Consider the following 228259-nt stretch of genomic DNA (forward strand, 5'->3'; position numbering starts at 1 on the left):
CCCTGGGTAGAGTGGAGCGGAGGCGGATCTCCGCAGTCGGGCCCTAATGCCGCTTATGCCAGTGTGCGCGGCTGAGCTACGGCAGCCGGTGCGCTAAACCGCCCCGGCGATATGCTCGCGTAGCCAGCGGTGGGCAGGGTCGCGATGGCAGCGCTCGTGCCAGAGCATGACCATCTCGTAGCCCGGTACCTGAATGGGCGGCTCGTTCACCTGCAGTGCCGTGTTTGCGCGCACCAGGCGCTCCGGCAGCATTGCCACCAAATCCGTGCTCAGCAGGGTCGAGATGACGAACAGAAAGTGCGGCACGGAGAGCGCCACCCGGCGCGACAGGCCTGCCGCCGCCAGCGTCTCGTCGGTCACGCCGCGAAAGCCGCCGCCATTCGGCGACACGATCACCTGGTCGAGCCGGCAGAACTGCTCCAGGGTGAGCGGCCTCTGCAGTGCGGGATGGCCCGCGCGGCCCACCAGCACGTAGCGCTCGGTGAACAGGCTGCGGGCGTGCAGCCCAGGCGGTGCGTCGTCGAGGGTATGCAGGGCTAGGTCGATTTCGCCCCGTTCCGCCTGCCGGGCAATGCGCGACGGTGTCAGTTCCAGTACCGCCAGGCGGGTGTGTGGTGCCGCCGCGCGCAACCCGGCCAGCGCCGGCAGTACGATGGTCGACTCGCCATAGTCGGAGGCCATCACACTCCAGGTGTGGCGGGCCTCGGCGGGGTCGAAGGGCTGCGCGGGCGATACGACGTAGCCCAGAGCCTCCAATGCCTGGCGCAAGGGTTCACGCAGTTCCTCCGCCCGCACGGTCGGCAGCATGCCGCGCGGGCCCGGGAGCAGCAAGGGATCGCCGAAGAACTCGCGCAGCTTGGCGAGGTGCACGCTCACTGCGGGCTGCGACAGGTTCAGCCGCTGCGCCGCACGGGTGACGTTGTGCTCGGCCAGCAGCACATCCAGGGTGATCAGCAGGTTGAGGTCCAGTCTTCCGAAATTAGCCATCGTAATACCTGGGATATTAGATATTCATTTCAACTATACCGGCCGGGCCGCCATCCTGCTTGCACGCAACCTTTGGAGGCTCAAGCCCATGAATATCCTGCTGGTCCATGCCCACCCCGAACCCCGTTCCCTCAATGGCTCGCTCAGGGATTTCACCATCCAGCGCCTGCAAGCCGCAGGGCACAGCATCCAGGTCTCGGACCTGTACGCGATGAACTGGAAGGCACCGCTCGATGCCGACGACAGCATCGAACGCCGCTCCGGCGAGCGCTTCGATCCCTCCCTCGATTCCAAGAATGCCTACGAGCATGGCCTGCAGAGCCTGGATATCGTGCGCGAGCAGGAGAAGCTGCTGTGGGCGGATGCGGTGATCCTGCAGTTCCCGCTCTGGTGGTTCTCCATGCCGGCCATCCTCAAGGGCTGGGTGGAGCGCGTCTACGCCTATGGTTTCGCCTACGGCGTGGGCGAGCATTCCGACGCCCGCTGGGGCGACCGCTATGGCGAGGGTACGCTGGCCGGCAAGCGCGCCATGCTGATCGTCACCGCGGGTGGCTGGGAGTCGCACTACGGCCCGCGCGGCATCAACGGCCCGATCGACGAGCTGCTGTTTCCCATCCATCACGGCATATTCTATTACCCCGGCTTCGACGTGCTGCCGCCGTTCGTGGTCTACCGCACCGGCAGGATCGACCAAGCCCGTTACGCCGAGATCTGTAGTCGGCTCGGGGAGCGTCTGGACGAGCTGTTCAGCACTGCGCCGATTCCCTATCGCCCGCAGAATGCCGGGGCCTATGAAATCCCGGACCTCACCCTGCGCGCGGAGATCGCGCCAGGGCAAACGGGGGGCGGCGTGCATGTCGAGTCGGCAGGAGAGGGCGCGGGGCCGGCGGGGAGCCGTTGACCCGGGCTTGCTTGCCGCCGTTTCCGCTGACCAGACGCCACGGGGCGTTCTGGGGAGTAGGGGATTATCCTGTGCAGGGTGCGCGTCTGTGTCCTGCTGGCAGGCTGCGGATGTAAGCTCGCTGTTTCGTCTGCTGGCCCTGAAAGGATTTCGCCATGCTAAGGAGCCTGTCGGACTTGACGCTGTTCTACTGCGGAAAAGCCGGACTCGGCCATTTTTGCTGCTATTTCTCGTTAAATAGCCAGCTATTCGCCTCGAAAGACCAACAAAAATGACTCGATCCGGACTTTCCCTCGCTACGAACGGTCAAGCCCGACAGGCTCCTAGCCCCGTCGTCTTTATCCACGGTCTGATCGGCACGCTACAGCTGCCCGATATGACCGCCGCCTTTGCTCCTGGGCGAGCGCTGGCACCCGATCTGCTCGGTTATGGCACGCAGCGCGAGGTGCCGCCTGAGGCTATCGATCTGCCGGCGCAGGTGGAGCATTTGCAGCGGTTGATCGAGCGGCATTTCCCTGGCGAGGCGGTGCACCTGGTTGGCCACTCGGTGGGTGGGGTGGTTGCCATGCTGTTCGCCCAGACCCATGGCCAGCAGGTGCTCAGCCTGGTTAGCGTGGAGGGTAATTTCAGTCTCGACGATGCCTTCTGGTCGGCGACACTGGCGCGTATGCCGGCGGCCGAAGCCTGCGCCATGCTCGGCGGTTTTCGCGCCGATCCGGCCGCCTGGCTGGCGCGCGCCGAGCGTCTGCCATCCTTCCGCGCCGCGCCCCATGGCCTCGGCACCTGCAGCGCCTCGGTCTGAGCCGAGGCGCGAAAAGGGCTCCGCCATGGGACAGGAGTGCCGGAAGGCGGTTGGGAGTATGAGAGTGCCTGTTCTCGACCCGGAGCTGGCTGTGAGAACCGGTAGAAATCAGCCAGGAGCAGCCTTTCGAAATTTTTGGCCGATGCCGGGAAGGCACTACCGGAACCGGCACATCTCGCCAAAGTTGCGGATACTTGTTCGAATGATGTCACTACAAACTTAGCTTGCCGCTGTCTGTCGTGCGACCGGGCCGCCCCGCCAATGGCTGCGTAGCCCGGCATTCTGGATGTCCTCAATCCACGCCTGCGGAGCGGCAGTTCGACCAAGCAGTATTGCCCCGACCAACCAGCAAACAGGAGCAGCATATGGACACTGGGTGGGCTGGGAGCGGGTCGATTCAGCTTGCCTTATTGGGCTGCCACCACCTGAGGGGCGTTCCAGCCCCCACCCAGGGCCTTGAAGGCGGCGACCGCTGCGCGAGCCGATTCCGTCTGCGCCTGTGCGCGGGTATCGGCGGCTCGCAGCAAGGTTTCGTCGGCATTCAAGACCTCGATCAGGCTGACAGCACCTTTCTGATAGGCCGTAAACGAAGCGTCGCGCGCTTGGTCGAGCGAATCGACTCCCCTGGCAAGTAGGGTCGCCTGCTCCTCGCGTTTGACCAGGGCCGAGAGGGCATTTTCCACATCCTCAGTGGCATGCAGCACGGCCAGCCGATAGGCCGCGAGCCGCTCGGCCTCCTGACCCTTGGCCAGGTCGATCTGTGCGTTGATGCGGGCGAAATCGAACAGGCGCCAGCGCAGGCCCAGCACGCCGGCGGCCTGGCTGGCAGCGTTGCCGAACAGGTTGCCGCTGGACACCGAGGTCGCGCTGCCAATCAGCCCACTCAGGGAGAGCTTGGGGTAGTACTCGGCGAGGGCGACGCCGATGCGTGCGTTGGATGCGGCCAACTGGCGTTCGGCCGCAATCAAATCGGGGCGGCGTCTGAGCAGCTCACTCGGCGATCCCATAGCCGCAATCTGCGGAGCGGCCGGCATGGCGACCACCTCGCTCAGTTCCGTGCGGTGTGTGCCGGGCGACGAGCCCAGCATCACATCCAGCGCGTTCATGGCCGTAGTCAGGGCCGTATCGAGGACGGGGACGGATGCCTGAACCTGGGCGAGCGCCCCTTCGGCCTGATGGACCTGGAGTTCGGCAGCCAACCCCTTGCTATGAAGAAGATTGACCCTCGTCAGTAGTTCCTGCTGGGTTTGTACCTGCTTGTGTGCAATGTCGAGGCGGGCTTGCAGACCTCGGATGCTGATGTAAATGTCCGCGGTCTGCGCCGCCACGGCCAATCGTGTTGCGCTCGCACCTGCGTCGGTCGCCTGGTACTCGGCCAACGCCGCTTCGCGTCCTCGGCGCAGGCCACCGAACAGGTCCAGCTCCCAGCTCGCGCCAAGATTGGCCTCATAGGCGTTACCGTAACGGTCGAAATCGGCTGCCTGGTTCAGCACTTGTCCCAGCTGCGTCTCAACCGACTGGTAGGCCCTGGCGGTTTGAGCGCTGATGTTGCCAGAGGGCAACAAGGCGGCATTGGCCGTCCCGAGTCTCGCACGGGCCTGGGCGACGCGAGCGGCGGCCTGGGCGAGATCGAGGTTCTGCTCCAGCGCCAGGGCTACGAAGCGCGTCAGTTGCGGGTCGCCAAATCCCGGCCACCAGGTGGTGAGGTCAGCATTGTGGCGAGCATGCCGCTGCTCCACTGCTGCCTGGCCCAGGTAGTTCTCAGGCATGGAGAGCTCGGGGCGGGTGTAGTTGGAGCCGACCACGCAGCCTGCCGAGAGACTGGCGCTGATCAGTACGGCGAGGGTGCGCTTGGATGGCATGGGCATCTTCTTCCTGGGCGGGTTGGAATTCAACAGGTTGTGACCATAATACATTTTGGTCACTTGTTGTCCATATGCCGGCTGCTCTGTAGGCTATGCCCATGAACAAGATACCCTCTCCCAAAGTTACAGCTCGTGGTCCGGTGGATCATGAGGTGCGTGACCAGATCGTGGCCGCGGCTACCGAGCACTTCAGCCGGTATGGCTACGAAAAGACCACGGTCTCCGATCTGGCCAAGGCCATCGGCTTTTCCAAGGCCTATATCTACAAATTCTTCGAGTCCAAACAGGCCATCGGCGAGGCGATCTGCGCCAATTGTCTGCGCCAGATCGAGACCGAGGTCAGGGCTTCCGTCGATGAGGTCGAGCGCCCGCCGGAGAAGCTGCGGCGGATGTTCAAGGCGCTGGTCGAGTCGAGCCTGCGCCTGTTCTTTCAGGACCGTAAACTCTTCGAAATCGCCGCTTCGGCGGCGACCGAGAACTGGCAGGCGGCGCGCGCCTATGACGGGCGCATCCAGGAACTACTCCAGGATATCTTGCAGCAAGGCCGGCAAAGCGGAGACTTTGAACGCAAGACGCCCCTCGATGAAGCAGTGAAGGCGATCCACCTGGTTATGCGTCCCTACCTCAACCCCCTGCTCCTGCAGCACGGCCTCGATTACACCGACGAGGCACCGCTCCTGCTATCCAGTCTGATACTGCGCAGTTTGTCGCCATAGCGATAGTGACTATTGACTAAATTGGTCACTGGAATCAAAGTGAGAGCCCCGATCATTTCGCATATGGGACTCTCATGCTCCGGCGTCGCTTCGTTTTACCTACCCTTATCTGCGTATTGCCGTTTGCGTTGGTCGCGTGCGGCGAGAAAGCGCAGACCGATCCGCGCACTGAAGCGCCGCTGGTGCGGGCCGCTATCGTGCAAGAGGCAACCCCTGCATCACGTTCCTTTAGCGGGACCGTAGCGGCCCGGGTCCAGAGTGGCCTGGGCTTTCGCGTCGCCGGCAAGGTACTGGAGCGACTTGTGGATACAGGGCAGACCGTCAAGCGCGGTCAGCCGCTGATGCGCATCGACCCCGTCGATCTGAAACTTGCCGCCCATGCCCAGCGCGAAGCGGTGGCCGCTGCGCGAGCGCGGGCGCAGCAAGCGGGCGATGATGAGGCGCGCTACCGCGATCTACGCGGAACCGGCTCGATATCGGCGTCGGCCTATGATCAGTTCAAGGCTGCGGCGGATGCGGCCAAAGCCCAGCTCCGTGCGGCCCAGGCCCAGGCCGAAGTGGCCCTCAACGCGACCCGCTATGCCGAACTGCTGGCGGATGCCGACGGCATCGTCATGGACACGCTGGTCGAGCCCGGCCAGGTCGTCAGTGCCGGCCAAGTCGTGGTGCGCCTGGCCCATGCCGGCCCCCGTGAAGCGCTTATCCAGTTGCCGGAAACCCTGCGCCCGGCGATCGGCTCTGCCGCCGAGGCCATGCTCTTTGGTAATGGCGTCGTGGCCGTCCCGGCCAAACTGCGGCAGCTGTCGGATGTCGCGGATAGCCAGACTCGCACCTTCGAGGCGCGCTATGTGCTGGAAGGGGCGTTGGCCAATGCGCCCTTGGGTAGCACGGTCACCCTGCAGATCCCAGACGGGCATGTTCCAGACGGGCATGCTTCCGCGCAAGGCGGTTTGCAGGTGCCGATCGGCGCGCTCTACGACGCTGGCAAGGGCCCCGGCGTATGGCTTATCCAGGGCGAGCCGGCGCAGGTTCACTGGCAGCCGGTGGTGGTTCAGGACCTCGATGATGAACATGCACGCATCAGCGCTCAGTTCAAGCAAGGCGCGCGCATAGTTGCGCTCGGCGTGCACCTGCTGCGCGAAGGTCAGCAGGTGCGGGTGACCGGTCAGCCTGCCGTCGCAGTGGCCGATGGAGGCCGCCCATGAGCGAAGGTCGTTTCAACCTGTCGGCGCTCGCCGTACGCGAGCGCTCCATCACCCTGTTCATGGTCTGCCTGATCACCCTGGCGGGGCTCGTTGCATTCTTCAAGCTGGGACGGGCGGAGGATCCGGCGTTCACGGTCAAGGTGATGACCATCGTAACCGCCTGGCCCGGTGCCACCGCCCAGGAGATGCAGGACCAGGTCGCGGAGAAGATCGAAAAACGCCTGCAGGAGCTGCGCTGGTATGACCGCAGCGAGACCTACACCCGTCCCGGGCTGGCTTTCACGACCTTGAGCCTGCTCGACACCACGCCGCCTGCGCAGGTGCCGGAGCAGTTCTACCAGGCGCGCAAGAAAATCGGCGATGAGGCGAAGACGCTGCCGGTCGGCGTGATCGGACCGCTAGTCAACGACGAATACTCGGACGTCACCTTCGCCCTGTTTGCGCTCAAGGCCAAGGGCGAGCCGCAGCGTTTGCTGGTGCGCGACGCGGATACGCTGCGTCAGCGACTGCTGCATGTGCCGGGGGTGAAGAAGGTCAACATCATCGGCGAGCAGGCCGAGCGCATCTTTATCGAGTTCTCCCACGAACGTCTGGCTACCCTGGGCATTGGCCCGCAGGAGGTGTTCGCCGCGCTCAATGGCCAGAACGCCCTGACGCCGGCGGGCTCCGTGGAAACCAACGGGCCAGAGGTGTTTCTGCGCCTGGACGGTGCCTTCGATGAGCTGCAGAAGATCCGCGACACGCCTGTTATAGCGCAAGGCCGTACGCTGAAGCTGTCGGATGTCGCCACGGTCAAGCGTGGCTATGAAGACCCGGCGACCTTCCTGATTCGCAATGGCGGTGAGCCGGCCTTGTTGCTGGGCATCATCATGCGCGAAGGTTGGAATGGTCTCGATCTGGGCAAGGCGCTGAACGACGAGGTGAGTACGATTAACGCCGAGTTGCCGCTGGGCATGAGCCTGACCAAGGTCACCGATCAGGCTGTCAATATCAGCGCCTCGGTCGATGAATTTATGGTCAAGTTCTTCGTCGCGCTGCTGGTGGTCATGCTGGTGAGCTTTATCAGCATGGGCTGGCGGGTGGGCGTGGTGGTCGCGGTGGCCGTGCCGTTGACCCTGGCGATGGTCTTCGTGGTCATGGCGGCGACCGGCAAGAACTTCGACCGCATTACCCTGGGCTCGCTGATCCTGGCGCTGGGGCTGCTGGTGGACGACGCCATTATCGCCATCGAGATGATGGTGGTGAAGATGGAGGAGGGCTACAGCCGCGTCCAAGCCTCCGCCTATGCCTGGAGTCACACCGCCGCGCCGATGCTGTCCGGCACTCTGGTCACCGCCGTGGGCTTTATGCCCAATGGCTTCGCCCGTTCCACTGCGGGTGAATACACCAGCAATATGTTCTGGATCGTCGGCATCGCGCTGATCGCTTCGTGGCTGGTCGCCGTGCTGTTCACCCCCTACTTCGGGGTCAAGTTGCTGCCCGAGATCAAGAAGGTCGAGGGCGGCCATGCTGCGATCTACGATACTCCGCGTTACAACCGCTTTCGCCAACTGCTGGGCCGCGTCATCGCGCACAAGTGGCTGGTCGCCGGCTCGGTGGTTGGGTTGTTCGTTGCGGCTGTGCTCGGTATGGGCCTGGTCAAGAAGCAGTTCTTTCCGATCTCCGACCGCCCCGAAGTGCTGGTCGAGGTGCAGATGCCCTATGGCACCTCCATCACCCAGACCAGCGCCGCCACGGAGAAGGTAGAGGCCTGGCTGGCCAAGCAGGAAGAAGCGCGGATCGTCACGGCTTACATCGGCCAGGGCGCGCCGCGCTTCTTTATGGCCATGGGGCCGGAGCTGCCCGACCCTTCGTTTGCCAAGATAGTTATCCGTACCGACAACCAGGACGAGCGCGAGGCGTTGAAACATCGGCTGCGTCAGGCGATTGCCGAGGGCCTGGCCAATGAGGCGCGGGTGCGCGTCACCCAACTGGTGTTCGGCCCTTACTCGCCGTTCCCGGTTGCCTACCGGGTCACCGGCCCGAATCCGGACAAGTTGCGTGAAATCGCCGCCGAGGTACAGCAGGTGATGGATGCCAGCCCGATGATGCGCACGGTCAATACCGACTGGGGTACGCGCGTGCCGACGCTGCACTTCACCCTGCAGCAGGATCGGCTACAAGCGGTGGGGCTGTCCTCCAGCGCCGTGGCGCAGCAACTGCAGTTTCTGCTCAGCGGCGTGCCGGTCACCGCCGTGCGTGAGGACATCCGCACGGTGCAGGTCATGGCCCGTGCGGCCGGGGATATTCGCTTCGATCCGGCCAGGGTCATGGACTTCACCCTGGCCGGTGCCAACGGCCAGCGTATTCCGCTGTCGCAGGTCGGCGAGGTCGACGTGCGCATGGAAGAGCCGATCATGCGCTGGCGCGACCGCGTACCGACCATCACCGTGCGCGGCGACATCGCCGAGGGCCTGCAGCCGCCGGATGTATCGACGGCCATCACCCAGCAGCTGCAACCGATCATGGAGCAACTGCCGAGCGGCTATCGCATCGAGCAGGCAGGTTCCATCGAGGAGTCGGGTAAGGCGATGGTGGCGATGTTGCCGCTGTTCCCGATCATGCTGGCAATCACCCTGATCATCCTTATTTTGCAGGTGCGCTCGATCTCGGCGATGGTCATGGTCTTCCTCACCAGCCCGCTGGGGCTGATCGGTGTGGTGCCCACGCTGATCCTGTTTCAGCAGCCGTTCGGCATCAATGCATTGGTTGGCCTGATCGCGCTCTCCGGCATCCTGATGCGCAACACGCTGATCCTGATCGGGCAAATCCGCCACAACGAAGAGGTCGGGCTGGATCCGTTTAGCGCGGTGGTCGAGGCCACCGTACAGCGCGCCCGGCCGGTGATCCTCACCGCACTGGCGGCGATCCTGGCCTTTATTCCGCTGACCCACTCGGTGTTCTGGGGAACCCTCGCCTACACCCTGATCGGCGGCACCCTGGCCGGCACCGTGCTGACTCTGGTGTTCCTGCCGGCCATGTATGCCATCTGGTTCGGCATCCGGTCTGCCAGCCATAGCCCACTTATGCAGGCGCAGCCTGCATGAAACCCACGTCCAATTTATCGAGAGGAACTGCCATGTCGAACTCCACCGTCGTCGTTGTTACCGGCGTGTCATCGGGCATTGGCCGCGCCGCCGCGCAGCGCTTTGCCAATCGCGGTTGCCGGGTATTCGGCACCGTGCGCAACACGGCAAAAGCGCAGCCCATTCCTGGCGTCGAACTGATCGAGATGGATATCCGTGACCAAGCGTCGGTTCGCCAGGGAATCCAGACGATCATCACCCAGGCCAAGCACATCGACGTGCTGGTCAACAGTGCGGGCGTGACCCTGCTCGGCGCGACGGAGGAAACCTCGATCGCCGAGGCGCAGTCGCTGTTCGACACCAATGTTCTGGGCATCCTGCGCACGACACAGGCGGTACTGCCGCACATGCGTGAGCAAGGTTCTGGGCGCATCGTCAACGTCAGCTCGGTGCTGGGTTTCCTGCCAGCGCCGTACATGGGGCTCTATTCGGCCTCCAAGCATGCCGTGGAAGGGCTGTCCGAGACTCTGGACCACGAGGTGCGCAAGTTCGGCATTCGCGTTGCGCTGGTCGAGCCTTCCTTCACCAAGACCAACCTGGACATCAACGCACCCCAGGTGGCCTCCAGGATCCCGGCCTACGACAGCGAGCGCAGCGTCGTTTCTCAGGCCATTCAAAAGAATGTGCAGAAAGCGCCGCAGCCCGACGAGGTCGCCTCGACCATTGTCGAGGCCGCCCTGGGGGCCTGGAAAATGCGACGTACGCCCAAGGGCGAGGCCTCTTTGCTGAGAAAACTTCGCCGCTTTATGCCGGCTGGCCCCGTTGATTCGGGCTTACGCAAGACCTTCGGCCTCGGCTGAGAGCGTTTTGGCTTTTCCTCCCCAAGCTTTTCCTGGAGCGAGATATGGCAATCCATAGAACAAACCCCGTTCGAATCGTGGTCACGGGAACCGGCGTGGTCAGCCCGTTGGGCTGCGGCAGCGAGACGGTCTGGTCGCGTCTGGTGGCGGGGCAGTCGGGCATTCGAGCGTTGCCAGCCGAGCTTGCCGATGGCACTGGCTGCGCTGTAGGCGGGCGGGTCCCCAACTTGGAGGAAGATCCGCAGGCGGGCTACGACCCGGAGCGATTCGTCGCCGCCAAGGAACGCAAGAAGATGGATCGCTTTATCGAGTTTGCCCTCGCGGCCGCTCAGGAAGCCCTGGCGCAGGCGGCCTGGCAGCCGACAGACGAGCAGCAGCGGCAGCGCACCGCGACCATCATCGCCTCCGGTGTCGGTGGTTTCGGTGCTATCGCCGAGGCCGTGCGCACCACGGACGAACGCGGGCCGCGTCGGCTCTCGCCATTCACCGCGCCTTCGTTTCTCGCCAATATGGCGGCCGGGCACGTGTCGATCCGGCACGGCTTCAAGGGGCCGCTCGGCGCACCGCTGACCGCCTGCGCGGCGGGGGCGCAAGCCATAGGTGATGCGGCCCGACTGATTCGCGGCGGCGAAGCGGACATTGCCCTGTGCGGCGGAACCGAGGCGGCGATTCATCGCGTCACCCTCGGCAGCTTCGCCGCGGCGCGAGCCTTGTCCACTGGCTTCAACGATCACCCTCAGCAAGCCTCGCGCCCGTTTGACCGCGACCGCGATGGCTTTGTCATGGCCGAGGGTGCCGGCCTGCTGGTGATCGAATCGCTGGAGCATGCATTGGCCCGCGGTGCTCAGCCATTGGCCGAACTGGTCGGTTATGGCACCAGCGCCGATGCCTATCACCTGACCGCCGGCCCGGAGGATGGCAGCGGCGCTCGTCGGGCAATGGAGCTGGCGTTGCGACAAGCCGGCATCGAAGCCAGTGAGGTGCAGCATATCAACGCCCATGCGACCTCCACGCCAGTGGGCGACCGGGGCGAACTGGCCGCCATTCGCGCCGTCTTCGGGACAGGCTCGGGCGTGGCGATCAGCTCAAGCAAATCCAGCACTGGCCACCTACTGGGGGCCGCAGGCGGTATCGAAGCGATCTTCACCGTCCTGGCGCTACGCGATCAGGTCGTTCCGCCCACACTGAACCTCATTAATCTCGACGAGGCGGCAGACGGCCTCGACCTCGTCGCCCTGAACGCCCGGCACATGCCGGTTCATTACGCCCTGTCGAACGGTTTCGGCTTTGGCGGCGTCAATGCCAGCCTGCTGTTTCGCCGTTGGCAGTCTCTGCCATGAACCTGCAGCTACGGGAAGACTGCCGTCGCGGCAAACGCCAGAGGGAGATGTTGTGGGCGGCGAGCGATGTATTCGCGGCGCTCGGCCACGACCTTGCCAGCATGCAGTTGATCGCAGAGTCCGCGGGTGTGACCAAGGCGACCCTCTATGCGCATTTCGGCGACAAGGCCCAGCTGTTTCGGGTCGTTATCGAGTACTGGATGGAGGAGCTGCCAGAGCCTGCGCTGGCATGCGAGGTGACGGGCAAGTTGCGCGACTGTTTGGAAGCAGTCGCCCGGGAGCTGCTGCAGCAAAGCATGCATCCGGCATTTCTTGCGCTCACGAATATTCTGCTGCGCTCCAACTGGGTGCCACAGAAGCGCTGGCGACAGCGCTATCGTCCGTATCAGGCCTACCTGGAAAAAGCGCTCGGCCAGTCTGCCCGCTGCAACGACCCTGTGCGCGCAGCCAGTCAATTCCTGCTGCTCGCGGTGGGAAGTATCGATTGCAGCAATCTCATACCGGTGAACGAGTCCCGCATCAGCGCTGCTGTGGAGCTGTTCGTCCAAGCCTATACGTGAGATTCAATCGGTGCAGTTTTAGCCCTTTCTCGACGCTTGAATACCGTCAGATCATCGGGCAGCCACATCAACTCAACGTTGCGCTGAGCCTCGCGCTCGAGACGGCGACTGGACGGGATGCGACTGAGGTAGCCGTAGATGTAGATTTTCAGCAGGTTGGCAGGATGGTAGGCCGGCCTGTTGGTTTCCGCTGGGACGACACCTTCAAAGCCCTGCGCGCCAAGGTCGAGTTCATCGACGAAAACATCGACGATGCTCTCCCTGGATAAAACGCTTCATTGGCGTCCCCCACTAATTTCAAATCCATGAAATCACGGCAGGTTGATGCCAACGGTTTACACAGTCTGGGCCATTTGATGCCTGGTGCAATCGGCTGGTTTGGGGCGACAGCGGCCTGACGTGAGGGGCCGCTTCTCGCCGCGTGTTGCCCGTCATCATCATGCGCCAGGTTCGTCTTCAATCGTCCTGCTGTCAGGCAACGCATTGGTGCACGCGGTGCACCATACGGGGTTATGCTCGGCGCTTCGTCTGATGGTCCGGAAAGGATTTCGCCATGCATGCCCCCGTCGTCTTTATCCACGGTCTGATCGGCACGCTACAGCTGCCCGATATGACCGCCGCCTTTGCTCCTGGGCGGGCGCTGGCACCCGATCTGCTCGGTTATGGCACGCAGCGCGAGGTGCCGCCTGAGGCTATCGATCTGCCGGCGCAGGTGGAGCATTTGCAGCGGTTGATCGAGCGGCATTTCCCTGGCGAGGCGGTGCACCTGGTTGGCCACTCGGTGGGTGGGGTGGTCGCGATGCTGTTCGCCCAGACCCATGGCCAGCAGGTGCTCAGCCTGGTTAGCGTGGAGGGTAATTTCAGTCTCGACGATGCCTTCTGGTCGGCGACACTGGCGCGTATGCCGGCGGCCGAAGCCTGCGCCATGCTCGACGGTTTTCGCGCCGATCCGGCCGCCTGGCTGGCGCGCGCCGGGGTCGACGCCGATGCTCGCAGCCTGGCGATTGCCGAGCGCTGGCTGGCCCAGCAGCCGGCCAGCACGTTGCAGGCCATGGCACGCTCGGTGGTCGAGCTGACCGCGCCGGCACGTTATCAGGACGGCCTGCGTCGGGTCTTTGCCAGTCATCCTGTGCACTTGCTGGCCGGTGCCCGTTCGCGCGCCGGCTGGCATGTACCGGGTTGGGCCGAGCAGGCCGCCGCCAGCCAGACGCTGATCGCCGACGCCGGCCACCTGATGATGCTGGAGCAGCCGCCGTCTTTTCTCTCTGCGCTGAAAGCCGCGCTGCAACTGGCCTGAAATATTTTTTCCGACGATTGTCGATTCGCCGGTCGCTCGCTCGACTATGGTTTAGAACCCTGTCATGGGTTTGCTGTCTGCAGTAGGGCGCGCACAGCGCATCCTGCGTGCGGTTTATCGAGCCGAACAAGGAGAAAGGCGATGCGTTTTATGGTGATAGTCAAGGCCACTGCGGATTCAGAAGCCGGGGTAATGCCCAGCGAGGAGCTGCTGGCGGCCATGGGCCGTTACAACGAGGAACTGGTGGAGGCCGGCGTGATGCTCGCCGGCGAAGGTCTGCAGCCCAGCGCCAAGGGCGCGCGAGTGAAGTTCTCCGGCGACCAGCGCACGGTGGTCGATGGTCCTTTTATCGAGACCAAGGAGCTGATCGCCGGCTTCTGGATCTTCCAGGTGGCGTCGCTCGAGGCCTGCATCGAGTGGGTCAGGCGCTGCCCCAATCCCATGCCCGGCGACTCGGAAATCGAGATCCGGCAGATCTTCGAGGCCGAGGATTTCGGCACCGAGTTCACCCCCGAATTGCGCGAGCAGGAAGAACGTATTCGTGCGCGCATTAGCAGCGAAAACTAAGGAGAGTTGCGATGAAGATTCATGCCTATCTGATGTTCGACGGCCAGTGTGAGGCCGCTTTCAACTACTACGCCGAGTGCCTGGGCGGCACCCTGGAAATGATGCGATTCGCCGATAGCCCGGAGGATATGGAGGTTCCAGCCGAGTACCAGCAGCGCATCATGCATGCCTGTCTGAAGGTGGACGACCAGTTGCTGATGGCTTCCGACACCCTGCCGATGCACCCCCATGAAGGGATCAAGGGCTGCTCGATTTCCCTGCAGGTGGGCAACGTCCCCGAGGCCGAGCGGTTGTATGCCGCGCTGTCGGCTGGCGGCTCGGTGCAGATGGAGCTGCAGCAGACCTTCTGGGCCACGCTTTTCGCCATGTTCACCGACCGTTTCGGCGTGTCCTGGATGATCAACTGCGAAGTGGACAGCCAGATGGGGTAATACCCCCTGGCTGCGTCTGGGCTGCGGTGTCTGCCGCTGTCCCGGGCGGGCACAGCGCGGCTGCTGTTGGACTGTAGGTCCGCAGCGGCTGCGGCAGCTGTCTCAAGGTGCTGAAACTGCCGGCAGTCGTCCGGGTCTAACCTCACAGGTATAAGCCTGCAGGAGGGTTCGGCCATGAAGCTGCGCTATCTGTTGTGCCTTGTTCTGCTGCTGCCGTTGGCAGCCTGTACCGTGCAGGTCGGCGGGCATCACCCTAATCCGTACTATGCGCCTCCAGCCCACGTCGAGTGGCGCTGGGACCCCGGTATTGATGCCTATGTGGTGCTCGGCTGGCCGCACTTGTACTACCGGGACCGCACCTATTACCGCTGGCATGATAACCATTGGTACTCCTCCAGCCGGCACGACGGCCCCTGGGCCAAGGGCCCCAAACGCATGCCGCCCGGCCTGAGCAAGAAGTACGGCAAGCCGGGGCGCGGCCACGGCGGAGGGGGGTATTGAGCCGAGGTGGGCGTGCATGACCCGATCGGGTTTTACCCACGCCAGATCAGATACGCACGACCAAGGCGGCCCGGCGCACCCTGCGCGCAGGGTGCGCCGAGCGCAGTAACAGCCCTAACCGGTCAGGCCCAGCGCCTGTTGCAGCTGGTCCTCGGCCAGTTCGCTGACCCCGGCGAGGAACTCGTCGCCCCAGCGGCGGATATCGTTGTAACTGACAATATCGAACAGCTCGCGCAGGCGCGCCTGGGCCTCGTCCCTGGGCATGTTCAGGGCCAGGTAGCAGGTCTGGGCCATGTCCATGGGGTCATGGGGGTTGGTTAGCAGGGCCCCCTTGAGTTCGGCGGCGGCCCCGGCGAATTCCGACAGTACCAGCACGCCGCTGCCGCCGAGCAGGCCCTGGGCGGCGACGAATTCCTTGGCCACCAGGTTGAGGCCGTCGCGCAGCGGGGTGATCCACATCACGTCAGCCATGGCGTACCAGGCACTGACTTCCTCGAACGGCAGGCTGCGGAAGAAGAACTGCAGGGGTGTCCAGCCGATGCGGGCGAAACGGCCGTTGATACGGCCCACGGCCTGCTCGATCTGCCCCTGCAGCTCGTCATAGATGGTCATTTCCTTGGCGGCCGGCACGCAGACGGTGACCAGGGTGACCTTGCCCAATAGCTCCGGGTTTTCCTCGAGGAGGCGCTCGTAGGCGTTGAGTTTTTCCAGGATACCCTTGGTGTAGTCGAGGCGCTCCACCGAGAGAATCAGCCTGACTCCGCTCAGTTCGGCACGCAGGCGCTCCATCATTTCCTTGATCTTCGGCGCGGCCAGGGCGTTGCGTACCCGCTCGATATCCAGGCCCACGGGATGGGCACCGAGCTTGACCACGCGGCTGCCGGTGTCCACCGCGGTGGTCATGCGCTCCAGGCCCACGGCGCAGCCATAGGTGATAAAGCGCGGCGCGCAGTTCTGCCGGCTGATGGTCTGCAATGGCATCACGCCGCGGGCGGCATCGACGAAGTTTTCCACCTGGCGCGGGATATGGAAGCCGATGTAGTCGCACTGCAACAGGCTGCCGATGATCTGCCGACGCCAGGGCAGTACGTTGAATACATCCGCCGAGGGGAAGTAGGTGTGGTGGAAGAAGGCAATGCGCAGGTCCGGGCGCAGTTCGCGCAGGTAACCGGGCACCATCCACAGGTTGTAGTCGTGCAGCCAGACGATGGCCCCTTCGGCGGCTTCCAGGGCGGTGCGCTCGGCAAAGGCACGGTTGACCTTGAGGAATACCTGCCAGTCGTCCTCGCGGAACTGCGCGCGCTCCCAGAAGGTGTGCAGGGTTGGCCAGAAGGCCTCCTTGGAGAAGCGCTTGTAGAAGATATCGACTTCTTCCTTGCTCAGCGCCACCCGCGCGGCAGTCAGCTTGGGATAGCGTTCGGCATCCACCGTGGTGTGGGTCTCGAAGGCTTCACCGCTGTTTTCGTCATGTTCGGCCCAGGCGATCCAGGAGCCGGCACGACCGTCGCCGAAAAAGCTCAGCAGGGTCGGGATGATCCCGTTGGGCGAGGTCGGGCGGCGGCGTTGCAGCTTGCCGTCGGCGGCGCGGTACTCTTCGTAGGGCAGACGGTGATAAACCATCACCAGGTCGGCCTTGCCCGGCTCGGCGACTTGCTTGCCTTCGGCGGCGATGCCCTGCTTGCCGAGAAAACCGAAGTGCACGAAGGCTTCGAGAATGCCGCCGCAACCGGCGCGCTCGGCATGGAATACTCGCGAGTGGTGACGGGTGGCTTGCAGCAGGCCCTCTTCCGAGGCCCCCACGCAGACGCCCTTGAACTGGCCGCTGAGCATGGAGAGGTCATTCAGGGTGTCGCCGGCGGTCAGCACCTGATCGTTGTCCAGCTCCAGCCAGTCAATCAGCGCCTGCAGGCTGCTGCCCTTGTTGACCCCCTTGGGCAGGAAGTCCAGGTAACGCTCGGCCGAGTAGAGCAGGTCGCAGCCCAGGGCGTCTGCCGCTTCCAGCAGGGCCGGGTTGGCCGCCTCCTCGGGGCTGCAGAAATACGAGCAACGACGTACCTGCGGTACGTCCTGGCGTTCCAGGGCAAAGAGCTCGATGGCGCTGGCCACCTGGCTGTCGCCGGGCCAGAGGGCGTCCACCGCGCTTTGCAGCGGCTGGATCGGTTGCAGGCTGTCGCCGTGCACCAGGCTGGCCCCTACGTCGGAGATGATGAAGTCCGGTTGCGGCAGGGTCGGGTCCGCCAGCAATGGCAGAACCGACTCCAGGCTGCGGCCGGTGACATAGGCCAGGCGGATTTCCGGGTGGGCGGCAATGGTCTGGTAGAGACTCAGGCGATCCTTGGGATCGCCGCCGAGAAAGGTTCCATCGAGATCGGTGGCAAGTAACATGCGCTGTCTTCCTGTCCAGTTGAGTGGGTGCAGTGACGCGCCGACATGGGCCGACGTGCTAGTGAAGGGCAGGCATGTGCTGTACTCACAGCCGGGGCGTGAGTACAGCGCATGGCTACGGGGTGGTGGCGTCTGGTTCCTCTTCGGTTGACGTGGTGGGTTGCTGTTCGGGGTCGCTGGGCGGTGTGTCGGGCATCAGCTCCAGCACCGTATGGCTGGTGCGCAGCATGGGCATAAAGTGTCCGGCCGGCGCGCTGACCAGGTCGCTGACGTGGCGCAGGCGGTAGAGCGTATACGCCGCGAGCAGGCCCAGGGTCGCGGCGAAGTACAGTGGCAGCGCCTGGGCCCCGAGATGCTGCATCAACAGGCCGGCGAGCAACGGGCCGCATACCGAGCCGATACCGTTGACCATCAGCAGGCTGCTGGAGCCGGCGAGGATTTCATCGCTGTGCAATTGATCGATCAGCTGCGCCACGGCGATGGGGTAGATGGCGAACGCCAGGCCGCCCCAGATAAACATCAGCCCCAGCAGCGGGCGGCCGGCGGGCAGCAGGCTCATCAGCACGGCGACCAGCACCGCCAGCGCTACTACCCAGAACAGCACCTGGCGGCGGTCATGCTTGTCCGAATAGATGCCGATCGGCCATTGCAGCAACGCGCCGCCGAGAATCGCGCTGCTCATCAGCAAACCCACCCCGGTGGCGTCGAAGCCGTTCAGGCTGGCATACACCGGGGCCATGCCCCAGAACGCGCCCAGGGCCAGGCCGGATAAACCGGCGGCGGCCAGCGCCAGCGGCGCGATACCAGCGATCTGGCGCAGGTTGGTGTGCAGGGTGTCCGGCACGCTGGGCTGCACCTGGCGGGTCAGGGTGATGGGCATCAAGGCCGCACTGATCAGCATGGCGGCGAGCACGAACAACACGAAGTCGCTCGGGGACGCCAGATTGAGCAGTTGCTGCGCGGCGGCCAGTGCGCCGAGGTTGACCGCCATATACACGGCGAACACCTGGCCGCGTTTGTCGTTGGGTACCTGGGCGTTGAGCCAGCTCTCGATCACCATATACAGGCTGACCAGCGCCAGGCCGTAGAGCACACGCAGGCCAAGCCAGACCCAGGGGTCGATGATCAGCACATGGAGCAGGGCGGTGATGGCGGCCAGGGCGGCGCAAAAGGCAAACGCACGGATATGCCCAACGCGGCGGACCAGCGGAATCGCCAGCCAGGTGCCAAGGAGAAAACCGACGAAGTACCCGGACATGATCAGTCCGAGCATCCCGGTGGAGTAGCCTTCGGCGACGCCACGCAGGGTCAGTAGGGTGTTGAGCAGACCATTGCCGAGGAGGAGTAAAGCAACCCCACCGAGCAATGAGCTGATAGGGGCAATCAGGGACCACATGGCGACCTACCCTAGGGGACTATGCCCTCGAACGCAAGCATGAAAGGTGCCAGTGCTTAGCTAGGTAACTAATTAACCTGTTGTTTTTAAAGGATTAATTTTATTGATAAACGGTCTTTGGATTTTTCGCGATTGCCTGGAGGTGCGTCGAGGGCGCTGAAAAAACTGTATTGCACCAATACTGATCACGGCACAGGCGCTACTGATTCGGCGCTGGTGGTGCCCGGTACTGCCAACAGTGCGATAGGTTGCAGGGGCGCACTGCTCTGGTTGATGCGATCGAGCAGTTGATTGATGGCTTGACGATCTCGGCTGTTGTTCAGGTGCTGATTGGCGGTTTCCTGCACGCTGTTTACATGGCGCAGCAGGTCGGTTTTCTGCTGCGCGCGTAACGGTTGGTAGAGCAGGTTCTTGAGCGCTTGCAGCAAGCTGATCAGCACGCTCACATCGGCGCAACCGTAGTGGCGAATAGGGCCGAAGACCAGCAGTAATAACTCATCGAGTGAGAACTCGTAATGCAGCAGACGTGGCGGGCCGTCGTCCAGCGGGGAGGCATCCAGATCCGGCAGGTTCAGGCGCCTGCAAAGCAACACGCTAAGCAGGTCGATGGCGGTAATCGCCGTGCCGGGGTCGTTGATGCCTGGGCTGAGCGCCTTGACGGCAATTTCTGATATCTGCGTACAGCCAAACAGGTAGTGCGCGTGAGCGTACTCTTCGATAAAGAAATCGAAGCAGTCGAGCAGGGCCTCGGCAATTTCCGGATCAACCTCGCGGTCGAGTTTGAATAGCGGCCGACCACTCATCACGAAGAATCCACGGTGGATCATCACGGTCATGCGCAGGTCGTGCTTGCACAAAATGCTGTTGATCGTGTTGACGTTCAACTCTTTGAAATAACCGCTGCGCTGCGCGCAGATCTGCTGCCAGTGCTGGTCATCTGGCCAACTGGGCAGGTTGTCGATAGAGGCCAGCTTGGCTTCGCGCACGGCAAGTTTCGCCAGGGTGGTGTGATACAGGTTGTTGAGGATGTACTCGACCTGAATAGAGCGGGAAATCGAGTGGATAAAATGCACAAACAGACCCAGGCAGGCGATGCCCATCGTCAATGCGATCAGCACACCGAGGCTGGGTACCTGGGCCGAGTTGTTCTGTTCAATCGTGGTGATCAGCAGCAGCGAAAAGAAAATGGTGCCGAGGTAGAAGCCCAGCGTTTTCTGATGACTCTTCTCGCTGATCAAACCAGGCACTACGCGCGGTGACAGCGCCGCAGCGGCATTGTTGAGTACCACCATGACCATGGAGAAGCTGAATACCATCAGCGAGAGGATGCCGCCGACCAGCGTGCCGAGAATCAAGCGGGCATTGTCGGCATTGCGCACCAGGCCGATATCAATGTCGCGTTTGAGCGACATCATCCAGGGTTGATATTCGATGCTCATGCTCAACAGGCACAGGCCGAAGAAGCCCAGGGCGATCAGCGTCGGATACAGGGCCAGGCTGTGCAGTGCGCGCTGGTACAGGCGGAAGGTGAAATTCAGCAGGCGGGACACGGGCGTCTCTGAACGATGGGCTTGTAGCGACTATAGCAAGCTTGCCGGCACATGCTGCTACCTGAGCCCGGCGCTGTGCGGGCCGTTGCGGGGCTCAGGCGCGCTTCAGTCGCTGCAGACGCGCGAAATGGCGCTGGCCAGCTGCTCCAGGCGCTCGGCGTCCACCCCGGCCATATTGGCCCGGCCTGAGCCGACCATATACACGCTGAATTCATTGCGCAGGCGTTGCACCTGGGTTGGGCTCAGGCCGGTGTAGGAGAACATCCCGCGCTGCAGCGCGATATGCGCAAAGCGCTCACTCAGGCCGTAAGGCTGCAGGGCTTCGACCAGGCCGGCACGCAGGCTGACGACGCGCTGGCGCATGCTCTCCAGTTCTTCGCTCCACAGGGCTTTCAGCTCTGCATTGTCGAGAATGCTGGCGACCACCGCCGCGCCGTGGGCCGGCGGAGTGGACCACAGGTTGCGGGCGATAAAGGCCAGCTGGCTGCGCACATCCTGCAGTTTGTCCGCGCTCTCGGCGCAGACGATCAGTGCGCCGGTACGCTCGCGGTACAGGCCGAAGTTTTTCGAGCAGGAACTGGTGATCAACAGCTCTGGCAGCTCGGCTGCGAACAGGCGCACGGCGAAGGTGTCCTGCTCCAGGCCATCGCCAAAGCCCTGGTAGGCGAAGTCGATCAAGGGCAACAGCTCGCGGGCCTTGACTACCTCCAGCACGCGTTTCCAGTCGCGCGGGGTGAGGTCGAAGCCGGTGGGGTTGTGGCAGCAGGCGTGCAGCAGCACCACGTCGCCCTTGGGCACATGGGCGAGGGCGGCGATCATCGCCTCGACATTCAGCTGGTTGTCCGCGCCGACATAGGGGTAATGCCCGACGCGCAGGTCGGCGGCAGCAAAGATGCTCTCGTGGATCGGCCAGGTCGGGTCGCTCAGCCAGATGCCACGGCCCGGCAGGCAGTGGGCGATAAAGTCCGCACACAGGCGCAATGCCCCGGTACCGCCAGGCGTCTGGGTGGTGCCTGCGCGCTCAGCCAGCAAGGTGTTGTCGGCACCCAATACCAGCTGACTGAGCAGGCTGCCAAACAGTGGGTCGCCATGACCGCCGATATAGCTCTTGGTGGTTTCGCTTTCCACCAGCCGCTGTTCGGCCAGTTTGACCGCGCGGGGAATCGGCGTCAGGCCCTGGGCGTCCTTGTACACGCCCACGCCGAGGTCGAGCTTGGCCGGGTTGCGGTCGACGCGGTAGGCGTCCATCAGGCCGAGAATCGGGTCGCCCGGCACCCGCGCGATGCTGTGGAAATGGCTCACTTGCGACCCTCGGCACTGGCGGCCAGCACATCGGTACGCGCGGCCATGATGAAGTCGTTGCGGTGCAGGCCCCGCATCTCGTGGCTCCACCAGGTCACGGTGACCTTGCCCCACTCGGTGAGCAGGGCCGGGTGGTGACCGACTTCCTCGGCGATGGCCCCGACCGCATTGGTAAAGGCCAGGGCGTGGCGGAAATTCTTGAACAGGTAGACCCGCTCCAGTTCCATATGGTCGTCGCGTACCTCGATATTCCAGTCCGGGATCTCGCGGATCAGTTCGGCCAGCTCCTCATCGCTGACTTTCGGCGCGTCGGCGCGGCAGGCTTCGCATTGGGCTTGGGCAAGGGACATCAGATTTCTCCAGAATTCGGTGGTGAACAAAGTGTAGGTGGGGTTGAGCTGCGCAGCGGCGAAGCCCAACGTGGCGTTCGTTTGTGTTGGGCTTCGCAAGCTCAACCCAACCTACATCGGTTATTTATGCCGTTTTCAAGACGCAACTACGCCGCTTTCGGCGGAAATTTCGGTGCGTGCAGGCCCATCTGCATGGCCCGCTGGACCATGCCCATGATGTCCTGGTGCGCCAGTTCGAACAGGTGCTTGAGTTCCGGCAAGACGTAATACAGCGGCTGCAGGATGTCGATGCGGTAGGGCGTGCGCATGGCCTCTACCGGGTCGAAGGCCAGGTGCTCGGGTTCGTCCGAAAGACTGTAGAGGGTTTCCTTCGGCGAGGAGAGGATGCCACCGCCGTAGATGCGCCGGCCCTGGCTGGTGTCGACCAGGCCGAACTCGATGGTCAGCCAGTACAGCCGCGCCAGGTAGACGCGTTCTTCCTTGCTGGCAGCCAGGCCGAGCTTGCCGTATGTGTGGGTGAATTCGGCGAACCAGGGGTTGGTCAGCAGCGGGCAGTGGCCAAAAATCTCGTGGAAGATATCCGGCTCCTGCAGGTAGTCCAGTTCCTGCGGGGTGCGGATAAAGGTGGCTACCGGAAACTGCTTGCTGGCCAGCAGCTCGAAGAAGGTCTGGAAGGGGATCAGCGCCGGCACCCGGGCCACGCGCCAGCCGGTGCTGGCCTCGAGCACCCGGTTGATTTCGCCGAGCTGCGGGATGCGATCCAGGGGCAGGGCGAGCTGGTCGATACCGTCCAGATATTCCTGGCAGGCGCGCCCTTCGATCACCTTGAGCTGGCGGGTGATCAGGGTATTCCACACCTTATGCTCGGCTTCCGGGTAATGGATAAAGCCACTGTCATCCGGTTCGCGAGCCAGGTATTGCGTGCTCTTCATCACTGCCTCCTGCTGGGGCTTTGTTGTTGTGTTTGAGCTAGAGATACGCCAGCCATTGCGGTTATGCAGCCCTCGGTTGGGCTGGGTGCGGGTGAGCGGGGTGGTTATTTCGTAAAGAATTGATTACGTGTCCGGCAATACGGCCAAGTATCGTCTTGCTGCTGCGCTAATCTGTCACATATTCTTGACGAAAAATCCGCCGCAGCTGTCGAATTTTTCGCCAGGCGGCCCATGCAAAGCCTGTTTAGAGTCCTGCCATGCGTATCAAAGTCCACTGCCAGAACCGAATTGGCATCCTGCGCGACATCCTCAACCTGCTGGTCGACTACGGCATCAACGTCGCGCGCGGCGAAGTCGGCGGCGAGCAGGGCAATGCCATCTACCTGCACTGCCCGAACCTGATCAACTTGCAGTTCCAGTCTCTGCGGCCGAAGTTCGAGGCGATTCCCGGGGTTTTCGGGGTCAAACGCGTCGGACTGATGCCCAGCGAGCGCCGTCATCTGGAGCTGAATGCCTTGCTCGGCGCGCTGGATTTCCCTGTGCTGTCGATCGATATGGGCGGCAGCATCGTCGCCGCCAACCGCAGCGCGGCGCAGCTGCTCGGGGTTCGGGTGGACGAGGTGCCGGGCATTCCGTTGTCGCGCTACGCCGAGGACTTCGACCTGCCGGAGCTGGTGCGCGCCAACAAGTCGCGGATCAATGGCTTGCGGGTCAAGGTCAAGGGCGATGTGTTTCTCGCCGATATCGCCCCGCTGCAGACCGAACACGATGAGAGCGACGCCCTGGCCGGGGCGGTGCTGACCCTGCATCGCGCGGACCGGGTAGGCGAGCGTATCTACCACGTGCGCAAGCAGGAGCTGCGCGGATTCGACAGCATCTTCCAGAGTTCCAAGGTGATGGCGGCTGTGGTCAGGGAAGCACGACGCATGGCACCGCTGGATGCGCCGCTGCTGATCGAGGGCGAAACCGGCACCGGCAAGGAGCTGCTGGCCCGCGCCTGCCACCTGGCCAGCCCGCGCGGGCAGTCGCCATTCATGGCGCTCAACTGCGCCGGGCTGCCGGAGTCCATGGCCGAGACCGAGCTGTTCGGCTACGGCCCAGGTGCCTTCGAGGGTGCGCGCCCGGAGGGCAAGCTCGGCCTGCTGGAACTGACCGCAGGCGGCACGCTGTTTCTCGATGGCGTCGGCGAGATGAGCCCGCGTCTGCAGGCCAAGTTGCTGCGCTTTCTGCAGGACGGCTGTTTCCGCCGGGTCGGCAGCGATGAGGAGGTCTATCTGGACGTGCGGGTGATCTGCGCCACCCAGGTGGACCTGTCGGAGCTGTGCGCCAAGGGCGAGTTTCGCCAGGACCTGTATCACCGCCTCAATGTGTTGAGCCTGCATATCCCGCCGCTGCGCGAGTGTCTGGATGGCTTGGCTCCGCTGGTCGAGCACTTTCTCGACTCGGCCAGCCGGCAGATCGGTTGCCCGCTGCCCAGGCTGGCCCCCCAGGTGCTGGACAGGCTCAGCCACTATCACTGGCCAGGCAATGTGCGCCAGCTGGAGAATGTGCTGTTCCAGGCCGTTTCCCTGTGCGACGGCGGTACGGTCAAGGCCGAGCATGTCCGCCTGCCGGACTACGGCGCGCCGCAGCCTTTGGGCGAGTTTTCGGTGGAAGGCGGGCTGGACGAGATTCTCGGCCGCTTCGAAAAGGCCGTGCTCGAGCGCCTGTTCCACGACCACCCGAGCAGCCGTCAGCTGGGCAAGCGCCTCGGCGTGTCGCACACCACCATCGCCAACAAGCTGCGCCAGCATGGCTTGGGCAAGGAATAGCTAGAGGGGGTCAAGTCCGCGGCTCACCGCTCCAGGCTGCTACCACCCGCTCACGCAACGCCTGGCGATCCTGCAGCTGGTTGATCGCCTGTTCGGCCAGGTTGATCCAGTAGGGGGCTACATCGGCTTGGCGCACTGAAGTGCGAGTAGCCAGTTCAGCCCAGGCTGCTGGCAGATGCTTGCCGGTAAAGCCGCCTGGCTTGTCGCGGGCCAGGTAGCGCACACGGGTAATGCCGGCGAGCAGGATGCGGCCGTAGCACATCAGGCAAGGTTGCAGGCTGACGTAAAGGGTTAGGGCGCTGCGGTCCTGCTCCGGGTGCTCGCTCTCCAGCTGGTCAAGCAGCAGCATCTCGGCATGCGCGGCGCTGTGGTAATGGCCGGTAAATACCTGATTGCGGGCGCTGCACAGCAGTTCCTGGGCGTCGTTGACCAGTACGGCCCCTACGCCATAGCAGCCTTGCTCCACGGCCAGCAGTGCCTGCTCGCAGCACAGCCGGGCCCAGATATCCTCGGGGTGCTGGCTGGGCGGAGCGTGCTGCAGCAGATCTGCATAGTGGCTTTTCATCGGGCTTCCGTGAGCTGAATGCTGTGCCAGGCAGAGGCAGTTTAGTCATGGGCGTACTGTTTGTCGGACGGGGCTTAAGCCGCGAGCGTTATTCGCGCTTACCCACCTTCTACACAGGTCAGCCCACCGGCGAAACTTTAGCGCTAGAGTGTGCGGGTCCCCATGACCTCGATGGAGTCGCCGCAAGGATTGCCATGCCGAACATAAACCGCAGTGATGCCCAGCAACGTGCCGATGACATCGGCGTGTTCAACCGCGAACTGGCGCGCCTTGAGGCGGAGCAGGTGCTGAACCTGAGCGACAGCCAGCGCGCCAGTTTGCACGGCCACCAGCAGCAATTGCTCGATAGCTACCTGGCGGCCTTCGATATCGACCACGACATCCAGGCCCGGCAGCTGTCGCTGAGCATGCGCATCGCCTCGTTTCTCGGCGCGCTGGCGCTGGCGGCCAGTGTGTTTTTTCTGTTCTATCAGTTCTGGGGGCTGTTCGGCACCCTCAGCCAGGTGGCGATTCTGCTGGCCGCGAGCATCGCTTCATTCGGCTTGACGCTATGGGTGCAACGCCTCGACCGCTCGGGTTATTTCAGCAAGCTGGCGGCGCTGGTGGCCTTTACCTGTTTTGTCCTGAACATCGTCATGCTCGGGCAGATCTTCAATATCACTCCCTCGAACCAGGCCTTGCTGCCCTGGGCGCTCTACGCGCTGCTGCTGGCCTACGCCTGCGGTGCGCGCCTGTTGCTGGCTGCCGGGCTGAGCTGCCTGCTGGCCTTTGTCGCGGCGCGAATCGGTAGCTGGGATGGCATCTACTGGCTGGGTTTTGCCCAGCGGCCGGAGAATTTCATCCTGCCGGCGCTGCTGATCTTCATGGTGCCGCTGCTGATCGATCAGCGCCGTTTCGATGGCTTTGCCATGATCTATCGGGTGTTCGGCCTGCTCGGGGTGTTTTTGCCGGTACTGGTGCTGGCGCACTGGGGGGCCGGTAGTTACTTCGATTATCCCCTCGAGTACATCGAGAATGCCTACCAGATTGGTGGCTTTATCCTCGCGGCCCTGGTGATCTGGCTGGGCGTGCGCCGCGAGTGGACGGATGTGCTGAACACCGGGCTGAGCTTCTTTGTGATTTTCCTCTACAGCAAGCTGTTCGACTGGTGGTGGGAGAGCATGCCCAAGTACCTGTTCTTTCTGGTGCTGGGCCTCGGTGCGGTGTTGATTCTGCTGGTGCTGCGGCGCTTGCGCAGTCGCCATGGCCTGCTCGGAGGTGGGCAATGAACGGCGTGCGTCTGCGTTATCTGCTTGCCGGCCTGGCGCTGCTCGGCCTGGTCAACGCCATGGTCCTGGCGGGGGTGGCCTGGAACCGTCAGCAGCCGGTGGAAAGCCGCCTGCAACTGTCCGAGCGCGAGCTGGGCAATACCTACGCCTACTGGCGCAAGGACAACAGCAGCCTGGCGCTGCGCCTGGATTACCGCTGGCCCAGCCGCGCGGATGACGAGCCCTACGCCCTGTCGATCAGTGCCGAGAAGATGGCCGAGCTGGGTTTTAAGGTACCCGGTGAGCTGAACGAGCAGACGGTGCGGCGTTACCGCCGTCAATTGGATCGCGATGCGCTGCTGGTGCTGGAGCTCGATGGCCCGGCTTATCGGCGCGAGGTCGCCTTGTTGCGCGCAGCCCATGCCGAGGCCCTGCGTTTGCAGCAGGCCGTGCCGGACAGCAAGGAGCTGGGTGAGGCAGCCCGCCACGCCGGCAATGCGCTGGCATACGAGCAACAGCGCGCCAGCCGTCTGCTGGTGGTCGATGTCGGGGTGGATCGGCAGGCGCTGCGGGCGCGCTACCCGGACCGCACGCGTTACGCCATTGTGCGCGGCATCATCCAGGTGCAGGTCAGCAGCGTGGCGGCCGAGTGGACGGGGGAGGGTGATGATCCGCGCCCGGATCACCTGCGCTGGACCTGGCAGCTCGGCGGCTCGGCCGAAACCCCGGGGGTGCAGAGCCTCAATCTGTCGCGGCGCTGGCATGCGAGGTTCGCCAGCCTGCCGCAGCAGGGCGAGCAGTCAGGCGTCGACTACCCGGGTTATCACAAGCTGTTTAGCGCCGAAGTCGCTTTTGGCCGGCGTCTGGAGCCCTGGGTCGTCGCGTTGAGCGGCAGGCCGGCGAACTCGCCGCAAGCTACGACCAAGGTGCAATAGCTCGGTGCGGCGTATCGGGGGAAAGTGGCTGCGTTGCAATCCTGCGTGGTTTGGATGCAAGCGTTTCTCCATTCCTCCCTGGAATGATTTGGGTAGGCGGTCAGATGACCGCCTTTTTTTTCATTCGAAAAAAGTGCCCGCAACCATGGTCGTAGAGCGTTAAGACCATGGTCGAATGGCTCAAAGGCGGGGTTCTGGCTACAAAATGCACCATAGAACAACAACTACCCACCGAGGTATTTCCAATGAGTGCTGCGTCCCTGTATCCCGTGCGCCCCGAGGTGGCGGCCCAGTCGCTGACCGATGAAGCCACCTATAAAGCCATGTACCAGCAGTCGGTGATCAACCCCGATGGTTTCTGGCGTGAGCAGGCCAAGCGCCTGGACTGGATCAAACCCTTCACCAAGGTCAAGCAAACCTCCTTCGACGATCACCATGTCGATATCAAGTGGTTTGCCGATGGCACCCTCAACGTTTCCTATAACTGCCTGGACCGTCATCTGGAAGAGCGTGGCGATCAGGTGGCGATCATCTGGGAAGGCGATGACCCGTCCGAGCACGAGGAAATCACCTACCGCCAGCTGCATGAGCAGGTGTGCAAGTTCGCCAACGCTTTGCGTGGCCAGGACGTGCACCGTGGCGACGTGGTAACCATTTATATGCCGATGATTCCCCAGGCGGTGGTGGCCATGCTGGCCTGTACCCGTATCGGCGCGATCCACTCCGTGGTGTTCGGCGGCTTCTCCCCCGAAGCCCTGGCCGGCCGGATTATCGACTGCCAGTCCAAGGTGGTGATCACCGCCGATGAAGGCCTGCGCGGTGGCAAGAAAACCCCGCTGAAAGCCAACGTCGACGACGCTTTGACCAACCCGGAAACTGCCAGCGTGCAGAAGGTTATCGTGTGCAAGCGCACCGGCAGCCCGATCAAGTGGAACCAGCACCGCGACATCTGGTACGAAGATCTGATGGCGGTAGCCGGCAGCGTCTGCGCGCCGAAGGAAATGGGTGCCGAGGAAGCGCTGTTTATCCTCTACACCTCCGGCTCCACCGGCAAGCCCAAGGGCGTTCAGCACACCACTGCGGGCTACCTGCTGTATGCGGCGCTGACCCATGAGCGGGTATTCGACTACAAACCCGGCGATATCTACTGGTGCACCGCCGACGTCGGCTGGGTCACCGGCCACAGCTATATCGTCTACGGCCCGCTGGCCAATGGCGCGACCACGCTGCTGTTCGAGGGCGTGCCGAACTACCCGGATATCACCCGGGTGTCGAAGATCGTCGACAAGCACAAGGTCAATATCCTCTACACCGCACCGACCGCGATCCGCGCCATGATGGCCCAGGGCGATGCGGCAGTAGCCGGGGCCGATGGCTCCAGCCTGCGACTGCTCGGTTCGGTCGGCGAGCCGATCAACCCGGAAGCCTGGAACTGGTACTACAAGACGGTCGGCCAGGAACGCTGCCCGATCGTCGATACCTGGTGGCAGACCGAAACCGGCGGCATCCTGATCAGCCCGCTGCCGGGTGCCACGGCGCTCAAGCCGGGTTCGGCGACCCGTCCGTTCTTCGGCGTGCAGCCGGCCCTGGTGGATAACCTGGGTAACCTGATCGAGGGTGCCGCCGAAGGCAACCTGGTGGTCATCGATTCCTGGCCGGGTCAGGCCCGTACCCTGTACGGCGACCACGATCGTTTCGTCGACACCTACTTCAAGACCTTCAAGGGCATGTACTTCACCGGTGACGGCGCGCGCCGCGACGAAGACGGTTACTACTGGATCACCGGCCGGGTCGACGACGTGTTGAACGTGTCCGGCCACCGTATGGGTACCGCCGAAATCGAAAGCGCCATGGTCGCCCACCCGAAAGTCGCCGAGGCCGCCGTGGTCGGCGTGCCGCACGACATCAAGGGCCAGGGCATTTATGTCTATGTCACCCTGAATGGCGGTGAAGAGCCTTCCGAACAGTTGCGCCAGGAGTTGAAGAACTGGGTGCGCAAGGAAATCGGTCCGATTGCCTCGCCGGACGTGATTCAGTGGGCTCCCGGCCTGCCGAAAACCCGCTCGGGCAAGATCATGCGCCGCATCCTGCGCAAGATCGCCACCGCCGAATACGATGCACTCGGCGATATTTCCACGCTGGCCGATCCTGGCGTGGTGCAGCACCTTATCGACACCCACCGCGGTATGCAGGCCGCCTGACTCCGGTCGGCCCCTGCAGGCAACGCCCCAGCTCGGCCACAAGCCGGCTGGGGCGTTGTGCGTTATGGGGCGCAGCGCCTCTTGATCTTGGCAGTCGGACTGAAATCCGACTTTTCGACTGTCACTGGTCGGTAACGCCGGTGCGCCGGGGTGGGGCGCATGGAAACGTTATACCCAGTTTCGGGGCCGTTTCGGCGCGGCCAGACAAACCCGAAATCCCGCTCAAGGCCTTTGGATAGAGGGCCTGACCAGAATGGGCGCGTTAATTGCTTTATTTATTGGTTGATCATCTTTTCTGTCTGCTCATGTTTTGTGCTGGCTGTCAATATCCTCGCGTTGCCCGTCCGGGCCTTTTGTAATTACTTGTCGCATTGAAGAAATATCGACTTTCGAGCTGTCGCTAGAATGCCGCTCACCCGGCTGGAGCCGCTTGTGGTCTGCATATGACGCAGCTTTGCGGCGACTCACTACAATTTATCCATGGCTGGACACTTGCCCCACACTCACTGCCACCCGATGCCATTCCCATTCGAAGGAGTCACAAAATGAAGAAGATTGCACTTCTCGGCGCACTGGCGCTGTCCATGCTGTCGCCGTTGGCCATGGCTGAAGAGGTCAAACCGCTGCGTATCGGCATTGAAGCGGCCTACCCGCCGTTCGCCTTCAAGACGCCGGATGGTGCCATCAGTGGCTTCGACTACGACATCGGCGTCGCCCTGTGCGAAGAGATGAAAGTGGAATGCAAATGGATCGAGCAGGAGTTCGACGGCCTGATCCCCGCGCTGAAAGTACGCAAGTTCGACGCCGTGCTGTCGTCCATGAGCATCACCGAAGACCGCAAGAAGTCCGTGGACTTTACCGGCAAGTACTACGCCACCCCAGCCAAGCTGGCGATGAAGGCGGGTACCGAACTGAAGGATATCCAGACTGATCTCAAGGGCAAGAAGATCGGCGTGCAGCGTTCCTCTGTCTATGACCGTTACGCTACCGACGTGTTTGCGGCTGCTGGTGCCGAAATTGTTCGATACAGCTCGCAGAACGAGGTCTTCCTCGATCTATCCTCGGGTCGCCTGGACGCCACCCTGGCAGATTCGGTGAATATCGACGACGGCTTCCTCAAGACCGACGCGGGTAAAGGTTTTGCTTTCGTTGGGCCGGACTTCACCGATAGCAACTACTTCGGCGAAGGCCAGGGCATCGCCGTGCGCAAGGGCGACAAGGAGTTGGCCGACAAGATCAGCGCCGCCATCCTCGCCATCCGTGCCAACGGCAAGTACAAGGAAGTTCAGGACAAGTACTTCGACTTCAACGTCTACGGCGACTGATTTTCCTTACAACGTCGTCTTCACTTAAAGTGGCGCAGACTCACGGCCCGTAGGCCTGCGTCACTTTCTCGTTGTGCTTCCTGGCGCCGCCTGGCGCTTGCATGAGGTAACCAGAGCATGCTGAACGGCTACGGCTCGACCATTCTCGACGGTGCATGGCTCACCCTGATCCTGGCCCTGACCTCCATGGCGGTGGCGATCTTTCTCGGCCTGCTGGGCGCGGCCTTTCGCCTGTCGCCGATCAAGTGGCTGGCGCTGCTGGGGGAAACCTACGCCACGGTGATCCGCGGGGTGCCCGATCTGGTGCTGATCCTGCTGATCTTCTACGGCGGCCAGGACATCGTGAACCGTGTCGCGCCGATGCTCGGTTACGACGACTACATCGATATCAACCCCTTTGTCGCCGGGGTGTTCACCATGGGCTTTATCTTCGGTGCCTACCTCTCTGAGACCTTTCGCGGGGCCTTTATGGCCATCCCCAAGGGCCAGGCCGAGGCGGGCGCGGCCTATGGCATGAGTGGTGTGCAGGTGTTTTTCCGCATCCTGGTGCCGCAGATGATCCGCTTCGCCATTCCCGGTTTCACCAACAACTGGCTGGTGCTGACCAAGGCCACCGCGCTGATCTCGGTGGTGGGCCTGCAGGACATGATGTTCAAGGCGAAAAGCGCGGCCGATGCCACCCGCGAGCCGTTCACCTTCTATCTGGCGGTCGCGGCGCTGTATCTGGTGCTGACCAGCGTGTCGTTGCTGGCGCTGCGTTTCCTGGAAAAACGTTACTCGGTCGGCATCAAAGCCGCCGATCTCTGACAGGGGAATGCCACGATGATTTTTGATTTCTCGGTGATCTGGGACAACCTGCCGCTGTACTTCGGCGGCGTGCTGGTAACCCTGCAGATCCTCCTGATTGCCCTGGCCGGCGGCCTGGCCCTGGCCATACCACTGGGCCTGATGCGGGTGTCCAAGTCGCCCTGGGTGAACTTCCCGGCCTGGCTCTACACCTACGTGATTCGCGGCACGCCGATGCTGGTACAGCTGTTTCTGATCTATTACGGCCTGGCCCAGTTCGAGGCGGTGCGCGAAAGCTTTATGTGGCCCTACCTGTCCAGCGCCACCTTCTGCGCCTGCCTGGCCTTTGCCATCAACACCAGTGCCTACTCGGCGGAGATCCTCGCCGGCAGCCTCAAGGCCACGCCCCACGGCGAGATCGAGGCGGCCAAGGCCATGGGCATGTCGCGCTTCAAGCTGTACCGGCGCATCCTCCTGCCTTCGGCACTGCGCCGGGCGCTGCCGCAGTACAGCAACGAAGTGATCATGATGCTGCACACCACGTCGCTGGCATCGATCGTTACCCTGATCGACATCACCGGCGCGGCGCGCACGGTCAGTGCGCGGTTCTATATGCCGTTCGAAGCCTTTATCACCGCCGGCCTGTTCTACCTCTTCCTGACCTTTATCCTGGTGCGCCTGTTCAAGCTGGCCGAACGCCGCTGGCTGGCTTACCTGGCCCCACGCAAGGCCTGAGGAGACGCCCATGCAACGGATCGATCACCTACTGCCCTGGGGTTGTCCGGGCACCGAGCGACACTTGAGCGTATTCCGTTTCGGCAGCGGGCCGTGCAAGGCCTATATCCAGGCCGCCCTGCACGCCGATGAACTGCCGGGCATGCGCGTGGCGGTGGAGCTCAAGCGTCGCCTGGGCGAACTGGAAGCCCAGGGGCGTCTGACCGGGGTGATCGAACTGGTACCGCTGGCCAACCCCATCGGCCTCGGCCAGGTGCTCCAGGCCAGTCACCATGGGCGTTTCGAACTGGCCAGCGGGAAGAATTTCAACCGCGATTTCTTCGCCCTGGGCGAGGCCATCGCGCCGGCCCTCGAAGGTTGCCTGGGCCAGGACGGGCCGACCAATGTACGGCTGATTCGCACGGCCATGCTGGCCGCCCTGGATGCCATGCCGCCGGCCGCATCGGAGCTGCAGGGCCTGCAGCGTCTGCTACTCAGGCATGCCTGCGACGCCGACCTGGTGCTCGACCTGCACTGCGATTTCGATGCCGTGATGCACCTCTACCTGTTGCCGCAGCAGTGGTCACAACTGCGCTCTCTGGCTGCGCGCCTGCAGGCCGGCGCGGTGCTGACCATGGAGGATTCCGGCGGCGGCTCATTCGATGAGAACTGCGCGCTGCCCTGGTTGCACCTGAGCCGCCGTTTTCCCGAGGCGGCCATTCCCCTGGCCTGCCTGGCGGTGACGGTGGAGCTGGGCGGCATGGCCGACACCGAACGGCCGCGGGCCGAGGCCAGTGCCGAACAGATCCTGGCCTTTCTCGCCGAGCAGGGCCTGATCGCCGGCGACTGGCCGAGCGCGCCCGAGGCCTGCTGCGAGGCCACCCCCTTTGCGGGCACGCAGTACGCCTATGCGCCCCATGCCGGGGTGGTGAGTTTTCTGCAACCAGTGGGGGCGCAGGTCTTGGCCGGCGATCCGCTGTTCGAGGTAATCGATCCGCTGGATGATCGCCACAGCATCGTCTGTGCCGCCACCGACGGTGTGCTCTATGCCCGTGAACGGATGCGCTTTGCTCAGCCCGGTCTATGGCTGGCCAAGGTCGCCGGTCGTACCCCTATTCGCCAGGGTCGCTTGCTCAGCGACTGATTCAAGAGAGTGGAAACCATGTACAAACTCGAAGTTCAGGATCTGCACAAGCGCTACGGCACCCACGAAGTCCTCAAGGGCGTGTCCCTGGCGGCCAAGGCCGGCGATGTGATCAGCATCATCGGCTCCAGTGGCTCGGGCAAGAGCACCTTTCTGCGTTGCATCAACATGCTCGAGCAGCCCCATGGCGGCAAGATCCTGCTCAACGGCGAGGAGCTGAAGCTGGTGGCCAACAAGGACGGCGCGCTCAAGGCCGCCGAGCCCAAGCAGCTGCAGCGCATGCGCTCGCGCCTGGCCATGGTGTTTCAGCACTTCAACCTGTGGTCGCATATGAGCGCCCTGGAAAACGTCATGGAAGCGCCAGTGCACGTGCTCGGCATGAGCAAGAAGGAGGCCCTGGAAAAGGCCGAGCATTACCTGAGCAAGGTCGGCGTGGCCCACCGCAAGGACGCCTATCCCGCGCATATGAGCGGCGGCGAGCAGCAGCGTGTGGCGATCGCCCGGGCCCTGGCCATGGAACCCGAGGTGATGCTGTTCGACGAGCCGACCTCGGCGCTGGACCCGGAACTGGTCGGCGAGGTACTCAAGGTCATGCAGGACCTGGCCCAGGAAGGCCGCACCATGGTGGTGGTGACCCACGAAATGGGCTTTGCCCGCGAGGTGTCGAACCAGCTGGTGTTCCTCCACAAGGGCGTAGTGGAAGAGCGCGGCTGCCCACGCGAAGTGCTGGCCAATCCGCAATCCGAGCGTTTGCAGCAGTTTCTCTCTGGCAGTCTGAAATAACCAACGGCAACATCTGTACGCATCCACGCTATGCCCATAATCGCCAACAGAGCCTAAACTGCCCCCCATGAATGCCCACCGAATTGGCTTCTTGCTTTGGCCCTCGACCAAGCCTCTGACCCTGGCCTTGGCCGAAGAAGCGCTGCGCGTCGCCCAGCGCGTCCACCCCGAGGTGGTTTACGAACTGGTGTTCCTCCAGGCCGAAGCGCCGGGCGAGGGTGCCTGGCGGCTGCCGGGGGAATCCTGGGTGGGCAAGCTGGAAGGCTGCCAGAAGCTCTTTCTGCTCGCCGACGAGCCGCCCGCGGCCATGGTTCCGGCGCTGTCCGGCGCACTCAAGCAGCTGGTACGCGCCGGCTGCGTGATCGGCGGCATCTCCGCCGGGGTCTACCCGCTGGCGCAAATGGGCCTGCTCGACGGCTATCGCGCCTCGGTACATTGGCGCTGGCAGGACGACTTTGCCGAGCGCTTTCCCAAGGTGATCGCCACCAGTCATCTGTTCGACTGGGACCGTGATCGCCTGAGTGCCTGCGGCGGCCTGGCCGTGCTCGACCTGCTGCTGGCCTTGCTGGCTCGCGACCATGGGGCCGAACTGGCCGGCGCGGTCAGCGAGGAGCTAGTGGTCGAGCGTATCCGCGAAGGCGGCGAGCGCCAGCGCATCCCCCTGCAGAACCGTCTCGGCTCCAGCCATCCCAAGCTGACCCAGGCGGTGCTGCTGATGGAGGCCAATATCGAGGAGCCGCTGACCACCGACGAAATCGCCCAGCACGTGTGTGTATCGCGGCGTCAGCTGGAACGCATCTTCAAGCAGTACCTCAACCGCGTACCCAGCCAGTACTACCTGGAGCTGCGTCTGAACAAGGCGCGCCAGCTGTTGATGCAGACCAGCAAGTCGATCATCCAGATCGGCCTGTCCTGCGGCTTCTCCTCCGGTCCGCACTTCTCCAGCGCCTATCGCAACTTCTTCGGTGCCACGCCGCGGGAAGACCGCAACCAGCGGCGCAGTAACAGCCCCTTCGAGCTGACCTCGACGCCGCCGACCGAGCGCGCCTGAGCCGCGGGCGCGAGAAGTCGCCCGTCACCTTGAACTGCCCCGGTCCGGGCACTATGTTGCCGGCTGACGGCTGGTCCGCGCCAGCGGCAGCGAACAGGACTAAGCTTGGCGCTCACCATGGAAGATAGGCTGTATGGATACTGACTCGACGGGAACCCTGGCGCGCCTTCTGCTGGCCCTTGTTCTGGGCCTGGCGGCACCTGTGCTGCGGGCCGAAACCCTGATCGCCATCGACAATGCCAATCCGCCCTTTATGTATCAGCAGGACGGTCAGGCCAGGGGGCTGTATCCCCAGGTGCTGCGGGCCGTGTTCGCCCGTGCGGGGCAGCCGGTGGTTATCCTGGCGATGCCGTGGAAGCGCGCGCTAAGGCGTAGCGAGAACGCCGAAGTGGGTGTGGGCGGCATCTACAAGACCCGCCGGCGCCTGGCGCTGTATGACTATTCGCAGCCGATCTTCGAAGAAAAACTTATCGTCTATGTGCACCGGGACAAGGCGTTCCGCTTCACCCGGGTCAGTGACCTGCACGGCAAGCGAGTCGGCGTGATCCGCGGCTGGAGTTATACCGAGGCCCTCGACGAGGCGATCAGGGAGGGCCGCATCAAGGTGAGTGAAAGCAGCTCGGATGAGGCGAATTTCAAGATGCTCGCGTCCGGCAGGCTGGATGCGCTGATTGCCATCGAACTGGCCGGGCAGCGGATTATCCAGCAGTTTCGGCTGCACCAGGTACAGGCCCTGTCACCACCCCTGAGCATCAACCCGACCTATCTGGTGTTTGCCAAACAGGCTCGGCAGCAGGCGCTGTTGCAGCGCTTCGACCAGATCCTGCTGGAGATGCGCGCGGACGGTAGCCTGGACAGGCTGGTGCAGCAGGCCGTAGGCAATCGCTAGTGGCCTGTACGGCGAGTTGGTTAACTCAAGTTCGGATGACTGAGGCCCTGAGACAAGCCGCTACGACGAGCCATGGCGGGCTATGCCGAGGAGTAGCAACGCAGTATCAGGGCCTCGGGGGCCGAAATTGACTAATTGAACTTGCCACACAGGCCGCTGCCAGCCTGCTGTCTGCCGGGCCTCAATGACTCCAGATCAGCCTCACCAGCAGATAACTGACCAGGGCCTCCAGCACCACGCCGATCAGGTTGAGGGCGACGCCGGCCTTGCTCATCGATTGGATGTGCATATGCCCGCTACCGAAGCCGCTGGTATTCGGCGGGGTGGCCACGGGCATCATGAACGCGCCACTGGCGGTGATGGCAGCGGGCACGGGATCGCGCTGGGCGTGACAGTCGCGGCCTGGTGCCGTGCGCATTTTCCCGGCCCGGCAGTCAGCCCGCTTCGCCGTAATAGCACTTTGCTGTTTCTGTTGTTGTCAAACTCAGCAGGTACCATGACGGAGTCCCGTCCATGAAGTTTCGCTTGCTGCTCCCGTTTGTCCTGCTCCTGTCGCTCACTGCCTGCACCGTCTATTCAGGCGGGTATGGTGGCTATCGGCCGCCCTACGATCCACCTCCGTACGGCCAATGGCGCTGGGACCCGGGCCTGAGAGTCTACGTGAGCCTCGGTCACACCCACCTCTACTTCGGCGACCGCTACTACTACCGCTGGCACGACGGCGGCTGGCACAGGTCTAGCCGCCACGACGGGCCCTGGCAGGTGCGTGACTATCGCCATGTTCCGCCTGCTTTGTACAAGAAATACCCTGCGCCAAGAGGCGCTCCGGGGTATGGAAGTCGCCCCGGCGATCGCTACCAGGGTCAAGGCAACAGTCGAGGCCCGGGCGATCCCCGTTACCAGGGCCAGGACAGAGAGCGAGGCCAGGGCGATCCCCGCAGCCAGGGCCAGGGCCAGAGCCGGGAGCGAGGGCAGGGCGATCCCCGTTACCAGGGCCAGGACAGGGAGCGAGGCCAGGGTGATCCCCGCAGCCAGGGTCAGAGCCGGGAGCGAGGACAGGGTGATCCCCGCAGCCAGGGCCAGGGCCGGGAGCGTGGGCAGAGCAGCAGCCAGCAGCCAGGCACGAGGCCGATTAAGCCTGTCCCGCAAGGCCAGCCCAGCAACCGGGGTGGCGACAGCAAGGGTGGCCAATGGCAGCAGCAAAACCAGGGCCGGGAGCCGTATTGATCCGGACACAGACGGTAGCCCAGAGGCTGATCCGAGTTACGCTCCCCGCCACCTCGGGCGCTTATCAAACAGCGTGTATGTCATTGATTTAATGGGTTATGACGTTTTGTAGAAGCGGTCGGGCGGCGCTCCGTCGGGCGGCGTTCCGTCGGGCGGCCCCCCGCTTTAGCCGTGAATTTATCGGAGCACAATAAAAGTTTCGCGGCTAAAGCCACTTCTCCATAGAGGCTCCTCGCACACCAGGTTTGCTGCGCGATCGCGCGGCGTCGAAGGCGGCGAGAGGCTCTTTGGCTCAATGGCTCCAGATCAGCCCCACCAGCAGGTAGCTGACCAGGGTTACCAGCACCACGCCGATCAGGTTGAGGGCAAAACCCGCCTTGATCATCGACTGGATACGCATATGCCCGGTGCCGAACACGATGGCGTTCGGCGGGGTGGCGACCGGCATCATGAACGCGCAGCTGGCGGCAATGGCGGCGGGGATCGCCAGCATCTCTGCAGGCATCCCCTGGGCCACGGCCAGCGCGCCGAGCAGCGGCAGGAAGGCTGCCGCGGTGGCGGTGTTGGAGGTGACCTCGGTGAGAAAGATGATCACCAGTACCACCACGCCGATCATCGCCAGTACCGGCAGCGCGCTCAGGGCACCGAGGCTCTGGGCGATCCACTCGGCCAGCCCGGTGCTGCGGATCACCCCGGCCAGGGACAGGCCGCCGCCGAACAGCAGCAATACCCCCCAGGGCAGTTTGCCGGCGCTTTCCCAGTTCATCAGAAACACCCGCCGTTTGGCGTCCACCGGGATGATAAACAGCGCCAGGGCGGCGGCAATGGCGATGCTGGTGTCGTTGACCCCGGGTATCTGCTGGGCAATCAGTGGTTGCAGCACCCAGGCCGCTGCCGTCAGCACGAAGACCAGGGCCACCAGTTTCTCGCCGCGGCTCAGCGGGCCCAGTTCGGCCAGTTCGCTGCGGATCAGCTCGCCGCTGTCGTGACCACTGAGCCGGAAGCCGCCACGGGTCAGCCACCACCAGACAAAGGCCAGCATCAGAATCGACACCGGCAGGCCGATCAGCATCCATTGGCCGAAGCCGATCTGCACGTCGTAGTTTTCCGCCAGGAAGGCCGCCAGCAGGGCGTTGGGCGGCGTGCCGATGAGGGTGGCGATGCCGCCGACACTGGCGGCATAGGCGATGGCCAGCAGCAGGGCGGTGGCGAAACGTTCGCGCTCGCTATCGCCGGCGTCTCTCTCGCCGGCCAGCAGGCCGATCACCGACAGGCCGATGGGCAGCATCATGATGGTGGTGGCGGTGTTGCTCACCCACATGCTGAGAAAGGCGGTGGCCAGCATAAAACCGGCGATCTGCCGGCTCGGCTGGCTGCCCATGGCCAGCAGGGTCATCAGGGCGATGCGCTTGTGCAGGTTCCAGCGTTCCATGGCCAGGCCGAGGATAAAACCGCCGAGGAACAGGTAGATGGTCGGGTTGGCGTAGGGCGCGGTGGCGGCGTTGAGGCTGTCGATACCCAGGGCCGGGATCAGCAGAATCGGCAGCAGCGAGGTGGCGGGAATCGGAATGGCTTCGGTGGACCACCAGGTGGCCATCAGCAGGGTCAGGCCGACCGCCGCCCAGGCTGTGTCGGACAGGCCGGCGGGCGGCGCGCTGAGCAAGCAGGCCAGCAACAGCAGCGGGCCGAGCAGCAGTCCGATCCAGGCGGCCTTGGCGGGCGCGGGCGCGGCGGTGGTCGATTCGGCCATAGCGGGCTTCCTTTTGGGAAAAGGGCTGCGTTATAGCTTAGGAAATGACGAATTGGCCACCTGCTAGGTGGCCGGTTTTGCTTCAGTCTGTGTCGGTGTGTGGCTTTCTGGGCCGCGACGCGCGCGGGTAAAGGGCCTGACCGCAGCGGTTGCAGAAGGCCGCTGCCTGTTCGTGGTGGGCTTTCTGGCAGTTCGGGCAAGGGTGCTCGAACTGATTGTCGGCACGCATCGCCGTGGCCAGTTCCGCGGTGAAGATGCCGGTGGGCACGGCGATGATCGAATAGCCGGTGATCATCACCAGGGTCGCCATGGCTTGGCCGAGCGCGGTTTGCGGGGTGATGTCGCCGAAGCCTACGGTGGTCAGCGTCACCACGGCCCAGTAGATGCTGATCGGGATACTGGTGAAACCGTTCGCCGGGCCTTCGATCACGTACATCAGGGTGCCGAACACCGTGACCAGGGTGGCGATGCTGACGAAGAACACGGTGATCTTCTGCCGGCTGCCGCGCAGCGCGGTGAGCAGAAAGTTGGCCTGGCGCAGGTAGGGGCTGAGCTTGAGTACGCGGAACACCCGCAGCATGCGGATCACCCGGATGATCAGCAGATACTGGGCGTCCGGGTAGAACAGGGCAAGGATCGCCGGCAGCACCGCCAACAGATCGACCAGGCCGAAGAAGCTGAAGGCATAGCGCAGCGGCTTGGGCGCGCAGTACAGGCGCACGCCATATTCAAGCGCGAACAGCAGGGTAAAGCCCCATTCCAGGCCGGCCAACAGCGGTGCGTACTGGCTGTGGATGCTGTCGATACTGTCGAGCATCACCACCACCAGACTGGCCATGATGGTCAGCAGCAGGTAACGGTCGAAGCGTTGCCCGGCCGGGGTGTCGGTGTGGAAGATGATGATGTACAGGCGCTGACGCCAGCTTTGGCTGCTTTCCATGGATAACACCAGCGGAGTGGGAGCATGCAGCCTAAGCAGCCCGGAGGGGTGATGGCAAGGCGAACGTGGCGGTTAGCGTGCCGCAGACCGATGCGGTGAGCATGGTTCTTGGCCAGTGCCTGCGTACGCTCAAGCCGGATTCCGCGGCCGACGGAGGCTTCACGCCGTCTTAGCGCAGTTGCCCGCCTGGAGGCGGGCAACTGGTGGGCAGGTCAGGACGGCTGGGGCTTGGCTATGGCGGTATCCGGCGTCTTGGATTCTGCGGTTTGCCCTGGTGGGGTTGGCCAGGCCTGTGGGTCGATGTCCAGTTCGGGAAACATGCTTGGATCGAAACTGGGGCTGACGATGCCAGCAGCACGCTGGCGTTCGTAGTCGCGCATCAGGCGCAGCCCTACCTTGAGCAACAGAACAAGGGCGATAAGGTTGACCAGGGCGAGCAGGGCCATGGTCAGGTCGGCGAAGGCGAACACCGTGTTGAGCTCCTGCAGAGCCCCCCAGAGAATCAGAGCCAAGGTCAGCAGACGGAAGCCCGCAATCGCCACGGGGTTGTCCAGGCCCATGAAGCTCAGGCTGTTTTCGCCCAGGTAGTAGTTGTAGACCATCGACGTGAAGCAGAAGAAGAACAATGCCAGGCTGACGAAGACACGCCCCCACTCACCCACGTGCTCGGCCATGGCCGCCTGGGTCAGGGCGATACCCCCTAGGCTGCCGCCCGGCTGGTAGGCCTCCGAAAGCAGCACGATCATCGCGGTGCAGCTGCACAGCACCAGGGTATCGATGAACACGCTGAATGCCTGCACGATGCCCTGGTTGACCGGATGGGGGACTTCGGCCACGGCCGCCGCGTTGGGCGCACTGCCGAGGCCGGCTTCGTTGGAGAACAGGCCGCGCTTGATACCGTGCAGTATGGCCGCGCCGACACCGCCACCGACAGCCTGTTCCAGCCCGAAAGCACTGTTGAAAATCATCAGCAATGCCTCTGGAATGCGTTCGACATGGCTGCCCAGTACGTACAGGGTCATGACCAGATAACCGCAGGCCATGACCGGCACAAGGATCTCGGTGAATCTGGCGATGCGCTGGAGGCCGCCGAAGATGATTGCCGCCAGTAGGACAGCGATCAGCGCGGCGCAAGCATAGGCCGGCAGACCGAGGGTATCGTTGAGTGAGGTGGCGATGGTGTATGACTGCAGGGCGCTGAAGCCGAAACCAAAGGTCACCAGCAGCAGGACCGAGAAGACCACCGCCAGCCAGCGTGACTTCAAGCCGCGCTCGATATAGAAGGCCGGTCCGCCACGATACAGGCCGTTGCGGCCGCGAACCTTGAAGGCTTGTGCCAGGGTGCATTCGAAGAAGCTGGTGGCCATGCCGAGCAGGCCGATCATCCACATCCAGAACACCGCACCCGGGCCGCCCAGGGTAATGGCGACGGCGACACCGGCGATGTTGCCGGCACCGACCCGCCCGGCGACGCTCAGGGTCAGGGCCTGAAACGAGCTGATCTGTCCTTTCTGGTGCTTGAAGGCGCTGCGCAGGATGCCGAACATGGCGGCGAAGTGGCGCAGCTGGACGAAGCGGGAGCTGCAGGTGAATAGCAAGCCGATGGCCACGAGGGTGACGATCAGTACCTTGCCCCAGAGCAAGTCGTTGAGGAGATTAAGCATGGCGAAGCTCTCTGCGATTGGAATTGGGATTGTCGAGGCAGAACGATTCAGCTTACGGCTGGGCAGGTGCAGGGAACTGCAGGGCGCGGCCGGAGGCGTTGCGCTGGCGGGTTCTCGACGACCTGTCGATTCTTGTTATGAACGGGCGGCCCCCACGAAGGCCTGAAACAGGCGGCTTTCTTCCTGATTGATACGGTATTCGGGGTGCCATTGCAGCCCCAGGGCGAAGCGCCGATCGCGGCGTTCCACGGCCTCGATCAGGCCGTCCTCGGAGCGTGCTGTCGGCAGCAGGTTGTCCGGCAGTTGCCGGGCTCCCTGGTGGTGTACCGAGTTGACTCGCAGGCGGCTGCAGCCGAGCAGACGCTGCAACTGGCTGTCTGGGGCGATATCTACCGGGTGCCAGGGGTGGTCGTGAGCCGTCGTCTGCATGTGTTCGAGGGCTCCGGGCATGTCGCTGCCGAGGTCCTGGTAGAGGCTGCCGCCAGAGGCGACCACCAACAGTTGCATTCCGCCGCAGATACCCAGCACCGGCATGTCCCGATCCAGAGCACCGCGCAGCAGGGCCATCTCGAAGGCGGTGCGTGTCGCTTTGGTGCTCACACTCTGGTGCTGCGTGCTCTGGCTGTAGAGCTCTGGCGGGATGTCGAACATGCCGCCGCTGACGAGCAGGGCATCGATTCGCTCCAGGTAGTCCTGCACCGCCGACAGGTCATGTGGCAGGGCGATCGGCAGGCCGCCGGCGGCGCTCACCGCCTCGGCGTAATTGACGCGCAGGGCGTACCAGGGGTCGCTGGAGTAGCCACCGCCTTGCGGTTCGATATCCAGGGTGATTCCGATCAGGGGTTTGCGCATGGCGGTTCCTTTCATTGAGGGCGGGCGGCGATCACCATCATCTCCACCAGCACGTCGGCTGAGGCGAGGTCGGCCTGGGTCGTGGCGCGGGCCGGGGCGCTGCCAGCCGGCAGCCAGCGCCCCCAGGCTGCATTCATGGCGGTGAAATCCCTTTCGATGTCTTTCAGCCAGATCTGGACACTTAACAGGTTGGCGCGATGGCTACCGGCCTGTTGCAGAAGGCTGTCGATCTTTGCCAGGACCTGTTCGGTCTGGCTGGCGCAATCACCCTGACGGTCGTCCGGAACCTGGCCGGACAGGTAGATGAGATCGCCGTGGAGTACGGCACCACTGAGGCGCGGGGTGCTGGCGATACGCTCGATATGCATGGGAAGCTCCTGTCGATTAGCGAGAGTTGCAGTTGGGAAGACTCAGGCCTTCCAGCGAGATCGGGCTTTTTTGCCCGGAAATCAGGGATGAAAGAACCTGGCCACTGGCACAGGCCAGGGTGAAGCCCAGGCTTCCGTGGCCGCTGTTGAGCCAGAGGTTGGTAAACGCGGTGGCACCGAGTAGTGGCGTACCCTGTGGGGTGCAAGGGCGCAGGCCGGCCCAGGCCTCGGCCTGCTGGTAATTGCCGGCACCAGGAAAGGTGCGCTCGCCCAGGCGGCGCAGGGCGCTGAGACGTCGTGCGTTGGGGTGAGCGTCGCGTGCCCCGATATCGACCATGGCGGCGACCCGTAGCTGGTGACCGAGGCGGGCGTAGACCACCTTGTGCTCAAAGTCGGTAACGCTGACCTCCGGCGCGATGGCATCCGCCGCCAGCGGCAGGGTCAAGCTGTAGCCCTTGAGTGGGTAGATGGGCAGGTGCAGGCCCAGGGTACGGGCCAGGCGGGCGCTGTGATTGCCCGCGGCAAGGACGAAGGCATCGGCAGCGACGGATTCTTCACCCAGGCGTAACGCGCGAATGTTCCCAGCGCTATGCTCGAAGCCGGTTGCTGGCCGGCCGCTGAGGCGGCGATAGCGGCCACTGGCTTGCAGGCGGTGCTCGAGGACCTGGCAGAAGCGCAGGCAATCGGCAACTTCGTCGTCGGCGCTGTAGATGCCGCCAGCCAGTTGCCCGGCGATGCCTGCCAGGGCCGGCTCCAGTGCCAGGCATTGGGCCGCATCGAGCAGCTGCTGCCCAGCCGCTTCGCTCATTCTGCTTGCGGCCTGACGCAGGCCGTTGGCATTGCGGTAGACCACCAGCTTGCCATTGCTGCGCCAGGCGAAGCCGTCGAGGCCGTCCTGTGCCCGCCATTGCGCCAGGGTCTGCTGGCTGTGCAGGGCCAGGCGCAGCAGGTGGTCGGCATTGCGCTGGTTGACCGAACTGCGGCAGGCGGCGAGAAAGCTCAGGCACCAGCGCCATTGCCGCGGCTCCAGGCGCAGGCGGAATTTTAGTGGCGCGGCGTCGCCCTGCAGCATCCAGGCGAGGGCTTTGAACGGCACCCCGGCGTCGGCCAGGGGGGAAACATAGCGATAGCTGAGTTGACCGCCGTTGGCATGGCTGGTTTCCTGAGCGACCTGTGCGTGGCTTTCGCACAGGCTGACCTCATGACCCTCGCGGATCAGCGCATAGGCGGTAGCCAGACCGACGACCCCACCCCCGACTATCGCGACGTGCTTCCTCATTCGTGCCTCCATGACTGCTCAATGGGGCCAGCTTGCCGCCCTTGGCAGCGGAGATCGAATGAACAGATGCAGCGTCGCCATTACCTCAGGTTATGGGGCAAGGCGCTATGCTGTGGCCCGTAGCGCCATAGTTACGTCTTCGAATCTTCTACCCCGTGATAGGAAATCTTCGTGCGGCTGCGTCATATCGAAATCTTCCAGGCAATCCTACAGACCGGCTCGGTCACCGGTGCTGCCAAGCTGCTGAATATCACCCAGCCTGCAGCGACCAAGGCGCTACACCATGCCGAGGCGCAGCTCGGCTTCAGCCTGTTCACCCGAGTTCGCGGACAGTTGCACCCCACGGCGGAGGCGCGCCTGCTGGAGGAGGCCACCGGCAAGGTATTCGACGACCTGCGCGAGGTTCGCCGTCTGGCCGGCAATCTGCGCAGTCATAGTGACCGCCCCTTGCGCATTGTCACCACACCGACCCTGGCGCAGAGCCTGCTGCCGGCGAGCATCGCACAGTGGCGGCGACGCTACCCGAAGACGCCCTGTGCGCTGGCGACCCATCACACTCGGGAACTGGTCGAGAGCCTGTTGCTGCATGAGGCGGATATCGGCTTCAGTCTGCAGGAGCCCAAGCATCCAGCGCTGCGTAGCGAGACCCTGGCTCAGGGCTGCATGCGGGTGATCGCGGGCCGCGGTCAGTGGAGCGAGGTGCTGTCCGGCAAACCCATGGTCCTGCAGGAGCTGGCGGGCCAGCCGCTGATTGCCCTGGACACTCGCGACGGCCTGGGCAGTCTGCTGAGCAGTCAGCTGGATGAAATGGAGGATGCACCGGTGATTACCACCTACGTGCAGACCTATCAGGTGGCGCGCTCGTTGGTGGAGGCTGGGCTCGGCCTGGCGGTGGTGGATCCCTTCACCGCGCTTGTCCATACCTCCGAGGCTGTGCAAGTGCGCGAATTGCACCCATGCACCATGGTGACGCTGTATGCCGTCAGTCGCTGCAGTGATGGCAAACACCCTGCTGCCAGCGCCCTGATCCGGCAGATGGCGGAGCAGGCCAGACAGTTGCTAGAGCGCTGAGCACGGTTCAGTTCAGTATTTGTCCCCTGGCGCGCTGACCGCCACCTTCTGCTGCCAGCATTTGCGGCCGGCCTGGATTAGCCAGCAGGTAAGGATAAAGGGCATGGTCAGGGCGGGCAGGCCCAGGGCGCTGAAGCCAGGTTGTAGCAGCAGGGCCAGAGTGATACCGAGGGCCGGTAGCCAGGGCCGGCGATGCACCTGACTGAGGGCGATGGCCGCCAGGGCGGCGTTGTAGCCATACAGGCCGGTCAGCGCGCCCTGTTGTGGCAAGCCCTGGTGCAGCGCCAAAACCAGCCCGCCAGTGGAGCCCAGCAGGGCCCAGCAGGCAGCGCGGCGATCGGCTAGGAGCAGGCCGAGCAGCAGGCAGACGCCGGCCAATGGCTGTTCGAGAAAGATCACCTGGCCCAAACCCCGTGCCATGGCGAGCAGGCTAGCCAGCCAGTCCAGCTGCTGCGCCTGGCCCGGGGTTGCCTGTTGCAGTTCCAGTTGCAGCGAAGGGGCCAGCCACAGCAACAGCCAGCTCAAGGCAACGAAGGGGAAGGTGAAGGCGGGCAGCCACTGACGCTCGCGCATAAGCCGCATCCAGGGGGCGAGCCACATGCTGGAAAGCCCGGCGCTGACCATGATCAGCAATGGCAGCAGCACCGACCAGGCGAACTGCAGGCTGATCAGCATGCCCAGCAGAATGCCGTTGTAGCCATACAGGCCCAATGCGATATCGGCCTTGGCATAACCGCGCCGCTGCGCCGTCAGCGTGCTGCTGAGGCAACCGAGCAGGGCACCGCCGAGCAACTGCGGCGCGCCGATGGCAATCGCCAGGAGCACCAGCAAGCCGCAGCCGGGATGGGCCTGCAGAAAGATCTGGCTAAAGCCGTTGAGCAGTGCGCGAAAGCCTTGCACTGCGTGGGCGGGAAGCGGTAATGGCGACATATAGACGAACCTGAATAAAAAATTATTCACGTCGCATAGCGACGGCCCGAAGAGTGCCCGCCACAGATGGCAGGCCATAAAAAATGGCCGGGAGCCATTTTTAACGTTGCACCGCGACGGCCCGAAGGGTGGCTGCCACAGATGGCAGGCCATAAAAAATGGCCGGGAGCCATTTTTAACGTTGCACCGCGACGGCCCAAAGGGTGGCTGCCACAGATGGCAGACCATAAAAAATGGCCGGGAGCCATTTTTAACGTCGCATAGCGACGGCCCGAAGGGTGGCCGCCATGGATGGCAGGCCATAAAAAGAGGCACCGACTGCGCGAACAGTGGGTGCCTGCAAACTGGCAAAGCCAGCGTGGGAGCGCTGTTCTGCGGCGAGACTGGCGGCCCGCCGCAGAATGTGATCAGTGCAGAATTTCGATACGCAGGCTGTTGGTGCTGCCCGGTTGGCCAAACGGCTCACCTGCAGTAATCACCACGGTATCGCCGGTTTTTGCCAGCCCAGCCGAGCGGGCGGTTTCCAGGGCGGTGCGGGTGACTTCCTCAACCTTATGCAGGCGCTCGTTGACCATTGAGTACACGCCCCAGGCCACGCTCAGGCGGCGCGCTGTGTTCAGGCTCGGCGTCAGACTGAGGATCGGCGCTTTCGGCCGCTCGCGGGAGGCGCGCAGGCTGGAGTTGCCGGACTCGGTGTAATTGACCAGCGCCGCCACCGGCAGAATCGAGCTGATACGGCGGATCGCGCAGCTGATGGCGTCGGAGGAGGTGGCCTCGGCCTGCGGGCGGCTGACGTCGAGCTGGGCCTGGAAGTCCGGGCCGTTTTCCACCTGACGGATGATCTTGCTCATCATCTGCACGGCTTCCAGCGGGTAATCGCCGGAGGCGGTTTCCGCCGAGAGCATCACCGCATCGGCACCTTCGGCCACGGCGTTGGCCACGTCGGTGACCTCGGCGCGGGTTGGTGCCGGGGAGAAACGCATGGACTCGAGCATCTGCGTGGCCACCACCACCGGCTTACCGAGCTGGCGGCAGGTGCGGATGATGTCTTTCTGGATGCGCGGCACGTTCTCGGCCGGCACTTCCACACCCAGGTCGCCACGGGCAACCATGATCGCGTCGCACAGCTTGGCGATTTCTTCCAGGTGAATGACCGCAGACGGCTTCTCGATCTTGGCCATCAGCAAGGCCTTGTCACCAATCAACTCGCGGGCTTCGATGATGTCTTCCGGGCGCTGCACAAACGACAGAGCGACCCAATCCACACCCAGCTCCAGGCCGAAGCTCAGGTCGCGGCGGTCTTTCTCGGTCAGTGGGCTCAGTTGCAGCACGGCTTCCGGCACGTTGACGCCCTTGCGGTCGGACAGCTCGCCACCGGCGATCACTTCGGTAATTACCGCATCGCTGTGCTTGGCGGTGACTTGCAGGCGTAGGCGACCATCGTCGAGCAGCAGGCTCATGCCCGGCTGTAGTGCTTCGATGATTTCCGGGTGGGGCAGGTTGACCCGGTTGACGTCGCCCGGTGTGCTGTCCAGATCCAGGCGCAGGGTCTGGCCGCGTTGCAGATTGACCTTGCCCTCGGCAAAACGGCCGACGCGCAGCTTCGGCCCTTGCAGGTCCATGAGGATGCCGATCGGGGTGTTCAGCTGCTTTTCTACTTCACGCACCCAGTCGTAGCGCTGGGCGTGATCGGCGTGTTCGCCGTGGCTGAAGTTGAGGCGGAACAGGTTGACCCCGGCCTCCACTAGCTGACGGATGTCGTCGATGGTTTTGATCGCTGGGCCGAGGGTGGCGAGGATTTTTACTTTCTTGTCGGCGTTCATTTGGCAGGGGTCTCTAGGGTCTGTTGACGTTTCGGCGCGAGCCGCGTTACTGCGCCAAATGACGCCAGGCAAGGCGCGGGACGCAGGCAATGGTTGTTCCCTTGCCAAGTCTCGCAACGCCGCATGGCGTCATTTGCCGCGCAACCCGGAGGGCCGGGTCAGTTTTTGCGCGGTACTGCGTTATTCGTCGTTCATTTGGAATGGCCAAACTTCGCTCCTCATGCCTTGCCCCGCGCAAAAACTGGCTCCGGCGCGGCCGCGAGCGAAACGTCAACAGACCCTAAAATCAGAATGGCGCGAAAATCGTTGACATTGGTACGCGTCGGCCCGGTGACGATCAGTTGATCGAGGGCGGCGAAGTAGCCGTAGCCGTTGTTGTTATCCAGCTCATCGCTGCTGCTCAGGCCCAGAGCGTGGGCGCGGGCATAGCTGTCGGGGGTCATGATGGCCCCGGCGTTGTCTTCCGAGCCGTCGATGCCGTCGGTATCGCCAGCCAGGGCGTAGACCCCGGGCAGGCCCTTGAGGCTGTCGGTGAGGCTGAGGAGGAACTCGGCGTTGCGCCCGCCTCGACCGTTGCCGCGCACGGTCACGGTGGTTTCGCCGCCGGAGAGAATCACGCAGGGCGGCTCGATCGGCTGGCCATGCAGCCGCACCTGCCTGGCGATGCCGGCATGCACCTTGGCCACTTCCCGCGATTCGCCCTCCAGGTCGCCGAGGATCAGCACGCCGAGACCGGCTTCGCGCACCTTGGCGGCGGCAGCATCGAGGGACTGCTGGGGGCGGGCGATCAGCTGGAAGTGGCTGCGGGCCAGGCAGGGGTCACCGGGTTTGACGGTTTCCGAGGCCGGGCTCTGCAACCAGGCGCGTACATTGGCCGGGATATCTATTTGATAACGGGCCAGGATCGCCAGGGCCTCGGCGGAGGTGGTCGGGTCGGCCACGGTCGGGCCGGAGGCGATCACCGTGGCTTCATCGCCCGGTACATCGGAAATCGCGTAGGTGTAGACGCTGGCCGGCCAGCTGGCCTTGGCCAGGCGGCCGCCCTTGATCGCCGAGAGGTGTTTGCGCACGCAGTTCATCTCGCCGATGGTCGCGCCGGATTTGAGCAGGGCCTTGTTGATCGCCTGTTTGTCCTTGAGGCCGATGCCGTCGGCCGGCAGGGCCAGCAGGGACGAACCGCCACCGGACAGCAAGAAGATCACCCGGTCGGATTCGGCAAGGTTACTGACCAGCTCCAGCACGCGCCGCGCCACGCGCTCGCCGGCGTCATCCGGCACCGGGTGGGCGGCTTCCACCACCTCGATCTTCTTGCAGTTGGCCCCGTGTTCATAGCGAGTAACCACCAGGCCGGAGACTTCGCCTTGCCATTCCTGTTCGATCACCTCGGCCATGGCCGCAGCGGCCTTGCCGGCACCGATGACGATGACCCGGCCGCTGCGATCTTCCGGCAGGTAATCGGCCAGCACCTGGCGCGGGTGGGCGGCGTCGATGGCGCTGGCGAACAGTTCACGCAGCAGGCTTTGCGGGTCGTTGGACATGGCGATCTCTCTTGTTATGACTGGCGCAACTTCTTATGACTGACTTCGATTCTAGTGCGCAACGGCCTGGGTCAAGACGCTGCGCACTAGAATCGACCCACTCGGCAGGCAGGCCGTGACACCGCCTGCCGGGCAGATCGAAAGGGGTATTGCAGAACGGCTGACCCCGTTCTGCAACCTGTTGCTTACTCGCCGCGGATGTTGAAGTTGGCCATATGCTCCAGGCCTTTGATCAACGCCGAGTGGTCCCAGTTGCTGCCACCGATGGCCGCACAGGTGCTGAACACCTGCTGGGCGTTGGCGGTGTTGGGCAGGTTGAGGCCCAGCTCGCGCGCGCCGGCCAGGGCCAGGTTGAGGTCCTTCTGGTGCAGGCTGATGCGGAAGCCCGGGTCGAAGGTGCCCTTGATCATGCGCTCACCGTGCACTTCAAGGATCTTCGAACCGGCGAAACCGCCCATCAGTGCTTCACGCACCTTGGCCGGATCGGCACCGTTCTTGGCGGCGAACAGCAGGGCTTCGGCCACCGCCTGGATGTTCAGGGCAACGATGATCTGGTTGGCGACCTTGGCGGTCTGGCCGTCACCGTTACCACCGACGCGGGTGATGTTCTTGCCCATGGCCTGGAACAGCGGCAGGACGCGTTCGAAGGCATTCGGGCAGCCGCCGACCATGATCGACAGCGTCGCGGCCTTGGCACCGACTTCACCGCCGGACACCGGGGCGTCCAGGTAGGCGGCACCGGTGGCCTTGATCTTCTCGGCGAAAACTTTGGTGGCGGTGGGGGAGATCGAACTCATGTCGATCACCACCTTGCCGGCACCGACGCCTTCGACCACGCCGTCCTGGCGGAACAGTACGTCTTCAACCTGGGGGGTATCCGGCACCATGATGATGATGAACTCGGCTTCCTGCGCCACTTCGCGCGGGTTGGCCAGGCCGATGCCGTTGTCGCCCAGCAGGTCGGCCGGGGCCTTGTCGAAGTGCTCGGAGAAGAACAGGGTGTGGCCGGCCTTCTGCAGGTTCTGCGCCATAGGCTTGCCCATGATGCCGGTGCCGATAAATCCGATTTTTGCCATGAGAGTGCTCTCCTAAAGAGTGGGGCTCAGATTGCGTTGTTCGCTTTCATCCAGCCGAGGCCGGCAGCGGTGGTGGTGGCTGGCTTGTATTCACAGCCGATCCAGCCCTGGTAACCGATGCGGTCCAGGTGCTCGAAGAGGAAGCGATAGTTGATCTCGCCAGTGCCAGGCTCGTTACGGCCCGGGTTGTCGGCCAACTGCACATGGTTGATCACGGCAAGATTGGCCTCGACGGTACGCGCCAGGTCACCTTCCATGATTTGCATGTGGTAGATGTCGTATTGCAGGAACAGGTTGGGGCTGGCGACCTTGTCGCGAATGGCCAGGGCCTGCGCGGTGGTGTTCAGGTAGAACCCGGGGATGTCGCGGGTGTTGATCATTTCCATGACCAGCTTGATGCCGGCGGCTTGCAGCTTTTCGGCGGCAAACTTGAGGTTGTCGACGAAGGTCGCCTCGATGGTCGTGCAGTCATAGCCTTGCGGACGGATACCGGCCAGGCAGTTGATCTGGCTGTTGCCCAGCACCTTGGCGTAGGCGATGGCCTGGTCCACGCCGGCGCGAAACTCTTCAACGCGGTCGGGGTGGCAGGCGATACCGCGCTCGCCCTTGGCCCAGTCACCGGCTGGCAGGTTGAACAGCACCTGCTCAACCTGGTTGGTGTCCAGGCGGGCTTTGATCGCCTCGGCCGGAAAGTCGTAAGGGAACAGGTATTCGACACCACTGAAACCAGCGGCGGCGGCAGCGTCGATACGGTCCAGAAAGTCCACTTCAGTGAACAGCATGGACAGGTTGGCGGCAAAACGGGGCATAAAACATTCCTCGGTTGCGTAGGTGGATGGCCACCCCGGTGAAAACCGCGCAGCGTTTTCCACCGGGGAGTTGGTGGATGTGCTTCGCGACATCCACCCTACGGTTGCATCAATCCAGCAGCGAAATGGCAGTCGGGGCGTCGGCACCGCGCTCGGCGAGGTCTTCGAACTCGTTGACCGCGTTGATCTCCACACCCATGGAGATGTTGGTGACCCGCTCCAGGATGATTTCCACCACCACCGGCACGCGATGCTCTTCCATCAACGCCTTGGCCTTGGCCAGGGCAGCCTGGATGTCGTTCGGCTCGAATACGCGCACGGCCTTGCAGCCCAGGCCTTCTGCCACGGCCACGTGGTCGACGCCGTAACCGTTGATCTCCGGCGCGTTGATGTTCTCGAAGGCCAGCTGCACGCAGTAGTCCATCTCGAAACCGCGCTGCGCCTGACGGATCAGACCCAGGTAGGAGTTGTTCACCACCACGTGGATGTACGGCAGGTGGAACTGTGCGCCCACGGCCAGTTCTTCGATCATGAACTGGAAGTCATAGTCGCCAGACAGCGCCACGACGTTGCGGGTCGGATCGGCCTTGACCACACCCAGTGCCGCCGGAATGGTCCAGCCGAGCGGGCCGGCCTGGCCGCAGTTGATCCAGTGACGCGGCTTGTAGACGTGGAGGAACTGCGCGCCGGCGATCTGCGACAGACCGATGGTGCTGACGTAGCAGGTGTCCTTGCCGAAGAACTCGTTCATCTCTTCGTATACGCGCTGCGGTTTGACCGGCACGTTGTCGAAGTGGGTCTTGCGCTGCAGGGTGCGCTTGCGCTCCTGGCAGTCGGCGACCCAGGCGTTGCGATCTTTCAGCTTGCCGGCGGCTTTCCATTCCTTGGCCACGGCGATAAAGGCGTCCAGCGCGGCACCGGCGTCGGAAACGATGCCCAGGTCCGGGTTGAACACGCGGCCGATTTGCGTCGGCTCGATGTCGACGTGAATGAACTTGCGACCTTCGGTGTACACCTCGACGCTACCGGTGTGGCGGTTGGCCCAGCGGTTACCGATACCGAACACCAGGTCGGAAGCCAGCAGGGTGGCGTTGCCGTAACGGTGCGAGGTCTGCAGGCCGACCATGCCGACCATCAGCTTGTGGTCGTCGGGAATCGCGCCCCAGCCCATCAGGGTGGGAATAACCGGCACGCCGGTCAGTTCGGCGAACTCGACCAGCTTGTCCGCCGCGTCGGCGTTGAAGATACCGCCACCGGCGACCAGCAACGGACGCTCGGCATCGTTGAGCATGGCCAGGGCTTTCTCGGCCTGAACCCGGTTGGCGGCCGGCTTGGCCAGCGGCAGGGGTTCGTAGGCGTCGATGTCGAATTCGATTTCGGCCATCTGCACGTCGAACGGCAGGTCGATCAGCACCGGGCCTGGGCGGCCGCTGCGCATTTCGAAGAAGGCTTTCTGGAAGGCGCGCGGCACTTGGCCCGGCTCCATTACGGTGGTCGCCCACTTGGTCACCGGCTTGACGATGCTGGTGATATCGACGGCCTGGAAGTCTTCCTTGTGCATACGGGCACGCGGCGCCTGGCCGGTGATGCACAGAATCGGGATGGAGTCGGCGGATGCCGAGTACAGGCCGGTGACCATGTCGGTGCCGGCAGGACCCGAGGTGCCGATGCACACGCCGATATTGCCGGCGTTGGTGCGGGTGTAACCCTCAGCCATGTGCGAGGCACCTTCGACGTGGCGAGCCAGGACGTGGTCGATACCGCCGACTTTCTTCAGTGCTGCGTACAGCGGGTTGATGGCAGCGCCGGGAATGCCGAACGCAGTGTCAACGCCTTCGCGGCGCATCACCAGTACGGCGGCCTCGATTGCTCTCATTTTGGCCATTGTCTTGTGCCTCGTTTGTTATCAGATTGTATACAAAACAGCTGGCTTGGATTCTATTCATGGCCTGACCTGTTGGTCAACCGCTTTTCTCGTCTGAGCCATCCTCGGATAAAAATCTTTTAAAACGCCCGTTTCAGCTGGGGTGCCTGAGCTGGTGCGGAATGCGTAGGTCAATACTGTATACAAATAGCATTTCTATTGTGTCCGTCTATTGAGTTTTTTGTTTCTAGTGAGATAGTGATGTTGACCTTTTGATGGCCGTGCCGGCCCTCGCTCCCATTGCGGGGCGCTCGCCGGCCAGGCGTTTCGTACGATTTACCAACCTTGAGGAAGACCAGCATGAGTACGCTCAATCTGAATATCGCCAGCCGTATCAGCAGCCGCGCCCTGGCGGTGGGCCGGGAAATATCCGCTGCACCTCTGACCGTGGTGGTGCTGGATGCCGGCGGCCATATGATCAGCCTGCAGCGCGAGGATGGGGCCAGCTTGCTGCGCCCGCAGATCGCTATCGGCAAGGCCTGGGGGGCGTTGGCCCTGGGCAAGGGCTCGCGCCTGATTGCCGCCGACGCGCAGCAGCGTCCGGCGTTTATCGGCGCGGTGAACGCCCTGGCGGAAGGCAAGTTGGTGCCGGCACCGGGCGGCGTGCTGATCCGCGATGAGTGCGGCGAGGTTATCGGGGCCATCGGCATCACGGGCGATACCTCTGATATCGACGAGCAGTGTGCGGTCAGTGCCGTGGAGTCGGTGGGGCTGCAAGCGGATGCAGGCATAGTCGCCTGATCCAGAGGGGGCTTGCGGCTCTGGCATTCTGCTTCGTGATCCACAGGAATGTGCTGAATGCCGCAGGCCCGCTGGGAGCGGGCGCGGCCCTACCTCCTGGATTCATTCAGGCGGGTAAGTGGGGGAGGGGCTCTAGCTGCGATAACTGCGCTTAACAGCTCGCCGCTAAAGCGCCACCCAGAGATTTCGCCGGCCATAAAAAAACGGTGAATGCTTGCAGGCATTCACCGTTTTTTTATGGCTCTTTCTCGCCAAGGGCAGGGCACACAACCCGGCTTACGCGCTGGTGACCTGCTCGGAGGGGCTGGGCTGGCTTTCGTCGATCTCGCAACCCTTGATCACCAGACGGATGATGGTCTGTGCGGCGGCCTCGTAGTCGGCCTCGTCCAGGCTGGCCTTGCCGGTGACGGTGGAGATCTGCCAGTCGAAGTCGGCGTAGGTCTGGGTCGCGGCCCAGATGCTGAACAGCAGGTGGTGCGCATCGACCTTGGCCATCAGGCCCTGGTCGACCCAGCGCTGGATGCAGGAGATATTGTGTTTGGCCTGGGCGTTGAGCTGTTCGGTCTGCTCGCTGGAAAGATGCGGCGCGCCATGCATGATTTCGCTGGCAAACACCTTGGAGGCGAACGGCAGTTCGCGCGAGATGCGGATCTTCGAGCGGATATAGGCCTTGAGCACTTCGGCCGGCTGGCCGGGCTGGTTGAACGGGGCCGAGGCTTCCAGCAGAGGCTCGATAATGCTTTCCAGCACTTCGCGGTAGAGGTTCTCTTTCGACTTGAAGTAGTAATAGACGTTGGGCTTGGGCACACCGGCCTTGGCGGCGATGTCGCTGGTCTTGCTGGCGGCAAAACCCTTGTCGGCGAACTCTTCACTGGCTGCGCGCAGAATCAGCTCTTTGTTGCGCTCGCGAATACTGGTCATAAGCCCCTGTGTTTCCTTGTACCACCCGGCGCTGGGTGGCGGTCGGGCATGGTAGCACCGGCTTTGCGCGGGGCTCAAGCCGACGGGCGGCGGCCTGCAGCGATTGCTTGACCCGTAGGTCAAGTATTTGTATACAAGGTTTGGGTTTTCTGTTTTTATCTGAACTAATGCTTTTACAACAAAAAGTCTCGGCTCATTGAGCGCCAGAGCCTGTTCAAAGTCTCGCGAGCTAGAGCCATGCAAGGCGCTACGTTAGTAACAGCCTACGGCTGGTCAAGCAGGCGAGGAAGCGGAATGTACATTTGTACATGAGCATTTCGAGCCTGTTTTCAACGCAGCAGGGCCGACGCGCAGCAGACTTTGAATAGGTTCTCAGGAGATATGCTGTGCACGATACTCAGCTGGTCGACCCTTTCGGGCGACGCATCACCTACCTACGGCTGTCGGTTACCGACCGCTGCGATTTTCGCTGCACCTACTGCATGAGCGAGGACATGGTCTTCGCCCCACGTGAGCAGATCCTTACCCTCGAAGAGCTGTATGCGCTGGCCGATGCCTTTATCAGCCTGGGGGTCAAACGTATCCGCATTACCGGTGGCGAACCCCTGGTGCGCAAGAACCTGCTGAGCCTGCTGCAGCGTCTGGGCCAGCGCCCGGAACTCGAAGACCTGGCCATTACCAGCAACGGCTCGCAGCTTTACGAGATGGCCGGCGAACTGCGTGCCGCCGGCGTCAGACGCCTGAATATCAGCCTGGATTCGCTCCAGCGCGAACGCTTCGCCGCCTTTACCCGGCGCGACAAGCTCGAGCAGGTGCTGGCCGGTATCGAGGTGGCGCGGGCCGCCGGTTTCGCCAGAATCAAACTCAATACGGTGGTGCAGAAGGGCCGCAACGACGACGAAGTGCTCGACCTGGTCGAGTTCGCCATGGCCCGCGGTCTGGATATCAGCTTTATCGAGGAGATGCCCCTGGGCGCGATCTCCAGCCATCAGCGCGAGCAGACTTTCTGCTCCAGCGACGAGGTGCGTGCCCGCATCGAACAGCGCCATGCCCTGGTGCGCAGCAGCAAGCAGACTGGCGGCCCGTCGCGCTATTGGCAGGTGGTCGGCAGCGACACCCAGGTCGGCTTTATCTCGCCGCACAGTCACAATTTCTGTGGCGATTGCAACCGTGTTCGGGTCACCGCCGAGGGCAAGCTGGTGCTCTGCCTGGGGCACGAAAACGCCCTGGACCTCAAAGGTCTGATGCGTGCCCACCCCGGCGACAGCCAGCGCCTGCGCGAGGCGCTGTGCAATGCCCTGCAGCTCAAGCCGGAGCGCCACCATTTCGAGACCGATGAGCAGGTGCAGGTGATTCGCTTTATGAGCATGACCGGCGGTTAACGCCGAGCCGCTGCCTCACCGCCTTGGGCGGTTCCACTCGTCCCATTCTCACAATCAACAGGAGGTTTGCTGTGAAGCCCTCGCACGTCTGCAGTTTGTTCGCGCTTGTCTGTTCCACCGCGGTCAGCGCCGAAAGCTATGTAATCGGTGTAGAAAAACTCGCCTTTGCGCCGCACTACAGTATCGATGCGCAAGGTCAGTACCAAGGCTTTGCCCGCGAGCTGTTCGACCTGTTCGCGCAGACGAGCGGGGTGGAGCTGAGCTACAAGGTGCTGCCAGTCGAGCAGCTGCTGCCGGCCCTGCTCGATGGCCAGGTGGACCTCAAATATCCCGATAGTGAAACCTGGGCGCAGGCGCAAAAGGCCGGCAAGACCCTGAGCTACAGCCAGGGCGTTGTCGAGTATGTCGATGGCATGTTGGTCGCGCCGCAGCGCCAGGGCCAGCCCATCGAGCAGATCAAGCGTCTGGCCATGGTCAACGGCTGGACGCCCTGGGGCTATCAGGAACGCATCGCTGCCGGGCAGATCGAGCTGGCCTACAGCGACGATCTGCGCCAGATGATTCGCCAGGCCCTGCGCAAGGACACCGATGGGGCCTACTTCAATGTGGTGGTGGCCACCCATTATCTGGACAGCATTCGTGCACGGCCGGGGGCTCTGGTGTTCGACGCCAAACTGCCGCACACGCGGGGCAGCTTTCACCTGTCCACGGTCAAGCATTCCGCGCTGCTCAAGCGCTTCGATCGTTTCCTGAGCGAGCGCCAGGGCGAAGTCGCCGCACTCAAGAACAAGTACCGGGTCGAGGCCAACCTGGACTCGGAGTACATGGGCCTGGAACAGTGGAAGGTGGACTTTCTCGAGCGGCAGAAGGCCAAGGCCATCTCCGAGTAACTGGTCGCTTCACCCGCAGTGACCCGCTGGGCTCACCTATGCTTGCATTGACGGGGTCTCGTCAGTGATCGGTCGCCCCGACCAGTTGCAGGCATTGGCCGGTCGGTGGCCATGCCCCGTTCAGCGGGTCTGTAGTGGTACGGTTCGACAGGCCCTCGTGACAGTGCAGGGGAGGGTCCGAAATGATCGATTCCAGCTTGCAAGCCCAGATCGAGGGTGCCGCAACCTACCAGGCACTCTTCGTTCCGGCATTATTTCAGGAGTGGGCACCGTGGCTGGTCGCCGCCGCCGCTATCCAGCCGGGCGAACGGGTGCTGGATGTCGCCTGTGGTACCGGCGTACTGGCCCGGGCGGCGGCCGCTTGCGTCGGCCCGGACGGCGTGGTCGCCGGACTGGATGCCAACCCCGGTATGCTCGTGGTGGCGGTCGGGCTGGATCCGGGCATCGCCTGGCGTGAGGGGCAGGCCGAAGCCCTGCCGTATCCGGACCAGTCCTTCGATGCGGTGATCAGCCAATTCGGCCTGATGTTCTTCAGTGACCGCCAGCAAGCCTTGCGCGAGATGCTCCGCGTCTTGCGGCCAGGCGGGCACCTGGCACTAGCGGTCTGGGACAGGCTCGAACATACCCCGGCCTATGCGGCGGAGGCCGCGCTGCTGGCGCGGCTCGCCGGCGAGCCCGCCGCAGACGCGCTGCGCGCGCCCTTCGTGCTCGGCGACACCCGGGTACTGGAGGCGTTGTTGCGCGACGCCGGAATCGCCGCGCCGAATATCGTGACGCACACCGGCACCGCCCGCTTTCCCAGCATTCGCGTTATGGTCGAGGCCGATCTGCGCGGCTGGCTGCCGGTGATGGGCGTGCATCTGGATGAGGCGGTGATCGCCAGGGTGCTGGGCGAGGCGCAGTCGGTACTCGCCCCCTATGTGACGGCGCAGGGCGAAGTGCTGTTCGACTCGCCGGCGCATATAGTGCGGGCGACCAAGGCCAGGTCGGCCGAGCGTGAGGCATAAAAAAGGGCAAGCATGCCAGGCATGCTTGCCCTCTACTGTCCCGCTGCCGCCTACCCGGCAGCGGTCGAGTTCGCTTAGAAGTGGTACTTCACCAGCGCCTGCACGGCCGTCTGGTCGAAGCCACTGGTCGAGCCGTCGATGGGTTTGATGCCGTACTTGTTGTGCCACATGTTCAGCTCGGTGCCGACGTATAGTTTGCGCTCTTCGCCGAACAGCGACTTGCCGGCATCCCACTTGATCTGGATCGAGGAGCCTACCGAGGTCTGGGTACCGGCGTCCTTGGACGGCGCGCGCCAGTCGATATAGCCGTCGATCACGAAGTCCTGCTCGCCAATGGCAAACGGATAGGCACCGTTCACGGTCAGTTGGTAGGTGTGGCCGTTGCCCTTGTCCGATGCCTTGAAGTCATGGTCGAAGAAGATGTGGTTATTGACTTTCACCGCATACAGGTTGGCGTTCAGGTAGGCGAAGCCTGGCGCGTTCCAGGCCGTGCCGATGCCGTACAGGTAGTTCTCGGTACCTGGGCCGCCGTTGCCTTTTTCATAGGTAAAGGCCGCATACACATCCTTCAGTGGCCCGGCGGAGAGGTCCTGGCCGGTCAGCCAGCTGAGGCTGACGCGCGGCGAGAACTCCATGTAGTAGAAACTGCTCTTTTCGTCGATATCCAGGTTGCCGAAGTTGCTGCCACGGGCCTGGGCGTTGTCGGCATCGATGTAGTCGAGGAAGAAGAAGGTGTCGCCCCAGGTCCAGCCGCTGGCGTTTTCCAGGGTGAAGGTGCTCTGCGAGCGCTGTTCTTCGCCGTTGAAGTTCAGGCGCTGGAAGTTGCTCCCGTACAGGTAGGACAGGCTGGTGTCTTGCCAGAGGAAGGCCCCGTCGGCCACGGCGTGCTGGCCGCTAAGCAGGCCTGCGGAGAGGGCGATGCAGTGAGGCAGGTACTTCAGTTTCATTATATTTTCCTTATTTTTAGGACTTACAAGGTTGATCGACCCTGTGGCGAACCACAGGGCTGGACAGGGGAATACCTTGAGCGTGGCGGCCGGCTCAGCTCAGCCGGGTGTCCGCCTTGAACTCGTTGCCGAGCTGCTTGAGATTGGGGTCGTAGGCGTCGTCGTCCGGGCGGTTTTGCAGCACGGTATGCAGGTGCGCTTCCGGGTCGAACTCGCCTTCTTCCTGTTCCAGCTGTTCTTCCGGCAGGAACAGGTTGAGCAAAATGGCGCTGAAGGCCCCGATGGTGATGGGCGAGCCGAAGATGTTCTTCAGCGCATCTGGCATCTGCGACAGCACTTCTGGAACCGCGCCCACGCCCAGGCCCAGGCCCAGGGAGATGGCCACGATCAGCACATTGCGGCGGTGCAGGCCGGCCTCGGTAAGGATCTTGATCCCCGCCACGGCCACGGTGCCGAACATGATCAGGGTGGCTCCGCCGAGTACCGGCTTGGGCATCAGTTGCAGCACCGCGCCGACCGCCGGGAACAGGCCGAGCAGCACCAGCAGGCCGGCGATATAGAAGGCCACGTGGCGGCTTGCCACACCGGTGAGTTGGATCACCCCGTTGTTCTGGCTGAAGGTGGTCATCGGCAGGCTGTTGAACAGTGCCGCCATGGCCGAGTTGCAGCCGTCGGCGAGTACCCCGGATTTGATCCGGCGCATATACAGCGGACCTTTGACCGGCTGCTTGGAAATGATCGAGTTGGCGGTCAGGTCGCCCGCGGTTTCCAGCGGGGTGATCAGGAAGATCACGGCGATGGGCACGAAGGCCACCCAGTCGAAGTTGAAACCGAACTTGAAGGGCACCGGCACGCTAACCAGCGGCACCTGGGCCATATTGGCGAAGTCCACCTTGCCGGTGAACCAGGCCACGGTAAAGCCCAGGGCCAGGCCGATGATGACCGCCGACAGGCGCACCACCTGGGAGCTGAAGCGGTTGAGCAGCACGATGGTGCCCAGTACCAGGCCACCGAGGGCCAGGTGGTGCAGGGCACCCAGGTCAGGCGCGCCGTAGCCGCCGGCGATATCGGTCATGCCGACCTTGATCAGCGACAGGCCCATCAGGCAGATGATGGTGCCAGTGACCACGGGGGTGATCACCCGACGCAGCTTGTTGATGAACTGGCTGAAGGCGATCTCGACAAAGGCGGCGCAGAAGCACACGCCGAAGATGGTCGAGAGGATTTCTTCCTCGCTGCCGCCTCGGCCCTTGACGATAAAGCCGGCGCTGAGAATCACGCTGAGAAAGCCGAAGCTGGTGCCTTGCAGGCACAGCAGGCCGGAGCCGATCGGACCGATGCGCTTGGCCTGGATAAAGGTGCCGAGGCCGGAGACGAACAGCGCCATGCTGACCAGGTAGGGCACGTAGGCACCCAGGCCGAGCACATTGCCGATGATCAGGGTGGGGGTGATGATGCCGACGAAGCTGGCCAGTACATGCTGCAGCGCGGCGAAGATCGCCGGTGCGAAGGCCGGACAGTCATCCAGTTGGTAGATCAGGTCGTTGTTGGCCACAGGCGTAGCTGTGGTAGTGGTGCGGGTCGTGGTCATCTCATAGCCTGCCAGTTGTTTTTATACGGTCATGGGCTTGCACGAGGCTTCACGGCGCCTCTGTCTGACTGGAAAGAAATCTGTCTAACCGGTCAGAATGATCCGACTATAGCAATTTGTTTACAGCCTTAAAAACAATTTATTTGTGAATTGTGCACAATAATTTGACCGCTAGTCTGATAACCACTCGCCGGCTACCGGCTGGGTCAAGGCGCAGGCGGCGCGCGGCCGTTCAGGAGGGGATAGAGCCCGTGGCCCCGCCGGGAGAATGGCGGGGCGCTACGCTGAGCTGGGCTGTCAGTGATGGCTGGGCGAGCTGCTCAGGGCGGCACGTTCTGCACCCCCGAGGATATTGAACAGCAGATTCAGCGACACGGCGCTGAGGGTGGCCATGGCGATGCCGCTGTGGGTAATGGGTTCCAGCCAGTGCGGCAGTTGCGCGAAGAATTCCGGACGCACCACCGGGGCCAGGCCCATGCCGATACTGACCGCGACCAGCAACTGGTTGCGGCGGTCGGCGATATCGGCCTCCTGAAGGATCTTGATCCCGGTGGCTGCGACCATGCCGAACATGGCGATGCCGGCACCGCCGAGCACCGCGGGCGGAATCGAGGCGACCAGGTAGGCGGCCTTGGGCAGCAGGCTGAGGCCGACCAGGATCATCCCGGCCGCCGCCGTGACATAGCGGCTGCGTACCCCGGTCATCTGCACCAGGCCAATATTCTGGGCAAAGGAGGAGTGGGTGAAGGTGTTGAAGATGCCCGCGAAGAACGACGCGCCGGCATCACACAACAGGCCACGGCGCAGCATGCCGGGCGTGACCTCTTTCCCCGTGATCTTGCCTAGGGCGAGGAACATGCCGGTGGACTCGACGAAGATGATCACCACCACCAGGCACATGGAAAGGATCGGTGCTAGGTGAAACTCGGGCATGCCGAAATGCATGGGTTTGACCACGGCAAACCAGGCGCTCTGCTGCAGGCCGCTGAGGTCGACCATGCCCAGGCCGCCAGCCACTAAGTAGCCGACCAGCATACCGATCAGCACCGAGACATTGACCCAGAAACCCCGCATAAAGCGATTGATTAGCAAGATGGTCAACAGCACCAGGGCGGCGATAGCCAGGTATTGCAGGGCCCCGAACTGGCTTGCCGCACTGCCGCCGCCGGCCCAGTTGAGCGCCACCGGGAACAGCGACAGGCCGATGGCGGTGATCACGGTGCCGGTTACCAGGGGCGGGAAGAAATGCACGATGCGCGACATAAAGGGGGCGATCAGCATGCCGAAGAAGCCTGCGGCGATGGTGGCACCGAAGATTCCCGGCAGGCCGATCCCCGGCGCGCCGGCCATGGCCACCATGCTGCCGACGGCGGCAAAACTGGCCCCCATCATCACCGGCATGCGAATGCCCATGGGGCCGATGCCCAGCGATTGCACCAGGGTGGCGATACCGGCCACCAGCAGGTCGGCGGTGATCAGAAAGGCCACCTCTTCGCGGGACAGGCCCACGGCCTCGCCGATGATCAAGGGCACAGCGACGGCACCGCCATACATCAGCAGTACATGTTGGACGCTCACCAGAATCATCTGCAGCAGGGGCAGGCGTTGATCGACCGCGCAGGTCGAAGTTGAATTCAACTGAGTCATGCAATACCTCGGGCGCTTTTATTTTTTTAAGTCGCTGGTGCTCCGTGCGCCTGACGCTCGGCTCGAGCCGGCCCTACGGATCGCGGGTATGGCAGGGCACCTGGGTGCCGCTGCTGGTGCGTACTTGCAGCCTCGCGGGCGAGGAATGTTGCGGATAAAGAAATGCCGCGCCTAGGTATGGCGCGGCATTCGGGTGGATCAGTTGAGCTGTGCGCCCTGGTCGATCCAGGCTCCGATCAGGTCACGCTCGTCCTGGGTCATCTGGGTGATATTGCCCAGCGGCATGATCTGCGAGGCGACGCTTTGCGCGTGGATTTTCGCGGCCTGCGCCTTGATCTGCTCCGGCGTGTCGAGGATGAAGCCGGCAGGCGGTGCACTGAACATCGGGCTGCTTGGCGTGGCCGAGTGGCACACGCTGCAACGTTCCTTGATCACGCTGTTGACCTGGGTAAAGTCGCCTTCGCCAGTTGCAGCTACAGCAGCGGCGCTGGGCTCGGCAGGTGTGGCTTCTGCCGGCTCGACAGGCTTGGCCGCCTGCGGGGTGCCACTGACGCCAGTGGCCGGTACCGGGGCATATTTGATCACGGCGGCCTGGGGCGCGTCGGTCGCTATCGACTTCATTTGCGGACCGGTGACAAACGCCAGGCAGATCATGCCCAGGGCAGCGGCAGGCAGTGTCCAGACATATTTGCTGCTGTCATGGCGGGTGTTGAAGTAGTGACGTACCAGTACCGCCAGCATCGCGATGCCCGCCAGGATCAGCCAGTTGTACTGGCTGCCGTAGGTGCTCGGGAAGTGGTTGCTGATCATGATGAACAGCACCGGCAGGGTGAAGTAGTTGTTGTGGCGCGAACGCAGCAGACCCTTGGCCGGCAGCGCCGGGTCAGGGGTGGTGTTGTCTTCGATGGCCTTAACCAGCGCGCGCTGGGCCGGCATGATGGTGAAGAACACGTTGCCGACCATGATGGTGCCGATAATCGCGCCGACATGGATATAGGCGGCGCGGCCGCTGAAAATCAGGTTGAAGCCATAGGCGGCGGCGATCAGCAGCACGAACAGCACGGCACCGAGCAGGGCCGGGCGCTTACCCAGAGGCGAATCACAGAGGAAGTGGTAGGCCACGTAACCGGCAATCATCGAGCCGAAGCCGATGGCAATGGCCATTTCCGGGGCCAGGTCGACGCCAGGTTTGACCAGGTACAGGCTGGGGTTGAGGTAGTAGACCACTAGCATCAGGGCCACGCCCGACAGCCAGGTGGCATAGGCCTCCCATTTGAACCAGTGCAGGTTCTCCGGCATTTTCGGCGGGGCCAGTTTGTATTTTTCCAGGTGGTAGATACCGCCACCGTGGATCGCCCAGAGGTCGCCGGCCAGCCCTTCGCGCGGGTTGGAGCGGTTGAGGTTGTTTTCCAGCCAGACGAAATAGAAGGATGCGCCGATCCAGGCGATGCCGGTGATCATATGGATCCAGCGAATGCCCAGGTTCAGCCACTCAGTAAAATGCGCTTCCACAATCAGTACCTCTTTCCCAGTGCCGGCACGCCGGTGCTGGGCTTCTCTTATTGGTGGGGGGCGAGGAGCAGTTGCTCGTCGTCGGTAAAGAAATGCTCATCGCAGTTGTTGCCGGAACCACTGCGATCAACCACCAGGAAGTCATCCCGCTTTTCGATCGTCAGCACCGGATGGTGCCAGACGCCGCGATGGTAATTAATGCCCTGCCTGCCGTTGCTGCGGAAGGCGCGGACCAACTCCGACTCAGGTGCATCGCCAACTGGCGCGACCACAATCAGAAAGGGGTTGCCGAGCAGCGGAATAAACGCCTGACTGCCCTGCGGATGGCGCTCCAGCATGCGAATGGTCAGCGGCATATCCAGGGCCTCGGCACTGAAGATGCTGATGATCGCCTTATCCTCTGGCTGTGCGGTCTCGACCGTGGCCAGTTTGTGATAACGGCGAGTGGAGCCATTGTTGATCATGAAGAATTCGTTGCCTTCGGTTTCGATAACGTCACCAAAGGGGGCGAAGGCTTCTTTGCTCAGCGGCTCGATGATCAATTTGCGCATGTTGGTCTTCTTGTTCGTTCGTTTATGCCCCTCTCCCAATGGGAGAGGGGTTTATTGGCTTACTTGGCGACTTTGCCGAACAGGCGCAGGCGGCTGATACCGCCGTCTGGAAACACGTTCACCCGTACGTGGGTGATTGGGCCCAGGGCCTTGATCTGCTCGCTGAACTCGTGCTCGGCGTGCATCTGCAGTTTCTGGCTTGGCAGCAGTTCGCGCCAGAACAGGCTCTGGGTCTCGATCTGGCTGTCGGTGCCGCCCTTGACGAAGGCCGCCTGGATCGAGCAGCTGTCCGGGTAGTTGCCCTTGAAGTGCAGGGTGTCGACGACGACGCGTTCGATCTCGCCAGGATGGCCGAGGGCGACGATCACCCAGTCGTTACCCGGGGTACGCCGGCGGGCGGTTTCCCAGCCGTCGCCCATGTTGATGCCACGGCCCGGGTTGAGGATGTTGCTCATGCGGCCGAAGTGTTCGTCCGAGCAGGCCAGGGCGCGACCGCCATTCAGTGCAGCGGCCAGGTCGATCTGCTCATTGTCGCCGACGTTGCTCCAGTCGCGGAACGGCACGCCGTACACACGCAGACGGGCGACACCACCGTCTGGGTAGATGTTGAAGCGCAGGTGAGTGAACGCCTGGGCATTGGTGATTTCATGGTAGTGGTGGTTGTTGCCTTGCAGCTCTACTGCGCCCAGCACTTCGCTCCACTCGGTGGCGTCGCTCGGGTCGCCTTCGGCGACGAAGCAGCCTTCCAGGGACGCCGACGGCGGGAAGTTACCGGTGAAGAAGCTGGTGTCGATGTCCACACCCTTGATCGAGCCTGGCACGCCCAGGCGGATTACCGCGCTGTCGTAACCTTCGAAACGCTTGCGGCGCGATTCCCAACCATCCATCCACTTGCCGTTGTCATCGAACACGCCCTCCTTCCATACGGCCGGGGTCGGCTGGAACAGACGGTTAACGTCGGCGAACCAGTCGTCGGTGACCGAGATGGCCTGGGTGCCCAGGCGTGCGTCGGCGAGGTTGACGTATTTCTCAAAGGGTACGGCGTAAGCTTTCATGAATTGTCTGCCTTAGATGGTGGCGTTGGGGAGGGCGGAGGGCTTGCGGCCTAGAGCTGCAGCAAGCGAAACAGCGCGATCTTGTTGATCTCGGCCAGGGCGCAGGCGAACTCCTGCTCCGGGGAGTTGTGAATACGCTCCTCGAAGGCCGCCAGGATCTGGTGCCGATTGCTGCCTTTCACCGCCATGATGAAGGGGAAGCCGAACTTCGCCTTGTAGGCATCGTTCAGTTCGGTAAAGCGGGCGAACTCTTCTGCAGTACAGGCGTGAATGCCCGCACCGGCCTGCTCCGAGGTGGAGGAGGCTGTCAGCTCACCACGTACGGCTGCCTTGCCGGCCAGGTCCGGGTGAGCATTGATCAGCGCCAGCTGTGCGGCATGGCTGGCACTGAGCAACAGGTCGGCCATGCGCTGATGCAGGCCGTCGATCTGGTTGATGCTGTCGTCTTGACCGAGGTCAAAGGCCTTCTCGGCGACCCAGGGCGAGTGCTCGTAGATATCGGCGAAGACCTTGACGAAATCTTCACGGCTCAGGCTCGACGGGGTCAGGGTCTGAAAGCGGCTCATTTGCTGTTCTCGCTAAAAGGGTGGGTGGCGTGCCAGTGGCGGGCGATATCGACGCGGCGGGCGCACCAGACTTTTTCGTGGCCTTTGACGTACTCGATAAAGCGCGCCAGGGCGGCGATGCGCGCCGGGCGGCCGAGCAGGCGGCAGTGCATGCCAATCGAGAGCATCTTCGGCGCGCCGGCGACGCCTTCGGCGTAGAGCACATCGAAGGCGTCCTTGAGGTACTGATAGAAGTCGTCGCCGGTATTGAAACCCTGCACCTGGGTAAAGCGCATGTCGTTGGTGTCCAGGGTGTAGGGGATCACCAGGTGCGGCTTGGCCGCGGTGCTGGCGGCGTCCCAGTAGGGCAGGTCGTCGTCGTAGGTGTCGGAGTCGTAGAGGAAGCCGCCTTCCTCCATGACGATGCGCCGGGTATTCGGCCCGGTGCGGCCGGTGTACCAGCCCAGCGGGCGCTCGCCGGTGAGGTCGGTGAGGATGCGGATGGCTTCGAGCATATGCTCGCGCTCTTCGGCTTCACTCATGTATTGGTAGTCGATCCAGCGGTAGCCGTGGCTGCAGATCTCGTGGCCGGCAGCAGCCATGGCCCTGATTGCATCGGGATGGCGCTGGGCGGCCATGGCAACGGCGAAGATGGTCAGCGGGATATCGTGCTGCTGGAATAACTTGAGCAGGCGCCAGACGCCGGCACGGCTGCCATACTCGTAGATCGATTCCATGCTCATATTGCGCGCGCCTTGCAGCGGCTGGGCAGAGACCATCTCGGAAAGAAAGGCCTCGGATTCCTTGTCGCCGTGCAGCACGTTGCGTTCGCCGCCTTCTTCGTAATTGAGGACGAACGACAGGGCGATACGCGCATCATTCGGCCAGTGCGGATGGGGCGGGTTGTTGGCGTAACCGATCAGGTCGCGTGGGTAGTCAGCGCTCACTGCAGTCTTCCTTCTTGGTGTTGTGCGGTCACTGGGTTGGCCCTGGACAGGGTAGGTAACCGCGATGAGTCAATTGTATACAAAGTGTGCCGCATTTTGTAAATCGAAAATTTACCTATTTTGTAAAAAGACACGCCTCAGCAGAACCAAAAAGCTCTGAGCCCCAATCTGTAGTACGTGTGGCCCCTGCAACTCTGGCGAATTTATGCCCTGGTAAGCAGGTGGCGGCTGTGCGGGAACGGGGTTTAAGATATTGTGTACAATTATCTTGAAAAGTGTCTTATATTGTATTTGCGGCATGCTATGCTGCTAGCAGGTCAAGGCCGCCAAAGCCTGAGTAATCTGTCGAATTCACTACAAGTAGAGGAGGTGTGGTGCCTGCCTGGGTCTTTGCTCAGCGTAGACGCCCCTAACCGATGGGACGATTGACTACACATGTTCTAGATGCCGCGCACGGCTGCCCCGGCAGCGCCCTGAAGATCGAGCTATACCGCGTCGAAGGGGCTCAGCTGGAGTTGCTTAACAGCGTGCAGACCAACAGCGATGGCCGCTGCGATGCGCCGGTGCTGCAGGGCGATGACTACCGCACGGGCGTCTACCAGCTGCATTTCCATGCCGGCGACTATTACCGTGCGCGTGGCGTTGCCCTGCCTGATCCGGCCTTTCTCGATGTAGTGGTGCTGCGCTTCGGTATCGATGCCGGCCAGGAGCACTACCACGTGCCGCTGCTGATTTCCCCATACAGCTACTCCACCTACCGCGGTAGCTGATAGCGAATGCTTGTCACCCTCTGACTCATTCAAGAGTCCCTGGCCCGCCCACACTGCGGGCTTTTTTTTGCCTGCAATTTGAGGTGTTGGCCGGGGAGGGGGCTTGGGCTGCGCGAAGCCAAACAACGGGCTTCGCGGGTTCAGCAATAACGCTAGCGGCTAAGCAGCGAGGCAGCGCCCGCGCCGCCGAACAAGCCCGCGCTGATGCGGTTGAACCACACCTGGCCCTTGCCGGAACGCAGGTAGCGTGCCGCGCCCTGGGCACTGAGGCCGTAGAACAGCTTGCAGGCCAGATCGAGTACCGCCCAGGTGGCGATCATCACCAGCAGCTGGCTGATCATGGGCCGCTCGGCACTGATAAATTGCGGCAGAAACGCCGCGAAGAACAGGATGTCCTTGGGGTTGCTCGCGCCCAGGCCGAAGGCCTTCCAGAACATGCTGCGAAAGCCTGGGTTGACCGGTTGCTCCTCGGCCGTCACCGGCTTGGCGGCCTTGCGCGATTCTTGCCAGCTTTGCCAGGCGAGATAGAACAGGTACAGCGCGCCGACCATCTTCAGCAGGCCGAACAGCTGTTCCGAGGCCAGCAGCAGTGCCCCGAGCCCCAGGGCCGAAGCGCTGAGCAGGCAGATCGAGGCCGACACGCCGCCGATAAAGGCCGGCAGCGAGCGACGCAGGCCATAGTTCAGGCTGTTGCTGACCATCAAAAGCGACAGCGGCCCGGGGATCAGAATCACCACCAGTGCAGCGCTTGCGAACAACAGCCAGGTTTCCAGGCTCATTTCCTATTCTCCAGATGTGGAAAAGCCCCGACGCGCGCGCCGGGGCTGGTGACTACCAGGCTTTCCTTAAAGGAAGGCGAACTTGGCGATAAAGATAATGCACAGAACGTACAGGCTTAGCGATACCTTGTCGCGCTGACCGGTCAGCAGCTTCAGCGTCGCGTAGGTCAGGAAGCCCAGGGCAATGCCGTTGGCGATGGAGAAGGTCAGCGGCATCATCACCACGGTGACGATCGCCGGGATGGTGTCGGTGTGATCCTTCCAGTCGATATGCGCCATGCCGCTCATCATCAGCATCGCGACGTAGATCAACGCACCGGCGGTGGCGTAGGCGGGGATCATGCCGGCCAGCGGAGCGAAGAACATCGCTGCGAGGAACAGCAGGCCAACGGTGACGGCGGTCAGGCCGGTGCGACCACCTGCGGCGACGCCCGCAGCGCTTTCTACATAGCTGGTGACAGGCGGGCAGCCGACCAGGGAGCCGATAACGCTGGAGGTACTGTCTGCTTTCAGGGCTTGCGACAGGTTCTGAATCTTGCCGTCCGCATCGACCAGGTTGGCGCGGTGAGCGACGCCCATCAGGGTGCCGGCGGTGTCGAACATATTGACGAAGAGGAACGACAGAACCACGCTGATCATCGAGATCTGGAAGGCTCCGGCGATATCCATGGCCAGGAAGGTCGGGGCCAGGCTTGGTGGCATCGACACCAGGCCGCCGTATTCGACCAGGCCCATGGCCCAGCCGATGGCAGTTACGCCGAGCATGCTGAAGAGGATGGCACCGAACACATTGCGGTGGCTGAGTACGGCAATCATCAGGAAGCACACGGCCGCGAGGATGGCGTTGGGTTCACCGAACGAGCCCATGGTCAGCAGGGTAGCCGGGCTGTCGACGACGATGCCGGCGGTCTTCAGGCCGATCAGCCCGAGGAATAATCCAACCCCGGCACCCATGGCAAAGCGCAGGCTCATGGGGATACTGTTGAGCAGCCACTCGCGGATGCGTGACAGACTCATGATCATAAACAGGATGCCAGAGAGGAATACCGCGCCGAGGGCGGTCTCCCAGCTGTAGCCCATGTCTCCGACCACGGTAAAGGTGAAGAAAGCGTTCAGGCCCATGCCTGGTGCCAGGCCGACTGGCCAGTTGGCGTACAGGCCCATCAGGAAGCAGCCGAGGGCCGCACCTACGCAGGTCGCAACAAAGGCTGCGCCCTGGTCAACACCGGCTATCGCCATGATGCTGGGGTTGACGAAGATGATGTAAACCATGGTGAAGAAGGTGGTGATGCCTGCAATCAGCTCGGTCTTGATGCTGGTGCGGTGTTCGGTCAGCTTGAAGAATCGGTCGAGCAGACCGGTTTTCAGCAGCCCTTGGGCGTGCGTCGCATGTTGTTCTTGTTTAGCGCTTTCCACAGTGGGTACTCCTCATCTCTTGTTGTGTACCACCCAGAGCCTGTGCTGCGCACGGTTTCGGCTCTCTGAGGCAGATGGTGCGTTGCGGTGTGCTTGTCGGCTTGGTTGTTGACCTAGCAGTCAGGAAATCACACTGTCGCGATTATGCGTTTGTATACAAAAAAAGCAAATAATGTTTTTGCCGTGGTTTTGTATCTGGCGTTGAATTGTTGTGCTGTGCCGATACGGAAATTTCATGCTTATTCGCATGCCTAAATTTATATTAAGCTAATAAAATCAATGACATGTGTGTTTGTCATGGAATCGCCCAGGTATCTCGACTGGTCGCGCCAGGAATTTTTGAGGCGTTTCTGGTCGGGCGCTAAGGCGATTAATTGCTACAGAGTGAGGCTGCTTAGAAGAAATAAATTTACCGAATCTGCTCACTCGGGAGACGAGGGACATGAGCGCGACCGACACAGGTTCTAGGTGGGTTCGGGTTGTTGCGCCGACGGTGTACGAACTGGTCACATTGTGTACAATGCAAGGGCATTTTATCTGTAACTTTTCCGCTATGCGCTGCTGGCCCCGACCGGCAGGTAGCCAGCAGAAGGGTTGCCCGAGTAGAAACCGCCAGACTTTTTCACGCGAGTCAGAATGAACGAACAATTGCAGCCCCTAAAGAAGCAGTCGCGCGAAGGCAAAAGCACTCGCAGCGGGACTCAGGACGATGTCGTTTACGCGCATATTTTCGATGCCATTCTTGAGCAACGCCTGGCCCCCGGTACCAAACTCAGCGAAGAAGCCCTGGGTGAGATTTTCGGTGTCAGCCGCACCATTATTCGCCGTGCCCTGTCGCGCCTGGCCCACGAGGGCGTGGTGCTGCTGCGGCCTAACCGCGGCGCGGTGGTTGCCAGCCCAGGGGCGGAAGAGGCCAAGCAGATTTTCTATGTACGGCGCATGATCGAGCGCGCCATCACCGAGTTGGCCTGCAAGAACGCCACAGCCGAGCAGATCGCCTGCTTGCGTCAGATGGTGATCGACGAGCGCGAGTGCTTCGCCCGCGGTGATCGCGGCATGGGGATTCGCCTGTCCGGCGAGTTCCACCTGAAGCTGGCTGAGGCGGCGGGCAATCAGACCCTACTGGGGTTTCTGCGCAGCCTGATTTCGCAGACCTCGCTGATCATCGCCCTGTACGAGAGCAACAGCCGCACCCACTGCTCGGATGCCGAACACGACCAGGTGATCGATGCGATCGAGGCGGGCGATGTGGCGGTGGCCGTCGACCTGATGATGCGCCATATGGACAGCGTCGATGCCAAGCTCAATCTGGATGGCGAAACCGCCTCCGATGATCTGCATGCGGTGTTTTCCCACCTGTTGCCCAGCAGCAAGAAGAAACCGGGACGCAGCAGCGCCAATCGCTGATCGCCAGGCAGGCCGAGATAAAAAAGCCCCGCAACCTGAGTTGCGGGGCTTTTTTATGTCTGTGTTGCAGCGATGTGCGATGCGATTACAGAGTTCAGGGCTGATTAGTCCCTGCTCAGGCAGGAGAGAAGTTAGCCGGCCTCGATTTTCCTCTCCCCAGCGGCTCAGTCCCGGCGGTGTACCGACTGGCCGGCGGCGAAGGTTTCCTTGATCGCGCGATCGTCGCCGAGCATGGTCAGGGCGAACAGCTTCTCGTCCAGGCTCTTGGCCTGCTGCATGCGGTAGCTGATCAGCGGGGTGGCGTTGTAGTCGAGCACCACGAAGTCCGCATCCTTGCCGGGGGTGAAGTTGCCGATCTTGTCGTCCAGGTACAGCGCCTCGGCACCGCCCAAGGTGGCCAGGTACAGCGACTTGAACGGGTCGAGCTTCTTGCCCTGCAACTGCATGATCTTGTACGCCTCGTTCAGCGATTGCAGCTGGCTGAAGCTGGTGCCGGCACCGACATCGGTACCCAGGCCGACGCGCACGCCGTGGGCTTCGAGCTTGTTCAGGTCGAACAGGCCGCTGCCGAGAAACAGGTTGGAGGTCGGGCAGAAGGCCACAGCCGAGCCGGTTTCGGCCAGACGCTGGCATTCCGCATCGCATAGATGCACGCCGTGGGCGAACACCGCGCGCGGGCCGATCAGCTTGAAGTGGTCGTAGACGTCCAGGTAGCCCTTGCGCTCGGGGAACAGCGCCTTGACCCACTCGATCTCCTGGCGGTTCTCCGACAGGTGGGTGTGCATATACAGGTCCGGGTACTCGCCGAGCAGCTTGCCGGCCAGGCTCAGTTGCTCCGGCGTGCTGGTCGGGGCGAAGCGTGGGGTGACCGCGTAGTGCAGGCGGCCTTTGCCGTGCCAGCGCTCGATCAGCTCCTTGCTGTCGGCGTAGCCGGATTCCGGGGTGTCGGTCAGGTAATCCGGGGCGTTGCGGTCCATCAGCACCTTGCCGGCGATCATCCGCAGGTTCAGCGCGCAGGCCACCTCGAAGAAGGCGTCCACCGATTGCTTGTGCACGCTGCCGAACACCAGGGCGGTGGTGGTGCCATTGCGCAGCAGCTCCTTGAGGAAGATCCCGGCCACGTCTGCGGCGTGGGCCTTGTCTTCGAACTGGCGCTCGGTGGGGAAGGTGTAGGTGTTCAGCCAATCCAGCAACTGCTCGCCGTAGGAGGCGATCATCCCGGTTTGCGGGTAGTGGATATGGGTGTCGATAAAACCGGGGGTGATCAGCGCATCCTGATACTCGGTAACCTCGAGGCCCTTGAGCGTCGGCAGCAGCTCGGCGGCGGAGCCGACCTTGACCACCTGGCCGTCCTCGACCAGGAGGATGCCGTCCTCGAAGTATTGATAGGAGTGCTCGACGCCGACCACGGCAGGGTCGGCGAGGCTGTGCAGGATGGCGGCGCGGTAGGCTTTGACGGCGTTGGTCATCGGTTACATCTCGATCATGCGTAGGGTGCGCCGTGCGCACCGGGTTCAATGGGATATTGGTGCGCGCGGCCTAGGCGGCCCCGCACACCCTACGGAGTGGCGCGGCGCGAAGCGGGCAGCAGCTTGGCGACGCTGCTCTCGCCTTTTTTTACGTCCTGGCCGAAGGCGGCGTTGTAGGTGGCGATCACCTCGCCGGCGATGGACACGGCAATTTCGATCGGCAGCTTGCCTTTGACTTCCGCCAGGCCCATGGGGCAGCGCATGCGCGCCATCAGTGCTTCGTCGAAGCCGCGTTCACGCAGGCGATGCTCGAACTTGACGCGCTTGGTCTGCGAGCCGATCAGGCCGTAGTAAGCGAAGTCGCCACGCTTGAGAATGGCTGCGGTCAGCTCCAGGTCGAGCTGGTGATTGTGGGTCATAACGATGTAGTAGCTGCCGGGCGGCATATTCTCTACCTCATCGACCACTTCCTCGTTGACGATCTTTTCCGCACCGGCCGGAATCTGCTCGGGGAACTCGTTTTCCCGCGAGTCGATCCAGCGCACCTTGCACGGCAGGCTGGCGAGCAGCGGTACCAGGGCGCGACCGACATGGCCGGCACCGAACACGGCGATCTGCGCCTGGGGCTGACCCATGGGTTCGAACAGCAGCACGGTGGCACCGCCACAGCATTGGCCGAGGCTCGCACCCAGGCTGAAACGCTCCAGGCGGGTGTCCTGGCTGCGGCTTTGCAGCATCTCGCGGGCCAGCGCCATCGCCTTGTATTCCAGGTGACCGCCACCGATGGTCTCGAAGATGCGGTCGGTGGTGACCACCATTTTCGAGCCGGCGTTACGCGGGGTCGAGCCGCGTTCTTCGATGATGGTCACCAGCACGCAAGGTTGGCCTTGCTGCTGCAGGTCGGCGAGGGCGCTGATCCAGCTCATTTGCTCAGCCTCCAGGTTGGCGGCAGTTGTCCCGGGCGCGGCAGGCGCCAGTTGCTCGGCGACGGGTCCAGTATCGGAGCCGGCAGCGGCCGGGTCGGTTGGCTATTGGCTGCGGTGTGTTTTGTCATTGTTGTACACCTGTAGAGTGATTCGTCCACGGCCTTGGTGGAAAACGCTTCGCGGTTTTCCACCCTACGCGAGGTAGGGTGGATCGGGGCGCGTAACTGTCGCGCAGCACATCCACCAGATCGGCGGTTGGCGTTAGGCCGGTTCGGTCTCGGTCAGCAGGGCCTTGGCCGGTTGCTGCAGTTTCTTCATCTGTTCCACGCCCCAGAGCACGCGCTCCGGGGTGGCCGGGGCGTCGATCTGCGGTTGTACGCGGTAGTCGGCAAGGCTGGCCACGGCGTCTTTGATCGCGCACCACACGGCGATGCCGAGCATAAACGGCGGTTCGCCCACGGCCTTGGAGTGGAACACCGTGTCTTCCGGGTTCTTGCGGTTCTCCACCAGCTTGACCCGCAGGTCCAGCGGCATATCGGCGATGGCCGGTACCTTGTAGCTGGCCGGGCCGTTGGTCATCAGCTTGCCTTTGCCGTTCCACACCAGCTCTTCCATGGTCAGCCAGCCCATGCCCTGGACGAAGGCCCCTTCGACCTGGCCGATATCGATGGCCGGGTTCAGCGAAGCGCCGACGTCATGCAGGATGTCGGTGCGCAGCATCTTGTATTCGCCGGTCAGGGTGTCGACGATCACCTCGGCGCAGGCGGCACCATAGGCGAAGTAGTAGAACGGCCGGCCGGCGGCCTTGTCGCGGTCGTAATAGATCTTCGGCGTGCGATAGAAACCGGTGGAGGACAGCGACACCTGGGCGAAGTAGGCTTTCTGGATCACTTCCTCGAAACCGAGGAACAGATCGCGTACGCGCACCTGGCCGTTGCGGAATTCGACGTCTTCCGGAGTGACCTTGTACTCGCGCACGAGGAACTCGACCAGGCGCTGCTTGAGGGTCTCGGCGGCATTCTGCGCGGCCTTGCCGTTCAGGTCGGCACCGCTGCTTGCTGCGGTCGGCGAGGTGTTCGGCACCTTGTCGGTGTTGGTGGCGGTGATCTGGATGCGCGAGATATCGACCTGCAGCACCTCGGCGACGATCTGCGCGACCTTGGTGTTGAGGCCCTGGCCCATCTCGGTGCCGCCGTGGTTCAGGTGGATCGAACCGTCGGTGTAGATATGGATCAGCGCGCCGGCCTGGTTGAGGAAGGTGGCGGTGAAGCTGATGCCGAATTTCACCGGGGTCAGCGCCAGGCCTTTCTTCAGCACCGGGCTTTTGGCGTTGAACGCGCGGATTTCCTCGCGGCGCTTGGCGTACTCGCTACTTTCTTCCAGCTCGGCGGTCATCTCATGGATGACGTTGTGCTCGACCGTCTGGTGGTAGTGGGTGACGTTGCGCTCGGTCTTGCCGTAGTAGTTGGTCTTGCGCACTTCCAGCGGGTCTTTGCCCAGACTGCGGGCCACCGCGTCCATGATCTCCTCGATGGCGACCATCCCCTGCGGGCCGCCGAAGCCGCGGTAGGCAGTGTTCGAGGCGGTGTTGGTCTTGCAGCGGTGACCATTGATGGTGGCGTTGCCGAGGAAGTAGGCGTTGTCCGAGTGGAACATCGCGCGGTCGACGATGGAACCGGACAGGTCGGGCGAGTAGCCGCAGTTACCGGCAAGCTCGATTTCGATGCCATGCAACAAGCCGTCGTCGTCGAAGCCGACGTCGTATTCGACATAGAAGGGGTGACGTTTGCCGGTGATCTGCATGTCGTCGACGCGCGGCAGGCGCATCTTGGTCGGCCGCCCGGTCAGGTGAGCAATCACCGCACACAGGCACGCGGGGCCTGCTGCCTGGGTTTCCTTGCCGCCGAAACCGCCGCCCATGCGGCGCATGTCGATGACGATCTTGTGCATCGGCACGCCGAGCACTTCGGCCACCAACTTCTGCACCTCGGTGGCGTTCTGCGTCGAGGTGTAGACGATCATGCCGCCGTCTTCGCTGGGCATCACCGAGGAAATCTGGGTTTCCAGGTAGAAGTGTTCCTGGCCACCGATATGCAGGCTGCCTTGCAGGCGGCGCGGTGCAGTGGCCAATTTGGCGCTGGAGTTGCCGATCTTGTGTTGATGGCTGTCGAGGACGAAATGCTTCTTGCGCAGCGCATCGACCACGTCCAGCACAGGTTCCAGGTCTTCGTATTCGATAACCGCCGCCATCGCCGCCTTGCGCGCGGTTTCCAGGCTGTCGGCACCGACCGCGATCACCACCTGGCCGACATATTCGACCTTGCCGTCCGCCAGCAGCGGGTCACCAGCGACCACCGGGCCGATATCCAACTGGCCGGGTACGTCCTTGCTGGTGATGGCGATGGCCACGCCGGGAATCGCATAGCAGGGCGCGGTGTCGATGCTGACAATACGCGCGTGGGCGCGGTCGCTCATGCGGGCATAGACGTGCAGCTGGTTGGGGAATTCCAGGCGGTCGTCGACATACACAGCTTCGCCGGATACGTGCTTGTCCGCGCTCTCGTGCTTGACGCTGCGGCCGACGCCGGTGGTGATGTCGGCGCGGAACAGGGCGGCCAGTTCTTCCTGGGTTTTCAATACGTGATGGTTAGACATAGGCGGTCACCCGGGTTTCGACTTCGGGAGCTTGCAGCTCGAGGAAGAATTTACGCAGCAGGTTCTGCGCGGTGAGCAGGCGGTATTCCTTGCTGGCGCGGAAATCGCTCAGCGGCGTGAAATCCTCGGCCAGGGCGGCGCAGGCGCGTTCGATCTGCACCTGGTTGAACGGCGTACCCTTGAGTGCGGCTTCGCAGGCGGCGGCACGCTTGGGAGTCGCCGCCATGCCACCGAAGGCAATGCGCGCGTCCTGCACTACGCCGTCTTCGATACGCAGGTTGAAGGCGGCGCAGACCGCGGAAATGTCGTCGTCCAGGCGCTTGGACACTTTATAGGCGCTGAATGCCTGCTTGGGCTGCGCGCGCGGCACCATGATCTTCTCGATAAATTCGGCTTCCTGACGGGCAGTCACCTTGTAGTCGAGGAAGTACTCCTCGATCGGCAGGCTGCGCGTGTCGCTGCCTTTGCGCAGGACGATCTGCGCGCCCAGGGCGATCAGCAGCGGCGGGGCGTCGCCGATTGGCGAGGCGTTGCCGATGTTGCCGCCCAGGGTGCCCTGGTTGCGGATCTGCAAGGAGGCAAAACGGTGCAGCAGCTCGCCGAAGTCAGGGTATTCCTCGGCCAGCGCGGCATAGCAATCGGACAGCGAAGTCGCCGCGCCGATCTCGATATGTTCGGCGGTGACTTCCACGCGCTTCATCGCTTCGATATGGCCGACGTAGATCATCACCGGTAGTTCGCGGTGGAACTGGGTGACTTCCAGGGCCAGGTCGGTGCCGCCGGCGAGCAGGCGGGCCTCGGGATTGGCGGCGTAGAGGTCGGCCAGGTCGGCCACGGTCAGCGGCAGCAGGCAGCGCTTGTCGCCGCTATTGAGTTCGGCGGTATCGCGCGGGGCGATGGCCTTCAACTGCTCGACGGTCTGCGGCTCAAAGGCGTCGAACTGATCCGGTTGCTTCTGGCAGCAGGCCTGCTCGGCGGCATCGATAATCGGTCGGTAGCCGGTGCAGCGGCACAGGTTGCCGGCGAGGGCTTCCAGGGTGTCGGCCTTGTCGAAGCCGCTGCTGCCTGACGCGGCCCGGTTCTTCTGCAGGGCGAACAGCGACATGACGAAGCCCGGGGTGCAGAAGCCGCATTGCGAACCATGGCAGTCGACCATGGCCTGTTGCACGCTGTGCAGCCGGCCCTGGTGCTTGAGGTCTTCGACGCTGATCAGCTGTTTGCCGTGCAGGGACGAAACGAAGGTCAGGCAGGAGTTGAGCGTGCGATAACGCACGCGCTCGCCGTCCAGCTCGCCGACCACCACGGTGCAGGCACCGCAATCGCCGGAGGCGCAGCCTTCTTTGGTACCGGGTTTGCCGGCGTGCTCGCGCAAGTACTGGAGCACTGTGACGTTGGGGTCCAGGGCATGCTCGGTGCGCAGCTCCCGGTTGAGTAAAAACTGGATCAAGGACGACCTCCAGGCACTTTATTGTTCTCGTATCAGGCTCTGCTGAAACGGCTGGGCACGATGGCACAGCGTTTCCACACGGCTTGGCATGGGGCAAATCTAGAGTTTTCTGACTTTAGGGTCAACAAATATTTGACTCTGTGGTCAGGTGTTTGTCATGCGATTTGGTTATGAGCCTGCCGAGAGCAAGGAGATGACTTAAGGCTAGCCGGTTTTATGCCAACAACGCCCTGGCGCGGGGGGATTGCTGTCGGAGAGCCTGAGATACAAAAAAGCCCCAAGGGCGAATGCCGTTGGGGCTTTTAAGTGAAGGCCGGTTCTAGGAGCCTGTCAGACTTAACACTGTCCTACTGCGGAAAAGCCGGATTTGGCCATTTTTTCCGCTCTTTCTCGTTAAATAGCTCGCTATTCGCCTCGAAAGAGCAACAAAACTGACTCAAACCGGACTTTCCCTCGCTACGGACGGTCAAGCCCGACAGGCTCCTAGTGGCTGGCGAGTTGTGAGTCGGTCAGCTGGTGTTCTTCGCCGGCATAGTAGGCGCGTACGCGCGGGTCCATTACTGCCCGCCACAGTGGCGGGAACAGCGCCAGAACGATCATTCCGGCATAGCCATTGGGCAGTTGCGGGCTGTCGTCGAAGTGGCGCAGCACCTGGTAGCGCCGTTTGGCATAGGCGTGATGGTCGGAATGGCGCTGCAGGTGGAAGAGAAACAGGTTGGTCAGCAGGAAGTTGCTGTTCCAGGAGTGGGTCGGGTTGGTGCGTTCATAGCGGCCGTTGTCCAACTTGCGTCGATGCAGGCCGTAATGCTCCACGTAATTGACGATCTCCAGCAGGGTAAAGGCGACGATCGACTGGCCAATAAAGAACAGTGCGCCGAGCCAGCCGAAGGCCAGGGTGAAACCGAGCAGAAACAGGGCGCTGATGGCGTACCAGACGATCAGCTCGTTGCGCCAGTGCAGGGCGGGCAAGCCCTTGCGCTTGAGACGCTCGGCCTCGAGGGCGAAGGCATTGAGGAAATTGTGCTTATAGGCGTGGGGCAGGAAGGCATACAGGCTCTGGCCATAGCGCGAGGAACTGGCGTCTTCCGGGGTCGACACATGCACATGGTGGCCGCGCACATGTTCGATCTTGAAGCCGCCGTAGCACACCGCCGCCAGCAGCAGGCCACCGGCGTTCTGCTCGAGTTTCGGGTCCTTGTGGATCAACTCGTGGGCCACGGTAATGCCGATGGCACCCGTGACCGTGCCAACCGACAGCACCCAGCCCAGCTGGCCGAGCCAATTCCAGGCCTGGTAGTCGACGAAGACCCAGGTGGCCCAGCCGAGCATGCCCAGCAGGAAGGGCACTGTGGCCAGGCTGAGCAGGCGGTAGTAGGTCTGTTGCTCCATCTGCGGTACCTGCACCGCTTCGTCCGGGTTGGCCGGGTCACGGCCGACGATAAAGTCCAGCAGCGGGATAACGCCGAACACCACCAGGATCACCATCCAGGCCCAGGCGTTGGCATGGTCGCTGCCTTGCGACCAGTAATAGCTCAGGGGAATACCCAGTACCGGGATCAGCCAGAACCAGTAACCGATGCTCTTGATGGCCAGCATCCAGTTGGAGGGAAGTCGTTCGAACATGGGGGGCTCCGTATTCTTATTATTGGGCGATAGCGCTGGTAGGATTGTAGGACAATGTGTCCTCAGCAACAGTCGCAGGGAGCCTACCTTTTGGCCTGAAAGTGCCCCGCCTGTACCCTTGGCCCGGTAACACCCTGTGTTACACTCGCGCCCTGCGCATACCTGCCCACGCCAAGCCTGGCGGGGGTTTCAGTATCAATATCGCTTGCCCCAATAGGTCAGTAGAGCCTAAGGATCATCATGACGTTCAAGGCACCGGACAGCCTCGCCGAGCAGATCGCCCACCATCTGGCCGAACGCATCATTCGTGGTGAGTTGCAGGCCCGTGAACGGATTCAGGAACAGAAGGTCACCCAGGCGCTGAATGTCAGCCGTGGCTCGGTGCGCGAAGCGCTGCTGATTCTCGAGCGCCGCCACCTGGTGGTGATTCCGCCGCGGCGCGGTGCCCAGGTGGCCGAGTTGACCCCGCACAAGGTCAAGAGCCTGTATGCCCTGGTGATGGAACTGTACATCCTGCTGGGCAAGGCGGTGGCCGATGGCTGGCAGGTCGAGCGCGACCTGGCCCCCTTCCTGGCCATCCAGCAGCGCCTGCAGGACAGCCTGCAGCGCGAGGACATCAACGCCTTCGTGGAAAACAGCTTCGACATCATGCGCGCGGCCTTTCCCTTCGCCGACAACCCCTACCTGCAGGAAACCGTGGAGAATCTGCTGCCGGCGATCAGCCGCACCTATCACCTGGCGCTGGAACGGCGCAAAAGCGAAATGGGCCAGTTTCTCAATACCTTTGCCCTGTTGCTGCAGGCGATCATCGCCCGCGATCACCCGCGTATTCGCGAGGTACTGCTGGGCTATGGCGAACACAATTGTCAGCTGGTGCTGGCCGCTCTGGCCGAATCCTGAGGAAGACTGTCCATGCGGCTCAAGTGCATCAAGCTGGCGGGCTTCAAGTCGTTCGTCGATCCCACTACCGTGACCTTTCCGAGCAATATGGCGGCGGTGGTCGGGCCCAATGGCTGCGGCAAGTCGAATATCATCGATGCGGTGCGCTGGGTGATGGGCGAGAGTTCGGCGAAGAACCTGCGTGGCGAGTCGATGACCGACGTCATCTTCAACGGCTCCAACACCCGCAAGCCGGTGACTCAGGCCTCTATCGAGCTGATCTTCGACAACTCCGATGGCACCTTGACCGGCGAATACGCCGGCTATAACGAGATCTCCATTCGCCGCCGCGTCACCCGCGACAGCCAGAACACCTACTTCCTCAACGGCACCAAGTGTCGTCGCCGCGACATTACCGACATCTTCCTCGGTACCGGCCTGGGCCCGCGCAGCTACTCGATCATCGAGCAGGGCATGATCAGCAAGCTGATCGAGGCCAAGCCGGAGGACCTGCGCAACTTTATCGAGGAAGCCGCCGGCATCTCCAAGTACAAGGAGCGCCGCCGCGAAACCGAGAACCGCATCCGCCGCACGCACGAGAACCTGGCGCGCCTGACCGACTTGCGCGAAGAGTTGGAGCGCCAGCTCGATCGCCTGCACCGCCAGGCCCAAGCGGCGGAGAAATATCAGCAATACAAGGCCGAGGAGCGTCAGCTCAAGGCCCAGCTCACTGCCCTGCGCTGGCAGGCGCTGAACGAACAGGTGGGCAGCCGCGAGGCGGTGATCGGCAACCAGGAAATCAGCTTCGAGGCTCTGGTGGCCGAGCAGCGCAACGCCGATGCCAGCATCGAGCGCCTGCGCGACGGTCACCATGAACTGAGCGAGCGCTTCAACCTGGTGCAGGGTCGCTTCTATTCGGTTGGCGGCGATATCGCCCGCATCGAGCAGAGCATCCAGCACGGCCAGCAGCGCCTGCGCCAGTTGCAGGACGACCTCAACGAGGCCGAGCGCGCTCGTCTGGAAACCGAGTCGCACCTGGGCCACGACCGCACCCTGCTGGCGACCCTGGGCGAAGAGCTGGCCATGCTCGAGCCCGAGCAGGAGCTGACCGCCGCGGCTGCCGAAGAGTCTGCCGCCACCCTGGAAGAGTCCGAAAGCGCCATGCACGGCTGGCAGGAGCAGTGGGATGGCTTCAACCAGCGCAGCGCCGAGCCACGCCGCCAGGCCGAGGTGCAGCAATCCCGTATCGCCCAGCTGGAGCAGAGCCTGGAGCGCCTGGCCGAACGCCAGCGTCGCCTGACGGATGAACTGCAGCAGCTGGCCGCCGACCCGGAAGATGCCGCGATTATCGAGCTGGGCGAACAGATCGCCGCCAGCGAACTGAGCCTGGAAGACCTGCAGCTGGCCGAAGAACAGCAAGCCGAGCGCTTGCAGCAGCTGCGCCACGAACTGCAGCAGGCCGGTCAGGCCCAGCAGCAGGCCCAGGGCGAGCTGCAACGTCTGAACGGTCGCCTGGCTTCGCTGGAAGCCCTGCAGCAAGCCGCCCTCGACCCGGGCAAGGGGCCTGGCGACTGGTTGCGCGAGCACGCGTTGAGCGAGCGCCCGCGTCTGGCCGAAGGCCTGCGGGTCGAGGCCGGCTGGGAACTGGCGGTTGAAACCGTGCTGGGGGCCGATCTGCAGGCCGTGCTGCTGGACGATTTTCAGGGCCTGGATTTTTCCGGCCTGGCCCAGGGCGATCTGCGCCTGGTCAGCCCGGCCAGGGGCGGCGCGCGAGTCGCCGGCAGCCTGCTGGACAAGGTCGAGGCGGCTGTCGACCTGGCCCCCTGGCTGGCCAGGGTCAGGCCGGTGGACAGCCTCGATGAGGCCCTGGCCGCCCGTCTCAGCCTGGGTGAAGACGAAAGCCTGATCAGTCGCGACGGCTACTGGGTCGGTCGGCACTTCCTGCGGGTGCGCCGCGCCAGCGAAGCGGAAAGCGGCCTGCTGGCCCGCGGTCAGGAAATCGAGCAACTGGGGGTTGAGCGCGAGGAGCGCGAAGCGGCCCTGGCGCTGCTGGAGGAGCGCCTGCTGCAGTTGCGCGAAAGTCAGGGGCAGCAGGAAGAACAGCGCGAGCAGCAGCGCCGCCAGTTGCAGGAACAGGCCCGCCGCCTGGGCGAGCTGAAGGCGCAGCTATCTGCCGGGCAGGCCAAGGTCGAACAGTTGAGCCTGCGCCGCACCCGCCTGGATGCCGAGTTGCACGAGCTGGCCGAGCAGCGCGCCATCGAGCATGAGCAACTGGGCGAGTCGCGTCTGCAGCTGCAGGACGCCCTGGAGACCATGGCGACCGATAACGAGCAGCGCGAAAGCCTGCTGGCCAGTCGCGACAGCCTGCGCGAGCGGCTCGACCGGGTACGCCAGGAGGCCAGAGCGCACAAGGATCACGCCCATCAGCTGGCCGTGCGCCTGGGCTCGCTCAGGGCGCAGCACGACTCCACCCGCCAGGCCCTGGAACGCCTGGAGTTGCAGGCCGAGCGTCTGCACGAGAAGCGCGAGCAGCTCAACCTCAATCTGGAGGAGGGCGAAGCGCCGCTGGAAGAGCTGCGCATGAAGCTCGAAGAGCTGCTCGACAAGCGCATGGCGGTCGAAGACGAACTCAAACTGGCGCGCCTGGCCCTGGAAGACGCCGACCGCGAGTTGCGCGAGGCGGAAAAGCGCCGCAGCCAGGCCGAGCAGCAATCCCAGCTACTGCGTGGCCAGCTCGAGCAGCAGCGCATGGAGTGGCAATCCCTGACCGTGCGGCGCAAGGCCCTGGCCGATCAGCTGGCCGAGGACAACTTCGACCTGCACGGCGTGCTGGCGAGCCTGCCGGGCGATGCTGGCGAAACGGCCTGGGAGGAGGAGCTGGAGCGCCTGGGCGGGCGTATTCAGCGGCTCGGGCCGATCAACCTGGCGGCCATCGACGAATACCAGCAGCAATCCGAGCGCAAGCGCTACCTGGACGCGCAGAACGCCGACCTGGTGGAAGCCCTGGATACCCTGGAAAACGTCATTCGCAAGATCGACAAGGAAACCCGCAACCGCTTCAAGGAGACCTTCGACCAGATCAATGGCGGTCTGCAGGCCCTTTTTCCGAAAGTTTTCGGCGGCGGCAACGCTTATTTGGAACTCACCGGCGAAGATCTACTCGATACCGGGGTCACCATCATGGCGCGGCCTCCGGGCAAGAAGAACAGCACCATCCATCTGCTCTCGGGCGGCGAGAAGGCCCTGACCGCATTGGCCCTGGTGTTCGCCATCTTTCAGCTCAATCCGGCCCCCTTCTGCATGCTCGATGAGGTGGATGCGCCGCTGGACGATGCCAACGTTGGGCGTTATGCCCGACTGGTCAAGGAAATGTCGGAAAAAGTGCAATTTATCTATATCACCCACAACAAGATCGCCATGGAAATGGCCGACCAGTTGATGGGCGTGACCATGCATGAGCCGGGCTGTTCGCGTTTGGTTGCAGTTGATGTGGAGGAGGCACTGGCAATGGTCGAAGCATGATGCTTCTGCCTGTGTAAAGTTGCCTTTCGTCGTGCTAGCTTAACGCGCAATGTTATCGAGAGTGGCCATTGGCCCGGAGAAAGATCTGCCAGAACATGGAGTTGGCATCAGGTTACAGAATTAGCGAAACGGGGCGGGATGCTCCTTGGTTTATCAAATTTATTAGGGGTTAGGTTATTTCATGGAATTCGGTCTGCGCGAGTGGCTGATCGTCATCGGCATTATTGTGATCGCTGGCATCCTTTTCGACGGATGGCGGCGCATGCGCGGTGGCAAGGGCAAGCTCAAGTTCAAGCTTGATCGCAGCTTTGCCAATATCCCGGATGATGACAGCGACCCCAACCTGCTCAGCCCGCCGCGGGTGATCGATCGTAACCACGAGCCCTCGCTGGACGAAGATGACCTGCCGGCGATGAGCGCCCGCGAACTGAACCGCCGCCGTAGCGGCGAGCCACAGCAGGGTGACCTGAACCTGGGCCTGGACGAGCCGGTGCCGACCCTGCTCAATCCGGTCGGTCAGGCGGCTCAAGCGCCTGCCGACAAGGGGGCTTCCAGCAGCAAGGAACTGCCGCCGGTCGAAGAGGTGCTGGTGATCAACGTGATCGCCCGCGAAGACACCGGCTTTCAGGGCCCGGCGCTGTTGCAGAACATTCTCGAAAGTGGCCTGCGCTTCGGCGAGATGGATATTTTCCATCGCCATGAAAGCATGGCCGGCAATGGTGAAGTGCTGTTCTCCATGGCCAATGCCCTCAAGCCCGGTACTTTCGATCTGGACGATATCGAAGGTTTCAGCACCCGCGCCGTGAGTTTCTTTCTCGGTCTGCCGGGCCCGCGTCACCCCAAGCAGGCCTTCGATGTGATGGTCGCCGCCGCGCGCAAGCTGGCCCACGAACTCAATGGCGAGCTGAAAGATGACCAGCGCAGCGTAATGACCGCGCAAACCATCGAGCATTACCGCCAGCGTATCGTCGAATACGAGCGCAAGCAGCTGACCAGCAAGCGCTAGTCAGACGGCAAACCCAAAGCCTCAAGTTACAAGCCACGCGCTTGACTTGGGGCTTTGTTTTTTCGGCAGGTGCCAGCTGCCGCTGTCCGTGGTGCAAGCTGCGCGACCAGGCATATAGCGAAGGCAGGCCGTCCTGCAAACGGCTAGAATCCTGCGCCTGAACATCAACCAAGGGTTGAACTGGACGCCGGGCCGGAACACGGCTGAGGCTGCCTCCAGTTTTATGCCTGCTGCTACGGCTTGTGAACTATGTCCGCCACCCCAACTGCCGCCGAACGTATCGCTCACCTGCGCAGCGAACTCGACGCGCACAACTACCGCTACTACGTGCTCGATGAACCGAGCATTCCGGATGCCGAGTACGACCGTCTGTTCCGCGAGTTGCAGGCGCTGGAGCGTGAGCACCCGCATCTGGTGACGTCCGAGTCGCCGACCCAGCGGGTGGGCGGCGAGGCGCTCAGCGTGTTTGGCGAGGTGCGCCATGAAGTGCCCATGCTCAGCCTGGGCAATGCGTTCGAAGAAGAGGAACTGCTGGCCTTCGACCGCAGCGTGCAGGCTGGCCTTGGCCTGCAGGGCGGCGATCTGTTCGGCGGCGGGGCGTCGGTGGAATACAGCTGCGAACCCAAGCTCGATGGCCTGGCGGTCAGCCTGCGCTACGAGCATGGCCAGCTGGTGCGCGGTGCCACCCGCGGCGACGGCAGCACCGGTGAGGACATCAGCAGCAACGTGCGCACCATCCGCACTGTTCCGCTCAGGCTGCAGGGCGAAGGCTGGCCTCAGGTTCTGGAAGTGCGCGGCGAAGTCTATATGCCCAAGGCCGGCTTCGACGCGCTGAATGCCCGTCAGGCGCAAAGCGGTGGCAAGACCTTTGCCAACCCGCGCAATGCCGCCGCCGGCAGCCTGCGTCAGCTCGACCCGAAGATCACCGCCAGCCGCCCGCTGGAGTTCTGCTGCTATGGCGTCGGCCAGGTCAGCGGCGAGCTGCCGGCTACCCAGATCGGCATGCTCGAGCAGCTCAAGGCCTGGGGTATCCCCATCAGCCGCGAGTTGCGACTGGCCAGGGGCGTGGAGGCTTGTCTGGCCTACTACCGCGATATCGGCGAACGTCGCACGAGTCTGGCCTACGACATCGATGGCGTGGTGTTCAAGGTCAACACCATCGAGGACCAGCAGCAGCTGGGGTTTCGCGCGCGCACGCCACATTGGGCTATTGCCCACAAGTTCCCGGCCATGGAGGAGCTGACCGAGCTGCTGGATGTCGAGTTCCAGGTCGGCCGCACCGGCGCGGTGACCCCGGTGGCGCGGCTCAAACCGGTCAAGGTGGCGGGGGTCACGGTGTCCAACGCCTCCCTGCACAACATGGACGAAGTGGCGCGCCTGGGCCTGATGATCGGCGATACGGTGATTATCCGCCGCGCCGGCGATGTGATTCCCCAAGTGGTGCAGGTGGTCAGCGAGCGGCGTCCGGCGGATGCCCGGCCGGTGCTGACCCCCGCGCAGTGCCCGGTGTGCGGCTCCCATGTCGAGCGCACCCAGCTGGTCAAGCGCAGCAAGGGCAAGGAGTCGTTCAGCGAGGGCTCGATCTACCGCTGCGTTGGCCGCCTGAGCTGTCAGGCTCAGCTCAAGCAGGCGATCATTCATTTTGTCTCGCGCCGCGCCATGGATATCGAGGGCCTGGGCGAGAAGAGCGTCGAGCAGCTGGTGGATGAGGGCCTGGTGACGTCCCCGGCCGATCTCTACACCCTGACCTTCGAGCAGATAGTCGGGCTGGAGGGCTTTGCCGAACTGTCCACGCGCAATCTGCTGGCCGCCATCGCCGACAGCCGCCGGCCCAGCCTGGCGCGCTTTATCTATGCCCTGGGGATTCCCGATGTCGGCGAGGAGACCGCCAAGCTGCTGGCCCGCGCCCTGGGTTCGCTGGCGCGTATCCAGCAGGCTCTGCCGCAGGTGCTGACCTACCTGCCGGATGTGGGCCTGGAAGTAGCCCATGAAATCCACAGTTTCTTCGAGGACGGGCATAACCGTCAGGTTATCCAGCAGTTGCTGGCGCGCGGTCTGGTGCTGCAGGAGGAGGGCGAGTTGCATGCCGAGTTCGCCGCCTGTGCCACTCTGGCCGGCTTTATCGACAAGCTGAACATCGCCGGCATCGCCGCCACGGGGGCGAAGAATCTGGCGGAAAAGGCCGGCAGCCTCGAGGGACTGATCGCCCTCAGTCAGGACTGGCTGGACCTGAGCGTGATGAAGGGCCTTAACGAGAAGGCCAAGCAGGCGCTGCGCGAGTTCTTCGCGGAGCCGGCCAATGTCGCCCTGGCCACGGCCATCGACGCCCAGCTGCGTGCATTCGGCATGCATTGGCAGAGCGAGAAGAAAGTGCTCGAAGGCCTGCCCCTGGCCGGGCAGACCTGGGTCCTGACCGGCAGCCTGGAGGTGATGAGCCGTGACGTGGCCAAGGACCGCCTGGAAGCCTTAGGTGCCAAGGTGGCCGGTTCCGTATCGGCGAAAACCAGCTGCGTGGTGGCCGGCCCCGGGGCGGGCTCCAAGCTGGCCAAGGCCAGTGAGCTGGGGGTGCGGGTGATAGACGAGGAAAGCTTTCTGGCGGAGCTCGACCGCCTGGGCCAGTAGCCGATCGACTCGGCTGCGCCAGCCGCGGGTTATGCCCGCGGCATATGGCAGGTCCGCCCCCACACAGACTCGCTATGCCCATGGCGAGCAACATTCGGGTCGAGTTAGCGCCGTGCCGAATGAGTCGGCACAGGCTATCCCGCTTCGAATAACTGCCGCAGTGCGCTCGGCGACAGCCCGGTCCAGCGTTTGAATGAGCGGCGGAAGTTGGTCGCGTCGTGGATGCTCAGAAAGTCGGCGATCTCTTCGTTGCTGTAAGCCTTGATCCGATACAGATACAGCGCCACATGCTTGCGCACGCGGTCATGCTGTTCCTGATAGTGGGTGCCGTGTTTGCGCAGCTTGCGTTTGAAGGTCGCGGGGCTCATCTCGAAGGCTTGTGCGGCCTGTTCCAGGCTGGGTGACTGGCGCACGTTGGCTTGCAGCCAGGCATACAGCCGATCCAGCAGGCTGGCCTGGTAGCCAAGGTCACGCAGCTGCCGCGCGGCTTCCTGGCGGGCCACCGCCCCTGCGGTGTGCGCGGCGTTGGGCCAGGCTGCGGTCATAAATTCGCGGGGCAGGCGCAGCATGTCCAGCTGGCTGTCGAAGTGCAGGTCTTCGCCCAGGTGCACCCAGTATTGCTCGACATAGCGCGGCTGCGGGTGGGCGAAGTGAAAGCACCACGGCAACTGTTGTCCGGACAGCCAGCGGGCCATTGCCACCACTGCCGTCATGCAGGATTCGATCAGAAAACGCCAGTGCGGCCCGGCACCGCTGCCGTCGACCCAGTAGAGGTAGGCGTGCTGCTCGTCGAGCAACAGCCGTGGTGCCAGCAGCGGGCTGAACAGCGCGCGCATCTCGATCAGCAGTTCCAGTGCCTGTTGCAGGTTGCCGGCCTGCTGCAGCGCCTGGCTGGCCGCGCCATAGTGTCCAGGCAGCAGGCGCTGGCCGAAGAGAAAGCTGCTGTCGTCGGCGTCCAGCAGGCGTTGCGCGTTATCGATCAGCACAAGGAACTGCTGCGGGCTGATGCGTACCTGGCCGGCCAGGATGTCGTCATAGAACAAGCCGGTGCCGCGCAGCAGGCGATGGGTGTCGATATCCCGGCTGATGGCCAGGTCGATCAATGCCGCGGGCTGGTAATGGGCGGCAATAAAGCGGCTGTCGCATTCGTACCAGGGCGTTTTCAGGGTCATGGCATATGCCTCAGGCGCGCTTGATCTGCGGCGGCTGCTTGGCCCGCGCGAGAGCTTGATTGAGGCGTTGCAACAGGCTTTCCGAATTCTCCTGCATGGCCATCACCGCTGCCACGCTGGCCCCTAGCTGCAGGCGTTCACCCTGCTGGCTGCTCTTGTAGGCCAGGTGGTGCACGGCAGTCTGCAGCTCGTGGGCCAGCTGCCAGGCTTGGCGTTCGCCTGTGTGCGGCAGCAGCGCGACGAAGCGGTCGCCGGCCAAGCGGCAGAGCAGGTCCTGGCGGCGCAGGTTGAGCAGCAGTGCCTGGGTCAGTACCTGCAGAACCCGATCACCTTCGGCGTGGCCGTAGTGGCGATTGATCGCGCTGAAATCGTCGAGGTCGAGAATCACCAGCGACAGCGGCTGCTGCTCGCTGTGCGCCTCCTGCAAGGCCTGTTGCACTTGCAAACGCAGGTAGTCGGCCCCGCCGAGCGGGGTGACTTTGTCGAACAGGCGGTGCTCGCGAAACAACCGCTCGCGCTTTTCCATCTGTGCGCTGATCGCCAGCTGCTCGCGGTGCCAATGGTAGATACCCAGGGTCATCAAAATAAAACCCGCGGGCATCGGCCCGGACTCCAGCCATTTGTCCCAGACGATGCTCTCCGACAATTGCACGAACTCGTCGAGGGTATCCATCCACAGTGAGAAGAACAGGCAGGCCAGGCCGTAGAACAGCAGGGTGGTGACCCGTCCGGCCGGGCGACTTTTCAGCAGCAGGCCGATCCACACCAGTACCAGCAGTGCCGAGCCGCCCTCACCGCCGATATCGGTCCAGTTCCACTCGCTCAGCGGCTTGAGCGTGCCGACGCCGAGGTAGGCGAGCAAGCCGAAGTTGGCCGCCAGCAGCAGGCCGCAGAGTTTCCAGGCATGAAATTTAAGCAGTGGTGGCATGGCTGGAAAGGCTCCTTGATTGGCACATCGCGCCAGCAGAGCAGATGTCCGTGACGATTTGGTGACAGTGTGGGGAGGTCAATTCGGCTCAGGGCTTTTCGCCGGTTTATTACGTTTTATGGCGAACAAGCGGTTTCAGCCGGTGCGCATTGGAGCATTTCTGCCGCGCTATTAATGAAAGGCTGCGGCGAGCGGCGCGTCGGGTTGCTGGGCGCGCCCCACGAGTCTGCCCGCTCGACTGCGCAGTTACGGTCATTTCAGCTCAATTGCGCGGCAAAGCCTGGGTAAACCCGCTTGTTTAATAGGATGGCCGCGTGCGCTGTCACAGAAGCGTCATCAGTCCTGCCTAGCTTTCGCTCCCCAATAGCCCGGCCATTGCAGCCTGGCAGCGATCAATCTTGGGGGAGGGTAGGTGATGAAGGTGCGCAGTAGTTCTGCTCGCAATTCGGGTTTGCATATCAGCGTGCTGGCCATGGCGGTTGCCGCCAGCAGCCAGTTGATGGCGGCTGAGCCGGCCACCGAATACGTCGAAGTGGTCGGCCAGGCCGTCAGCATCGACAAGGCGCTGAGAGAACAGCGCAGCTCCGACAATGTAGAAAGCGTGGTGCACGCCGATGGCATCGGCCAGCTGCCGGACGACAATGCCGCCGAAGCATTGCAGCGTATTCCCGGTCTGTCGGTGGAGCGCGACCAGGGCGAGGGGCGCTTCGTCAGCGTGCGCGGTATCGGCCCGGATCTGAACAGCGTGACCATCAACGGCACCCTGGTGCCGTCGCCGGAAAGCGACCGCCGCGCGGTGGCCCTGGATGTGTTGCCCTCCGAGCTGGTGCAGTCGCTGACGGTGGTCAAGTCGCTGACCCCGGACATGGATGCCAACTCCCTCGGTGGCACGGTGGAAGTGGAGAGCCTGTCGGCCTTCGACCACGATGGCCTGTTCTACACCGGCAGCGCCGAAGGCAGCTACGACGACAATACCGATCAAACCAGCCCGAAATTTTCCGGCGCGATCAGCGAGCGTTTCAGCCTCGGCGATGGCGTCGACAATTTCGGCGTGGCTGCGGCAATGAGTTGGCAGGAGCGCGATTTCGGCTCGGACAACGTCGAGACCGGCGGTGCCTGGGATTTCGACAACGGCGCACGGCTCGAAGAGCTGGAGCAGCGTAACTACGCGATCACCCGTGAGCGTACCGGCTTTGGCCTGAACTTCGACTACAAGCCCGATGACCTCTCCAGCTATTACCTGCGCACCTTGTATAGCCGCTACAAGGACACGGAAACCCGCAACGCCACAGGCATCGAATTTGCCGATGCGCAATCGCCGGGCGAGCGCGGCGATGCCGAAGGCTACCGTGAGCTGAAGAGCCGCGAGGAAACCCAGGAAGTGCAGTCCTATGTGTTGGGTGGTGAGCGCATGCAGGGGCTGTGGACCATCGGAGCCCAGGCCGGCTACAGCCGCTCCAGCGAAGACAGCCCAGGAGGCATTGCCGGGGCTGCCTTCGAAGGCAATGACGACTTCGCCGATGCCGGCTTTGGCGACAGCCAGAAGCCGCGCCTGAGCATCGATCCGGGGTTCTACGACCCGAGTAACTTCACCCTTAGCGAGGTCGAGTGGGAAAAGCAGAAGACCACCGACACCGAGCAGAACATCAAGCTCGACCTGGCGCGCGACTATGACCTCAGCGGCTATGCGGCGCAGGTCAAGTTCGGCGGCAAGCTCAGTCGGCGGGAAAAAGACAACGACCTGGAAGCCTGGAAATATGAGGACTTCGGCGATGTCGGCCTGACCGATGCCGACCTCAACCTCGGCCAGTTCACCAAGGGCAACGTGGATTACGGCCTGGGCCGCTTCGGCCCCGGCATCAGCGCCAAGGCCATCAAGCGCCTGCTTGGTGGCCTGAACAAAGACGACTTCTACAACGCCGAAGAGTCGCGGGTGAATGACTTCCAGATGAGCGAAGACATCAACGCCGCCTACCTGATGAACAGCCTCGACCTCGACGACTGGCGCTTTATCGCCGGGGTGCGCTACGAGGGCACCAAATTCGAGGCCAAGGGCAGCGGTATCCGCGACGGGGTCTTCGAGAACACGCGCAGCGACACGCGCTACGAGCACTGGTTACCAGGCTTGCATGCGCGCTATCAGCTCAACGCCAGCACCCAGTTGCGCGCCGCCTGGACCAATACCGTGGTGCGGCCGACCTTTGGCCAACTGGCCCCCGGCTTCGTTATCGATGGCGACGAGGCCAGCTTCGGTAACCCGGATCTGGACCCGCTGGAGTCGATGAACCTCGACTTCGGCATCGAACACTACATGGGCCGTGCCGGCGTGGTGTCGGCCTTCGTGTTCTACAAGGACATCGACAGCTTCGTCTACAACACCGACCTGGGCGGCTCCGGGATCTGGGCCGACTTCGCCGAGGCCAGCACCTTCGCCAATGGCGACAGCGCCAAACTGTATGGCCTGGAGCTGGCCTACTCGCAGAAGCTCGACTGGCTGGCCGCGCCCTGGAACGGTCTGCTGGTGGGGGCCAACGCCACCTTCAGCCGCTCCGATGCAAGCATCCAAGGTCAGGGCCTGAGCCGTGACATCGACCTGCCGAACCAGTCGGATACGGTCGGCAACCTGATGCTCGGCTGGGAAGACGACACGCTCAGCCTGCGCCTGTCGGCCAACTACAAGTCCGCGTACCTGGCAGAGGTCGCCGCCATCGACGACAAGGCCCATGACCTCTATGCCGATGAGCAACTGTTCGTCGACTTCAGCGCCGGCTACTTCCTCACCCCGGCGCTGCAACTGACCTTCCAGGCGCAGAACCTGACGGATGAGTCCTTCTACGTCTACAGCGGCCGCCGCGACTTCAACGCCCAGTACGAAGAATACGGCCCGACTTACAAACTCGGCCTGACCTTCACCCATTTCTGATTTGTGTGCTGCCTGAGCACGCCGCCGGCGTGCCCGGTTGACGGTTAAGTTTTCAGTAAGGATTCGCCTGTATGCACCTTTCGTTTCTCAAGAAAAACCTCTTGCTCGCCAGCCTGATTGCCCTGAGCGCCTGCCAGAGCACTGTGGCCGATAAACCCGCTGCAAGCCTGAGCCTGCAGGGGCTTGCCAGCCTGGGTATGGACGCGGTCGAGGCGGCTCAATGGCTTGCCAGCGACAGCTTCTGGCCAGGGGCCGAGCGCCTGCAGAGCAGCGAGAAAAAGGGCCTGTTCCTGCTCGATGGCCAGGGCGCGGCCCTGACTCGGCTGCCCGGCACCTTCGCCAGCATCGATCACCGCGTCGGCCCGCGCGGCCTGCTGGTGGCGGCTCTGGACGTCGACCGCCAGCAAGCCATGCTGGTCAACCTGGCGAACCAGCGCTGGGGCGAGCCGCTCTATCTGCCGCGCCCGGCCTACAAGATCGATGGTCTATGCCTGTACCGCGATGGGGCGGATAACGCCTTCGTCTTTCTGGTTGGCGAGGAGGGCATCGGCGAGCAGTGGCTGGTGGCCCAGCACGAAGTGCCGCTGGCGGTGGCCAAGCGAGTGCGCGGCATAAGCCTGCCGCCGGCCAGCGAGCACTGCCAGGTCGACGATGTGGCCGAGCGCCTGTATGTCAATGAAGAGGGCGTCGGCCTGTGGGCCTACGCCGCCCACGCCGAGGCCGATCTGGTCCGCGAGCCGGTGGGCCTGGTACAGCCGTTTGGCGATATCGGCAAGGCGCTTGCCGGTATGGCGGTGGTGCCGGGCGGGGTGCTGGCGCTGGACCCGGAAAGCAACAGCCTGCACCGCTATGAGCACGGTCAGGCCGGATGGCAGGCTCAGCCCGTACTGCCCCTGGGCAAGCTGAACGAGCCGCAAGGCCTCAGCGTGCGTGCGGTTGCCGGCGGCCTGGAACTGCTGGTGCGCGACGACGACGGCCTGCAGCGTGGGCAGCTGATTTGGCAGGCGCAAGCCCCCGAACAGCAACCGGTCCTGCCGATTCTGCCGGTACAGGTGCAGACCGACCCGGTTCCGAGTCTGGGTGATGCTGCCGATGACCCAGCGATCTGGGTGCACCCTAGCGACCCACAAGAAAGCCGCGTGCTGGGCACCGACAAGCAGGGCGGCCTGCTGGCCTATGACCTGGCCGGCAAGCAGCTGCAGGACCTACGCATCGGGCGAATGAACAACGTCGATGTACGCGCCGGCTTCGACCTCAATGGCCAGCTGGTCGACCTGGCCGTGGCCAGCAATCGCGATCACAACAGCCTGCAGCTGTTCGCCATCGACCGCAGCAGCGGCGAGTTGCGCAACCTGGGTCAGCTGCCAACGCCGCTCAAGGACATCTACGGCCTGTGCATGCTCAAGGATGCCGCCGGGGCGATCCACGCCATCGCCAACGACAAGGACGGCACCTTCCTGCAATACCGCCTGAGTGCGGACGCTGGGCGTATCAAGGGTGAGCTGGTGCGCCAATTCAAGGTCGGCAGTCAGCCGGAAGGCTGCGTCGCCGATGACCGCAACCAGCGCCTGTTCGTGGGTGAAGAGGATGTCGCGATCTGGGCGCTGGATGCCCGCGCCGATGCGCCAACCCGGCTGGAGCAGGTGATTGCGGCGGGTGATGTGGTCCACGACGACATCGAAGGGCTGGCCATTTACCAGGGCGCGACCCGCAACTACCTGGTGATCTCCAGCCAGGGCAACGACAGCTATGTGGTGCTCGATGCCACTGCGCCCTATGCCATGCGCGGCGCGTTCCGTATCGGCCTGAACGCGCAGCTGGGTATCGACGGCACCTCGGAAACCGATGGCCTGGATGTTACCTCGGCCAACCTCGGCGGCATCTGGAACGCCGGCATGCTGGTGGTGCAGGACGGTCGCAAGCGCATGCCCGAAGACCGCCAGAACTACAAATACCTGCCCTGGAGCGCAGTGGCCGAAGCCCTGGGCCTGGAATAACCACGCCCCGAATAAGCGCTGCCGTCATCAATCGGCAACACAAACGTAATCGAATAGCGGCCGAGGGTTTTCCTCGGCGCGCGAAGCAAGGAGACACCCATGCACAACACCCTCGAACAGATGACCATCTGGAGCCTGATCAGCGATGCCAGCCTGTTGGTCCAGGCGGTCATGCTGATCCTGCTACTGGCGTCGTTGCTCAGCTGGTACCTGATCATCCAGCGCAGCGCGGTATTGCGCCGCAACGAGCGTCTGCTGAAAGACTTCCAGCTGCGTTTTCGCAGCGCTCACGACCTTGCCCAGCTGTACCGTGAAGGCGGCGACGGGGTCGATGAGGATGGCGGTTTGCAGCAGATCTTTCAGGCGGGCTACCACGAATTTGTGCAACTCAAGCGCGAGCCTGGGATTGCCGGCGAGCTGGTCATCGACGGCGTCGAGCGCTCCCTGCTGGTGGCTATCAGCGAGCAGGAAGAGCGTCTGGAGAAGGGCCTGCCATTTCTCGCCACGGTCGGTTCGGTCAGTCCCTATATCGGCCTGTTCGGCACCGTCTGGGGCATCATGAATTCCTTTATCGGCTTGTCCCAGGTGCAGCAGGCGACCCTCTCCACGGTCGCTCCGGGTATCGCCGAGGCACTGATCGCCACGGCCATCGGCCTGTTCGCGGCGATTCCCGCGGTGATCGCTTACAACCGCTTCAGTGCCCGCGTGGCGACCCTGAGCACGCGCTACTACGGCTTTGGCAACGAACTGCAGGCACGTCTGCACCGCAAGCTGCACGCCGCCAGCAGCCATGTCAGCGCCGCCGCCTGAGGAGTCCGCCATGCGCAAGCCGATAAACAAACACGCGCCCAAGGCCGAGATGAATGTGGTGCCTTATATCGACGTGATGCTGGTGCTGCTGGTGATCTTTATGGTGACCGCGCCGATGCTCACCCAGGGGGTGAAGGTCGAGCTGCCCAAGGTCGCCAGCGAAGCGCTGCCCACCGATACCCAGCAGCAAATCCTTACCCTCTCGGTACAGGCGGACGGTGGCTATTACTGGAACCTGGGCAGCGAACTGAACACCGAACAGCAGACCGATAGCACCGTGGGTCTGGAGGAAATGACTGCTCAGGTCACGCAGATCATCGCCGAGCGTGGCGATACCCAGGTGTATATCCGCGCCGACCAGGCTGCCGACTACGCCACGGTGGTCGCCGGTATCGCCGCCTTGCAGCAGGGCGGGGTGAGCAACCTCGGCCTGATTACCGAGGCCCCGCAGTGAGTAGCGCGCTGATGGACAGTCCCACCTCGATTGCCTGGCCCGCAGTGCCGATGTCACGTCTGCGCAATGCCCAGGCTGCGTTGCTGACCCTGGCCCTGCATGGGCTGGTGCTGGCCCTGCTACTGGCCAACTGGCCGGTGGAGAAGCCCGCTGCGCCGAGCATCAGCACCATCAGCATGCAGTTGCTCAGCTTGCCGCCCCCCGCGCCGGTGATGGTGGCCCCGCCACCCGTTCCGGTCGAGGCTCCGGTGCCGGAGGTCCGAGTGCCCGTGGAGCCGCAGATCGACCCGCGCATCGCCCAGCACAAGCTGGAACAGGCGGCTCTGGCGCACAAGCGTGTGCAGCAGGAGAAGCTGGAGCGGGAACGCCAACGGCTAGAACGAAAACGTGAGCAGCAGGCCCGCCTCGAACAGCAACAACGCGAGCAGGCGCATCAACGCCAACTCGCCGAACAGCTGGCAGCGCAGCAGCGTCAGCAGGCCGCCGCCGCTGCCGAGCAGGCACGTCAGGCAGAAGCCGCTGCGGCGGCCAGCCGTCAGTACCTGCCGATTGCCAAACAGGCACCGGCTTACCCGCAGCGCGCCCTGGACAAGGGTATCGAAGGCGAGTGCACCGTCAGCTACAGGGTCAACGCCCAGGGCCGGGTTGAACAGCCAGAGGTGGTCGGTGCCTGCCACCCCCTGTTCATCCGTCCCTCATTGGCCGCTGCGCAGAGCTTTCGCTACCAGCCGCGGGTGATCGATGGCCGCGCCGTCGCCGTGGCCAATGTGAAGAACACCTTTACCTACCGTATCGAATAACCCCAGCCCGTCGCCCAGGCCGCTCTTTGTCGAGCGGTGCGGGTCGCTGCGCGCCCACTTTTTGCGAGAGCCGTGATGAACCAGGATCACCAGCAGTTTCACGCCAGCCTTGAAGCCCACGACGATGTGGCGATCAATCCCAGTACCAACCCGGCGCTGAGCGATTTGCTCAGCCCGGCGCGGCGCAATGTGCTCAAGGGCGGCCTCACCCTTGCCGCCCTTGGCTTCTTCGCCGGCGGCATCAGTGCCTGTCGCAGTGCTGGGGCCAGCCCGCTGCTGGGCTTCAAGGGCGTGCCGGTGCAGATCGACCCGCAGTTCGACCGCGTGCTGGTCGCCGAAGGCTACCGCGCCACGCCGTTCTTCTCCTGGGGCGACCCGGTCGAGGCCGGCGCGCCGCAGTGGAGTCCGGATGCCAGCGACGATTGGCTGGCGCAGCTCAAGCAGGCCGGCGACAACCATGACGGCATGGACTTCTTCGCCTTCGACGGCGAGACAGACCGTGGTCTGCTGGTGATGAACCATGAGTACGTCAACCCGCCGCTGCACTCCGGCAACCGAATCGATCAGAGCAAACCACGACCGCTGAGCGAAGTGCGCAAGGAACAGGCGGCTCATGGCGTCTCGGTCATCGAAGTGAAAAAAGCTGCGGACGGCCAATGGCAGCGGGTCATGGACTCGCCCTACAACCGCCGCATCAGTGCCCTGACCGCCATGCGCATAGCGGGCCCGCTGGCCGGGCATGAACTGCTGCAAACGGTTGCCGACCCCAGTGGCCTTGAAGTTCTCGGCACGATCAACAACTGCGCCACCGGCATCACCCCCTGGGGCACCTTCCTCACCTGCGAGGAAAACTGGCACAACTACTTTATCAACCACGATCAGGCCGACTACGCCAGCCGCGTGTCGCACAAGCGCTATGGCCTAGCCAAAGAGGGCACCAGTAAGAACTACGCCTGGGAGACCGCCGACCCGCGCTTCGACGCCACCCCAGATCCACAGCAAGCTCACGGCGGTTACGTCAACGAGCCGCATCGCTTTGGCTGGGTGGTGGAAATCGACCCCTTTGACCCGCAGGCGCAGCCGGTAAAACGCACCGCCTTTGGTCGTTTTGGCCGCGAATGTGCGGCCCTGAGCCTGGGCGATGACGGGCGCATGGCCTTCTATTCCGGCGACGATGCCAGGGGTGAGTACGTCTACAAGTTCGTCCCCAGCGGGCGCTTCGACGCGGCCAACCCCAAGGCCAGCCGCGACCTGCTCGATCAAGGCACCCTGTATGTGGCGCGTTTCGATGCCGACGGCTCCGGTCAATGGCTGGCCCTGGTCCATGGGCAAAACGGTCTGACCGCCGCCAGTGGCTTTGCCAGCCAGGCTGAGGTGCTGCTTAACGCCCGCGCCGCGGCGGACCTGGTGGGCGCAACGCCGATGGACAGGCCCGAGTGGGCGGCCGTGCACCCCGCCAGCCGTGAGGTCTATGTGGCCCTGACCAATAACGATGGTCGCGGCGACAAACAGCCCACCGATAAAGCCAACCCGCGCCCGCAGAACCTGCATGGACAAATCCTGCGTTTCAAGGAGCAGGGTGCCGATCCCAGCGCCGAAACCTTCAGCTGGGAGCTGTTTCTCCTGGCCGGCGAGCAGAAAGGGGCCCGTGACGCCAACGGCAACGCGGTGCCCGCCAATCTCACCGGCACCATCAATGGCGATCTCTTTTCCTCGCCCGATGGCCTGGCCTTCGACAGCCATGGTCGTTTGTGGATTCAGACCGACTACGGCGACGATGAAGCGGCGATGCAGACCATGGGCTGCAATCAGCTGCTGTGCGCCGACCCGAGCACCCGCGAGGTAAGGCGCTTTCTGGTCGGCCCGCGTGGCTGCGAAATCACCGGCCTGGCCTGGAGCCCGGATGGCAAGGCGATGTGGGCGAATGTGCAGCATCCCGGCATCAGCTACCCGGCCGGCGACGGTCAGACCCGACCGCGCTCGACCACGGTGCTGATCACTAAAAACGATGGCGGGGTCATTGGCAGCTGAACAATTGCCCCGGCCATCATGCTGGCCACGTAGAAAACCCGGCCGAAGCCAGGTTCTCTACGTGGCTCAACCTCAACGGTAGTAGGGCGAATTCATCTCGATGCTGGCGGCCTCGGTGTCGCGGGCATCGAACACCCGGGTGTAGAACGCCGCATTCAGTTTTTTCGCTTCGGTCGGGAAATACTCCACGGCGAAGGCCTGGGCGTGCTCCAGGGTATCGAAGGCGTAGAGCCCGCCCGGCGTGCCGGTGTGCAGGCCGGACAGCCAGGTTTTCGACAAGAGCCCGGGCTGTTGCTTGAGCACCGGATTGAGTTCGCGCCAGGGGGCCGCCTGATCGAACGGCAGCGCCTGCAATTGCACCTCGGTGTAGACGAAGGCACCGGGTTTGACATCGAGCTTGCCGTCGTAGTGCACGGAGTTCATCGCGCGGCTGGCGACTTGCGTGGCCTCCGCATCGAACACCCGCGTGGTCTGCGCCACCCCAAAGCTGCGCGCCTCGGCGGGGAAATAGTCGGTCACGAATTTTTCCGCGTTTTCGATGGAGTCGAAGGTATAGAAGCCGCCTGCGGACTGGTTTCCCGCTCCAGACAGCCAGGTCTTGTCGATAAAGCCGGGCTGCGCCTTGATGGCGGTATTGATCCGCGCCCAGGGCACGTTCGCGAAGGGGACGCTGATCTGCAGTTCGGTATAGACATAGGCTTTGTGGGGCATGCTGGACTCCTTGCGGGGGGTGGACGGTTCTTCGGCGGTGACTGTGAAGGTCGCCAGAACGGCGCTGGCCAGGGCAACAACCCTGAATGTGCGTGCGGCCTGTGCGAAGCGGGTAGCGGTTTTTTTGCGCATTGTGTCTCTCCATGACGCCGGGTAACGATCGCTAAATAACGATCGTTATTTATAGTCGGGTGGCGGTGAAGGTCTGTCAATGCTTAAATAACGATCGTGATTAAAGGGGGCTGGCATGCGACACAAGGGCGTGGACAAAGACGAGACGCGACGCAGGGTGAGCGAGGCCGCCAGCCGCGGGTTTCGCCGGTACGGCTATGCCGGTGTGGGGGTCGACAAACTGGCGCAGGATGCCGGGGTGACCTCGGGGGCCTTCTATGCCAATTTCGGCTCGAAGAGCGGGGCGTTCGCCGTGGCCCTGAGCCTGGGGCTGGATGAAGTCATCGAAGGTGTGCCCAGGTTTCAGGCCGAGCACGGGGCGAGCTGGGTGCAGGCTTTCGTCGAGTACTACCTCGGTGCCGCGCACCGCGAAGACCTGGCATGTGGCTGCGCCATGACCACCCTGACCCCTGAGGTGGTGCGCGCCGACGAGGCTGTACATACGCTGTTCGAGAAGCAGATGACGCTGATCGTCCAGCTTGTCGCTCGCGGACTGGACGCCGCGGATGCCGAACAGGCCAGCGGGCGGGCGTGGGCCCTGCTCGGCGTGCTGACCGGGGGCCTGACCCTGGCACGGGCCATGGCCAGCCAGGCAGTGGGCGAGGAGGTGGCCGCTGCGATCAGGGCCGCCGCCCTCCAGGCGGCGGGGCCGGCACGGGCAGTCGCGCCAGCTGAATCGCCCTGATCTTCCTGATTTCCACTCCTGCCGACAGTAACTGCCGTTTTCCAGGTAGGCACCGGCTTAGAGGGAAAGAGTGTTGTCAGTTACAGGGGCGAGTTGAACAGCCTGAGGTAGCCGGTGCCTGTATCGGACGCTGCTGACTGGTCGTGCGTAGGGCAAGACCGTTATGCGCCAGGGCTGCCCGACGGAGCACATGCCATTTCAGGCGCGCTTTAATTCCTGGCCGGCCATGTCTTCGCGGGCAGAGCGCAGCTGAGCGGCATCCAGGTTTATCCGATGGATCACGTTGAACAGTTGCTGCCTGAGCACCTCGTCGCCAATTCTTTCCGCCGCGCGCATCACGGCAACTGCGGCAGCTTCATTGTTGCTGGCCACCTGGTCGAGCGTTTTGCAGATGTGTCGTATCGTGCGGCTCACAAGTGTGTCCTCCTGAATTTGTGTGTGCACTGTAGAGCCGGCATATTTCCTTTTGATTTCAGCTGGTCACTCTCAGCTTGCCGGCTTCTCGACCGCAGTGCGGCATGGCAGCCGAGGGTGTCGGCCGTCGGTCATCTGTCTAGGGCGATGGGCCATAAAATCCTCCTGGTCATGAGGATTTTCTTGATAAATCCCTTTTGATGGATAAAATCCGCACAGATGTGAGGATTTCCTGCTTCGCCGTGTATGTATGGCGATTATCCTTTCGATCGTGAGGATTTATGCAATGAAGTTTGCAATCGATACCCCTGAGCAGCTCGGCATGCTGATCCGCGCCAGCCGCAAAGCCCTGGATATGCGTCAGGACGATGCGGCCGGGACTATCGGTGTGAGTGAAAACTTCCTCGGCAAGGTCGAGCGCGGCGGCGAAACGGTGCAGTGGGGAAAACTCTTTCAGGTGATCAAAGAGCTGGGGCTGAGCGTAACGGTCGAGGTTCCGGAAGCCTTTGCCCCTGAAACCCTGGGGCATTACCAGAGCATCCAGCGCAAGCGCCAGCGCGCTGTGGATGCACAACCTGACACCTCGAAAAACCAGGTGCCCTGATGCAGCGGGCGCTGAATGTATGGATCAATAGCGTCATGGTGGGGGCGTTGCGCGAGTTCAACGGCCTCTGGGCATTTGCCTATAGCCAGGAGTGGTTGAGCAGGGAGGATGCCCATCCCCTGTGCCCAGGCCTGCCGCTGCAGAGCGAGGAGCATGTCGACGGTGCCAGTGTGCGGCCGGTGCAGTGGTACTTCGACAACCTGCTGCCAGAGGAAGGACAGCGGCTGCTGATTGCGCAAACGGTCGGTCGCGTCTTCGAGGATGCATTCGGCCTGCTGGAGTACTTCGGGGCCGAGTCGGCAGGCTCCCTGACCCTGCTGCCTCCCGGGAAAACACCAGAGGCGGGTGGCGTCAGGGCGCTGTCGCACGAGGAGCTGTCGACACGCATACAGGACATGCCGCGGGTACCGCTGGCCGAGCGTTCGGCCAAGAAAATGTCCCTGGCTGGCGCTCAGCACAAGGTGGCGGTGATCCTTCGCGATGGACAGATTCTGGAGCCCACCGGCAGCACGCCGTCCACCCATATCCTCAAGCCCGACCACCCCGATGTGGCCTGGGCTCATTCGGTGATCAACGAGTGGTTCGTCATGACCCTGGCCAAACGCCTGGGCCTGAATGTGCCGCAGGTGACTAGGCTCTATGTGCCTCAGCCGGTCTATCTGATCGAGCGCTTCGATCGCCTGCCCGACCAGCCGGACTGGCGACGCCTGCACTGCATCGATGCCTGTCAGTTGAGCGGGCTGTCGCGGGAATTCAAGTACAGCGCCGGCAGCGTACCCAGGCTGAACGCGATCACCAAGCTGTGTGTGCCGCCGGTAAAGGCCCGTGAGGCGTTGTTCAAGTGGCTGGTGTTCAACGTCCTGGTCGGCAACGAAGATGCCCACCTGAAGAACCTGAGTTTCCTGGTGGGCAGAAAGGGAGTGGCCCTGTCGCCGTTCTACGACCTGCTGTGCACGGCCGTCTACGGCACCCGAGCATTCGATCAGGACAAATGGCCGGGCCAAGCCGCACTGGCCTGGCCCCTCAACGGGGTGGCGAACTTGTCCGCAGTCAGCCGGGCGCTACTGGTTGAGGTCGGCGTCGACATGGGCATCAAACCCGCGACGGCGAACAAGCACATCGATCAGCTGGCGGATAATGCTTACGCCCAGGCCAAAGCGCTGCAGGAGGAGGTGGCGCAGCAGAACCAGGCGCTTATCCAGGCGCGCCCCGAGATCCGCGCAACGCTGAACGGTGAGATGCGCTTACTGCGGGCCCTGGTGGAAATCGTTATCCGCGAAATGGCCAGGCAAATCAGGCGGGGTGCCGATTAGGCCCACGGCGTACTTCCAAAGCACTATTGCGCGGCATAGGCTGGGGCGTCGATGCTTGCTTGCCGAACTCCGCCAGGGCCAATGCCAACCATGTCTGCTCGCGCCGCACCTTCTGAACACCCCGGGCCGCAGCCCGACTGCCGGCGGCTGGGCAATGGTTTGCGTCTGATCCTGCTGAGTCAGCCGGGTCTGACCAAGGCGGCGATCAGCCTGCGGGTTGCCGCCGGCAGCCATGACGAGCCGCTGGAGTATCCGGGGCTGGCGCATTTTCTCGAACACCTGCTGTTTTTAGGCGGTGCCGGTTTCGCCCGCGAGCAGCGGCTGATGCCGTTCGTGCAGGCCTGCGGCGGCCAGCTCAATGCTTCGACCCAGGCGCATCACACCGATTATTTCTGCGAGGTGCCGGCGCAGCGGCTCGAAGAGGCCCTGGCGCGACTGCTGGATATGCTCGCCAAGCCCTTGTTCGAGCTCGAGGCGCAGGTGCGCGAGCGCGAGGTGGTGCACGCCGAATTTATCGCCCGCGGTCAGGATGCCGGCACCCTGATCGGGGCGGCGCTGGGCCAGGCCCTGCCGGCAGGGCATCGCTTTGCCGCCTTTCAGGCGGGCAACCGGCAGACCCTGGCGGTCGAGCAGGCGGACTTCCAGCGGGCGCTGCGGGCCTTTCATCAGCGCTTCTACCAGGCTGAAAATCTGACCCTGGTGCTGCTGGGACCACAGCCGCCGGAGCAGTTGTATGCCCTGGCCGAGGCCTATGGTGCGGCCCTGAGCGAAGGCGACGTTCCGCTGCAGTCAGCGGCTGCGCCACTTTTACCGCTGAGGGCGCAGCACTTGCACCTGTGCCTACCCGCGGATGCCCCCAGCCTGCACCTGTGTTTCGCCCTGGAACTGCCGCGCCCGGCGCAACCGGGCGGGCTGAGCGAGGCGCTGGATTTTCTCCAGACCTGGCTGCTCGGCGAGTCGCCGGGCGGCCTGCTGGCCAACCTGCGGACCGCGCAGCTGTGCTGGGAGCTGGAGGTGCGCCGGCTGTATCAGCATGACGAACAGGCCTTGCTGCTGCTGAGCTTTGCCGGGGTAGATGGCGCGGAGCAGGCGCGCGCGGGCATTGCCGCGGCGCTGCAGGGTTGGCTGGAGTTCTTTGCCGAGGCCGACTGGACGACGCTGCAAGACAGTTATCGGGCGATCCGCCAGAGTCAGCGGCGCAGCCTGCAATCCCTGGCACTGGCGCGCTGCTGGCAGGAGGGCCTGGCCATTGGCGGCAATCCCCACACCGCGCTGACCGCCCAGGGCGAGCACAGCCTGCAGGCCGTGCTCGGGCAGATGCGCCAGCCCCAGCGGCTGATCGAGCTGCTGGCAAGCGAGGCAGAACAGCCGCTCTGGCCTACCGCGGGTTTTGCCTTGCGCATGGCCGCCTTGCCAAGCTGCCGAGGCGTGGCGGTCGACTGGCGCTGGCAACTGCCGGCGGCCAATCCCTTTTTCGCGGCCGCGCCGCAGCCGGCACCGCTGCTGAGTTGCAGCGCCCAGCTGCGCTGGCTGGCCGCGCCGGATAGCCAGGCGGACGGGCAGGGCGCGTTGTACTGGCGTTGCTGTTTTGCCGAGTCGCTGCCCCTGCAGATTGCCCTGGCCGTAGCCCAGGAGGCGCTGCGGGAAACCCAGGCCAGTGCCGCCCAGGCCGGCGTCAGCCTGCACCTGTCAGTCGAGTGCGCCGCTCTGCAGCTGGTCTTGCAAGGCTCGGCCGAGATGCTGGTCAGGGTGGCGCAGCAGGCCCTGCCGCGTCTGCTGCAGCCGGCAGAGGCGGCCTGGCAGCTGGGGATGCGCCAGGCCCAGGGCAATACGCAGCAGGGGCAGATGCCGATTCGTCAGTTGTTGCAGCGTTTGCCCAGGTTGCTGCAGGCCCCTGACGGGGTGGCCGCCTCGTCCAGCCTGGAGCAGTTGCAGGGGCGCTACCGTGAGGTACGCCTGGAGGGGCTGGGGGTGGGATTGCCGCCGTCCGGGCAGCGCGCGCTCGAGGCGCTGTTCGCTAGCTTTGTACCCCTGGTTCCGGCGGCATCAGGGCGCGCCGTCGAGGCCGGGCGTTACTGGCTGCACGAGAGTTGCGACAGCAGCGAGGCGACGCTGCTGCTGTTCTGCCCGCAACCGGCCGCGGATGCCGCCAGCGAGGCCGGCTGGCGGCTGCTGGCGCATTTCTATCAGGGGGCGTTCTTTCAGCGCCTGCGTGGCGAACTGCAACTGGGCTACGCGGTGTTTTGCGGCTTTCGTCAGGTCCAGGGGCAGGCGGGCATCCTCTTTGCCGTGCAGTCGCCCCATGCCTCGACCGAGCAGATCCTCGGCCATATCGAAGACTTCGTGCAGGCCCAGGGTGAGCGCCTGGCGTCCCAGGACGAGGGCGCAATCACCCTGGCCGCCGCGCAGGTACAGGCCCAGCTGCACAGTGCCGCCGACAACCCGGCCGATTTCGCCGAGCAGCACTGGCTGCTGCATCTGGCCGGGCTGCCAGCCAGCCATGTTGCGGCCGTGGTACCGGCCCTGGAAGGCTGCGACCGCCCGGCATTGCTGCACAGCCAGGCGCTGCTGAGTCAGGGCCGCGGCGGCTGGTACGTGCTGGCCAATAGCGCGCCGCCTGCCAGTGGCTGGGTCGCCTTGGACTGAGTCCTGCCCCCAAACCTATGCCTCTGTACTGTGTTGCGTCAGGCGTCGACAGCCAAGTGTGCCGGGGGCGGACTTCGTAGGGGGGCCGTCTGCAGATGTTTGCTGTCACCTGTTGCGGCTTCTGCAAGCAGGACCACTCCTCTCCAAGCGGCCCACGCGACAGGTAGTTGCTACATAGCCTTCCCCAAACCTAAACCTGCGGCCAGCCTTGCCCGCGTCTTGCCTGCGCGCGGCCTTGAGAGGCGTGCGCCTGTCGGTGTATTGCCCTTGTCCCTGACTGCCCCGGGTATTACGACCTTGGGCTCGCTTCTTTCTGCTCAGAGCCTATGGTCGCGGCAGTCGTACACCTTTGCGCCTGCGCCGGCGCGCCAGGCCAAGGCAGCAGCCAAGCAGTGCCATAGCAGCATATGGCCATTGCCAGGGCTTTTCGATAATCGCCTCCGACCCGACTGACTGATTAGTCGTTCCTCAAGCGGAGAGCGTTATGAACAACAAGAAGATCGCCAGCACCCGATTCCTGCCTTTGGCCCTGACGGCCGCCGTGGCCCTGGCCACGGCCCAGCAGGCCGCCGCGGAAATCGTTCTGTATGACCAGGACGACACCACGTTTTCCACCGACGGCTATATCAACGCCTTCTATGTGAACAGCGATATCGATCGCGAAGGCGATCTGAACGACCGTCGTCAGTCGCGGGTGAAAATGGGTTTTCTGCCCAACTGGATCGGCTTCAACTTCGGCAAGCAGATCGACGACCTCAAACTCGGCGGCCGCTCCTCGTTCTGGGTCACCATCAACGACAGCGAGCAGAACGGCACCAGCACCGCCATCGACGTGCGTCAGTTCTACGGCACCGTCGGCAGCGAGTGGGGCGAAGTGCTGGTGGGTAAGGACTTCGGCCTGTTCGCCCGCTCCAACATCTTCCTCGACGAACTGCTGTCCGGTTATGGCCAGGTCAGCGATACCCTGGGTCTGGTCGACTTCGGCGGCGTGTCCTTCGGCAATATCGGCAGCGGCTACCCGTACCCGTTCCCCACCGCGCAGATCACCTACCGCAGCCCGAAAATGAGCGGTTTGCGGGTGGCCGCCGGGATCATGGACCCCTACGACTCCAACCAGATCGACGGTAACGGCAAGGCCTACCAGGAGAGCCCGCGTTTCGAAACCGAGATCACCTACGAGTTCGAAGTGGCCGGCGCGAAGATCTATTCCTGGATCAACGGTGCCCACCAGACCTCGGACAACACCGACTCCGACGTCGATTCTGTCACCTCGCAAGGGCTTGGCTATGGCGTGCAGGCCAAGATGGGCGGCTTCTCGGTAACCGGCTCGGGCTTCCAGGCCGAGGGCATGAACCCCTTCTATACCAACAACGCCGGTGAGGCCACGCTGCGCGAAGTGGACAGCGACGGCTACCTGCTGCAGACCTCCTACACCTTCGGCAAGAACCGCGTGGCGCTGTCCTACGGCAAGACCGAGGACGACGGCAACGGTCTGGGTACTGCAGCCGACTACGAGACCCGCGGCATCGCCTACTTCCGCACCATCAACGACAACCTCAAGCTGGTGGCCGAATACAACCAGTTCGAGATCGATGCCGCCACCGGCAGCGGCCTCAACGAGGACACCAACACCTTCGCCGTGGGTGCCGTGCTGAACTGGTAAACACGCAGAGCAGGCCGGGCCGGGGTGACCTTGCCCGGCCTTTGCCTGGAGATCGCCATGCACCTGGATTTACTGCTGATCCTGCTGCCATGCAGCAGCGTGATTCTCGCGCTGCCCATTGTGCTGATGCGCTGCCTGTTAAACGGACGTACCTGAACTCAAGGAGGCGACATGTTCGGCTTATGGAGTGAGCTTGCCCCGCAATACCTGTTGATTCTGACGCTATCGACCACCCTGGTATTTGCCCTGCCGATTTTCTGCATTCCGCTGGTCTGGGCCCGCCTGATGGGCTGGACGCTTCCCGCGCATACCGACCTGGCGGTCTACTTCGGCCGCTGTCTGGGTGCGTTTATCCTGATTCTCGAAGCCATGATGCTGCGCGCCGCACTGACGGGGGAGGCGATCCACGCCGTCTTCGAAATGCTCCTGGCGGTGGCCGTGATGATGATCGTGGTGCATGTCTACGGGGCCCTGCGGCGTATCCAGCCGCTCAGCGAAACCCTGGAGATCGGCTTCTATGTCGGCCTGCTGGTGCTGACGCTGTTGTTCTGGCCTGCTACTTAGGGAGTAGGCCGGCGCTACTCAAGTGGCATGGGGTGCAGGGGCCGAGCTTCGTAGAATGACCCCAGGATATCTAGGTTTATACGCGGGGCAGGCTATGCAGCAGGAAATGACCGACGGCGTCGTCACCGCCATGTCCTGCGCCAGCGATGTCGAACTGGTGGCGCAGGAGCTGGCACGGCAACTGATCCATCCCCACCTGGGCTTCGTGCTGTTCTTCTGCTCCGCCGAATACGACCTGCAGGGCCTCGGCGCGGCGCTGGAGTCGCATTTCGGCGGGATCAACCTGGTCGGTTGCACCACGGCCGGCGAGATCACTCCCCAGGGCTATGGCCGTGGCTGCGTCAGCGCGGTGGGCTTCGATCACCGCAGTTTCTCCATCGCCGGCGGTCTGATCGACGAGATGGAGCGCTTCAGCCTGATCGATGCCCAGCAACTGGTCGAGCGCCTGGTCAAGGACTGCCGCACCAACGAACTGGCCTCGATCAAGGGCCACAGCTTCGCCCTGACCCTGCTCGACGGCCTGTCCAGCCGCGAGGAAGTGGTGCTCGGCGCGCTCAGTGCGGCCCTGGGCAGCATTCCGCATTTCGGCGGCTCGGCCGGCGACGACAACCACCTGACCCACACCCACGTCTACTACGGCGGCCAGTTCCACACCGGCGCGGCGGTGGTGGTGCTGTTCAACACCTGGCTGGATTTCGAGGTATTCAGCACCCATCACATCGAGCCCAGCAGCGACAAGCTGGTGGTCACCCGGGCCGACAGCGCCAGCCGTAGGGTCTATGAACTCAACGCCGCGCCGGCCGCCCAGGAATATGCCGAGCTGATCGGCGTGCCGCTGGCCGAACTGGATCATCGGGTGTTCGCCGCCAACCCCCTGGCCGTGCGCATCAGCGAGCAGTACTACGTGCGCTCGATCCAGCGGGTCAACGAAGACCTCAGCCTGACCTTCTACTGCGCGGTTGAGAACGGCATCGTCCTCACCGCCATGCAGCCCGGGCCCTTGCTGCCCAACCTGGAAGGGGTGTTCGACGGCTTGCGCGAGCGCCTCGGCCCCTTGCTCCTGACCATCGGTTGCGACTGTTTCCTGCGCCGCCTGGAAATCGAAGACCAGGGCGGCGTCGAGCCGGTCTCGGCCTTTCTGCGCAGCCAGCCGGTCATAGGCTTCAATACCTACGGAGAGCAGTTCAATGGTATGCACATCAACCAGACCTTCACCGGAGTCGCCATTGGCCGCCCCGGCCGAGGCTGATGTCGCCGAGCTGCAGGCCCGCTGTCAGGCCCTGGAAAAGGAAAACCACAAGCTCAAGCGGATCAACGCGGCCCTGATCGAACGGGTCGAGTCGGTGCACTCGCGCGGCGACGACGCCTACGCCGCCTTCCAGCATTCGGTGGTGCTGGCCGAGCAGGTGCGCGAGCGCACCGATGCGCTGAACCAGGCCATGGCCGAGCTGAAATCCAGCAACCAGCTGCTCAGCGACGCGCGGATGCGCGCCGAGACCGCCCACCAGCACCTGATCGACGCCATCGAGAGCATCTCCGACGGTTTCGTGCTGTTCGACCGCGAGCAGCGCATCGTCCTGTTCAACAGCCGCTTCAAGTCCTTCTGGGCCCACAGCCGCGCGCGGATCAACGCCGGCACCCGCCTGGCGGAGATCAAACGCCTGAGCAAGAGCACCGGCCTGGTGGTCGAAGAGCAGCGCGGCAAGGACGGCGAACATATGCTCTACCGCCTGCGCGACGGGCGCTGGGTGCAGGTCAGCGAACGGCCGACCCGCGAGGGCGGCCTGGTGATCCTCTACACCGATATCACCGAGGTCAAACAGAACGAAACCCTGCGCCGCGAACAGGCCCTGGCGCAGAAGTCGCGGCTGCTGCAGCGCGCCGTCGACAACCTGTCCCAGGGCATGGCCATGGTCAATGCCGAGGGCGCGCTTGAGCTGTGGAACCACCGTTTCCTCGACCTCTGCGGCCTGGCCCCGATCAACGCCCACCGGCCCTTCGCCGAGGTGATGGCCGACAGCGAGCTGGCCCTGCTGACCCCGGACAGCCGCGACGCCAATGGCAAGCCCATCGAGGAGCTGGAGCTGCACCTGTTCGACGGACGCATGCTCGAGGTGCGCACCCATGCCTTGCCCACCGGCGGTTTCGTCAACACCTTCACCGATATCACCGAGCGCCACCGGCATGCCGAGGCCTTGAGCGAGAGCGAGCGCTGGATTCGCCTGATCACCGACCATGTGCCGGCGCTGATCGCCTACCTGACCGCCGACCTGGTCTACGAATTCACCAACAAGGTCTACGAGGAATGGTACTGCTGGCCCCGCGGCGCGATGCTCGGCCAGAGCCTGCGGGCGGTGCACAGCGAGGAACATTGCCGGCGCCTGGAGCCCTATATCGAACGGGCGCTGTCCGGCGAAAGCGTGACCTTCGAGTTCGCCGAAACCAACCACAGCGGCCAGGAGCGCTACATGCTGCGTTCCTATGTGCCCAATCGCCAGGCCAATGGCGAGGTGACCGGGATCTTCGTGCTGATCCGCGACATCACCGAGCGCCGGCGCACCGCCGAGGCCCTGCACCAGGCCTATCAGCACCTGGAACAGCGGGTGCGCGAACGCACCGCCGAGCTGACCACGGTCAACCAGCAGCTGCGCCGCGAGATCGACGAGCGTACGCAGATGGAGTCGCGCCTGCGCGAGGCCAAGGGCGAGGCGGAACAGGCCAACCTGTCGAAGACCAAGTTTCTCGCCGCGGTCAGCCACGACCTGCTGCAGCCGCTCAACGCCGCCCGGCTGTTCACCAGCGCGCTGCTGGAGAAGGGCGAACTGGCCGGCCACGCGCCCCTGGTGCGCAACGTCAGCAACTCCCTGGAAGACGTGGAAAGCCTGCTCGGCACCCTGGTGGATATTTCCAAACTGGACGCCGGGGTGATCAAGCCGGATATCGCCCCCTTCGCGGTCAGCGAACTGCTGGAAAACCTCGCCGCCGAATACCACCAGATCGCCGGCAGCGAAGGCCTGCGCCTGGACTTTATTCCCAGCTCGGCGCTGGTGCGCAGCGATATTCAGCTGCTCGCACGGATTCTGCGCAACCTGCTCAGCAACGCCATCCGCTACACCAGCAGTGGGCGCATCCTGCTCGGCTGCCGCAGACGTCGGCAGAGCCTGTCGATCGAGGTCTGGGACACTGGCATCGGCATCGCCGAGGACAAGCTCGGCGAGATCTTCCAGGAGTTCAAGCGCGGCGATGTCAGCCACCGCAAGCAGGATCGCGGCCTCGGCCTGGGCCTGGCCATCGTCGACAAGATCGCGCGCATGCTCGGCCACCGCATCCGCGTCAGCTCGCGGCTGGGCAAGGGCTCGATGTTCGCCATCGAGGTGCCGCTGACCACCCGCGCGCCCCGGCCGCGGGTGGTGCAGGACGCCCCCGATCTACTGCTCGAACGCCTCAGTGGCTCGCGTATCTGGGTGCTGGATAACGACGCGGCGATTTGCGCCGGCATGCGCACTCTGCTTGAAACCTGGGGCTGTCAGGTGGTCACTGCGCTCTCCGAGGAGGATTTGGCGCGCCAGGTCGACAACTACCATGCCGAAGCCGACTTGCTGATCGCCGACTATCACCTCGACGATGAGCGTAACGGCGTCGACGCCGTGGCCCTGATCAACTCCAGGCGCAGCACGCCGCTACCGGCGCTGATGATCACCGCCAACTACAGCAACGAACTCAAGCAGCAGATGCGCGAACTCGGCCACACCCTGATGCACAAGCCGGTGCGGCCGATGAAGCTGAAGACGGCGATCAGTCACCTGCTGGATCGCAACGCTGGCTGAGGCGTGCGGCGGGCCCTATATCGGCCGTGACCGCAGCAAGCCGTACAGGGTCAGCAGCAGCGCCAGGATGATGGTCAGGCCGCACAGTTGCAGCAGGCCACTGACCAGCAGGCTGTCGGTGCCCAGGGGCGGCGGGAACTTCTCGTTGAGGGTCGGCATCAGCGGCGAGGAGCGGCCGATAAAGGCGGCGACCAGACCGGCCGCGCCATTGCTCCAGGTGCCGAGCTGCAGGGTCACGAACCAGCAGCGCAGGGCGATTGGCTTGAGCGTCATCTCCTTGATCAGGAAGGCGAACACCACCATCAGTACGCCATTGGCGGTGAATTCGATGTGCGCCATGACGATGCCGCGAAACCATTCCACCGCGGCAGGCGGGATAAAGCCAATCAGGCAGCCGACGCTGATCTGCAGCACCCCGAGCAGCAGGGTCCAGCGCTTGAGCTGCATCTGCAAGCGCGTGGCTGGGCGAGTCATGCTGAGCTCCTGGCCATCGATGAGCGCCGGTTAGCGGCGTCTGGGGAGGCGCATTCGGCTGCGCCTGCCGTCGGTGGCGGATTCAGCGGCGCAGGTAGGCGGCGAAGTCGATGTCGCCTGCAGAAAGAATAGCCTGCACGCGGTTATGCACATTGAGTTTGCGCAGGATGGCGGAGACATGGGCTTTGACCGTGGTTTCGGCGATATCCAGGCTGTAGGCGATCTGCTTGTTGGATTCGCCCTTGGTCATGCGCTCGAGCACCAGTAGCTGCTTACGGGTCAGGGCCTGCAGCAGCTCCGGCGGAAAACTGGGGTGCTCGGAGTGGCTGCGATGCGAGCTGCTTTTCTGCGAGCGGATGATATCCGGCGGCAGGTAGACGTTGCCGTCGAGGATCTGCTGGATCGCCTCGGTCATCTGCGCTCGCGGTGAGGACTTGGTGATAAAGCCCACCGCGCCGTAGGTGATGGCCTGCAGCACGATCTGCTTGTCCTGCTCGGCGGAGACGATCACCACCGGGATGGTCGGGGCTTCGTTGCGCAGGTTGATCAGGCCGTTGAGGCCGTGCATGCCGGGCATATTGAGGTCGAGCAGGATCAGGTCGAGGTCGTCGTTCTCCAGGGTCAGGGCCAGGGCGCTGTCCAGGTCGGCTGTTTCCATGATCTCGCTGCCGGGGAAGCCGTCGCTGATGACGTTGTGGATGGCTTCGCGAAACAGCGGGTGGTCGTCGGCAATCAGAATTTTGTACATGGCCTTTCACCTCATTGTTTTGATTATGGTGTGGCTATAGCCGCAGGGAAATCTTTGCACGGTCACGGCATGACGAGCGGTTGCGCGGGGATCATGGGCAGGCCGGCCTGTTGCCAGCCGTCGATGCCGTCGCGGTACCAGTAGAGGTTGCGGTAACCCAGGTGATGGGCGCGTTTGCTGGCATTCCAGCCGAGCCAGCAGTCCGAGCGGCAGTAGAACACCAGCGGCCAGGCTTTGTCGCCCTGGCTGGCCTGCTCCAGGTAATGGCTGAAGTAGGCCTGCCATTGCGGGCTCAGCTCGCCGTCGCCGGTATTGGCCAACCATAGGCTGCCGGGCAGGTTGGCGTGTACTTCGTCTTCGATAAATTGGCCGTGCCGCCATGGCCGGCGGTACACGTCGATCAGCCGGGTGCGCGGCTGATCGCGCAGCAGCTGCTGCAGGGCCGGGGTGTCGAGGGTCTGGCCATGCTCGGTCTGGGCCGGCGTGGGGCTGCGGTAATGGCTCAGGCGGTAGCCATCGGCGGAAAACAGCGGAGCCTCGGCCTGGGCCAGCCAGGGCAGGCTGCTGCCCAACAGGCCGCAGAACAGCAGGAAAGCAGGTCGTGCCAGCAGGGAATGCTTCATCGCCTTTGGTCTCGGTTCTTTTTATAGGCGTATTACAGAGCAAAGCTGCTGCTTTGGAAATTCTCCATTGGAGAGGAAAAGCAGTACCAAAGTAGTAAAAACCACCCCCGGCAGAGCATGCGGCCTCTGTAGGAGCGGCAGGGACGCCTAGGCCATGCCCGCGAATGGCGCGGCGCGGTTTGGCGGCAGAGCACGGCTAGGTGGTGTTGGGTCGGCAGGGTGCGGCCTGGAGACAATCGTGGCTCAAGTCCCTGCCACGGGGTATGCGCTGTTTGTAGGAGCGGCCGGGCGGCGTTCCGCTTTAGCCGCGAATGGGTTTTAGCTGGCGCGGCGCAGGGCGGCGTGTTGCGGGTTGAAGGTGAGCACCGCGAGCACGGCGAACAGCGCGGTCAGGCCCAGGCAGATCAGTAGGGCGGACAGGCTCAGGCGCTGGTAGAGGGCGAAGCGCACCAGCTCCACCGCATGGCTGAAGGGGTTGAGGGCGCACAGCCAGTACAGCCACTCGCTGGCCTCGCGCATCTTCCACAGCGGGTAGAGCGCAGACGACAGAAAGAACAGCGGGAAGATCACGAAATTCATCACCCCGGCGAAGTTCTCCAGTTGGCGGATGCCGTTGCTCAGCAGCAGGCCCAGGGCGCTGAGCAGCAGGGCCACCAGCAGCAGCGCCGGCAGGGCGGCGAGCAGGCCCCAGAGTGGCGGCTGCACGCCATAGAACCAGGCGATGGCGAGAAAGGCGTAGACCTGCAGCAGCGAGATCAGGGCGATCGCCAACAGCTTGCTGGCCAGCAGGAAGGCCCGCGGCAACGGGCTGGTCAGCAGCACGCGCATGCTGCCCATCTCGCGGTCGTAGACCATCGACAGCGAGCCCTGCATGCCGTTGAACAACAGGATCATGCAGGCCAGGCCCGGGACTATGTAGGTCTCGTAGGTGATGTAGGTGTCGTAGGGGGCGATGATGGCGATGCCCAGCGCCGCGCGAAAGCCGGCGGCGAACACCACCAGCCACAGCAGCGGCCGCACCAGGGCGCTGAAGAAACGCGAGCGTTGCAGCACAAAGCGCAACCACTCGCGCTGCACGATGCCTTGCAGGCAATACCAATAGGCATTCATGGGCGAGTCTCCAACGGACGATGCGGGTGGGTAGGATTGCGTTCTACCCGTGGGAGCGGTTGGGCGGCGCGGCGCAGCGTAGGGTGCGCCGTGCGCACCAGGGTTGCAGATGCCGACTGGGGCTCCGCGTATAGGGCGACTGCTGCCACGCTGCGAGCTGTCTGTAGGAGCGGGCCATGCCCGCGAATGGGATTTGAATGCCCGCGAATGGGCGTCGAATGGTCAAGCGAATCGCGGCCATGGGCCGCTCCTACGGGATTGCGTTCTGCCTGTGAGAGCGGTTGGGTGGCGCTGCGCATCGTAGGGTGCGCTGTGCGCACCAGTGTTGGCCGCCAGGCGTTCATGCTCCCGCCTCGCTGGCGGTAAGGCGAGCGAAGGTGGCGGACAGGCTGGTGTCGTCGGCACCTATCTGGCTGGCCGGGCCCTGGGCCACCAGGCGACCGCGGTTGAGAATCAGCAGCTCGTCGCTGGCCTGCACTTCATCGAGCAGGTGGGTGGTCCACAGCACCGCCAGGTCATCATCGCGGCACAGCTGGCGCACGTGCTGGTTGAGCGCCAGGCGGCTGGCCGGGTCGAGGCCGACGCTGGCCTCGTCGAGCAGCAGCAGGCGCGGGCGGTGGAGCAGGGCGCGGGCGATTTCCACGCGGCGGCGGTGGCCGCCATTGAGGTCGCGAACCTTGTCGCCCCGGCGTTCGCCGAGTTGCTGGCGCGCCAGTTCCTCGTCGATCCGGGCCTGCGCCGCGCGCCGTGGCATGCCGTGCAGGGCGGCGTGGTAGCGCAGGTTCTGCTCCACGCTCAAGTCCAGGTCCAGGGTGCTCTGCTGGAACACCACGCCGAGCTGACGCAGGGCCTGGCGCGGCTGGCGGCGCAGGCTGCAGCCGAGCACCTGGATCTCGCCCTGCTGCAGGTCGTAGAGGCGGGTGAGCAGGGCGATCAGGGTCGACTTGCCGGCCCCGTTAGGCCCGAGCAGGGCGGTAAAGCGCCCGCACTCGAGCCTGAAACCGACGTCCTGCAGGGCCTGGCGCGGGCCATAGGCAAAGCCGACGGCGCTGACCTCGAGGGCATTCATGGGGTGACCACCACGCCCCAGGGGTAGCGACCGACCTTGATCGACTTGCTCACCTTGAGCGAGTCCACCTCGATCACCGAGACGTCGCCGCTGACCCCGTTGGTGGTCAGCAGGCGTTTCTGGTCCGGGGTAAAGGCCATGTGCCAGACGCGCCGGCCGACCAGCAGGTAATCCAATATCTCGTAGCTCTTGGCATCCACCACCGCCACATGGTTGGCCGGGCCGAGGGCGACAAAGGCCAGCTTGCCGTCGTCGCTGAGTTTGACCCCCACCGGCTGCACCTTGTCCGGGTGCACGCCCTTGATCTGGAAGGTCAGCACCTTGTCGATCTGCCGGCTGGCGACATCGACCACGCTGACCGTGCCGCCGATTTCCGCCGAGGCCCACAGGCGCTTGCCGTCCTTGTCGAACTCGACATGGCGCGGGCGCTGATCGACCAGGGTGTTGTCGACCAGGGTATTACTGCTGGTGTCGATCCAGTGCAGCATATTGGTGGTTTCGCTGGTATTGACCGCCCACTTGCCGTCCGGGCTGACCGCCATGCCTTCCGGCTCGACGCCGACATCGATCTGCGCCAGCACCTCGTCGCTCTGCACATCGACCACGGTGACCAGGGCATCGTCCTCGTTGGAGATATACAGCCAGCGGTCGTTGCGGTGCAGGGCGAACTGCTCGGGGTCGGCCCCGGAGGGCAGTTCCTTGATGATCTGGCGCGTGGCCAGGTCCATCACCTGGACCCGGTCCGAGTCGCTGGCGCAGATGTACAGCAGCTGGTTGTCGCTGGACAGCAGCAGGCCGCGCGGGCGCATGCCGACTTCCAGGGTGGCGGTCACTTCGAGGCTGTCCAGATCGATCACGCTGATGCTGTCGTCCTTCTCGTTGGACACGTAGGCGGTGGCGGCGACTGTGGCCCCGGTGCCGATCAGCAGCGTTGCGCCGATCAGGGTGGCGAGCAGGGTCTTGTGCATGGGGTGCCTCCTATTGTTCTTGGACGAGGATTGGTGCGCACGGCGCACCCTACGGGCGGGGCTGCGTAGGGTGCGCCGTGCGCACCATCAAGTACGGCTGCCAGCCAGATCACAGCTCACTTCCGGTTGATCGAAGCCGAGGCTGTCCAGCTCGCTGCTGGGGTGCAGAAAGCCGTCTTGCGGCGAATTGCTGACCAGGGCGCGGGGGTGCACCAGGGGGATGGGTTGGCGCAGCTGGCCGTTCCAGCTGCGGAAACTCAGCTTGCGCCCTTTGAAGCCATCCAGCGGCAGCCGGTCGCTGAGGGCCAGTTGCTGGATCGCCGCAGCGTCGCTGGCGCGCAGCTTGCTCACCGCGCTGGCGATGCTGCGCACGGCGATCCAGGCGGCGTAGTCGCGGTCGTTCATCCAGCGCCCGGCGTGGGCCTCGAAGCGCTTCTGCAGCTGCGCCGCGCCATAGGTTTCCACGGTCTTGTGCCAGCCGGTGGCGGTCAGGCCCTGGGTGCCGGCCACCGGGCGCGGGTACCAGGTCTGGTAGGGCAGGTATTCGCCGAAGTCGCCGCGCTCGTCGGCCACCAACACCACGTCGTATTCCTTGGTCTGGGTGAACAGCGGCATCTCCGCCTGGGCACTGCGGCGTTGGTCGTTGTCGAAACTCCAGGGCTTCTCGGCGACTATCTGCTGGCCGAAGCGCTTGGCCGCGCGCTTGAGCGCCGCGGCGTAGGCCTGGTCGTCCTCGGTGGGGCCGCTGATCAGCAGCCAGCGCGACCATTTGCGTACGCTGAGAAACTGCGCCAGGGCATCGGCGAGCATGGCGCGGCTGGGCAGGGTGTGCAGCACGTTGGGCAGGCATTCGCTCTGACGCAGGCTGTCGTCGCGGCTGCCGGCGTTGAGCAGCAGGCTGTCGTCCAGACGCCGGCTGAGCTGGCGCAGGGTGGCGGCGGGGGCGTTGACCACGAACAGGCGCAGGCCCTGGGCATGCAGTTCGTCGGCCGCCTCCAGCAGGCCGGCGCTGTCATCGTGCTGGGCGCTGCTCAGGCTATAGCTGTGCTTGAGGAAGCGCCCGGTGCTGTTGCTGTCGGTGATCGCCAGTTCGGCACCGCGCAGGCCGGCGTCGCCGGGCTCGGGGATGACGTTGGACAGCAGCGGCCCGGTGTCCGGGATATAGGCCAGGTAGCCGATGCGCACCTGCAACTCGGCGGCCGCGGTGGCGGCCAGGCAGGGCTGCGCGAGGCCGAGGCTGGCGACGGCGCAGAACAAGAGGTGGCGGCTGATCTGGCGCATGGACAACTCCTGAGGCGGTGTTGTCAGCATAGGAACAGCAGGCGGCGGGGGAAATATGCCCAAAGTAGCGATGGGCTCGTACCAAGGTCGTAGGCGCAAGGCGCGGGGTGCCCCTGCGGACCGCCGGTGCCGATGGCGGATAGCCCGGTGCAAGGCCCTCCAGCTCGGCTTGCCCGGCGCTCTGTGGCACCTGGCAACAGGGCTTGCAGGCCAGTCCAAAGTATCAGGCGGGCGCGACCAAGGTAGTAGGCCGGCGTGCGCCCGGCGGTTTTAGGATGGGGTCGCCAACTCCAACAATAAAAGGTACACCCCCATGTCTGTGTTCAAGACGACCGCCCTGGCCCTGATTCTGCTCAGCAGCCTGCTTGGTTTCGACCCCCTCTATGCCGCCGGCGATCTGACCCGCATGAGTACCGCGCTGCCGGAGCTGCGCCTGGGCAGCGAGGCGAGCGACTACAGCATGTCGCAGCACGAATATCAGCTGGAAACCGGCAAGGCCTACAACCTCAAGATCATCGCCAGCGGGCAGAAGGAATACGCCTTCCAGGCTCCGGAGTTCGCTCACTCGATCTTCCTGCGCAAGGTCGAAGCCGGCGGCGTGGAGATCAAGGCGATCACCCTGACCGAACTGGAATTCGAGGACGCCGGCGAGGCGGAGATCTTCTTCGTGCCAATCAAGCCGGGCAAGTTCCGCTTCTATGCCAAGGGCCTGGAAGGCAAGGGCATGCAAGGCCAGTTCGTGGTCAAGTAAGGCATGACGGCGCTGTGGCGGATCAACCTCTGGGTCACGCTGTTCTTTGCCCTGCTGGCATTGCTCGGCGCGGCCCTGCTGCTGCGCCAGGGCAGTGCCGATGTACAGCGTGAGATGCGCGCCGCCGAGACCATGATCGAATACCTGCAGGTGGCCGCCCTGCGCGACCCGGCCAGCCTGCACGGCGGCCTGGCCGGTAACCTGCGGCATGTGCGGGTGACCCCCGTGCCGGCGCAGGGCGTTGTGCCGCCTGCCGCCGAATCCGCCCTGCAGCAGTGGCTGGCAGCTCATCTGTTGCCAGACGCTGGGCCGGCGCTGCAGCTGCAACTGGACGACGGCCAGCGACTGCAGATTGCCCTGGACCCCGCCGATGAAATCGAAGAAGTCTGGGATTCGCTGCTGCAGCTGCTATTGCTCAGCCTGCTGGCCTGGCTGGTCAGCCTGCTCAGCATCGCCTGGGCCGTGCGCCGCGGCTTGCGCGTGCTGGATGAACTGCTTGCGGGTTTGGCGCAGGTGAGCCAGGGGCAGCTCGATGTGCGCCTGGTCGCCCACCGCATGCCCGAAGCGCGTAGCCTGGCCGGGCGCTTCAATGCCATGGCCACCACCCTGCAACAGGTGCAGGCCGACAACGCCGAACTGACCCAGGCGTTGATGGCCCTGCAGGAGCAGGAGCGCGCCCGGCTCGGCCAGACCCTGCACGACGACCTGGGGCAGTACCTCACCGGGATTCGCGCCCAGGCCAGCCTGCTGCAGATCGTGGCCGAACAGCCAGAGGCCGTACGCAGCACCGCGCACAGCCTGGAAGGCCACTGCGAACACCTGCAGAACGGCTTTCGCGCCTTGATCCGCGACCTCTACCCGGTGGTGCTGGAGCGCTTGGAGCTGGACGCCGCCCTGCAACTGCTGACCCAGGACTGGCAGAGCGCCCAGGGTATTCGTTGCCGTTTGCTGTTGGGCGAGGCCTTGCCCGACCTGCCGTTGCCGAGCAAGGCACACCTCTACCGCCTGGTACAGGAAGCGCTGACCAATGTGGCCCGCCACGCCCAGGCCAGCGAGGTGCGCATCCGTTTGCAGTACCAGGGTCGGCGCTTGCGCCTGCTGGTGCGCGATAACGGCCGTGGCGCGCAGATGCCGCAGCGCGCCGGTATCGGCCTGCGTTCGATCAGCGAGCGGGTGCGCAGCCTGGGTGGCGTGCTGCGCCTGCACAGCCGGCCGGGTGCCGGTTGGTTGCTGTGCCTGAGTATTCCGGTGGGGAGGGCGAGCCAATGAACATTGCCATGTCGTCAGCTGTTGTCGAGACAACCGAACCCTGTAGGAGCGGGCTTGCCCGCGAGTCGGAGCCAATGGAAAAACATCGCGGCCAGTGTCGCCTGTGTCCGCGCAGAGCCCTTCAGCATTGTTGATCAGGACATAGCCATGAAAATTCTACTGGTGGACGACCACGCCGTAGTGCGCCAAGGCTATGCCAGCCTGCTGCGAGCCATGTTGCCCGAGGTCGAGGTCAGCGAAGCCTGTGACGGCGAGCAGGCCCTGGCCCAGGTGCAGGCACAGATTCCCAGCCTGGTGATCATGGACCTCGGCCTGCCCGGCATCAGCGGCCTGGAAACCCTGCGCCGGCTGCGCCAGCGTTTGCCGCAGGTCCGCGTGCTGTTCTTCAGTATGCACGACGAACTGCCGCTGGTGCGCCAGGCCCTGGAGGCCGGAGCCCTGGGCTACCTGACCAAGACCTCATCGCCGCAGGTGCTGATCGAGGCGGTCAAACGCACCCTGGCCGGGCACGTGTATATCGAACAGGAGCTCGCCACCCACCTGGCCTGCAACCGCGGCCAGGACGGCAGCCACGACCCGCGCCTGCAGGGCCTGACCCAGCGCGAGCTGGAAATTTTCGTGATGCTGGCCAAGGGCATCCCCAACCGGCGGATCGCCGAGCAACTGTGCATCAGCAGCAAGACCGTCTCCAACAACCTGACCCTGCTCAAGAGCAAACTGCAGGTCGACTCCCATGCCGAACTGGTGCACCTGGCCATCGACACCGGCGTGATCCGGGTGGGGCTGGAAAGCGCCTGAAACGGCGAGGCCGCCAGGTTGCAATGACCTGAAGGCGATGCACGGGCTATACCGTTATAACCAGTGCGGCAAAAGCACCATTCCTTATCACGCTGGCCGCTGCCTGCGGGCTCGCCGCACGCCGTTGATTCGGTGTAGATTGATGGCACTGGGCCATGGCGGGCATACGGTGTTAGACCGAATTCTCGTGTAATGGATTAATGTGGAATTCCATCTAATTACTGTTGGTCATCAAGGGAAACGCGGTCATGGAATCGCAGCTTTATAGACTTGTCTTGTTCGTTATGTTGCTGCTCAGTCAGGTTGCTATGGCTGAGTCGACACCAGGGCCGACTGCTCCCACTTCTGTGGCCGCTGCAATTCAGCCGACTTCTGATTCTTCTCAAAAAGGAGAAATCCTTCTTCTGAAAGCTCAGCTGCAGACTATCCGTGAATATGAGCAGCAGTTCCTTTCAGTCGTCTTGTGGTCACTTGGAAGCATTATTGCTTTGGCTGTCGGGCTGGCGGCATTCAATTGGTATTCAAGCAAGATCTCCTATGAGAGGGATCTTGAAGCCCTGTCTAGAGAAAATCGAGGTTTTCAGTCGGAACTCAAAGCACTTCTTCAGCACGAAGTTGATGAAAAATCCTCAGCCTTGATCGAGCGGCTTGATAGCCGCCAAAGTGCTATTGAATCTACGGTAAAGAAAAGTATCGAGAAACAGCTCGGAGAATTGTCCTCGCGGGTTGGCTCTCTAAATAAGAGCCTTGTAGATTTGGAGTACAACGACACAGAGAGGCAAGCCGAAGCTGCGCTAACCGAGAAGCGTTATTCTTGGGCCATCTATAAGTATGCGGAACTCATTTTGGTTTCAATTCGTCAGGGTTCCGATCACTATCAGGCAACTGAAATAATCGACCGGATTCGGGACGTCTTGGATAAGAACAATCCGAGTCTTTCGGCCAACGATGTCTCTCACGCGATTGCGTCTCTCAATAAATTATCCGGCAGTCTGTCGGCTCCTGCTGAGGGTTTGATCGACGTGATCAATCGGCACTATCAGAGGCCATCGAGTTGATACCCAACAAACGCACCTGAGCTCAGGTGTTATACGCCTATCGAGAGTTGAGTGATTTATAGGTCAGGGATCATATGTCAATAAAAAATATTAAAAAACTAAAGCAGTTCGGTATCTTCCAGAGTTACACGAACGCCAATGTCAATGATTTTGGAAAATACAACCTGTTTTACGGCTGGAATGGCAGCGGTAAATCTACGTTGTCAGGCTTGTTCCGGTGCATCGAAAATAAAGTCATTTCAGAAAAATTTCCTTCCTCTGAATTCACCGTAAGCATAGACAGTGGTAAGGAAATCACACAGACGAACATTGCAGAATCTGATCTAAACGTCTACACCTTCAATCATGACTTCATTGACGAAAACATTTCATGGGACAGCGTTGTCAAAAGCATTTTGCTTGTAGACAAAGCCAAAATTGAAGAGCGCGAAAAGCTGGAAGAACTGAAGAAGGCACAACACGCCGATTCCGAAGTGTTTAGCAAAGAAGCCGAGAAAATTAAAAATCTTGAAGATACAGTTTCAAAATTTGGAACTGATAGCGCAAGATACATAAAAACAAGCCTTCAGTCGATTGATACGACTGACCGCTATTATCTTAATTATGATAAACGTAAGTTTGAAGCGTTCATCGCTGTTAACCTTGAAGCCACAAAAACTGATATTCCGCTTCTTGGTGAAGATAAAATCATCGAGCTGACCAACGCTGCTAAACCAGATCAAAAGAATCCAATTGCCTTTACCCAGCAGAGCATAAGTCAGGGGGCTTTCGCCAAAGCGAAAGAGCGCCTTGATGATCTTCTAAAGACCAGCGTGGTCAGCAAAACAATTCAACGTCTTGTTGAGCATGGTGATATTAAGTCCTGGGTAGAAACTGGTCTTGATCTTCACAAGCACCACGATACAAATCAGTGTGAATTTTGTGGAAATACTATCACAGAAGAACGGACCAAACAGCTTGAAGCCCATTTCAATGACGATTACAAAGCCTTTCAAAACAGACTTGTTATGGCTGATGGCTGGCTTTCCGGTCAATACATGCAAGCACCTGCTCTACCAGCGGCAAGCGACTTTTACGAAGAGTTAAAAAAGGAATACAGTGATGCATGTATAGCCTTGGAAAAAGCTATAAAATACCTAAACGAAGAAATATCAGCTTGGCATACTACCTTGAAGGAGAAGACCGGAAACCCGCTTGAAACAGGCCTTATGGTCGAAGCGATCAACGAATCTTCAATAAAGGCTTTTAACGATGCTATGACCGCGATTAGCACAGCTGTAGGCAAGCACAATCACAAGTCAGGTAACTTCAAAGAGGAAACAGACAAAGCCAAGAAGCAGCTTGAAGTTCATTATGCTACAACAGAGGTTAAGGCTTTTGGCTATCACGACAAGAAAAAGGAAATTACTGATCGCACAAAGGAAAATAGCATCTTAAAAACGACCATAACCAATCGTAAGGTTGAAATTCAAGATCTTGAAGATTTACTATCAAATGAAGGCTTGGGGGCTGGCCAATTTAACGAATCACTTCATAAGTTCCTTGGTCGAAGTGAATTAACTCTTCACTTCAATCCAGTGGAAAAAGGTTATGAAATTCTTCGGAACAATTCTGATTTGGTTAAGGGGAATTTGAGCGAGGGTGAAAAAACAGCTATTGCGTTTGTTTATTTCATCACCAAGCTAAAGGAAAACGATAACAAAATGGAAAACACCATTGTTGTCGTAGATGATCCAGTATCAAGTTTTGATTCAAATCACCTATTTCATGCATATTCGTTTTTGCGTAGTAATTGTGATAAGGCAAAACAGTTGTTTGTGTTGACGCACAACTTTACTTACTTCAAATTGGTTCGTGATTGGTTCGAAGGTGCAAACCGAAATAGGAGAAGAAAGAGTCCCCCTAAAGACCCGAATGCGTTTTTTTACACAATTGAATCGTCAACAGCTATTCCCCGTCATTCCACATTTAAAAATGCTGACTCCAGCTTGGTGAATTACAATTCAGAATATCATTACATATTTTCAAGGCTGCATGCATACAAAGACAGCCCTGAATTGTCGCGAGACGAAGCCTTCTTAACAGCGAATCTTGCGCGAAAGTTACTTGAGTCGTTTTTTAGTTTCAAGTATCCAAAGCATCGAAGTGATATTGCACAGCTTATGGCTTGTGGCTTGAGTGGTTGTGAGATCACAGATGAAGCCACAAAAGAAAAAATTTACCGTTTCATTAATAAATATTCTCACAGTGTCGTTATTGAAATTAACGAGGATTCTTCGGAAAATCTTGTCGGTGAAAGCCAAAATTTAATTGGTGATATTTTTACTTGGCTTCGGGAGGTTGACGAAGTTCATTACAACGAAATGCTTGAGGTTGTTGCATGATTGGTATAGGCGTATAACAAGCCACTGCACTCGGAAATTTTACTTGCTTCGCTCCCAAGATTTCGGTGAGTGGAGCGTTAGGTTCACAAAGGAGTACGCATGGAAGCCGAACAAGTAATTAATCTAGTCGAGATATTGGCGTGGCCTATAACTGTACTTGCAATTCTCTCCGCGTTAAGGGCTCCGCTTCTAAAGCTAATTGCACGAATTAATGCAGTTGAAGCGGGTGGGGTAAGAGCTGAATTCGGCATAGAAATTTTTGAGATGCGCCAGGTAGTCGAAGATAATGGCAATATAAACGAATTAAAGGTTTGCGACTCCAAAGGAAGCCAGCTACAAAGACTCGCTGAACTTTCGCCAAACGGTGCCGTGGTAGATGCTTGGCGTGAGGTTGAACTGGCAACAATATCTGCAGCATTACACAACAACCTAGAGGTTAGGGGGGCTAAAGGTCGAGTCTCTGGAAACGCAGCGGTAAGAAAGATGAGAGAGCAAGGGCTAATACCCCAGTCAACATATGAGTATTACATAAAGCTTAAAGATCTCAGAAATAAAGCTGCACACAGCTCTGAAACAATCGAATCTTCCGACGCCAAAGAGTATTCTTTAGTTGCTCTTGATCTGGCATCAAAATTCAGAGAGATACGTAGTAAGCCTAGTTAGTGGTTCGAGTTGTTCGCCTAGCTCACTGAGACGGGCTAAGTCCTGCTCTTAATCAAACGTTAGCAGAAAAATATGCGCGATCTTCGAGGAACCCAAGTAGTCGCAGAAGACTTAAGGCGGCTATATCTAGAAATCAATACCTCCAGAAGGTATCCATTTAAATTTCGGCAAGTTTTTGAACAATATATTTATAAAAGCCAGCAAGTAGCCCGAATATCGATGGTGGACAAGCTGCGCGTTGTCCACCCTACGCGGTAACCGGTTTTTGTAGGGTGGACAACGCGCAGCTTGTCCACCTATAGACGCAGCTACTCACCGATCAGGATTAGCCTGATCTCAGCCAATCGATCTGTCTCCGAACGTCCATAACAGTCTAATCCCAGGTCGGCGGGCAGGCTTTGCAGCCCTGCATATTGGCTCCCTGGAAGTTGCCGTAGTGGGTGCGGCTGCCGCTCAGGTCGGCGTTGGCCAGGTTGGAGCCCGAGAGTTTGACTTCCTGCAGGTTGGCATCGGTCAGGGATGCGCCCTTGAGGTCGGCCTTGCTTAGCCAGGTCATTTCCAGGTTGGCGGCGTGCAGTTGGACGTTGTGCATGCGGGCGGCGGACATGCGTGCGAACTCCAGGTCGGCGGCGCGCATATCGGCATTGTGAAATTGCGCGGCCTGGGCAAACAGGCCCCAGCCGCGAATGGCTACCAGGGTGCTGTCGGTGAAGTCGGCCTGGCGCAGGTTGCTCTGTTGCAGGCTGGCGCGGGTCAGGTTGGCCTTTATCAGCCGGGCCTTTTCCAGGTTGGCCAGGTTGAGGTTGGCGTGGCGCAGGTTGGCCCCGGAGAGGTCGGCCCCGGCCAGGTTCATCCGGCGCATGTCCTGGTGGCTCAGGTCGGCATTGCGCAGGTCGGCGTTGGGGCACTGGCTGTCGGCTTCGATGCGGCAGCCGTTGATCGTCAGCACCTGGTCGTCGGCCAGTACCTGGCAGCCGATCACCAGCAGGATCAGCGGCAGAAACAGGGTCAGGTAGTTCATGGTGATTCCTCGGGTAGGGTGCGCGGAGCCTTTCAGGCCACGCGCACCGAGGCATACGAAGTCGGGTGCCTGGCAGAGCACCCGGACGAGAGAATTGGTGCGCGCGGCGCACCCTACGGATAGGGCGCGCCGGCGACTCAGCGCTTGGCGGTGGTCTTGTCCCAGCTTGGCAGCTTGAACACCCAGAACGAGCCGCCCTGGGCGATCGGCTTGGTCAGCTCGGCCATGTCGCCGCCCCACAGTGGCACCGCGCCGCCGTAGCCGGAGGTGACGCCGATGTACTGTTCGCCATCCTGTTCCCAGGTGATGGGCGGGGAGATGATTCCGGTGCCGACCTGGAACTTCCACAGCTCCTTGCCGTTCCTGGCGTCGAAGGCCTTGAAGAAGCCGTCGCCGGTGCCGGTGAACACCAGGTTGCCCTTGGTGGCCAGTACCCCGGCCCACAGCGGCAGTTTTTCCTTGTGTTCCCATTCCACCTTGCCGGTGCTGGGGTTCATGGCACGCAGGATGCCGACGTGGTCGTCGAACAGGCGCTTGATCCGAAAGCCCATGCCCAGGTAGGCGGAGCCGGCCTTGTAGTTGGCTTCTTCGGCCCAGTAGTCCTCCTTCCAGTGGTTGGCCGGTACGTAGAACAGGCCGGTGTCCTGGCTGTAGGCCATGGGGTTCCAGTTTTTGCCGCCGAGGAAGGGCGGCGAGACTTCCACCGACTCGCCCTTGGACTCACCGGGCTTCGGCTTGGGTGGGCGCTGGCCTTGGTTTTCCACCGGGCGGCCGGTCTCCAGGTCGATATGGCTGGCCCAGGTGATCTTGTCGACGAAGGGGAAGGCGTTCTGCAGCTTGCCGTTGGCGCGGTCGACCACATAGAAGAAGCCGTTGCGGTCGGCGTGGGCGGTGGCCTTGACGGTCTTGCCGTCCTTGCCCTTGTAGTCGAACAGCACCAGTTCGTTGTTGCCGGAGAAGTCCCAGGCATCGTTAGGGGTGTGCTGGTAGAACCATTTCACTTCGCCGGTGCTGGGGTCGACGCCGACCTGGCCGGAGGTGTAGAGGCTGTCATAGTCCTTCGGCTCGCCGCCATCGCTGGTACGCGCCCAGCCGTTCCAGGGTGCGGGGTTGCCGGCACCGACGATGATGGTGTTGGTTTCCGCATCGAAGCTGGCGCTCTGCCACGGCGCACCGCCGCCCTGGCTCCAGGCGGCCTTCTTGCCGGTGGGGTGGGTGGGGTCATCCGGCCAGGACGGTGCCTTGACGTCGCCGGTCGGGGTGCTGTCCTTGCCGTTCAGGCGGCCCATATGACCTTCGACGAAGGGCCGCATCCAGACCTCTTCGCCGGTTTCCGGGTCGCGGGCGAACAGCTTGCCGACTACGCCGAACTCGTCGCCGGAGCTGCCGTGGATCAGCAGGCTCTTGCCGCTGACCTTGTCCTTCACGATGGTCGGTGCGCCAGTCATGGTGTAGCCGACGGCGTGGTCGCCGAACTTCTTGTTCCACACCACCTTGCCGGTGTCCTTGTTCAGCGCCACGACGCGGGCGTCGAGGGTGCCGAAGTAGACCTTGTCGCCGTAGATGGCCACGCCGCGGTTGACCACGTCGCAGCACGGCCGAATGTTGTCCGGCAGGCGGTGGCTGTAGGTCCACAGGCGCTGGCCGGTCTTGGCGTCGAGGGCGAAGACCCGCGAGTAGGAGCCGGTGACATAGACCACACCGTCATGCACCACCGCCTGGGATTCCTGGCCGCGCTGCTTCTCGTCGCCGAAGGAGTAGCTCCAGGCCGGGGTCAGCTTGAACACGTTCTGGTCGTTGACCTGGGCCAGCGGGCTCCAGCGCTGGGCGTTGGTGCCCATGCCGTACTGCAGCACGTTGTCGGTGCTCAGGTGGTCGCTGGCGATATCGTCCCAGGTAACGGGCTTGGCCAGCGCGCTGCCCGCCAGGGCCAGGCCGCCGGCCAGCAGCAGGCTGTGCAGGGCGAGTGCCACGGGGCGTGGCGAGCTGGGTAACGATCTTGTTGTCATGGTTGTGGTTCCCATCGTGATGAAGAAGGCAGCCAGTGCGCCCTGGTTGGCGAACCGGCGAGCCGATAGTGGAACCACGACCTGCGCGCAGAAACGGAAAAACTCCCGGATTTGCCGGGAAAATTGCCCATGGCCGTCATGACTTGGCCTTGGGTCTTAAGCCCTGCCGGCGCTCGCCATCGGCCCTACTACCAAGGGACTAGAGGTGAGCCACCAAAGCAGCATTCGTTGTTGTCCGGGGCCTTTCTAAGATGGAGATGACGAGCGATTTATTGATGTGCTCTGTGTGCATTCACAAGAAGAAGAGGTCCTGATCATGGCTATTAAAAACAACTGTGCCGGTGCGCTCCTGCTGTTGGCCTTCTCCGCCAATCTGTGGGCCCATGGTGATGTAGTGCCACAAGCGGTCAAGACCGATGGCCTGGAGCCCCTGGGCGAAGAGTGGCTGGAAGAGAACCCCTACCGAGGCAACCCCAAGGCCATCGAAATCGGTACCTCGGCCTACAACCAGAACTGCGCGGCCTGCCATGGCCTGGAAGCCATATCTGGCGGTATCGCCCCGGATCTACGTCTGCTTGAAGCCGGTGCCATGGGCGATGAGTGGTTCAAGGAGCGGGTGATCAACGGCGCGGTGCGCGACGGCCGGGTGTATATGCCGAAGATGGCCGACTACCTCAGTCAGGAAGCGCTGTGGGCCGTGCGCAGCTACCTGGAAAGCGTGGCCGTCGAGGAGTAACGGCCATGGGCCAGAATGCGCCGAGCCTGGTCGCCCTTGTGCGCCAGTGCGCTCTGTACCTGGCCCTGAGCCTGGCCATGCTGGTAGGGCAGGCCCAGGCGCAGAGTGTCGGCCGCGCGCCGGTGCGCAGCTTCGACTCGATCATCGAGTCGGGGGTGCTCAAGGTCGCCCTCTATGATGATTTCGCCCCCTACAGCTTCAGGCAGGACGGCCAGCCCCGGGGCGTCGATTACGAGGTCGCCGAGGCCCTGGCCAAAGGTCTGGGGCTGCGGCTGGAGCTGATCTGGGCACCGCCCGGGGAAAACCTCGACGCCGACCTGCGCGACTATATCTGGCGCGGCCACTACCTGCGCCCCGAGGTTCTGGCCGACGTGATGCTGCGTGTGCCCTACGACCGCGAATTCGCCTACAAGAGCAACGAATTCGGCGAGCTGGTCAACGAACTGGTGGTGATGTTCGGGGCCTATCAGCGCGAGCGCTGGCAGGTGGCCTACGATCAGCGCCGGCTCGAGGCGGTGCCGAGCATCGCGGTATTCCAGCGGCACCCGATCGGCGTCGAGGTCGACAGCGTGCCGTCGTTCTACCTGTCCTCGGTGTTCGACGGCATGCTCAGCGCCAAGACCCACCACTTCGCCACGCCCCAGGCGGCTTTTGCCGGGATGCGCAACGGCGAGGTGGACGCGGTGATGGCCATGCGCGGCGAGATCGACTGGCAGCTGCAGCAGGCCGCCGATACCAACCTGGCCCTGGCGGAAAACGCCTACCCGGATATGGGCAAGCAGGTCTGGGACATCGGCATGGCGGTGCATGAAAGCAACCGCCAGCTGGCCTATGCCCTGGAAGAAAAGCTCGAGGAACTGATCCTCGCCGGCGAACTGAAAACCCTCTACAGCCGCTACGGTCTGCGTTACGAGCTGCCGGGCCTGTATCAGGATATCGATTGACAGGTCGTTGAATAACTACCTGCGTTGGCAATACTGCGTTAAAAACGGCCTCGGAATGCTCATTTACAGCTCGTAAACTCCGCTTCCTCGGCCGTTTTTGCCTTGTCTTGCCTGCCTCGCCTACATTTTTCAACGGCCTGTTAGAAGTTGCTGCGGAGGTGGCGGATGGATCTGGACTGGCGTAGCTGTCTGTTACTGGCCCTGCTGGCCGTGCCCTGGGACAGTTGGGCGGCGCAGGATGACCCGGTCAGCTCGGTGATGTGGGAGTACCACCACGCGCGCCTGCTCGACGGCGCGCCCTATGTCTTCGACGAGCGCATCGTGGTGCAGGTGCCGCCCTTTGCCGAGGATGCCCGCCAGGTGCCGATCCAGGTCGACGCCAGCGCCTACGACGGTGAGGTGGTGCGCATCCTGGCCTGGGCCGAACTCAACCCGATTGCGCAGATCTTCGACTTCCGCCCCGGCGAGCAGGTGAGGGCGCGCCTGGCCATCCGCATTCGCGTCGAGCAGGCCACGCCGATCCGCGCCGCGGTGCTGACCCGCGATGGCCTCTGGCATATCGGCTCGGCCCAGGTCGAGGCGGCTGGCGGCGGCTGCACCGCGCCCAGTGTGGTGCGCGCCGAAGCCGGATGGGAAGAGCGCCTGGGCCAGGTACTCGGCAAGCGTTATCCCCTGGCCGACTCCAGCCGCCTGCGCCTGCAGGTCGCCCATCCGATGGATAACGGCCTGGTCGGCGGCATCCCCGAGTTCTTCCTCAACCAGGCCGAACTGCGCGACAGCGCCGGCAACAGCCTGGCGACCCTGGAGCTGTTTGCCGCCGTCAGTGAAAACCCCACCATCAGCCTGGAAGTGAAGGGCGAGGGCGAAACCACGCTGTGGCTGCGCGACAACAACGGCAATGAGTTCGAGGCGGCGTTTTGACGGGGGCGGGGTACCGCTTGGATGGCTGGTGCGCAAGGCGCACCCTACGGGGGGAGAATCCCATGCGCTGGATACTACTGCTGCTGAGCCTGACGCTTGGCCCGGCCCAGGCCGAGTTGAAGTATGAGTTGCAGCCCCGGCAGATCGCCGACGGTGTCTGGCTGCTGCAGGGCAGCACCGACAACTTCGCCCAGAGCAACGGCGGCAATATCGTCAATACCGGGTTTATCGTCAGCGAACAGGGCGTAGTGGTTATCGACAGCGGCCCCTCGAAACGCTACGGCGAAGCCATGCGCCAGGCAATCGCCCGGGTCACCGACAAACCGGTGCTGCAACTGCTGCTGACCCACCACCACCCCGATCATGCCCTCGGCAACCAGGCCTTCGCCGATGTGCCGATAGCCGCCCTGGCCGGCACCCGTAGCCTGCTCGACGAGCAGGGCGATGCCATGGCGGAAAACATGTACCGTCTGGTAGGCGACTGGATGCGCGGCACCGAAGTGCTGCTGCCCAACCAGACCCTGCAACCCGGGGTGCTGCAAGTCGGCGAGCGACGCCTGCATCTGCTGGCACTGAGCGGCCACAGCGGGGCCGACCTGGCGATACTCGACGAAAACAGCGGCGTGCTGTTTGCCGGCGACCTGCTGTTCTACCAGCGCGCCCTGACCACCCCCGGCACCCCGGGGCTGGATACCTGGCTGGCGGATCTCGACCAGCTGCAGCAACTGCCCTGGAAACAGATCGTCCCCGGTCACGGCCCGCTGACCCGCGACGCCGCCCCCTTTGTGCAGATGCGCGACTACCTCGGCTGGCTCGACGACGTGATGCGCAGCGGAGCCGAGCGCGGCGCGGAAATGAACGAACTGATCCGCACCCCCATCCCCGAACGCTTTGCCGGCATCAGCCTGAGCCGCTACGAACTGATTCGCAGCGTCAGCCACCTCTACCCGCGCTACGAGCAGGCGCAGATGCAGCGGGTGGATAGATAAGGCGCTGTCCCCGGTTTTGGTCGGTATACGCTTTTGTAGGAGCGGCGGGGGTGCCTAGCCATGCCCGCGATCACCTGCGCAGTTCGGCAAAGCCAAAGCTCGCGGCTAAAGCCCCTCCTACGGGGGGATTGGCTTCGGCTGGGGCTTGGATAGGTTCTTCCCGGATTGCGCGGGAGCTTATTCGAGCTACGGGCTGCACTTTGGCCTGCCAAGCGAAACCCGACGTCTTTTCAATGGCTATGTACCAATTACATGTTGTAAGCAGCTTTTGTAGGGTGGGTTAGCGACGCCGAATACTGCTCGATAATCCAAATGCGATAGTGGTGCGGCGCGTAACCCACCAGACGGTAGAACGCGTTGCGCCGATGGTGGGTTACGCCGCATGCCGGGTGAGGAGATGCTTGGCAATCCCCACACGCGGCTAACCCACCCTACGAATTACCGCGGCCTGGACATCGGGGCAGGCCCGCACGATGCAACACATAGATGGCGGCATAGCCTTTTCAATCCCGATCGGGCGCGCCCAGTGGAAATAGGTGGCGATAGGGGCGCGCCTCATCCACCGCTCTGACGAAGGAGGGGCGCGCCAGCAGGCGTTGGCGCAGGCCATGCACCCGGGCCAGGGTCGGGCTGATCGGCTGCACCCAGTCGGCATAGAACAGCGCGGGCGCGGCGGCGCAATCGGCGAGGCTGAAGCTGTCGCCTGCCGCCCACTGGCGACCGATCAGGCTGGTGTCGAGCCAGTGGTAGGCGCTGTCGAGCATCTGCCGGGCTTCGCTGACGCCCTGAGGATCGCGGCTATCGGCCGTGCGGAGGCTATCGAAGACGATTTTCTGCATCGGCGTGGAAATGTAGTTGTCGAAGAAGCGATCCATCGTCCGCACTTCCAGCGCCGCGCGTGGGTCCTCGGGGAGCAGGCGTAGCGGACCGGGATGATAGAGATCCAGGTACTCGATGATGATGCTCGACTCCAGCCCCCCACGCTCGTTATCCAGCAGCACGGGAAAGCGCTTGAGCGGCCAGAGCGCGGCGAGTTCGGCCGCCGTCTGCGGGTCATCCGGCGCGAGCAGGCGCATCTCGAACGCGGTGGCGTTTTCATAAAGCGCGATCAGCACCTTCTGGCAGTACGACGAGAAGGGGTGGGCATAGAGTTTCAGCGACATGGGCGATTCCTCGAGTCGACAGGTTGCAGATTAGGTCGTGGCGGCAGGACGCGCGTCCTTGCCAACAACCCCTAGTCGTTTGCCACGACGCGGAATCGACAAGCGCTGGGCAAAAAGCTGCTTCGCCTATTGCAGCGTCAGCTCCTCGCCGCGTTCCTGCTGCCAGGCGTCCAGGCTCTGGCTGCGCTCCATTGCTTGACCCGCGACTAGGCGCTGGTGCTCGCCGGAGCGGCACTTATGTCGCTCGCAGAAGCCGAGCGGCACAACTAATCCGGCGACGCGGAGCGGGGGCGGCCCGTGGTCGACGCCTGGTGTGGCGGTATCCGCAGGGCCGTGGTCGGCGGCGCGGCGAGTCTGTGCTGGGGTTCAGGCGGGGAGTATTGCTACCAAGGAACTAGGGAAATCGGTACTGCGTTCAATTGCTGGGCAACCCCCATAGGCCAAGAATCTGTCACACACCGGGAAAACTTCCCGGTAATAACAATGAACCCACAGAGGTAGCCGCAATGAAACACTCTGGTCTACGCAAGCCTTTCGTTCTCAGCACGCTGTGTGCCGCCATGTTGATGTCCGGCGCGAGCGCATGGGCCGTTACCGACAAGGAAATTCTCGGTGACGTGAATACCACCCATGAAATCGTCACCAACGGTATGGGCCTGCAAGGCCAGCGTTACAGCCCGCTGGATACTATCAACGTCGACAATATCAAGGATCTGCGCCCGGTCTGGGCGCTGTCCTTCGGCGGCGAGAAGCAGCGCGGTCAGCAGGCCCAGCCGATGATCAAGGACGGCGTGATGTACGTTACCGCCTCCTACTCGCGGGTGTTTGCGGTCGATGCGCGTACCGGCAAGGAGCTGTGGCAGTACGATGCGCGCCTGCCGGAAGATATCCGCCCGTGCTGCGACGTGATCAACCGCGGCGTGGCCCTGTACGGCGACCTGGTGATCTTCGGCACCCTGGACGCCAAGCTGGTAGCCCTGAACAAGGACACCGGCAAGGTGGTATGGCGCAAGAGCGTGGCCGACCACAAGGCCGGTTACTCGATCACCGCCGCGCCGCTGGTGATCAACGGCAAGCTGATCACCGGGGTGTCCGGTGGCGAGTTTGGCGTGGTCGGCAAGATCGAAGCCTATGACCCGAAAAACGGCGAGCTGCTGTGGACCCGTCCTACCGTGGAAGGCCATATGGGCTATGTCTACAAGGACGGCAAGGCGGTCGAGAACGGCATCAGCGGCGGCGAAGCCGGCAAGACCTGGCCGGGCGACCTGTGGAAGACCGGCGGCGCGGCCCCTTGGCTGGGCGGCCTGTACGACCCGGAAACCAACCTGCTGCTGTTCGGCACCGGTAACCCGGCCCCGTGGAACTCGCACCTGCGCCCTGGCGACAACCTCTATTCGTCCTCGCGTCTGGCCCTGAACCCGGATGACGGCACCATCAAGTGGCACTTCCAGACCACCCCGCACGACGGCTGGGACTACGACGGCGTCAACGAACTGGTGTCGTTCAACTACCAGGAAGGCGGCAAGACCATCCAGGCCGCAGCTACCGCCGACCGTAACGGCTTCTTCTACGTACTGGATCGCACCAACGGCAAGTTTATCCGCGGCTTCCCCTTCGTCGACAAGATCACCTGGGCCAAGGGCCTGGACAAGAACGGCCGGCCGATCTACGACGACAGCAACCGTCCGGGTGCGCCGGGCAGCGAAACCAAGGGCAAGAGTGTGTTCGCCGCGCCGGCCTTCCTCGGCGCGAAGAACTGGATGCCGATGGCCTACAGCCAGGACACCGGGCTGTTCTATGTGCCGAGCAACGAGTGGGGCATGGACATCTGGAACGAGGACATCGCCTACAAGAAGGGCGCGGCCTACTTGGGTTCGGGCTTCACCATCAAGCCGCTGAACGAGGACTATATCGGCGTGCTGCGCGCCATCGACCCGAAAACCGGCAAGGAAGTCTGGCGGCACAAGAACTTCGCGCCACTGTGGGGCGGGGTGATGACCACCAAGGGCAACCTGGTGTTCACCGGTACGCCTGAGGGCTTCCTGCAGGCCTTCAACGCCAAGACCGGCGACAAGGTCTGGGAATTCCAGACCGGTTCCGGCGTACTCGGCTCCCCGGTTACCTGGGAAATGGACGGCGAGCAGTATGTCTCCGTACTCTCCGGTTGGGGCGGCGCGGTGCCGCTGTGGGGCGGCGAAGTGGCCAAGCGGGTGAAGGACTTCAACCAGGGCGGTATGCTCTGGACCTTCAAACTGCCCAAGGACCTGGTGGCCAAGCGCTGATCCCTTAGCGCAGAAGCTGCAATGCTGCACAAGGCCGGCTCATTAGCCGGCTTTGTGCTTTCTGTCGTCTGGTGGATCTGCAGAGCTATCGATGGGCAAGCCTTACAGGAGGTAGGAACGGGCCATGCCTCGGGTCGCCGGATGGAGTCCGGGAGCGGTTTGGCCGGCGCAGACTTGTTCCGGATTGCATCCGGGCTCCGGATGCGCAGGCCTTTGTGGGCGGGGAAAGCGGCGAGTCGCGAACCTTTCGCGCTGCCGGTTGCCAACCCCTTACCGGACGTGCGCCGCGCTGTCGACGGCGCGGCTCGGCAGTAGCGCCTATGCTGAGCACTCCAGAGCCCTGCCGCGCGGCATAGGGCCGGGCTGTCTACTACCAAATGAGTAGCAGTCCCATGCCATGGACGCATACCGGCCGCGCCGGCAGCTTCCTAATATCGAACCATGACCTGCGCCTCGTTCCCGGCGGCAGGCTCCGACAACAAGAGAGGTCAGCATCATGATTTACGCTAAACCCGGTACTCCAGGCGCAGTCATCAATCTCAAGCCGCGCTATGGCAACTTTATCAACGGCGAATTCATCGCGCCGCTGGGCGGCAGCTATTTCACCAACACCAGCCCGGTCGATGCCTCGGTAATCGGCGAGTTCCCACGCTCCGATGCCGCCGATATCGAACTGGCCCTGGACGCCGCCCACGCCGCCGCCGATGCCTGGGGCAAGACCAGCGTGCAGGCCCGTTCGCTGGTATTGCTGAAAATCGCCGACCGCATCGAAGCCAATCTCGAACTGCTGGCCGTGGCCGAGACCTGGGACAACGGCAAGGCCGTGCGCGAAACCCTGAATGCCGACGTGCCCCTGGCCGCCGACCACTTCCGCTACTACGCCGGTTGCATCCGCGCTCAGGAAGGCAGCGCCGCCGAGATCGACGAGCACACCGCCGCCTATCACTTCCACGAGCCGCTGGGCGTGGTCGGGCAGATCATCCCGTGGAACTTCCCGCTGCTGATGGCCGCCTGGAAACTCGCCCCGGCCCTGGCCGCCGGCAACTGCGTAATCTTGAAGCCAGCCGAGCAGACGCCGCTGTCGATCACCGTACTGATGGAGCTTATCGGCGACCTGCTGCCGCCGGGCGTGCTCAACGTGGTGCAGGGCTTCGGTCGCGAAGCCGGTGAGGCCCTGGCCACCAGCAAGCGCATCGCCAAGATCGCCTTCACCGGTTCCACCCCGGTCGGTTCGCACATCCTCAAGTGCGCCGCCGAGAACATCATCCCTTCGACCGTGGAGCTGGGCGGCAAGTCGCCGAACATCTTCTTCGAAGACATCATGAACGCCGAGCCGGCCTTTATCGAAAAAGCCGCCGAAGGCCTGGTCCTGGCCTTCTTCAACCAGGGCGAAGTGTGCACCTGCCCATCTCGCGCCCTGGTGCAGGAGTCGATCTACGACGCCTTCATGGTCGAGGTGATGAAGAAGATCAAGGTGATCAAGCGCGGCGACCCGCTGGACACCGAGACCATGGTTGGTGCCCAGGCTTCCGAGCAGCAGTACGACAAGATCCTCAGCTACCTGGATATCGCCCAGCAGGAAGGTGCCGAGCTGCTCACCGGTGGCGCGGCCGAACGCCTGGAAGGCGACCTGGCCAGCGGTTACTACATCCAGCCGACCCTGCTCAAGGGCAACAACAAGATGCGTGTGTTCCAGGAAGAGATCTTCGGCCCGGTGGTGGGTATCACCACCTTCAAGGACGAAGCCGAAGCCCTGGCGATCGCCAACGACACCGAGTTCGGCCTGGGTGCCGGTCTGTGGACCCGCGACATCAACCGCGCCTACCGCATGGGCCGGGCGATCAAGGCCGGTCGCGTATGGACCAACTGCTACCACCTGTACCCGGCGCACGCCGCGTTCGGTGGCTACAAGAAGTCCGGCGTCGGCCGCGAAACCCACAAGATGATGCTCGACCACTACCAGCAGACCAAGAACCTGTTGATCAGCTATGACATCAACCCGCTGGGCTTCTTCTGAGAGCCAGCACACGATCTGCTGCGCGTTGGCCCTACTGCGTTAGAAACAGGCTCGGAATGCTCATTTACAAAAGTAAACTCCGCTTCCTCGCCTGTTTCTGCCTTGTAGGTCTTTAGCTCGCAAGATCGTGAGCAGGCTCTGCGTCAAACCCGGCACGTTCGCTCCAGCGTGCCGGCTCACCCTGCGAAAGGCCCTCAGGGCAGGATTTGCAGCAGGCTGCAGCGGCCTGAGCGTTACCCCGGCAAATCACTCTCGCAACGCGGCTTCGGCCGCGTTTTTTATTTTGGCTATGTACCCGTTATGTGCTGAAGCCTGTGAACCGCAAGATGATGTCTAGAGTGCGCTGATTCGTAGGGTGGGTTAGCGACGCCGTAACACCGTCCGAAAACCCATCCGCGAAAGTGGCGCGGCGCGTAACCCACCAGCCAATGGAACGCGTTGCGCCGTTGGTGGGTTACGCCGCGTGCCGGGTGATGTGATGCTTGGCAATCCCCACACTCGGCTAACCCACCCTACGAAAGCTGTATGCAACTTGGGACGTAGCCTTCTTATTGCGCTGCGTTCTGCCCCGCGCGGCGCGGCCGTGACGACGGCACTGCGACAACGGCCCGGGGTACACCTTTGGCTACATATTCCCGACTGTTGCCAGGCAGGGCAGGGGCTACAGTTCTTCTGGCTGCAAGGCTGCCGCGGGAGGTCGGTGCGGGTTCCTACCAATGCTCGGCCAACTTACTCCCAAAGTACCATTTAGTCGTGCGCCGCTCCGGTGCATAACTAGCACTACCGGAATTCGCCGGTTTTGATAAGAAGAGGACCGCGCCATGTGGACTAAACCCGCCTTCACCGATATGCGCATTGGTTTCGAAGTCACCATGTACTTCGCCAATCGTTGATCCGCCTGCCCCGGCCTTGTCGGGGCATCTCACCCGGAATTCGCCATGCATATCCAGATTCTCGGTTCCGCCGCCGGCGGTGGTTTCCCCCAGTGGAACTGCAATTGCCATAACTGCCGCGGCGTACGCGATGGCAGCCTGCGCGCTCAGCCGCGCACCCAGTCGTCCATTGCCCTGTCCGACGATGGGGTCAACTGGATACTGTGCAACGCCTCGCCCGATATCCGCGCCCAGATCGAAGCCTTCCCGGCCCTGCAGCCGGCCCGCAAGGTGCGTGATACGGCGATTGGCGCAATCATCCTGCTGGACAGCCAGATCGATCACTGCACCGGTCTGTTGACCCTGCGTGAAGGCTGTCCGCACAAGGTCTGGTGTACCGAGATGGTGCACCAGGATCTGACCAGCGGTTTTCCGCTGTTCACTATGCTCGACCATTGGAACGGTGGCCTGCAGCATCAACTGATCGAACTGGGCGGGGTGCCGTTCAGCATTCCGACCTGCCCGAACCTGTCGATCACCGCCATTGCCCTGCGCAGCAGCGCGCCGCCTTATTCGCCGCACCGCGGCAACCCGCACCCCGGCGACAATATCGGCCTGTTCGTCGAGGACCTGCGCACTGGCAGCACGCTGTTCTATGCCCCGGGCCTGGGCCAGGTGGACGAGGCGCTGCTGGCCTGGATGCGCCGCGCCGATTGCCTGCTGGTGGACGGCACGCTGTGGCGCGACGACGAAATGCGCCACTGCGGGGTGGGCGACAAGCTCGGCAGCGAGATGGGCCATCTGCCGCAGAGCGGCCCCGGCGGCATGCTCGAGGTGTTGGACGGCCTGCCGGCCAGCCGCAAGATCCTTATCCATATCAACAACACCAACCCGATTCTCAATGTCGACTCGCCCGAGCGCGCGCAACTCGCGGCCCATGGCGTCGACGTCGCCTGGGACGGTATGAGCATCAATTTGTAGGGTGCGCGCTGCGCACCGGAGAACCATGATGAGCCAGACCGCCATGAGCCCCGCCGAATTCGAGCAGGCGCTGCGCGCCAAGGGCGCTTACTACCATATCCATCACCCCTTCCACCGGGCCATGTACGCAGGCACGGCGAGCCGCGAACAGATCCAGGGCTGGGTGGCCAACCGCTTCTATTACCAGGTGTGCATCCCGCTCAAGGATGCCGCGATCATGGCCAACTGCCCGGACCGCGACACCCGCCGCGAATGGGTGCAGCGCATCCTCGACCACGACGGCGCACCCGGCGAGGAGGGCGGTATCGAAGCCTGGCTGCGCCTGGCCGAAGCGGTGGGCCTGGACCGCGAGCAGGTGTTGTCCCAGGAGCTGGTGCTGCCCGGGGTGCGCTTTGCCGTGGACGCCTACGTCAACTTCGCCCGCAGAGCGAGCTGGCAGGAAGCCGCCAGCAGCTCGCTGACCGAACTGTTCGCCCCGACCATCCATCAGTCGCGCCTGGACGCCTGGCCGCAGCACTATCCCTGGATCGACGCCGGCGGCTACGACTACTTCCGCAAGCGCCTGAAGGAGGCGCGCCGCGATGTCGAACACGGCCTGCGCATCACACTTGCCTATTACCGCACGGTCGAGGCCCAGCAGCGCATGCTGGAGATCCTGCAGTTCAAGCTGGACGTGCTGTGGAGCATGCTCGATGCCATGAGCATGGCCTATGAGCTGGAGCGCCCGCCGTACCATACGGTGACGGCCGAGCGGATCTGGCACCGGGGGATCGCGTTATGAGCCAGTCCCTTGTCGGTATGACCCCCAGGCTGCGCCGCGGCTTTCGCCTGCAGTTCGAGCCGGTGCAGAACTGCCATGTGCTGCTCTACCCGGAAGGCATGATTAAACTCAACGACAGCGCCGGGGAAATCCTCAAACAGGTCAACGGCAGCCATAGTGTCAGCCAGATCATCGCTGCGCTGAGTGAGCGCTTTCCCGATGTGCCAGGGCTCGATGAAGACATCCTGGCCTTTATGGAGGTAGCCAATGCACAGTTCTGGATCGAGCTTCAGTAAGCCGGGCCATGAAGCGGGGCCGCCGCTCTGGCTGCTGGCCGAGCTGACCTACCGCTGCCCGCTGCAGTGCCCCTACTGCTCCAACCCGCTGGATTTCAGCCAGCAGGGCGCGGAGCTGTCCACCGCCGAATGGCTTGAGGTGTTCCGCCAGGCCCGCGAACTGGGGGCGGCGCAGCTGGGTTTTTCCGGCGGCGAGCCGCTGGTGCGTCAGGACCTGGCCGAGCTGATCAAGGGCGCGCGCGACCTGGGCTACTACACCAACCTGATCACCTCCGGTATCGGCCTGACCGAGGCGCGTATCACCGAGTTCGCCGAGGCCGGACTGGACCATATCCAGATCAGCTTCCAGGCCGCCGACGAGGAGGTGAACAACCTGCTGGCCGGCTCCAAGAAGGCCTTCGCCCAGAAGCTGGCCATGGCCCGGGCGGTCAAGGCGGCCGGCTACCCCATGGTGCTGAACTTCGTCACCCACCGGCACAATATCGACAATATCGAACGCATCATCGAGCTGTGCCTGGAGCTGGAAGCGGACTTCGTCGAGCTGGCCACCTGTCAGTTCTACGGCTGGGCCGAACTCAACCGCGCCGGCCTGTTGCCGACCCGTGCCCAGCTCGAGCGCGCCGAGCGCATCACCAATGAGTGGCGGGCCAAGCTCGCGGCCGAAAACCACCCCTGCAAGCTGATCTTCGTCACCCCGGATTACTACGAGGAGCGGCCCAAGGCCTGCATGAACGGCTGGGGCAACCTGTTTCTCGATATCACCCCGGACGGCACCGCGCTGCCGTGCCACAGCGCACGCCAGTTGCCGGTGCAGTTTCCCAATGTGCGCGAACACAGCATCGAACATATCTGGCGGCATTCCTTCGGCTTCAACCGCTTTCGCGGTGACGACTGGATGCCCGAGCCTTGCCGTTCGTGTGATGAGAAGCACAAGGACTTCGGCGGCTGCCGCTGCCAGGCCTTTATGCTCACGGGAGATGCCAGCAACGCCGACCCGGTGTGCAGCAAGTCGGCCCACCATGACCTTATCCTCGCCGCGCGCCAGCAGGCCGAAGATGCGCCGCAAGGGTTGGATGAGTTGCAGTACCGCAACGACAAGGCCTCGCGGCTTATATGCAAGGCGTAGCCGACCCCGACAGAGTCTGGAGCGCCGCCCAGGCCGCGGCGGCCAGCGCCGATTTCGCCGAGTTGCACGCCGCTCATGGCGGCCTGCTGTGGGTGGCCTTCGACCCGCAGCCGGCCCGCTGCGGGCTGTTCTTCTGGCGTGAGGGTCAGCCCCGTGAGCTGACCCCGCCCGCTTATTCGGTGCGCAGCCGGGTCTATGAGTACGGCGGCGGTGCCTGTTGCGCCACCGCGCAGGGCGCGGCATTTGTCAACGAGGCCGATCAGCAGGTCTACCTGCTAACGTCCGTTGATGATACCCATGGCGCACCCTGCGCCCTTACCCAACGCCCGCAGTGCCGCTATGGCGAGCTGTCCTTCGTGCCGGCCTGGCAGGCGCTGCTGGCGGTGGAGGAAAGCCGCGAGGCAGAAAGCGTTGTGCATCGCCTGGTGCGCATCGGCCTGGACGCTGGTCGCCGGGTGCTGGTCGAGGGGGCCGATTTCTACGCCGGCGCGGTGGCCAGTGGCGATGGCCGCCAGCTGGCCTGGATCGAATGGGATCGGCCGAGCCTGCCCTGGGTCGCCACGCGGCTATGCCAGCGCGAAGAGGGCGGCACGGTCAGCGTGCTGGCCGGCGGGCAAGGCGATCAAGCGCTGCAGCAGCCGCGCTTCGATAAGGACGGCCGGCTCTGGGTGTTGTCCGACCAGGCGGGCTGGTGGCAGCCATGCTGTGTCGATGACGAGGACGGCGGTGCGCACGGCCTAGGCGGCCCCGCGTCACCCTACGATCATGCGGCTGCGCCCTGGCAACTGGGTGGTTGCAGTTATCTGCCGCTGGTCGACGGCGAGATGCTGCTGACTCGTTTCGAAGAAGGTAGTGGCGTCCTTGTAGGGTGCGCCGTGCGCACCAATGCACTCGGCGTCGAGGTCGATGGTGCGCACAGCCTAGGCGGCCCCGCGTCACCCTACGAGTGGGCAATCGGCGAACGGCGCTTGGCGCAGGATTACAGCCGCTTTCGCGCCTTGGCGGCGGATGCCGGGCATTACTACTGTATCGCCGCCTCACCGAGCCGGCTGCCGGCTGTGCTGGCGATTGCCCGAGATGACGGCGCGGTACGAATATTGGCCGGTGGCGAGAAACCCTTGAGCGAAACGCACCTTTCTCTGCCGCAGCCCTTTGACTGCGCGGTGGGCACGGGCGAGCGCTGCCATGGGTTTTTCTATCCGCCGATGGACAAGGCTGAGAAACCGCCGCTGCTGGTCTTTCTCCATGGCGGCCCGACGTCGGCCTGCTACCCGGTGTTCGATCCGCGTATCGCCTTCTGGACGCTGCGCGGCTACGCCGTGCTCGACCTCAATTACCGTGGCAGCAGCGGCTATGGCCGCGCCTATCGCCTGCGTTTAGCAGGACAGTGGGGCGCGCTGGAGGTGGAGGACATCCGCGCCGCCGTTGCCAAGCTGGCGGACGAGGGTGGTATCGACCCGGCACGGGTATTCGTGCGCGGTGCCAGTGCCGGCGGCTACAGCGCCCTGTGCGCTCTGGTCGGCGGCGGCTTTGCCGGTGGGGCCAGCCTCTATGGGGTCAGCGACCCGCTGGCGTTGCGCCGGGTCACCCACAAGTTCGAGGCCGATTACCTCGACTGGCTGATCGGCGATCCGCAGCGCGACGCCGCCCGCTACCAGGCGCGCACGCCGCTGCTGCATGCCGGGAAGATCGGCGTTCCGGTGATCTTCTTCCAGGGTGGCCTGGATGCGGTGGTGTTGCCGGCGCAGACCGAGGCCATGGTCGCCGCCCTGCGCGACCGCGGCGTGCCGGTGGAGTACCGGTTGTATGCCGACGAGCGCCATGGCTTTCGCCAGGCGGCCCACCTGGCCGATGCTCTGCAGGCCGAGCTGGCGTTCTATCAGCGCGTGCTGCAGGGCTGATTACGCCAGGGCTTATGCCTTGGTTGCATTGCATTCACTAGACAATGCAGTACGCTGGCCGGTGATACCCGCCAATCACAGGCCGTTGTATGAGCCAAACTCTGAGCCAGCTGCGTAAATTCGTTTCTCCGGAAATCATCTTCGGTGCCGGTTGCCGCCACCATGTCGGCAACTACGCCAGCACCTTCGGCGCGCGCAAGGTGCTGGTGGTGTCCGACCCGGGTGTGGTGGCCGCCGGTTGGCTGGCCGATGTCGAAGCCAGCCTGCAGGCCCAGGGCCTGGAGTACTGCCTGTATACCGGGGTGTCGCCCAACCCGCGGGTGGACGAGGTGATGCTCGGCGCGGAGATCTATCGCGCCAACCAGTGCAACCTGATCGTCGCCATCGGCGGCGGCAGCCCGATGGACTGTGCCAAGGGCATCGGCATCGTCGTCGCCCATGGCCGCAGCATTCTCGAATTCGAAGGGGTCGACACCATCCGCGTGCCCAGCCCGCCGCTGATCCTGATTCCCACCACCGCCGGCACCTCGGCGGATGTCTCGCAGTTCGTGATCATCTCCAACCCGCTGGAACGGATGAAGTTTTCCATCGTCAGCAAGGCGGTGGTGCCCGATGTGTCGCTGATCGACCCGGAAACCACCGCCAGCATGGATCCCTTCCTCTCCGCCTGTACCGGTATCGACGCCCTGGTGCATGCCATCGAGGCCTTCGTTTCCACCGGTAGCGGGCCGTTGACCGATCCCCATGCCCTGGAAGCCATGCGCCTGATCAACGGCAACCTGGTGCAGATGATCGCCAATCCGCAGGACATCCTGCTGCGCGAGAAGATCATGCTCGGCAGCATGCAGGCCGGCCTGGCCTTCTCCAACGCCATCCTCGGCGCAGTGCATGCCATGAGCCACAGCCTCGGCGGCTTTCTCGATCTGCCCCACGGCCTGTGCAATGCGGTGCTGATCGAGCATGTGGTGGCCTTCAACTACAGCGCTGCGCCGGACCGCTTCAAGGTGATTGCCGAAACCCTCGGCATCGACTGCCGCGGCCTGAACCACAAGCAAATCAGCCTGCGCCTGGTTGAGCACCTGATCGCCCTCAAACGCGCCGTGGGTTTCCATGAAACCCTCGGCCTGCACGGCGTCGGCAACTCGGATATCCCCTTCCTGTCGCGCCACGCCATGGGCGACCCTTGCATCCTCACCAATCCGCGTGAATCCAGCCAGCGTGACGTTGAGGTGGTGTATGCCGAGGCGCTCTGACCCCGAGCAAAGCCAGAGCGATGCGCTGACCGGGCTGCTCGGCCTGGGTAGCCACTCGACGCGCAAGAGCCATTACCCGGAGCTGACCGCCCGCCTGGAGGAGCTGGAGACCGAGCGCAACCGCTACAAGTGGCTGTTCGAACACGCGGTGCACGGTATCTTCCAGGCCAGCCTGCATGAAGGCTTTCGCGCGGCCAACCCGGCCCTGGCGCGCATGCTCGGTTATGACGACCCGCAGGAAGTGCTGTGGTCGCTGAGCGGTCTGGCCAACTACCTGTTCGTCGGCGGCGTCGAGGAATTGCAGCAGATCCGCCAGCGCCTCGGCAGCGGCCCGGGTCTGTTCGGTTACGAGACCCAGTTGCGGCGCAAGGACGGCAGCGTTATCGACGTGCTGATGAACCTGCTGCTCAAACCCGGCGAGGAGGGGCTGTTCGAGGGTTTCGTCGCCGATATCACCGAGCGCAAGCAGGCCCAGCAACGCCTGCAACTGCTCAACGACGAGTTGGAGCAGCGGGTAGGTGCGCGTACCGCCGAATTGCAGGAAGCCAATCGCAACCTGCAGCAACAGATAGTCGAGCGCGAACGCATCGAGCAGGCCTTGCGCGAGGCTCGCGATGCCGCCGAGGCGGCCAATCGCAGCAAGGACAAGTACCTGGCCGCGGCCAGCCACGACCTGCTGCAACCGCTCAACGCCGCGCGCCTGCTGATCTCGACCCTGCGCGAACGCAGCCTGCCGAGCGCGGAACACAATCTGGTCGAGCGCAGCCATCAGGCCCTGGAAGGGGCCGAGGACTTGCTGACCGACCTGCTGGATATCTCCAGATTGGACCAGGCGGCGATCAAGCCGGATATCGATGTGTACCGCCTGGAAGAACTGCTCGCGCCCCTGGCCTCGGAGTTTCAGCCGGTGGCCGAGGCCGAGGGGCTGGCATTCAAGGTGCGCATTACCGAGTGCAGCATCAGCACCGACTTTCGCCTACTGACCCGCATCCTGCGCAACTTCCTCAGCAATGCCTGTCGCTATACCGAGCAGGGGCGGATTTTTCTCGGGGCGCGCAAGCGCGGTGCATTCCTCGAGCTGCAGGTGTGGGACAGCGGTCGCGGCATTGCCGCAGACCAGCTGGAGAGCATCTTCCTCGAATTCAACCAGTTGCACGTCGACCGCGCCGCCGAACGCAAGGGGGTTGGCCTGGGCCTGGCGATTGTGGAGCGCATCGCGCGTATCCTCGGCTATCCGGTGCAGGTCCGTTCGCAGCCGGGGCGGGGCTCGATGTTCAGCATCCTGGTGCCCCTGGCCGAGCACCTGGCAGTGGCCGCTGTGACAACTGCGCCGCAACCGCTACTCGGCGATCCGCTGCCAGGGCGGCGTCTGCTGGTGGTGGATAACGAATTGAGCATCCTCCACAGCATGGCCGCGCTGCTCGGTCAGTGGGGCTGCGAGGTGGTGACCGCAACCGATCAGCAGGCCGCCTTGGCGGCCCTCGAACAGCGCGCGCCGGATCTGATCGTGGCCGATTACCATCTCGACCACGGGGTGCTCGGCTGCCAGGTCGTGGCCCAGCTACGCGAGCATTTCGCCGCCAGCATTCCGGCGCTGATCATCACCGCCGACCGCAGCGATCAATGCCGCCGTGACCTGCAACGCATGGGCGTGCCGTTGCTCAACAAACCGGTCAAACCTGGCAAGTTGCGTGCGGTACTGAGTCAGTTACTGCGCTAATCCCGGATATGTGCCGCCTGCGGGGCCTGTTTACGCGGCCTGAGGAACCACTTGAGCATTGGCCAGGTCATAACAACTAGGTCGATAAGGAGATAGAACAATGCTCAAAAAAACGTTCTTCCGTCGCTTGGCCGCCACCCTGGCGGTATTTCACGTGCTGGTGATTGTGCAGGTACCTATGGCCAATGCCGCAATGGTTGGGACTGCCGAAGTGCTGTACGAACAGCAGCAACAGGTCGATCGTCAGCAACTGCTCGGCATGCTCGAAGATCAGGGCGTGCAGGAAAAGCTACAGGGAATGGGTGTTGACCGTTCGCAGGTTGAAGAGCGCATCAACAGCCTGACCAATGCCGAACTGGCGCAGTTCAATCAGCAGTTGTCTGAAGCCCCCGCAGGTGCAGGTGTGGTCGGGGTTATCGTGTTGTTCTTGGTGATCTTCATCATCACCGATATGCTCTGCGCCACTAATATCTTCAGTTTCGTCAAATGCATAAATCGCTGACAGTCAGTCGTGTACTCCCACTTGCTCTGATGCTGTTGCTTACCGCTTGCGCGAAGTCTCCGGTGTTACCGCCGGAGACTTCGCGTTTGCCTGAGCGGGTCGAATTGAGCAGTACCCCCTTCTTTGCCCAGAGCGCCTACCAGTGCGGCCCGGCCGCGCTGGCGACCATGCTTAACCAGCGTGGCGTGACAACCAGCCCTGGCTTGCTTCAGGAACGGGTGTATATCCCCGGTCGTGAGGGCAGTCTGCAGGTCGAAATGGTCGCCACCGCACGGGCTCATGACCTGCTGGTGTATCCGTTGCCGCCGCGGCTGGACGCGGTGCTGGCCGAAGTGGCAGCCGGTAACCCGGTGCTGGTGCTGCAGAACCTGGCGTTCGATTGGTATCCGAGGTGGCATTTTGCCGTGGTGGTCGGCTATGACCAGCGCGAGCGCAGCCTGATTCTGCGCTCGGGTACCACGCGACGCCTGATTACCAGCTTCGCCAGCTTCGACAAGACCTGGGCCCGTGGCGGCCGCTGGGCAATGTTGACCCTGCCGGCGGATAAGCTGCCGGCCCAGGCCGAATTACGCCCCTGGCTCAAGGCGGCCAGCGACCTCGAGGAAACCGGGCGCGGTGCAGCGGCGCAGCGGGCCTATCGCACCGCGGTCCAGCGGTGGCCGGACGAATCGGTGGCCTGGTTCGCCCTGGCCAACAGCCGCTACGCCAGTGGCGACCTGGCCGGGGCCGAGGCGGCGCTGCGCAGAAGTCTGGCGCAGCAAGCGGATTTCGCCGCCGGCTGGTTCAACCTGGCCCAGCTGATGAGTGAGCGCGGTTGCCCGCAGGTCGCACAGCAGGCCAGGTCCTGCGCACAACGCCTGGCCCCTGAGGACAAGCGCTTTGCCGCTGGGCTGGCAGCGGCCGCGCTCAGTGCCCAGCAGTGTTCGGCGTTGCCGGCCTGCCCGGCGAACTGAACGTCCAGTGAATGTGGCCTTGGCCGCAGCCTGCAGCGCAGTCCAGAGCGGTACATAAACAAAAAAACGGCACCCTTGGGTGCCGTTTTTTATGCTTCGGAGGTGGGGTTAGACACCCAGCTTGTCACGCAGGGTGTAGTACCAGGCCCCCAGAGCACTGAACGGTACCTGGAACAGTTGGCCGCCGGGGAAGGGGTAGTGCGGCAGTTCGGCGAAGGCGTCGAAGCGCTCGGCCTGGCCGCGCAGGGCTTCGCCCAGGACCTTGCCGGCCAGGTGGGTGTAGGTCACGCCATGGCCGCTACAGCCTTGCGAGTAATAGATGTTGTCGCCGAGGCGGCCGACCTGGGGCAGGCGCGACAGGGTCAGCAGGAAGTTGCCGGTCCAGGCGTAGTCGATCTTCACGTCCTTCAGTTGCGGGAAGGCCTTGAGCATCTTCGGTCGGATGATTGCTTCGATGTTGGCCGGATCGCGCGCGCCGTAGACCACGCCGCCGCCGAAGATCAGGCGCTTGTCACCGCTTAGGCGGTAGTAGTCGAGCAGGTAGTTGCAGTCTTCGACGCAGTAATCCTGCGGCAGCAGGCTCTTCGCCAGCTCATCGGACAGCGGCTCGGTGGTGATCACCTGGGTGCCGCAGGGCATCGACTTGGCCGACAGCTCGGGAATCAGGTTGCCCAGGTAGGCGTTGCCGGCGATCACCACGAACTTGGCCTTGATCCGCCCGTTGGGGGTGTGCACCACGGGGTTAGCGCCACGGTCGATGCGGATGGCCGGCGATTGCTCGTAGATCACCCCGCCCAGGGATTCCACGGCCGCCGCTTCGCCCAGTGCCAGGTTGAGCGGGTGAATATGGCCGCCGCTCATATCGAGCAGGCCACCCTTGTAGATGTCGGTACCCACCACCTCGCGAATGCGCTCGGCATCCATCAGCTCCAGCTGGGTGTGGCCATAGCGCTCCCACAGCTTCTTCTGCGACTCGAGGTGCTTCATGTGCTTGGCGGTGTTGGCGGCGAAGACGCCACCGTCTTTGAGGTCGCACTGGATATCGTACTTCTTGATCCGCTCACGGATGATGCGGCCGCCTTCGAAGGCCATGTCGCCCAGCAGTTTCGCCTGCTTGGGGCCGACAGTGCGCTCGATCACGTCGATGTCACGGCTATAGCTGTTAACGATCTGGCCACCGTTGCGCCCGGAAGCACCAAAGCCGACCTTGGCCGCCTCGACGATGCTGACCTTGAAGCCGTTCTCCAGCAGGGCGATGGCGGTGGACAGACCGGTGTAGCCTGCGCCGACGATGCACACATCGGTTTCGCTCTCGCCGTTGAGTTCAGGGCGGGCCGGCACGGGATTGGCGGAAGCCGCGTAATAGGATTGTGGATAAGCTGTGTGCGCCATTTTGCAACCTCTGTTCTTTATTTTTTACGAATAGACGGATGCTACCTGAGTTGAAAATGCTCGGCTAGTGGGCTGTGCGAAATATTAAACGCACCACTGAACAGTAAAAAATTCATTTATTCAGGCAGTTAGCTAAAAAACCTGTTGACACTTTTGTGCGTGGCCGTAGAATGCGCACCCATCGGAGGCACATAGCTCAGTTGGTTAGAGCACCACCTTGACATGGTGGGGGTCGTTGGTTCGAATCCAATTGTGCCTACCAAATTCGATAAAAAGGGTCGCCCAGGCGACCCTTTTTTATTGGGCGGCTTGCCAGTAGGCCTGGCTTTCTGCAAGCATCCCAGCGCTTATTTCCATTTATAAAAACCTCCAGTGACCCCGGTCCGGTTTTGGTTGGCTTAACAGGCTCCTGCCACCGTATGGCAGGCATACCGCCGCATCGCTTACTGGCTCATCCCAACCCATGTGGCCTTTGGTAGAGGTCACCACTAGGAGAGGAGGCGCCATGCCCATCATTACTCTTCCCGACGGCAGTCAGCGTACGTTCGAGCATCCGGTGTCCGTACTCGAGGTGGCGCAATCCATTGGTGCGGGCCTGGCCAAGGCTACGTTGGCCGGCAAGGTCAACGGCAAGCTGGTCGATGCTTGTGATCTGATCGACGCTGACGCGACCCTGCAAATCATCACGCCGAAGGATCAGGAAGGTCTAGAGATCATCCGCCATTCCTGTGCGCATTTGATCGGTCATGCGGTCAAGCAGCTGTTTCCGACCGCTAAAATGGTGATCGGTCCGGTCATTGAAGAAGGTTTTTATTACGACATCGCCTCCGAGCGTCCTTTTACCCTGGAGGACGTGGCGGCGATCGAGCAGCGCATGCAGCAGCTGATCGAAAAAGACTACGACGTGATCAAGAAGGTCACCCCGCGCGCCGAGGTGATCGATGTGTTCGCCTCGCGTGGTGAAGACTACAAGCTGCGTCTGGTCGAAGACATGCCGGACGAGCAGGCCATGGGCCTGTACTACCACGAAGAATACGTCGACATGTGCCGCGGCCCGCATGTGCCGAATACGCGTTTCCTCAAGGCATTCAAACTGACCAAGTTGTCCGGTGCCTACTGGCGCGGCGATGCCAAGAACGAGCAGCTGCAGCGGGTCTATGGCACTGCCTGGGCCGACAAGAAGCAGTTGGCGGCCTATATCCAGCGTATCGAGGAGGCCGAGAAGCGCGATCACCGCAAGATCGGCAAGCGCCTGAACCTGTTCCATACCCAGGAAGAAGCGCCGGGCATGGTGTTCTGGCACCCCAATGGCTGGACCCTGTATCAGGTGCTCGAGCAGTACATGCGTAAAGTGCAGCAGGAGCATGGCTACCTGGAGATCAAGACTCCGCAGGTGGTTGATCGCTCGTTGTGGGAGAAATCCGGGCACTGGGCCAACTACGCCGAGAACATGTTCACCACCGAGTCGGAAAGCCGCGACTACGCGATCAAGCCGATGAACTGCCCGTGCCATGTGCAGGTGTTCAATCAGGGCCTGAAGAGCTACCGCGAGCTGCCGATGCGTCTGGCCGAGTTCGGTGCCTGTCACCGTAACGAGCCGTCCGGTGCGTTGCACGGCATCATGCGCGTGCGTGGCTTCACTCAGGACGATGCGCATATCTTCTGCACCGAAGAGCAGATGCAGGCTGAATCCGCTGATTTCATCAAGCTGACCCTGGCGGTGTATGCCGACTTCGGCTTTACCGATATCCAGCTCAAACTCTCGACCCGCCCGGACAAGCGTGTGGGCTCCGATGATCTGTGGGATCGCGCGGAGGCGGCCTTGGCTTCCGCGCTGGACAGTGCCGGGCTGGCTTATGACCTGCAGCCGGGGGAGGGCGCGTTCTACGGGCCGAAGATCGAATTCTCGTTGAAGGATTGCCTGGGACGGGTCTGGCAGTGTGGTACCCTGCAGCTCGATTTCAACCTGCCTGTGCGTTTGGGTGCCGAATACGTCAGTGAGGACAACAGCCGCAAGCATCCGGTGATGTTGCACCGGGCGATTCTCGGTTCCTTCGAGCGCTTTATCGGGATTCTGATTGAGCACTACGAAGGTGCATTCCCGGCCTGGTTGGCACCGACTCAGGCGGTGGTGATGAATATCACCGACAAGCAGGCCGATTTTGCCCTCGAAGTGGAAAAAACTCTCACTCAGAGCGGGTTTCGTGCCAAGTCTGACTTGAGAAACGAAAAAATTGGCTTTAAAATCCGCGAGCATACTTTGCTCAAGGTTCCCTATCTGCTGGTTATAGGCGATCGGGAAGTAGAGATGCGAACTGTCGCCGTGCGTACCCGTGAAGGTGCTGATCTGGGCTCTATGCCCATCACTCAATTCGCTGAATTCCTCGCGCAGGCGGTTTCCCGGCGTGGTCGCCAAGATTTGGAGTAAAGATTATTAAGCGTGAAATGAGACAAGATAAGCGAGCTGCACCGAAAGCCCCGATCAACGAGAATATCTCGGCGCGCGAGGTTCGGTTAATTGGCGCAGAGGGTGAGCAGCTCGGGATTGTGTCAATTGAAGACGCGCTTCTTAAGGCCGAAGAGGCCAAGCTGGATCTGGTGGAAATTTCCGCCGATGCAGTACCGCCTGTTTGCAAGCTGATGGACTACGGCAAGTCGATCTTCGAAAAGAAGAAGCAGATTGCTGCGGCCAAGAAAAACCAGAAGCAGATTCAGGTTAAAGAAATCAAGTTTCGTCCAGGGACGGAGGAAGGGGATTACCAGGTAAAACTACGCAACCTGGTACGTTTCCTTAGTGATGGGGACAGGGCCAAGGTATCGCTTCGATTCCGCGGCCGTGAGATGGCGCATCAGGAGCTGGGCATGGAGCTGTTGAAGCGGGTTGAAAATGACCTGCTTGAATACGGCACCGTTGAACAGCATCCAAAGATGGAAGGACGCCAGCTGATCATGGTCATCGCCCCCAAAAAGAAGAAGTAACCACCAGGGCACGGCAGGCCTTGCGGTTATGTTTATCAACTGAATGCGGAGTATCCGAACATGCCAAAGATGAAAACTAAGAGTGGTGCAGCCAAGCGTTTTCTCAAAACCGCTAACGGCTTCAAGCACAAGCACGCTTTCAAGAGCCACATCCTGACCAAGATGTCCACTAAGCGTAAGCGTCAACTGCGCGGTAGCACCATGGTGCATCCGTCCGACGTAGCAAAAGTGGCGCGCATGCTGCGCGTTCGATAATCCGGTCAAGATAGAGGAAATTACTCATGGCTCGTGTAAAGCGCGGCGTTATCGCTCGCAAGCGTCACAAAAAAATTCTGAAACTCGCTAAAGGCTACTACGGTGCGCGTTCGCGCGTATTCCGCGTTGCCAAGCAGGCTGTGATCAAGGCAGGCCAGTACGCCTACCGCGACCGCCGTCAAAGGAAGCGTCAGTTCCGCGCCCTGTGGATCGCTCGTATCAACGCTGGTGCTCGTGTTAACGGTCTGTCCTACAGCCGTTTCATTGCCGGCCTGAAAAAAGCGTCCATCGAGATCGACCGTAAGGTATTGGCTGATCTGGCAGTGAACGAAAAAGCGGCGTTTGCTGCGATTGTCGAGAAAGCGAAAGCCATTCTGGCTTAAGTCCCCGACAATCACCGGGCTCGCCCGGTGTTGAACGTCACCAATAGGGGAAGAGCCTTCAAGCTCTTCCCCTATTTCGTATCTGGAGTCTGTAAATGGAAAATCTGGATGTGCTGGTCTCGCAAGCGCTTGAGGCCGTTAGCCACACCGACGATGTGAATGCCCTCGAGCAGTTGCGGGTTCACTATCTGGGCAAGAAAGGCGAGTTGACTCAGGTGATGAAGACCCTGGGCAGCCTGTCGGCGGAAGAGCGTCCGCAAGCCGGGGCTCTGATCAATGCCGCCAAGGACAAGGTTCAGGACGCCCTGAACAGCCGTAAGGCGACCCTTGAGGGGGCTGCATTGAGTGCCAAGCTGGCAGCCGAGCGCATCGATGTGACGCTGCCTGGGCGTGGCCAGACTTCCGGTGGCCTGCATCCGGTTACCCGGACTCTGGAGCGCGTCGAGCAGTTTTTCACCCGGATCGGCTACGGCATCGCCGAAGGCCCCGAAGTGGAAAACGACTACCACAACTTCGAGGCGCTCAATATCCCCGGCCACCACCCGGCGCGGGCGATGCATGACACCTTCTATTTCAACGCGAATATGTTGCTGCGCACCCACACCTCGCCGGTTCAGGTGCGCACCATGGAATCGCAGCAGCCACCAATCCGCATCGTTTGCCCCGGCCGCGTCTATCGCTGCGACTCCGATATCACCCACTCGCCGATGTTCCACCAGGTCGAAGGCCTGCTGGTCGACGAGAACGTGAGTTTTGCCGATCTCAAGGGCACCATCGAAGAGTTCCTTCGAGTGTTCTTCGAGAAGCCCCTGGGCGTGCGCTTCCGTCCGTCCTTCTTCCCCTTCACCGAGCCCTCGGCCGAAGTCGATATGCAGTGCGTGATGTGCAGCGGCAAGGGTTGCCGCGTGTGCAAGCAGACCGGCTGGCTGGAAGTCATGGGTTGCGGCATGGTCCATCCGAACGTGCTGCGCATGTCTGGCATCGACCCCGAAAAATATTCCGGCTTTGCCTTCGGTATGGGCGTCGAGCGCCTGGCGATGCTGCGTTATGGCGTCAACGACTTGCGTCTGTTCTTCGATAACGACCTGCGATTCCTGGCGCAATTTCGCTAGAAGCGCACGACCGTAACCGAATTGTTTAGGAGAGCAGGATGAAATTCAGTGAACAATGGCTGCGTAGCTGGGTAAACCCGCAGGTTTCCCGTGACGAGCTGGTGGCGCGCCTGTCCATGGCGGGCCTGGAAGTGGATAGCGTGGCCCCGGCTGCCGGGATATTCAGTGGTGTAGTGGTCGGCGAGGTGCTCAGCACCGAACAGCACCCGGATGCCGACAAATTGCGCGTGTGCCAGGTCAGCAGCGGCGCGGAAACTTTTCAGGTGGTGTGCGGCGCGCCCAATGTGCGCCCCGGCCTGAAGATTCCCTTTGCCATGATTGGTGCCGAGCTGCCGGGCGACTTCAAGATCAAGAAGGCCAAGCTGCGCGGCGTCGAATCCAACGGCATGCTGTGCTCGGCCTCCGAGCTGCAGATCAGCGAAGAGAACGATGGCCTGATGGAGCTGCCGGCCGATGCGCCGGTGGGGCAGGATATCCGCGCCTATCTCGAGCTGAACGATGCCAGTATCGAAGTCGATCTGACCCCGAATCGCGGCGACTGCCTGTCCCTGGCCGGCCTGGCCCGTGAAGTCGGTGCCCTGTACGACGCGCCGGTGACCCGTCCGCAGATTGCGGCGGTTGCGCCGAGCCATGATGAGGTGCGTCCGGTCGAAATCCTGGCTCCCCAGGCTTGCCCGCGTTATCTCGGTCGTGTGCTGCGCAATGTCGATCTGTCCAAGCCGACGCCGTTGTGGATGGTCGAGCGTCTGCGTCGCGCCGATGTGCGTAGCATCGATGCCGCGGTGGATATCACCAACTATGTGATGCTCGAGCTGGGCCAGCCGATGCATGCCTTCGATCTCGCCGAGATCAACGGCGGCATCCGTGTGCGCATGGCCGAAGAGGGCGAGAAGCTGGTGCTGCTCGACGGCCAGGAAGTCAGCCTGCGTGCCGATACCCTGGTGATCGCCGACCATCAACGCGCCTTGGCGATTGCCGGCGTCATGGGTGGCGAGCACAGCGGCGTAAGTGCCAAGACCTGCGACCTGTTCCTCGAAAGCGCCTTCTTCGACACCATCGCGATTGCCGGCAAGGCCCGCTCCTATGGTCTGCACACCGATTCGTCGCACCGCTTCGAGCGTGGCGTGGACTGGCAATTGGCGCGTGAAGCAATGGAGCGCGCGACGGCGCTGCTGCTGGAAATCGTCGGCGGCGAGGCCGGTCCGATTATCGAGGCGGTCGATCAGGAGCAGTTGCCCAGTGTTGCGCCAGTCACCTTGCGTGCCGAGCGCATCGAACAGATGCTCGGCTTGCGGATGGATGATGACGAAGTCGTCCGTCTGCTGGCCGCGCTGGGTTTGGGCGTTAGTACTGTTAATGCCGGGCAGTGGCAGATCGAAGTACCAAGCCATCGTTTCGATATCAGCCTGGAAGTCGACCTGATCGAAGAGCTGGCGCGCTTGTACGGTTACAACCGCTTGCCTGTGCGTTATCCGCAAGCGCGCCTGGCACCGCAGGCCAAGGCCGAAGCCGCTGTCGAGTTGCCGACTCTGCGCCGTCTGCTGGTGGCGCGTGGCTATCAGGAGGCCATCACCTACAGCTTTATCGATCCCAAGCTGTTCGAGCTGTTCAATCCCGGAATCGAGCCGCTGATGCTGGCCAACCCGATCTCTGCCGATATGGCGGCCATGCGCACGTCACTCTGGCCGGGATTGGTCAAGGCGCTGGAACATAACCTCAATCGCCAGCAGCCGCGGGTGCGTCTATTCGAAAGCGGCCTGCGCTTTGTTGGCCAGTTAGAGGGTTTGCAGCAGGAGCCGATGCTGGCCGGTGTGCTGTGTGGCGCGCGTCTGCCGGAGAGCTGGGCCCATGGCCGCGATGGCGTCGATTTCTACGATCTGAAGGCCGATGTCGAGGCGCTTCTGGCCAGTGCTGGGGCGGCGGATAGCTTCAGCTTCATTCCGGGCGAGCACCCCGCATTGCATCCAGGGCAGACGGCGCGCATCGAGCGCGAGGGTCGCCTGGTCGGGTTTATGGGGGCCATGCATCCGGAGTTGGCCAAGGCGCTAGGTCTTGATCAGCCGGTGTATATGTTCGAGCTGGTTCTGGCTGAAATCGCTCAGGGTCGTATGCCGGCATTCAAGGAGTTGTCGCGCTTCCCTGAGGTGCGCCGCGACCTGGCTTTGCTGGCTGATCGGGATGTACCGGCCTCGGCATTGCTCGCGGCCATACGCGAGTCTGCGGGGGAGTGGCTGACCGACCTCAAGCTATTTGACGTATATCACGGTAAAGGTATTGATCCTCATAGAAAAAGCCTTGCCGTCGGCTTGACCTGGCAGCATCCATCGCGCACTCTTAATGACGATGAGGTGAGTAACACAACGCAAAATATTCTCACCTCCCTGGAACAAAGGTTCAACGCCACGTTAAGGAAGTAGCGTATGGGGGCTCTGACGAAAGCTGAAATGGCGGAACGTCTGTATGAAGAGCTGGGCCTGAATAAACGGGAAGCCAAGGAGTTGGTGGAACTGTTCTTCGAGGAGATCCGCCAAGCGCTGGAGCTCAACGAACAGGTCAAGCTCTCGGGGTTCGGCAACTTCGATCTGCGCGATAAGCGTCAGCGCCCCGGTCGTAATCCAAAAACGGGAGAGGAAATCCCTATCACGGCCCGCCGTGTAGTGACTTTCCGTCCAGGCCAGAAACTTAAAGCCAGGGTTGAAGCCTATGCTGGAACCAAGTCATAACGACGAATTACCGGCCATACCTGGCAAACGGTATTTCACGATAGGTGAGGTGAGTGAACTCTGTGCGGTCAAGCCGCATGTTCTGCGGTATTGGGAACAAGAGTTTCCTCAGCTCAACCCCGTCAAGCGGCGCGGCAACAGACGTTACTATCAGCGACAGGATGTGCTGATGATTCGTCAGATTCGTGCCTTGTTGTATGACCAGGGCTTTACCATAGGCGGCGCACGACAGCGTCTTTCCGGTGATGAAGCCAAGGATGACACGACCCAGTACAAGCAGTTGATCAGGCAGATGATTGCTGAACTGGAAGATGTCCTGGTAGTGCTCCGTAAATAACGTGACCAATCAAAAAGTTTCCATTTTTCAGAAGCTTAATGTATAGTTCGCGTCGTTTTCGGCAATACGAAAACAGATTCACGCCTAGTCGGGGCGTAGCGCAGTCCGGTAGCGCACTAGCATGGGGTGCTAGGGGTCGAGTGTTCGAATCACTCCGTCCCGACCATATAATTCAAGCATTAGAGCCTGGTCAGTGATGGCCAGGCTTTTTTGTGTCAGGGACTTTTGCGGGACTTTTTTCATCCTGCCTTCCTCCTCAGTATTGTCAGCGCCGGCCCACGTGAGTCGGTAGCCGATATCTTGTTGGCTTCATCAATCAGCTTACCCAGTTCTGCGCCTGAGTAGTGGCTGGTGATGCTACCGTTCTTGTGGCCTAACAGGGCCTTCCTATCTTCCTCAGTAACCCCGGCGGCCCTTAGTCTTCGACCGAAGGTGTGCTTCAGATCGTGGACGCGTATCGAGGAGAAGCCTGCGGGAGCGGGGCGCAGGAACTGCTCCTGAAACCGCTTAGCCGCTCGAACCCTGGCCTTCTTCCATGCCGAGTCGTTCATCCGATGAACTGGATTCGCCGTGCCGTCTCGCTCGGGCTTCCCATAAGGGAATACCTAGACAGGGTCCAGCCCCCGCTGCCCCTCGATGACAGATTTTGCCATGTTGTTCAGCGCACTAGCCGGTCATCACCATGAATCGCCCCTGGTTGCTAGACACACTCCAAGCTTGCTTGGCGTTGATTCTCGGACTTGAGTAGGCAACCCGCTTTGATTTTTCGGTTGGTTCGGTATACGTTACATTTCATATAACTTGTTGCGTATACGGAACATGGACTATTCCCTCATCACGCTGCGACTTGGCGAGCAGCTTCGGCAGCGCCGTCTGAATCGCGGGCTGACTCAGGCCGCGCTTGCCACCCTGGCCGGTATCACCCGGCAAAAGGTTATCGCCATCGAGAAGGGCGACCTCTCTGTGGGGATGGTGGCCTATGCACGAGTGCTGGCAGCCCTCGACTGTGAGCTCAACGTGGTGCCGGCAGCCATGCCCACGCTGGACGAAATCCACGGAGTATTCGACTGATGACGGCCGTGCTGCAGGTTGCAACGCCAGAGGGCGACAGCGGAAAGATCCTTACCAGCGCCGGGGACTTTCTGTTCCGTTACCACGAAGACGCAAAGGCGCAGGCGGCGATAAGTTTGCTAATGCCGGTGCGCTTGGACGAATACCGCCACCGGGAACTGCACCCGATCTTCCAGATGAACCTGCCGGAAGGTTACGTCCTGGAGCAGTTGCGCAACCGTCTGGCCAAGGTGGCGAACGTTGACCCGATGTTGCTGCTGGCTCTGTCTGGTAGCAGCTCGCCTATCGGACGGGTGGCGGTCAGTTCGCCAGAGGTCGATGCGCTGCTACGGCGGCAGCAGTTCCCTGGGGAGAAGCTGGAAGAAATCCTAGCCTGGGATGGCGCAGAAGATATTTTTGCCGGTCTGGTGGATCGCTACATCCTGCGCGCAGGTATATCAGGCGTGCAGCCCAAGGTACTGGTGCCAGAGCATCAGGAATCCGCGCCGCAGCGCTTCACTTCGAAAACCTCTGACCTGATCATCAAGAGTGGCCGGGATGAGTTTTCGGGGTTGGCGATCAATGAGTACCTCTGCATGTCTGTGGCCAGGGAGGCGGGGATAGCGGTGCCGGAGTTCTATCTTTCCGCCAACGCCAAGCTGTTCGTTATGCGCCGCTTCGACCGGGATGAGCAGCTCAACCCCATCGGCTTCGAAGACATGGCGGCATTGATGGGGCTGGCCGCGGAGCAAAAGTACAGCAAGAGCTATTCGGCCATCGCCAAGGCCATCCGCTTGTTCTGCCCTGCCGAGCAGGTGCAGAGCTCGCTGGCGCAGCTATTCGCCATAGTGTCCTTGAGCTGCATCGTCGGTAACGGCGACGCCCATCTGAAGAACTTCGGGTTGCTGTATTCCGACCCTACCCAGCGCGATGCACGGCTCGCACCGGCCTACGATATCGTCAACACCACGGCCTACATTCCGGAGGACGTGTTGGCGCTGGATCTTGTTGGCAACAAGTCGTTATTTGCGTCGCGGCAAGGGCTGCTGGACTTCGCACAGGTCTGTGGTGTGGCGCGGCCAGAAGAAGTGATCCGCGAGCAGTTGAGCGCGCTGGAGCGGGTACTGGCACGCTCAACTGAGCAGGGCGAGCAGGCACCGCACGTGGTCGCGGCAATCAAACTTTGTGCAGGCCCATTTGTGAAAACCTTTGGTTAGTGTGCTGGCGCTTTACCTGATTGTGAGTCCTACCGTCATATTGAAGAGTACGGCACTACATCAGGGCCGCAGAACCAAGGGCAAAGCGCATAGGACGGGTGTCCATCGGACTGCGGTCATCTCAACGTAAGTGGCCGCCTTGGAGCGACAGCTGCCTGTCACGAAGGGTAGGAATCGACCCTATGCAGCCGTTGACGTTCGGCAGAGATCGGCCAGAAGTGGGCACTCGCCTGGACGATAAAGTAGCCAGTTTGGCTGCTGCGAGCGGCATTGTCCGATGTACCGATTCGATAATGGATTCAGCGGTTTTGTTCTGGCGAAACGGATTGGCCGAGTGTTCGCTAGCCGGCCTATTTCCAGCCCAGGGACAGCTGTTCGCGCCAGTGCTGCGATGAGCAGGGCTGGTTATCGTCCTCGCTGCGATTGGACTGCGGCTGCATTGCGGCACCTTGGCGATAATCGCTGGGGCAGCAGCCAAAGTATTGCTTGAAGCTGCGGGCGAAATAGGAAGGGTCCTGAAAGCCCACGGCATAGGCGATGCTGGTGATAGGCATCTCGCTGTTGCTGAGCAACTCTTCGGCCTTGTCCATGCGTTTACGCTGGACGAATTCGAGAAAACCCACTCCGTAGGTCTGTTTGAACAGGCGGCTGAAGCGAAATGGCGTCATGCCGCAACGCTTGGCCAGGGTCTGCTGTTCGATATGTTCCTTGAAGTGCAGCTCGATATAGTGAATGGCGTCCTGCAGCGGGCGCTGTTTCTGATGCTCGTTGGTCAGGCGCACGCTTTCCGGTAGCTCGCTGATGCGCGCTAGCTGCTGCTTTGGCTTGGACAGGTCATGGGCGTTGCGCAGCTGGCACAGAGCGCGCAGGTCCTTGAGGTAGCGCTGGTGTTCGGCTGGCTGCAATGGCAAGGCCAGATAGTCCCAGACGCCGGAGCGGAATGCCCAGACGGCCAGCTCCTCGGAGTGCTGCAGCGTCAGCATGGTGATCGGGATGGAGGGCGCGGCGCGCTTGACCTCGAGAATCAGGTTGAGGCTCTGGGAATCCGGGCGATCATAGTGCATGCAGATCATGTCCGGACGCTGGCGTGCGCTCAGTCGGGACACATTCAGTTCCCGGACCAGAATGATCCTGCAACTGTCCGCGAAGGCGGCCGAGCAGTCGGTGGCCGACTGGTCGTGAGTAAGGTCGAACCACAGCAGCTGCGGAGCAGTGATTGCCTGTGTATTCATTGCGGTCATTAGAGTGGCCGTCTTGTACAGTGTTTGGCAGATGTCCTTTATGTGTTACATCCCGTTTTAAAGTGTAATACCTATTCAACACTTAGAAGCAATATGACATCGATTCAAAGACCAAGTCGGCATAAGGGCTAGAACGCTTCGTTCTATTTGCGTCATTTCGACGCTGGATCCTGGTCGCTGCCTATCGCCCGTCGCGTCAATCCCTTTCAAATCAATAGCGTTGCAGGTCTTTTCCTCCGGGGGAGGCCTGCGTCCACGCATGGGCCTGCAAAAATCTACCGGCGATGCGCAAGAAATCTCCTAACCGATTTTCGTCCTGGCACCTAGCGTTGAAGCAGGAGGGTGGAGTACGTGCCAGGAGCACAGACAGGGAGTACACACCACGCAGGGAGTACACGCAGGAAGCGCCGTCTTTCTTGGCTAGAACATTCGAGTGAGGTGAGCGAGATGATCTTTCAAGCAATCAAGACTTCGGTAATGAAATTCGTCAAAGACGAAGAGGGCCTGACCATTGTGGAGTACGCGGTGGCGGGTGGGTTAATCACCGTCGCGGTTGTTGCTGCTTTTGTAATTCTTGGGACAAATGTGAACACCAAGATTACAGCGCTTGGTACTGCCGTCGGTACTTAATGAAACTCCCGGTGAAATAACGGAGTAAGCAGCGATGTCCAAAGAGCAGATGTTCCCCGTCATTTTGCTACTAGGGCTGCTGGGTGTTGCGGTGGCGAGCGATCTGCGTCGCCACCGTATCCCCAACTTCCTGGTTGTGCTGGGCCTGGTTCTGGGCCTGGCCGGCCAGGCTTATACGGGCGGAATCGGCGGCCTGGCTATTGGTGGGCTGGGGGCGCTGATCGGTTTCGGGGTTTTTCTACCTCTCTACGCCATGGGTGGCATGGCCGCTGGCGACGTCAAGTTGATGGCCATGGCCGGCAGTTTTATGACGCCGCATTATGCGCTTTGGGCGGCGCTGTTCAGTCTGATGGCCGGCGGCCTGTGCGGTTTACTGCTGGTGCTGGCCAAGGGGCAGCTGCGGCAGACCCTGGGGCGTTACCGGCTAATGTTGATGGCACGGGCCTATCTGGCCCCGGCAGCCGATGAGGTGGCCAGCAAACCTTTTCCCTATTCGCTTGCGATTCTGCTGGGCAGTCTGGCCAGCGGTTATCTCATGTTTATCCGTGCGGGAGTCTAGCCATGTATGCGCTAAGCCCTATGGACAATGACCAAGACATTCTCGATCCGATTCAGCCATTGGCCCCGCAACCGCGCACTGTCGCGGAAACCGGCCTGGCCGACAATTTTCTTGGCGACCTGCTGTGCAAGCACCTGCTTGACGCCGGCGTACTAGATTTGGCGCAACTGGTGGAGCGCCTGGCATTGACCGGCTCGGTGCTGGAGGAGGTGCTCGGTTATCAGCGCAAGGATGGTCGTATCGAGGTGCTTGGCCAGAGCGGCGGGCAGGGCCTGCGTTATGGCCTGACCGAGCGTGGCCGTAGCGCGGCCAAGGATGCCCTGGCGCGCAGCGGCTATATAGGCCCTGCGCCCTATCCGGTGGAGCGTTACCGGCAACTGCTGCAGGCACAGTCGGTACATGCCAGCCGCGTCGATACCCTGGCTATGCGCGAGGCCTTCGCTGGCGTGGTGCTGCGCGAGTCGTTACTCGACCAGTTCGGCCCGGCGATGAACTCGGGTCGGGCGATCATGATTTACGGGCCGCCCGGTACCGGCAAGACCTATATCAGCCAGCGTCTGATCAGGTTGTTTCACGGTGCGATCTGGGTGCCCCATGCCATTGCCATCAACGAGGCGGTGGTGGAGATATTCGATCCTCAGGTGCACAAGCCGCTGCCCGTCGAGGGCGGAACGCGCAGCCTGCGTATGGACCAGGGCGTCGACCGGCGTCTGTTGCGCTGCCGGCGGCCGATCATCATCACCGGTGGCGAGCTGACCCTGGATATGCTGGATATCCGCTTCGACCCCTACACCCGTCTTTACCAGGCACCGCTGCAGCTCAAGGCCAGCAACGGCATCTTTATCATCGACGACCTTGGCCGCCAGCGGGTGGCACCGGTGGATCTGTTCAACCGCTGGATAGTGCCGATGGAAGAGAAGAAGGATTACCTCAACCTGGGCGGCGGTCGCCACTGCGAGATGCCCTTCGACTTGATACTGGTGTTTTCCACCAACCTCAATCCACTTGAGTTGGCCGACGAGGCCTTTCTCCGGCGGATCGGCTACAAGCTGCATTTCGGTTACCTGCAGCCCGATGAGTACGAACGCATCTGGCAGCAGGAATGCGAAAAACTGGGCATTCCTTACGACCCCGAGCTGGCGGCCTACGCCATCGAGCGCTTGCACCGGCCGGAGAACATGCCGCTATTGCCCTGCTACCCGCGTGATCTGCTGGGCATGGCGCTGGACTGCCAGCGCTACCAGGGCGGGGATGAATGGCAGGTCCTTTCACCGAAGACACTGATCTGGGCCTGGCGTAACTATTTCGTCAGCCTTGAACCCAGTTGAATCCAGGAGGCACCGTCATGAACTCACGCACGCTTATGTTGATCGGTCTTTCACTGCTGCTCGGCCTGGGCGCGGCCTTTCTGGCCAATAACTGGCTGAGTGCACGACTCAACGCCAGCCCGGACGACAACCTGCAAAACGTGGTGGTGGCCACGCAGGAGATCCCCTTCGGCCAGATGGTCGAGGCCCAGCAGGTGACTCTGGTGCGCATGCCCAAGGGCACGGTACCGGACGATGCCTTCGATAGCGCCGACAAGGTAGTGGGCAAGATCGCCACCTTCGCGATTCTGCGCGGCGATATCGTGCGCGGCGCGCGTCTGGCCGAGCACCTGGGCGGCAGCACTCTGGCATCACTGATCGAGCCGGAAAAACGTGCCATCTCGGTGCGGGTGGACGATGTGGTCGGGGTCGGTGGTTTCCTCTTGCCGGGTAATCGGGTCGATGTGCTGGTGGCCAAGAAGGTCGATGGCAGCGGTAACACTGCCAAGTCGGAAACCATTCTCGAGGACCTGCGCGTGCTGGCCGTTGATCAGACCGCCAGTACCGACAAGACCCAGCCGGTGGTGGTGCGGGCGGTAACCCTGGAGATGACGCCCGAGGAAACCGAGATTCTGGTCAAGGCGCAGACCGAAGGCAAGCTACAGCTGGCCCTGCGCAATCCGCTGGATAACCAGAAGAAGCCACTGCCACCGGTCGAGAAAACCGTGGCCGTGGTGCAAGCACCGGCCCCCGTTCCCGCAGCCAAGCCGGTGGTGCGCCGCAGCAGTGGTGGCAGTGGCGTGACCATTATTCGCGGTATCGAAGTGCAGTCGACTAAAGCTCAGCTTTAGATATTCGCCCCCCCCCAGTCCCCACCTAAATAGGGCGAGGGGACGAGCAGAGAGTAGGGCATCGAACAGGCGTCGCGGCGCGACGTTCAGACACATGGCATCGGCGGGTTCGGTGCTCCTGTAAGCAGGTAAAACGCATAACCACGCAAGGAGTAGGGCATGGATATCATCCGTAAACTGGGCGCATGCGCGCTGTCCTTACTAGGTGCTGGGTTGTTCTGCAGTGCGGCACTGCAGGCCGCCGAGCCAGTGCCAGCGGTCAGTGCCATGCCGGCAGCCAACGTCACCAATATTCAGGTGCCGATCTATAAGTCGCGGGTACTGACTACCCGCGCACCGGTGAAAAAGGTCTCGGTCGGCAATCCGGAAATCGCCGATATTCTGGTGACCAGCCCGACTCAGTTGTATTTACTCGGGCGTGCCCTGGGTAGCACCAACGTGCTGTTGTGGGATAGCCGCAACCGGCTGATCGACAGTCTCGATCTCGAGGTGGTGCACGACCTCGGTGGGCTGAAGAGCAAGCTGCATGAGCTGCTGCCCAATGAGCGGATCGAGGTGTATAGCGCCCAAGGCGCGCTGGTGCTGCGTGGCCAGGTCAGCAGTGCGGCGGCGATGGACAGCGCGGTCAAGCTGGCCAAAACCTATACGGCGCAAACCGCCAGCATTGTCCAGGGCGAGGGCGAAGCCGCGGTAGCGGCACCGACCCAATCGCTGGATGTGATCAACCTGCTCACAGTCGGTGGCAGCCAGCAGGTGATGCTCGAAGTCAAGGTGGCTGAGATGAAGCGCGATCTGGTCAAGCGCCTCGGCATACGCTTTCTGGCTATCGGCTCCGGCGGCAATTGGGAATTTGGCGGATTCAATAACAGCGGCTCACTGGCCAATAACCTGCTCAGCTCCAGTACGGGATTTCTGGCTCAGTTCGCTTCCGAGAGTTTCCTCTTCAGCGCCATTCTGGAAGCGTCCAAGGACAATGGCTCGGCCAAGGTACTGGCGGAGCCAACCCTGACCACCCTGACCGGGCAGCAGGCGGAGTTTATTTCCGGTGGCGAGTTTCCGATCCCGGTTGCCGATGATGATGGCATCACCATCGAGTTCAAGGAATTCGGTGTCGGGGTGAAATTCCTCCCGACGGTATTGGACTCGGGACGGATCAATCTCAACCTGAATGTGTCGGTCAGCGAGCTGGTGGCTGCCAATAGCCTGGTCGTGGAAACAGAGTCCACGCTAGGTTCGTCCTCGTTGCTGGTACCGGCGCTGACCAAGCGTAGCGCCCAGTCTACCGTCGAGTTGGGCAATGGCCAGACCATTGCCATCGCTGGTTTGATCAGTGAAAGCACTCGGGACTCTGTCAGCCGTTTCCCCGGCTTGGGTGATATCGCAGTGATCGGTCACCTGTTCCGTAGCCAGGAGTTCATCAGCGGTGAAACCGAATTGGTGATTCTGGTCACGCCGCACCTGGCCAAGCCAATAGATGCCAGGACCGTGCGCCTGCCCACCGAAAACTTTGTCGAGCCTAGCGACCTGGACTTCTATCTGCTCGGCAGGACCAAGGGCCGCGAAGTGGGCCGCCCGGTGCCGGTCAGCCTGGGGGTCAGTGAAGGCAGTTTTGGCCACGATCTGCAGTAGGTGTGGAGCGGTCTTGCAAAGGCCGCCCGGGTCAAAAGTTTGCAAGGGTGTCTCGCCGCGGCGGGCCGCACGGGATCAACCAGTGGAGGCAATCACCATGAAACGCACGATCATTCTGACACTTCTGTTATTGGGGCCAAGCGCGTGCATGACCTACGACGAAGGGCGAGTCGGATCGGTGGGCTACAGCGTGTACCAGACCCACTACCAGCAGATTGCCGATAAGGAGCGGGCGGCCAACCCGGGTACCGAAATCTCGCCCAGCGGTACCGACGGCCCGCTGACCGAAAGAGTCATGGACGGCTACCGGGGCGTAACCGGCGATGCGGCCCAGGTCGCCCAGCCGATCCAGATCAATATCGGTAATTGAGGGCTACGCCCATGAAATCCCGGATGCAAAGGCCGTTTACCGCAACGCTGGCACGCCAGCGGGGAGCGGTGATGGTGCTGATCGTGATTGCCCTGGCCGCCATGCTGTTGATGGGTGCTCTGGCCCTGGACGGCGGGCATATGTTGTTGAACAAGACCCGCCTGCAGAATGCCGTGGATGCCGCAGCCCTGAGTGGGGCCAAGACCCTGCAGCAGGTGAAGGACAGCGGCAATGCCTCCAGCCTGACGCGTGATGCGGCGCTCAACACCCTGCGCCTGAATGCCGATGCCGACGGCAATGGCGAACTGGACAGTGGCATCGGTGATGGCGGAGTAGGGGCTTTCGCCATAGTGGAACTATCCAGCAGCGTTTATGGGCCATTCTCCTTCCCAGGTCCGGCCGATGCCGCCTATGTGCGAGTGTCGGTACCGGATTACCCACTGGCCGGGTTCCTCTGGACTTTCGCCCAGTCCTTCTCCGCCGGCAACCTCGGTGACAAGGCGGTGGCCGCCATCGCCACAGCCGGGCCGAGTCCCTCGGCCAACCCGTGCAAGATCGAACCCATCATGGTCTGCGGCGACCCCGCTCAGTATGACCCCGAGAACGGTAATTTCTGGGGCTATGGTTTCGGCGATCTGGAGGTACTGAAGAGCGCCGCTGGCAGCGATCCGGCAATCGGCCCCGGGAACTTCCAGTTGCTACGCCTGGATGGTGCCACCGGGGCCAACGACCTGCGCAATGCTCTGGCTGGAGGTATAGACAAGTGCAACGCGGTGGGCGATGAGGCGGAAACCGAGCCGGGTAATCAGACCGGGCCAGTGGCCCAGGGGCTGAATACCCGCCTGGGGGTATACACCGGAAGCATGAGCGCCAACGACTATCCGCCAGACTGGGTCACCGACTTCACCAACCCGCGGACGACCTATAACGACAGCACCTCGGACGTGGAGCACGGAGGCGAGGTGGTCAATTCCAGCAGTGGCGATCTGTCCACCAGTAGCACCGATTTGTTCGACTACAACGACTGGTTGGCGGCCAGCGCCGCCTGCGCCGCGTCCGGCACCTGCCAGGGTGCCTACGAGCGGCGCATCCTCACCCTGGTCATGGGGGATTGCGACGGCGCATCCGGTGGCCAGACATCGGTGCCGGTGTTGGGCTTCGGCTGTTTCTATCTATTACAGACGGTCAAGCAGCAAGGTACCGAGGCGCAGGTATTCGGCCAGTTCATCAGCGAGTGCGAGGGCGATGGTTATGCCGGAGCGACACCAGCCGACGATGTCGGGCCGAACATCATTCAGCTGTACAAGACCTATATCGGCGGCGTTGCGACGCCAAGCCCCGATTCCTGACCGGTCGGTGTAGACCGGGTGTAACCCAGGGCGGTGCCAGCTCAAGGTCGGTCCCGCATTGCGCTGGAGCTTATCCGGGCTACGGGGCCGCAACAAGCTAGCCCGGATAAGGTCCGGGGGAGGCGTAAGCCTCATGCAACACCGGTCCCGGATTGTACCCGGGCGATGATCAGCCCAGTTACTGGGAGGTGTTTATGCACAGTCAGTCATTCAAGCCCAGGCAGGCCCAGCGTGGCGTGGCCATGGTCGAGTTCGCCATCACCCTGCCGCTTCTGCTGTTATTGCTGTTGGCCATCGGTGAGTTTGGACGCATGTTCTACCACTACAACAACCTGCTGCAGGCCAATCGCGACGCGGTGCGTTACCTGGCCGGAGAGGCCTGGAATGGCAACCTCGGCCAGGTCTCGATCGATCCGGTGTTAGAGGCCAGGACCAAGAATCTTGCGGTCTATGGCGTACCCGTACCCCAGCCCGGCAACGAGGTGGCACCGGGGCTGACCACTGCAGACGTAACAGTCGGGGCCGTGGGCAGTGACCATGTTCAAGTGCGCATCAGCTATGTGTTCCGCCCGGTGCTTGGCAACAGCCTGCCGGCGCTGATTGGCGATGCTATCCCGCTGAATATCCCGCTGGTGGCCACCACCGTGATGAGGGGGTTGTGATGAAATCGTTAGACAGACGGCGCATGGGCGGGGTGTATGTGGTGGAGTTCGCCATTATCGGTCTGCTGCTATTCACCTTGCTGTTCGGTGTGCTGGAAATGGGCCGCCTGTTATTTACCGTCAATGCTCTGGACGAGGTGGTGCGCCGCGGCGCGCGCCTGGCGGCGGTGTGTGATATCAGCGACCCGGTGATATTGCGTCGAGCGATCTTCAATGCGGCCGATGATGCCGGTGCCAGTTCGCTGATCGGCAGCCTGGAGACCGCCAACCTGACCCTGGTTTACCTGGACGAGAACGGCGTGGGTGTGCCCAGCCCGGGCGATCTTGTCGGTGCCGGCGGATTCAGCGCCATCCGCTATGTGCAGTTGCGGGTGGAAAATTTCCCCCATGAGTTGTTGATTCCAGGGTTTGGCGGGGTATTCACCCTGCCGGCCTTCAGGTCAACCATTCCCCGCGAAAGCCTCGGTCGACATGCCGAGGATGTAGCTCCGGAGATCACACCATGTTGAAGCTTAGAGAAGTCTCAGCACCGTCCAGCTCCCCCACCAAGCAGGGACTGCATCTGCTGATCAGCAGCCGCGATGCGGAAGCGCTGCAGCACCTGCACGGCATTTGCCGGCGTGCTCCCGGCATGCAGGTGAATACACGTCTGGTCAGCAATGGACATACCGACCCGCTGTACGGGCTGGAGCATAAACCGGATTTCCTGCTGCTACGGGTCAGCCACTTGTGGCGTGAGGAATTGGCGGCGCTGTTGCAACATCCGATCCAGGACCGCCCGCCGCTGTTGGTCTGCGGACCGCTGGACGAGCGTGAAGGCATACGTCTGGCGATGCAGGCCGGTGCGCGTGATTTTCTCCCGGAGCCGGTGGCCGCCGAAGAGTTGCTGGCGGCCCTTAGTCGCATGGTCATGGAAACCCGTTCCAGTAGCGGTACCACGGGCAAACTGGTGGCGGTGATGAACGCCAAGGGCGGTTCCGGTGCCACCCTGCTAGCCTGCAATCTGGCTCATCAACTCAGTGCCACGGGCGGTAGCACGCTGCTGCTGGATCTCGATCTGCAGTTCGGCAGCGTGGCCCATTACCTCGACGTGCAGCCTGGCCACAGCCATGTAGAGGTGCTGCAGCAGATCGAGGAGATGGACAGCGTGGCGCTACGCGGCTTCTGCAGTCATTTCAGCCCGAGCCTGCATGTGCTGGGTGGACGCGAGAACGAGCTGTGCCTGCCCCAGGACGTGCATATCGAAAACCTGGAGGCCCTGTTGCAGTTGGCACGCAGCACCTATGACTGGGTGGTGGTGGACTTGCCGCGGCAGATCGACCACCTAACCGGCATTACCCTGGAGCAGGCCGACCGGGTCTATATCGTGGTGCAGCAGAGTCTCAGCCATCTCAAGGATGCCAGCCGTCTGGCGCGCATCCTGCGTGATGAGCTGGGGGTGCGCGGCGAGAATCTGCAGGTGGTGGTCAACCGCTATAACAAGGCCGCCCCGGTGACCTTGCGCGATATCGCGACGGCGCTGCGCTGCAGTGAGCTGCAACAGGTGCCCAACGATTTTGCCGTGGTCAGCCAGAGCCAGAATACCGGCGTGCCCCTGGATCTGCACGCGCCGCGCGCGCCGATCACGCTTGCCATGCAGGCGTTGAGCAAGGAGTTGCTCGGTCAGCAGGCCAGTACCGAACCGGGTGTGTTCAAACGCGCCTTCAGCCGTTTTTTCGGGGGGTGAACCATGCTCAGCGAATTGCGTAATCGACTGCGTCAACAACCGCTCAAGACCGAAGCTTCGACTGCCGTAGAGGCTCCCGAGCAGGGTGCGGCGGCTCAGGAGATGATGGCCTGGGAGCACTCCACACCTGCCGAGCTGTATGCCACCAAGAGCCATCTCAGCTCAGTGGAAAGCGAGTGGCGGGAGAAGATTTATCAACAGCTGCTCAAGGTCATGGACCTGTCGCTGCTGGACTCCCTGGAGCCAGTCGATGCCGTGCGGCAGATACGCGAGATCTGCCTGCGCCTGTTGGATGAGCATAACGCGCCGGTCAGCGCGAGCAGCCGGCAACTGATCATCAAGCAGATCACCGATGAGGTGCTCGGCCTGGGGCCGCTGGAGCCATTGCTGGCCGACCACAGCGTGTCGGACATCCTGGTCAATGGTTATGCCTCGGTGTACGTCGAGCGGCATGGCAAATTGCAGCAGACCGATGTGCGTTTTCGCGACGACCAGCACCTGCTGAATATCATCGATCGCATCGTTTCCAGCCTGGGCCGGCGCATCGACGAATCCTCGCCGCTGGTGGATGCACGCCTGAAAGACGGCTCGAGGGTCAATGCGATCATCCCGCCGCTGGCCATCGATGGGCCGAGTGTGTCGATCCGCCGTTTTGCCGTGGATTTGCTCAGCTCCGCGAGCCTGGTAGAGATGGGTACCCTGACACCGGCCATTGCCCTGATGCTCAAGGCCATCGTCCGCGGGCGGCTGAATGTGTTGATCTCCGGGGGCACCGGCAGCGGCAAGACCACCATGCTCAATGTGCTGTCGAGCTTTATTCCGCATAACGAACGTATCGTCACCATCGAGGACTCCGCCGAACTGCAGTTGCAGCAGCCGCATGTGGTGCGCCTGGAAACCCGCCCATCCAATATCGAGGGCCGTGGCGAGGTCAACCAGCGTGAGCTGGTGCGCAACAGCCTGCGCATGCGCCCCGATCGCATCGTTATCGGCGAGGTGCGCGGAACCGAGGCGCTGGACATGCTGACGGCGATGAACACCGGTCACGATGGCTCGCTGACCACCATCCACGCCAATACCGCGCGCGATGCCCTGGGAAGGATCGAGAACATGGTATCGATGACCGGGGCCACCTTCCCGATCAAGGCCATGCGTCAGCAGATCGCCTCGGCCATCGATGTGGTGATCCAGCTGGAGCGCCAGGAGGACGGCAAACGGCGTTTGGTCAGCGTGCAGGAAATCAACGGCATGGAGGGTGAAATGATCACCATGACCGAGATTTTCTCCTTCGTCCGTCGCGGCATGGGCGAGCATGGCGAGGTACTCGGCGATTACCGGCCAACGGGCATGGTGCCGGCCTTCCGCGATGTAATGGGTAAACGCGGTATCGAGTTGCCGCTGAGCATGTTCCGGCCGGAATGGATGGAGGGGCAGTCATGAACCAGATTCCCAGCGAATTTATCCTCGCGTTCCTCGGTATGGTGTTTGCCGCGGTGTTTCTGCTCAGCCAGAGCCTGGTGATACCGGTATTTGGCGAGGCGAGCAGGGTGCGCAAGCGTATTCGCGGCCGCCTACATGTGCTGGAACGGGCCAGTGACCTACCGAATATGCAGACGGTGCTGCGGCAGAAATACCTCAAACGTCTGTCGCCGCTGGAGGCTCGCCTGGAGCAGCTACCCGCCATGGAAGCCCTGGCGCAGATGATCGAGCAATCCGGGCATGAGTACCGCGCCTACCGGGTGCTGTTGCTGGGCCTGATCCTGGGGGCGCTCGCGGGCATTGCGCTGTGGCTGTACAGCCAGGTCTGGTGGCTGGCCCTGGCGCTGGCTCTGCTGGTGTTCTGGCTGCCGGTCATGAAGATCGCCAGCGATCGCGGCAAGCGTTTCGCCGCGTTCGAGGAGGGCCTGCCGGATGCCCTGGATGCGATGTGCCGGGCATTACGTGCCGGCCACCCGTTCAACGAAACCCTGCAGCTGGTGGCCGAGGAACATAAGGGGCCGGTGGCCCATGAGTTCGGTCTGACCTTCGCCGATATCAACTACGGCAACGATGTGCGCCGGGCCATGCTCGGGCTGCTCGAACGCATGCCGAGCATGACGGTGATGATGCTGGTGACCTCGGTGCTGATCCACCGTGACACTGGCGGTAACCTGACCGAGGTGCTGACCCGCCTGAGCAGCCTGATTCGCGGGCGCTTTCGCTTTCAGCGCAAGGTCAAGACCTTGTCGGCGGAGGGACGCATGTCGGGCTGGATTCTTGTGGCGGTGCCCTTCGTACTGGCGGCGGCGATCGTGGTGTCGAGCCCGACCTATCTGCCGTTGCTGATCAAGGAACCCATGGGCCAGAAGCTGGTGATGGCAGCTTTCGTCGCCATGCTGCTGGGGATTCTGTGGATTCGTAGAATCATCCGTATCCAGGTGTAAGCGCAGGCAGAGGAGGTATGCGTCATGGACTATCTACTGGGTTTGCTCAACCGTGTGGTCGGCAATGAGGAGCTGGCGCGGTTGTTGTTCGTCGGTGCCATCGGCCTGAGCGCGGTGCTCGCCGTGGCGACCCTGGCCATGCTGGCGTCGGGCCTGCGCGACCCGGTACAGCGCCGCCTGACCCTGATCAAGCGCGGGCATGGCGGTCTGGCCGTCGGCCAGGAGGCACCGAGCAATCTGCAACTGATGCTGGAGCAGGTGGGGCAGCGGTTCAACTCCGGCGAGGAGGGGGCGGAGTCATCCACCCGCACGCTGCTCACCCATGCCGGTTATCGCTCCCCCGCGGCAGTGCAGGTTTACTGGGCCGTGCGTCTGCTGCTGCCGTTGGTGCTGGTGGTCCTTAGTCTGTTGGCGTTGCCGCTGATTCCCAATCTGTCGCTGGCCATGGGCATCCTGCTGGTGGTGGTGGCTCTCGGGGTGGGCTGGCTGGCACCGGCGATTTATGTAGACAAGCGCAAGCAGGCGCGCATGACCCGGCTGCTGGTGGCCTTCCCCGATGCCCTGGACCTGATGGTGGTGTGCGTCGAGTCGGGGCTGGCCTTGCCCCAGGCCATCGAACGGGTGGCCGACGAAATGGCGGTCAGTCAGCCCGAGCTGGCCCTGGAACTGGCCCTGGTCAATGCCGAGGTGCGTGCCGGCATCCCCAGCACCGAGGCGCTCAAGCATCTGGCCGAACGTACCGGGCTGGAGGAGATCCGCGGGCTGGTCAGCCTGCTGGCGCAGAGCATCCGTTTCGGTAGCAGCGTGGCCGACACCCTGCGCATCTATGCCGAGGAATTCCGTGATCGACGCACCCAGGCCGCCGAAGAAATGGCGGCAAAAATTGGCACCAAGTTGGTATTCCCCTTGATTCTGTGTTTGTGGCCGAGCTTCTTTCTGGTGGCCATAGGTCCGGCAATCATCGGGGTGCTCAACGTCTTCGGGAAGGTATGAAATGAAAAGGATCAGTCTGCTGTTGGTCCTGACGGCCGTGCTGTCAGGATGTCAGACCATGGGCCCGGAGCCGGTGCTCGACACCCACTCGGTGTATAGCGGTGACAATTCGCTGTTACACAAGGTACGCAAACAGGCCAGTTCGGCCGACCAGGCCATGCAAATGGCCGCGATGGCCTACCAGGCCGGCGACTTGGATCAGTCGCTGTACCAGTATCTGCGCGCCATCGAACTGGAACCGAAACGCTACGAGGCCCTGGTCGGGGTCGGGCGCATCCATCGCGAGCGCGGCAATATACAGCTCGCCGAAATGGCCTTCGGTGAGGTACTGGCGAACCAGCCAGACAACCTCGATGCCCTGGCCGAGATGGGCATGCTGCGTTTGGCCAAGCGTGACCAAAAGGGTGCGCAAGATCTGCTGTTCAAGGCGGTGGCGCTGGACCAGCAGCGCCTGGGCAATGACCAGGGCGAAGGCCTGCCCAGCGTGGCTGCGCTCAAGGTGGACGGCAAGTCGCCGCTCAAGGTCTACAACGCCCTTGGCGTGCTGGCCGATCTGCGCAACGACTTCCCCTCGTCCGAGGCCTATTACCGCCTGGCCATGCTGATCGAGCCGCGTTCGGTGCTGGTGCAGAATAGCTTGGGCTATTCCTATTACCTGGCCGGGCAATGGCCCCAGGCCGAGCGCACCTATCAGCGTGGCATCAGTTACGGCAGTGGCTATAAACCGCTGTGGCGCAACTATGGATTGCTGCTGGCGCGCATGGAGCGTTATGAAGAGGCGCTGTCCGCCTTCGAACAGATTGGCGGGCGTGCGCAGGCCAGCAATGACGTCGGCTATATCTGCCTGGTTGAGGGCAAACTGGATGTCGCCGAGCAGTTCTTCCGCAGCGCGATCGAACAGTCGCCCGCGCATTACGACATGGCCTGGGACAACCTCAATCGGGTGCAGCAGGTCAGGCGGATCCGGCAGATGGGCGGTCCCGGGTCGGTCGCCGTGGCTCCGCTGGAGGAGGCGGTGCAATAGGCCTTGCCCATAGACGTCACGGCAAGGCCGGTAGGATGGTGTTGAGCGCAGCGATACCCATCGGCGTGGTTGATGGGTTACGCGGCGCGCGGGGTTCCGCGTTGGGCTTGAATCTTGTGCTCCGCGCCGCTAACCCATCCTACGGGGCGTCGATCAGTTGATTGCGTCGCTCAGGGCCTTGGCCGGCACATACTTGACGACCTTCTTGGCGGCGATCTCGATGGCTTTGCCGGTCTGCGGGTTGCGGCCGGTGCGAGCCGGGCGCTCGCTGACCTTCAGTTTGCCAATACCTGGCAGGGTGATTTCATCGCCGTTCTCCAAGGCATCGCTGACAATCTCGCTGAGTTGCTCGAGTACCGCGCGGATGGTGCTTTTCGGTGTGTCGGTCGACTCGGCGATATCGCTGATCAGTTGGTCTTTGGTCATGGCCATGTTGTTGCTCCTTGGTAAACGCTTGGGTTTGGCAAAACGCACACAGGGTACTGCTAATTGGTATGCGGGGCACGGCCCTGAGGCTGTCGCGGTCTGCTTCCGACTCGTCCGCTCATCGATAATTCCCCCGCGCACACTCGCCACCTGACTCATTGCGCCCGTAGCGCGAGAGCTTTCCTGGGGATTGTCGTGCTTGGTCTAAGCTGATGCTACTTGGCTATTGCTCTGGAGTACCACTATGTTGCGCCTCTTCGCCGATCTGGGGTTTCGCTGGAAAATGGCATTGCCCATTGTGTTGCTGGCAACGCTGCTGGTCGCAATGGGCTTTCTCGGTATGCGTGGCATCGACCAGGTCGCCGATTCCAGTACGCGGTTGACCACGCGTTTCCTGCCAGGCATCAGCCTGCTGCTCAACGCCGACCGCGATCTCTATCAGGCCTTTGTGGCCGAGCGCAGCAGGCTCGGCGAGGGTGCAGGCGCGCATGCCAGTGCCCTGGAGGCGGCCCATACGGAGAATCTGCAGCAGGCTTATGATCGCGTACACAAATTTGCCGCCATGCAACCGGGTGCCGAGGCGATGCAGCTGGTGGCCCAGTTCGACCGTGGTTTTGCACGCTGGAAGGCGACCTCGCAGCAGGTGCTGCAGTTGGCGGGCAGCGATCCACAAGCCGCCAGCGCGCTGAGCTTCGCGGCCAGCGAAGAACAATTCGAGGTCATGCGTACCGCCATCGACAAGCTCGGCGAGATGGATGACCTGGCGGCCAACGATGAGGGCATGGCGGCCATTCGGCTGGGGGAAACACTGAGCTGGCAGCAGGGCCTGATCATTGCCGTCGGCCTGCTGGTCTGCCTGGTCTTGGTGGTTGGCTTTCCGCTCCTGATTACCCGGCCGCTGCACAGTCTGCTCAATCGCATCGAGCAGATTGCCGACGGCGACGGCGATTTGCGCGTACGCCTGGATGTGCTTTCCCGCGACGAACTGGGCAAGCTCAGCCATGCCTTCAATCGATTTCTCGACAAGCTGCAGCCCTTGATCAAGGAAGTCGGGCGCGTCACGGGGGAGGTGGAGCGTTCGGCGCAGAGCCTGGCCGGTATGGCGGCCGCCAATGACCGCCTGATCAGCAGCGAGCATGCGGCGGTGGATCAGGTCAGTACGGCGGCCACCGAGATGAGCAGTGCGGTGCACGAGGTGGCGCGCAATGCGCAGCACGCCGCCGATGCCGCCCGCAGCGCCCAGGTGCAGTCACGTGAAGGTGCTCTGGTGGTAGGGGCGACCATCGACTCGATTCGTCAATTGGCCCAGGAGGTTGAGAGTGCTTCGGCCAGTATTCAGACCCTCGAGCAGGAAGCTGCGAATATTGGCGCGGTATTGGCCGTGATCCGGGGTATCGCCGAACAGACCAATCTATTGGCGCTGAATGCGGCCATCGAGGCCGCCAGGGCCGGAGAGCAGGGCCGCGGGTTTGCCGTGGTGGCCGACGAGGTGCGTGCCCTGGCTGCCCGTACCCAGGAGTCGACCAAGGACATTCAGCTGATGATCGAGCGCCTGCAGATAGGGGTACAGAATGCGGTCAAGGCGACCCATTCGGGCAGTGCCAAGGCGCGGGAAAGTGTCGACCAGGCCGCCGGCGTGGATCAGGCGCTGACCGATACCAGCGACTCGGTGCAACGCATCAATGATATGACCGCGCAGATTGCCTGCGCCTGCGAGGAACAAAGCAGCGTTACCGAAGAAATTGCCCGCAATATCAGCGACATTCGCGATCTGTCCAACGAGGCGGCGCAGACCTCCGAGCAGAGCGCGCGGGCCAGTCAGCACCTGTCCGAACTGTCCCATGGCCTGACAGCCCTGGTCGGGCGCTTTCGGGTGTGAGTTCGAGCCTCTTGTCCGCCGCAGCGGTGGCGGCCATCTGCAGCCTTTATCCCCTGTGCGCGCTCGCACCAGCGGGGATAAAGGCTGGCGCAATAAGCAAGACAGCCCCGTGCAAGCGGCACCAGGCAGACCTTAAACCGGTTATAAGTGCTTGAAGCTGTTGTAAGTTTGGATCAAGCCAGTACAATGGCGCGGCTCGCTGCAAGGCGGGTAGCGTTATGGTGACCCTGCCGGTCCCCCCGCAACGATCAGCCGTGAACCCGGTCAGGCCTGGAAGGGAGCAGCCGCAGCGGTGACATTGTGTGCCGGGGTGTGGCTGGCAGGGTTGCCTCCATCTTCAAGCCCGTTCGGGCTGTGCGTTACCTCTATTATTCGCTCATCCGGTATTTTTCCTGCCTCGTTGCCGCTTGTCTGGCACCGGGCGTTGTGGGCTGTGCGAACTCAAATGAAGGCCAGGTTTTGCGTCCAGAGTGGATCGCGGCCATATCCCTTGGCTGGTGCGCTGGCGGCAGGCGCTTGGTGCGCGCGGCGCACCCTACGGGGCGACGTTATTCTGCAGGCCCGGGAAAACAACTTCGCTTTCAGCAGCCTCTGAGCAGGGGGTGGCCGCTATTGCGCGCAATAAAAAGCCCCGCGGTTGGCGGGGCTCTTGGCGGAGCGGGTTCAGGCCAGGTGGTAGCTGAGAACGCTGTCCTGTTCTTTCAGGGCTTTGCGCATATCGGCGGGAATGCTGCCGGAGCGCATGGCAAGTTCCAGGCGGATTTCTTCAAGGCTTTGCGCGAATGCCTGGGCGTCCGTGCGCTGGGCGGCGCTTAATACCCGGCTGTAGGCGGTGACGTCGGCGGCATCCACGAGGGAGAGGATAATGCCACCGTCCGGGCGCGGCGCGCTGAACGTGACGCGCAAGGGAGCGAACAATTGCTCGACGAGTTGCTGGTTGATGTTATCCATGACCTTGCTCCATCCTGAGGTTGACTGATTCAGACACCCGCACGGCTGGATAGTTCGCCGCGCGTCGGGTCAGGCCGTCAGGGACTGGCGGGCGCGATCGATCACTTGCTGCAGGTGTGCACCGCTGTACTGGCCCGGATACAGGCGCTGGCTGTGTTGGGCAATGCCCGCATGATTGACGATGGTGAAGCTGAAGCTGCCTTTGCGGGCGGCCATGATGCGGCAATCAAGTGGCGCAAATGCGCTGGCGAGGGTGCGAATGGCATCCTGAATTTGGTGTTGAGTATTCATTTATTGGGTGTTCCTAAAACTACGTGCGCATCATTGCGCTGAATAAAGCTCCAGGCTGTCGACCAGGTGTGTCGATGCATGTGTCAGATCGGAGCGGGACTGCGCGCAAAAGTTCCGGTTGGGAATCTTGTTGCGGGTCGGTACTTCGGAGGCGGGCTGAGTCGGCGCTTGCGCGGGACGGCCAGATCAGTCAGCAGGTTGGGTCATGGTCGAGAGCTGTACGGCATCGCTTGATGGGGCGGATGCGCTCTTTACCTGGATACCATCGAGGGGGCCTGAAAGGCCTGATTGACTTACAGCGTGGTACTAACGTCGCGGATACTAGGCGCTTGTGCGTTTTTTAGCCAGCTAAATTTTCAGCGGGCCGTGCGTCTGTCCATATAGAGGTGGCAGGTCGGATGCAATTTGCCCCATGCTCCGTTAGGATTAGCCCACTTTGGCTTTCCTCTCGTGACGGGTTTCGATGAGTTATCAGGTTCTTGCACGCAAATGGCGTCCGCGCTCGTTTAGCGAAATGGTTGGCCAGACCCATGTGCTCAGGGCGCTGATCAATGCGCTCGACAGTCAGCGGCTGCACCATGCCTACCTGTTTACCGGTACCCGCGGGGTGGGCAAGACCACCATCGCGCGGATTATCGCCAAGTGCCTGAACTGTGAGACCGGCATCAGCTCCACGCCCTGCGGTGTGTGCTCGGTGTGCCGGGAGATCGATGAGGGGCGCTTCGTCGATCTGATCGAAGTCGACGCCGCCAGCCGCACCAAGGTGGAAGACACCCGCGAACTGCTGGATAACGTGCAGTATTCGCCCAGCCGCGGGCGCTTCAAGGTCTACCTGATCGACGAAGTGCACATGCTCTCCACCAGCTCGTTCAATGCGCTGCTGAAAACCCTGGAAGAGCCACCGCCCCACGTCAAATTCCTGCTGGCCACCACCGACCCGCAGAAACTGCCGGTGACCGTGCTGTCGCGCTGCCTGCAGTTTTCCTTGAAGAATATGCCGCCGGAGCGGGTGGTCGATCACCTCAGTCATGTCTTGGCGGCGGAAAATATTCCGTTTGAAAATGATGCGCTCTGGCTGCTGGGTCGTGCCGCCGACGGATCCATGCGCGATGCCATGAGCCTGACCGACCAGGCGATTGCCTTTGGTGAGGGCAAGGTGCTGGCCGCCGACGTGCGCGCCATGCTCGGCACCCTCGACCACGGTCAGGTCTATGGGGTGCTGCATGCCCTGATCGAAGGCGATGCCCGCGGTTTGATCGAGGCCGTACGCCATCTGGCCGAGCAGGGCCCGGACTGGAATGGCGTGCTGTCGGAAATGCTCAATGTGCTGCATCGCGTGGCCATTGCCCAGGCCTTGCCCGAGGCGGTGGATAATGGCCAGGGCGATCGCGAGCGGGTGCTCGAACTGGCCAAGGTTCTGCCGGGCGAGGATGTGCAGTTCTATTACCAGATGGGCTTGATCGGTCGACGCGACCTGCCTCTGGCACCGGACCCGCGCAGTGGCTTTGAAATGGTGCTACTGCGCATGCTGGCGTTCCGCCCCGCGGGAAGCGACGATGTACCCAGGGTGGCGCTAAAGCCGCTGGGGATTAGTCAGGCCACTGCTGATCCCGCGCCGAATCCAGTGGCCGGCGCAGCTGTGGCTGCGCCGGCTGTTGTGGCTGAGGTAGCGGTTGTTGCAGCGGTCGCGCCAGTCGCGACGGCCTCGCCGTTGCCCGTGCCGGCAGTCGCCGAGCCGCCTGCGAGTCCCCGGATAGAGCCCGTGCCGCCGCTGGCCACGACACCTGTGCCTGCGCCGGTCCTGCAGCCTGAGCCGGTTCAGACTGTACCTGCGGTGGCGCTGCCCTGGGAAGAACAGGTCGCAAGTCCCGCCCCCGTTGCCGAAGCAGCGCCGAATCCGACCATTATTCCCGAGCCGCCAGCCGCCCAGCCGCAGCCCGCGCCAGCAGCGTTGCCTGCAGTCGAAATTGCGTCGCCAGTCGAAGCGGATGTGGATGACGATGAGCCGCCACCCGGTGACTACGACTATGTAGAGATGGACGCCGAGTCGATCGATTATGATTTCGATGCGGCCGAGATCGAGCAGTCGGCCGAGCCGCAAGTGCTGCCGGCTGCGCAGCCAGCCACGGGCCTGGCTGCCGATTGGCTGGAATTGTTTCCCAAGCTGGGGTTGTCGGGGATGACCGGCAGCATCGGGGCCAACTGCACCCTGATCGCGGTCGACGGCGATAACTGGCTGCTGCATCTGGATCCGGGCCATAGCGCCTTGTTCAACCCGACCCAGCAGCGCAGACTCAACGATGCCCTCAACCAGCACCTTGGGCGCGAGCTCAGCCTGCAGATCGAACTGCGCAAGCCCGAGCAGGAAACCCCGGCACAGGCCGCTGCCCGTCAGCGTGCCAATCGCCAGCGCGATGCCGAAGCCTCGATCCATAACGATCCGCTGGTGCAGCAAATGATTCAGCAATTCGCCGCGGTAATCCGCGCGGACAGCATCGAACCCCTGGATACCCCAGTCAAACCCCTGACTGCCTGATAATTACCGAGGACAACTACCATGATGAAAGGTGGCATGGCCGGCCTGATGAAGCAGGCCCAGCAGATGCAGGAAAAAATGCAGAAAATGCAGGAAGAGCTGGCAAACGCCGAAGTAACCGGTCAGTCCGGTGCCGGCCTGGTCAGCGTGGTGATGACCGGTCGTCATGACGTCAAGCGCGTCAGCCTGGACGACAGCCTGATGCAGGAAGACAAGGAAATCCTCGAGGACCTGATCGCCGCGGCAGTCAACGATGCGGTGCGCAAGGTTGAGGAAAACAGCCAGGACAAGATGTCCGGCATGACTGCGGGGATGCAGCTCCCCCCTGGCTTCAAAATGCCTTTTTGAGTAAGTGACGCCCAGTCGGCACACATTGCTGCGTTGCGAACGGCCCCGAGCATCCTCATTTACAGATGTAAATTCCGGTGCCCGTGGCCGTTCGCGCCTTGTACTGCATACCGTCTAGTCGCCCCCGAGCGATAGCAGTCGGGGCGATAAGCAAGCAATGAGCAGGGTGGATAGCCGCGCAGCGTTATCCACCATTGGCTGAAACATTTCGTGGACATGACCCACTGTCGTTTCCAACCGCCCAGAACCCATGTGATTCCTTGCCATGAGCTTTAGCCCGCTGATCCGTCAACTGATCGATTCTCTGCGCATTCTTCCCGGTGTGGGGCAGAAGACCGCCCAGCGTATGGCCTTGCAGATGCTCGAGCGTGACCGTTCGGGTGCCGTGCGGCTGGCCCAGGCGCTGACGCAGGCTATGGAGGGGGTGGGGCACTGCAAGCAGTGTCGCAGCTTGAGTGAGGATGAGGTGTGTCAGTTGTGTCTCGATCCACGCCGCGACGACAGCCTGCTTTGCGTGGTGGAAGGGCCGATGGACGTCTATGCGGTGGAGCACACCGGTTTTCGTGGGCGCTACTTCGTGCTCAAGGGCCATCTGTCGCCACTCGATGGCTTGGGGCCGGAAGCCATAGGCATTCCCGAGTTGCTGGCGCGCATCACCGCCGGCAGTTTCACCGAGGTGATACTGGCCACCAATCCCACGGTGGAAGGCGAGGCCACCGCCCATTACATCGCCCAGTTGCTGGCGGGCAAGGGCCTGATCGCTTCGCGTATCGCCCACGGCATGCCCCTGGGCGGTGAGCTGGAGCTGGTCGATGGCGGCACCCTGGCGCACTCGATTGCCGGGCGTCGACCGATTCAGCTGTAGCGCCGTTCCATCCCGGCATAAAGGCCGGATGTTCTCGAGTGTTGGGTTCTGCCCATAACGGCAGGTAGGTGCGTCAAGACACTTGGCCATAGGGCTGCGGTTGCGGATGACGACGGGAGAGGGGTTGCCTGTTTGCCCTGCAATGCAGCGCTGGCGATACCTAGTTTTACCGGGGAGATCGGGTGACCGCTACGGGCGTTGCACCCTGCGGGTCTAGTTGTGGGCCATCGTGTGCTGGCTTTGCAGTTGGCAGAAAAAAACAAGCCCCGCGTCTGCAGGGCTTATCTCGATCAGGTCAGAGGCTTAGGCCACCTGAACCTCTTCAGCTTGCATACCTTTCTGACCACGAGCGGCCACGTAGGTAACGGTTTGGCCTTCTTTCAGGCTTTTGAAACCGTCGCTCTGGATTGCTTTGAAGTGCACGAACAGATCATCGCCGCCGTTAGCCGGGGTAATGAAGCCGAAGCCCTTCTCATCGTTGAACCATTTGACGGTGCCAGTTTCGCGATTAGCCATGATGTTTCTCTTAAATCGATACGAATTGCGGTGCCAGAATATTCATAGCACCTATGCGGTTTTGCTGAGTACTGCTGGTCAGCTTGTGCATTCTAGGCCGTTTTTGCGTTGCGTGCTGGTATTGACGTTAATTCATTTAGTTTTTGTTGTGGCTCAGGCGCTATTTCGCAGTCTGGCCAGGTCCCTGAGCGGCGGTGCACCGAATAAACGGCTGTATTCGCGACTGAATTGCGAAGGGCTTTCATAGCCGACCCGGTAACTGGCCGAGGCCGCCTCCAGGCCTTCGCAGAGCATCAGACGGCGGGCTTCCTGCAAACGCAGCTGCTTCTGATACTGCAGCGGGCTGAGGGCGGTGACCATCTTGAAGCGGTGATGCAGGGTCGATGGGCTGAGGTTGACTTCGCGGGCCAGGTGTTCGATGCGCAGTGGCTGGTCATAGTGGCTGTTGAGCCAGTCGATCGCGCGGGCGATGCGCTGGCCCTGGCTGTCGGCAATGGCGATCTCGTGCAGATAGCGGCCCTGGGGGCTGTGCAGCAGGCGATAGAGGATCTCGCGCAGCACCAGGGGGGCGAGCATGGCGATATCCCGCGGGCTTTCCAGTAGGCGGGTCAGGCGGATCACGGCGTCGAGCAGGGCGTCGTCGATCTTGTCCAGGTACAGGCCGCGACCATCGCCCGCCGCGCTGGCCAAGCCGAGCGGCCCGGCATCGGCGATCAGGCTGCTGAGCTGCGTCGGATCGATATCCAGGCGCAGGCTCAGGTAAGGCAGCGCGGGGGAGGCCGCTATCACCTGGCCCGATACCGGCAGTGTCACCGAGGCGACCAGATAACTCAGCGGGTCGTAGCGATAGGGTTGATCGGCCAGACGTACTTCCTTGCTGCCTTGGGCGATGATGCACAGGCAGGGCCTGTAGAGCACCGGCATGGGCAGGGTGGGCTGGTCGGTACGAATCAGGTGCAGGCCGTCTATGGCAGTGGCGTGCAGGCCTTCGGCCGGAGTCAGGCGCTGAATCAGCGCCGCCAACTCGACCTGGCGCTGCTCAAGGTCATTGCCGGGGGCGCGTGGCGAGGCGGCGGGTGCGGGCATCGGGGCATCTCCTCAGGTATCGCCGAAGCTTAGCCTGGTCTTTCAGGCAAGTATTGCCCCCGGGAAGGGCAATGCAGGATCAGGCAAGTATTCGCCACAAATAGGCAAAGGGGCGGGCTGTGGCCGAACTGGTCTGAATGGCGAGTAACTGTTGCGAATAGGTGCTTCCAGGCATAAAGCAGTATCAGGCAAGAATTCTCCAGTAATCGTCTAACCCTCTGTTGGCCATTTCTCTAGCCTTTGTTGCTGTAGTCCGACTCAACAGCTTCTGGAGAATGCCCCCATGCTGAATATTCAAGACAAAGTCATTCTTATCACCGGTGCCAGCAGCGGCATAGGCGAGGCCTGTGCCCGCGTGCTGGCGCAGAAGGGTGCGCGCTTGCTGCTCGGTGCCCGGCGTAGCGACAGACTCGAGGTCCTGGTCGGCGAGATCCGTGAGGCCGGTGGTACGGCCGAGTTCCGCCGGCTGGATGTGACCAGCCGTGCGGACACTCAGGCCTTTGTCGATTCCGCCATCGAGCGCTTCGGTCGCGTCGATGTGTTGATCAACAACGCCGGTGTGATGCCGCTTTCGCCCCTCGAGGCGCTGAAGGTGGACGAGTGGGACCGAATGATCGACGTGAATATCCGCGGCGTTCTGCATGGCATCGCCGCCGTGCTGCCACTGATGCAGGCTCAGCGCAGTGGCCAGTTGGTCAATATCGCTTCGATCGGGGCTTACCGCGTGGTGCCGACCGGTGCGGTGTATTGCGCCACCAAGTATGCGGTGCGGGCCATTTCAGAAGGCCTGCGCCAGGAGGTCGGGGGTGATATTCGGGTGACCCTGGTGTCGCCGGGAGTGGTCGAGTCGGAACTGGCCGAGAGCATTTCCGATGGGCCGACCCGCGAACTGATGCAGGCGTTTCGCCAGGTCGCGATTACCCCGGATGCCATCGCCCGTGCCGTTGCCTATGCGGTCGAGCAGCCGGCGGTCGTCGACGTCAGCGAGTTGATCGTGCGGCCGACCGCCAGTGCTCATTGAGTCCAGCGGGCAAAGCTGCGCAAACCGCAGCAACGGGCTTGCGGCGATACGCCATGGGCTCTCTAACGTGGGGAAGGAGGACCTTATGCCGATTAGCCATACGACACGTGTCCGCGCCCAGGCTGGTCGCGCGGCCGAGTTGGGCCGCTGTCTGCAGCGCCTCGCCAGCCTGGCCGACACGGCTGACGATTGCCTGGGTCTGGAGGTTCGTCGCGCGGCGCAGGATGAACAGCTCTGGCTGCTGCGCGGCGACTGGTATTCGGTGCGGGCGATGCAGCGCTTCTTTGCCGCGCCTCTGGCGCAGCAGGTTTTTACCGACGCCCTGGGAGCCGGGCTGATCTCCAGTCTCAATTGCGGCTGCGCCGAACCGGCCGCATCGGTCTGAGGCCAGTGGCACAACGACCAAGCCCCGCCGCTGGTTGACCAGTAGCGGGGCTTCGTCGTGGCGGCCGGGGCAGGTTAATCGAGCAGGGTCAGAGTGACATCGATATTGCCGCGGGTGGCGTTGGAGTAGGGGCAGGCGATGTGCGCGCGTTCGATCAGTGTCTGCGCCTGCTCACGATCCATGTCCGGCAGGCTGATGCGCAACTCGACTTCGATGCCGAAGCCGTTGGGGATCGCCCCGATACCGACCACGCCTTCGATGGAAGCATCGGCCGGCATCGCCAGCTTGTCGCGGCCGGCGACGAATTTCATCGCCCCGATAAAGCAGGCCGAGTAACCGGCGGCGAACAGTTGCTCCGGGTTGCTACCCTGGCCGCCGGCACCGCCGAGTTCTTTCGGGGTGCTCAGGGCGACATCGAGTACGCCGTCGGAAGAGATGGCGCGGCCGTCACGGCCGCCGGTGGCTTCTGCGTAGGCGCGGTATGCAACGTTTTCGATCGACATGGCTATTGCTCTCTATAGAAGGTGGAGGTCTGGCTGGGAGTTGCCGGTAATTCGACCAGGCTGTGTCGCCTGGTTTCTATGTTGCGATAATTTTTTGCGTACAAGATAAGTTGTCGAGGCGAACTATAGTGCACAAATATTTAGTGCGCAATATATGTGGTGGAATCATTAGCGATAAGCGTCGTGTGTTCTGGAATAAGCCCGCTCGGCGGTCTGCCGCGGTTCCAGGCAAGGCGAGCAGGTGCAGCTTGAGCGCCGCCGGAGGTCAATCGATCCGCTGCCCCAAGACCCGCAGCCAGCCTGTCAGCAAGCGATGCCCATCCCGTGCGGTCGCTTATGCCCTGACATCTGGCGCTATCCATGGCTTGTAAACCAAGCAAGCGCTTGGTAATTTTCCTGAAACCTCAGCGGGAATCCCCTATGTCTGCTTGTCAGGAATACTTCGACGCCTCCCACCAACTGGTCCGCGAGTCGGTACGACGCTTTGTCGAGCGTGAGATCCTGCCGCATATCGACGACTGGGAGGAGGCCGAGGAATTTCCCCGTGAGCTGTACCTCAAGGCCGGTGCGGCGGGCATCCTCGGCATAGGTTATCCGGAGCGGTTCGGCGGCAGCCATGAAGGGGATGTATTTGCCAAGGTGGCTGCCAGCGAGGAGTTGATGCGCAGCGGCTCCGGCGGTCTGGTGGCGGGCCTGGGTTCCCTGGATATCGGCCTGCCGCCTATCGTCAAATGGGCTAAGCCACAGGTGCGCGACCGGGTGGTGCCCCAGGTGCTGACGGGCGAGAAGATCATGGCCCTGGCGGTGACCGAGCCTTCCGGCGGCTCCGATGTGGCCAACCTCAAGACCCGCGCGGTGCGCGACGGCGACTTCTATCGCGTCAGCGGCAGCAAGACCTTTATCACCAGTGGCGTGCGCGCCGACTACTACACGGTGGCGGTGCGCACCGGTGGCGACGGTTTCGGCGGTGTCAGCCTGCTGCTGATCGAGAAGGGTACGCCGGGCTTCAGCGTCGGGCGCAAGTTGAAGAAGATGGGCTGGTGGGCTTCGGACACCGCCGAGCTGTTCTTCGATGACTGCCGGGTGCCGGTGGAGAACCTGATCGGTGCGGAGAATATGGGCTTTGCCTGCATCATGGCCAACTTCCAGAGCGAGCGCCTGAGCCTGGCGATCATGGCCAATATGACCGCGCAACTGGCGCTGGAAGAGTCATTGGCCTGGGCCGGGGAGCGCCAGGCATTCGGCAAGCCCATCGGCAAGTTCCAGGTGCTCAAACATCGCCTGGCCGAGATGGCCACCCAGTTGGAGGCGTCCCGCGAGTTCACCTACCGCCAGGCGGCGAAGATGGCCGCCGGCAAGAGCGTGATCAAGGAAATCTCCATGGCCAAGAACTTCGCCACCGATATCGCCGACCGCCTGACCTACGATGCGGTGCAGATCATGGGCGGCATGGGCTATATGCGCGAGTCCCTGGTGGAGCGTCTGTACCGCGACAACCGCATCCTCTCCATTGGCGGCGGCTCGCGGGAGATCATGAACGAGATCATCAGCAAGCAGATGGGGCTGTAGAGCGGCCGAGGCGGGATCCCCCGCATAGGGCACGCTGTGCGCATCGGCTTGCCTTTGTGAAATTTAGCGTGTAACTTTTCATGAAATTATAAATAAATAATTTCATGAGGCGTTCATGTTCAAGCAGTCCGACCAGCACCCGGCTACCTACTACGCCCACAGTTGCCGTGACCAGCTGCGTGAATACGCGCCACTGGCCGGCGCGCAGCGCTATGACGTAGCGGTGGTTGGTGCTGGTTTCAGCGGTCTGCATACGGCGCTGCGCCTGGCCGAGGCCGGCAAGCGCGTGGTGCTGCTGGAAGCCAGTCGGGTGGCCTGGGCCGCGTCCGGGCGCAATGGCGGCCAGGCGATTCTCGGCTGGTCCTGCGATATGCCGCCGCTGGAGCGCACCCTCGGTCTGGAGCGCGCGCGCCGTCTGTGGGAGGGCATGCGCTGGGCCGCCGATGAGATTCGCGCGCTGCCGCAGCGCCACGGCTTCGACTGCGACTACCGCGCCGGGCACCTGTGGACCTCGGTGATGCCGCGGCGGGTGGCCATGCTGCATGAGTGGCAGGAACACGCCGCGCACAAGTGGGGCCATGACCAGCTGCAGTTTATCCCCCGCGAACAGCTCGGCGGCTGGGTGGCCAGCGAGCGCTATCAGGCCGGCCTGTTCGACCCTTTGGGCGGTCATCTCAACCCGCTGAAACTGGCCCTGGGCCTGGCTGCCGCCTTCGAGCGCGCCGGTGGAGTGATCCACGAGCAGAGCCGGGTGCTGAGTTATCACCGCGGCAGCGACGGCTACCAGCTGAGCACTGCCTCCGGCAGCGTGCAGGCCGAGGTGCTGGTGCTGGCCTGCAACGCCTATATCGACAAGCTCGACCCACAACTGGCCGGACGCATCCTGCCGGTGGGCAACTACCAGGTGGCCACCGCGCCCCTGGACCCGGCCCTGGCCGAGTCCCTGCTGCCGCGCAACAGCTGCGTTACCGACAACCAGTTCGTGCTGGATTACTTCCGCCGCACCCCGGATAACCGCCTGCTGTTCGGCGGCGGCTGCACCTACCTGGGCGGCCTGCCCAGGGATATCGCCGCGGCCACCCGGCCCTTTATCGAACGGGTGTTTCCGCAGCTGGCCGGGGTGCCCATCGAGTTTTCCTGGGGTGGCCACCTGGATATCAGCATGCACCGCACCCCGGATATCGGTGGTGCGGATAACCGTTACTGGCTGCAGGGCTATTCCGGCCACGGCGTATTGCCGACCCTCGCGGGTGCCCGGGCGGTGGCGGACGCCATTCTCGGTAACGGCGACGAACTGGCCCTCTATCAGGGCCTGCGCAACCCGCGCTTCCCCGGTGGCGAACGGCTGGCCGCGCCACTGGAGGCCGTGGGCAAGGCTTGGTATCGCCTACGTGACTTCATTTAGCAGGCTGCCGAAAACTACCTGCGTTGCCATCGCTGCGTTAAAAACAGGCTCAAAATGCTCATTTGCAACAGCAAACTCCGCTTTCTCGCCTCTTTTTGCCTTGCGCTGGCTGCCTCGCCAACGTTTTCAACAGCCTGCTAATGCTTAATTTTCCAACCGACTCGGGAGCCGTCATGGACAAGCAAGAAGAAATGGCCGCGCTGGCCATCCTTATCCACGACCTGCGCAAGCACAAGAAGGTGACCCTGAACGAGCTGGCTGAGCGCATTGGCCGTTCGGTAGGCTTCGTCTCCCAGGTCGAGCGCGGCCTGTCGCGGCCCACCGTGGCCGATCTGACCGCCATCAGTGAGGCGCTGGATGTGCCCACCACCTATTTCTACAGCCTGGCCAAGCCGCGGGCGCTGCGCTGGGTTACCCGCCCTGGCGAGCGGCGCACCCTGTATTTCGCCAATGGCATCACCGACATCCTCACCTCACCGAATATGCACGGGGCCTTCAACATGCTCGAAAGCCTGCTGGAGCCCGGTGCCAGCAGCGGCGAGCGGCAGATGAGCGACCGCTCGGAGCAGGGCGGCTATGTGCTCGAAGGCGAACTGACCCTGTGGCTCGGCGAAGAAGAGGAGTGCGCCATCCTGCAGGCCGGCGATGCCTTTCAGGTTTCCAGTTACGCCCGTTTCCGCTATGCCAACCAGAGCGACGCGCCCGCGCGGGTGCTCTGGGTCTACAACTGATTTGCCCTATCCCCTTACCAAGGACTTAGAACAATGACAGCCCTCAGTACCGACCTGCTCAATGAGGTCCGTGCCTTCCGCCAACACCATCCCGAGGTGCGTTTCGTCGACCTGATCTGCCTGGATATTCCCGGGCATTTCTATGGCAAGCGCTACCCCATCGAGATGCTGGAGAAGGTCGCCGCCGGTAGCGCCCTCAAGCTGCCGCAGAACTGCGTGCTGCTCGGTGCCCAGGGTGGCCTCTATGAGATCGGTGACTACTGCTTTCACGACGGCGACCCGGATGCGCCGCGGCGGCTGATCCCCGGCACGCTCAAGTACGTCAATTGGGAGAAGCAGCCCCTGGGGCAGATGCTGATCAGCTCCGACGGTACCGAGGCTCCCATCGAGTTCGAGCCGCGCGAGGTGCTGGCGCGGGTGGTCGAGCGCCTGGCGGGCAAGGGCATCCGCCCGGTGGTGGCCTTCGAACTGGAGTTCTACCTGTTCGACAAGGCGCTCAAGGACGGCCTGCCGAAGTTCCCCCGCGACGACCTGAGCGGCGATGCCGACGACCAGCCGAATATGCACATCGAGCGCCTGTCGCGCTTTAGCGAGGTGCTCGACGACATGACCGAGACCGCCTGCGAGCAGGGTGTCGAGGCCACGGTGATCACCGCAGAGTTAGGCCCTGGGCAGTTCGAGATCAACTTCGCCCACTGTGAAGACCCGCTGCAGGCCGCCGACTGGTCGGCGCTGTTCTGTCGCAGCACCCGCGGGGTGGCGCTCAAGCATGGACATCGCGCCAGCTTTATGGCCAAACCCTATCTGCAGTACCCGGGCAGCGGTATGCATATCCATGTCAGCCTGTACGACGCGGCCGGCAACAACCTGCTGGCGCAAGACCAGCAGCAGCTGCGCCATGCCGTGGCCGGTTGTCTGGAGCTGCTGCCGCAGCTGATGCCGATCTACGCGCCCAATCACAACAGCTATCGGCGCTTCGGGGCCATGGTCAACTCGGCGAGCAAGGCCAGCTGGGGCTATGAGGACCGCGACGCCTGCGTGCGTATCCCTGAGTCCGATGAGCGCAACCTGCGCCTGGAATTCCGCCTGCCCGGTGCCGACGCCAACCCCTACCTGGTGCTGGCCGCGCTGCTGTGCAGCATCGAACAGGGCCTGGAGGCGCGCCGTGAACCCATCGCGCCGCTGAATGACGACCGCGCAAGTGGCATCGACTTCCCCACGGACATGCTCGAAGCCGTGCGCCAGATGCGTGCCAGCCCGGCGGTGAATGCCGGCCTGGGCGAGGAGTTCGTCATGGTCTATTGCGAGAACAAACGCCAGGATCATCTGGCTTTTCTGCACGATATCAACCCGCGTGAATACCGCTGGTACTTGTAAGGAGGTGTTATGAACAACCCAAAAACCGCCCAATGGCAGGCCATGAGCCGCGACCATCACCTGGCACCGTTCAGCGATTTCAAGCAACTGGCCGAGCAGGGCCCGCGCATCATCACCAAGGGTGAGGGCGTGTACCTGTGGGACAGCGAAGGCCACAAGATCCTCGACGGCATGGCCGGTCTGTGGTGCATGGCCGTGGGCTATGGCCGCGAGGAGCTGGTGCAGGCCGCCAGCAACCAGATGCGCGAGCTGGCCTTCTACAACACCTTCTTTATGACCGCCCACCCACCGGTGCTGGAGTTGGCCAAGGCCATCTCGGATTTGGCCCCGGCCGGCATGAACCATGTGTTCTTTACCGGTTCCGGTTCGGAAGGCAACGACACCATGCTGCGCCTGGTACGTCATTACTGGGCATGCAAGGGCCAACCGAACAAGAAGGTGATCATCGGCAGGATCAACGGCTATCACGGCTCCACCGTGGCCGGCGCGAGCCTGGGCGGGATGAAGTTTATGCACGAGCAGGGCGATCTGCCGATCCCGGGCATCGTGCATATTCCGCAGCCCTACTGGTTTGGCGAAGGCGGCGAGATGAGCCCGGAAGCATTCGGCATCTGGGCCGCCGATCAGCTGGAAGCGAAGATTCTCGAAGTGGGCGAGGAGAACGTCGCCGCCTTTATCGCCGAGCCGATCCAGGGCGCGGGCGGGGTGATCATTCCGCCGGCCAGCTACTGGCCGCGGATCAAGGAAATCCTCGCCAAGTACGACATTCTGTTTGTCGCCGACGAGGTGATCTGCGGTTTCGGCCGTACCGGTGAGTGGTTCGGCAGCGACTACTACGACCTCGCGCCCGATATGATGACCATCGCCAAGGGCCTGACCAGTGGCTATGTGCCCATGGGCGGGTTGATCGTCAGCGACAAGGTGTTCGCGGTGATCAACGAAGGTGGCGACTTCAACCACGGCTTCACCTACTCCGGGCATCCGGTGGCGGCGGCGGTGGGCCTGGAGAACCTGCGCATCCTCAAGGAGGAGGGCATAGTCGAGGCGGTCAAGAACGACACCGGTCCCTATCTGCAGCAACGCCTGGGCGAGTTGGCCGCGCATCCGCTGGTGGGTGAAGTACGCGGCGTCGGTTTGCTCGGTGCGATCGAACTGGTGCAGGACAAGGCCAGCCGCAAGCGCTATCCAAGCGAGGCGGGCGTGGGCATGATCTGCCGCAGCCACTGCTTCAGCAACGGCCTGATCATGCGCGCCGTGGGCGACACCATGATCATTGCGCCGCCCCTGGTGATCAGCAAGGCCGAGATCGACGAGCTGGTGGAAAAGGCGCGGCAATGCCTGGACCTGACTCTGGAGCAGCTGCAAAGTCGCAAATAATGGCGCTTTAGCCGCGACAGCCCTGAGCCGAAAAGGCCCCGACACTGATTCCAGTGTCGGGGCCTTTTGCGTTGTCTATGTCCCAAGTTGCCAACCATGCTGAAGGGTTCTGCGCAGGCGGTAGGAGCTATCTTGGTGGCGATATTCCTCAATTGGCCTCGATTCGCGGGCAAGCCCGCTCCTACAAGGGGCGGATGTCGCGACAAGAGCTAACGACGACATGGCCTTGGCATTGGTTACTTGCTAGAGCGGTTGTTGCAGCTGACCGCGTAGCGCGACCAGTTCCTGCTTGAGCGTGCCGAGCTGTTCCAGCGACAAGCCGCTGGCCTTGAGGATGCAGGCGGGCAGGGCTTTGGCCTGTTCATGCAGGGCGCGGCCCTGGTCGCTCAGGTGCAGGTGCACCACGCGCTCGTCCTGGCTGCTGCGCACGCGATGCAGCAGGCCTTCGGCTTCCAGGCGTTTGAGCAGGGGGGTGAGCGAGCCGGGGTCGGTGAGCAGGCGCGCGCTGATTTCGCCGACGCTGATGCCGTCGCTTTCCCATAGCACCAGCATTGCCAGGTACTGCGGGTAGGTCAGCCCCAGGGCCTGCAGCAGCGGCTTGTAGGTCTTGGTCATCAGCAGCGAGGTGGAATAGAGGGCGAAACACAGCTGGTTATCCAGCAGCAGTTCGGCGCAGGGCTCCACTTGAGTGGTCATGGCAGTCGCCTGTAAGGGTCGGTGGTGCGCATAAAGCTATCGCGCAAACAGCTATTGCGCCAGTCGCTTGTCGAGGCGGGTGCAGGCCGCTGCCCGCACCCTTGCTGAATCAGCCGCATGTCACGCGGGTGATCAGCCCCTGGTCGTCGACGTTCAGGTTGAGGCGCTGGCTGTTGTACTCCAGGGTCACCACGCTGCTTGGGGTGAGTATCCGGGCGCTGCTGGCCGCGGCCTGCAGGCGGGCCTGCTCCAGCAATGCGGGGGTGGCCATCTGGCCCTTGAGGTGCGACACCGCCGCCGAGGTGCACCCCAGTGCCGGGTCGGCGGCAGGCGGTGGTGCTGGGGTGTCGGTGCTGCTGCAGCCGGCAGCAAACAGGGCGCTGGCGAGGACTAGGCTGAGCGAAAGGGTGTGGGTCGACATGAACTCTCCTTGATAAACAGAGTTGCCTACCATAGCAGCTCGGGGGCGGAATGCCTTTAGGGGGCGGGCGATCGCCAGGCACCAGGGGAATTTCAGCGATCGGGGCACCGGGAGGCCGTCGCCGGTGCGTCTGCACACGCGCTGGCGAGGCCCGCTCAGCGATTGCCCAGGTGCGTGCGCAAGAACGGTCCGCGCCTGGGCTGTTGCCGCGAAGTAACGCAGGGGGCGAGGCGAGGGTCTGTTGCCATTTCTCGCGGCAACGCGGCTCATGATGAAACGGTAACAGACCCTAGAACAGTGCGCGGCCGTGATCCAGCTTCTGGTCCACCAGCCATTTGCCGTGGGCCAGGGAAGCACGCTGGGCCTTCTCCAGTTCATCGAGGAAGGCGTAGTCCACCGGCAGGGTCAGGCGCTTGCTGGTGTGGCCCTGCGGATCGGTGATATGGCAGCCGCCGGCCCAGGGGGTGGGGATGCCGGGGTGTTCCAGGATATCGGTGCTGATGCGGTGGTCGCGGTGGACGCAGTGCACGACGGTCATGGGCTTGCCCTCTTGGTCGGGCTGTGACCATCGGCCTTGGCACGGGCACTGGTGGGTGCGAGGCGATGGCTCAGCCTGGTGGCGACAAAGCCAGTTGCGACTGGCTGCTAACACCATAACCCAGCTGGCAGAAGGGTGCGTCCGAACCGACAAACGCACAGGGCCGGCAATGCCCGGCCCTGTGTCTGGCAGCAGGCAGGTTACTCGGCAGCTTCCACTGCCCCGGCCTTGCCCTTGGGCGCAAAGCGCGCAGCCAGGCGCATGGAGGTGGTCACCAGGCGCTGGTAGAAGGCCGGCCATAGGCGCTGCATTCCATCCAGGGCATAGGCGTCCGGGCCGATCAGGATGCGCCGCTTGTTGCCCAGCACACCGTTGATAATCACCTGGGCGGCTTTCTCCGGGGTGGTGCGCAGCAACTGGTCGTTGAACTGCGTACGGGCCTGCTCGGCATTCTGGCCGGTAACCTTGCTCAGGCTGTCGTTCATCCGTGCGGTCTTGGCGATATTGGTCTTGATCCCGCCTGGGTGTACGCAGCTGGCCGACACCCCACAAGCGGCCATATCCAGTTCCTGGCGCAGCGACTCGGTAAAGCCGCGCACGGCGAACTTGGTGGCGTTGTAGGCGCTCATGCCCGGCTGGGCGAACAGGCCGAAGACGCTGGAAACGTTGACGATATGGCCGCTGCCCGACGCCTTGATATGCGGCAGGAAGGCCTTGGTGCCATGGACCACGCCCCAGAAGTTGATGTTCATGATCCACTCGTAGTCGGCGTATTCATTGCCTTCCACGGTGCCGCCCTGGGCTACGCCGGCGTTGTTGAAGATGGCGTTGACCCGGCCAAAGTCGGCCACTACCTGTTCCGCCCAGGCGTGCACGGCCTCGCGGTCGGCGACGTTGACCAGGGTTTCGCTGACCTGCACGCCGAGTTTGCGTGCCTGGGCGGCGGTCTCGGCGAGCCCTTCGCCATTCACATCTGAGAGTGCCAGCTGGCAACCCTGACGAGCCAGGCCGCAGGCCAGGGCGCGGCCGATACCCGAACCGGCCCCGGTGATGGCGGCTACCTTGTTTTCGAACGACTTCATGCGCTCACCTCCTGGGCGATCAATGGAATGGCACTGCTTTGCGCCGGATGAGCGGCCTGCTTGCGGCTGAAGTGATAGGCCGCCGGGTCGAAGGTGCGCGTCAGCAGGCGGAAACGCCAGGTGAAGCCGGGCCATACCGTGCAGTTGCGCCCGCTGACCGGGTGCAGGTACCAGCTCACGCAGCCGCCGGCGTTCCATACGGTATTGCCCAGGCTGCTCTGCAGCTTGCCGTTGAACTTGTCCTGTACCGCCTGCTTGACTTCCAGGCTCTGCAGCTGCTGCTGGCCGACCAGCTTGAGCGCGCCGAGTACGTAATGGATCTGCGACTCGATCATGTAAACCATCGAGTTATGCCCCAGGCCGGTGTTCGGGCCCATCAGGAAGAACAGGTTGGGGAAACCGGCGGTCAGGGTGCCCTTGTAGGCCTGTGGGCCTTCTGGCCAGGTGTCGAGCAGGTCGACGCCGCCGCGGCCGAACACTACGCCGCGCGGCAGTGGGTCGCTGGGGGTGAAGCCGGTGCCGAAGATGATGGCGTCGATCTCGCGCTCCTGGCCATTCTGGGTGCGAATGCTGCCCGCGCGGATTTCCTCGATACCGTCGGTGATCAGGTCGACATTGGGCTGGGTCAGCGCCGGGAAGTAGTCGTTGGAGATCAGCACGCGCTTGCAGCCCATCAGGTAATCCGGGGTGACCTTGGCGCGCAGCACCGGGTCCTTGATCTGCTTGTTGATGTACCACTTGCCGACTTTCTGGGCGATGGTCATCACCTTGGGCAGCATGGCGAAGCCGATCACCCGGCTTTCCAGCATGGCGTAGATCACCCCGCGCCAGAGTTTCTGCAGCAGCGGGAATTGCTTGAAGCGGTCGCGCTCGCGCTCGCTGATGGCGCGGTCCGGCTTGGGCATGATCCAGGGCGCGGTGCGCTGATAGAGGTCGAGCTGGGCCACCTGCTTCTGGATCTGTGGCACGAACTGGATGGACGAGGCACCGGTGCCGATCACCGCCACTTTTTTATCCGTCAGGTCGTAGTCGTGGTCCCACTGTTGGGAGTGGAACACCTTGCCCTTGAACGTGCTCAGGCCATTGAGGGCCGGGATCGACGGCGTGGACAGCGCGCCCATGCCGGATACCACGAACTGCGCGGTGTAGCTGTTACCGGCGCGGTCGCTGATGTGCCACAGCTCCTCCTGCTCGTCCCAGGCCAGACGGGCGATCTCGGTATTGAGCAGGGTGTGGTTGCTCAGGCGGTACTTTTCCCAGCAACCTTCCAGGTAGCCCTGGATCTCCGGCTGCTTGGCGAACATGCGCGTCCAGTTGGGGTTCTGCTCGAAGGAGAAGGAGTACAGGTGCGATTGCACATCGCAGCCACAGCCCGGGTAGTTGTTGACTCGCCAGGTACCGCCGACGCCGGCTTCTTTCTCGAACAGCAGGAAGTCGTGTTCGCCTTCCTGCTTGAGGCGGATGGCCATACCCAGGCCGGAAAAACCGCTGCCGATAATGGCAACCTTGCAGTGACGGGCAGAACCGGGGGGTGATACGGACGCATTCATGGCCAAGCTCCTGTTATGTTTATTGCTGGCGTATACAGCTGTATACCAAAGTAGACAGTTGTATACTCGCCAGCAAGTGCCTTTATCACCAACCAACTTTTAGCTAGGGTTTGCCATGTACGCCGATTCGGATGAGCGTCAGCAGGACTCGGAAAAGACCAGCGAAGCACCGGGTAAACGCCTGTTACTGGACGCAGCGTTACGTCTCACCTCAACCAGCCGCAGCCTGAGCAATCTGGGCCTGCGCGAGCTGGCGCGCGAGGCGGGGCTCAATCCCAACACCTTCTACCGGCATTTCAAGGATGTGGATGATCTTGGCCTGACGGTGATTCGGCAGATTTCCACCCAGTTGCGCCAGCCCTTGCGCGATCTGCGCCGGGAAGCGGCCGAGCGGGCGGTGCAGTCGATCCAGGCGAGCTCACCGATGCTGTTCGGCATCGACTTGCAGCGCGGGCGGCGGGTCTGCCATGAAACCGTGCAGCTGTTCTTCGATTTCGTCGCGCAGAACCCCGAGGCCTTTATTATCGGCGTGCGCGAGTTGCATGGCGCTTCGCCGGTGTTGCGCACGGCGCTGGAGGACGTCATGGATGAGTTCGCGAGCGATATGGCCGAGGACATCGTGGCCTTCAAGCTGCTGCCGAAAATGGTCGACGCCGCCGTGGTTCTGCAGGTCTCCAACCTGATCAGTCGTAACCTGTTTCAGTTATCCCTCGACTATATCGGCCAGCCTGAGCGCCGCACGGCGATCTGCGCCCTGGCCGAGGAGCAGATCGTCATGCTGTTTACCGGTGCCAGTGTGTTGCAGAGCCTGGGCCAGCTTAAATTGCCGGTCGAGTAGGCGCGCGGCCTCTGGCACACTGATATCAATCAAGCCGCCGTCACAGGCCTGGGCTTATCCTGGCTCTGCACTGGTGCGCGGCCGGACTGCAGGCCATTTTCAGTATTTTCGCTAGGGACCGCCCATGATCGAAGCCACCTGGATCGCTTTTGCCTTTGTCATGGGGTTGGCGGCACGCGCTATCGGCTTGCCACCGCTGGTCGGCTACCTGGCCGCCGGTTTTACCCTGGCCGGCTTTGGCGGCCATATTGGTGTCGGTCCGCGCGACAGCGTGGCGCTGGAACATATCGCCCACTTGGGTGTGCTGCTGTTGCTGTTTACCGTTGGCCTCAAACTCAAGCTGAGCAACCTGGTGCGCCGCGAGGTGATCGGTGGTGGCCTTCTGCACTTCGCCATCTCCAGCCTGATCTTCCTGCCGGCCATCATGCTGATTCTCGACCTGACCTGGCAGCAGGGCCTGCTGCTGGCGATTGCCCTGTCGTTCTCCAGTACCGTGCTGGCGGCCAAGGTGCTGGAAGGCAAGCGCGAGTTGCGCGCCTTTCACGGTCGGGTGGCGATCGGCGTGCTGATCATCCAGGACCTGATCGCCTTGGTGGTGATGAGCCTGGCCAGCGGTAAGGTGCCCTCTGCCTGGGCGTTGCTGCTGTTCGGCCTGCCGCTGTTGCGGCCCCTGCTGTTCCGTCTGCTCGATGCCAGTGGCCACGAGGAATTGATGGTGCTGCTCGGCCTGCTGCTGGCCCTGGTGGTGGGCGGGCATGGCTTCGAACAACTGGGCCTGAGTTCCGAGCTGGGCGCGCTGGCCTTCGGCGCGATGCTGGCCAAGCACAAGCGGGCCACCGAGCTGTCCAACTCGCTGTGGGGCATCAAGGAAGTGTTTCTGGTCGGCTTCTTTCTGCAGATCGGCATCGGTGGCCTGCCGGATGGCGAGGCCCTGCTGTTCGCCATCGCCATGGCCGTGCTGCTGCCGCTCAAGGGGATGCTGTTCTTCTTCCTGTTTATGCTGTTTCGCCTGCGCGCGCGTAGCGCCTTCCTCACCGGCGTGAGCCTGACCAACTACAGCGAATTCGGCCTGATCATGGCTAGCGTGGTGTTGCCGCAGTGGATGATCCCGCTGGCCATCACCGTGGCCCTGTCGTTTGTCATTTCCGCGCCGCTCAACCGTATTGCTCACCCGCTCTATGAGCGCCTGGCCAAGCGCCTGATCCCTCTGGAGCGCAATATCCGCCACCCCGATGAGCAGCCGGTGTCCCTCGGCGATGCCCAGGTGCTGGTAATGGGCATGGGCCGCACCGGGCGCGCCGCTTACGACTACCTGCGGGAGAAGGGCTACCGGGTGGTGGGGCTCGACTCCGACCCCGTGGTGATCGAGCAGAGCACCAAGGCCGGACGTCAGGTGCTGTTCGCCGACGGCGAGGATCAGATGCTCTGGCAGCAGCTCGAGATGCCGCATATCGATGCGGTGATTCTGGCCCTGAACGATGCCGAGGCGAAGATCATCGCCACCGAGAAGCTGCGTGAGCGCGGCTTTGCCGGCCTACTGGTGTCCCATGCGATGTACGAGGACATCGCCCGGCGCATCCAGCAGGCCGGGGCCGATCGTACCTACCTGACCATGAGCGAGGCCGGGGCCGGCCTCGCCGAACATGTCTACCGTGATCTCGAACAGCGCGGCCAAAGCCGCCGCGGTTGAGCGACGGGCCCTGCCGGGGCGGCTTAGTTAAAGCCCAGGCGCTGACGCCAGCGTTGTTCCAGCGCCTTGCTGTCGTGGTCCAGCGGATGGAAGCCGGGACGGTAGTAGTCCAGGTAGGGCAGCAGCAGTTTGGTCAGGAAGCCGTTGCGCGGGCCGAACAGCATCTTCAGGCCCTTGCCCCAGCTGCGCCAGTTGAACAGCTGGCCGTCCTTGCGCAGCAGGTGCACCTGAAACCAGCCGATCACGCCGAAGAAGATCAGCGAGGTGATGGCCATCATGATGGTGCGGGTGAAGTAGCCGCCGTAGACCTTCTGGTACACGTCGTAGCAGACCGCCTTGTGCTCGTTTTCCTCGATGGCGTGCCACATCCACAGCTGATACAGCTTGGGATCGTTCATCTGGGTGGTCAGGTCTTCGCGCTGCAATAGCTGCTCGGCCATGGTCGCGGTGAAATGCTCCAGGGCGCAGGTGGCGGCCAGGCGCTGTTTCTTGGTGGTGATCTTGGTCACCCACTCCAGCAGCACCTTGATTCGCAGCTCCAGACGCTCCAGGTCGATGCCGTGCTCGGCGGCGTAGTCGTTGTAGGCGGCGTGCTCCTTGGAGTGCATGGCCTCCTGGCCGATAAAGGCGCTGATGTCCTTCTTCAGCTGCGGCTCGCTGACCTGATCGCGCACGGCGCGCACGCTGTCGACGAAGAACTTCTCGCCATAGGGAAACAGCGACGACAGGTTGTTCATGAAGTGGCTCATAAAGGGGTCGCCGGCGAACCAGAATTTCTGGCTTTCGCTGAAGCTGAAATCCATGCGGCGAACCGGGAAACTGGCGCTGGGGGTGCTGCTTTTGGCTGTCATAAGGGCGACTCCTGGGCATATTGGTCGCTGTGCGACCGCTCTTGTTATCAGGCGGGATCGACAGCGCGATGGCTGTCTGTGGCCGTGATTTATCTTTAGCCCGGAGCGTTTCTGGCGCGAGGTCATTCCTGGCCAGGGCGGCCGTTTTAGCGCCAACTTATGGTTAGTTGTCCGACAGTTTGTCGCCGGCGGATAGCTCTCTGACGCAGCGGCCTGTGCTTATCTGTCAGGCCTGCGATCTCCTCGAGTGGATGCTACCCAGCCCGCTGCACGTAGGCGTGGATCGTGCCCGCGAATAGGCCATGCCCGGCAAACTCATCGCGGGCATGGCCCACCCCTACAAGTCGTAACCCGAATACGCCGCGGCACGCGGCGCAATCCGGGAACCCCCGAGCGGGGCTCACTCAGCGCTGCTGGCGCAGCTCGGCCACTTCCGTGCGCAGGGCGCGCAGTTCATCGAGCAGCAACTGTTCGGTTCGCGACGGCGGGGCTAGCAGGGCGTCCTGGTCGTGGGTGGCTTGCATGGCATTGACCACCACCGCGATAAACAGGTTGAGCATCATAAAGGTGGCGATCAGGATAAATGGCAGGAAGTACAGCCAGGCCAGAGGAAAGGTCTCCATGACCGGGCGCACGATGCCCATCGACCAGCTTTCCAGGGTCATCACCTGGAACAGCGTGTAGAGGCTGGCCCCCAGGCTGCCGAACCAGTCGGGGAAGGCCTCGCCGAACAGCTGGGTGGCCATCACCGCGGCCACGTAGAACACCAGGCCCAGCAGCATGGCGATGCTGCCCATCCCCGGCAGGGAGGACAGCAGCGCCTGGACCACCCGACGCATGTCCGGGTTGATCGAAATCAGCCGCAGTACACGCAACACCCGCAACGCGCGCAGCACGGCGAAGGGGCCGCTGGCCGGCACCAGGGCGATGCCTACCACCAGGCAGTCGAACACCGCCCAGGGATCGCGCAGCAGGCCGAGGCCGCGGGCAGCGAAGCGCAGGCCCAGTTCGAGGATAAACAGCACCAGGATCAGTTGATCCAGGCCCAGCAGCAGACCGCCCCATTGCGCCATCAGGGCGGGTGAGGTCTGCATGCCGAGGATCGCGGCGTTGAGGATGATCAGCGTGGTGACCAGGCGGGTGATGGTCTTGCTTTCCATCAGCGCAGTCAGGCGCAAGCGCCAAGTCGTGGAACTCGGGGTCAGGCTGTATTCGGGCATGGTTTATTGGTCGTTAAGGGCGAAGGCGGTGAGGGTAAAGGTCGGGATACCGATGTCTTGGAGTTTCTGCGAGCCGCCCAGTTCCGGCAGGTCGATAATCGCCGCGGCCTCGTAGATGCTCGCGCCCATGCGCCGGACAAGCTGTGCGGCGGCCAGCAGGGTTCCGCCGGTGGCGATCAGGTCATCGAACATGACGATCTTGTCGCCCTCGCAGAGGCTGTCGGCATGGACTTCGAGCAGGGCTTCGCCGTACTCGGTGTGATAGCGCTCGCTGAGCACCTCGGCGGGCAGCTTGCCCTGCTTGCGGAACAGGATCAGTGGCTTGTTCAACTCGTAGGCGATGATCGAACCGACCAGAAAGCCACGCGCGTCCATGGCCCCGATATGGCTGAATTCGGCCTCGACATAACGCTGGATAAAGCTGTCGGCCACCATGCGCAGGGCGCGCGGCGACTGGAACAGCGGGGTGATGTCACGGAAGATCACGCCGGGTTTGGGGAAGTCCTTAACCGGGCGGATCAGGGTTTTGATGCTGAACTCGTCGAAAATCATCCTGGGTGTCCTGGCCGTTGCAGGTCAATCAGCCCTCGAGATTACCGCCAGCCAGGGCGCACAGCTCGATGGGATCGAGAATATGCACTTCCTTGCCTTCGGCTTCGAGCAGCTTGTTCTGTTGGAAGCGAGTGAATACGCGAGACACGGTCTCCACCGCAAGGCCCAAATAGTTACCAATTTCGTTACGCGACATGGCCAGGCGGAACTGGTTGGCGGAGAAACCGCGGGCACGGAAACGCGCCGACAGGTTGACCAGGAAGGTGGCGATGCGTTCGTCGGCGGTTTTCTTCGAAAGCAGGAGCATCATCTGCTGATCGTCGCGGATCTCGCGGCTCATGATGCGCATCAGCTGGCGGCGCAGTTGCGGCAGCTTCACCGCCAGTTCGTCCAGGCGCTCGAAGGGGATCTCGCACACCGAGGTGGTTTCCAGGGCCATGGCCGATACCGGGTAGATTTCGCTGTCCATGCCGGACAGCCCGACCAGTTCGCTGGGCAGGTGAAAGCCGGTGATCTGCTCGTCGCCGCCGTCGCTCAGGCTGAAGGTCTTCAGCGCGCCGGAGCGCACCGCGAATACCGAGTTGAAGGCGTCACCCTGGCGGAACAGGAACTCGCCCTTCTTCAGGGGGCGGCCGCGTTTGACGATATTGTCCAGGGCGTCCATGTCTTCCATGTTCAGCGAAAGCGGCAGACACAGGCTGGCCAAGCTGCAGTCATTGCAATGAACGTGGTGGGGGCTGTGCAACTTGATGCTTTCGGACATCTGCAGCGCTTCCTTGGTTAAACACACAATGCCAGTAAGGTTACAGCAGGGCGAGGCATGCAGCCACTCAGACTGAAGTCTGACCGGGCGCTCAAGTTTGCCGGCCGATGGTCGACATTCCAAGGGATGTTCCCGGGTCTGCAAGGAGCGCCCGCATGCGAGTGGAATCGACTGTGCCGAGTAACCGTCTGAGCATAGCACTGCAGCGCCGGAACGCTGCGGCCGAGGGCAGCCATGAGGATGGCCAGGCGCTGCGTGATGGTTTGCGGGTGAGCCTGTCCGCGCTGGGCAAGGCGCGTTCCGCTGCGGCGCAGAAAAATCGTGATATCGATGAAAGCAGCCTGCCGGACGGGGTCAAGCAGACCCTCAAGATGATCCGTGCGCTCAAGGCGCAGATCGCGCAGAAGAAGGCCGAGTTGACGGCGTTGATGGCCGATCAGGGCCTCGATGCGGATACCCGGCGTTTGCGCATCGAGGCTCTGCAGGGTGAGCTGGCTTCGTTGCAGGGGGCGTTGAGCAGCGCCAGCGCGATGCTGCTCAAGGCGGTGCGGGAGCAGGGGTTGAGCGCCCAGCAGATGCAGGAAGTGGCCACGTTGAGCATCAACTAGGCGACCAAACCCTGCGTGTTATGCCAAGAGACCGCGGCCTGGCCTGGTGCGCACGGCGCACCCTACGGGGGCGTGGAACACTTGGCAGACCCTAGATCACCCGGGAAAAGCGCTGACGATTGTGTTCGGTGAGGTAGTGATCGAACAGCATGCACAGCGAGCGCACCAGCAGGCGGCCGGCCGGACGCACCTCTATTCCCTGCTGATCCAGCTGGATCAGGCCGTCCAGGGCCATCTGCTGCAGTTGCGGCCAAATTTCGCCGAAGTAGCTGCGAAAATCTATTGAGTAAGCCTGTTCGATCTCTGCGAAGCTCAGGTGGAAATGGCAGATCAGCTGCTGGATTACCGCTCGGCGCAGGCGGTCGTCGGCGTTGCAGTGCAGGCCGCGCACCGTGGCCAGTTCGCCCTGGGCCAGGCTGTCCTGATAGTGGCTCAGGTCGGTGTTGTTCTGGCAGTAGAGGTCGCCGATCTGGCTGATCGACGACACCCCGAGACCGATCAGGTCGCAGTGGCCATGGGTGGTGTAACCCTGGAAGTTGCGCTGCAGGCTGCCGTCTTCCTGGGCGCTGGCCAGTTCGTCGTCGGGCAGGGCGAAGTGATCCATGCCGACATAGCGGTAACCGGCGGCGCTCAGTTGCTCGATGCTGGCCTGTAGCATGGCCAGCTTGTCACCGGCGCTGGGCAGGTCGGCGCTATTGATCCGCCGTTGCGGCATAAAGCGCTCGGGCAAGTGGGCGTAGTTGAACAGCGACAGACGATCGGGCTGCAGGGTGATCACTTCGTCGACGGTTCGGGCGAAGCGCTCCGGGGTCTGTAGCGGCAGGCCGTAGATCAGGTCGATATTCACCGAGCGAAATTGCAGTGTGCGCGCCGCCTCGACGATGGCGCGGGTCTCTTCCAGGGTCTGCAGGCGGTTGACCGCACGCTGTACGGCCGGGTCGAGGTCCTGCACGCCGAGGCTGACGCGGTTGAAACCCAGCTCGCGGAGCAGGCCCATGGTCGACCAGTCGGCCTCGCGCGGGTCGATCTCGATGCTGTAGTCGCCGGAATCGTCATCCAGCAGGTGGAAATGCTGGCGCAGCTGCGCCATCAGCTGGCGCAGCTCGTCGTGGCTGAGAAAGGTCGGGGTGCCGCCACCGAAGTGCAGTTGTTCGACCACCTGATTACGGTCCAGGTGACGGCCGATGATCTCGATCTCCCGCTGCAGTTTTTCAAGATAGGGCAGGGCGCGACCGCGATCCTTGGTGATCACCTTGTTGCAGGCGCAGTAGTAGCAGATGTGCGCGCAGAACGGGATATGCACATACAGCGACAGCGGGCGCTGGGCTTTGCGGCTGTCGCGTAGGGCGTGCAGCATGTCGAACTGGCCGATCCCTTCATGGAACTGTACGGCGGTCGGGTAGGAGGTATAGCGGGGGCCGGCCTGATCGTAGCGACGGATCAGGTTGATGTCCCATTGGATGGCGTCGAGCATGCGGGCATTCCCGGTTTGGCTAGCAGTAGCGGGAAGTCTAAGAGTGCCGCGCCGGGGGTGTTTTGACCTGTATCAAACGGCAAGCCAGTAGGAGCCCGCTTGCTGGTGATGCAGGCGACAGGGGTGCCAGCAGCCTGCAGATGAGCGCTTCAATGGCCCATTAGCCAGTGCTGGTGCGGGCCGGGCAGGGTCCATAGGCCGAACAGCATGACCAGAATGCCGCCGGCCATGCGCACGCCCCGTTGGCGCAGTAGGGCGGTCAAGCGCTCGGCGGCCATGCCGGTGGCCAGCAGTACCGGTAGAGTGCCGAGACCGAAGGCCAGCATAAGGGCGGCGCTGTCGAGGGCATTGCCCTGGCTGGCGGCCCAAAGCAGGGTGCTGTAGACCAGGCCGCAGGGCAGCCAGCCCCACAGGCTGCCCAAGGCCAGGGCGCGGGGCAGGCTGGTGACCGGCATAAAGCGTCGGGTCAGTGGCTGGATATGCCGCCACAGGCCGCGGCCCAGGCCTTCGATGCGGGTCAGGCCGCTCCACCAGCCGGCCAGGTACAGGCCCATGGCGATCAGCAGCAGCGCGGCCACCACCCGCAGGCCCATCACCAGTGGGCTGGCCGCCACTGCCCAGCCGGCCAGGCCGAGCAGCAGGCCGGCCAGGCTGTAGCTGAGGATGCGCCCCAGGTTATAGCTCAGCAGCAGCTGAAAACGGCGTGAACGTTGCTCGGGGGGGATGGCCAGGGTCAGCGCACCCATCAGCCCGCCGCACATGCCCAGGCAATGGCCGCCACCGAGCAGGCCGAGGATCAGCGCGGAAACCAGCAGCGGGAGCAGATCAGGCACCGGGCTTGTCCTCGGGACGGGGCGGGGGGCTGTCCTGCTGGGCCTGGTTGACCGCCGCCTGGTGCTTGGGGTCTTCGTCGTCGAACAGGATGCTGTGGGCCGGGCCGTCGAGGTCATCGTACTGGCCGCTGTCCACTGCCCAGAAGAACAGCCAGATGGCAAAGCCCACCAGGGCAATGGCGACCGGGATCAGGATATAGAGGGCGGGCATAGAATCTCCGGATTCGGGCAATACGTAGGGTGATCGGGGCGCGTAGCCGTCGCTTTTTACATCCGCCATGGTGGCGCGCTGGTGGAGCAGTGACGCCTGATCCGGCCTACGGGCGCGTGAGCCGCAAGGCATTCAACACTACCAGCAATGAGCTGACTGACATGCCCAGCGCGGCCCAGATCGGGGTGATCCAGCCCATGGCGGCGAAGGGCAGCACCAGGCCATTGTACAGGCTGGCCCAGGTCAGGTTCTCGATGATGATGCGGCGGGTGCGTTGCGCCATGTGTAGCGCCTGCACCAGGCTGCTCAGGCGGTTGGACAGCAGTACCGCATCGGCGCTGGTCTTGGCCAGGTCGGTGGCGCTGCCCATGGCCACGCTGATATCGGCAGCGGCCAGCACCGGCACATCGTTGACTCCGTCGCCCAGCATCAGTACCCGCCGGCCCTCTGCATGCAGTTGCCTGAGCACCGCCAGCTTGGCATCCGGGGTCAGGCCGCCGCGGGCGTCCTCGATGCCCAGCTGGCGCGCCACTTCGCCGACCATCGGCGAGCTGTCGCCGGACAGCAGCATGATTCGCCAATGCCGAGCCTTGGCCGCGGCGATCAGTTGCGGCGCATCTTCGCGCAGGCGGTCATCCAGCACGAACCAGGCCAGCGGGCCCTGCTCGTCCCCCAGCAGCAGCCATTGGCCGTGCTCGCCACTGATCGCCGGGGTGGCCTGGCCACTCAATGCGCAGACGAAATCCGCCTGGCCGATACGCAGCAAACGCTTGCCAACCCGCCCTTGCAGGCCCAGGCCCGGGTGGCTGTCGACCTCGTCGGCCGCCGCGCTGGCCTGGCCAAAGGCCCGGGCAATCGGGTGTTCGGAGCGATTTTCCAGAGCCGCGGCCAGGGCCAGGCAGGCATCGCTGTCCAGTGCGCCGAGGGGGTGGATGGCGCTCAGGGTCAGGCGACCTTCGGTGAGGGTGCCAGTCTTGTCGAGAACCAGTGTGTCGATCTGCTTGAGGCCTTCCAGCACATGGCCACGGGTCAGCAGCAGGCCGAGCTTGTGCAGGGAACCGGTGGCGGCGGTCAGCGCCGTGGGGGTGGCCAGGGCCAGGGCGCAGGGGCAGGTGGCGACCAGCAGGGCCAGCACCACCCAGAAGGCGCGCGAGGGGTCGAGCTGCCACCAGACCAGGCCGACCACGGCGGCGACCACCAGGACGATCAGCAGGAACCATTGCGCCACCCGGTCGGCCAACACCGCCAGGCGCGGCTTGTCGCTCTGCGCCCGTTCCAGCAGGCGGACGATGGCCGACAACCGCGTTGCGTCGCCCAGGGCCTGCACTTCGACGCTCAATGGTCCTTCGACATTCAGGGTGCCTGCGGTGACGGCATCACCGACCTTACGCGGCTGCGGCAGGTACTCGCCGGTCAGCAGCGATTCATCGATGCTCGACTGGCCCTGAACAATGCGGCCGTCTGCCGGCAACAGGGCACCGGGCGGCACCAGCACCTGGTCACCGACGCGCAGTTCGCTGAGCAGAATGCGCAGGCTCCGGCCGTCGGCCTCCAGGCGCAGACAGGAGGCTGGCAGCAGTTTGACCAGCTGCGCGGTGGCGGCTGCCGTACGCTCGCGGGCGCGGCGTTCCAGGTAGCGGCCGGCCAGCAGGAACAGGGCAAACATGCCCACGGCATCGAAATACAGTTCGCCCTGGCCGGTGATGGTCGACCAGATGCCGGCGACGTAAGCGCCACCGATGGCCAGGGACACCGATACGTCCATGGTCAGGTGGCGGGTGCGCAGGTCGCGCAGCGCGCCACGGAAGAACTGGCCGCAGCAGTAGAAGACGATGGGGGTGGTGAGAAACAGGCTGACCCAGCGCAGGATCTGGTCCAACTCGGCAGACAGGTCGATATTGAATTCCGGCCAGGTGGCCATGGTCGCCATCATCACCTGCATCCACAGCATGCCGGCCACACCCAACTCGCGCATGGCCCGGCGGTTTTCCCGCTGCAGCTGCTCGGCGGCGGCGTCGGCCTGCCAGGGATGAGCGGCGTAGCCGATCTTGCGCAGGGCCTTGAGCAGGCTGCTGAGCGGCAACTGGCTATCGGCCCAGCGCACCTGCAGGCGGTGGTTGGACAGGTTGAGGTGCGCCTCGTTGACGCCGGGCAGCTCGCGCAGGTGTTTTTCGATCAGCCAGCCGCAGGCCGCGCAGCTGATGCCTTCGATCAGCAGGCAGGTTTCGCTGAGCTCGCCGTCATGCTCGACAAAGGGCTGCTGCACGTCGCGGCGGTCATACAGCGCCAGCTCATCGGGCAGGGCTTGGGGCAGGCTGTGCGGGTTGGCGGCGCTTTCGCTGCGGTGCTTGTAGTAGTGCTCCAGGCCGCCGCTGACGATGGCCTCGGCCACCGCCTGGCAGCCGGGGCAGCACAGTTCGCGGCGGCTGCCGAGAATCTCGGCCTGGAAGCGACTGCCGGCAGGCACCGGCAGGCCACAGTGGTAGCAGGGGGTTGGGCTGGCCATCGCTGCGCTTACTGCTCATCCCCGAGGCGGATGCTGTTGCCGCTGGCGACGTTTTCCTCTTCGAACAGACGCCAGTCCTTGCCGCCTTCCTGGCCAATCAGCTCGACGAAACGACGGCCTTCGACGGCGTCGATCATCTGTCCGCTGTAACTGCCATCGGCCTGGGGTTGCAGGACCACCCGACGGTCGCGTTCCGGCTGGGTTGGCGAGATCAGGTTGAGTACCAGCTGTTGTGGACGGCTATTGCCCTGCAGCTGCAGGCTGGCCACCCCGGTTTCATCGTCGAGCACCAGGGTGGCACTGAGCTTCAGGCGAACCGCATGGTTTTCCCGTTCCAGGGACTGATTGATGCCCTTGCCGACATCGTAATAGTCGTCGGAAATCAGCCCCGGCGGATTCTTTGTGGCGATGGTCAGCAGGGTCAGCCCCTGGATCACCGAGTAGGCCAGCAGGCCAATCAGGAACCAGGGCCAGAATTGCTTGTACCAGGGCTTGATGATGTCGGGGGTTTGTTCGGTCATGGTCTTCTCGGGTCAGCGCACGCTGGGGCCGATAAAGCGGCTGGCGGCGTCGGTCTTGATGCTGGGGTCATCCGCCGAGTGCAGGCGGAAGGTGATTTCATTGGTGCTCGAGGGCAGCTTTTCCGGGTCGATGGACAGCTCGATCGGCAGCGACAATACCTCACCGGCCAGGGCGGTGATCTCGCTCTTGCCTTCGTAGACCAGGCCGTCGAGGCCGTCGGCTGCGATCAGGTAGGTGACCTCGTGCTGGGCCTTGTTCATGATCTTCAGGGTGTAGACGTTCTCGATCCGGCCTTCCTCGTTCTCCCGGTAGAGTACGCGGTCCTTGAGTACATCCAGTTCCACCAGCGAACGGCTGGCGATGGCCCAGGCGAATACGCAGAACATCGCCAGCAGGGCCACGGCGTAACCGATCAGGCGTGGCCGTACCAGGTGGGTCTTCTGTCCGGACAGGTTGTGTTCGGTGGTGTAGCTGATCAGCCCCTTGGGGTAGTTCATCTTGTCCATGATGCTGTCGCAGGCGTCGATGCATGCAGCGCAGCCGATGCATTCGATCTGCAGGCCGTCGCGGATATCGATGCCGGTGGGACAGACGTGTACGCACATCTTGCAGTCGATGCAGTCGCCCAGGCCTTGGGCCTTGTAGTCGGCATCGCGCTTGCGCGGGCCACGGTGTTCGCCGCGGCGCGGGTCATAGGAGACGATCAGGGTGTCCTGGTCGAACATTACGCTCTGAAAGCGCGCATAGGGGCACATGTAGATGCACACCTGCTCGCGCAGATAGCCGGCGTTGCCATAGGTGGCGACGGTAAAGAAACCGACCCAGAACAGCGCCCAGCCACTGGCCTGCAGGGTGAAAAGCTCCGGGATCAGTTCGCGAATCGGTGTGAAGTAGCCGACAAAGGTGATCGCCGTGACCAGCGAGACGCCGACCCAGATGCCGTGCTTGGCCAGCTTGCGCAGGAACTTCGGCGCAGTCATCGGAGCCTTGTCGAGCTTCATGCGCTGGTTGCGATCACCCTCGGTGACCTTTTCCGCCCACATGAACACCCAGGTGAACACACTCTGCGGACAGGTGTAACCGCACCACACGCGACCGGCGAACACGGTGATAAAGAACAGGCCAAAGGCGGCGATGATCAGCAGCGCCGAGAGCAGGACGAAGTCCTGGGGCCAGTAGGTGGAGCCGAAGATATAGAACTTGCGCTCCGGCAGGTTCCACCAGACGGCCTGGCGACCATTCCAGTTCAACCACACGGTGCCGAAGTACAGCAGAAACAGGGCTGCGCCACCGAGCATCCGCAGGTTGCGGAAAATACCGGTGAAGGAGCGGGTGTAGATTTTTTCGCGGTTGGCATACAGGTCGACGGTTTCGACCTTGGCCGGGGCAGGGGTGACGTCTTTGACTGGAATCTGTGCGCTCATCAGTTCGTACCACGGCGGTTGATTGGCTGCCCCGGTCGATACGTGCCGATCGGGGTCATACGGGCTCTTGCGCTATGGTACGCCTGACATTGCCTGATCCGCTGCGACCGGAGGTCGCGCCTGCAGGGCTCCTGGCGGACTCGAAAGCGTCCCGCTAGGGACGCCCGGGTTCGACAGGCCTGCGCAGAATCACTTCTCGAGCTTTTCCTGGGACAGGCTGTACACGTAAGCCGCCAGCAGATGCACCTTGTCGTTGCCGAGGAAGTCTTCCTGGGCAGGCATCTTGCCGTTGCGGCCATAGCGCAAAGTTTGTTGCACCTGGGCGAAGCTGGACCCGTAGAGCCAGATCCGATCGGTCAGGTTCGGCGCGCCCATGGCCTGTTGGCCCTTGGCGTCAGCACCATGACAGACTGCACAAGTGGTGGCGAAGATGTCTTGACCTGCAGCAAGGTCAACCTCGATAGCTTCCGGATTTTTCAGGCCGGAGAGGCTGCGCACGTAACCCGCCACGTTGCGAATGCCTTCCTCACCCAGTGCATCCAGTTGCGCCGGCATCATCCCCTGGCGACCGGCCATGATGGTGGTCTTGATGGTTTCCGCCGCGCCGCCATACAGCCAGTCGTTGTCGGTCAGGTTGGGGAAGCCGTAGGCACCCTTGGCATCGGAGCCGTGGCAGACCGAGCAGTTGGAAGCAAACAGGCGGCCGCCCATTTTCAGCGCTTGCTCGTCCTGGGCCACTTGCTCGATGGGCATGGCGGCATATTTGGCGAAGATCGGCCCGTACTGGGCGTCGGCCTTGGCCATTTCCTTTTCCCACTGGTGCACGCCGGTCCAGCCGGCATTGCGCACGCCGTCACTGATCTGGATGTCGGTGGCGAAAGGCGTCTTGGCCTCGTTGTCGAGGTACTGGTAGCCCGGCAGCAAGCCTTTCCAGTTACCCAGGCCCGGGTAGAGCACCAGGTAGCCGAGGGCGAAGATGATGGTGGCGATGAACAGCATAAACCACCACTTGGGCAGCGGATTGTCGTATTCCTCGATGCCGTCAAACTCGTGGCCAACGGTTTCCTCGGTGGTTTCCTGGCGCTGCCCCCTGCGGGTGCCGAAGATCAGCCAGGTCAGGGCGAAGATGGTGCCTAGGGACAGAATTGTTACGTACCAACTCCAGAACGTGGTCATTGGTTAGTGCTCCTGGAAGATTGCGCGTCACGCTCTTGGGGTTTGGGATCATCGGCGAAGGGCAGGTTGGCGGCCTCGTCGAAGCTCGATTTGCGCTTGCTGCTGTAGGCCCAGAGCACCACGCCGATAAAGGCGATGAAGACGATGGCTGTGCCTAGGCCGCGAATAGTCCCGATATCCATTTGTGCGTTACCGTTTGTTCTTGATGGAAGTGCCGAGAACCTGCAGGTACGCGACCAGTGCGTCCATTTCGGTCTTGCCTTTCACCGCGTCTTTGGCCCCAGCGATGTCTTCATCGGTGTAGGGGATGCCAAAGCCGCGCATGACTTCCATCTTCTTCGCGGTGTCCTTGCCGTCGAGCTTGTGCTCGACCAGCCAGGGGTAGGCCGGCATCTTCGATTCCGGTACCACATTGCGCGGGTTGTACAGGTGAGCGCGCTGCCACTCGTCCGAGTAGCGGCCGCCGACGCGGGCCAGGTCCGGACCGGTACGCTTGGAGCCCCACAGGAAGGGGTGATCCCAGACGCTTTCGCCAGCGACCGAGTAGTGGCCGTAGCGTTCGGTTTCGGCACGGAACGGGCGGATCATCTGCGAATGGCAGCCGACACAGCCGTTGGCGATATACACGTCGCGGCCTTCCAGTTGCAGCGCGGTGTAAGGCTTGAGGCCTTCCACCGGCTCATTGGTGACGTCCTGGAAAAACAGTGGAACGATCTGGGTCAGACCGCCGATGCTGACGGCCAGAACCATCAGCAGCGCCATCAGGCCGATATTCTTCTCGATGATTTCGTGTTTCATCAGTGCGCTACTCCGGCAGGAATCTGTGCAGCTGCTTCGTATTCAGAAGCTTTGGCGGCACGCACGGTGCGGTAGGTGTTGTAAGCCATCAGCAGCATGCCGGCGACGAAGAACATACCGCCGATCATGCGCACCACGAAGCCGGGGTGGCTGGCTTCCAGGGCTTCGACGAAGGAGTAGGTGAGGGTGCCGTCTTCGTTGACCGCACGCCACATCAGGCCCTGGGTGATGCCGTTGACCCACATCGAGGCGATATAGAGCACGGTGCCGATGGTGGCCAGCCAGAAGTGCGCGTTGATCAGGCCGATGCTGTGCATCTGCGGACGACCGAACACCTTCGGAATCAGGTGGTAGAGCGCGCCGATGGAGATCATCGCCACCCAGCCGAGGGCACCGGCGTGCACGTGGCCGATGGTCCAGTCGGTGTAGTGGGACAGCGCGTTGACGGTCTTGATCGCCATCATCGGACCTTCGAAGGTCGACATGCCGTAGAACGCCAGGGACACCACCAAAAAGCGCAGGATTGGGTCGGTGCGCAGCTTATGCCAGGCACCGGACAGGCTCATCATGCCGTTGATCATGCCGCCCCAGCTCGGAGCCAGGAGGATGATCGACATCGCCATGCCGAGGGACTGGGCCCAATCCGGCAGTGCGGTGTAGTGCAGGTGGTGCGGGCCGGCCCAGATATACAGGGTGATCAGCGCCCAGAAGTGGACGATGGACAGGCGGTAGGAGTAGATCGGACGCTCGGCCTGCTTGGGCACGAAGTAGTACATCATGCCCAGGAAGCCGGTGGTCAGGAAGAAGCCCACGGCGTTGTGGCCGTACCACCACTGGATCATCGCATCGGTCGCCCCGGCGTACATGGAGTACGACTTGAACAGGCTGACCGGCATGGCGGCGCTGTTGACGATGTGCAGCATCGCGGTGACCAGGATAAAGGCACCGTAGAACCAGTTACCGACATAGATGTGCTTGGTCTGGCGCTTGACGATAGTGCCGAAGAACACCACCGCATAGGCGACCCAGACGATGCCCAGAAGGATATCGATCGGCCACTCGAGTTCGGCGTATTCCTTGGAACCGGTGAAACCCATTGGCAGGGTGATCACTGCGGCGACGATCACGGCTTGCCAACCCCAGAACACGAATGCCGCCAGCCCGTCGGAGATCAGGCGTGCCTGGCTGGTGCGTTGCACCACATAGAACGAGGTTGCCATCAGCGCGCAGCCGCCGAAAGCGAAGATCACCGCGTTGGTGTGCAGGGGGCGCAGACGGCCGAAGCTCGTCCATTCCAGACCCAGGTTGAGTTCGGGCCACACCAGCTGTGCGGCGATGAAAACACCCAAGGACATGCCAATGACTCCCCAAATCACCGTCATCACGGCGAATTGGCGAACCACCTTGTAGTTATAAGCAGTCGGACTGATTGCTGTGCTCATTATGGGTTCCACGGTTAATGGAGTTTCTAGGGGGCAAAAATCGGCGGCAAGTATGGAGAAAGCAGTTTCTCATTGCAACGACACAAGCCGGCGCGATAGGGCTTTCAGGGCCATTGGCAAGGGTGCAAATGGCGTTCTGCAGAGCAATGCCGCAAGCAAAAAGCGGCCTTATCGGTCACGCGCTAAAGATGGGAATCGCCTTGGAGTTATGACAGATGGCGACTGGCGACAAGATTAGCCCATGTCACGCAGTGTGCACGCAGGGGCTTGTCGGGGTGCGACCTTGGGTCGCATGAGATCGCCGGCTGGGCCGGGCGGGGAGGAGGGCTGCTGCGGGAGTATCGCTGTGGCCTGCTTGTGCCGAGCTGCTGCAGATGCGGGGGTGGCCCGCACCTGCAGGAGGCTGTTACGGCGCTTTGCCCTGGCTCAGGCTCAGCACATAGGCGGCCAGCAGGTGCACCTTGTCGTTGCCCAGATACTGTTCCTGGGCCGGCATCTGGCCGTTGCGGCCGTGGCGGATGGTCTGCTGCAACTGGGTCAGGCTGCTGCCGTAGATCCAGCCCGCCGGGCTGGTCAGGTCCGGTGCGCCGAGCAGGGCCATGCCTTTGCCTTCGGCACCGTGGCACGCCAGGCAGTTGGCGGCATAGATGGCCGCGCCTGGTTCCAGATCGACGCTCTTGTCGGCTGGCAGCGGTAGACCGGCGAGGCCGTTGCGCACATAGGCGGCGACCTGTTGCACGCCATCTTCACCAATTACCGCGACCCAGGCCGGCATCGCGCCAATTCGGCCATTGAGGATGCTGGTCTTGATCGCAGCAGGCTCGCCGCCCCAGCGCCAGTGCTGGTCGGCCAGGTTGGGGAAGCCCACTGCGCCCTTGGCATCCGAGCCGTGGCAAACCGAGCAGTAGGTGGCGAACAGGCGGCCGCCCATTTTCAGTGCCTGCGGGTCATTGGCCACTTCCTCCAGGGGCATGGCTGCGTATTTGGCGAAGATCGGCCCATACAGCTCGTCGGCCTTGTCCACTTCGCGCTGCCACTGGGCGACCTGGGTCCAGCCGTCTGCATAGCCCGGCAACAGACCCTTGAAGTTGCCCAGGCCCGGGTACAGGGCCAGGTAGCCGATGGAGAAAATCAGGGTGCCGAGAAACAACATAAACCACCACTTGGGCAGCGGGTTGTCGTACTCCTCGATGCCGTCGAAGGCATGGCCCATGGTCTGCTCGGTTTCGCTCTTGTGGGTTTCGCCCTTGCGGGTGGCGAAAATCAGCCAGAACAGGGCGAGCAGGGTGCCGACAGTCAGCACTGTGATGTACCAGCTCCAGAAAGTGCTCATGGGGTCTTGCTCCTCGGTGCAGCCAGCTTGGGTTCATCGGCAAAGGGCAGTCGGGCGGCCTCATCGAACGCCGTGCGGCGCTTGCCGCTGTAGGCCCACAGGGTGACGCAGACAAAGGACAGCAGAACCAGTGCCGTGCCGATGCCGCGCAGAGTGCCGATCTCAATAAGTTCGAATGACATGGCGCTACCTCTTGTTCTTCACGGCGGTGCCGAGCACCTGCAGGTAGGCGACCATGGCGTCCATCTCGCTCTTGCCCTTGACCGCCTCGCCTGCCGCAACGATGTCTTCATCGCTGTAGGGCACGCCGACGGTGCGCAGGGCCTTCATTTTGGCCGCGGTGTCCTGGCCATCCAGGGTGTTTTCCACCAGCCAGGGGTAGGACGGCATCTTCGACTCGGGCACCACGTTGCGCGGGTTGTACAGGTGGGCGCGGTGCCACTCGTCCGAGTAGCGGCCGCCAACCCGGGCCAAATCCGGACCGGTACGCTTGGAGCCCCAGAGGAAGGGGTGGTCATAGACGCTTTCGCCGGCTACCGAGTAGTGACCATAACGCTCGGTCTCGGCGCGGAACGGACGGATCATCTGCGAATGGCAACCGACACAGCCTTCCCTGATGTAGATGTCGCGGCCTTCCAGTTGCAGCGCGGTGTAGGGCTTGAGGCCGGCCACCGGTTCATTGGTGACATCCTGAAAGAACAGCGGGACGATCTGGGTCAGGCCGCCGACGCTCACGGCCAGGACCATCAGCAGGGCCATCAGGCCGATATTCTTTTCGAGTAGTTCGTGTCTCATCAGTGGGCTCCCTCAAGCGAAAACTGCGCAGCGGCTTCCAGCTCTGCCGCCTTGGTATGACGCACGGTCTGCCAGACGTTCCAGGCCATCACCAGCATGCCGCTGAAGAAGATCGCGCCGCCAAGCAGGCGAACGACAAAGCCGGGGTGGCTGGCTTCCAGGGCTTCGACAAAGGAGTAGGTGAGGGTGCCGTCTTCGTTGACCGCACGCCACATCAGGCCCTGGGCGATACCGTTGACCCACATCGAGGCGATATAGAGCACGGTGCCGATGGTGGCCAGCCAGAAGTGCACGTTGATCAGGCCGATGCTGTGCATCTCGGCACGGCCGAACACCCGGGGAATCAGGTGGTAGAGCGAGCCGATGGAGACCATGGCGACCCAGCCGAGGGCACCGGCATGGACGTGGCCGATGGTCCAGTCGGTGTAGTGGGACAGGGCGTTGACGGTCTTGATCGCCATCATCGGACCTTCGAAGGTCGACATGCCGTAGAACGCCAGGGAGACGACCAGGAAACGCAGGATCGGGTCGGTGCGCAGCTTATGCCAGGCCCCCGACAGGGTCATCATGCCGTTGATCATGCCGCCCCAGCTTGGTGCCAGCAGGATCAGCGACATCACCATGCCCAGGCTCTGCGCCCAGTCCGGCAGCGCGGTGTAGTGCAGGTGGTGCGGGCCGGCCCAGATATACACGGCGATCAGCGCCCAGAAGTGCACGATCGACAGGCGATAGGAATACACCGGACGCTCGGCCTGCTTGGGCACGAAGTAGTACATCATCCCCAGGAAACCGGCGGTGAGGAAGAAGCCCACCGCGTTGTGCCCGTACCACCACTGGATCATCGCGTCAGTCGCCCCGGCATAGGCCGAGTAGGACTTGGTAAAGGTCACCGGAATGGCCATGTTGTTGACCAGGTGGAGGATGGCCACGGTGAGGATAAAGCCACCGAAGAACCAGTTACCCACATAGATATGGCTGACCTTGCGCTTCATGATCGTGCCGAAGAACACGATGGCGTAGCTGACCCAGACCACGGTGATCAGGATATCGATCGGCCATTCCAGCTCGGCGTATTCCTTCGAACTGGTCCAGCCCATGGGCAGGCTGATGGCCGCCAGCAGGATCACGGCCTGCCAACCCCAGAAGGTGAAGGCCGCCAGTTTGGGTGCAAACAGGGTGGCCTGGGAGGTGCGTTGCACCGCGTAGTAGCTGGTGGCAAACAGTGCGCAGCCACCGAAGGCGAAAATCACCGCATTGGTGTGCAACGGGCGCAGGCGGCCGAAGCTCGTCCATGGCAGGTCGAAGTTGAGCGCGGGCCAGGCCAGTTGAGCGGCGATTAATACGCCAACGGCCATGCCGACTATGCCCCACACCACTGTCATGATGGCGAATTGACGGACCACCTTGTAGTTGTAGGCGGAACTGCTGGTTGTGTTCCTGGTTATGTTCATTTCAGGGGGGCTTCCATCCAGGTTATAGGCCGATCATCGAAAATCATTGGCTGCGCGCCTGTACCATCAGCGCCGCAGTCCGGCAGATTCTTTAAGCGAGGCAAGCATGAGCAAAGGGCAAAGTGCCGGTATTGACGGGGATCAATACGCGCGACCGCAAGGCGATGAAGCGTGGCTATGGGACAGCCCCCCTGGCGAGGTCCGCGCCACCCTGATTCTGGCCCACGGCGCAGGCGCGCCGATGGACAGCGAGTTCATGCAGAACATGGCGCAAAGCCTTGCCGTCCGTGGTATTGCGGTGCTGCGCTTCGAGTTCGCCTATATGGCCACACGCCGCCTGGACGGCAAGAAACGCCCGCCCAACCCGCAGTCGCAACTGCTGCAGCAATGGCGTGAGGTCTATAGCAAGGTGCGCCAACGGGTCGCAGGGCCATTGGCCATTGGCGGTAAGTCGATGGGCGGGCGTATGGCCAGTCTGCTGGCCGATGAACTGGGGGCCGATGCCTTGGTGTGCCTGGGGTATCCCTTCTATGCCGTGGGCAAGCCGGAAAAACCGCGCATCGCACACCTGGCCGAGCTGCGCACCCGGACGCTGATCCTCCAGGGCGAACGCGATGCCCTGGGCAACCGCGCGACCGTGGCGGCTTACCCCCTGTCTGCGGCCATCAGGCTGCACTGGCTGACGGCGGCGGACCACGACCTGAAACCCCTGAAAAGCTCAGGTTTCAGCCAGGCGCAGCACCTGCAGAGCGCCGCCGACGAAATCGCGGCCTTTTTAACCGGCGGTTAAAGCAGCAGGGCTTGTCGTAAGACTGTAAGGATCAGGCCGATCAGTTCGGGGAGAGGGTTCAGGGTGGAGACCGTTGATCATGCCGCGCCGGTGAGGCGTGCATGTGATCGGTAGGGTGCGCTGCGCGCACCAACTAAACCGCGGGGCCCAGGCGTGCACCTGTTACCCCACGTATTTTTGGTGCGCACGGCGCACCCTACGTGCCTTCCCTGGCCCGTCTCAGCAGTTGTCCTTGATGGTGCTGCTGGCCCCGTTGTTCTTGACGCTGCCGATACCGTTATCGCGCGAGGCTTCGGAGGCGTACATCTGACTGCTGCCGATGACCTGGTGATTGGCCGCTTTCAAGTTGAAGTAGGGTTTGCCGTTTGTCGACGTCTTGCGCTCGTAGCGTTCGTCCAGCGCGCAATTGCTCTGTACCGAGGCGATGCCGTTTTCCGCCGCGGCCCGACTCTTGTACAGCTCACTGGTCAGAATGGTTTCGGCATTACCGGCCTTGAGTACAAAGCGAAACTGTCCATCACTGCTTTTGCCCAGCTCGAACCAACCCGACATATCCATGCTCCTTGTCTATTCAGGGAAGCGTGGGTTGCCATGCACTGGCCGCCCCACCCAGGCAAGCGTAGACGCTGTCTGGAATTTTGTCGGGCGAGGCGGGGTGTTCAGCTGCGCGTTCTGTCAGCCGCTGCGCAGGCGTTCGAGAAATTTCGCGATGGCCTGATTGACCTGAGCCGGGTGGGTTACCGGGCCCATATGCCCAAGTTCGTCGAACGCCAGTGGTTCGACCCGCGGCAGTGCACCCAGGAGCAGACGCGCGACTCCGTGAGCCGAGACGGTGGAGCGCTTGCCCAGCATCAACAGCACCGGGATATCCAGGGTGCGTAGCGCCGCCAGCGGGGTCGGCTCGTTCATAAGCGCATGAGCCCAGCGACGTACATTGCCGACAGCGGCGGCAATGGCCGGTTTGCGCGACTCGGGCGTCATCGCCCAGCTACCGGGAGCCATCCAGTAATCGATAAAGTGTCGGGCGGCGCTATCCGTTAGGTCTTGATCGAGGGCCGCGCTGGCGGCCGCCACCGCGCCGCGAATACCGTCCGCCTCGTTCGGCGGCGCGCGTTCGGCGTCCAGCAAGGCGAACAGGGTGGGTTCATAGAGCACCAGGGCGGCGACGCGGCCCGGATTGGCCAGGGCCACGATCAGGGCCAGGGCCGCCCCGTAGGAATGCCCGACCAGCGTCAGTGGTGCGCCGGCACTGGCCAGCACGGGCTCGATCAGGGCGGCTTCGTCATTCAGGCTGATCACTTCCCTGGAGGGCCAGTCCGGGCTCTGCCCGCTGCCATACAGGTCGGGGGCCAATACGCGAAAGCGCGGGGCCAGGCAGTCCATCAGGCCGCGCCACTGACTCGATGTGTTGGCATTGGCGTGCAGGCAGACCACGCCAGGGCCGTTGCCGGCTTCGCGAAAAAAGGGGATGGGCTGGGCCATGCCGGGCTCCTGCGGGGTGTTGGCTATTACTTTTTCAGCATAGGCGGGTGCAGGCTCGTTGACCAAGCATCGGCCAGGTCACGCACAGATAAAACCTGTGGGAGGCGCTTTAGGGCGACGAGGGCGTCGCAGTCGGCGCGACCTTGCGTAACCCGCGCGGCTAACAGGCCGTTGAAAAACGTAGGCGAGGCAGCCGAGGCTAGGCAAAAACAGGCGAAAAAGCGGAGTGTACGAGCTGTATATGAGCATTTTGAGCTTGTTTTTAATGACGCATCGGCCACGCAGGTAGTTATCAACAGCCTGCTAAAGCCCCTCCCACAGCGCATGGCGGTTAGGGCCTTTATCTCGGCGGCTTGTCAGCGGTTTGGATGGCTCTTGCGATGCTTGAAGGCCGCCTCGCAGGCCGGCAGGTCATAGAATCTGGGGCTGCCGCCCAGCCTGTTGCCATTGACCTCCGCACTCTTGCGCGTGCAATCCGCGGCCGTATCGGTGCTGCGCTTGGCCGTCATGCACTCGTCAAAGGCCTGGGCACGCAGGGGCTGCAGCTTTACTTCCCGGGCGCTTTCACAGGCCTGATCGAGCTCGACCTGTTTTTGCCTGATGCGCTCCTGTTCCGATTCGAATGCGCCAGCCTGAGGGGCGGCGCACAGCAGCACGGCCAGTAGCGAGAGAGCGGGGGAGTTCATGGTCATCCTTGAAAGGTTGGGGCGTAAGGCCGGGCGCAGTCTAGGCGGGTGCCTGGGCGAACACATAGACGGCCGCCAGCAGCCAGAGCGCAATCAGCACCAGGTTGCTGGCGGCGAATGCCATCAGCCGGTGGTAGACATGGTTGTAGCTCAGGTGAATCAGGCTGTGCAGCACGCGCAGGGCCACATAGGCCCAGGCCAGGGCGACCAGCGCGATCGATGCGCCATCGGTGACATACAGCAGCAGGCAGGCGACATAGAACAGCACCGGCAGCTCGAGCAGGTTCATATAGTTACGGTTGGGGATGCAGACATAGGCGGGCACCGTCGCCGACTCGCCGTATTTGAAGTCGCAGGCCACCACCTCGCGGCGGGCCGCGGCGCGGAAGCGGGCAATGGGAATCTGCAGCAGAACCAGACAGGTCCACAGCGCCAGGGCGAATACCGGATAGAGAATTGCGACTTTGTGCATGCTGTTACCTCCGTGTAATAAGCAGAAGCAGAGACTGGAGTCGCGCCATGGAGACTGGCCGTCCTGTCGGGCAGCATTGTCGAGTTTCCTGCGTTGCCGTCAAGAGGGCTGGCCAACCCTGGATGCACAGCGCGTGCGCCGCCGGTTACTCCGCACCTCTACTTGACCGCGGACAAGGCCTCGCGCAGCGCCTGGGGCAGGGGGACAGGGCGCTTGCTTTGCGGCGATATGCACACCTGGGTCAGGGTGGCGCGAAACGTTATCTCGGCCGCGGCATTGCGGCCCTCGACCCGAAAACCGAAGGACGAGGTGCCCAGCTCCGTGCTGCTGACCCGAATCTCAATCACCTCGTCCCAGGCCATGGGGGCTAGAAACTCGATGGCCAGTGCCCGCGCCGGCGGCAGAATCCCCATGGCATAAATCTCGCGAATGCCCGACGCCCCAAGTACATGGGTTAGAAAATCGTGCACCGCTTCGATCACGAAATAGGCAATGCGCGGTGTATAGACAATACCCGCGGGGTCGCAGTCCCCGAACAGAATGGTTCGATGGGTGGTAAAGCTCATGGCGTAGATCCTTTATAGGGGCTGGCGTTGGCCGGTGGACTCTAGCCGCCCAACGGATACAGGCCGCCTACGATGAAAAGTGCTTGGCGGCCAGTTGCTTGGCTAACTGCATGCCTTCTTGCGTCAAGTAAACGGATTCGCTTTTACCCTTGGGGTCGCTGATATAGCCCTTTTCAAAAAGCTCATCCATAACGCCAAAATCAATTCGTTTCCATACGCGGCTATTCTCAAATTCAAAAACCCCAAGCAGTGCTAATACCGCCTCGGCTATTTTTTGATCATCGTATTCCATGTGAGTACTTCCGCTTACCAGAGGGGCGGCTAACGATCAGGAACGCCGCTCCTGCGACTGAAAGGGTCGACTCGACTGATTAGATACCGTAATCGCGCTCGACCTTGGAAATCCGTACTTTAAAGGATGAATACCATTTTTCTCGACCGAGCTTCTGCGCCTGCCTGTGTTCGGCATTGGCCTTCCAGTTCTTGATGGCATCGAGATCAGACCAGTAGGAAACGGTAATGCCCAGGTGTTCCCGCGCGGACTCGATACCCAGATAGCCGGGCTGCTGCGCCGCAAGCTCGACCATGGTATCTGCCATATCGTCATAGCCGTTATCACCCTCGGTACGCTGAGATGTAAAGATAACGGCGTAATAAGGAGGTTGTGGTGTGGCAGCGATTGTCGACACGGTTTTCTCCGTAGATGCCTGATAGTTGCGTGAGACCTGTGCCTTAGCCCGTTTCGGCTAAGCGTGAAAAACGACTTGGCGAGTTAGGGGCTCACTTGCGGTCGGGTTGCCATTCCCGGTATGCCGGCACACCTTCGTATTTAAGCCATGGCACATCATGCGATGTCCAGATATGCGCTTGTGGAGTGACACCCGGGTCTTCATCAAGCGTTGCTACGCGGACAATTACATGGGCCTGGCCAGGGCGTTCGGCTACCAGGTGGGAGCCACAAACGGAGCAGAAGTGGCGCAATTTACCCGGTGATGATGCAAAGGTAGAAAGCCTGTCCTGGCCGTTTAACCAGCGAAAGTTGACGCGCTGTACTCCAGCACTTGAACAGGCCAAGGCGGCATGCGCCTTTCTGCAGGTGCTGCAGTGGCAGTGCCCGATAGGCATATCGATTGAATCGATTTCGTACTTGATTGCACCGCATAAACAACTGCCTTTCATTGTTCTTCCTTGATGTGTGCTGTTGGTGTGTAATTAGCGGCGCTAGTAGTGGCAAGAGATGCGCCGAATATTGTCGATGGTTGACGGAAGTTATTGAGCGGCGAAGCAGCGGAAGCGTTCTTCGGCAGCCGCAGCCGGTTATATATCAGGCTCTTCCGGAATCAGTACTAATAGGTCTGTAACACCAATGTCGGCACCTGCCTGTGATAACAAGGCGGACACCTGGCCACGATGGTGAGTCTGGTGGTTAAAGAAATGTAAGAGCAGGCTTGAGTAACCCTTGCGGGTAAACACGCCTTTGCTGTTGTGGTAGCTGAGGGTGTAATCCAGGTCACCATCGGAGAGTTCGTCGATCCAGTCGATGATTTGTTTGTCGAGCCAGTCGCGGTGCTTATGTAAGTCGCTGAAGTCATCAAAAACAATCTGATTCAAACTGGTTGGCTCCGCAAGGGCTACAACTTCTCGCAAAGAGGTGATGCAAGACGGGTGTGTAGCAAATCGCTTGAGCCAGATGGTGTCGCCAACAATGAGGTGGTTTAGGGTGCCCAGGATAGAAGCAAAAAAGGCCCCGCGGTCTTTGGCTAAATCCATGGGGGCGAGGTCGCTCGCGGCCTTATAAACCTTGGTATTAATCCACCGGTTGTAGGCGGCCAGTAATTTAAATTGATGTTTCAGGCTCATTGAACTTCCTTGTCATGGCTGACGTTCGGTTAAGGGGCGTCCCAGTGAACGGGGCGAATCATCTGTGCGGGCATGGCAAGCCGCTTTGCCGGGCAGTTTAGTGCTGCCCGGCAGCTTTGCCAGACGCTATGCCATCCGCTGCAGGGCTGTCCATCTTCAATGCGGGTAAATGGTCGTCGCCGGGTGGCGAGGAGGGTGCTGGCGGGAGGGGCGAGGGTGCGCCGGCAGACCGGCGCACTTTGGGAGGGGTTAGCGGTTAAAGCGTTCCACCAGGGAATACTGGCCCTGGGCGGTGGTGGTGAGGGCTTCGCTGAGCAGCGCGGTGCTTTGGGCTTCGCTGGCGGTCTGGTCGGCCAGCTGGGCGATGGTGGTGATGCTGCGGTTGACCTCGTCGGCCACGGCGCTCTGTTCTTCGGCGGCGGCGGCGATCTGGTTGGCCATATCGGTGATATTGGCCACCGCTTCGCTGATGCCGGCGAGGGCGTCGTCGGCCTTCTGCACGCGCTCGACCCCTTCGTCGGCCTGTTTGCGGCCGATTTCCATGGTCATGACCGCTTCTTCGGCGGTGCGTTGCAGTTTGGCGATCAGTTGGTGGATCTGCCCGGTGGATTCGGCGGTGCGCTGCGCCAGGGAGCGTACTTCGTCGGCCACCACGGCAAAGCCGCGGCCCATTTCGCCGGCGCGGGCGGCTTCGATGGCGGCGTTGAGGGCCAGCAGGTTGGTCTGGTCGGCGATACCCTTGATCACGTCGACCACGCCGCCGATCTCGTTGCTGTCCTGGGCCAGGCGGGTGACGGTTTCTCCGGTTTCGCCCACGGAGACGGAGAGGCGCTGAATGGCTTCACGGGTTTCCGAGGCGATGGTGCGGCCGGCGCTGGTCAGGCGGTTGGCGTCCTGGGTGGCGATGGCGGTGCGCGCCACGTTGCTGGCCACTTCCAGGGTGGTGGCGGCCATTTCGTTGATGGCGGTGGCCACCTGGTCGGTTTCCAGGCGCTGGCGCTCCAGCCCGACGGAGCTGTTGTGGGCCAGGGCGTCGGCCTGCTTGGCCTGGCTGGTGAGGTGTTCGGCGGTGTCCTGCAGGCGGGTCAGGCAGGTGCGCAGGCGGGCGTCCTGGCTGAGCATGGCCATTTCCAGGCGGGCCTGGACGCCGCTGCTGTCGGTGTACATCTGCGCGATCAGCGGGTCGGAGGTGGCTTGTTCGGCCAGTTGCAGCAGGCGCTTGAGGCCGCGGTTCTGCCAGACCAGGCCGATCAGGCCGAGGGGGATGGACAGGCCGGCGGCGAGCAGAAAACCCCAGCTGCTGTCGAGCCAGGCACCGATCAGAAAGCCGATCTGGCTGATCAGGATAAAGGGCAGCCAGTTCTGCAGCACCGGCAGCCAGGTGTCGCGTTTGGGGATGGCCGACTTGCCGGCGTTGATGCGCTGGTACAGGGTTTCGGCACGGCGTACCTGTTCGGCGGTGGGTTTGACCCGCACGGACTCGTAGCCCACCACCTGGTTGTTTTCCAGCACCGGCGTGACGTAGGCGTTGACCCAGTAGTGGTCGCCGTTCTTGCTGCGGTTCTTGACGATACCCATCCACGGGCGGCCGCTTTTCAGGGTGTCCCACATATGCTGGAACACCGCGGGCGGTACATCGGGGTGGCGCACCAGGTTGTGCGGCGCACGCAGCAGCTCGTCACGGCTGAAGCCGCTGATCTCGACGAAGGCATCGTTGCAGTAGGTGATCTGGCCCTTGATGTCGGTGGTGGAGATCAGGCGTTGCTGGGCCGGAAAGGTGCGCTCGCGCTGGGTAACCGGTTGATTATTACGCATGGGTGTCTTGTCCCTAAGGGTTATGCCTTGTCATCGGCCAGAGGCGCCCGAAGTTGAGCGGGAAAACAGGCTGCGCAGTGTAACTGGATATTGAACGGCCTCACATTTTATGACCTGCCATCCCTGGCAGTCACCCTGTGGGCCGTCGCGTAGGCAAACGACGGGCGCAGCCTCGATGCGCGCCCGCCGTTTGCCTGGTCTCAGCCGTCGATCAGCTGGCGCAAGACGTAGTGCAAAATGCCGCCGGCCTTGAAGTACTCGACCTCGTTGAGGGTGTCGATGCGGCACAGCACTTCGAAGCTTTCCCGCGTGCCGTCCTCGCGGCTGATTTGCACGGTTAGCTTCATATGCGGATGCAGTTCGACGCCGTCCAGGCCGTAGAGGCTGAGGGTTTCGTGGCCGCTCAGGCGCAGGCTCTTGCGGTCCTGGCCGGGCATGAACTGCAAGGGCAGCACGCCCATGCCGACCAGGTTGGAGCGGTGGATGCGCTCGAAGCTTTCGGCGATCACCGCCTTGACCCCGAGCAGGTTGGTGCCCTTGGCCGCCCAGTCGCGGCTGGAACCGGTGCCGTATTCCTTGCCGGCGATCACCAGCAGCGGGGTGCCGGCGTCCTGGTAGCGCATCGCCGCCTCAAAGATCGCCAGCTTCTCGCCGCTGGGCAGGTGCAGGGTGTTGCCGCCTTCCTCGCCGTCGAGCATCTCGTTACGGATACGGATATTGGCGAAGGTGCCGCGCATCATCACCTCATGGTTGCCGCGCCGCGAGCCGTAGGAGTTGAAGTCCGCAGGTTCTACGCCCTGTTCGCGCAGGTAGCGCCCGGCCGGGCTGTCTGTCTTGATGTTGCCGGCCGGGGAGATGTGATCGGTGGTCACCGAGTCGCCGAGCAGGGCGAGGATGCGTGCCTGGTGGATGTCGCCGATATGCGGTGGCGCATCGGCGATGTCCTCGAAGAACGGTGGATGCTGGATATAGGTGGAGTCGTCCTGCCAGGCGTAGGTGGCGGCTTGCGGCACCTCGATGGCCTGCCACTGGGCGTCGCCGGCGAACACCTCGGCGTATTCCTTGTGGAACATGGCGGTGTCGACCTTGAGGATCGCCTCGGCGATTTCCGCCTGGCTCGGCCAGATATCGCGCAGGTACACCGGCTGGCCGTCCTTGCCCAGGCCCAGGGCTTCCTGGCTGATATCCAGGCGCACGCTGCCGGCCAGGGCGTAGGCCACCACCAGCGGCGGCGAGGCCAGCCAGTTGGTTTTTACCAGCGGGTGCACGCGGCCCTCGAAGTTGCGGTTGCCGGACAGCACCGAGGCCACGCTCAGGTCGTGCTGCTGGATGGCCTGCTCGATCGGTTCGAGCAGCGGGCCGGAGTTGCCGATGCAGGTGGTGCAGCCATAACCCACCAGGTCGAAGCCCAGTTCGTCCAGGTAGCGGGTCAGGCCGGCGGCCTTGAAGTAGTCGGTCACCACCTTGGAACCGGGGGCTAGGGAGCTTTTGACCCAGGGTTTGCGTTGCAGGCCCTTTTCGATGGCCTTCTTCGCCAGCAGACCGGCGGCCATCATCACGCTGGGGTTGGAGGTGTTGGTGCAGGAGGTGATGGCGGCGATCACCACCGCGCCGTTCTTCAGACGATGGGTCTGGCCCTGGTAGTGATAGTCCACTTCGCCGGTCTGTGTGGTGCTACCGACCGCAGTGCCGCCCCCGCCTTCGTTGAGCAGGCGCGCGTCTTCCCCGGCCGCGGGCTTGAGTTGCAGGCCGAGAAAGTCGTCGAAGGCCTGTTTGACCCGGGGCAGGGTGACCCGGTCCTGTGGGCGCTTGGGCCCGGCCAGGCAGGCTTCGACGCTATCCAGGTCCAGGGTCAGGCTGTCGCTGAACAGTGGCTCGGCACCCGGTTCGCGCCACAGGCCCTGGGCCTTGCAGTAGGCCTCGACCAGTTTGACGCTCTGCTCCGGTCGGCCGGACATGCGCAGGTAGCCCAGGGTGATCGCGTCGACCGGGAAGAAGCCGCAGGTCGCGCCGTACTCCGGGGCCATATTGGCAATGGTGGCGCGGTCCGCCAGGGGCAGGTCGGCGAGGCCGTCGCCATGGAACTCGACGAACTTGCCGACCACGCCCTTGCGGCGCAGCATCTGGGTGACGGTGAGTACCAGGTCGGTGGCGGTGATGCCTTCCTTGAGCTTGCCGCTCAGCTTGAAGCCGATCACCTCGGGGATCAGCATCGACACCGGCTGGCCGAGCATGGCCGCCTCCGCCTCGATGCCGCCGACGCCCCAGCCGAGGATGCCGAGGCCGTTGATCATGGTGGTGTGTGAGTCGGTTCCGACCAGGGTGTCGGGGAAGGCGAAGGTCTGGCCGTCTTCCTCCTTGGTCCACACGGTGCGGCCGAGGTACTCCAGGTTGACCTGGTGGCAGATGCCGGTGCCCGGCGGCACCACCCTGAAGTTGTCGAAGGCGTGTTGGCCCCAGCGCAGAAAGGCGTAGCGCTCGCCGTTGCGCTGCATTTCGATGGCGACGTTTTCGCCGAAGGCGGCGGCGCTGGCAAATTTATCCACCATTACCGAATGGTCGATCACCAGGTCCACCGGCGACAACGGGTTGATCTTCTGCGGGTCGCCGCCGGCCTTGGCCATGGCGGCGCGCATGGCGGCCAGGTCGACCACCGCCGGCACGCCGGTGAAGTCCTGCATCAGCACGCGCGCCGGGCGGTACTGGATCTCCCGTTCCGAGCTGCGGCTCTGCAGCCAGTCGGCCATGGCCTGCAGATCGGTGCCGCTGACGGTCTTGCCGTCTTCCCAGCGCAACAGGTTCTCCAGCAGAACTTTTAGCGACATCGGCAACTTGTCGATATTGCCGAGGGTCTTGGCCGCCTCCGGCAGGCTGAAATAGTGGTAGGTCTGGTCGCCGACTACGAGGCTGCGGCGACTGTTCAGGCTATCTAAGGAAGGCATTGCGCATCTCCTGAGGCTTGCCACGGTGCAAGCCGGATTTAATTGCTGCAGAGCCTTCACCCTAGCTCCGCTCGATGAGGCGCGCCATAAGCTGGCGTGCGGCAGGTCGGGTTCCAGTAATGGTTCGAAGCGGCGTAGCGCTGCGGGAAAAGCCGCGGCCGACAAACCATCGGGTCTTATCACTGGACAGGTTGCAAGCGCTTCGGGTTCCCGAGTCCGCTATGATGCGCGCCTTGAGGAGAGCCCCGATGAATACCCCGCCGATCACTACCTTGCTACTGCACTGCCGCCCCGGTTTCGAGAACGAGGTCTGTGCGGAAATCGCCGAACACGCCGCCCGCCTGGACGTGGCCGGCTATGCCAAGGCCAAGCCGAGCACCGCCTGCGCCGAATTTATCTGCACCGAGGCGGACGGTGCCGAGCGCCTGATGCACGGGGTGCGCTTCAATCAGCTGATTTTCCCAAGGCAGTGGGCCCGCGGGGTGTTTATCGACCTGCCGGAACTGGACCGCATCAGCGTGCTGCTGGCCCACCTGGCGGGTTCGCCGGTGTTCGGCAGCCTGTGGCTGGAGGTGCTGGATACCAACGATGGCAAGGAGCTGTCGAACTTCTGCAAGAAGTTCGAGGCCCCGCTGCGCAATGCCCTGAGCAAGGCCGGCAAACTGGTGGAGGATGCGCAGAAGCCGCGCCTGCTGCTGACTTTCAAGAGCGGCCGCGAGGTCTTCGTCGGCATGGCCGAGCCGCATAACTCGGCGATCTGGCCCATGGGCATCCCGCGCCTGAAGTTCCCCCGGGAAGCGCCGAGCCGCTCGACCCTCAAGCTGGAGGAGGCCTGGCACACCTTTATTCCCCGCGAGCAGTGGGATGAGCGCCTGTCGGACGAGATGACCGGGGTCGACCTCGGGGCCGCGCCAGGCGGCTGGACCTACCAGTTGGTCAAGCGCGGCATGCTGGTCACCGCCATCGACAACGGCCCCATGGCCGAAAGCCTGATGGACACCGGCCTGGTGACCCACCTGATGGTCGACGGCTTCACCTGGAAGCCCAAGCAGGCGGTGGACTGGATGGTCTGCGATATCGTCGAAAAGCCCGCACGCAGCGCCGCCTTGCTGGAAACCTGGATCGGCGAGGGTCATTGCCGCGAGGCGGTGGTCAACCTCAAGTTGCCGATGAAGCAGCGCTACGCCGAAGTGCGCCGCCTGCTGCAACGCCTCGAAGATGGCTTTGCCGAGCGCAAGATCAGGGTTTCGATCGCCTGCAAGCAGCTCTACCACGACCGCGAGGAAGTGACCTGCCATCTGCGCCGGCTGGGTAAGTAAGCCGGGGGCGTGGCCCCGGGCGGATGACGCTACCCATCCAGCAACATCGATGGTGGATGAAAAAGGCTATGCCCCAATAGCCTGTTGCATCCGGCTATTGTCACTGAGTGTGAGATGACCCAGGTCCGTAGGGTGCGCCGTGCGCACCAGTGTTCGCTGCCTGCGTTGGTGCGCATGGCGCACCCTGCTTATTGCGACCTCTACAAATAACGGTGCTCAGCTCCAGACACCCATGCAGCGCGTAATGGGACAGGGCTATGAAAAAGCCGTCATCCACTCTACACCGCTCCCGTAGCTGAACCCTCTGCTGGCTACTTTTCAACCAGCTGTTGCGCGAGTGGCAGCAGGCGCGGCAGTTCGAGCGCCCCTTGCAGGGTGCTGCTGGAGAGCTGCCAGGAACCGTTGAACAGGTACTGACCGCTAAAGCCGCTGATGCGCAAACCCAGGGTATCGCCCGCATGCAACTGCGTGCTGACCGCCGCCAGTTCGGTGCTGGCCCGGCCCTTGAGCGGGGTGACCTGCTCGCTCAGCACCTCGCTGCGGCCATTGGCGCGGCGGACCACCAGGGCGGCAAACAGGGTCGGCAGCCGCTCGGGGTTTTCCACAAGCAGGCGCGGCACGCCAATCAGGGCGCTGGGCTGCTGCACCTGCTGCAAGGGGATAAAGCGCGCCGGCTGCAGCAGGCCGCTGCTGAGCGGGCGAATGGCGGTGGCGGGCAGTTCGATGCGCTGGTTGCCCGGCAGTTGCTG

Annotated in this window: 205 protein-coding genes, 2 tRNA genes, 1 other RNA gene and 3 pseudogenes (1 of these 211 running past the window's edge); 114 read left to right on the forward strand and 97 right to left on the reverse strand. The window is 62.6% G+C overall.

Features of this window, described 5'->3' with window-relative positions; translation table 11 throughout:
• Positions 1–93 precede the first annotated feature (93 nt).
• Positions 94–987 carry a LysR family transcriptional regulator gene (locus AACY13_RS06910; RefSeq protein ID WP_339460306.1) on the reverse strand — a complete coding sequence of 298 codons (894 nt, stop codon included), beginning with the start codon at positions 985–987 and terminating at the stop codon, positions 94–96.
• An 88-nt stretch (positions 988–1075) separates the two neighbouring features.
• Here AACY13_RS06910 and AACY13_RS06915 point away from each other — a divergent pair, with 88 nt between their 5' ends.
• Both AACY13_RS06915 and AACY13_RS06920 read left to right on the forward strand, forming a co-directional pair.
• Complete coding sequence (locus AACY13_RS06915) at positions 1076–1888, forward strand: NAD(P)H-dependent oxidoreductase (protein WP_339460307.1); 813 nt, start codon at positions 1076–1078, stop codon at positions 1886–1888.
• A gap of 271 nt (positions 1889–2159) precedes the next feature.
• Positions 2160–2690 (forward strand): alpha/beta fold hydrolase, encoded by a 531-nt coding sequence (locus tag AACY13_RS06920; RefSeq protein ID WP_339460309.1) that lies wholly within the window; start codon positions 2160–2162, stop codon positions 2688–2690.
• Between the two features lie 407 nt (positions 2691–3097).
• Here the strand turns inward: AACY13_RS06920 and AACY13_RS06925 are convergent, their stop codons facing one another.
• Entirely contained in the window at positions 3098–4552 is a 1455-nt protein-coding gene (locus tag AACY13_RS06925; protein ID WP_339460956.1) for an efflux transporter outer membrane subunit, read from the reverse strand.
• A 101-nt stretch (positions 4553–4653) separates the two neighbouring features.
• On the opposite strand from AACY13_RS06925, the gene AACY13_RS06930 reads away from it, so the two are divergent.
• From AACY13_RS06930 to AACY13_RS06955, 6 genes are all read left to right on the forward strand, one after another.
• Positions 4654–5271, forward strand: a complete 618-nt coding sequence (locus AACY13_RS06930; protein WP_339460311.1) for a TetR/AcrR family transcriptional regulator — start codon at positions 4654–4656, stop codon at positions 5269–5271.
• Between the two features lie 74 nt (positions 5272–5345).
• Positions 5346–6476, forward strand: coding sequence for an efflux RND transporter periplasmic adaptor subunit (locus AACY13_RS06935; RefSeq protein ID WP_339460313.1), 1131 nt, complete (start codon positions 5346–5348; stop codon positions 6474–6476).
• Positions 6473–9562: an efflux RND transporter permease subunit gene (locus AACY13_RS06940; RefSeq protein WP_339460314.1), complete on the forward strand. Its 3090-nt coding sequence runs from the start codon at positions 6473–6475 to the stop codon at positions 9560–9562. The genes AACY13_RS06935 and AACY13_RS06940 overlap by 4 nt, the downstream gene beginning before the upstream one ends.
• 32 nt (positions 9563–9594) lie before the next feature.
• Positions 9595–10401 carry an oxidoreductase gene (locus AACY13_RS06945; RefSeq protein ID WP_339460315.1) on the forward strand — a complete coding sequence of 269 codons (807 nt, stop codon included), beginning with the start codon at positions 9595–9597 and terminating at the stop codon, positions 10399–10401.
• 44 nt (positions 10402–10445) lie between these two features.
• Complete coding sequence (gene fabF, locus AACY13_RS06950) at positions 10446–11741, forward strand: beta-ketoacyl-ACP synthase II (RefSeq protein WP_339460316.1); 1296 nt, start codon at positions 10446–10448, stop codon at positions 11739–11741.
• On the forward strand, positions 11738–12301 hold the full coding sequence (locus tag AACY13_RS06955; RefSeq protein WP_339460317.1) for a TetR/AcrR family transcriptional regulator: 564 nt from the start codon (positions 11738–11740) through the stop codon (positions 12299–12301). Before fabF ends, AACY13_RS06955 begins: the two co-directional genes overlap by 4 nt.
• A gap of 41 nt (positions 12302–12342) precedes the next feature.
• Here AACY13_RS06955 and AACY13_RS06960 read toward each other — a convergent pair.
• Positions 12343–12555: pseudogene (locus AACY13_RS06960) on the reverse strand (transposase); the annotation flags it as partial.
• Positions 12556–12854: 299 nt separating this feature from the next.
• Between AACY13_RS06960 and AACY13_RS06965 the strand changes: the two are divergent.
• The 4 genes from AACY13_RS06965 (at position 12855) to AACY13_RS06980 (ending at position 15097) form a co-directional block, all read left to right on the forward strand.
• Positions 12855–13598: an alpha/beta fold hydrolase gene (locus AACY13_RS06965; protein WP_339460318.1), complete on the forward strand. Its 744-nt coding sequence runs from the start codon at positions 12855–12857 to the stop codon at positions 13596–13598.
• Positions 13599–13739: 141 nt separating this feature from the next.
• Positions 13740–14165, forward strand: coding sequence for a YciI family protein (locus tag AACY13_RS06970; RefSeq protein ID WP_339460319.1), 426 nt, complete (start codon positions 13740–13742; stop codon positions 14163–14165).
• An 11-nt stretch (positions 14166–14176) separates the two neighbouring features.
• The gene (locus AACY13_RS06975; RefSeq protein ID WP_339460321.1) at positions 14177–14596 is read left to right on the forward strand and encodes a VOC family protein; all 420 of its coding nucleotides are present in this window, start codon (positions 14177–14179) and stop codon (positions 14594–14596) included.
• Positions 14597–14770: 174 nt separating this feature from the next.
• Positions 14771–15097 carry a hypothetical protein gene (locus AACY13_RS06980; protein WP_339460323.1) on the forward strand — a complete coding sequence of 109 codons (327 nt, stop codon included), beginning with the start codon at positions 14771–14773 and terminating at the stop codon, positions 15095–15097.
• Between the two features lie 114 nt (positions 15098–15211).
• Here AACY13_RS06980 and ggpS read toward each other — a convergent pair whose 3' ends face one another.
• The 6 genes from ggpS to phhA all read right to left on the reverse strand — a co-directional run bounded on the left by ggpS (position 15212) and on the right by phhA (position 23012).
• A complete protein-coding gene (gene ggpS, locus AACY13_RS06985) occupies positions 15212–17482 on the reverse strand; it encodes a glucosylglycerol-phosphate synthase (protein ID WP_339460325.1) in 2271 nt (756 codons plus the stop codon).
• A 115-nt stretch (positions 17483–17597) separates the two neighbouring features.
• A complete protein-coding gene (locus AACY13_RS06990) occupies positions 17598–18878 on the reverse strand; it encodes an MFS transporter (protein ID WP_339460326.1) in 1281 nt (426 codons plus the stop codon).
• 185 nt (positions 18879–19063) lie between these two features.
• The gene (locus AACY13_RS06995) at positions 19064–20428 is read right to left on the reverse strand and encodes a DUF2254 domain-containing protein (protein ID WP_339460327.1); all 1365 of its coding nucleotides are present in this window, start codon (positions 20426–20428) and stop codon (positions 19064–19066) included.
• Between the two features lie 105 nt (positions 20429–20533).
• Positions 20534–21730, reverse strand: coding sequence for an amino acid aminotransferase (locus AACY13_RS07000; RefSeq protein ID WP_339460328.1), 1197 nt, complete (start codon positions 21728–21730; stop codon positions 20534–20536).
• Entirely contained in the window at positions 21727–22083 is a 357-nt protein-coding gene (locus AACY13_RS07005) for a 4a-hydroxytetrahydrobiopterin dehydratase (protein ID WP_339460957.1), read from the reverse strand. Before AACY13_RS07005 ends, AACY13_RS07000 begins: the two co-directional genes overlap by 4 nt.
• 143 nt (positions 22084–22226) lie before the next feature.
• Positions 22227–23012: a phenylalanine 4-monooxygenase gene (gene phhA / locus AACY13_RS07010; RefSeq protein ID WP_339460329.1), complete on the reverse strand. Its 786-nt coding sequence runs from the start codon at positions 23010–23012 to the stop codon at positions 22227–22229.
• Positions 23013–23269: 257 nt separating this feature from the next.
• Here phhA and AACY13_RS07015 point away from each other — a divergent pair, with 257 nt between their 5' ends.
• Positions 23270–24823 carry a sigma-54-dependent transcriptional regulator gene (locus AACY13_RS07015; RefSeq protein WP_339460330.1) on the forward strand — a complete coding sequence of 518 codons (1554 nt, stop codon included), beginning with the start codon at positions 23270–23272 and terminating at the stop codon, positions 24821–24823.
• 10 nt (positions 24824–24833) lie between these two features.
• Here AACY13_RS07015 and AACY13_RS07020 read toward each other — a convergent pair whose 3' ends face one another.
• On the reverse strand, positions 24834–25388 hold the full coding sequence (locus tag AACY13_RS07020; protein WP_339460331.1) for a nucleoside deaminase: 555 nt from the start codon (positions 25386–25388) through the stop codon (positions 24834–24836).
• A 194-nt stretch (positions 25389–25582) separates the two neighbouring features.
• Between AACY13_RS07020 and AACY13_RS07025 the strand changes: the two genes are divergently transcribed.
• The 10 genes from AACY13_RS07025 to AACY13_RS07070 all read left to right on the forward strand — a co-directional run bounded on the left by AACY13_RS07025 (position 25583) and on the right by AACY13_RS07070 (position 36463).
• Positions 25583–26656, forward strand: a complete 1074-nt coding sequence (locus tag AACY13_RS07025) for a DUF2157 domain-containing protein (protein WP_339460332.1) — start codon at positions 25583–25585, stop codon at positions 26654–26656.
• Positions 26653–27570, forward strand: coding sequence for a DUF4824 family protein (locus tag AACY13_RS07030; RefSeq protein WP_339460334.1), 918 nt, complete (start codon positions 26653–26655; stop codon positions 27568–27570). The genes AACY13_RS07025 and AACY13_RS07030 overlap by 4 nt, the downstream gene beginning before the upstream one ends.
• Positions 27571–27815: 245 nt before the next feature.
• Positions 27816–29771 carry an acetate--CoA ligase gene (acs, locus tag AACY13_RS07035; protein WP_339460335.1) on the forward strand — a complete coding sequence of 652 codons (1956 nt, stop codon included), beginning with the start codon at positions 27816–27818 and terminating at the stop codon, positions 29769–29771.
• 545 nt (positions 29772–30316) lie between these two features.
• On the forward strand, positions 30317–31096 hold the full coding sequence (locus tag AACY13_RS07040) for an ABC transporter substrate-binding protein (protein ID WP_339460336.1): 780 nt from the start codon (positions 30317–30319) through the stop codon (positions 31094–31096).
• A 117-nt stretch (positions 31097–31213) separates the two neighbouring features.
• A complete protein-coding gene (locus AACY13_RS07045) occupies positions 31214–31903 on the forward strand; it encodes an ABC transporter permease (RefSeq protein ID WP_339460338.1) in 690 nt (229 codons plus the stop codon).
• A gap of 15 nt (positions 31904–31918) precedes the next feature.
• The gene (locus tag AACY13_RS07050; protein WP_339460339.1) at positions 31919–32617 is read left to right on the forward strand and encodes an ABC transporter permease; all 699 of its coding nucleotides are present in this window, start codon (positions 31919–31921) and stop codon (positions 32615–32617) included.
• A gap of 10 nt (positions 32618–32627) precedes the next feature.
• Entirely contained in the window at positions 32628–33740 is a 1113-nt protein-coding gene (locus tag AACY13_RS07055; RefSeq protein WP_339460340.1) for a succinylglutamate desuccinylase/aspartoacylase family protein, read from the forward strand.
• 18 nt (positions 33741–33758) lie between these two features.
• Positions 33759–34523 carry an ABC transporter ATP-binding protein gene (locus AACY13_RS07060; protein WP_339460342.1) on the forward strand — a complete coding sequence of 255 codons (765 nt, stop codon included), beginning with the start codon at positions 33759–33761 and terminating at the stop codon, positions 34521–34523.
• Positions 34524–34590: 67 nt separating this feature from the next.
• Positions 34591–35574 (forward strand): transcriptional regulator ArgR, encoded by a 984-nt coding sequence (gene argR / locus AACY13_RS07065; RefSeq protein ID WP_339460344.1) that lies wholly within the window; start codon positions 34591–34593, stop codon positions 35572–35574.
• 133 nt (positions 35575–35707) lie between these two features.
• On the forward strand, positions 35708–36463 hold the full coding sequence (locus AACY13_RS07070; RefSeq protein ID WP_339460345.1) for a substrate-binding periplasmic protein: 756 nt from the start codon (positions 35708–35710) through the stop codon (positions 36461–36463).
• A 181-nt stretch (positions 36464–36644) separates the two neighbouring features.
• Here AACY13_RS07070 and AACY13_RS07075 read toward each other — a convergent pair whose 3' ends face one another.
• The 7 genes from AACY13_RS07075 to AACY13_RS07105 form a co-directional block, all read right to left on the reverse strand.
• Positions 36645–36881 (reverse strand): hypothetical protein, encoded by a 237-nt coding sequence (locus AACY13_RS07075; protein ID WP_339460346.1) that lies wholly within the window; start codon positions 36879–36881, stop codon positions 36645–36647.
• A gap of 1101 nt (positions 36882–37982) precedes the next feature.
• Positions 37983–39440, reverse strand: coding sequence for an SLC13 family permease (locus AACY13_RS07080; protein ID WP_339460348.1), 1458 nt, complete (start codon positions 39438–39440; stop codon positions 37983–37985).
• A gap of 82 nt (positions 39441–39522) precedes the next feature.
• On the reverse strand, positions 39523–40380 hold the full coding sequence (locus AACY13_RS07085; RefSeq protein ID WP_339460350.1) for an ion transporter: 858 nt from the start codon (positions 40378–40380) through the stop codon (positions 39523–39525).
• Between the two features lie 212 nt (positions 40381–40592).
• The gene (locus tag AACY13_RS07090) at positions 40593–42044 is read right to left on the reverse strand and encodes an alanine/glycine:cation symporter family protein (RefSeq protein ID WP_339460351.1); all 1452 of its coding nucleotides are present in this window, start codon (positions 42042–42044) and stop codon (positions 40593–40595) included.
• A 135-nt stretch (positions 42045–42179) separates the two neighbouring features.
• Positions 42180–42896, reverse strand: coding sequence for a gamma-glutamyl-gamma-aminobutyrate hydrolase family protein (locus tag AACY13_RS07095; protein WP_339460353.1), 717 nt, complete (start codon positions 42894–42896; stop codon positions 42180–42182).
• 11 nt (positions 42897–42907) lie between these two features.
• A complete protein-coding gene (locus AACY13_RS07100; RefSeq protein WP_339460354.1) occupies positions 42908–43264 on the reverse strand; it encodes a RidA family protein in 357 nt (118 codons plus the stop codon).
• A 16-nt stretch (positions 43265–43280) separates the two neighbouring features.
• Positions 43281–44543, reverse strand: a complete 1263-nt coding sequence (locus AACY13_RS07105; RefSeq protein WP_339460355.1) for a D-amino acid dehydrogenase — start codon at positions 44541–44543, stop codon at positions 43281–43283.
• 171 nt (positions 44544–44714) lie between these two features.
• Here AACY13_RS07105 and AACY13_RS07110 point away from each other — a divergent pair, with 171 nt between their 5' ends.
• On the forward strand, positions 44715–45614 hold the full coding sequence (locus tag AACY13_RS07110; RefSeq protein ID WP_339460356.1) for a LysR family transcriptional regulator: 900 nt from the start codon (positions 44715–44717) through the stop codon (positions 45612–45614).
• 12 nt (positions 45615–45626) lie between these two features.
• On the opposite strand, the gene AACY13_RS07115 is transcribed toward AACY13_RS07110, so the two are convergent.
• The 6 genes from AACY13_RS07115 to gcl all read right to left on the reverse strand — a co-directional run bounded on the left by AACY13_RS07115 (position 45627) and on the right by gcl (position 53675).
• Complete coding sequence (locus tag AACY13_RS07115) at positions 45627–46544, reverse strand: urea transporter (protein WP_339460357.1); 918 nt, start codon at positions 46542–46544, stop codon at positions 45627–45629.
• 407 nt (positions 46545–46951) lie between these two features.
• The gene (pyk, locus tag AACY13_RS07120) at positions 46952–48367 is read right to left on the reverse strand and encodes a pyruvate kinase (RefSeq protein WP_339460358.1); all 1416 of its coding nucleotides are present in this window, start codon (positions 48365–48367) and stop codon (positions 46952–46954) included.
• 218 nt (positions 48368–48585) lie between these two features.
• Positions 48586–49905 carry a glycerate kinase type-2 family protein gene (locus tag AACY13_RS07125; protein WP_339460360.1) on the reverse strand — a complete coding sequence of 440 codons (1320 nt, stop codon included), beginning with the start codon at positions 49903–49905 and terminating at the stop codon, positions 48586–48588.
• A 185-nt stretch (positions 49906–50090) separates the two neighbouring features.
• Positions 50091–50981, reverse strand: a complete 891-nt coding sequence (locus tag AACY13_RS07130; RefSeq protein ID WP_339460361.1) for a 2-hydroxy-3-oxopropionate reductase — start codon at positions 50979–50981, stop codon at positions 50091–50093.
• A gap of 26 nt (positions 50982–51007) precedes the next feature.
• Positions 51008–51790, reverse strand: coding sequence for a hydroxypyruvate isomerase (hyi, locus tag AACY13_RS07135; protein WP_339460363.1), 783 nt, complete (start codon positions 51788–51790; stop codon positions 51008–51010).
• A 109-nt stretch (positions 51791–51899) separates the two neighbouring features.
• Entirely contained in the window at positions 51900–53675 is a 1776-nt protein-coding gene (gene gcl / locus AACY13_RS07140; RefSeq protein ID WP_339460365.1) for a glyoxylate carboligase, read from the reverse strand.
• Between the two features lie 339 nt (positions 53676–54014).
• Here gcl and AACY13_RS07145 point away from each other — a divergent pair, with 339 nt between their 5' ends.
• Positions 54015–54455 (forward strand): GlcG/HbpS family heme-binding protein, encoded by a 441-nt coding sequence (locus AACY13_RS07145; RefSeq protein WP_339460366.1) that lies wholly within the window; start codon positions 54015–54017, stop codon positions 54453–54455.
• Positions 54456–54731: 276 nt separating this feature from the next.
• Here the strand turns inward: AACY13_RS07145 and AACY13_RS07150 are convergent, their stop codons facing one another.
• Complete coding sequence (locus AACY13_RS07150; protein WP_339460368.1) at positions 54732–55376, reverse strand: TetR/AcrR family transcriptional regulator; 645 nt, start codon at positions 55374–55376, stop codon at positions 54732–54734.
• Positions 55377–55762: 386 nt separating this feature from the next.
• Here AACY13_RS07150 and moaA point away from each other — a divergent pair, with 386 nt between their 5' ends.
• From moaA to AACY13_RS07165, 3 genes are all read left to right on the forward strand, one after another.
• Positions 55763–56758, forward strand: coding sequence for a GTP 3',8-cyclase MoaA (gene moaA, locus AACY13_RS07155; RefSeq protein WP_339460369.1), 996 nt, complete (start codon positions 55763–55765; stop codon positions 56756–56758).
• A gap of 71 nt (positions 56759–56829) precedes the next feature.
• Positions 56830–57648 (forward strand): transporter substrate-binding domain-containing protein, encoded by an 819-nt coding sequence (locus AACY13_RS07160; RefSeq protein ID WP_339460370.1) that lies wholly within the window; start codon positions 56830–56832, stop codon positions 57646–57648.
• A gap of 182 nt (positions 57649–57830) precedes the next feature.
• Positions 57831–58655 carry a methyltransferase domain-containing protein gene (locus AACY13_RS07165; protein ID WP_339460372.1) on the forward strand — a complete coding sequence of 275 codons (825 nt, stop codon included), beginning with the start codon at positions 57831–57833 and terminating at the stop codon, positions 58653–58655.
• 74 nt (positions 58656–58729) lie between these two features.
• Here AACY13_RS07165 and AACY13_RS07170 read toward each other — a convergent pair whose 3' ends face one another.
• The 8 genes from AACY13_RS07170 to puuE form a co-directional block, all read right to left on the reverse strand.
• Complete coding sequence (locus AACY13_RS07170; protein ID WP_339460374.1) at positions 58730–59602, reverse strand: outer membrane protein OmpK; 873 nt, start codon at positions 59600–59602, stop codon at positions 58730–58732.
• Positions 59603–59696: 94 nt separating this feature from the next.
• Positions 59697–61193 carry a nucleobase:cation symporter-2 family protein gene (locus AACY13_RS07175; protein WP_339460376.1) on the reverse strand — a complete coding sequence of 499 codons (1497 nt, stop codon included), beginning with the start codon at positions 61191–61193 and terminating at the stop codon, positions 59697–59699.
• Positions 61194–61490: 297 nt separating this feature from the next.
• The gene (locus AACY13_RS07180) at positions 61491–62840 is read right to left on the reverse strand and encodes a nucleobase:cation symporter-2 family protein (protein WP_339460377.1); all 1350 of its coding nucleotides are present in this window, start codon (positions 62838–62840) and stop codon (positions 61491–61493) included.
• A 198-nt stretch (positions 62841–63038) separates the two neighbouring features.
• Positions 63039–64352 carry a urate hydroxylase PuuD gene (locus AACY13_RS07185; protein ID WP_339460379.1) on the reverse strand — a complete coding sequence of 438 codons (1314 nt, stop codon included), beginning with the start codon at positions 64350–64352 and terminating at the stop codon, positions 63039–63041.
• 47 nt (positions 64353–64399) lie between these two features.
• Complete coding sequence (locus tag AACY13_RS07190) at positions 64400–64903, reverse strand: ureidoglycolate lyase (RefSeq protein WP_339460380.1); 504 nt, start codon at positions 64901–64903, stop codon at positions 64400–64402.
• A gap of 59 nt (positions 64904–64962) precedes the next feature.
• On the reverse strand, positions 64963–65958 hold the full coding sequence (gene alc, locus AACY13_RS07195; protein WP_339460382.1) for an allantoicase: 996 nt from the start codon (positions 65956–65958) through the stop codon (positions 64963–64965).
• A gap of 50 nt (positions 65959–66008) precedes the next feature.
• On the reverse strand, positions 66009–66524 hold the full coding sequence (uraD, locus tag AACY13_RS07200) for a 2-oxo-4-hydroxy-4-carboxy-5-ureidoimidazoline decarboxylase (protein ID WP_339460383.1): 516 nt from the start codon (positions 66522–66524) through the stop codon (positions 66009–66011).
• The gene (puuE, locus tag AACY13_RS07205; protein ID WP_339460384.1) at positions 66521–67450 is read right to left on the reverse strand and encodes an allantoinase PuuE; all 930 of its coding nucleotides are present in this window, start codon (positions 67448–67450) and stop codon (positions 66521–66523) included. The genes uraD and puuE overlap by 4 nt, the downstream gene beginning before the upstream one ends.
• Positions 67451–67866: 416 nt before the next feature.
• On the opposite strand from puuE, the gene uraH reads away from it, so the two are divergent.
• On the forward strand, positions 67867–68220 hold the full coding sequence (gene uraH, locus AACY13_RS07210) for a hydroxyisourate hydrolase (protein ID WP_339460386.1): 354 nt from the start codon (positions 67867–67869) through the stop codon (positions 68218–68220).
• 152 nt (positions 68221–68372) lie between these two features.
• Here the strand turns inward: uraH and AACY13_RS07215 are convergent, their stop codons facing one another.
• Complete coding sequence (locus AACY13_RS07215) at positions 68373–68999, reverse strand: LysE family translocator (RefSeq protein ID WP_339460387.1); 627 nt, start codon at positions 68997–68999, stop codon at positions 68373–68375.
• Between the two features lie 66 nt (positions 69000–69065).
• Positions 69066–70415, reverse strand: a complete 1350-nt coding sequence (locus AACY13_RS07220) for an NCS2 family permease (RefSeq protein WP_339460388.1) — start codon at positions 70413–70415, stop codon at positions 69066–69068.
• Positions 70416–71051: 636 nt separating this feature from the next.
• On the opposite strand from AACY13_RS07220, the gene AACY13_RS07225 reads away from it, so the two are divergent.
• The gene (locus AACY13_RS07225) at positions 71052–71822 is read left to right on the forward strand and encodes a GntR family transcriptional regulator (protein WP_339460389.1); all 771 of its coding nucleotides are present in this window, start codon (positions 71052–71054) and stop codon (positions 71820–71822) included.
• A 164-nt stretch (positions 71823–71986) separates the two neighbouring features.
• On the opposite strand, the gene guaD is transcribed toward AACY13_RS07225, so the two are convergent.
• From guaD to AACY13_RS07250, 5 genes are all read right to left on the reverse strand, one after another.
• Positions 71987–73291: a guanine deaminase gene (gene guaD / locus AACY13_RS07230; RefSeq protein WP_339460390.1), complete on the reverse strand. Its 1305-nt coding sequence runs from the start codon at positions 73289–73291 to the stop codon at positions 71987–71989.
• 89 nt (positions 73292–73380) lie between these two features.
• A complete protein-coding gene (gene xdhC / locus AACY13_RS07235; protein WP_339460392.1) occupies positions 73381–74217 on the reverse strand; it encodes a xanthine dehydrogenase accessory protein XdhC in 837 nt (278 codons plus the stop codon).
• A 261-nt stretch (positions 74218–74478) separates the two neighbouring features.
• On the reverse strand, positions 74479–76872 hold the full coding sequence (xdhB, locus tag AACY13_RS07240) for a xanthine dehydrogenase molybdopterin binding subunit (protein WP_339460394.1): 2394 nt from the start codon (positions 76870–76872) through the stop codon (positions 74479–74481).
• Positions 76865–78319, reverse strand: coding sequence for a xanthine dehydrogenase small subunit (gene xdhA / locus AACY13_RS07245; protein ID WP_339460395.1), 1455 nt, complete (start codon positions 78317–78319; stop codon positions 76865–76867). The genes xdhB and xdhA overlap by 8 nt, the downstream gene beginning before the upstream one ends.
• A gap of 483 nt (positions 78320–78802) precedes the next feature.
• Complete coding sequence (locus AACY13_RS07250; protein ID WP_339460397.1) at positions 78803–79942, reverse strand: alkane 1-monooxygenase; 1140 nt, start codon at positions 79940–79942, stop codon at positions 78803–78805.
• Between the two features lie 240 nt (positions 79943–80182).
• Here AACY13_RS07250 and AACY13_RS07255 point away from each other — a divergent pair, with 240 nt between their 5' ends.
• The 4 genes from AACY13_RS07255 to ligA all read left to right on the forward strand — a co-directional run bounded on the left by AACY13_RS07255 (position 80183) and on the right by ligA (position 87971).
• Positions 80183–80842 (forward strand): GntR family transcriptional regulator, encoded by a 660-nt coding sequence (locus AACY13_RS07255; RefSeq protein WP_339460398.1) that lies wholly within the window; start codon positions 80183–80185, stop codon positions 80840–80842.
• A gap of 12 nt (positions 80843–80854) precedes the next feature.
• Positions 80855–84343, forward strand: coding sequence for a chromosome segregation protein SMC (gene smc, locus AACY13_RS07260; RefSeq protein WP_339460399.1), 3489 nt, complete (start codon positions 80855–80857; stop codon positions 84341–84343).
• Between the two features lie 181 nt (positions 84344–84524).
• Entirely contained in the window at positions 84525–85349 is an 825-nt protein-coding gene (zipA, locus tag AACY13_RS07265) for a cell division protein ZipA (RefSeq protein WP_339460400.1), read from the forward strand.
• A 249-nt stretch (positions 85350–85598) separates the two neighbouring features.
• Positions 85599–87971 carry an NAD-dependent DNA ligase LigA gene (ligA, locus tag AACY13_RS07270; protein WP_339460402.1) on the forward strand — a complete coding sequence of 791 codons (2373 nt, stop codon included), beginning with the start codon at positions 85599–85601 and terminating at the stop codon, positions 87969–87971.
• Between the two features lie 134 nt (positions 87972–88105).
• Here ligA and AACY13_RS07275 read toward each other — a convergent pair whose 3' ends face one another.
• Both AACY13_RS07275 and AACY13_RS07280 read right to left on the reverse strand, forming a co-directional pair.
• The gene (locus AACY13_RS07275) at positions 88106–89143 is read right to left on the reverse strand and encodes an AraC family transcriptional regulator (protein ID WP_339460403.1); all 1038 of its coding nucleotides are present in this window, start codon (positions 89141–89143) and stop codon (positions 88106–88108) included.
• A gap of 10 nt (positions 89144–89153) precedes the next feature.
• Positions 89154–90071, reverse strand: coding sequence for a GGDEF domain-containing protein (locus AACY13_RS07280; RefSeq protein ID WP_339460404.1), 918 nt, complete (start codon positions 90069–90071; stop codon positions 89154–89156).
• Positions 90072–90486: 415 nt separating this feature from the next.
• Between AACY13_RS07280 and AACY13_RS07285 the strand changes: the two genes are divergently transcribed.
• The 6 genes from AACY13_RS07285 (at position 90487) to AACY13_RS07310 (ending at position 99086) form a co-directional block, all read left to right on the forward strand.
• Entirely contained in the window at positions 90487–92994 is a 2508-nt protein-coding gene (locus AACY13_RS07285; protein ID WP_339460406.1) for a TonB-dependent receptor, read from the forward strand.
• A 71-nt stretch (positions 92995–93065) separates the two neighbouring features.
• Complete coding sequence (locus AACY13_RS07290; RefSeq protein ID WP_339460408.1) at positions 93066–94991, forward strand: phytase; 1926 nt, start codon at positions 93066–93068, stop codon at positions 94989–94991.
• A gap of 99 nt (positions 94992–95090) precedes the next feature.
• Positions 95091–95801: a protein TolQ gene (gene tolQ / locus AACY13_RS07295; protein ID WP_339460409.1), complete on the forward strand. Its 711-nt coding sequence runs from the start codon at positions 95091–95093 to the stop codon at positions 95799–95801.
• 10 nt (positions 95802–95811) lie between these two features.
• Positions 95812–96255 carry a protein TolR gene (gene tolR, locus AACY13_RS07300; RefSeq protein ID WP_339460410.1) on the forward strand — a complete coding sequence of 148 codons (444 nt, stop codon included), beginning with the start codon at positions 95812–95814 and terminating at the stop codon, positions 96253–96255.
• A gap of 11 nt (positions 96256–96266) precedes the next feature.
• Entirely contained in the window at positions 96267–97055 is a 789-nt protein-coding gene (locus AACY13_RS07305) for an energy transducer TonB (RefSeq protein ID WP_339460411.1), read from the forward strand.
• A 75-nt stretch (positions 97056–97130) separates the two neighbouring features.
• Positions 97131–99086, forward strand: a complete 1956-nt coding sequence (locus AACY13_RS07310) for a PhoX family protein (RefSeq protein WP_339460413.1) — start codon at positions 97131–97133, stop codon at positions 99084–99086.
• A 72-nt stretch (positions 99087–99158) separates the two neighbouring features.
• Here AACY13_RS07310 and AACY13_RS07315 read toward each other — a convergent pair whose 3' ends face one another.
• Entirely contained in the window at positions 99159–99929 is a 771-nt protein-coding gene (locus AACY13_RS07315) for a YdhR family protein (protein ID WP_339460414.1), read from the reverse strand.
• Positions 99930–100044: 115 nt separating this feature from the next.
• On the opposite strand from AACY13_RS07315, the gene AACY13_RS07320 reads away from it, so the two are divergent.
• Complete coding sequence (locus AACY13_RS07320; protein WP_339460415.1) at positions 100045–100653, forward strand: TetR/AcrR family transcriptional regulator; 609 nt, start codon at positions 100045–100047, stop codon at positions 100651–100653.
• A gap of 198 nt (positions 100654–100851) precedes the next feature.
• Here the strand turns inward: AACY13_RS07320 and AACY13_RS07325 are convergent, their stop codons facing one another.
• Positions 100852–101067 carry a hypothetical protein gene (locus tag AACY13_RS07325; RefSeq protein WP_339460417.1) on the reverse strand — a complete coding sequence of 72 codons (216 nt, stop codon included), beginning with the start codon at positions 101065–101067 and terminating at the stop codon, positions 100852–100854.
• 286 nt (positions 101068–101353) lie between these two features.
• Between AACY13_RS07325 and AACY13_RS07330 the strand changes: the two genes are divergently transcribed.
• The 7 genes from AACY13_RS07330 to nahK all read left to right on the forward strand — a co-directional run bounded on the left by AACY13_RS07330 (position 101354) and on the right by nahK (position 111684).
• Positions 101354–101671 carry a transcriptional regulator gene (locus AACY13_RS07330; protein WP_339460419.1) on the forward strand — a complete coding sequence of 106 codons (318 nt, stop codon included), beginning with the start codon at positions 101354–101356 and terminating at the stop codon, positions 101669–101671.
• A complete protein-coding gene (locus tag AACY13_RS07335; RefSeq protein WP_339460421.1) occupies positions 101671–102984 on the forward strand; it encodes a HipA domain-containing protein in 1314 nt (437 codons plus the stop codon). The genes AACY13_RS07330 and AACY13_RS07335 overlap by 1 nt, the downstream gene beginning before the upstream one ends.
• Before the next feature lie 90 nt (positions 102985–103074).
• The gene (gene pqqF, locus AACY13_RS07340; protein WP_339460423.1) at positions 103075–105630 is read left to right on the forward strand and encodes a pyrroloquinoline quinone biosynthesis protein PqqF; all 2556 of its coding nucleotides are present in this window, start codon (positions 103075–103077) and stop codon (positions 105628–105630) included.
• A gap of 484 nt (positions 105631–106114) precedes the next feature.
• A complete protein-coding gene (locus AACY13_RS07345) occupies positions 106115–107293 on the forward strand; it encodes a porin (protein WP_339460424.1) in 1179 nt (392 codons plus the stop codon).
• Positions 107294–107464: 171 nt separating this feature from the next.
• Complete coding sequence (locus tag AACY13_RS07350; RefSeq protein WP_339460425.1) at positions 107465–107857, forward strand: hypothetical protein; 393 nt, start codon at positions 107465–107467, stop codon at positions 107855–107857.
• A gap of 94 nt (positions 107858–107951) precedes the next feature.
• Complete coding sequence (gene nosP, locus AACY13_RS07355) at positions 107952–109106, forward strand: nitric oxide-sensing protein NosP (RefSeq protein WP_339460427.1); 1155 nt, start codon at positions 107952–107954, stop codon at positions 109104–109106.
• Entirely contained in the window at positions 109045–111684 is a 2640-nt protein-coding gene (gene nahK / locus AACY13_RS07360) for a hybrid sensor histidine kinase/response regulator NahK/ErcS' (RefSeq protein ID WP_339460428.1), read from the forward strand. Before nosP ends, nahK begins: the two co-directional genes overlap by 62 nt.
• 15 nt (positions 111685–111699) lie before the next feature.
• Here nahK and AACY13_RS07365 read toward each other — a convergent pair whose 3' ends face one another.
• The 7 genes from AACY13_RS07365 to AACY13_RS07395 form a co-directional block, all read right to left on the reverse strand.
• Entirely contained in the window at positions 111700–112158 is a 459-nt protein-coding gene (locus AACY13_RS07365) for a hypothetical protein (protein WP_339460430.1), read from the reverse strand.
• Positions 112159–112240: 82 nt separating this feature from the next.
• Positions 112241–112906 carry a response regulator transcription factor gene (locus tag AACY13_RS07370; RefSeq protein WP_339460431.1) on the reverse strand — a complete coding sequence of 222 codons (666 nt, stop codon included), beginning with the start codon at positions 112904–112906 and terminating at the stop codon, positions 112241–112243.
• 62 nt (positions 112907–112968) lie between these two features.
• The gene (locus tag AACY13_RS07375) at positions 112969–113529 is read right to left on the reverse strand and encodes a PQQ-dependent catabolism-associated CXXCW motif protein (RefSeq protein ID WP_339460433.1); all 561 of its coding nucleotides are present in this window, start codon (positions 113527–113529) and stop codon (positions 112969–112971) included.
• A gap of 318 nt (positions 113530–113847) precedes the next feature.
• The gene (locus AACY13_RS07380) at positions 113848–114639 is read right to left on the reverse strand and encodes an ABC transporter permease (protein ID WP_339460435.1); all 792 of its coding nucleotides are present in this window, start codon (positions 114637–114639) and stop codon (positions 113848–113850) included.
• A gap of 340 nt (positions 114640–114979) precedes the next feature.
• On the reverse strand, positions 114980–115708 hold the full coding sequence (locus tag AACY13_RS07385) for an ABC transporter ATP-binding protein (protein ID WP_339460436.1): 729 nt from the start codon (positions 115706–115708) through the stop codon (positions 114980–114982).
• Positions 115705–116676: a YVTN family beta-propeller repeat protein gene (locus tag AACY13_RS07390; protein WP_339460438.1), complete on the reverse strand. Its 972-nt coding sequence runs from the start codon at positions 116674–116676 to the stop codon at positions 115705–115707. Before AACY13_RS07390 ends, AACY13_RS07385 begins: the two co-directional genes overlap by 4 nt.
• 87 nt (positions 116677–116763) lie before the next feature.
• Positions 116764–117957, reverse strand: a complete 1194-nt coding sequence (locus AACY13_RS07395; RefSeq protein WP_339460439.1) for an ABC transporter substrate-binding protein — start codon at positions 117955–117957, stop codon at positions 116764–116766.
• Positions 117958–118270: 313 nt separating this feature from the next.
• On the opposite strand from AACY13_RS07395, the gene AACY13_RS07400 reads away from it, so the two are divergent.
• From AACY13_RS07400 to AACY13_RS07425, 6 genes are all read left to right on the forward strand, one after another.
• Entirely contained in the window at positions 118271–118708 is a 438-nt protein-coding gene (locus AACY13_RS07400; RefSeq protein WP_339460441.1) for a copper-binding protein, read from the forward strand.
• A gap of 3 nt (positions 118709–118711) precedes the next feature.
• Entirely contained in the window at positions 118712–119977 is a 1266-nt protein-coding gene (locus AACY13_RS07405) for a HAMP domain-containing sensor histidine kinase (RefSeq protein ID WP_339460443.1), read from the forward strand.
• Between the two features lie 147 nt (positions 119978–120124).
• Positions 120125–120775, forward strand: coding sequence for a response regulator transcription factor (locus AACY13_RS07410; protein WP_339460445.1), 651 nt, complete (start codon positions 120125–120127; stop codon positions 120773–120775).
• A gap of 248 nt (positions 120776–121023) precedes the next feature.
• Positions 121024–121833, forward strand: a complete 810-nt coding sequence (locus AACY13_RS07415; RefSeq protein WP_339460447.1) for a hypothetical protein — start codon at positions 121024–121026, stop codon at positions 121831–121833.
• Positions 121834–121907: 74 nt separating this feature from the next.
• Positions 121908–124217 (forward strand): AAA family ATPase, encoded by a 2310-nt coding sequence (locus AACY13_RS07420; protein WP_339460448.1) that lies wholly within the window; start codon positions 121908–121910, stop codon positions 124215–124217.
• A gap of 99 nt (positions 124218–124316) precedes the next feature.
• Positions 124317–124880: a hypothetical protein gene (locus tag AACY13_RS07425; RefSeq protein WP_339460449.1), complete on the forward strand. Its 564-nt coding sequence runs from the start codon at positions 124317–124319 to the stop codon at positions 124878–124880.
• A gap of 373 nt (positions 124881–125253) precedes the next feature.
• Here AACY13_RS07425 and AACY13_RS07430 read toward each other — a convergent pair whose 3' ends face one another.
• Both AACY13_RS07430 and exaA read right to left on the reverse strand, forming a co-directional pair.
• A complete protein-coding gene (locus AACY13_RS07430; protein WP_339460450.1) occupies positions 125254–125901 on the reverse strand; it encodes a pentapeptide repeat-containing protein in 648 nt (215 codons plus the stop codon).
• 137 nt (positions 125902–126038) lie between these two features.
• Positions 126039–127910, reverse strand: coding sequence for a quinoprotein ethanol dehydrogenase (gene exaA / locus AACY13_RS07435; protein ID WP_339460451.1), 1872 nt, complete (start codon positions 127908–127910; stop codon positions 126039–126041).
• Between the two features lie 316 nt (positions 127911–128226).
• Between exaA and pedF the strand changes: the two genes are divergently transcribed.
• The 4 genes from pedF (at position 128227) to AACY13_RS07455 (ending at position 131500) form a co-directional block, all read left to right on the forward strand.
• A complete protein-coding gene (gene pedF, locus AACY13_RS07440) occupies positions 128227–128646 on the forward strand; it encodes a cytochrome c-550 PedF (RefSeq protein WP_339460453.1) in 420 nt (139 codons plus the stop codon).
• A gap of 5 nt (positions 128647–128651) precedes the next feature.
• Entirely contained in the window at positions 128652–129590 is a 939-nt protein-coding gene (locus tag AACY13_RS07445) for a transporter substrate-binding domain-containing protein (RefSeq protein WP_445262543.1), read from the forward strand.
• A gap of 171 nt (positions 129591–129761) precedes the next feature.
• Positions 129762–130511, forward strand: coding sequence for a quinoprotein dehydrogenase-associated SoxYZ-like carrier (locus tag AACY13_RS07450; RefSeq protein ID WP_445262553.1), 750 nt, complete (start codon positions 129762–129764; stop codon positions 130509–130511).
• 62 nt (positions 130512–130573) lie between these two features.
• Positions 130574–131500: a quinoprotein relay system zinc metallohydrolase 1 gene (locus tag AACY13_RS07455; RefSeq protein WP_339460455.1), complete on the forward strand. Its 927-nt coding sequence runs from the start codon at positions 130574–130576 to the stop codon at positions 131498–131500.
• 503 nt (positions 131501–132003) lie between these two features.
• On the opposite strand, the gene AACY13_RS07460 is transcribed toward AACY13_RS07455, so the two are convergent.
• A complete protein-coding gene (locus tag AACY13_RS07460; protein WP_339460456.1) occupies positions 132004–132663 on the reverse strand; it encodes a glutathione S-transferase family protein in 660 nt (219 codons plus the stop codon).
• A 506-nt stretch (positions 132664–133169) separates the two neighbouring features.
• Here AACY13_RS07460 and AACY13_RS07465 point away from each other — a divergent pair.
• From AACY13_RS07465 to AACY13_RS07520, 12 genes are all read left to right on the forward strand, one after another.
• Positions 133170–134945, forward strand: coding sequence for a methanol/ethanol family PQQ-dependent dehydrogenase (locus AACY13_RS07465; RefSeq protein ID WP_339460457.1), 1776 nt, complete (start codon positions 133170–133172; stop codon positions 134943–134945).
• Positions 134946–135441: 496 nt separating this feature from the next.
• On the forward strand, positions 135442–136962 hold the full coding sequence (gene exaC, locus AACY13_RS07470; RefSeq protein ID WP_339460458.1) for an acetaldehyde dehydrogenase ExaC: 1521 nt from the start codon (positions 135442–135444) through the stop codon (positions 136960–136962).
• An 821-nt stretch (positions 136963–137783) separates the two neighbouring features.
• Positions 137784–137855 (forward strand): pyrroloquinoline quinone precursor peptide PqqA, encoded by a 72-nt coding sequence (gene pqqA, locus AACY13_RS07475; protein ID WP_003284930.1) that lies wholly within the window; start codon positions 137784–137786, stop codon positions 137853–137855.
• 45 nt (positions 137856–137900) lie between these two features.
• Positions 137901–138815, forward strand: coding sequence for a pyrroloquinoline quinone biosynthesis protein PqqB (pqqB, locus tag AACY13_RS07480; RefSeq protein WP_339460459.1), 915 nt, complete (start codon positions 137901–137903; stop codon positions 138813–138815).
• 28 nt (positions 138816–138843) lie between these two features.
• Entirely contained in the window at positions 138844–139596 is a 753-nt protein-coding gene (gene pqqC / locus AACY13_RS07485; protein ID WP_339460460.1) for a pyrroloquinoline-quinone synthase PqqC, read from the forward strand.
• Positions 139593–139871, forward strand: a complete 279-nt coding sequence (gene pqqD / locus AACY13_RS07490; RefSeq protein ID WP_339460461.1) for a pyrroloquinoline quinone biosynthesis peptide chaperone PqqD — start codon at positions 139593–139595, stop codon at positions 139869–139871. Before pqqC ends, pqqD begins: the two co-directional genes overlap by 4 nt.
• Positions 139843–140997: a pyrroloquinoline quinone biosynthesis protein PqqE gene (gene pqqE / locus AACY13_RS07495; protein WP_339460462.1), complete on the forward strand. Its 1155-nt coding sequence runs from the start codon at positions 139843–139845 to the stop codon at positions 140995–140997. Before pqqD ends, pqqE begins: the two co-directional genes overlap by 29 nt.
• On the forward strand, positions 140985–142898 hold the full coding sequence (locus AACY13_RS07500) for an alpha/beta hydrolase family protein (RefSeq protein ID WP_339460464.1): 1914 nt from the start codon (positions 140985–140987) through the stop codon (positions 142896–142898). The genes pqqE and AACY13_RS07500 overlap by 13 nt, the downstream gene beginning before the upstream one ends.
• Positions 142899–142987: 89 nt before the next feature.
• Positions 142988–144151 (forward strand): alcohol dehydrogenase-like regulatory protein ErcA, encoded by a 1164-nt coding sequence (gene ercA, locus AACY13_RS07505; RefSeq protein ID WP_339460465.1) that lies wholly within the window; start codon positions 142988–142990, stop codon positions 144149–144151.
• Positions 144135–145871, forward strand: a complete 1737-nt coding sequence (locus AACY13_RS07510) for a hybrid sensor histidine kinase/response regulator (protein ID WP_339460466.1) — start codon at positions 144135–144137, stop codon at positions 145869–145871. Before ercA ends, AACY13_RS07510 begins: the two co-directional genes overlap by 17 nt.
• Before the next feature lie 100 nt (positions 145872–145971).
• Positions 145972–146373, forward strand: coding sequence for a PA2779 family protein (locus tag AACY13_RS07515; protein ID WP_339460467.1), 402 nt, complete (start codon positions 145972–145974; stop codon positions 146371–146373).
• Positions 146374–146402: 29 nt separating this feature from the next.
• Positions 146403–147326 (forward strand): PA2778 family cysteine peptidase, encoded by a 924-nt coding sequence (locus AACY13_RS07520; protein WP_339460468.1) that lies wholly within the window; start codon positions 146403–146405, stop codon positions 147324–147326.
• Between the two features lie 108 nt (positions 147327–147434).
• On the opposite strand, the gene AACY13_RS07525 is transcribed toward AACY13_RS07520, so the two are convergent.
• On the reverse strand, positions 147435–148718 hold the full coding sequence (locus tag AACY13_RS07525; RefSeq protein ID WP_339460469.1) for an NAD(P)/FAD-dependent oxidoreductase: 1284 nt from the start codon (positions 148716–148718) through the stop codon (positions 147435–147437).
• 185 nt (positions 148719–148903) lie between these two features.
• Between AACY13_RS07525 and AACY13_RS07530 the strand changes: the two genes are divergently transcribed.
• The 10 genes from AACY13_RS07530 (at position 148904) to AACY13_RS07575 (ending at position 156673) form a co-directional block, all read left to right on the forward strand.
• A tRNA-Val gene (locus AACY13_RS07530) sits at positions 148904–148980 on the forward strand.
• A 243-nt stretch (positions 148981–149223) separates the two neighbouring features.
• Entirely contained in the window at positions 149224–151146 is a 1923-nt protein-coding gene (thrS, locus tag AACY13_RS07535; protein ID WP_339460470.1) for a threonine--tRNA ligase, read from the forward strand.
• 17 nt (positions 151147–151163) lie between these two features.
• Positions 151164–151697: a translation initiation factor IF-3 gene (gene infC / locus AACY13_RS07540; protein WP_339460472.1), complete on the forward strand. Its 534-nt coding sequence runs from the start codon at positions 151164–151166 to the stop codon at positions 151695–151697.
• A gap of 60 nt (positions 151698–151757) precedes the next feature.
• Entirely contained in the window at positions 151758–151952 is a 195-nt protein-coding gene (gene rpmI, locus AACY13_RS07545) for a 50S ribosomal protein L35 (RefSeq protein WP_079202156.1), read from the forward strand.
• 26 nt (positions 151953–151978) lie between these two features.
• Entirely contained in the window at positions 151979–152335 is a 357-nt protein-coding gene (rplT, locus tag AACY13_RS07550; RefSeq protein ID WP_090446917.1) for a 50S ribosomal protein L20, read from the forward strand.
• A gap of 95 nt (positions 152336–152430) precedes the next feature.
• The gene (gene pheS, locus AACY13_RS07555) at positions 152431–153447 is read left to right on the forward strand and encodes a phenylalanine--tRNA ligase subunit alpha (RefSeq protein ID WP_339460476.1); all 1017 of its coding nucleotides are present in this window, start codon (positions 152431–152433) and stop codon (positions 153445–153447) included.
• A gap of 38 nt (positions 153448–153485) precedes the next feature.
• On the forward strand, positions 153486–155864 hold the full coding sequence (pheT, locus tag AACY13_RS07560; protein ID WP_339460478.1) for a phenylalanine--tRNA ligase subunit beta: 2379 nt from the start codon (positions 153486–153488) through the stop codon (positions 155862–155864).
• A 3-nt stretch (positions 155865–155867) separates the two neighbouring features.
• On the forward strand, positions 155868–156170 hold the full coding sequence (gene ihfA / locus AACY13_RS07565; RefSeq protein WP_003243414.1) for an integration host factor subunit alpha: 303 nt from the start codon (positions 155868–155870) through the stop codon (positions 156168–156170).
• Positions 156151–156507: a MerR family transcriptional regulator gene (locus tag AACY13_RS07570; RefSeq protein ID WP_339460479.1), complete on the forward strand. Its 357-nt coding sequence runs from the start codon at positions 156151–156153 to the stop codon at positions 156505–156507. Before ihfA ends, AACY13_RS07570 begins: the two co-directional genes overlap by 20 nt.
• Positions 156508–156596: 89 nt before the next feature.
• Positions 156597–156673 (forward strand) — tRNA-Pro (locus tag AACY13_RS07575).
• A 73-nt stretch (positions 156674–156746) separates the two neighbouring features.
• On the opposite strand, the pseudogene AACY13_RS07580 reads toward AACY13_RS07575, so the two are convergent.
• A pseudogene (locus tag AACY13_RS07580) lies at positions 156747–157201 on the reverse strand (tyrosine-type recombinase/integrase); the annotation flags it as partial.
• A gap of 125 nt (positions 157202–157326) precedes the next feature.
• On the opposite strand from AACY13_RS07580, the gene AACY13_RS07585 reads away from it, so the two are divergent.
• A complete protein-coding gene (locus AACY13_RS07585) occupies positions 157327–157578 on the forward strand; it encodes a helix-turn-helix transcriptional regulator (RefSeq protein WP_339460480.1) in 252 nt (83 codons plus the stop codon).
• On the forward strand, positions 157578–158774 hold the full coding sequence (locus AACY13_RS07590; RefSeq protein ID WP_339460481.1) for a type II toxin-antitoxin system HipA family toxin: 1197 nt from the start codon (positions 157578–157580) through the stop codon (positions 158772–158774). The genes AACY13_RS07585 and AACY13_RS07590 overlap by 1 nt, the downstream gene beginning before the upstream one ends.
• A gap of 350 nt (positions 158775–159124) precedes the next feature.
• On the opposite strand, the gene AACY13_RS07595 is transcribed toward AACY13_RS07590, so the two are convergent.
• Entirely contained in the window at positions 159125–160006 is an 882-nt protein-coding gene (locus AACY13_RS07595) for a helix-turn-helix domain-containing protein (protein ID WP_339460483.1), read from the reverse strand.
• Positions 160007–160462: 456 nt separating this feature from the next.
• On the opposite strand from AACY13_RS07595, the gene AACY13_RS07600 reads away from it, so the two are divergent.
• The 14 genes from AACY13_RS07600 (at position 160463) to AACY13_RS07665 (ending at position 173538) form a co-directional block, all read left to right on the forward strand.
• The gene (locus AACY13_RS07600) at positions 160463–160645 is read left to right on the forward strand and encodes a Flp family type IVb pilin (RefSeq protein ID WP_339460484.1); all 183 of its coding nucleotides are present in this window, start codon (positions 160463–160465) and stop codon (positions 160643–160645) included.
• A 34-nt stretch (positions 160646–160679) separates the two neighbouring features.
• Positions 160680–161204 (forward strand): prepilin peptidase, encoded by a 525-nt coding sequence (locus tag AACY13_RS07605; RefSeq protein WP_339460486.1) that lies wholly within the window; start codon positions 160680–160682, stop codon positions 161202–161204.
• Positions 161205–161206: 2 nt separating this feature from the next.
• On the forward strand, positions 161207–162532 hold the full coding sequence (locus AACY13_RS07610) for an AAA family ATPase (RefSeq protein WP_339460487.1): 1326 nt from the start codon (positions 161207–161209) through the stop codon (positions 162530–162532).
• Between the two features lie 17 nt (positions 162533–162549).
• Positions 162550–163362: a Flp pilus assembly protein CpaB gene (cpaB, locus tag AACY13_RS07615; protein ID WP_339460488.1), complete on the forward strand. Its 813-nt coding sequence runs from the start codon at positions 162550–162552 to the stop codon at positions 163360–163362.
• A 159-nt stretch (positions 163363–163521) separates the two neighbouring features.
• On the forward strand, positions 163522–164991 hold the full coding sequence (locus AACY13_RS07620) for a type II and III secretion system protein family protein (RefSeq protein ID WP_339460489.1): 1470 nt from the start codon (positions 163522–163524) through the stop codon (positions 164989–164991).
• 97 nt (positions 164992–165088) lie between these two features.
• A complete protein-coding gene (locus AACY13_RS07625; protein ID WP_339460491.1) occupies positions 165089–165361 on the forward strand; it encodes a hypothetical protein in 273 nt (90 codons plus the stop codon).
• A 23-nt stretch (positions 165362–165384) separates the two neighbouring features.
• Entirely contained in the window at positions 165385–166710 is a 1326-nt protein-coding gene (locus tag AACY13_RS07630; protein WP_339460493.1) for a TadE/TadG family type IV pilus assembly protein, read from the forward strand.
• A 194-nt stretch (positions 166711–166904) separates the two neighbouring features.
• Positions 166905–167372, forward strand: coding sequence for a TadE/TadG family type IV pilus assembly protein (locus AACY13_RS07635; RefSeq protein ID WP_339460494.1), 468 nt, complete (start codon positions 166905–166907; stop codon positions 167370–167372).
• Positions 167372–167881: a TadE/TadG family type IV pilus assembly protein gene (locus AACY13_RS07640; protein WP_339460496.1), complete on the forward strand. Its 510-nt coding sequence runs from the start codon at positions 167372–167374 to the stop codon at positions 167879–167881. The genes AACY13_RS07635 and AACY13_RS07640 overlap by 1 nt, the downstream gene beginning before the upstream one ends.
• On the forward strand, positions 167875–169098 hold the full coding sequence (locus AACY13_RS07645) for an AAA family ATPase (protein ID WP_339460498.1): 1224 nt from the start codon (positions 167875–167877) through the stop codon (positions 169096–169098). Before AACY13_RS07640 ends, AACY13_RS07645 begins: the two co-directional genes overlap by 7 nt.
• A gap of 3 nt (positions 169099–169101) precedes the next feature.
• Positions 169102–170538 carry a CpaF family protein gene (locus tag AACY13_RS07650; RefSeq protein WP_339460499.1) on the forward strand — a complete coding sequence of 479 codons (1437 nt, stop codon included), beginning with the start codon at positions 169102–169104 and terminating at the stop codon, positions 170536–170538.
• On the forward strand, positions 170535–171521 hold the full coding sequence (locus tag AACY13_RS07655; RefSeq protein WP_339460500.1) for a type II secretion system F family protein: 987 nt from the start codon (positions 170535–170537) through the stop codon (positions 171519–171521). Before AACY13_RS07650 ends, AACY13_RS07655 begins: the two co-directional genes overlap by 4 nt.
• 24 nt (positions 171522–171545) lie before the next feature.
• Positions 171546–172514: a type II secretion system F family protein gene (locus AACY13_RS07660; protein WP_339460501.1), complete on the forward strand. Its 969-nt coding sequence runs from the start codon at positions 171546–171548 to the stop codon at positions 172512–172514.
• Between the two features lies 1 nt (position 172515).
• Positions 172516–173538, forward strand: a complete 1023-nt coding sequence (locus AACY13_RS07665) for a tetratricopeptide repeat protein (RefSeq protein ID WP_339460502.1) — start codon at positions 172516–172518, stop codon at positions 173536–173538.
• Positions 173539–173691: 153 nt separating this feature from the next.
• Here AACY13_RS07665 and AACY13_RS07670 read toward each other — a convergent pair whose 3' ends face one another.
• Complete coding sequence (locus AACY13_RS07670) at positions 173692–173970, reverse strand: HU family DNA-binding protein (protein ID WP_339460503.1); 279 nt, start codon at positions 173968–173970, stop codon at positions 173692–173694.
• 277 nt (positions 173971–174247) lie between these two features.
• Between AACY13_RS07670 and AACY13_RS22645 the strand changes: the two are divergent.
• The 3 genes and pseudogenes from AACY13_RS22645 to ffs form a co-directional block, all read left to right on the forward strand.
• Positions 174248–174985, forward strand: a pseudogene (locus AACY13_RS22645) (MCP four helix bundle domain-containing protein); the annotation flags it as partial.
• Positions 174986–175063: 78 nt separating this feature from the next.
• Positions 175064–175843, forward strand: coding sequence for a methyl-accepting chemotaxis protein (locus tag AACY13_RS22650; protein ID WP_445262554.1), 780 nt, complete (start codon positions 175064–175066; stop codon positions 175841–175843).
• Positions 175844–176071: 228 nt separating this feature from the next.
• An RNA gene (gene ffs, locus AACY13_RS07680) (signal recognition particle sRNA small type) lies at positions 176072–176168 on the forward strand.
• A gap of 338 nt (positions 176169–176506) precedes the next feature.
• On the opposite strand, the gene AACY13_RS07685 is transcribed toward ffs, so the two are convergent.
• Complete coding sequence (locus tag AACY13_RS07685) at positions 176507–176794, reverse strand: DUF3509 domain-containing protein (RefSeq protein WP_339460505.1); 288 nt, start codon at positions 176792–176794, stop codon at positions 176507–176509.
• A 69-nt stretch (positions 176795–176863) separates the two neighbouring features.
• The gene (locus AACY13_RS07690; RefSeq protein ID WP_339460506.1) at positions 176864–177085 is read right to left on the reverse strand and encodes a hypothetical protein; all 222 of its coding nucleotides are present in this window, start codon (positions 177083–177085) and stop codon (positions 176864–176866) included.
• Positions 177086–177548: 463 nt separating this feature from the next.
• Here AACY13_RS07690 and dnaX point away from each other — a divergent pair, with 463 nt between their 5' ends.
• The 3 genes from dnaX (at position 177549) to recR (ending at position 180834) form a co-directional block, all read left to right on the forward strand.
• On the forward strand, positions 177549–179621 hold the full coding sequence (gene dnaX, locus AACY13_RS07695; RefSeq protein ID WP_339460507.1) for a DNA polymerase III subunit gamma/tau: 2073 nt from the start codon (positions 177549–177551) through the stop codon (positions 179619–179621).
• A 21-nt stretch (positions 179622–179642) separates the two neighbouring features.
• Entirely contained in the window at positions 179643–179969 is a 327-nt protein-coding gene (locus AACY13_RS07700; RefSeq protein ID WP_339460508.1) for a YbaB/EbfC family nucleoid-associated protein, read from the forward strand.
• Between the two features lie 265 nt (positions 179970–180234).
• Entirely contained in the window at positions 180235–180834 is a 600-nt protein-coding gene (gene recR / locus AACY13_RS07705) for a recombination mediator RecR (protein WP_339460510.1), read from the forward strand.
• Between the two features lie 303 nt (positions 180835–181137).
• Here recR and AACY13_RS07710 read toward each other — a convergent pair whose 3' ends face one another.
• Together AACY13_RS07710 and AACY13_RS07715 are read right to left on the reverse strand one after the other, a co-directional pair.
• Positions 181138–181350 carry a cold-shock protein gene (locus tag AACY13_RS07710; protein ID WP_262183764.1) on the reverse strand — a complete coding sequence of 71 codons (213 nt, stop codon included), beginning with the start codon at positions 181348–181350 and terminating at the stop codon, positions 181138–181140.
• 153 nt (positions 181351–181503) lie between these two features.
• Positions 181504–182436, reverse strand: a complete 933-nt coding sequence (locus tag AACY13_RS07715) for an AraC family transcriptional regulator (protein ID WP_339460513.1) — start codon at positions 182434–182436, stop codon at positions 181504–181506.
• Between the two features lie 283 nt (positions 182437–182719).
• Here AACY13_RS07715 and AACY13_RS07720 point away from each other — a divergent pair, with 283 nt between their 5' ends.
• Together AACY13_RS07720 and AACY13_RS07725 are read left to right on the forward strand one after the other, a co-directional pair.
• Positions 182720–183457, forward strand: coding sequence for an SDR family oxidoreductase (locus tag AACY13_RS07720; RefSeq protein WP_339460514.1), 738 nt, complete (start codon positions 182720–182722; stop codon positions 183455–183457).
• 85 nt (positions 183458–183542) lie between these two features.
• The gene (locus AACY13_RS07725) at positions 183543–183842 is read left to right on the forward strand and encodes an antibiotic biosynthesis monooxygenase (RefSeq protein WP_339460515.1); all 300 of its coding nucleotides are present in this window, start codon (positions 183543–183545) and stop codon (positions 183840–183842) included.
• Between the two features lie 74 nt (positions 183843–183916).
• On the opposite strand, the gene AACY13_RS07730 is transcribed toward AACY13_RS07725, so the two are convergent.
• Positions 183917–184345: an organic hydroperoxide resistance protein gene (locus AACY13_RS07730; RefSeq protein WP_339460516.1), complete on the reverse strand. Its 429-nt coding sequence runs from the start codon at positions 184343–184345 to the stop codon at positions 183917–183919.
• Positions 184346–184765: 420 nt separating this feature from the next.
• Between AACY13_RS07730 and AACY13_RS07735 the strand changes: the two genes are divergently transcribed.
• The 5 genes from AACY13_RS07735 (at position 184766) to AACY13_RS07755 (ending at position 190804) form a co-directional block, all read left to right on the forward strand.
• On the forward strand, positions 184766–185914 hold the full coding sequence (locus AACY13_RS07735; protein WP_339460517.1) for an acyl-CoA dehydrogenase family protein: 1149 nt from the start codon (positions 184766–184768) through the stop codon (positions 185912–185914).
• Between the two features lie 115 nt (positions 185915–186029).
• Complete coding sequence (locus AACY13_RS07740; RefSeq protein ID WP_339460518.1) at positions 186030–187319, forward strand: NAD(P)/FAD-dependent oxidoreductase; 1290 nt, start codon at positions 186030–186032, stop codon at positions 187317–187319.
• Positions 187320–187492: 173 nt separating this feature from the next.
• Positions 187493–188050, forward strand: coding sequence for a helix-turn-helix domain-containing protein (locus tag AACY13_RS07745; RefSeq protein ID WP_339460519.1), 558 nt, complete (start codon positions 187493–187495; stop codon positions 188048–188050).
• Between the two features lie 33 nt (positions 188051–188083).
• A complete protein-coding gene (locus AACY13_RS07750) occupies positions 188084–189427 on the forward strand; it encodes a glutamine synthetase family protein (protein WP_339460520.1) in 1344 nt (447 codons plus the stop codon).
• Positions 189428–189436: 9 nt separating this feature from the next.
• Complete coding sequence (locus AACY13_RS07755; RefSeq protein ID WP_339460521.1) at positions 189437–190804, forward strand: aspartate aminotransferase family protein; 1368 nt, start codon at positions 189437–189439, stop codon at positions 190802–190804.
• A gap of 243 nt (positions 190805–191047) precedes the next feature.
• Here AACY13_RS07755 and AACY13_RS07760 read toward each other — a convergent pair whose 3' ends face one another.
• The 5 genes from AACY13_RS07760 to AACY13_RS07780 form a co-directional block, all read right to left on the reverse strand.
• Positions 191048–191500: a MarR family winged helix-turn-helix transcriptional regulator gene (locus AACY13_RS07760; RefSeq protein WP_339460522.1), complete on the reverse strand. Its 453-nt coding sequence runs from the start codon at positions 191498–191500 to the stop codon at positions 191048–191050.
• A gap of 109 nt (positions 191501–191609) precedes the next feature.
• Positions 191610–191921, reverse strand: coding sequence for an I78 family peptidase inhibitor (locus tag AACY13_RS07765; protein WP_339460524.1), 312 nt, complete (start codon positions 191919–191921; stop codon positions 191610–191612).
• 289 nt (positions 191922–192210) lie between these two features.
• Positions 192211–192459 (reverse strand): hypothetical protein, encoded by a 249-nt coding sequence (locus tag AACY13_RS07770; protein ID WP_339460525.1) that lies wholly within the window; start codon positions 192457–192459, stop codon positions 192211–192213.
• Positions 192460–192659: 200 nt separating this feature from the next.
• Positions 192660–193541, reverse strand: coding sequence for an SDR family NAD(P)-dependent oxidoreductase (locus AACY13_RS07775; RefSeq protein WP_339460526.1), 882 nt, complete (start codon positions 193539–193541; stop codon positions 192660–192662).
• Positions 193538–195091 (reverse strand): flavin-containing monooxygenase, encoded by a 1554-nt coding sequence (locus tag AACY13_RS07780; RefSeq protein ID WP_339460527.1) that lies wholly within the window; start codon positions 195089–195091, stop codon positions 193538–193540. The genes AACY13_RS07775 and AACY13_RS07780 overlap by 4 nt, the downstream gene beginning before the upstream one ends.
• Positions 195092–195206: 115 nt before the next feature.
• On the opposite strand from AACY13_RS07780, the gene AACY13_RS07785 reads away from it, so the two are divergent.
• Positions 195207–195929, forward strand: a complete 723-nt coding sequence (locus AACY13_RS07785) for a TetR family transcriptional regulator (protein ID WP_339460528.1) — start codon at positions 195207–195209, stop codon at positions 195927–195929.
• A gap of 124 nt (positions 195930–196053) precedes the next feature.
• The gene (locus AACY13_RS07790) at positions 196054–197619 is read left to right on the forward strand and encodes a cation:proton antiporter family protein (RefSeq protein WP_339460530.1); all 1566 of its coding nucleotides are present in this window, start codon (positions 196054–196056) and stop codon (positions 197617–197619) included.
• 23 nt (positions 197620–197642) lie between these two features.
• On the opposite strand, the gene AACY13_RS07795 is transcribed toward AACY13_RS07790, so the two are convergent.
• The 4 genes from AACY13_RS07795 to fnr form a co-directional block, all read right to left on the reverse strand.
• Positions 197643–198470, reverse strand: a complete 828-nt coding sequence (locus AACY13_RS07795) for a metal-dependent hydrolase (protein WP_339460531.1) — start codon at positions 198468–198470, stop codon at positions 197643–197645.
• Positions 198471–198874: 404 nt separating this feature from the next.
• Positions 198875–199690: an ion transporter gene (locus tag AACY13_RS07800; RefSeq protein ID WP_339460533.1), complete on the reverse strand. Its 816-nt coding sequence runs from the start codon at positions 199688–199690 to the stop codon at positions 198875–198877.
• A gap of 3 nt (positions 199691–199693) precedes the next feature.
• Positions 199694–200242, reverse strand: coding sequence for an adenine phosphoribosyltransferase (locus tag AACY13_RS07805; protein ID WP_339460535.1), 549 nt, complete (start codon positions 200240–200242; stop codon positions 199694–199696).
• A 28-nt stretch (positions 200243–200270) separates the two neighbouring features.
• Positions 200271–201005 (reverse strand): fumarate/nitrate reduction transcriptional regulator Fnr, encoded by a 735-nt coding sequence (gene fnr, locus AACY13_RS07810; protein WP_339460537.1) that lies wholly within the window; start codon positions 201003–201005, stop codon positions 200271–200273.
• Between the two features lie 155 nt (positions 201006–201160).
• Between fnr and AACY13_RS07815 the strand changes: the two genes are divergently transcribed.
• Complete coding sequence (locus AACY13_RS07815; protein WP_339460538.1) at positions 201161–201613, forward strand: hypothetical protein; 453 nt, start codon at positions 201161–201163, stop codon at positions 201611–201613.
• A 91-nt stretch (positions 201614–201704) separates the two neighbouring features.
• Here the strand turns inward: AACY13_RS07815 and hemN are convergent, their stop codons facing one another.
• From hemN to ccoN (AACY13_RS07885), 14 genes are all read right to left on the reverse strand, one after another.
• Positions 201705–203087, reverse strand: a complete 1383-nt coding sequence (gene hemN / locus AACY13_RS07820; RefSeq protein ID WP_339460540.1) for an oxygen-independent coproporphyrinogen III oxidase — start codon at positions 203085–203087, stop codon at positions 201705–201707.
• A 149-nt stretch (positions 203088–203236) separates the two neighbouring features.
• On the reverse strand, positions 203237–203920 hold the full coding sequence (locus AACY13_RS07825; RefSeq protein ID WP_339460541.1) for a sulfite exporter TauE/SafE family protein: 684 nt from the start codon (positions 203918–203920) through the stop codon (positions 203237–203239).
• A complete protein-coding gene (ccoS, locus tag AACY13_RS07830; protein ID WP_339460543.1) occupies positions 203913–204131 on the reverse strand; it encodes a cbb3-type cytochrome oxidase assembly protein CcoS in 219 nt (72 codons plus the stop codon). The genes AACY13_RS07825 and ccoS overlap by 8 nt, the downstream gene beginning before the upstream one ends.
• A gap of 106 nt (positions 204132–204237) precedes the next feature.
• Positions 204238–206637 carry a heavy metal translocating P-type ATPase gene (locus AACY13_RS07835; RefSeq protein ID WP_339460545.1) on the reverse strand — a complete coding sequence of 800 codons (2400 nt, stop codon included), beginning with the start codon at positions 206635–206637 and terminating at the stop codon, positions 204238–204240.
• Positions 206638–206645: 8 nt separating this feature from the next.
• On the reverse strand, positions 206646–207158 hold the full coding sequence (locus AACY13_RS07840) for a FixH family protein (protein WP_339460547.1): 513 nt from the start codon (positions 207156–207158) through the stop codon (positions 206646–206648).
• A 12-nt stretch (positions 207159–207170) separates the two neighbouring features.
• The gene (gene ccoG, locus AACY13_RS07845) at positions 207171–208583 is read right to left on the reverse strand and encodes a cytochrome c oxidase accessory protein CcoG (RefSeq protein ID WP_339460548.1); all 1413 of its coding nucleotides are present in this window, start codon (positions 208581–208583) and stop codon (positions 207171–207173) included.
• 189 nt (positions 208584–208772) lie between these two features.
• Positions 208773–209759, reverse strand: a complete 987-nt coding sequence (gene ccoP / locus AACY13_RS07850; protein ID WP_339460550.1) for a cytochrome-c oxidase, cbb3-type subunit III — start codon at positions 209757–209759, stop codon at positions 208773–208775.
• Positions 209756–209941, reverse strand: coding sequence for a cbb3-type cytochrome oxidase subunit 3 (locus AACY13_RS07855; protein ID WP_339460552.1), 186 nt, complete (start codon positions 209939–209941; stop codon positions 209756–209758). Before AACY13_RS07855 ends, ccoP (AACY13_RS07850) begins: the two co-directional genes overlap by 4 nt.
• 7 nt (positions 209942–209948) lie before the next feature.
• Positions 209949–210557, reverse strand: coding sequence for a cytochrome-c oxidase, cbb3-type subunit II (gene ccoO, locus AACY13_RS07860; RefSeq protein WP_090256144.1), 609 nt, complete (start codon positions 210555–210557; stop codon positions 209949–209951).
• Positions 210557–211999, reverse strand: a complete 1443-nt coding sequence (gene ccoN, locus AACY13_RS07865; RefSeq protein ID WP_339460555.1) for a cytochrome-c oxidase, cbb3-type subunit I — start codon at positions 211997–211999, stop codon at positions 210557–210559. Before ccoN (AACY13_RS07865) ends, ccoO (AACY13_RS07860) begins: the two co-directional genes overlap by 1 nt.
• A gap of 406 nt (positions 212000–212405) precedes the next feature.
• Positions 212406–213332, reverse strand: a complete 927-nt coding sequence (gene ccoP / locus AACY13_RS07870; RefSeq protein WP_339460556.1) for a cytochrome-c oxidase, cbb3-type subunit III — start codon at positions 213330–213332, stop codon at positions 212406–212408.
• Complete coding sequence (locus AACY13_RS07875; RefSeq protein ID WP_339460557.1) at positions 213329–213514, reverse strand: cbb3-type cytochrome oxidase subunit 3; 186 nt, start codon at positions 213512–213514, stop codon at positions 213329–213331. The genes ccoP (AACY13_RS07870) and AACY13_RS07875 overlap by 4 nt, the downstream gene beginning before the upstream one ends.
• A gap of 4 nt (positions 213515–213518) precedes the next feature.
• Positions 213519–214127, reverse strand: coding sequence for a cytochrome-c oxidase, cbb3-type subunit II (ccoO, locus tag AACY13_RS07880; RefSeq protein WP_339460559.1), 609 nt, complete (start codon positions 214125–214127; stop codon positions 213519–213521).
• The gene (gene ccoN / locus AACY13_RS07885; protein WP_339460560.1) at positions 214127–215578 is read right to left on the reverse strand and encodes a cytochrome-c oxidase, cbb3-type subunit I; all 1452 of its coding nucleotides are present in this window, start codon (positions 215576–215578) and stop codon (positions 214127–214129) included. Before ccoN (AACY13_RS07885) ends, ccoO (AACY13_RS07880) begins: the two co-directional genes overlap by 1 nt.
• Positions 215579–215684: 106 nt before the next feature.
• Between ccoN (AACY13_RS07885) and AACY13_RS07890 the strand changes: the two genes are divergently transcribed.
• Entirely contained in the window at positions 215685–216368 is a 684-nt protein-coding gene (locus AACY13_RS07890; protein ID WP_339460561.1) for an alpha/beta family hydrolase, read from the forward strand.
• 219 nt (positions 216369–216587) lie between these two features.
• On the opposite strand, the gene AACY13_RS07895 is transcribed toward AACY13_RS07890, so the two are convergent.
• The 11 genes from AACY13_RS07895 to acnA all read right to left on the reverse strand — a co-directional run bounded on the left by AACY13_RS07895 (position 216588) and on the right by acnA (position 226191).
• Complete coding sequence (locus tag AACY13_RS07895) at positions 216588–216920, reverse strand: YegP family protein (RefSeq protein WP_339460563.1); 333 nt, start codon at positions 216918–216920, stop codon at positions 216588–216590.
• 123 nt (positions 216921–217043) lie between these two features.
• Positions 217044–217850: an alpha/beta fold hydrolase gene (locus AACY13_RS07900; RefSeq protein WP_339460564.1), complete on the reverse strand. Its 807-nt coding sequence runs from the start codon at positions 217848–217850 to the stop codon at positions 217044–217046.
• A gap of 356 nt (positions 217851–218206) precedes the next feature.
• Positions 218207–218536, reverse strand: coding sequence for a hypothetical protein (locus AACY13_RS07905; protein ID WP_339460565.1), 330 nt, complete (start codon positions 218534–218536; stop codon positions 218207–218209).
• Between the two features lie 40 nt (positions 218537–218576).
• Positions 218577–219008, reverse strand: a complete 432-nt coding sequence (locus AACY13_RS07910) for an MAPEG family protein (RefSeq protein ID WP_339460568.1) — start codon at positions 219006–219008, stop codon at positions 218577–218579.
• A 158-nt stretch (positions 219009–219166) separates the two neighbouring features.
• Positions 219167–219574: an acyl-CoA thioesterase gene (locus AACY13_RS07915; RefSeq protein WP_339460569.1), complete on the reverse strand. Its 408-nt coding sequence runs from the start codon at positions 219572–219574 to the stop codon at positions 219167–219169.
• Positions 219575–219641: 67 nt separating this feature from the next.
• Positions 219642–219866, reverse strand: coding sequence for a DUF6429 family protein (locus AACY13_RS07920; RefSeq protein ID WP_339460571.1), 225 nt, complete (start codon positions 219864–219866; stop codon positions 219642–219644).
• A 79-nt stretch (positions 219867–219945) separates the two neighbouring features.
• A complete protein-coding gene (locus AACY13_RS07925; RefSeq protein WP_339460572.1) occupies positions 219946–220263 on the reverse strand; it encodes an antibiotic biosynthesis monooxygenase family protein in 318 nt (105 codons plus the stop codon).
• A 91-nt stretch (positions 220264–220354) separates the two neighbouring features.
• On the reverse strand, positions 220355–220753 hold the full coding sequence (locus AACY13_RS07930) for a GFA family protein (protein WP_339460574.1): 399 nt from the start codon (positions 220751–220753) through the stop codon (positions 220355–220357).
• Between the two features lie 138 nt (positions 220754–220891).
• Positions 220892–221434, reverse strand: a complete 543-nt coding sequence (locus AACY13_RS07935; protein ID WP_339460575.1) for a DinB family protein — start codon at positions 221432–221434, stop codon at positions 220892–220894.
• 249 nt (positions 221435–221683) lie between these two features.
• Complete coding sequence (locus tag AACY13_RS07940) at positions 221684–223249, reverse strand: methyl-accepting chemotaxis protein (protein WP_339460577.1); 1566 nt, start codon at positions 223247–223249, stop codon at positions 221684–221686.
• A 200-nt stretch (positions 223250–223449) separates the two neighbouring features.
• Entirely contained in the window at positions 223450–226191 is a 2742-nt protein-coding gene (gene acnA, locus AACY13_RS07945; protein WP_339460579.1) for an aconitate hydratase AcnA, read from the reverse strand.
• A 263-nt stretch (positions 226192–226454) separates the two neighbouring features.
• Between acnA and rlmM the strand changes: the two genes are divergently transcribed.
• Complete coding sequence (gene rlmM / locus AACY13_RS07950; protein WP_339460964.1) at positions 226455–227510, forward strand: 23S rRNA (cytidine(2498)-2'-O)-methyltransferase RlmM; 1056 nt, start codon at positions 226455–226457, stop codon at positions 227508–227510.
• Between the two features lie 311 nt (positions 227511–227821).
• On the opposite strand, the gene AACY13_RS07955 is transcribed toward rlmM, so the two are convergent.
• Positions 227822–228259 carry the end of an alpha/beta hydrolase family protein gene (locus tag AACY13_RS07955; protein WP_339460581.1) on the reverse strand. It continues 1104 nt past the right edge of the window, so 438 of the gene's 1542 nt are visible here — the last part of the coding sequence; the start codon falls outside the window, past its right edge; it ends in the stop codon at positions 227822–227824.

This window comes from Pseudomonas sp. EA_105y_Pfl2_R69, assembly GCF_963970915.1.
Taxonomy (GTDB): Bacteria; Pseudomonadota; Gammaproteobacteria; order Pseudomonadales; family Pseudomonadaceae; genus Aquipseudomonas.

Coding starts and splice junctions, on each gene's coding strand:
- AACY13_RS06910 (WP_339460306.1), bottom strand. CDS start 987: ATGGCTAATTTCGGAAGACTGGACCTCAACCTGCTGATCACCCTGGAT.
- AACY13_RS06915 (WP_339460307.1), top strand. CDS start 1,076: ATGAATATCCTGCTGGTCCATGCCCACCCCGAACCCCGTTCCCTCAAT.
- AACY13_RS06920 (WP_339460309.1), top strand. CDS start 2,160: ATGACTCGATCCGGACTTTCCCTCGCTACGAACGGTCAAGCCCGACAG.
- AACY13_RS06925 (WP_339460956.1), bottom strand. CDS start 4,552: ATGCCATCCAAGCGCACCCTCGCCGTACTGATCAGCGCCAGTCTCTCG.
- AACY13_RS06930 (WP_339460311.1), top strand. CDS start 4,654: ATGAACAAGATACCCTCTCCCAAAGTTACAGCTCGTGGTCCGGTGGAT.
- AACY13_RS06935 (WP_339460313.1), top strand. CDS start 5,346: ATGCTCCGGCGTCGCTTCGTTTTACCTACCCTTATCTGCGTATTGCCG.
- AACY13_RS06940 (WP_339460314.1), top strand. CDS start 6,473: ATGAGCGAAGGTCGTTTCAACCTGTCGGCGCTCGCCGTACGCGAGCGC.
- AACY13_RS06945 (WP_339460315.1), top strand. CDS start 9,595: ATGTCGAACTCCACCGTCGTCGTTGTTACCGGCGTGTCATCGGGCATT.
- fabF (WP_339460316.1), top strand. CDS start 10,446: ATGGCAATCCATAGAACAAACCCCGTTCGAATCGTGGTCACGGGAACC.
- AACY13_RS06955 (WP_339460317.1), top strand. CDS start 11,738: ATGAACCTGCAGCTACGGGAAGACTGCCGTCGCGGCAAACGCCAGAGG.
- AACY13_RS06965 (WP_339460318.1), top strand. CDS start 12,855: ATGCATGCCCCCGTCGTCTTTATCCACGGTCTGATCGGCACGCTACAG.
- AACY13_RS06970 (WP_339460319.1), top strand. CDS start 13,740: ATGCGTTTTATGGTGATAGTCAAGGCCACTGCGGATTCAGAAGCCGGG.
- AACY13_RS06975 (WP_339460321.1), top strand. CDS start 14,177: ATGAAGATTCATGCCTATCTGATGTTCGACGGCCAGTGTGAGGCCGCT.
- AACY13_RS06980 (WP_339460323.1), top strand. CDS start 14,771: ATGAAGCTGCGCTATCTGTTGTGCCTTGTTCTGCTGCTGCCGTTGGCA.
- ggpS (WP_339460325.1), bottom strand. CDS start 17,482: ATGTTACTTGCCACCGATCTCGATGGAACCTTTCTCGGCGGCGATCCC.
- AACY13_RS06990 (WP_339460326.1), bottom strand. CDS start 18,878: ATGTGGTCCCTGATTGCCCCTATCAGCTCATTGCTCGGTGGGGTTGCT.
- phhA (WP_339460329.1), bottom strand. CDS start 23,012: ATGAAGAGCACGCAATACCTGGCTCGCGAACCGGATGACAGTGGCTTT.
- AACY13_RS07015 (WP_339460330.1), top strand. CDS start 23,270: ATGCGTATCAAAGTCCACTGCCAGAACCGAATTGGCATCCTGCGCGAC.
- AACY13_RS07020 (WP_339460331.1), bottom strand. CDS start 25,388: ATGAAAAGCCACTATGCAGATCTGCTGCAGCACGCTCCGCCCAGCCAG.
- AACY13_RS07025 (WP_339460332.1), top strand. CDS start 25,583: ATGCCGAACATAAACCGCAGTGATGCCCAGCAACGTGCCGATGACATC.
- AACY13_RS07030 (WP_339460334.1), top strand. CDS start 26,653: ATGAACGGCGTGCGTCTGCGTTATCTGCTTGCCGGCCTGGCGCTGCTC.
- acs (WP_339460335.1), top strand. CDS start 27,816: ATGAGTGCTGCGTCCCTGTATCCCGTGCGCCCCGAGGTGGCGGCCCAG.
- AACY13_RS07040 (WP_339460336.1), top strand. CDS start 30,317: ATGAAGAAGATTGCACTTCTCGGCGCACTGGCGCTGTCCATGCTGTCG.
- AACY13_RS07045 (WP_339460338.1), top strand. CDS start 31,214: ATGCTGAACGGCTACGGCTCGACCATTCTCGACGGTGCATGGCTCACC.
- AACY13_RS07050 (WP_339460339.1), top strand. CDS start 31,919: ATGATTTTTGATTTCTCGGTGATCTGGGACAACCTGCCGCTGTACTTC.
- AACY13_RS07055 (WP_339460340.1), top strand. CDS start 32,628: ATGCAACGGATCGATCACCTACTGCCCTGGGGTTGTCCGGGCACCGAG.
- AACY13_RS07060 (WP_339460342.1), top strand. CDS start 33,759: ATGTACAAACTCGAAGTTCAGGATCTGCACAAGCGCTACGGCACCCAC.
- argR (WP_339460344.1), top strand. CDS start 34,591: ATGAATGCCCACCGAATTGGCTTCTTGCTTTGGCCCTCGACCAAGCCT.
- AACY13_RS07070 (WP_339460345.1), top strand. CDS start 35,708: ATGGATACTGACTCGACGGGAACCCTGGCGCGCCTTCTGCTGGCCCTT.
- AACY13_RS07075 (WP_339460346.1), bottom strand. CDS start 36,881: ATGCGCACGGCACCAGGCCGCGACTGTCACGCCCAGCGCGATCCCGTG.
- AACY13_RS07080 (WP_339460348.1), bottom strand. CDS start 39,440: ATGGCCGAATCGACCACCGCCGCGCCCGCGCCCGCCAAGGCCGCCTGG.
- AACY13_RS07085 (WP_339460350.1), bottom strand. CDS start 40,380: ATGGAAAGCAGCCAAAGCTGGCGTCAGCGCCTGTACATCATCATCTTC.
- AACY13_RS07090 (WP_339460351.1), bottom strand. CDS start 42,044: ATGCTTAATCTCCTCAACGACTTGCTCTGGGGCAAGGTACTGATCGTC.
- AACY13_RS07095 (WP_339460353.1), bottom strand. CDS start 42,896: ATGCGCAAACCCCTGATCGGAATCACCCTGGATATCGAACCGCAAGGC.
- AACY13_RS07100 (WP_339460354.1), bottom strand. CDS start 43,264: ATGCATATCGAGCGTATCGCCAGCACCCCGCGCCTCAGTGGTGCCGTA.
- AACY13_RS07105 (WP_339460355.1), bottom strand. CDS start 44,543: ATGAGGAAGCACGTCGCGATAGTCGGGGGTGGGGTCGTCGGTCTGGCT.
- AACY13_RS07115 (WP_339460357.1), bottom strand. CDS start 46,544: ATGTCGCCATTACCGCTTCCCGCCCACGCAGTGCAAGGCTTTCGCGCA.
- pyk (WP_339460358.1), bottom strand. CDS start 48,367: ATGAACGCCGACAAGAAAGTAAAAATCCTCGCCACCCTCGGCCCAGCG.
- AACY13_RS07125 (WP_339460360.1), bottom strand. CDS start 49,905: ATGTCCAACGACCCGCAAAGCCTGCTGCGTGAACTGTTCGCCAGCGCC.
- AACY13_RS07130 (WP_339460361.1), bottom strand. CDS start 50,981: ATGGCAAAAATCGGATTTATCGGCACCGGCATCATGGGCAAGCCTATG.
- hyi (WP_339460363.1), bottom strand. CDS start 51,790: ATGCCCCGTTTTGCCGCCAACCTGTCCATGCTGTTCACTGAAGTGGAC.
- gcl (WP_339460365.1), bottom strand. CDS start 53,675: ATGGCCAAAATGAGAGCAATCGAGGCCGCCGTACTGGTGATGCGCCGC.
- AACY13_RS07145 (WP_339460366.1), top strand. CDS start 54,015: ATGAGTACGCTCAATCTGAATATCGCCAGCCGTATCAGCAGCCGCGCC.
- AACY13_RS07150 (WP_339460368.1), bottom strand. CDS start 55,376: ATGACCAGTATTCGCGAGCGCAACAAAGAGCTGATTCTGCGCGCAGCC.
- AACY13_RS07165 (WP_339460372.1), top strand. CDS start 57,831: ATGATCGATTCCAGCTTGCAAGCCCAGATCGAGGGTGCCGCAACCTAC.
- AACY13_RS07170 (WP_339460374.1), bottom strand. CDS start 59,602: ATGAAACTGAAGTACCTGCCTCACTGCATCGCCCTCTCCGCAGGCCTG.
- AACY13_RS07175 (WP_339460376.1), bottom strand. CDS start 61,193: ATGACCACGACCCGCACCACTACCACAGCTACGCCTGTGGCCAACAAC.
- AACY13_RS07180 (WP_339460377.1), bottom strand. CDS start 62,840: ATGACTCAGTTGAATTCAACTTCGACCTGCGCGGTCGATCAACGCCTG.
- AACY13_RS07190 (WP_339460380.1), bottom strand. CDS start 64,903: ATGCGCAAATTGATCATCGAGCCGCTGAGCAAAGAAGCCTTCGCCCCC.
- alc (WP_339460382.1), bottom strand. CDS start 65,958: ATGAAAGCTTACGCCGTACCCTTTGAGAAATACGTCAACCTCGCCGAC.
- uraD (WP_339460383.1), bottom strand. CDS start 66,524: ATGAGCCGCTTTCAGACCCTGACCCCGTCGAGCCTGAGCCGTGAAGAT.
- uraH (WP_339460386.1), top strand. CDS start 67,867: ATGGGACGATTGACTACACATGTTCTAGATGCCGCGCACGGCTGCCCC.
- AACY13_RS07215 (WP_339460387.1), bottom strand. CDS start 68,999: ATGAGCCTGGAAACCTGGCTGTTGTTCGCAAGCGCTGCACTGGTGGTG.
- AACY13_RS07225 (WP_339460389.1), top strand. CDS start 71,052: ATGAACGAACAATTGCAGCCCCTAAAGAAGCAGTCGCGCGAAGGCAAA.
- guaD (WP_339460390.1), bottom strand. CDS start 73,291: ATGACCAACGCCGTCAAAGCCTACCGCGCCGCCATCCTGCACAGCCTC.
- xdhC (WP_339460392.1), bottom strand. CDS start 74,217: ATGAGCTGGATCAGCGCCCTCGCCGACCTGCAGCAGCAAGGCCAACCT.
- xdhB (WP_339460394.1), bottom strand. CDS start 76,872: ATGTCTAACCATCACGTATTGAAAACCCAGGAAGAACTGGCCGCCCTG.
- AACY13_RS07250 (WP_339460397.1), bottom strand. CDS start 79,942: ATGTTCGAACGACTTCCCTCCAACTGGATGCTGGCCATCAAGAGCATC.
- AACY13_RS07255 (WP_339460398.1), top strand. CDS start 80,183: ATGACGTTCAAGGCACCGGACAGCCTCGCCGAGCAGATCGCCCACCAT.
- smc (WP_339460399.1), top strand. CDS start 80,855: ATGCGGCTCAAGTGCATCAAGCTGGCGGGCTTCAAGTCGTTCGTCGAT.
- zipA (WP_339460400.1), top strand. CDS start 84,525: ATGGAATTCGGTCTGCGCGAGTGGCTGATCGTCATCGGCATTATTGTG.
- ligA (WP_339460402.1), top strand. CDS start 85,599: ATGTCCGCCACCCCAACTGCCGCCGAACGTATCGCTCACCTGCGCAGC.
- AACY13_RS07275 (WP_339460403.1), bottom strand. CDS start 89,143: ATGACCCTGAAAACGCCCTGGTACGAATGCGACAGCCGCTTTATTGCC.
- AACY13_RS07280 (WP_339460404.1), bottom strand. CDS start 90,071: ATGCCACCACTGCTTAAATTTCATGCCTGGAAACTCTGCGGCCTGCTG.
- AACY13_RS07285 (WP_339460406.1), top strand. CDS start 90,487: ATGAAGGTGCGCAGTAGTTCTGCTCGCAATTCGGGTTTGCATATCAGC.
- AACY13_RS07290 (WP_339460408.1), top strand. CDS start 93,066: ATGCACCTTTCGTTTCTCAAGAAAAACCTCTTGCTCGCCAGCCTGATT.
- tolQ (WP_339460409.1), top strand. CDS start 95,091: ATGCACAACACCCTCGAACAGATGACCATCTGGAGCCTGATCAGCGAT.
- tolR (WP_339460410.1), top strand. CDS start 95,812: ATGCGCAAGCCGATAAACAAACACGCGCCCAAGGCCGAGATGAATGTG.
- AACY13_RS07305 (WP_339460411.1), top strand. CDS start 96,267: ATGGACAGTCCCACCTCGATTGCCTGGCCCGCAGTGCCGATGTCACGT.
- AACY13_RS07310 (WP_339460413.1), top strand. CDS start 97,131: ATGAACCAGGATCACCAGCAGTTTCACGCCAGCCTTGAAGCCCACGAC.
- AACY13_RS07315 (WP_339460414.1), bottom strand. CDS start 99,929: ATGCGCAAAAAAACCGCTACCCGCTTCGCACAGGCCGCACGCACATTC.
- AACY13_RS07320 (WP_339460415.1), top strand. CDS start 100,045: ATGCGACACAAGGGCGTGGACAAAGACGAGACGCGACGCAGGGTGAGC.
- AACY13_RS07330 (WP_339460419.1), top strand. CDS start 101,354: ATGAAGTTTGCAATCGATACCCCTGAGCAGCTCGGCATGCTGATCCGC.
- AACY13_RS07335 (WP_339460421.1), top strand. CDS start 101,671: ATGCAGCGGGCGCTGAATGTATGGATCAATAGCGTCATGGTGGGGGCG.
- pqqF (WP_339460423.1), top strand. CDS start 103,075: ATGTCTGCTCGCGCCGCACCTTCTGAACACCCCGGGCCGCAGCCCGAC.
- AACY13_RS07345 (WP_339460424.1), top strand. CDS start 106,115: ATGAACAACAAGAAGATCGCCAGCACCCGATTCCTGCCTTTGGCCCTG.
- AACY13_RS07350 (WP_339460425.1), top strand. CDS start 107,465: ATGTTCGGCTTATGGAGTGAGCTTGCCCCGCAATACCTGTTGATTCTG.
- nosP (WP_339460427.1), top strand. CDS start 107,952: ATGCAGCAGGAAATGACCGACGGCGTCGTCACCGCCATGTCCTGCGCC.
- nahK (WP_339460428.1), top strand. CDS start 109,045: ATGGTATGCACATCAACCAGACCTTCACCGGAGTCGCCATTGGCCGCC.
- AACY13_RS07365 (WP_339460430.1), bottom strand. CDS start 112,158: ATGACTCGCCCAGCCACGCGCTTGCAGATGCAGCTCAAGCGCTGGACC.
- AACY13_RS07370 (WP_339460431.1), bottom strand. CDS start 112,906: ATGTACAAAATTCTGATTGCCGACGACCACCCGCTGTTTCGCGAAGCC.
- AACY13_RS07375 (WP_339460433.1), bottom strand. CDS start 113,529: ATGAAGCATTCCCTGCTGGCACGACCTGCTTTCCTGCTGTTCTGCGGC.
- AACY13_RS07380 (WP_339460435.1), bottom strand. CDS start 114,639: ATGAATGCCTATTGGTATTGCCTGCAAGGCATCGTGCAGCGCGAGTGG.
- AACY13_RS07385 (WP_339460436.1), bottom strand. CDS start 115,708: ATGAATGCCCTCGAGGTCAGCGCCGTCGGCTTTGCCTATGGCCCGCGC.
- AACY13_RS07390 (WP_339460438.1), bottom strand. CDS start 116,676: ATGCACAAGACCCTGCTCGCCACCCTGATCGGCGCAACGCTGCTGATC.
- AACY13_RS07395 (WP_339460439.1), bottom strand. CDS start 117,957: ATGCGCCAGATCAGCCGCCACCTCTTGTTCTGCGCCGTCGCCAGCCTC.
- AACY13_RS07400 (WP_339460441.1), top strand. CDS start 118,271: ATGTCTGTGTTCAAGACGACCGCCCTGGCCCTGATTCTGCTCAGCAGC.
- AACY13_RS07405 (WP_339460443.1), top strand. CDS start 118,712: ATGACGGCGCTGTGGCGGATCAACCTCTGGGTCACGCTGTTCTTTGCC.
- AACY13_RS07410 (WP_339460445.1), top strand. CDS start 120,125: ATGAAAATTCTACTGGTGGACGACCACGCCGTAGTGCGCCAAGGCTAT.
- AACY13_RS07415 (WP_339460447.1), top strand. CDS start 121,024: ATGGAATCGCAGCTTTATAGACTTGTCTTGTTCGTTATGTTGCTGCTC.
- AACY13_RS07420 (WP_339460448.1), top strand. CDS start 121,908: ATGTCAATAAAAAATATTAAAAAACTAAAGCAGTTCGGTATCTTCCAG.
- AACY13_RS07425 (WP_339460449.1), top strand. CDS start 124,317: ATGGAAGCCGAACAAGTAATTAATCTAGTCGAGATATTGGCGTGGCCT.
- AACY13_RS07430 (WP_339460450.1), bottom strand. CDS start 125,901: ATGAACTACCTGACCCTGTTTCTGCCGCTGATCCTGCTGGTGATCGGC.
- exaA (WP_339460451.1), bottom strand. CDS start 127,910: ATGACAACAAGATCGTTACCCAGCTCGCCACGCCCCGTGGCACTCGCC.
- pedF (WP_339460453.1), top strand. CDS start 128,227: ATGGCTATTAAAAACAACTGTGCCGGTGCGCTCCTGCTGTTGGCCTTC.
- AACY13_RS07445 (WP_445262543.1), top strand. CDS start 128,652: ATGGGCCAGAATGCGCCGAGCCTGGTCGCCCTTGTGCGCCAGTGCGCT.
- AACY13_RS07455 (WP_339460455.1), top strand. CDS start 130,574: ATGCGCTGGATACTACTGCTGCTGAGCCTGACGCTTGGCCCGGCCCAG.
- AACY13_RS07460 (WP_339460456.1), bottom strand. CDS start 132,663: ATGTCGCTGAAACTCTATGCCCACCCCTTCTCGTCGTACTGCCAGAAG.
- AACY13_RS07465 (WP_339460457.1), top strand. CDS start 133,170: ATGAAACACTCTGGTCTACGCAAGCCTTTCGTTCTCAGCACGCTGTGT.
- exaC (WP_339460458.1), top strand. CDS start 135,442: ATGATTTACGCTAAACCCGGTACTCCAGGCGCAGTCATCAATCTCAAG.
- pqqB (WP_339460459.1), top strand. CDS start 137,901: ATGCATATCCAGATTCTCGGTTCCGCCGCCGGCGGTGGTTTCCCCCAG.
- pqqC (WP_339460460.1), top strand. CDS start 138,844: ATGAGCCAGACCGCCATGAGCCCCGCCGAATTCGAGCAGGCGCTGCGC.
- pqqD (WP_339460461.1), top strand. CDS start 139,593: ATGAGCCAGTCCCTTGTCGGTATGACCCCCAGGCTGCGCCGCGGCTTT.
- pqqE (WP_339460462.1), top strand. CDS start 139,843: ATGCACAGTTCTGGATCGAGCTTCAGTAAGCCGGGCCATGAAGCGGGG.
- AACY13_RS07500 (WP_339460464.1), top strand. CDS start 140,985: ATGCAAGGCGTAGCCGACCCCGACAGAGTCTGGAGCGCCGCCCAGGCC.
- ercA (WP_339460465.1), top strand. CDS start 142,988: ATGAGCCAAACTCTGAGCCAGCTGCGTAAATTCGTTTCTCCGGAAATC.
- AACY13_RS07510 (WP_339460466.1), top strand. CDS start 144,135: ATGCCGAGGCGCTCTGACCCCGAGCAAAGCCAGAGCGATGCGCTGACC.
- AACY13_RS07515 (WP_339460467.1), top strand. CDS start 145,972: ATGCTCAAAAAAACGTTCTTCCGTCGCTTGGCCGCCACCCTGGCGGTA.
- AACY13_RS07520 (WP_339460468.1), top strand. CDS start 146,403: ATGCTGTTGCTTACCGCTTGCGCGAAGTCTCCGGTGTTACCGCCGGAG.
- AACY13_RS07525 (WP_339460469.1), bottom strand. CDS start 148,718: ATGGCGCACACAGCTTATCCACAATCCTATTACGCGGCTTCCGCCAAT.
- thrS (WP_339460470.1), top strand. CDS start 149,224: ATGCCCATCATTACTCTTCCCGACGGCAGTCAGCGTACGTTCGAGCAT.
- infC (WP_339460472.1), top strand. CDS start 151,164: ATGAGACAAGATAAGCGAGCTGCACCGAAAGCCCCGATCAACGAGAAT.
- rpmI (WP_079202156.1), top strand. CDS start 151,758: ATGCCAAAGATGAAAACTAAGAGTGGTGCAGCCAAGCGTTTTCTCAAA.
- rplT (WP_090446917.1), top strand. CDS start 151,979: ATGGCTCGTGTAAAGCGCGGCGTTATCGCTCGCAAGCGTCACAAAAAA.
- pheS (WP_339460476.1), top strand. CDS start 152,431: ATGGAAAATCTGGATGTGCTGGTCTCGCAAGCGCTTGAGGCCGTTAGC.
- pheT (WP_339460478.1), top strand. CDS start 153,486: ATGAAATTCAGTGAACAATGGCTGCGTAGCTGGGTAAACCCGCAGGTT.
- ihfA (WP_003243414.1), top strand. CDS start 155,868: ATGGGGGCTCTGACGAAAGCTGAAATGGCGGAACGTCTGTATGAAGAG.
- AACY13_RS07570 (WP_339460479.1), top strand. CDS start 156,151: ATGCTGGAACCAAGTCATAACGACGAATTACCGGCCATACCTGGCAAA.
- AACY13_RS07585 (WP_339460480.1), top strand. CDS start 157,327: ATGGACTATTCCCTCATCACGCTGCGACTTGGCGAGCAGCTTCGGCAG.
- AACY13_RS07590 (WP_339460481.1), top strand. CDS start 157,578: ATGACGGCCGTGCTGCAGGTTGCAACGCCAGAGGGCGACAGCGGAAAG.
- AACY13_RS07595 (WP_339460483.1), bottom strand. CDS start 160,006: ATGAATACACAGGCAATCACTGCTCCGCAGCTGCTGTGGTTCGACCTT.
- AACY13_RS07600 (WP_339460484.1), top strand. CDS start 160,463: ATGATCTTTCAAGCAATCAAGACTTCGGTAATGAAATTCGTCAAAGAC.
- AACY13_RS07605 (WP_339460486.1), top strand. CDS start 160,680: ATGTCCAAAGAGCAGATGTTCCCCGTCATTTTGCTACTAGGGCTGCTG.
- AACY13_RS07610 (WP_339460487.1), top strand. CDS start 161,207: ATGTATGCGCTAAGCCCTATGGACAATGACCAAGACATTCTCGATCCG.
- cpaB (WP_339460488.1), top strand. CDS start 162,550: ATGAACTCACGCACGCTTATGTTGATCGGTCTTTCACTGCTGCTCGGC.
- AACY13_RS07620 (WP_339460489.1), top strand. CDS start 163,522: ATGGATATCATCCGTAAACTGGGCGCATGCGCGCTGTCCTTACTAGGT.
- AACY13_RS07625 (WP_339460491.1), top strand. CDS start 165,089: ATGAAACGCACGATCATTCTGACACTTCTGTTATTGGGGCCAAGCGCG.
- AACY13_RS07630 (WP_339460493.1), top strand. CDS start 165,385: ATGCAAAGGCCGTTTACCGCAACGCTGGCACGCCAGCGGGGAGCGGTG.
- AACY13_RS07635 (WP_339460494.1), top strand. CDS start 166,905: ATGCACAGTCAGTCATTCAAGCCCAGGCAGGCCCAGCGTGGCGTGGCC.
- AACY13_RS07640 (WP_339460496.1), top strand. CDS start 167,372: ATGAAATCGTTAGACAGACGGCGCATGGGCGGGGTGTATGTGGTGGAG.
- AACY13_RS07645 (WP_339460498.1), top strand. CDS start 167,875: ATGTTGAAGCTTAGAGAAGTCTCAGCACCGTCCAGCTCCCCCACCAAG.
- AACY13_RS07650 (WP_339460499.1), top strand. CDS start 169,102: ATGCTCAGCGAATTGCGTAATCGACTGCGTCAACAACCGCTCAAGACC.
- AACY13_RS07655 (WP_339460500.1), top strand. CDS start 170,535: ATGAACCAGATTCCCAGCGAATTTATCCTCGCGTTCCTCGGTATGGTG.
- AACY13_RS07660 (WP_339460501.1), top strand. CDS start 171,546: ATGGACTATCTACTGGGTTTGCTCAACCGTGTGGTCGGCAATGAGGAG.
- AACY13_RS07665 (WP_339460502.1), top strand. CDS start 172,516: ATGAAAAGGATCAGTCTGCTGTTGGTCCTGACGGCCGTGCTGTCAGGA.
- AACY13_RS07670 (WP_339460503.1), bottom strand. CDS start 173,970: ATGGCCATGACCAAAGACCAACTGATCAGCGATATCGCCGAGTCGACC.
- AACY13_RS22650 (WP_445262554.1), top strand. CDS start 175,064: ATGGCGGCCGCCAATGACCGCCTGATCAGCAGCGAGCATGCGGCGGTG.
- AACY13_RS07685 (WP_339460505.1), bottom strand. CDS start 176,794: ATGGATAACATCAACCAGCAACTCGTCGAGCAATTGTTCGCTCCCTTG.
- AACY13_RS07690 (WP_339460506.1), bottom strand. CDS start 177,085: ATGAATACTCAACACCAAATTCAGGATGCCATTCGCACCCTCGCCAGC.
- dnaX (WP_339460507.1), top strand. CDS start 177,549: ATGAGTTATCAGGTTCTTGCACGCAAATGGCGTCCGCGCTCGTTTAGC.
- AACY13_RS07700 (WP_339460508.1), top strand. CDS start 179,643: ATGATGAAAGGTGGCATGGCCGGCCTGATGAAGCAGGCCCAGCAGATG.
- recR (WP_339460510.1), top strand. CDS start 180,235: ATGAGCTTTAGCCCGCTGATCCGTCAACTGATCGATTCTCTGCGCATT.
- AACY13_RS07710 (WP_262183764.1), bottom strand. CDS start 181,350: ATGGCTAATCGCGAAACTGGCACCGTCAAATGGTTCAACGATGAGAAG.
- AACY13_RS07715 (WP_339460513.1), bottom strand. CDS start 182,436: ATGCCCGCACCCGCCGCCTCGCCACGCGCCCCCGGCAATGACCTTGAG.
- AACY13_RS07720 (WP_339460514.1), top strand. CDS start 182,720: ATGCTGAATATTCAAGACAAAGTCATTCTTATCACCGGTGCCAGCAGC.
- AACY13_RS07725 (WP_339460515.1), top strand. CDS start 183,543: ATGCCGATTAGCCATACGACACGTGTCCGCGCCCAGGCTGGTCGCGCG.
- AACY13_RS07730 (WP_339460516.1), bottom strand. CDS start 184,345: ATGTCGATCGAAAACGTTGCATACCGCGCCTACGCAGAAGCCACCGGC.
- AACY13_RS07735 (WP_339460517.1), top strand. CDS start 184,766: ATGTCTGCTTGTCAGGAATACTTCGACGCCTCCCACCAACTGGTCCGC.
- AACY13_RS07740 (WP_339460518.1), top strand. CDS start 186,030: ATGTTCAAGCAGTCCGACCAGCACCCGGCTACCTACTACGCCCACAGT.
- AACY13_RS07745 (WP_339460519.1), top strand. CDS start 187,493: ATGGACAAGCAAGAAGAAATGGCCGCGCTGGCCATCCTTATCCACGAC.
- AACY13_RS07750 (WP_339460520.1), top strand. CDS start 188,084: ATGACAGCCCTCAGTACCGACCTGCTCAATGAGGTCCGTGCCTTCCGC.
- AACY13_RS07755 (WP_339460521.1), top strand. CDS start 189,437: ATGAACAACCCAAAAACCGCCCAATGGCAGGCCATGAGCCGCGACCAT.
- AACY13_RS07760 (WP_339460522.1), bottom strand. CDS start 191,500: ATGACCACTCAAGTGGAGCCCTGCGCCGAACTGCTGCTGGATAACCAG.
- AACY13_RS07765 (WP_339460524.1), bottom strand. CDS start 191,921: ATGTCGACCCACACCCTTTCGCTCAGCCTAGTCCTCGCCAGCGCCCTG.
- AACY13_RS07770 (WP_339460525.1), bottom strand. CDS start 192,459: ATGACCGTCGTGCACTGCGTCCACCGCGACCACCGCATCAGCACCGAT.
- AACY13_RS07775 (WP_339460526.1), bottom strand. CDS start 193,541: ATGAAGTCGTTCGAAAACAAGGTAGCCGCCATCACCGGGGCCGGTTCG.
- AACY13_RS07780 (WP_339460527.1), bottom strand. CDS start 195,091: ATGAATGCGTCCGTATCACCCCCCGGTTCTGCCCGTCACTGCAAGGTT.
- AACY13_RS07785 (WP_339460528.1), top strand. CDS start 195,207: ATGTACGCCGATTCGGATGAGCGTCAGCAGGACTCGGAAAAGACCAGC.
- AACY13_RS07790 (WP_339460530.1), top strand. CDS start 196,054: ATGATCGAAGCCACCTGGATCGCTTTTGCCTTTGTCATGGGGTTGGCG.
- AACY13_RS07795 (WP_339460531.1), bottom strand. CDS start 198,470: ATGACAGCCAAAAGCAGCACCCCCAGCGCCAGTTTCCCGGTTCGCCGC.
- AACY13_RS07800 (WP_339460533.1), bottom strand. CDS start 199,690: ATGCCCGAATACAGCCTGACCCCGAGTTCCACGACTTGGCGCTTGCGC.
- AACY13_RS07805 (WP_339460535.1), bottom strand. CDS start 200,242: ATGATTTTCGACGAGTTCAGCATCAAAACCCTGATCCGCCCGGTTAAG.
- fnr (WP_339460537.1), bottom strand. CDS start 201,005: ATGTCCGAAAGCATCAAGTTGCACAGCCCCCACCACGTTCATTGCAAT.
- AACY13_RS07815 (WP_339460538.1), top strand. CDS start 201,161: ATGCGAGTGGAATCGACTGTGCCGAGTAACCGTCTGAGCATAGCACTG.
- hemN (WP_339460540.1), bottom strand. CDS start 203,087: ATGCTCGACGCCATCCAATGGGACATCAACCTGATCCGTCGCTACGAT.
- ccoS (WP_339460543.1), bottom strand. CDS start 204,131: ATGCCCGCCCTCTATATCCTGATCCCGGTCGCCATTGCCCTGGTGGGC.
- AACY13_RS07835 (WP_339460545.1), bottom strand. CDS start 206,637: ATGGCCAGCCCAACCCCCTGCTACCACTGTGGCCTGCCGGTGCCTGCC.
- AACY13_RS07840 (WP_339460547.1), bottom strand. CDS start 207,158: ATGACCGAACAAACCCCCGACATCATCAAGCCCTGGTACAAGCAATTC.
- ccoG (WP_339460548.1), bottom strand. CDS start 208,583: ATGAGCGCACAGATTCCAGTCAAAGACGTCACCCCTGCCCCGGCCAAG.
- ccoP (WP_339460550.1), bottom strand. CDS start 209,759: ATGACCACGTTCTGGAGTTGGTACGTAACAATTCTGTCCCTAGGCACC.
- AACY13_RS07855 (WP_339460552.1), bottom strand. CDS start 209,941: ATGGATATCGGGACTATTCGCGGCCTAGGCACAGCCATCGTCTTCATC.
- ccoO (WP_090256144.1), bottom strand. CDS start 210,557: ATGAAACACGAAATCATCGAGAAGAATATCGGCCTGATGGCGCTGCTG.
- ccoN (WP_339460555.1), bottom strand. CDS start 211,999: ATGAGCACAGCAATCAGTCCGACTGCTTATAACTACAAGGTGGTTCGC.
- ccoP (WP_339460556.1), bottom strand. CDS start 213,332: ATGAGCACTTTCTGGAGCTGGTACATCACAGTGCTGACTGTCGGCACC.
- AACY13_RS07875 (WP_339460557.1), bottom strand. CDS start 213,514: ATGTCATTCGAACTTATTGAGATCGGCACTCTGCGCGGCATCGGCACG.
- ccoO (WP_339460559.1), bottom strand. CDS start 214,127: ATGAGACACGAACTACTCGAAAAGAATATCGGCCTGATGGCCCTGCTG.
- ccoN (WP_339460560.1), bottom strand. CDS start 215,578: ATGAACATAACCAGGAACACAACCAGCAGTTCCGCCTACAACTACAAG.
- AACY13_RS07890 (WP_339460561.1), top strand. CDS start 215,685: ATGAGCAAAGGGCAAAGTGCCGGTATTGACGGGGATCAATACGCGCGA.
- AACY13_RS07895 (WP_339460563.1), bottom strand. CDS start 216,920: ATGTCGGGTTGGTTCGAGCTGGGCAAAAGCAGTGATGGACAGTTTCGC.
- AACY13_RS07900 (WP_339460564.1), bottom strand. CDS start 217,850: ATGGCCCAGCCCATCCCCTTTTTTCGCGAAGCCGGCAACGGCCCTGGC.
- AACY13_RS07905 (WP_339460565.1), bottom strand. CDS start 218,536: ATGAACTCCCCCGCTCTCTCGCTACTGGCCGTGCTGCTGTGCGCCGCC.
- AACY13_RS07910 (WP_339460568.1), bottom strand. CDS start 219,008: ATGCACAAAGTCGCAATTCTCTATCCGGTATTCGCCCTGGCGCTGTGG.
- AACY13_RS07915 (WP_339460569.1), bottom strand. CDS start 219,574: ATGAGCTTTACCACCCATCGAACCATTCTGTTCGGGGACTGCGACCCC.
- AACY13_RS07920 (WP_339460571.1), bottom strand. CDS start 219,866: ATGGAATACGATGATCAAAAAATAGCCGAGGCGGTATTAGCACTGCTT.
- AACY13_RS07930 (WP_339460574.1), bottom strand. CDS start 220,753: ATGAAAGGCAGTTGTTTATGCGGTGCAATCAAGTACGAAATCGATTCA.
- AACY13_RS07935 (WP_339460575.1), bottom strand. CDS start 221,434: ATGAGCCTGAAACATCAATTTAAATTACTGGCCGCCTACAACCGGTGG.
- AACY13_RS07940 (WP_339460577.1), bottom strand. CDS start 223,249: ATGCGTAATAATCAACCGGTTACCCAGCGCGAGCGCACCTTTCCGGCC.
- acnA (WP_339460579.1), bottom strand. CDS start 226,191: ATGCCTTCCTTAGATAGCCTGAACAGTCGCCGCAGCCTCGTAGTCGGC.